This is a genomic window from Nocardioides pinisoli (assembly GCF_024199985.1).
Taxonomy (GTDB): domain Bacteria; phylum Actinomycetota; class Actinomycetes; order Propionibacteriales; family Nocardioidaceae; genus Nocardioides; species Nocardioides pinisoli.
In genome coordinates this window covers 1-226,145 of sequence record NZ_JANARS010000001.1, presented here as the reverse complement: position 1 = coordinate 226,145, position 226,145 = coordinate 1, and the positions used below count along the sequence as shown (strand labels likewise).

Annotated in this window: 218 protein-coding genes, 5 tRNA genes and 1 pseudogene (1 of these 224 running past the window's edge); 129 read left to right on the top strand and 95 right to left on the bottom strand. The window is 71.1% G+C overall.

Features of this window, described 5'->3' with window-relative positions; all coding sequences use genetic code 11:
- Positions 1 to 622, bottom strand: partial view of a CCA tRNA nucleotidyltransferase gene (locus NCI01_RS01115; protein WP_254179619.1) — the 5' portion only. The gene continues 827 nt to the left of window position 1, outside the view; 622 of the gene's 1,449 nt are visible here — the first part of the coding sequence; its start codon is at positions 620 to 622; the stop codon falls past the left edge of the window.
- A 53-nt stretch (positions 623 to 675) separates the two neighbouring features.
- Between NCI01_RS01115 and NCI01_RS01110 the strand changes: the two genes are divergently transcribed.
- From NCI01_RS01110 to trxA, 7 genes are all read left to right on the top strand, one after another.
- A complete protein-coding gene (locus tag NCI01_RS01110) occupies positions 676 to 2,985 on the top strand; it encodes a DUF6049 family protein (RefSeq protein WP_254179618.1) in 2,310 nt (769 codons plus the stop codon).
- A complete protein-coding gene (gene murJ / locus NCI01_RS01105; protein ID WP_254179617.1) occupies positions 2,982 to 4,616 on the top strand; it encodes a murein biosynthesis integral membrane protein MurJ in 1,635 nt (544 codons plus the stop codon). Before NCI01_RS01110 ends, murJ begins: the two co-directional genes overlap by 4 nt.
- Positions 4,617 to 4,675: 59 nt before the next feature.
- Positions 4,676 to 6,700, top strand: coding sequence for a protein kinase family protein (locus NCI01_RS01100; RefSeq protein WP_254179616.1), 2,025 nt, complete (start codon positions 4,676 to 4,678; stop codon positions 6,698 to 6,700).
- Positions 6,697 to 7,377, top strand: coding sequence for an RNA polymerase sigma factor SigM (gene sigM, locus NCI01_RS01095; RefSeq protein WP_254179615.1), 681 nt, complete (start codon positions 6,697 to 6,699; stop codon positions 7,375 to 7,377). Before NCI01_RS01100 ends, sigM begins: the two co-directional genes overlap by 4 nt.
- A 78-nt stretch (positions 7,378 to 7,455) precedes the next feature.
- A complete protein-coding gene (locus NCI01_RS01090) occupies positions 7,456 to 8,181 on the top strand; it encodes a hypothetical protein (protein ID WP_254179614.1) in 726 nt (241 codons plus the stop codon).
- Between the two features lie 119 nt (positions 8,182 to 8,300).
- Positions 8,301 to 9,314, top strand: coding sequence for a thioredoxin-disulfide reductase (gene trxB, locus NCI01_RS01085; RefSeq protein WP_254179613.1), 1,014 nt, complete (start codon positions 8,301 to 8,303; stop codon positions 9,312 to 9,314).
- A gap of 102 nt (positions 9,315 to 9,416) precedes the next feature.
- The gene (gene trxA / locus NCI01_RS01080) at positions 9,417 to 9,740 is read left to right on the top strand and encodes a thioredoxin (protein WP_308213175.1); all 324 of its coding nucleotides are present in this window, start codon (positions 9,417 to 9,419) and stop codon (positions 9,738 to 9,740) included.
- Here trxA and NCI01_RS01075 read toward each other — a convergent pair.
- Positions 9,733 to 10,392, bottom strand: a complete 660-nt coding sequence (locus NCI01_RS01075) for a GNAT family N-acetyltransferase (RefSeq protein WP_254179612.1) — start codon at positions 10,390 to 10,392, stop codon at positions 9,733 to 9,735. The genes trxA and NCI01_RS01075 overlap by 8 nt on opposite strands.
- A gap of 42 nt (positions 10,393 to 10,434) precedes the next feature.
- Here NCI01_RS01075 and NCI01_RS01070 point away from each other — a divergent pair, with 42 nt between their 5' ends.
- Together NCI01_RS01070 and NCI01_RS01065 are read left to right on the top strand one after the other, a co-directional pair.
- The gene (locus NCI01_RS01070; protein WP_254179611.1) at positions 10,435 to 11,649 is read left to right on the top strand and encodes a pyridoxal phosphate-dependent aminotransferase; all 1,215 of its coding nucleotides are present in this window, start codon (positions 10,435 to 10,437) and stop codon (positions 11,647 to 11,649) included.
- A gap of 47 nt (positions 11,650 to 11,696) precedes the next feature.
- Entirely contained in the window at positions 11,697 to 12,473 is a 777-nt protein-coding gene (locus tag NCI01_RS01065; RefSeq protein WP_254179610.1) for a lysophospholipid acyltransferase family protein, read from the top strand.
- Positions 12,474 to 12,807: 334 nt separating this feature from the next.
- Here the strand turns inward: NCI01_RS01065 and NCI01_RS01060 are convergent, their stop codons facing one another.
- The 8 genes from NCI01_RS01060 to rpmH all read right to left on the bottom strand — a co-directional run bounded on the left by NCI01_RS01060 (position 12,808) and on the right by rpmH (position 18,073).
- Positions 12,808 to 13,809 (bottom strand): ParB/RepB/Spo0J family partition protein, encoded by a 1,002-nt coding sequence (locus NCI01_RS01060; RefSeq protein WP_254179609.1) that lies wholly within the window; start codon positions 13,807 to 13,809, stop codon positions 12,808 to 12,810.
- 13 nt (positions 13,810 to 13,822) lie between these two features.
- Entirely contained in the window at positions 13,823 to 14,617 is a 795-nt protein-coding gene (locus NCI01_RS01055) for a ParA family protein (protein ID WP_308213174.1), read from the bottom strand.
- A 349-nt stretch (positions 14,618 to 14,966) separates the two neighbouring features.
- Positions 14,967 to 15,650, bottom strand: coding sequence for a 16S rRNA (guanine(527)-N(7))-methyltransferase RsmG (gene rsmG, locus NCI01_RS01050; RefSeq protein ID WP_254179608.1), 684 nt, complete (start codon positions 15,648 to 15,650; stop codon positions 14,967 to 14,969).
- A gap of 50 nt (positions 15,651 to 15,700) precedes the next feature.
- Positions 15,701 to 16,255 (bottom strand): Jag family protein, encoded by a 555-nt coding sequence (locus tag NCI01_RS01045; RefSeq protein ID WP_372495050.1) that lies wholly within the window; start codon positions 16,253 to 16,255, stop codon positions 15,701 to 15,703.
- Between the two features lie 67 nt (positions 16,256 to 16,322).
- Complete coding sequence (gene yidC / locus NCI01_RS01040) at positions 16,323 to 17,294, bottom strand: membrane protein insertase YidC (protein ID WP_308213173.1); 972 nt, start codon at positions 17,292 to 17,294, stop codon at positions 16,323 to 16,325.
- Complete coding sequence (gene yidD, locus NCI01_RS01035; RefSeq protein WP_254179607.1) at positions 17,295 to 17,561, bottom strand: membrane protein insertion efficiency factor YidD; 267 nt, start codon at positions 17,559 to 17,561, stop codon at positions 17,295 to 17,297.
- On the bottom strand, positions 17,558 to 17,911 hold the full coding sequence (gene rnpA, locus NCI01_RS01030; protein ID WP_372495048.1) for a ribonuclease P protein component: 354 nt from the start codon (positions 17,909 to 17,911) through the stop codon (positions 17,558 to 17,560). The genes yidD and rnpA overlap by 4 nt, the downstream gene beginning before the upstream one ends.
- A 24-nt stretch (positions 17,912 to 17,935) precedes the next feature.
- The gene (gene rpmH / locus NCI01_RS01025; RefSeq protein WP_011758123.1) at positions 17,936 to 18,073 is read right to left on the bottom strand and encodes a 50S ribosomal protein L34; all 138 of its coding nucleotides are present in this window, start codon (positions 18,071 to 18,073) and stop codon (positions 17,936 to 17,938) included.
- A gap of 517 nt (positions 18,074 to 18,590) precedes the next feature.
- Here rpmH and dnaA point away from each other — a divergent pair.
- The 11 genes from dnaA (at position 18,591) to NCI01_RS00970 (ending at position 30,631) form a co-directional block, all read left to right on the top strand.
- Positions 18,591 to 20,051 carry a chromosomal replication initiator protein DnaA gene (gene dnaA / locus NCI01_RS01020; RefSeq protein WP_302181422.1) on the top strand — a complete coding sequence of 487 codons (1,461 nt, stop codon included), beginning with the start codon at positions 18,591 to 18,593 and terminating at the stop codon, positions 20,049 to 20,051.
- Between the two features lie 407 nt (positions 20,052 to 20,458).
- Complete coding sequence (gene dnaN / locus NCI01_RS01015) at positions 20,459 to 21,595, top strand: DNA polymerase III subunit beta (protein ID WP_254179606.1); 1,137 nt, start codon at positions 20,459 to 20,461, stop codon at positions 21,593 to 21,595.
- Between the two features lie 25 nt (positions 21,596 to 21,620).
- A complete protein-coding gene (gene gnd / locus NCI01_RS01010) occupies positions 21,621 to 22,616 on the top strand; it encodes a phosphogluconate dehydrogenase (NAD(+)-dependent, decarboxylating) (RefSeq protein WP_308213172.1) in 996 nt (331 codons plus the stop codon).
- A gap of 7 nt (positions 22,617 to 22,623) precedes the next feature.
- On the top strand, positions 22,624 to 23,760 hold the full coding sequence (recF, locus tag NCI01_RS01005) for a DNA replication/repair protein RecF (protein WP_254179604.1): 1,137 nt from the start codon (positions 22,624 to 22,626) through the stop codon (positions 23,758 to 23,760).
- 46 nt (positions 23,761 to 23,806) lie between these two features.
- Positions 23,807 to 24,337 (top strand): DciA family protein, encoded by a 531-nt coding sequence (locus tag NCI01_RS01000; protein ID WP_254179603.1) that lies wholly within the window; start codon positions 23,807 to 23,809, stop codon positions 24,335 to 24,337.
- A gap of 389 nt (positions 24,338 to 24,726) precedes the next feature.
- Positions 24,727 to 26,814 (top strand): DNA topoisomerase (ATP-hydrolyzing) subunit B, encoded by a 2,088-nt coding sequence (gyrB, locus tag NCI01_RS00995; protein WP_254180177.1) that lies wholly within the window; start codon positions 24,727 to 24,729, stop codon positions 26,812 to 26,814.
- Positions 26,815 to 26,876: 62 nt separating this feature from the next.
- Positions 26,877 to 29,621 (top strand): DNA gyrase subunit A, encoded by a 2,745-nt coding sequence (gene gyrA, locus NCI01_RS00990; RefSeq protein WP_254179602.1) that lies wholly within the window; start codon positions 26,877 to 26,879, stop codon positions 29,619 to 29,621.
- 7 nt (positions 29,622 to 29,628) lie between these two features.
- Positions 29,629 to 30,177 (top strand): DUF3566 domain-containing protein, encoded by a 549-nt coding sequence (locus NCI01_RS00985; RefSeq protein WP_254179601.1) that lies wholly within the window; start codon positions 29,629 to 29,631, stop codon positions 30,175 to 30,177.
- A gap of 83 nt (positions 30,178 to 30,260) precedes the next feature.
- Positions 30,261 to 30,334, top strand: a tRNA-Ile gene (locus NCI01_RS00980).
- Positions 30,335 to 30,369: 35 nt separating this feature from the next.
- Positions 30,370 to 30,495 carry a DLW-39 family protein gene (locus NCI01_RS00975; protein WP_254179600.1) on the top strand — a complete coding sequence of 42 codons (126 nt, stop codon included), beginning with the start codon at positions 30,370 to 30,372 and terminating at the stop codon, positions 30,493 to 30,495.
- A gap of 60 nt (positions 30,496 to 30,555) precedes the next feature.
- Positions 30,556 to 30,631, top strand: a tRNA-Ala gene (locus NCI01_RS00970).
- 340 nt (positions 30,632 to 30,971) lie between these two features.
- Here the strand turns inward: NCI01_RS00970 and NCI01_RS00965 are convergent.
- Positions 30,972 to 31,748: a hypothetical protein gene (locus NCI01_RS00965; RefSeq protein ID WP_254179599.1), complete on the bottom strand. Its 777-nt coding sequence runs from the start codon at positions 31,746 to 31,748 to the stop codon at positions 30,972 to 30,974.
- A gap of 1 nt (position 31,749) precedes the next feature.
- Positions 31,750 to 32,562, bottom strand: a complete 813-nt coding sequence (locus NCI01_RS00960) for a hypothetical protein (RefSeq protein WP_254179598.1) — start codon at positions 32,560 to 32,562, stop codon at positions 31,750 to 31,752.
- 441 nt (positions 32,563 to 33,003) lie between these two features.
- On the opposite strand from NCI01_RS00960, the gene dcm reads away from it, so the two are divergent.
- Positions 33,004 to 34,077, top strand: coding sequence for a DNA (cytosine-5-)-methyltransferase (dcm, locus tag NCI01_RS00955; RefSeq protein ID WP_302181420.1), 1,074 nt, complete (start codon positions 33,004 to 33,006; stop codon positions 34,075 to 34,077).
- Positions 34,078 to 34,108: 31 nt separating this feature from the next.
- Positions 34,109 to 35,401, top strand: coding sequence for a type II restriction endonuclease (locus tag NCI01_RS22505; RefSeq protein WP_254179597.1), 1,293 nt, complete (start codon positions 34,109 to 34,111; stop codon positions 35,399 to 35,401).
- Here NCI01_RS22505 and NCI01_RS00945 read toward each other — a convergent pair.
- The 5 genes from NCI01_RS00945 to NCI01_RS00925 form a co-directional block, all read right to left on the bottom strand.
- Positions 35,375 to 35,803, bottom strand: coding sequence for a very short patch repair endonuclease (locus NCI01_RS00945; protein WP_254179596.1), 429 nt, complete (start codon positions 35,801 to 35,803; stop codon positions 35,375 to 35,377). The two genes, NCI01_RS22505 and NCI01_RS00945, sit on opposite strands and share 27 nt — an antisense overlap.
- Positions 35,803 to 36,216, bottom strand: a complete 414-nt coding sequence (locus tag NCI01_RS00940; protein ID WP_254179595.1) for a hypothetical protein — start codon at positions 36,214 to 36,216, stop codon at positions 35,803 to 35,805. Before NCI01_RS00940 ends, NCI01_RS00945 begins: the two co-directional genes overlap by 1 nt.
- A 37-nt stretch (positions 36,217 to 36,253) precedes the next feature.
- On the bottom strand, positions 36,254 to 36,655 hold the full coding sequence (locus tag NCI01_RS00935; protein WP_254179594.1) for a hypothetical protein: 402 nt from the start codon (positions 36,653 to 36,655) through the stop codon (positions 36,254 to 36,256).
- Positions 36,656 to 37,315: 660 nt separating this feature from the next.
- Positions 37,316 to 37,753: a hypothetical protein gene (locus NCI01_RS00930; protein WP_254179593.1), complete on the bottom strand. Its 438-nt coding sequence runs from the start codon at positions 37,751 to 37,753 to the stop codon at positions 37,316 to 37,318.
- A 50-nt stretch (positions 37,754 to 37,803) separates the two neighbouring features.
- Entirely contained in the window at positions 37,804 to 38,466 is a 663-nt protein-coding gene (locus NCI01_RS00925) for a hypothetical protein (RefSeq protein ID WP_254179592.1), read from the bottom strand.
- Between the two features lie 520 nt (positions 38,467 to 38,986).
- Between NCI01_RS00925 and NCI01_RS00920 the strand changes: the two genes are divergently transcribed.
- Positions 38,987 to 39,397 carry a hypothetical protein gene (locus NCI01_RS00920; RefSeq protein ID WP_254179591.1) on the top strand — a complete coding sequence of 137 codons (411 nt, stop codon included), beginning with the start codon at positions 38,987 to 38,989 and terminating at the stop codon, positions 39,395 to 39,397.
- Positions 39,398 to 39,683: 286 nt separating this feature from the next.
- Entirely contained in the window at positions 39,684 to 40,466 is a 783-nt protein-coding gene (locus tag NCI01_RS00915) for a class F sortase (protein WP_254179590.1), read from the top strand.
- Between the two features lie 8 nt (positions 40,467 to 40,474).
- Here the strand turns inward: NCI01_RS00915 and NCI01_RS00910 are convergent, their stop codons facing one another.
- The 8 genes from NCI01_RS00910 to NCI01_RS00875 form a co-directional block, all read right to left on the bottom strand.
- The gene (locus NCI01_RS00910; RefSeq protein ID WP_254179589.1) at positions 40,475 to 40,780 is read right to left on the bottom strand and encodes a helix-turn-helix transcriptional regulator; all 306 of its coding nucleotides are present in this window, start codon (positions 40,778 to 40,780) and stop codon (positions 40,475 to 40,477) included.
- 171 nt (positions 40,781 to 40,951) lie between these two features.
- Complete coding sequence (locus NCI01_RS00905; RefSeq protein ID WP_254179588.1) at positions 40,952 to 41,362, bottom strand: hypothetical protein; 411 nt, start codon at positions 41,360 to 41,362, stop codon at positions 40,952 to 40,954.
- Between the two features lie 49 nt (positions 41,363 to 41,411).
- The gene (locus NCI01_RS00900; RefSeq protein WP_254179587.1) at positions 41,412 to 42,827 is read right to left on the bottom strand and encodes a type II secretion system protein; all 1,416 of its coding nucleotides are present in this window, start codon (positions 42,825 to 42,827) and stop codon (positions 41,412 to 41,414) included.
- Between the two features lie 129 nt (positions 42,828 to 42,956).
- Positions 42,957 to 43,160 carry a hypothetical protein gene (locus tag NCI01_RS00895; RefSeq protein ID WP_254179586.1) on the bottom strand — a complete coding sequence of 68 codons (204 nt, stop codon included), beginning with the start codon at positions 43,158 to 43,160 and terminating at the stop codon, positions 42,957 to 42,959.
- Positions 43,161 to 43,220: 60 nt separating this feature from the next.
- Positions 43,221 to 45,488, bottom strand: a complete 2,268-nt coding sequence (locus NCI01_RS00890; RefSeq protein WP_254179585.1) for an FtsK/SpoIIIE domain-containing protein — start codon at positions 45,486 to 45,488, stop codon at positions 43,221 to 43,223.
- The gene (locus tag NCI01_RS00885; protein WP_254179584.1) at positions 45,488 to 46,348 is read right to left on the bottom strand and encodes a hypothetical protein; all 861 of its coding nucleotides are present in this window, start codon (positions 46,346 to 46,348) and stop codon (positions 45,488 to 45,490) included. Before NCI01_RS00885 ends, NCI01_RS00890 begins: the two co-directional genes overlap by 1 nt.
- Before the next feature lie 2 nt (positions 46,349 to 46,350).
- Positions 46,351 to 47,895 (bottom strand): hypothetical protein, encoded by a 1,545-nt coding sequence (locus NCI01_RS00880; RefSeq protein WP_254179583.1) that lies wholly within the window; start codon positions 47,893 to 47,895, stop codon positions 46,351 to 46,353.
- Between the two features lie 111 nt (positions 47,896 to 48,006).
- The gene (locus tag NCI01_RS00875) at positions 48,007 to 48,573 is read right to left on the bottom strand and encodes a hypothetical protein (RefSeq protein WP_254179582.1); all 567 of its coding nucleotides are present in this window, start codon (positions 48,571 to 48,573) and stop codon (positions 48,007 to 48,009) included.
- Between the two features lie 484 nt (positions 48,574 to 49,057).
- Between NCI01_RS00875 and NCI01_RS00870 the strand changes: the two genes are divergently transcribed.
- On the top strand, positions 49,058 to 50,485 hold the full coding sequence (locus NCI01_RS00870) for a hypothetical protein (RefSeq protein WP_254179581.1): 1,428 nt from the start codon (positions 49,058 to 49,060) through the stop codon (positions 50,483 to 50,485).
- A 28-nt stretch (positions 50,486 to 50,513) separates the two neighbouring features.
- Here the strand turns inward: NCI01_RS00870 and NCI01_RS00865 are convergent, their stop codons facing one another.
- Both NCI01_RS00865 and NCI01_RS00860 read right to left on the bottom strand, forming a co-directional pair.
- Positions 50,514 to 51,134 (bottom strand): DUF8453 domain-containing protein, encoded by a 621-nt coding sequence (locus tag NCI01_RS00865; RefSeq protein WP_254179580.1) that lies wholly within the window; start codon positions 51,132 to 51,134, stop codon positions 50,514 to 50,516.
- Between the two features lie 90 nt (positions 51,135 to 51,224).
- Positions 51,225 to 51,566: a hypothetical protein gene (locus tag NCI01_RS00860; RefSeq protein ID WP_254179579.1), complete on the bottom strand. Its 342-nt coding sequence runs from the start codon at positions 51,564 to 51,566 to the stop codon at positions 51,225 to 51,227.
- 397 nt (positions 51,567 to 51,963) lie between these two features.
- On the opposite strand from NCI01_RS00860, the gene NCI01_RS00855 reads away from it, so the two are divergent.
- The 11 genes from NCI01_RS00855 (at position 51,964) to NCI01_RS00805 (ending at position 63,000) form a co-directional block, all read left to right on the top strand.
- Complete coding sequence (locus NCI01_RS00855) at positions 51,964 to 52,602, top strand: hypothetical protein (protein ID WP_254179578.1); 639 nt, start codon at positions 51,964 to 51,966, stop codon at positions 52,600 to 52,602.
- 35 nt (positions 52,603 to 52,637) lie between these two features.
- On the top strand, positions 52,638 to 52,952 hold the full coding sequence (locus NCI01_RS00850) for a hypothetical protein (protein WP_254179577.1): 315 nt from the start codon (positions 52,638 to 52,640) through the stop codon (positions 52,950 to 52,952).
- A gap of 129 nt (positions 52,953 to 53,081) precedes the next feature.
- Entirely contained in the window at positions 53,082 to 53,225 is a 144-nt protein-coding gene (locus tag NCI01_RS00845; RefSeq protein WP_254179576.1) for a hypothetical protein, read from the top strand.
- 2 nt (positions 53,226 to 53,227) lie between these two features.
- Positions 53,228 to 53,557: a hypothetical protein gene (locus NCI01_RS00840; RefSeq protein ID WP_254179575.1), complete on the top strand. Its 330-nt coding sequence runs from the start codon at positions 53,228 to 53,230 to the stop codon at positions 53,555 to 53,557.
- A 49-nt stretch (positions 53,558 to 53,606) separates the two neighbouring features.
- Positions 53,607 to 54,485: a hypothetical protein gene (locus NCI01_RS00835; protein ID WP_254179574.1), complete on the top strand. Its 879-nt coding sequence runs from the start codon at positions 53,607 to 53,609 to the stop codon at positions 54,483 to 54,485.
- 123 nt (positions 54,486 to 54,608) lie between these two features.
- On the top strand, positions 54,609 to 55,175 hold the full coding sequence (locus NCI01_RS00830) for a type IV pilus modification PilV family protein (RefSeq protein ID WP_254179573.1): 567 nt from the start codon (positions 54,609 to 54,611) through the stop codon (positions 55,173 to 55,175).
- Between the two features lie 315 nt (positions 55,176 to 55,490).
- Positions 55,491 to 56,288, top strand: coding sequence for a hypothetical protein (locus NCI01_RS00825; protein WP_254179572.1), 798 nt, complete (start codon positions 55,491 to 55,493; stop codon positions 56,286 to 56,288).
- A gap of 10 nt (positions 56,289 to 56,298) precedes the next feature.
- Positions 56,299 to 59,157: a DNA primase family protein gene (locus NCI01_RS00820; protein ID WP_254179571.1), complete on the top strand. Its 2,859-nt coding sequence runs from the start codon at positions 56,299 to 56,301 to the stop codon at positions 59,155 to 59,157.
- 332 nt (positions 59,158 to 59,489) lie between these two features.
- A complete protein-coding gene (locus NCI01_RS00815) occupies positions 59,490 to 59,792 on the top strand; it encodes a hypothetical protein (RefSeq protein ID WP_254179570.1) in 303 nt (100 codons plus the stop codon).
- 260 nt (positions 59,793 to 60,052) lie between these two features.
- The gene (locus tag NCI01_RS00810) at positions 60,053 to 62,299 is read left to right on the top strand and encodes an Ig-like domain-containing protein (RefSeq protein WP_254179569.1); all 2,247 of its coding nucleotides are present in this window, start codon (positions 60,053 to 60,055) and stop codon (positions 62,297 to 62,299) included.
- Positions 62,300 to 62,553: 254 nt separating this feature from the next.
- Complete coding sequence (locus NCI01_RS00805) at positions 62,554 to 63,000, top strand: hypothetical protein (protein ID WP_254179568.1); 447 nt, start codon at positions 62,554 to 62,556, stop codon at positions 62,998 to 63,000.
- A gap of 253 nt (positions 63,001 to 63,253) precedes the next feature.
- Here NCI01_RS00805 and NCI01_RS00800 read toward each other — a convergent pair whose 3' ends face one another.
- Positions 63,254 to 64,510, bottom strand: coding sequence for a PIN domain-containing protein (locus NCI01_RS00800; RefSeq protein ID WP_254179567.1), 1,257 nt, complete (start codon positions 64,508 to 64,510; stop codon positions 63,254 to 63,256).
- A 332-nt stretch (positions 64,511 to 64,842) separates the two neighbouring features.
- Between NCI01_RS00800 and NCI01_RS00795 the strand changes: the two genes are divergently transcribed.
- Complete coding sequence (locus NCI01_RS00795; protein WP_254179566.1) at positions 64,843 to 65,511, top strand: recombinase family protein; 669 nt, start codon at positions 64,843 to 64,845, stop codon at positions 65,509 to 65,511.
- 92 nt (positions 65,512 to 65,603) lie between these two features.
- Here NCI01_RS00795 and NCI01_RS00790 read toward each other — a convergent pair whose 3' ends face one another.
- The 4 genes from NCI01_RS00790 to NCI01_RS00775 form a co-directional block, all read right to left on the bottom strand.
- Positions 65,604 to 66,383 carry an HNH endonuclease family protein gene (locus NCI01_RS00790; protein ID WP_254179565.1) on the bottom strand — a complete coding sequence of 260 codons (780 nt, stop codon included), beginning with the start codon at positions 66,381 to 66,383 and terminating at the stop codon, positions 65,604 to 65,606.
- 85 nt (positions 66,384 to 66,468) lie between these two features.
- Positions 66,469 to 68,493, bottom strand: a complete 2,025-nt coding sequence (locus NCI01_RS00785) for an AAA family ATPase (RefSeq protein ID WP_254179564.1) — start codon at positions 68,491 to 68,493, stop codon at positions 66,469 to 66,471.
- A 317-nt stretch (positions 68,494 to 68,810) separates the two neighbouring features.
- Positions 68,811 to 70,430: a hypothetical protein gene (locus NCI01_RS00780; RefSeq protein ID WP_254179563.1), complete on the bottom strand. Its 1,620-nt coding sequence runs from the start codon at positions 70,428 to 70,430 to the stop codon at positions 68,811 to 68,813.
- 43 nt (positions 70,431 to 70,473) lie between these two features.
- A complete protein-coding gene (locus NCI01_RS00775; protein WP_254179562.1) occupies positions 70,474 to 72,402 on the bottom strand; it encodes a DUF262 domain-containing protein in 1,929 nt (642 codons plus the stop codon).
- A 382-nt stretch (positions 72,403 to 72,784) separates the two neighbouring features.
- Here NCI01_RS00775 and NCI01_RS22500 point away from each other — a divergent pair, with 382 nt between their 5' ends.
- Positions 72,785 to 74,182 carry a Shedu anti-phage system protein SduA domain-containing protein gene (locus tag NCI01_RS22500; protein WP_254179561.1) on the top strand — a complete coding sequence of 466 codons (1,398 nt, stop codon included), beginning with the start codon at positions 72,785 to 72,787 and terminating at the stop codon, positions 74,180 to 74,182.
- A 112-nt stretch (positions 74,183 to 74,294) separates the two neighbouring features.
- On the opposite strand, the gene NCI01_RS00765 is transcribed toward NCI01_RS22500, so the two are convergent.
- Positions 74,295 to 74,951 carry a hypothetical protein gene (locus NCI01_RS00765; RefSeq protein ID WP_254179560.1) on the bottom strand — a complete coding sequence of 219 codons (657 nt, stop codon included), beginning with the start codon at positions 74,949 to 74,951 and terminating at the stop codon, positions 74,295 to 74,297.
- A 219-nt stretch (positions 74,952 to 75,170) separates the two neighbouring features.
- Between NCI01_RS00765 and NCI01_RS00760 the strand changes: the two genes are divergently transcribed.
- A complete protein-coding gene (locus NCI01_RS00760) occupies positions 75,171 to 75,419 on the top strand; it encodes a hypothetical protein (RefSeq protein ID WP_254179559.1) in 249 nt (82 codons plus the stop codon).
- Positions 75,420 to 75,491: 72 nt separating this feature from the next.
- Here the strand turns inward: NCI01_RS00760 and NCI01_RS00755 are convergent, their stop codons facing one another.
- Positions 75,492 to 76,778, bottom strand: coding sequence for an ApeA N-terminal domain 1-containing protein (locus NCI01_RS00755; RefSeq protein ID WP_254179558.1), 1,287 nt, complete (start codon positions 76,776 to 76,778; stop codon positions 75,492 to 75,494).
- Positions 76,779 to 76,899: 121 nt separating this feature from the next.
- On the opposite strand from NCI01_RS00755, the gene NCI01_RS00750 reads away from it, so the two are divergent.
- Complete coding sequence (locus tag NCI01_RS00750; protein WP_254179557.1) at positions 76,900 to 77,259, top strand: helix-turn-helix domain-containing protein; 360 nt, start codon at positions 76,900 to 76,902, stop codon at positions 77,257 to 77,259.
- Between the two features lie 40 nt (positions 77,260 to 77,299).
- Positions 77,300 to 78,511, top strand: coding sequence for a tyrosine-type recombinase/integrase (locus NCI01_RS00745; protein WP_254179556.1), 1,212 nt, complete (start codon positions 77,300 to 77,302; stop codon positions 78,509 to 78,511).
- A 116-nt stretch (positions 78,512 to 78,627) separates the two neighbouring features.
- Here the strand turns inward: NCI01_RS00745 and NCI01_RS00740 are convergent, their stop codons facing one another.
- From NCI01_RS00740 to NCI01_RS21900, 4 genes are read right to left on the bottom strand one after another with little or no spacing between them, the layout of a single operon-like run.
- Entirely contained in the window at positions 78,628 to 79,950 is a 1,323-nt protein-coding gene (locus tag NCI01_RS00740) for an MBL fold metallo-hydrolase (RefSeq protein ID WP_254179555.1), read from the bottom strand.
- Complete coding sequence (locus tag NCI01_RS00735) at positions 79,947 to 80,426, bottom strand: hypothetical protein (protein ID WP_254179554.1); 480 nt, start codon at positions 80,424 to 80,426, stop codon at positions 79,947 to 79,949. The genes NCI01_RS00740 and NCI01_RS00735 overlap by 4 nt, the downstream gene beginning before the upstream one ends.
- Positions 80,427 to 80,467: 41 nt before the next feature.
- Positions 80,468 to 80,959 carry a hypothetical protein gene (locus NCI01_RS00730; RefSeq protein ID WP_254179553.1) on the bottom strand — a complete coding sequence of 164 codons (492 nt, stop codon included), beginning with the start codon at positions 80,957 to 80,959 and terminating at the stop codon, positions 80,468 to 80,470.
- Between the two features lie 46 nt (positions 80,960 to 81,005).
- Positions 81,006 to 81,128, bottom strand: coding sequence for a hypothetical protein (locus NCI01_RS21900; RefSeq protein WP_302181418.1), 123 nt, complete (start codon positions 81,126 to 81,128; stop codon positions 81,006 to 81,008).
- Positions 81,129 to 81,428: 300 nt separating this feature from the next.
- Here NCI01_RS21900 and leuE point away from each other — a divergent pair, with 300 nt between their 5' ends.
- The 7 genes from leuE to NCI01_RS00695 all read left to right on the top strand — a co-directional run bounded on the left by leuE (position 81,429) and on the right by NCI01_RS00695 (position 86,846).
- Positions 81,429 to 82,100 (top strand): leucine efflux protein LeuE, encoded by a 672-nt coding sequence (gene leuE / locus NCI01_RS00725; RefSeq protein ID WP_254179552.1) that lies wholly within the window; start codon positions 81,429 to 81,431, stop codon positions 82,098 to 82,100.
- A gap of 133 nt (positions 82,101 to 82,233) precedes the next feature.
- Positions 82,234 to 82,566, top strand: coding sequence for a YciI family protein (locus tag NCI01_RS00720; protein WP_254179551.1), 333 nt, complete (start codon positions 82,234 to 82,236; stop codon positions 82,564 to 82,566).
- A gap of 4 nt (positions 82,567 to 82,570) precedes the next feature.
- Complete coding sequence (locus tag NCI01_RS00715; protein WP_254179550.1) at positions 82,571 to 83,824, top strand: RNA polymerase sigma factor; 1,254 nt, start codon at positions 82,571 to 82,573, stop codon at positions 83,822 to 83,824.
- 25 nt (positions 83,825 to 83,849) lie between these two features.
- Positions 83,850 to 84,578, top strand: a complete 729-nt coding sequence (locus tag NCI01_RS00710; RefSeq protein ID WP_254179549.1) for an SURF1 family protein — start codon at positions 83,850 to 83,852, stop codon at positions 84,576 to 84,578.
- Between the two features lie 24 nt (positions 84,579 to 84,602).
- Positions 84,603 to 84,989 (top strand): DUF3817 domain-containing protein, encoded by a 387-nt coding sequence (locus tag NCI01_RS00705; RefSeq protein WP_254179548.1) that lies wholly within the window; start codon positions 84,603 to 84,605, stop codon positions 84,987 to 84,989.
- Between the two features lie 13 nt (positions 84,990 to 85,002).
- On the top strand, positions 85,003 to 85,833 hold the full coding sequence (locus tag NCI01_RS00700; protein ID WP_254179547.1) for a patatin-like phospholipase family protein: 831 nt from the start codon (positions 85,003 to 85,005) through the stop codon (positions 85,831 to 85,833).
- On the top strand, positions 85,830 to 86,846 hold the full coding sequence (locus NCI01_RS00695) for a 1-acyl-sn-glycerol-3-phosphate acyltransferase (RefSeq protein WP_254179546.1): 1,017 nt from the start codon (positions 85,830 to 85,832) through the stop codon (positions 86,844 to 86,846). The genes NCI01_RS00700 and NCI01_RS00695 overlap by 4 nt, the downstream gene beginning before the upstream one ends.
- A 218-nt stretch (positions 86,847 to 87,064) precedes the next feature.
- Here the strand turns inward: NCI01_RS00695 and NCI01_RS00690 are convergent, their stop codons facing one another.
- Positions 87,065 to 87,889, bottom strand: coding sequence for a hypothetical protein (locus tag NCI01_RS00690; RefSeq protein ID WP_254179545.1), 825 nt, complete (start codon positions 87,887 to 87,889; stop codon positions 87,065 to 87,067).
- Positions 87,890 to 88,093: 204 nt separating this feature from the next.
- Here NCI01_RS00690 and NCI01_RS00685 point away from each other — a divergent pair, with 204 nt between their 5' ends.
- Together NCI01_RS00685 and NCI01_RS00680 are read left to right on the top strand one after the other, a co-directional pair.
- Positions 88,094 to 88,606 (top strand): peptidylprolyl isomerase, encoded by a 513-nt coding sequence (locus tag NCI01_RS00685; protein WP_254179544.1) that lies wholly within the window; start codon positions 88,094 to 88,096, stop codon positions 88,604 to 88,606.
- Positions 88,607 to 88,654: 48 nt separating this feature from the next.
- On the top strand, positions 88,655 to 89,620 hold the full coding sequence (locus NCI01_RS00680) for a rhomboid family intramembrane serine protease (RefSeq protein WP_254179543.1): 966 nt from the start codon (positions 88,655 to 88,657) through the stop codon (positions 89,618 to 89,620).
- A gap of 280 nt (positions 89,621 to 89,900) precedes the next feature.
- On the opposite strand, the gene NCI01_RS00675 is transcribed toward NCI01_RS00680, so the two are convergent.
- The gene (locus NCI01_RS00675; protein WP_254179542.1) at positions 89,901 to 90,353 is read right to left on the bottom strand and encodes a cell division protein CrgA; all 453 of its coding nucleotides are present in this window, start codon (positions 90,351 to 90,353) and stop codon (positions 89,901 to 89,903) included.
- A gap of 95 nt (positions 90,354 to 90,448) precedes the next feature.
- On the opposite strand from NCI01_RS00675, the gene NCI01_RS00670 reads away from it, so the two are divergent.
- Positions 90,449 to 91,201, top strand: coding sequence for a DUF881 domain-containing protein (locus NCI01_RS00670; protein WP_254179541.1), 753 nt, complete (start codon positions 90,449 to 90,451; stop codon positions 91,199 to 91,201).
- A gap of 173 nt (positions 91,202 to 91,374) precedes the next feature.
- On the opposite strand, the gene pknB is transcribed toward NCI01_RS00670, so the two are convergent.
- From pknB to NCI01_RS00635, 7 genes are read right to left on the bottom strand one after another with little or no spacing between them, the layout of a single operon-like run.
- Positions 91,375 to 93,189: a Stk1 family PASTA domain-containing Ser/Thr kinase gene (pknB, locus tag NCI01_RS00665; protein WP_254179540.1), complete on the bottom strand. Its 1,815-nt coding sequence runs from the start codon at positions 93,187 to 93,189 to the stop codon at positions 91,375 to 91,377.
- Positions 93,186 to 94,670 (bottom strand): serine/threonine protein kinase, encoded by a 1,485-nt coding sequence (locus tag NCI01_RS22495; RefSeq protein ID WP_254179539.1) that lies wholly within the window; start codon positions 94,668 to 94,670, stop codon positions 93,186 to 93,188. Before NCI01_RS22495 ends, pknB begins: the two co-directional genes overlap by 4 nt.
- A complete protein-coding gene (locus tag NCI01_RS00655; RefSeq protein WP_254179538.1) occupies positions 94,667 to 96,127 on the bottom strand; it encodes a peptidoglycan D,D-transpeptidase FtsI family protein in 1,461 nt (486 codons plus the stop codon). The genes NCI01_RS22495 and NCI01_RS00655 overlap by 4 nt, the downstream gene beginning before the upstream one ends.
- Positions 96,124 to 97,533: an FtsW/RodA/SpoVE family cell cycle protein gene (locus NCI01_RS00650; RefSeq protein ID WP_254179537.1), complete on the bottom strand. Its 1,410-nt coding sequence runs from the start codon at positions 97,531 to 97,533 to the stop codon at positions 96,124 to 96,126. The genes NCI01_RS00655 and NCI01_RS00650 overlap by 4 nt, the downstream gene beginning before the upstream one ends.
- A 19-nt stretch (positions 97,534 to 97,552) precedes the next feature.
- Positions 97,553 to 98,794: a PP2C family protein-serine/threonine phosphatase gene (locus tag NCI01_RS00645; protein ID WP_254179536.1), complete on the bottom strand. Its 1,242-nt coding sequence runs from the start codon at positions 98,792 to 98,794 to the stop codon at positions 97,553 to 97,555.
- Positions 98,794 to 99,276, bottom strand: coding sequence for an FHA domain-containing protein FhaB/FipA (locus tag NCI01_RS00640; protein WP_254179535.1), 483 nt, complete (start codon positions 99,274 to 99,276; stop codon positions 98,794 to 98,796). Before NCI01_RS00640 ends, NCI01_RS00645 begins: the two co-directional genes overlap by 1 nt.
- Complete coding sequence (locus NCI01_RS00635) at positions 99,269 to 99,985, bottom strand: FHA domain-containing protein (protein ID WP_254179534.1); 717 nt, start codon at positions 99,983 to 99,985, stop codon at positions 99,269 to 99,271. Before NCI01_RS00635 ends, NCI01_RS00640 begins: the two co-directional genes overlap by 8 nt.
- Positions 99,986 to 100,150: 165 nt before the next feature.
- On the opposite strand from NCI01_RS00635, the gene NCI01_RS00630 reads away from it, so the two are divergent.
- From NCI01_RS00630 to NCI01_RS00565, 14 genes are all read left to right on the top strand, one after another.
- A tRNA-Leu gene (locus NCI01_RS00630) sits at positions 100,151 to 100,237 on the top strand.
- Between the two features lie 265 nt (positions 100,238 to 100,502).
- Positions 100,503 to 101,267, top strand: coding sequence for a hypothetical protein (locus NCI01_RS00625; protein ID WP_254179533.1), 765 nt, complete (start codon positions 100,503 to 100,505; stop codon positions 101,265 to 101,267).
- A gap of 174 nt (positions 101,268 to 101,441) precedes the next feature.
- On the top strand, positions 101,442 to 101,690 hold the full coding sequence (locus NCI01_RS00620) for an ATP-binding protein (protein WP_254179532.1): 249 nt from the start codon (positions 101,442 to 101,444) through the stop codon (positions 101,688 to 101,690).
- On the top strand, positions 101,687 to 102,181 hold the full coding sequence (locus tag NCI01_RS00615) for a hypothetical protein (RefSeq protein ID WP_254179531.1): 495 nt from the start codon (positions 101,687 to 101,689) through the stop codon (positions 102,179 to 102,181). Before NCI01_RS00620 ends, NCI01_RS00615 begins: the two co-directional genes overlap by 4 nt.
- 225 nt (positions 102,182 to 102,406) lie before the next feature.
- On the top strand, positions 102,407 to 103,366 hold the full coding sequence (locus NCI01_RS00610; RefSeq protein WP_254179530.1) for a TerC family protein: 960 nt from the start codon (positions 102,407 to 102,409) through the stop codon (positions 103,364 to 103,366).
- Entirely contained in the window at positions 103,363 to 104,460 is a 1,098-nt protein-coding gene (locus NCI01_RS00605) for a baeRF3 domain-containing protein (RefSeq protein ID WP_254179529.1), read from the top strand. The genes NCI01_RS00610 and NCI01_RS00605 overlap by 4 nt, the downstream gene beginning before the upstream one ends.
- A 180-nt stretch (positions 104,461 to 104,640) precedes the next feature.
- A complete protein-coding gene (locus NCI01_RS00600; protein ID WP_254179528.1) occupies positions 104,641 to 104,856 on the top strand; it encodes a hypothetical protein in 216 nt (71 codons plus the stop codon).
- Positions 104,857 to 104,964: 108 nt separating this feature from the next.
- The gene (locus NCI01_RS00595; RefSeq protein WP_254179527.1) at positions 104,965 to 105,264 is read left to right on the top strand and encodes a helix-turn-helix transcriptional regulator; all 300 of its coding nucleotides are present in this window, start codon (positions 104,965 to 104,967) and stop codon (positions 105,262 to 105,264) included.
- 175 nt (positions 105,265 to 105,439) lie between these two features.
- Positions 105,440 to 105,625, top strand: coding sequence for a hypothetical protein (locus tag NCI01_RS00590; protein ID WP_254179526.1), 186 nt, complete (start codon positions 105,440 to 105,442; stop codon positions 105,623 to 105,625).
- A 2-nt stretch (positions 105,626 to 105,627) separates the two neighbouring features.
- The gene (locus NCI01_RS00585; protein WP_254179525.1) at positions 105,628 to 106,734 is read left to right on the top strand and encodes a hypothetical protein; all 1,107 of its coding nucleotides are present in this window, start codon (positions 105,628 to 105,630) and stop codon (positions 106,732 to 106,734) included.
- A gap of 25 nt (positions 106,735 to 106,759) precedes the next feature.
- Entirely contained in the window at positions 106,760 to 107,068 is a 309-nt protein-coding gene (locus tag NCI01_RS00580) for a hypothetical protein (protein WP_254179524.1), read from the top strand.
- A 132-nt stretch (positions 107,069 to 107,200) separates the two neighbouring features.
- Positions 107,201 to 107,836: a nitroreductase family protein gene (locus NCI01_RS00575; protein WP_254179523.1), complete on the top strand. Its 636-nt coding sequence runs from the start codon at positions 107,201 to 107,203 to the stop codon at positions 107,834 to 107,836.
- Positions 107,833 to 108,309: a glutathione peroxidase gene (locus NCI01_RS00570; RefSeq protein WP_254179522.1), complete on the top strand. Its 477-nt coding sequence runs from the start codon at positions 107,833 to 107,835 to the stop codon at positions 108,307 to 108,309. The genes NCI01_RS00575 and NCI01_RS00570 overlap by 4 nt, the downstream gene beginning before the upstream one ends.
- Complete coding sequence (locus NCI01_RS00565; protein ID WP_254179521.1) at positions 108,309 to 109,304, top strand: hypothetical protein; 996 nt, start codon at positions 108,309 to 108,311, stop codon at positions 109,302 to 109,304. Before NCI01_RS00570 ends, NCI01_RS00565 begins: the two co-directional genes overlap by 1 nt.
- Positions 109,305 to 109,413: 109 nt before the next feature.
- Here NCI01_RS00565 and NCI01_RS00560 read toward each other — a convergent pair whose 3' ends face one another.
- From NCI01_RS00560 to NCI01_RS00540, 5 genes are all read right to left on the bottom strand, one after another.
- The gene (locus tag NCI01_RS00560; protein ID WP_254179520.1) at positions 109,414 to 110,679 is read right to left on the bottom strand and encodes a glutathionylspermidine synthase family protein; all 1,266 of its coding nucleotides are present in this window, start codon (positions 110,677 to 110,679) and stop codon (positions 109,414 to 109,416) included.
- Between the two features lie 18 nt (positions 110,680 to 110,697).
- Entirely contained in the window at positions 110,698 to 111,156 is a 459-nt protein-coding gene (locus NCI01_RS00555; protein WP_254179519.1) for a DUF350 domain-containing protein, read from the bottom strand.
- Between the two features lie 66 nt (positions 111,157 to 111,222).
- Positions 111,223 to 111,609: a hypothetical protein gene (locus NCI01_RS00550; protein ID WP_254179518.1), complete on the bottom strand. Its 387-nt coding sequence runs from the start codon at positions 111,607 to 111,609 to the stop codon at positions 111,223 to 111,225.
- Positions 111,606 to 112,214, bottom strand: a complete 609-nt coding sequence (locus NCI01_RS00545; RefSeq protein WP_254179517.1) for a potassium channel family protein — start codon at positions 112,212 to 112,214, stop codon at positions 111,606 to 111,608. Before NCI01_RS00545 ends, NCI01_RS00550 begins: the two co-directional genes overlap by 4 nt.
- An 89-nt stretch (positions 112,215 to 112,303) precedes the next feature.
- Positions 112,304 to 112,585 (bottom strand): GNAT family N-acetyltransferase, encoded by a 282-nt coding sequence (locus tag NCI01_RS00540; RefSeq protein WP_254179516.1) that lies wholly within the window; start codon positions 112,583 to 112,585, stop codon positions 112,304 to 112,306.
- Between the two features lie 61 nt (positions 112,586 to 112,646).
- On the opposite strand from NCI01_RS00540, the gene NCI01_RS00535 reads away from it, so the two are divergent.
- On the top strand, positions 112,647 to 114,026 hold the full coding sequence (locus NCI01_RS00535; protein WP_254179515.1) for an NAD-dependent malic enzyme: 1,380 nt from the start codon (positions 112,647 to 112,649) through the stop codon (positions 114,024 to 114,026).
- Positions 114,027 to 114,368: 342 nt separating this feature from the next.
- On the opposite strand, the gene NCI01_RS00530 is transcribed toward NCI01_RS00535, so the two are convergent.
- On the bottom strand, positions 114,369 to 116,519 hold the full coding sequence (locus tag NCI01_RS00530; protein ID WP_254179514.1) for an MMPL family transporter: 2,151 nt from the start codon (positions 116,517 to 116,519) through the stop codon (positions 114,369 to 114,371).
- 115 nt (positions 116,520 to 116,634) lie between these two features.
- On the opposite strand from NCI01_RS00530, the gene NCI01_RS00525 reads away from it, so the two are divergent.
- Positions 116,635 to 117,120 (top strand): MarR family winged helix-turn-helix transcriptional regulator, encoded by a 486-nt coding sequence (locus NCI01_RS00525; RefSeq protein WP_254179513.1) that lies wholly within the window; start codon positions 116,635 to 116,637, stop codon positions 117,118 to 117,120.
- Between the two features lie 12 nt (positions 117,121 to 117,132).
- On the opposite strand, the gene ppgK is transcribed toward NCI01_RS00525, so the two are convergent.
- On the bottom strand, positions 117,133 to 117,888 hold the full coding sequence (gene ppgK / locus NCI01_RS00520) for a polyphosphate--glucose phosphotransferase (RefSeq protein WP_254179512.1): 756 nt from the start codon (positions 117,886 to 117,888) through the stop codon (positions 117,133 to 117,135).
- Between the two features lie 176 nt (positions 117,889 to 118,064).
- Here ppgK and NCI01_RS21885 point away from each other — a divergent pair, with 176 nt between their 5' ends.
- On the top strand, positions 118,065 to 119,534 hold the full coding sequence (locus tag NCI01_RS21885; protein ID WP_302181416.1) for a fatty acid desaturase: 1,470 nt from the start codon (positions 118,065 to 118,067) through the stop codon (positions 119,532 to 119,534).
- A gap of 7 nt (positions 119,535 to 119,541) precedes the next feature.
- Here NCI01_RS21885 and NCI01_RS00505 read toward each other — a convergent pair whose 3' ends face one another.
- From NCI01_RS00505 to NCI01_RS00490, 4 genes are all read right to left on the bottom strand, one after another.
- Positions 119,542 to 121,302: a selenocysteine-specific translation elongation factor gene (locus NCI01_RS00505; RefSeq protein WP_254179511.1), complete on the bottom strand. Its 1,761-nt coding sequence runs from the start codon at positions 121,300 to 121,302 to the stop codon at positions 119,542 to 119,544.
- Positions 121,302 to 122,642, bottom strand: a complete 1,341-nt coding sequence (gene selA / locus NCI01_RS00500) for an L-seryl-tRNA(Sec) selenium transferase (RefSeq protein WP_254179510.1) — start codon at positions 122,640 to 122,642, stop codon at positions 121,302 to 121,304. The genes NCI01_RS00505 and selA overlap by 1 nt, the downstream gene beginning before the upstream one ends.
- 42 nt (positions 122,643 to 122,684) lie before the next feature.
- Positions 122,685 to 122,779, bottom strand: a tRNA-Sec gene (locus NCI01_RS00495).
- A gap of 10 nt (positions 122,780 to 122,789) precedes the next feature.
- Positions 122,790 to 123,209 (bottom strand): rhodanese-like domain-containing protein, encoded by a 420-nt coding sequence (locus NCI01_RS00490; RefSeq protein WP_254179509.1) that lies wholly within the window; start codon positions 123,207 to 123,209, stop codon positions 122,790 to 122,792.
- Positions 123,210 to 123,296: 87 nt separating this feature from the next.
- On the opposite strand from NCI01_RS00490, the gene selD reads away from it, so the two are divergent.
- The 7 genes and pseudogenes from selD (at position 123,297) to NCI01_RS00460 (ending at position 131,691) form a co-directional block, all read left to right on the top strand.
- Positions 123,297 to 124,337 (top strand): selenide, water dikinase SelD, encoded by a 1,041-nt coding sequence (gene selD / locus NCI01_RS00485; RefSeq protein WP_254179508.1) that lies wholly within the window; start codon positions 123,297 to 123,299, stop codon positions 124,335 to 124,337.
- Positions 124,338 to 124,423: 86 nt separating this feature from the next.
- The gene (locus tag NCI01_RS22995; protein WP_504928444.1) at positions 124,424 to 124,993 is read left to right on the top strand and encodes a hypothetical protein; all 570 of its coding nucleotides are present in this window, start codon (positions 124,424 to 124,426) and stop codon (positions 124,991 to 124,993) included.
- Between the two features lie 12 nt (positions 124,994 to 125,005).
- Positions 125,006 to 127,786, top strand: a pseudogene (fdh, locus tag NCI01_RS00480) (formate dehydrogenase); the annotation flags it as partial.
- A complete protein-coding gene (locus NCI01_RS00475; protein WP_254179506.1) occupies positions 127,783 to 128,694 on the top strand; it encodes a 4Fe-4S dicluster domain-containing protein in 912 nt (303 codons plus the stop codon). The pseudogene fdh and the gene NCI01_RS00475, both read left to right, overlap by 4 nt.
- On the top strand, positions 128,691 to 129,737 hold the full coding sequence (nrfD, locus tag NCI01_RS00470) for an NrfD/PsrC family molybdoenzyme membrane anchor subunit (protein ID WP_254179505.1): 1,047 nt from the start codon (positions 128,691 to 128,693) through the stop codon (positions 129,735 to 129,737). The genes NCI01_RS00475 and nrfD overlap by 4 nt, the downstream gene beginning before the upstream one ends.
- A gap of 53 nt (positions 129,738 to 129,790) precedes the next feature.
- Positions 129,791 to 131,080: an L-lactate MFS transporter gene (locus tag NCI01_RS00465; protein WP_254179504.1), complete on the top strand. Its 1,290-nt coding sequence runs from the start codon at positions 129,791 to 129,793 to the stop codon at positions 131,078 to 131,080.
- Between the two features lie 47 nt (positions 131,081 to 131,127).
- Complete coding sequence (locus NCI01_RS00460; protein WP_254179503.1) at positions 131,128 to 131,691, top strand: TetR/AcrR family transcriptional regulator; 564 nt, start codon at positions 131,128 to 131,130, stop codon at positions 131,689 to 131,691.
- Positions 131,692 to 132,040: 349 nt separating this feature from the next.
- Here the strand turns inward: NCI01_RS00460 and NCI01_RS00455 are convergent, their stop codons facing one another.
- The gene (locus tag NCI01_RS00455) at positions 132,041 to 133,498 is read right to left on the bottom strand and encodes an HNH endonuclease signature motif containing protein (RefSeq protein ID WP_254179502.1); all 1,458 of its coding nucleotides are present in this window, start codon (positions 133,496 to 133,498) and stop codon (positions 132,041 to 132,043) included.
- Between the two features lie 223 nt (positions 133,499 to 133,721).
- On the opposite strand from NCI01_RS00455, the gene NCI01_RS00450 reads away from it, so the two are divergent.
- From NCI01_RS00450 to NCI01_RS00425, 6 genes are all read left to right on the top strand, one after another.
- Positions 133,722 to 135,134 carry an MFS transporter gene (locus tag NCI01_RS00450; RefSeq protein WP_254179501.1) on the top strand — a complete coding sequence of 471 codons (1,413 nt, stop codon included), beginning with the start codon at positions 133,722 to 133,724 and terminating at the stop codon, positions 135,132 to 135,134.
- Positions 135,135 to 135,143: 9 nt separating this feature from the next.
- On the top strand, positions 135,144 to 136,367 hold the full coding sequence (locus NCI01_RS00445; RefSeq protein WP_254179500.1) for a M15 family metallopeptidase: 1,224 nt from the start codon (positions 135,144 to 135,146) through the stop codon (positions 136,365 to 136,367).
- Between the two features lie 130 nt (positions 136,368 to 136,497).
- Entirely contained in the window at positions 136,498 to 137,475 is a 978-nt protein-coding gene (locus NCI01_RS00440) for an NADPH:quinone oxidoreductase family protein (RefSeq protein WP_254179499.1), read from the top strand.
- A 47-nt stretch (positions 137,476 to 137,522) separates the two neighbouring features.
- Positions 137,523 to 139,466, top strand: a complete 1,944-nt coding sequence (locus NCI01_RS00435) for a M13 family metallopeptidase (protein ID WP_308213171.1) — start codon at positions 137,523 to 137,525, stop codon at positions 139,464 to 139,466.
- Between the two features lie 71 nt (positions 139,467 to 139,537).
- Positions 139,538 to 139,996, top strand: coding sequence for a universal stress protein (locus NCI01_RS00430; protein ID WP_254179498.1), 459 nt, complete (start codon positions 139,538 to 139,540; stop codon positions 139,994 to 139,996).
- A 50-nt stretch (positions 139,997 to 140,046) separates the two neighbouring features.
- Positions 140,047 to 140,847 carry a 2-phosphosulfolactate phosphatase gene (locus NCI01_RS00425; RefSeq protein WP_254179497.1) on the top strand — a complete coding sequence of 267 codons (801 nt, stop codon included), beginning with the start codon at positions 140,047 to 140,049 and terminating at the stop codon, positions 140,845 to 140,847.
- A gap of 75 nt (positions 140,848 to 140,922) precedes the next feature.
- On the opposite strand, the gene NCI01_RS00420 is transcribed toward NCI01_RS00425, so the two are convergent.
- The 4 genes from NCI01_RS00420 to NCI01_RS00405 form a co-directional block, all read right to left on the bottom strand.
- Complete coding sequence (locus tag NCI01_RS00420) at positions 140,923 to 141,729, bottom strand: ABC-2 transporter permease (protein WP_254179496.1); 807 nt, start codon at positions 141,727 to 141,729, stop codon at positions 140,923 to 140,925.
- Entirely contained in the window at positions 141,726 to 142,652 is a 927-nt protein-coding gene (locus tag NCI01_RS00415; RefSeq protein WP_254179495.1) for an ABC transporter ATP-binding protein, read from the bottom strand. The genes NCI01_RS00420 and NCI01_RS00415 overlap by 4 nt, the downstream gene beginning before the upstream one ends.
- A gap of 144 nt (positions 142,653 to 142,796) precedes the next feature.
- Positions 142,797 to 143,447, bottom strand: a complete 651-nt coding sequence (locus NCI01_RS00410) for a response regulator (RefSeq protein WP_254179494.1) — start codon at positions 143,445 to 143,447, stop codon at positions 142,797 to 142,799.
- Complete coding sequence (locus NCI01_RS00405) at positions 143,444 to 144,616, bottom strand: sensor histidine kinase (RefSeq protein ID WP_254179493.1); 1,173 nt, start codon at positions 144,614 to 144,616, stop codon at positions 143,444 to 143,446. The genes NCI01_RS00410 and NCI01_RS00405 overlap by 4 nt, the downstream gene beginning before the upstream one ends.
- A gap of 115 nt (positions 144,617 to 144,731) precedes the next feature.
- Here NCI01_RS00405 and NCI01_RS00400 point away from each other — a divergent pair, with 115 nt between their 5' ends.
- On the top strand, positions 144,732 to 146,873 hold the full coding sequence (locus tag NCI01_RS00400) for a RecQ family ATP-dependent DNA helicase (RefSeq protein ID WP_254179492.1): 2,142 nt from the start codon (positions 144,732 to 144,734) through the stop codon (positions 146,871 to 146,873).
- A 178-nt stretch (positions 146,874 to 147,051) separates the two neighbouring features.
- Here NCI01_RS00400 and NCI01_RS00395 read toward each other — a convergent pair whose 3' ends face one another.
- Both NCI01_RS00395 and NCI01_RS00390 read right to left on the bottom strand, forming a co-directional pair.
- A complete protein-coding gene (locus NCI01_RS00395) occupies positions 147,052 to 148,626 on the bottom strand; it encodes a DHA2 family efflux MFS transporter permease subunit (RefSeq protein WP_308213170.1) in 1,575 nt (524 codons plus the stop codon).
- Positions 148,627 to 148,694: 68 nt separating this feature from the next.
- Positions 148,695 to 149,885 carry a dipeptidase gene (locus NCI01_RS00390; protein ID WP_254179491.1) on the bottom strand — a complete coding sequence of 397 codons (1,191 nt, stop codon included), beginning with the start codon at positions 149,883 to 149,885 and terminating at the stop codon, positions 148,695 to 148,697.
- Positions 149,886 to 149,979: 94 nt separating this feature from the next.
- Between NCI01_RS00390 and NCI01_RS00385 the strand changes: the two genes are divergently transcribed.
- Positions 149,980 to 152,724: a DEAD/DEAH box helicase gene (locus NCI01_RS00385; RefSeq protein WP_254179490.1), complete on the top strand. Its 2,745-nt coding sequence runs from the start codon at positions 149,980 to 149,982 to the stop codon at positions 152,722 to 152,724.
- On the top strand, positions 152,721 to 153,440 hold the full coding sequence (locus NCI01_RS00380) for an SWIM zinc finger family protein (RefSeq protein ID WP_254179489.1): 720 nt from the start codon (positions 152,721 to 152,723) through the stop codon (positions 153,438 to 153,440). The genes NCI01_RS00385 and NCI01_RS00380 overlap by 4 nt, the downstream gene beginning before the upstream one ends.
- A 64-nt stretch (positions 153,441 to 153,504) precedes the next feature.
- Here the strand turns inward: NCI01_RS00380 and NCI01_RS00375 are convergent, their stop codons facing one another.
- Positions 153,505 to 154,056 carry an SACE_7040 family transcriptional regulator gene (locus NCI01_RS00375; protein WP_254179488.1) on the bottom strand — a complete coding sequence of 184 codons (552 nt, stop codon included), beginning with the start codon at positions 154,054 to 154,056 and terminating at the stop codon, positions 153,505 to 153,507.
- 413 nt (positions 154,057 to 154,469) lie between these two features.
- On the opposite strand from NCI01_RS00375, the gene NCI01_RS00370 reads away from it, so the two are divergent.
- The 8 genes from NCI01_RS00370 to NCI01_RS00335 all read left to right on the top strand — a co-directional run bounded on the left by NCI01_RS00370 (position 154,470) and on the right by NCI01_RS00335 (position 163,414).
- A complete protein-coding gene (locus NCI01_RS00370; RefSeq protein WP_254180173.1) occupies positions 154,470 to 156,011 on the top strand; it encodes an acyl-CoA carboxylase subunit beta in 1,542 nt (513 codons plus the stop codon).
- A gap of 5 nt (positions 156,012 to 156,016) precedes the next feature.
- The gene (locus tag NCI01_RS00365; RefSeq protein WP_254179487.1) at positions 156,017 to 157,960 is read left to right on the top strand and encodes an ATP-binding protein; all 1,944 of its coding nucleotides are present in this window, start codon (positions 156,017 to 156,019) and stop codon (positions 157,958 to 157,960) included.
- A complete protein-coding gene (locus NCI01_RS00360; protein WP_254179486.1) occupies positions 157,953 to 158,885 on the top strand; it encodes a hydroxymethylglutaryl-CoA lyase in 933 nt (310 codons plus the stop codon). The genes NCI01_RS00365 and NCI01_RS00360 overlap by 8 nt, the downstream gene beginning before the upstream one ends.
- A gap of 80 nt (positions 158,886 to 158,965) precedes the next feature.
- Positions 158,966 to 160,054: a hypothetical protein gene (locus NCI01_RS00355; protein ID WP_254179485.1), complete on the top strand. Its 1,089-nt coding sequence runs from the start codon at positions 158,966 to 158,968 to the stop codon at positions 160,052 to 160,054.
- Entirely contained in the window at positions 160,051 to 161,244 is a 1,194-nt protein-coding gene (locus tag NCI01_RS00350; RefSeq protein WP_254179484.1) for a hypothetical protein, read from the top strand. Before NCI01_RS00355 ends, NCI01_RS00350 begins: the two co-directional genes overlap by 4 nt.
- Positions 161,241 to 162,434, top strand: coding sequence for a nitrous oxide reductase accessory protein NosL (locus NCI01_RS00345; RefSeq protein ID WP_254179483.1), 1,194 nt, complete (start codon positions 161,241 to 161,243; stop codon positions 162,432 to 162,434). Before NCI01_RS00350 ends, NCI01_RS00345 begins: the two co-directional genes overlap by 4 nt.
- Positions 162,435 to 162,695: 261 nt before the next feature.
- Positions 162,696 to 162,962 (top strand): hypothetical protein, encoded by a 267-nt coding sequence (locus NCI01_RS00340; protein WP_254179482.1) that lies wholly within the window; start codon positions 162,696 to 162,698, stop codon positions 162,960 to 162,962.
- On the top strand, positions 162,959 to 163,414 hold the full coding sequence (locus NCI01_RS00335; protein WP_254179481.1) for a hypothetical protein: 456 nt from the start codon (positions 162,959 to 162,961) through the stop codon (positions 163,412 to 163,414). Before NCI01_RS00340 ends, NCI01_RS00335 begins: the two co-directional genes overlap by 4 nt.
- Positions 163,415 to 163,501: 87 nt before the next feature.
- Here NCI01_RS00335 and NCI01_RS00330 read toward each other — a convergent pair whose 3' ends face one another.
- Positions 163,502 to 164,179 carry an EcsC family protein gene (locus NCI01_RS00330; RefSeq protein WP_254179480.1) on the bottom strand — a complete coding sequence of 226 codons (678 nt, stop codon included), beginning with the start codon at positions 164,177 to 164,179 and terminating at the stop codon, positions 163,502 to 163,504.
- A gap of 45 nt (positions 164,180 to 164,224) precedes the next feature.
- Positions 164,225 to 165,598 (bottom strand): calcium-binding protein, encoded by a 1,374-nt coding sequence (locus tag NCI01_RS00325; protein WP_254179479.1) that lies wholly within the window; start codon positions 165,596 to 165,598, stop codon positions 164,225 to 164,227.
- Between the two features lie 73 nt (positions 165,599 to 165,671).
- On the opposite strand from NCI01_RS00325, the gene aat reads away from it, so the two are divergent.
- The 3 genes from aat (at position 165,672) to NCI01_RS00310 (ending at position 167,380) form a co-directional block, all read left to right on the top strand.
- Entirely contained in the window at positions 165,672 to 166,358 is a 687-nt protein-coding gene (aat, locus tag NCI01_RS00320) for a leucyl/phenylalanyl-tRNA--protein transferase (RefSeq protein ID WP_254179478.1), read from the top strand.
- 73 nt (positions 166,359 to 166,431) lie between these two features.
- Positions 166,432 to 166,914 carry a hypothetical protein gene (locus NCI01_RS00315; RefSeq protein ID WP_254179477.1) on the top strand — a complete coding sequence of 161 codons (483 nt, stop codon included), beginning with the start codon at positions 166,432 to 166,434 and terminating at the stop codon, positions 166,912 to 166,914.
- 76 nt (positions 166,915 to 166,990) lie between these two features.
- Positions 166,991 to 167,380: a hypothetical protein gene (locus NCI01_RS00310; protein ID WP_254179476.1), complete on the top strand. Its 390-nt coding sequence runs from the start codon at positions 166,991 to 166,993 to the stop codon at positions 167,378 to 167,380.
- Positions 167,381 to 167,511: 131 nt separating this feature from the next.
- On the opposite strand, the gene NCI01_RS00305 is transcribed toward NCI01_RS00310, so the two are convergent.
- Positions 167,512 to 168,393, bottom strand: coding sequence for an Fpg/Nei family DNA glycosylase (locus tag NCI01_RS00305; RefSeq protein WP_254179475.1), 882 nt, complete (start codon positions 168,391 to 168,393; stop codon positions 167,512 to 167,514).
- A gap of 46 nt (positions 168,394 to 168,439) precedes the next feature.
- On the opposite strand from NCI01_RS00305, the gene NCI01_RS00300 reads away from it, so the two are divergent.
- Together NCI01_RS00300 and NCI01_RS00295 are read left to right on the top strand one after the other, a co-directional pair.
- Positions 168,440 to 168,703: a hypothetical protein gene (locus tag NCI01_RS00300; RefSeq protein WP_254179474.1), complete on the top strand. Its 264-nt coding sequence runs from the start codon at positions 168,440 to 168,442 to the stop codon at positions 168,701 to 168,703.
- Between the two features lie 71 nt (positions 168,704 to 168,774).
- Positions 168,775 to 169,977: an ATP-binding protein gene (locus tag NCI01_RS00295; RefSeq protein WP_254179473.1), complete on the top strand. Its 1,203-nt coding sequence runs from the start codon at positions 168,775 to 168,777 to the stop codon at positions 169,975 to 169,977.
- Between the two features lie 222 nt (positions 169,978 to 170,199).
- Here the strand turns inward: NCI01_RS00295 and NCI01_RS00290 are convergent, their stop codons facing one another.
- Positions 170,200 to 171,615 carry a dihydrolipoyl dehydrogenase family protein gene (locus NCI01_RS00290; RefSeq protein ID WP_254179472.1) on the bottom strand — a complete coding sequence of 472 codons (1,416 nt, stop codon included), beginning with the start codon at positions 171,613 to 171,615 and terminating at the stop codon, positions 170,200 to 170,202.
- A 195-nt stretch (positions 171,616 to 171,810) separates the two neighbouring features.
- Between NCI01_RS00290 and NCI01_RS00285 the strand changes: the two genes are divergently transcribed.
- Complete coding sequence (locus NCI01_RS00285) at positions 171,811 to 172,815, top strand: TerC family protein (protein WP_254179471.1); 1,005 nt, start codon at positions 171,811 to 171,813, stop codon at positions 172,813 to 172,815.
- A 28-nt stretch (positions 172,816 to 172,843) separates the two neighbouring features.
- Here the strand turns inward: NCI01_RS00285 and NCI01_RS00280 are convergent, their stop codons facing one another.
- Positions 172,844 to 173,467 carry a LysE family translocator gene (locus tag NCI01_RS00280; protein WP_254179470.1) on the bottom strand — a complete coding sequence of 208 codons (624 nt, stop codon included), beginning with the start codon at positions 173,465 to 173,467 and terminating at the stop codon, positions 172,844 to 172,846.
- A gap of 233 nt (positions 173,468 to 173,700) precedes the next feature.
- Between NCI01_RS00280 and NCI01_RS00275 the strand changes: the two genes are divergently transcribed.
- From NCI01_RS00275 to NCI01_RS00260, 4 genes are all read left to right on the top strand, one after another.
- Positions 173,701 to 174,165 carry a DUF2087 domain-containing protein gene (locus tag NCI01_RS00275; protein WP_254179469.1) on the top strand — a complete coding sequence of 155 codons (465 nt, stop codon included), beginning with the start codon at positions 173,701 to 173,703 and terminating at the stop codon, positions 174,163 to 174,165.
- Between the two features lie 17 nt (positions 174,166 to 174,182).
- Positions 174,183 to 174,524, top strand: coding sequence for a UBP-type zinc finger domain-containing protein (locus tag NCI01_RS00270; RefSeq protein ID WP_254179468.1), 342 nt, complete (start codon positions 174,183 to 174,185; stop codon positions 174,522 to 174,524).
- Positions 174,525 to 174,618: 94 nt separating this feature from the next.
- A complete protein-coding gene (locus NCI01_RS00265; RefSeq protein ID WP_254179467.1) occupies positions 174,619 to 175,443 on the top strand; it encodes a glycerophosphodiester phosphodiesterase family protein in 825 nt (274 codons plus the stop codon).
- A gap of 53 nt (positions 175,444 to 175,496) precedes the next feature.
- Positions 175,497 to 176,426, top strand: a complete 930-nt coding sequence (locus NCI01_RS00260; RefSeq protein ID WP_254179466.1) for a DUF5926 family protein — start codon at positions 175,497 to 175,499, stop codon at positions 176,424 to 176,426.
- Between the two features lie 150 nt (positions 176,427 to 176,576).
- Here NCI01_RS00260 and NCI01_RS00255 read toward each other — a convergent pair whose 3' ends face one another.
- From NCI01_RS00255 to NCI01_RS00230, 6 genes are all read right to left on the bottom strand, one after another.
- Entirely contained in the window at positions 176,577 to 177,587 is a 1,011-nt protein-coding gene (locus NCI01_RS00255; protein ID WP_254179465.1) for an adenylate/guanylate cyclase domain-containing protein, read from the bottom strand.
- Between the two features lie 4 nt (positions 177,588 to 177,591).
- Positions 177,592 to 177,966 (bottom strand): cyclic nucleotide-binding domain-containing protein, encoded by a 375-nt coding sequence (locus tag NCI01_RS00250; protein ID WP_254179464.1) that lies wholly within the window; start codon positions 177,964 to 177,966, stop codon positions 177,592 to 177,594.
- Positions 177,967 to 178,055: 89 nt separating this feature from the next.
- Positions 178,056 to 179,282: an arginine deiminase gene (locus tag NCI01_RS00245; RefSeq protein WP_254179463.1), complete on the bottom strand. Its 1,227-nt coding sequence runs from the start codon at positions 179,280 to 179,282 to the stop codon at positions 178,056 to 178,058.
- A gap of 63 nt (positions 179,283 to 179,345) precedes the next feature.
- Positions 179,346 to 180,491: a GNAT family N-acetyltransferase gene (locus tag NCI01_RS00240; RefSeq protein ID WP_254179462.1), complete on the bottom strand. Its 1,146-nt coding sequence runs from the start codon at positions 180,489 to 180,491 to the stop codon at positions 179,346 to 179,348.
- Positions 180,473 to 181,078 carry a TMEM165/GDT1 family protein gene (locus NCI01_RS00235; RefSeq protein WP_254179461.1) on the bottom strand — a complete coding sequence of 202 codons (606 nt, stop codon included), beginning with the start codon at positions 181,076 to 181,078 and terminating at the stop codon, positions 180,473 to 180,475. Before NCI01_RS00235 ends, NCI01_RS00240 begins: the two co-directional genes overlap by 19 nt.
- A 16-nt stretch (positions 181,079 to 181,094) precedes the next feature.
- Complete coding sequence (locus NCI01_RS00230) at positions 181,095 to 181,931, bottom strand: prephenate dehydratase (protein ID WP_254179460.1); 837 nt, start codon at positions 181,929 to 181,931, stop codon at positions 181,095 to 181,097.
- Positions 181,932 to 182,000: 69 nt separating this feature from the next.
- On the opposite strand from NCI01_RS00230, the gene NCI01_RS00225 reads away from it, so the two are divergent.
- Positions 182,001 to 182,393 carry a DUF4446 family protein gene (locus NCI01_RS00225; protein WP_254179459.1) on the top strand — a complete coding sequence of 131 codons (393 nt, stop codon included), beginning with the start codon at positions 182,001 to 182,003 and terminating at the stop codon, positions 182,391 to 182,393.
- Positions 182,394 to 182,477: 84 nt separating this feature from the next.
- Complete coding sequence (locus NCI01_RS00220) at positions 182,478 to 182,870, top strand: hypothetical protein (protein WP_254179458.1); 393 nt, start codon at positions 182,478 to 182,480, stop codon at positions 182,868 to 182,870.
- Positions 182,871 to 182,983: 113 nt separating this feature from the next.
- Here NCI01_RS00220 and NCI01_RS00215 read toward each other — a convergent pair whose 3' ends face one another.
- A complete protein-coding gene (locus NCI01_RS00215; protein ID WP_254179457.1) occupies positions 182,984 to 184,558 on the bottom strand; it encodes a bifunctional phosphatase PAP2/diacylglycerol kinase family protein in 1,575 nt (524 codons plus the stop codon).
- Positions 184,559 to 184,673: 115 nt separating this feature from the next.
- Between NCI01_RS00215 and serS the strand changes: the two genes are divergently transcribed.
- From serS to NCI01_RS00185, 6 genes are all read left to right on the top strand, one after another.
- Positions 184,674 to 185,945 carry a serine--tRNA ligase gene (gene serS, locus NCI01_RS00210; RefSeq protein WP_254179456.1) on the top strand — a complete coding sequence of 424 codons (1,272 nt, stop codon included), beginning with the start codon at positions 184,674 to 184,676 and terminating at the stop codon, positions 185,943 to 185,945.
- An 82-nt stretch (positions 185,946 to 186,027) separates the two neighbouring features.
- Positions 186,028 to 186,834 (top strand): HAD family hydrolase, encoded by an 807-nt coding sequence (locus NCI01_RS00205; protein ID WP_254180172.1) that lies wholly within the window; start codon positions 186,028 to 186,030, stop codon positions 186,832 to 186,834.
- 2 nt (positions 186,835 to 186,836) lie between these two features.
- On the top strand, positions 186,837 to 187,154 hold the full coding sequence (locus NCI01_RS00200; protein ID WP_254179455.1) for a DUF1905 domain-containing protein: 318 nt from the start codon (positions 186,837 to 186,839) through the stop codon (positions 187,152 to 187,154).
- Positions 187,154 to 187,972 (top strand): HAD family hydrolase, encoded by an 819-nt coding sequence (locus NCI01_RS00195; protein ID WP_254179454.1) that lies wholly within the window; start codon positions 187,154 to 187,156, stop codon positions 187,970 to 187,972. Before NCI01_RS00200 ends, NCI01_RS00195 begins: the two co-directional genes overlap by 1 nt.
- A 10-nt stretch (positions 187,973 to 187,982) precedes the next feature.
- On the top strand, positions 187,983 to 188,555 hold the full coding sequence (locus NCI01_RS00190; protein ID WP_254179453.1) for a hypothetical protein: 573 nt from the start codon (positions 187,983 to 187,985) through the stop codon (positions 188,553 to 188,555).
- Between the two features lies 1 nt (position 188,556).
- Positions 188,557 to 189,114 (top strand): hypothetical protein, encoded by a 558-nt coding sequence (locus NCI01_RS00185; protein WP_254179452.1) that lies wholly within the window; start codon positions 188,557 to 188,559, stop codon positions 189,112 to 189,114.
- Positions 189,115 to 189,118: 4 nt separating this feature from the next.
- Here the strand turns inward: NCI01_RS00185 and NCI01_RS00180 are convergent, their stop codons facing one another.
- The 4 genes from NCI01_RS00180 to mobA all read right to left on the bottom strand — a co-directional run bounded on the left by NCI01_RS00180 (position 189,119) and on the right by mobA (position 191,780).
- Positions 189,119 to 189,760 carry a bacterial proteasome activator family protein gene (locus NCI01_RS00180; protein WP_302181412.1) on the bottom strand — a complete coding sequence of 214 codons (642 nt, stop codon included), beginning with the start codon at positions 189,758 to 189,760 and terminating at the stop codon, positions 189,119 to 189,121.
- A gap of 99 nt (positions 189,761 to 189,859) precedes the next feature.
- Positions 189,860 to 190,828: an NAD(P)H-quinone oxidoreductase gene (locus NCI01_RS00175; protein WP_254179451.1), complete on the bottom strand. Its 969-nt coding sequence runs from the start codon at positions 190,826 to 190,828 to the stop codon at positions 189,860 to 189,862.
- 4 nt (positions 190,829 to 190,832) lie between these two features.
- Positions 190,833 to 191,156, bottom strand: coding sequence for a DUF6457 domain-containing protein (locus NCI01_RS00170; protein WP_254179450.1), 324 nt, complete (start codon positions 191,154 to 191,156; stop codon positions 190,833 to 190,835).
- A 45-nt stretch (positions 191,157 to 191,201) separates the two neighbouring features.
- Positions 191,202 to 191,780, bottom strand: a complete 579-nt coding sequence (gene mobA / locus NCI01_RS00165; RefSeq protein ID WP_254179449.1) for a molybdenum cofactor guanylyltransferase — start codon at positions 191,778 to 191,780, stop codon at positions 191,202 to 191,204.
- A gap of 65 nt (positions 191,781 to 191,845) precedes the next feature.
- Here mobA and NCI01_RS00160 point away from each other — a divergent pair, with 65 nt between their 5' ends.
- From NCI01_RS00160 to NCI01_RS00140, 5 genes are read left to right on the top strand one after another with little or no spacing between them, the layout of a single operon-like run.
- Positions 191,846 to 192,610: a carbon-nitrogen hydrolase family protein gene (locus NCI01_RS00160; protein WP_254179448.1), complete on the top strand. Its 765-nt coding sequence runs from the start codon at positions 191,846 to 191,848 to the stop codon at positions 192,608 to 192,610.
- An 11-nt stretch (positions 192,611 to 192,621) separates the two neighbouring features.
- The gene (locus tag NCI01_RS00155) at positions 192,622 to 193,941 is read left to right on the top strand and encodes a hypothetical protein (RefSeq protein ID WP_254179447.1); all 1,320 of its coding nucleotides are present in this window, start codon (positions 192,622 to 192,624) and stop codon (positions 193,939 to 193,941) included.
- A 56-nt stretch (positions 193,942 to 193,997) separates the two neighbouring features.
- Positions 193,998 to 194,225 carry a biotin/lipoyl-binding carrier protein gene (locus tag NCI01_RS00150; RefSeq protein ID WP_254179446.1) on the top strand — a complete coding sequence of 76 codons (228 nt, stop codon included), beginning with the start codon at positions 193,998 to 194,000 and terminating at the stop codon, positions 194,223 to 194,225.
- A gap of 25 nt (positions 194,226 to 194,250) precedes the next feature.
- Positions 194,251 to 194,625 (top strand): hypothetical protein, encoded by a 375-nt coding sequence (locus NCI01_RS00145; RefSeq protein ID WP_254179445.1) that lies wholly within the window; start codon positions 194,251 to 194,253, stop codon positions 194,623 to 194,625.
- A gap of 28 nt (positions 194,626 to 194,653) precedes the next feature.
- On the top strand, positions 194,654 to 195,664 hold the full coding sequence (locus tag NCI01_RS00140) for an aldo/keto reductase family protein (RefSeq protein WP_254179444.1): 1,011 nt from the start codon (positions 194,654 to 194,656) through the stop codon (positions 195,662 to 195,664).
- 109 nt (positions 195,665 to 195,773) lie between these two features.
- Here NCI01_RS00140 and NCI01_RS00135 read toward each other — a convergent pair whose 3' ends face one another.
- Positions 195,774 to 197,042: an MFS transporter gene (locus NCI01_RS00135; protein ID WP_254179443.1), complete on the bottom strand. Its 1,269-nt coding sequence runs from the start codon at positions 197,040 to 197,042 to the stop codon at positions 195,774 to 195,776.
- A 66-nt stretch (positions 197,043 to 197,108) separates the two neighbouring features.
- Here NCI01_RS00135 and NCI01_RS00130 point away from each other — a divergent pair, with 66 nt between their 5' ends.
- A complete protein-coding gene (locus NCI01_RS00130; RefSeq protein ID WP_254180170.1) occupies positions 197,109 to 197,441 on the top strand; it encodes an ArsR/SmtB family transcription factor in 333 nt (110 codons plus the stop codon).
- Between the two features lie 10 nt (positions 197,442 to 197,451).
- Here NCI01_RS00130 and NCI01_RS00125 read toward each other — a convergent pair whose 3' ends face one another.
- A complete protein-coding gene (locus NCI01_RS00125) occupies positions 197,452 to 198,060 on the bottom strand; it encodes a vitamin K epoxide reductase family protein (RefSeq protein ID WP_254179442.1) in 609 nt (202 codons plus the stop codon).
- Between the two features lie 134 nt (positions 198,061 to 198,194).
- Here NCI01_RS00125 and NCI01_RS00120 point away from each other — a divergent pair, with 134 nt between their 5' ends.
- Together NCI01_RS00120 and NCI01_RS00115 are read left to right on the top strand one after the other, a co-directional pair.
- Positions 198,195 to 199,094, top strand: coding sequence for a cation diffusion facilitator family transporter (locus NCI01_RS00120; protein WP_254179441.1), 900 nt, complete (start codon positions 198,195 to 198,197; stop codon positions 199,092 to 199,094).
- Between the two features lie 71 nt (positions 199,095 to 199,165).
- Positions 199,166 to 199,789, top strand: coding sequence for a DUF2238 domain-containing protein (locus NCI01_RS00115; RefSeq protein ID WP_254179440.1), 624 nt, complete (start codon positions 199,166 to 199,168; stop codon positions 199,787 to 199,789).
- Here NCI01_RS00115 and NCI01_RS00110 read toward each other — a convergent pair.
- Positions 199,782 to 201,653, bottom strand: coding sequence for a hypothetical protein (locus tag NCI01_RS00110; RefSeq protein ID WP_254179439.1), 1,872 nt, complete (start codon positions 201,651 to 201,653; stop codon positions 199,782 to 199,784). The genes NCI01_RS00115 and NCI01_RS00110 overlap by 8 nt on opposite strands.
- Positions 201,654 to 201,840: 187 nt before the next feature.
- Here NCI01_RS00110 and cls point away from each other — a divergent pair, with 187 nt between their 5' ends.
- Together cls and NCI01_RS00100 are read left to right on the top strand one after the other, a co-directional pair.
- Entirely contained in the window at positions 201,841 to 203,322 is a 1,482-nt protein-coding gene (gene cls / locus NCI01_RS00105) for a cardiolipin synthase (RefSeq protein WP_254179438.1), read from the top strand.
- Between the two features lie 66 nt (positions 203,323 to 203,388).
- On the top strand, positions 203,389 to 204,876 hold the full coding sequence (locus NCI01_RS00100; RefSeq protein WP_254179437.1) for a fused MFS/spermidine synthase: 1,488 nt from the start codon (positions 203,389 to 203,391) through the stop codon (positions 204,874 to 204,876).
- A gap of 7 nt (positions 204,877 to 204,883) precedes the next feature.
- On the opposite strand, the gene NCI01_RS00095 is transcribed toward NCI01_RS00100, so the two are convergent.
- The 4 genes from NCI01_RS00095 to NCI01_RS00080 form a co-directional block, all read right to left on the bottom strand.
- The gene (locus tag NCI01_RS00095) at positions 204,884 to 205,654 is read right to left on the bottom strand and encodes an HAD-IIA family hydrolase (RefSeq protein ID WP_254180169.1); all 771 of its coding nucleotides are present in this window, start codon (positions 205,652 to 205,654) and stop codon (positions 204,884 to 204,886) included.
- An 81-nt stretch (positions 205,655 to 205,735) separates the two neighbouring features.
- Complete coding sequence (locus NCI01_RS00090; RefSeq protein WP_254179436.1) at positions 205,736 to 208,207, bottom strand: MMPL family transporter; 2,472 nt, start codon at positions 208,205 to 208,207, stop codon at positions 205,736 to 205,738.
- A gap of 51 nt (positions 208,208 to 208,258) precedes the next feature.
- Positions 208,259 to 208,882: a TetR/AcrR family transcriptional regulator gene (locus NCI01_RS21880; RefSeq protein WP_372495083.1), complete on the bottom strand. Its 624-nt coding sequence runs from the start codon at positions 208,880 to 208,882 to the stop codon at positions 208,259 to 208,261.
- Between the two features lie 383 nt (positions 208,883 to 209,265).
- Positions 209,266 to 209,649, bottom strand: a complete 384-nt coding sequence (locus tag NCI01_RS00080) for a response regulator transcription factor (protein ID WP_254179435.1) — start codon at positions 209,647 to 209,649, stop codon at positions 209,266 to 209,268.
- Positions 209,650 to 209,809: 160 nt separating this feature from the next.
- On the opposite strand from NCI01_RS00080, the gene NCI01_RS00075 reads away from it, so the two are divergent.
- Together NCI01_RS00075 and NCI01_RS00070 are read left to right on the top strand one after the other, a co-directional pair.
- Entirely contained in the window at positions 209,810 to 212,977 is a 3,168-nt protein-coding gene (locus NCI01_RS00075; protein WP_254179434.1) for a DUF1194 domain-containing protein, read from the top strand.
- A 108-nt stretch (positions 212,978 to 213,085) separates the two neighbouring features.
- Positions 213,086 to 213,631: a hypothetical protein gene (locus tag NCI01_RS00070; RefSeq protein WP_254179433.1), complete on the top strand. Its 546-nt coding sequence runs from the start codon at positions 213,086 to 213,088 to the stop codon at positions 213,629 to 213,631.
- Here NCI01_RS00070 and NCI01_RS00065 read toward each other — a convergent pair.
- From NCI01_RS00065 to NCI01_RS00055, 3 genes are all read right to left on the bottom strand, one after another.
- On the bottom strand, positions 213,604 to 213,783 hold the full coding sequence (locus NCI01_RS00065; RefSeq protein ID WP_254179432.1) for a PAS domain-containing protein: 180 nt from the start codon (positions 213,781 to 213,783) through the stop codon (positions 213,604 to 213,606). The genes NCI01_RS00070 and NCI01_RS00065 overlap by 28 nt on opposite strands.
- Positions 213,780 to 214,247, bottom strand: coding sequence for an aminoacyl-tRNA deacylase (locus tag NCI01_RS00060; RefSeq protein ID WP_254179431.1), 468 nt, complete (start codon positions 214,245 to 214,247; stop codon positions 213,780 to 213,782). Before NCI01_RS00060 ends, NCI01_RS00065 begins: the two co-directional genes overlap by 4 nt.
- A gap of 74 nt (positions 214,248 to 214,321) precedes the next feature.
- Positions 214,322 to 214,411: transfer RNA gene (locus NCI01_RS00055), tRNA-Ser, on the bottom strand.
- A gap of 147 nt (positions 214,412 to 214,558) precedes the next feature.
- On the opposite strand from NCI01_RS00055, the gene NCI01_RS00050 reads away from it, so the two are divergent.
- From NCI01_RS00050 to NCI01_RS00035, 4 genes are all read left to right on the top strand, one after another.
- Positions 214,559 to 216,514, top strand: coding sequence for a lysophospholipid acyltransferase (locus NCI01_RS00050; protein ID WP_254179430.1), 1,956 nt, complete (start codon positions 214,559 to 214,561; stop codon positions 216,512 to 216,514).
- Positions 216,511 to 217,944 carry an HAD-IB family hydrolase gene (locus tag NCI01_RS00045; protein WP_254179429.1) on the top strand — a complete coding sequence of 478 codons (1,434 nt, stop codon included), beginning with the start codon at positions 216,511 to 216,513 and terminating at the stop codon, positions 217,942 to 217,944. The genes NCI01_RS00050 and NCI01_RS00045 overlap by 4 nt, the downstream gene beginning before the upstream one ends.
- A gap of 64 nt (positions 217,945 to 218,008) precedes the next feature.
- A complete protein-coding gene (locus NCI01_RS00040; protein WP_254179428.1) occupies positions 218,009 to 219,433 on the top strand; it encodes a wax ester/triacylglycerol synthase domain-containing protein in 1,425 nt (474 codons plus the stop codon).
- 9 nt (positions 219,434 to 219,442) lie between these two features.
- Entirely contained in the window at positions 219,443 to 220,771 is a 1,329-nt protein-coding gene (locus NCI01_RS00035) for a DUF2254 domain-containing protein (protein ID WP_254179427.1), read from the top strand.
- Here NCI01_RS00035 and NCI01_RS00030 read toward each other — a convergent pair.
- Genes NCI01_RS00030 through NCI01_RS00020 form a run of 3 tightly spaced genes read right to left on the bottom strand, consistent with a single transcriptional unit; the run spans position 220,744 to position 222,172 of the window.
- Positions 220,744 to 221,214, bottom strand: a complete 471-nt coding sequence (locus NCI01_RS00030) for a GNAT family N-acetyltransferase (RefSeq protein ID WP_254179426.1) — start codon at positions 221,212 to 221,214, stop codon at positions 220,744 to 220,746. The genes NCI01_RS00035 and NCI01_RS00030 overlap by 28 nt on opposite strands.
- Positions 221,211 to 221,657, bottom strand: coding sequence for a tRNA adenosine(34) deaminase TadA (tadA, locus tag NCI01_RS00025; protein WP_254179425.1), 447 nt, complete (start codon positions 221,655 to 221,657; stop codon positions 221,211 to 221,213). The genes NCI01_RS00030 and tadA overlap by 4 nt, the downstream gene beginning before the upstream one ends.
- 26 nt (positions 221,658 to 221,683) lie before the next feature.
- Positions 221,684 to 222,172, bottom strand: coding sequence for a tRNA adenosine deaminase-associated protein (locus tag NCI01_RS00020; RefSeq protein ID WP_254179424.1), 489 nt, complete (start codon positions 222,170 to 222,172; stop codon positions 221,684 to 221,686).
- 97 nt (positions 222,173 to 222,269) lie between these two features.
- Between NCI01_RS00020 and upp the strand changes: the two genes are divergently transcribed.
- The 3 genes from upp to pntB all read left to right on the top strand — a co-directional run bounded on the left by upp (position 222,270) and on the right by pntB (position 226,034).
- Entirely contained in the window at positions 222,270 to 222,911 is a 642-nt protein-coding gene (gene upp, locus NCI01_RS00015; protein WP_254179423.1) for a uracil phosphoribosyltransferase, read from the top strand.
- A gap of 155 nt (positions 222,912 to 223,066) precedes the next feature.
- A complete protein-coding gene (locus NCI01_RS00010; RefSeq protein ID WP_254179422.1) occupies positions 223,067 to 224,593 on the top strand; it encodes a Re/Si-specific NAD(P)(+) transhydrogenase subunit alpha in 1,527 nt (508 codons plus the stop codon).
- A gap of 4 nt (positions 224,594 to 224,597) precedes the next feature.
- A complete protein-coding gene (pntB, locus tag NCI01_RS00005; RefSeq protein WP_254179421.1) occupies positions 224,598 to 226,034 on the top strand; it encodes a Re/Si-specific NAD(P)(+) transhydrogenase subunit beta in 1,437 nt (478 codons plus the stop codon).
- Positions 226,035 to 226,145: the final 111 nt, after the last annotated feature.

Genomic DNA, 226,145 nt, shown 5'->3' with positions numbered 1-226,145 from the left:
TGGCGGTCATCGCGGCGACCACCTCGGGGGCGACGGCGAACCCGAGCTGGGCGGCGAAGCGGGCGGCCCGCATCATCCGCAGCGGGTCGTCGGAGAAGGAGTCCTCCGGGGCGCCCGGGGTGCGCAGCACCCGCTCGGCCAGGTCGACGATGCCGCCGAAGGGGTCGACGAACTCGCGCGCGGGCACCCGGACCGCCATCGAGTTGACGCTGAAGTCGCGGCGGCCGAGGTCGCCCTCGAGCGAGTCGCCGAAGTCGACGTCGGGCTTGCGGGAGGACGGGTCGTAGCTCTCGGAGCGGTAGGTGGTGATCTCGACCTGCCACGGTCCCTTGCGGCAGCCGATGGTGCCGAAGTCGCGACCCATGTCCCACACCGCATCGGCCCAGCCCGAGACGAGGCGCTCCGTGACGTCGGGCCGGGCGGAGGTGGCGAAGTCGAGGTCGTTCTGCAGCCGGCCGATCATCGCGTCGCGGACGGGGCCGCCCACCAGTGCCAGCTCCTCGCCGGCGTCGGCGAACAAGGTGCCGAGCTCGTCGATGACCGAACCGATGCGGTCCAGCTCCTGGCCCACCCGGCGCTGGATCTCGACGATCGTGAGGGGCTGCAGTGCGACGTCGGACACGACAGGCCACTCTACGTGCCGGTGCGGTGGGGCCGAACAACTAGCATCGGGGCGTGCCCCGCCCGTCGTCGTTCCGTGCTGCCCTGGCGGGCCTCCTGACCTTCGGCGCCGCGAGCGCGGGCCTCACGGCACCCGCTGCGGCCGTACCGGCGGAGGACAGCGACCCGCTCGTCGTGCACATCGACACGATGACCCCCGTCCTGCCGCGCACCGGCGACGTGCAGATCACCGGCACCGTCACCAACGTCAGCGACGACACCTTCACCCGGGTCAACCTGCACCCGTTCTCGTCCGAGATGCCGATCCTCGACGCGCTCAACCTCAAGCAGTCCGCCGCGATCGATCCGACCCAGTTCGTCGGCGAGCGGGTGACGGTGCCCGGCACGTTCGACACGATCGACGAGCTGGCGCCGGGAGCGTCCGCCCCCTTCAGCGACTCGGTGCCCGTCGAGCTCCTCGGCACCTCCGGCGAGCCGGGCGTCTACTGGATCGGCGTGCATGCGCTGGGCGACAGCACGGTCCCCCGCGACATCGTCGCCGACGGGCGGGCCCGCACCTTCATCCCGCGCGAGCCGTCCGGCGCGGCCCAGGCCCGGGAGGCGTCGGTCATCCTGCCGATCCGCAGCCGCGTCTGGTTCGACGAGGACGGCGCCGTGGCCGGCACCGAGCGCTGGGCCCGTCGACTCGCCGAAGGTGGCAGCCTCGACGGCGTGCTCGACATGGCCGACGCGGCCGGCTCCTCTCCCTACAGCTGGCTCGTCGACCCCGCGGTCCTCCACGCGCTGGCACGCCTCGCGGACGGCAACCCGCCGCGCACCCTCACCCCGGACCCCAACGTGCCCGGCCAGGAGCCGGCCCCGGTCGAGCCGTCCGAGGAGGGCGGTGAGGAGGAGTCCCCGACCCCGACCGACGACACGCTCACCCCGAGCCCGTCGGTCCCCGCCGAGGAGCCGTCGGAGGAGGAGGCGCAGCTCGCCGCCTCCGCCGCCGCGTGGCTCGAGCGCTTCAAGCTGCTGGTGGGCGCGACGCCGGTGCTGACGCTGCCCTACGGCGACATCGACGTCTCCGCGTCGGTCCGCAACGACCGCACGCGTCTCGACCAGGCGGTCGCGCGTGGTGCGGAGGTGATGACGGCCCTGGAGCTCCCCTCCCAGCCGACCGTCGCGCCGGAGAACGACCTGCTCAGCCCCGAGGCCATCACCGCGCTGCCGCAGGGGGTCACCATCCTGCTCGGCGACAACGCCTTCGCCATCCCGCCGACCAGCCCGACCTCGGTCGTCAAGCTGCTCGGGCACGAGGTGGTGATCACCAGCACGGGCGCGGAGTCGGGTGGTCCCGCTCCGACCGCCGCCAGCGACCCGCTGGCGCTGCGCCAGCGCCTGCTCAGCGAGGCCGCCCTGCGCCTCGAGGCGGACGACACCGCACCGCTGGTCGTCACGCTGCCGACGGTCTGGCGTGGGGAGGACGCCGCCTCGTTCTTCACCGACCTCGAGCAGCCGTGGCTCGACCTGGTCCCGCTCGGGGAGGTAGCGGCGGGCACGCCCAAGGGCGTCCCGGCCGCGAGCCTGACCTACACCGACGACGACATCGCCGAGGAGCTCGACCCGGCGGCCTTCGCGGCGGCCAACCGCGCCAGCGAGGCTGCCACGCTGCTCGAGCAGGTGGTCATCCCGGTGACCACCATCGAGACGCAGGTGCGCGACGAGGTGCTGGTGACGCTCTCGGAGCAGCACCGCGACCGACCCCGGCTGGCCGTGGCCGCGGCCGGACGCGTCGAGGACTCGCTGCGCCGCGACCTCGCCAAGATCAGGATCGAGGCTCCGCCCGCCGTCACCTTGTCGAGCGACTCGGGTCCGCTGGGCGTGACCCTGGTCAACGGCCTCGACCAGCCGGTGGAGGTCCAGGTGCAGGTGCGGACCAACGGCGAGCTGACGCTGAGCGGGGGCGGCGTACGTCGCCTCGGGCCCCAGGCGCGCAGCGTGGTCCGCTTCGAGGCCACCACCAGCCGGGCGGGCGTGCACAACGTCCGGCTCGCCGTCACCAGCCTCGACGGGGTGCCGCTCGGGGCGACCGACGCGCTGCCCATCCGTGCCGCCCGGGTGAGTGCCCTCATCTGGATCGTCATGGCCCTCGGCGCGCTCGTGCTGTTCGGGATGATCGGCTACCGGTTGCCGGGCCAGATCCGGGCCCGCCGGGCCGAGCTCGCCGCCGCCGACCCGGCCGCGGCGCCCGCAGCAACCGAGCCCACCGAGCCCACCGAGCCAACTGAGCCCACCGAGTCCACTGAGCCCAGCGAGCAGAACGAGCCGGCCGGTCCGTCCGGGCCGACGTCTCCCGGCGCTCCGGTGGCGGAGCGCTCGTGACCGATCAGCGGATCCTGGCCAACTCGGCCGTGATGGCCGCGGGCACGGTGTTCTCCCGGGCCTCCGGGTTCATCCGGAGCGCGCTCCTGGTGGCGGCCCTCGGTGCCGCGATCCGCGGTGACCTCTTCTCCATCGCCAACACGCTGCCCAACATGGTCTACATCCTGCTGGCCGGCGGCATCTTCAACGCGGTGCTCGTGCCGCAGCTCGTGCGGCGGATCAAGGAGGACCCGGACGGCGGCGACGCCTACGCCAGCCGGGTGATCACCCTCTCCGCGCTCTTCCTGGGCACGGTGACCGTGCTGCTGGTGGTCCTCGCCCCGGCGCTGCTCAGCCTCTACCTCGACGACCGCTACCTCGACCCGGACCGGTCCGAGCACCTCGAGTCGATCATCACCCTGACCCGGTGGTGCCTGCCGCAGGTGTTCTTCTACGGCATGTACGTCCTGATCGGACAGGTGCTCAACGCGCGCGGCCGGTTCGGCCCGATGATGTGGGCGCCGATCGCCAACAACGCCCTCTCGATCGCCATGCTCGTCACCTACCTCCTCGTCTGGGGCCCGGTGGGCGACGGTCCCCAGCAGGACGAGGCCCTCGGCACGAGCCAGGAGCTGCTCCTCGGCCTGGGGTCCACCCTCGGCATCGTCGCGCAGCTCCTCGTCCTGCTGCCCTACCTCCGGCGCTCCGGCTTCGTCTACCGCCCGCGCTTCGACTTCCGCGACCCCGAGCTGCGCAAGACCCTGGCGCTGGGCGTGTGGACCGTCCTGTTCGTGGTGGTCACCCAGGCGGCGTACCTCGTCGTGGTCAAGCTGGCCTCGGGCGGCGCGGTCGACGGAGGCACCGGCTACACCGTCTACTCCAGCAGCCTGCTGATCATGATGGTGCCGCACTCGATCGTCACGGTCTCGCTCGCGACCGCGATCCTGCCGCGGCTCTCGTCCTACGCCCACGAGGACCGGCTGGGCAAGCTGGGCAGCACGGTCGGCTCGACGCTGCGTACGTCGCTCGCGCTGGTGCTGCCCTTCGCGGTCCTGCTCCCGGTCGTGGCCGGCGACGTCGCGGGGTTCGCGTTCGGGTGGGGTGGCGGCGAGGACACCGCGGCGAGCATCGCGCCCACCCTCGCGCTCTTCGGCCCGGCGCTGGCCTTCTTCACCGTCCACTACTTCATGCTCCGCGGCTTCTACGCCATGGAGATGACCCGGCTCGTGTTCTTCATCCAGGTGGCAGTGTCGGCGACCAACGTGCTCGTCGCGACGCTCCTGGTGCCCACGCGCCCGCCCGAGGAGACGGCCCCCATGCTGGTCGTCGCCTACCTCTCGTCCTACGCCGTGGGTGCGGTGGTGAGCTTCGTCCTGCTGCGCCGCAGGGTCGGTGGCCTCGAGACCCCGCAGCTGCTGCGGTTCCTCGCACGGATGTCGCTGGTGCTCGCGGCGGCCGGTGCTGCGGCCTGGCTGGTGGAGCTCTCGCTGGCCGGCCTCGGCGACCGTCCCGGCCCCCTGGTCGGCCTGGTCCGCGGCGGTGCCAGCGCGTCGGTGGGCCTCGCCGTCGTGCTCGTCGGGGCGCGGCTGCTGCGGGTGGGCGAGGTCACGACCCTGGTGGACACCGTCGCGGCGCGCCTGCGACGACGGTGAGACTCCCTAGAGTGGGCCCAGCACGGGGACGTCCGAGGGAGGTGGGGTGAGGGGTGCCGATGTCGATGCAGGCCGGTGACGTGCTCGCCGGGCGCTACCGGCTCGACGACCTGCTGGCCGAGGCCGGTGCCGGCCGGTTCTGGCGTGCCCACGACCTCGTCCTCCACCGTCCGGTGGCCGTGCACATCATCGCCGAGGACGACGCCCGGGCCGGGCCGCTCCTCGAGGCGGCCCGCCGCACGGGTCCGGTCATCGACCGGCGGCTGCTGCGGGTCCTCGACGCCGAGGCCGCCGACGGCCGCTGCTTCGTGGTCAACGAGTGGGGGCAGGGCGACTCGCTCGACATCCTGCTCACCCGCGAGGGACCGATCGCCCCCCGCCGGGCGGCCTGGCTGGTGGCGGAGGTCGCCGACAGCCTCGTCGGGGCCCACGAGGCGGGCCTCGCCCACGGGTGCCTGTCGCCCGAGCACGTCCTCATCGACCAGCACGGCCAGGTGCGCATCATCGGCTTCGGCGTCGAGGCCGCCCTGCGCGGCTTGCCCGCCGGGCGGACCAACGTCGACGAGATCGACCTCGCCGGCCTCCTCTACTGCGCGCTCACCGGCAAGTGGCCCGGCATCTCCCCCTCCGACGTGCCTCCTGCCCCCGAGGTCCACGGCGAGGTGCTCCGCCCGCGCCGGGTGCGCGCCGGCATCCCGCGGGTCCTCGACGCCCTCTGCGACGAGGTGCTCAACCCGCAGCGCGAGTCCGACCGGCCGCACCCCTCGGCGCGCAGCATCCGCGACCTCCTCCTCGACCACGTCGGGGAGCTGACCGGCACGCACGTCGCCGTGCCGGCGGCGCGCCCACTCCTGCCCCCCACGCCGCCGCCGTCCCCCTCGCTGTCCTCGCCGGCCCCGACGTCCCCAGCCGCGCCCACCGCGGTGGTGCCGGTCGTCCCGGCCGCCGACCTCGAGCCCGGTCCCGACGACCCGCCGACCGGCCCGCCCGAGGACCCGCCCGCCGCCGGTCCTGCCGACGAGACGACGGCCGGCGACCGGCCCGCCGGCCCCGAGCCCGAGGTGACCACTGCGATCAGCGCCGACGAATCGCCACCGTCCGACGCGCCTCCGCGCGCGAGCACCGACCTGCCCACCCAGGCCGGGATGCCGGTGTTCCACGACGACGACGAGGTCGACTGGCTCCGCGCGCGCACCGAGCGGCCCGCGCCCCCGCCGCCGCTCGCCGACCCCACGCCCAAGCCGCTCTTCGCACCCGACCCGCCCGAGGGCGAGCCCGTACGCCGTCCCCGCCCGGGCAGCCGTGCCGCCTCCAACCCGGACTACTGGCCGTGGGACTCCAGCCAGGACTCCGCCCGTGACCCGGGCCGGGACTCGGGCGTACGGCCGGTGGGCCGCGACACCGGGTCGTGGGCCTCCGGGTCGTGGTCGGAGGACCGCTGGGACACCGGGGACGGGTTCGACGACACCGGCGACCAGGTGCCCGGGCGCAGCTGGATCCGGCTCGCGCTGATCGTCGGGATCTGCCTGCTCGTCGGGGTGGCGGTGGTCTCCGCCTACCAGCTCGGGCTCAAGCCGCCGACGCCCGGCTCGAGCGAGGAGCCGACGACCACGACCACCCCGAGCGTCGCGCCCCCGACGCCGTTCACCGACCTGGTCGCCGATGACTTCGACCCTCAGGGCACCGACGGCCAGCAGGAGAACCCCGACTCCGTGCCCAACGTCCTCGATGGCGACCCCGCGACCTCGTGGACCACGTCGACCTACGAGCAGAACTTCGGTCCCGCCGGTCTCAAGACCGGCGTCGGCCTCGTCATCGACCTCGGCGGGACGAAGGCCGTGCGCCGGGTGCTGGTCACCACGGAGGGCGGCCAGACCTCGCTCGCGGCCTACGTCACGTCCGAGCCGCCGCAGGGCGTGTCGGAGCTGACCCCCGTCGGGACGGCGTCCGGCGACGGCGAGCTCTCGATCGACCTCGCCGAGCCCGTGTCGGGGCAGTACGTCACCGTCTGGCTCACGCTGCTGCCGCAGCTCGCCGACGGGTTCCGCGGCACGATCACCGAGGTGCAGGTACTCGGCTCGTGACCACCCCGGATGACCACCCGAGGGGCGACGAGCGCTCGGACCGCGAGCTCCTCCAGGCCCACGTCGACGGTGATGCCGCGGCTTTCGGCGAGCTCTTCGCCCGCCACCGCGACCGGCTGTGGGCCGTGGCGCTCCGCACCATGGGCCACCCCGAGGACGCGGCCGACGGGCTCCAGGACGGCATGATCGCCGCCTTCCGCCGTGCGGGCTCCTACCGCGGCGACGCCGCCGTGACGACGTGGCTGCACCGGGTCGTGGTCAACGCGTGCCTCGACCGGATGCGGTCCGCGAAGATCCGGCGTTTCGAGGCGCTGCCCGACGACGTCGAGGACCGCGGCACCGTGGTCGCCACCGCCGTGCACGACGACCAGCCCGAGGCCGTGGCGGAGGACGCGGAGCGGCGCCGGCGGGTGCTCGACGCGCTCGCGACCCTGCCCGCCGAGCAGCGAGCGGCGCTCGTGCTCGTCGACATGGAGGGCTACCCCGTCGCCGAGGTGGCCGAGATGCTCGGGTGCGCAGAGGGCACGGTGAAGTCGCGCTGCTCACGCGGTCGCACCAAGCTCGCGCAGCTGCTCGCCGACCTCCACCACCCCGCCGGTGACCCGCCTCACGGGAACCCGCCCCCCGACGGCCCCGTCCAACCTTCCGTGCGTCCGCGAGGTCCGCCCGCGCCCTGAGCGCCGGTCCGCACCCGTCCCACCCGTCCCACCCGTTCCGTTCCTCCGTCCCCCGACACCCCGAGGAGGTGACCGTCGATGACCGAGTCCTCCGGGCTCCCGCCCGAGCAGGAGGCCGTACGCCGTCTGCTCGCCGAGGCGCGCCACGACGGCCCGCCGCCTCCAGAGGTCGTCTCCCGCCTCGACGACACGCTCGCCGACCTCGTTGCCGAGCGCGCGGACGCGGACACGTCACCGGGCCGTGTCGTCGACATCGGCTCGCGCCGGCGCCGGATTGCCGGCATCGGCCTGCTCGCCGCCGCCTCGGTCGTCGTCGCGGGCGTCGCGATCGGTCAGGTCCTGCCCCGCGGGGGCGGCGACGCCAGCGACTCGAGCGCAGGGTCCGCGTCCGACAGCTCCCTGGCCGAGGCACCCACGTCCGAGGACGACGGCGGCGCCGAGTCGGGCACGGACCTCGACGGCGGCGCCGACAGCCAGGCACGGGAGCCGCAGGAGAGCTTCCTCAGTCCCGGGCTCGCGGACCGTCCCACCTTGTTCTCCGACGACGACGAGGACATCATCGGTCAGCTGGTGGAGATCCGACCGGACGCCACGGACGCCCGACAGCGCCTCAGGTCGCTCGCCGCGCTCCGGAGCTGCGAGGGCGTCGAGCCGGGTCGGTCGGCCGCCCTGGTCGCGGCGACCGTCGACGGGGAGTCGGGTCTCGTCGTCTTCCGACCCCCGGTCGGGGAGGCCCAGGACGTCGAGCTCTACGTGTGCGGCGACCCCGAGCCCGTGCGTACGGTGACCCTGCCCTCACCGTGAGCAGTCCCCCACACCGTGAGCGGTCCCGCTCCTCCGTGGAACAACGGTCGCCTACGATCGGTTGAGACCGGCGTACACCCCGATCCAGTCCCGATCCCACCAGGAGTCACTGACCGCTCATGAGCACCAGCACCGAGACGCGCAACGTCATCATCATCGGCTCGGGGCCCACGGGCTACACGGCGGCCGTCTACGCCGCCCGCGCCTCGCTCAACCCGCTGGTCTTCGAGGGCTCGGTCACCGCGGGTGGCGCGCTCATGAACACCACCGAGGTGGAGAACTTCCCCGGCTTCCGCGACGGCATCATGGGCCCCGCCCTGATGGACGAGATGCGCGCCCAGGCCGAGCGCTTCGGGGCCGAGCTGGTCGCCGACGACGTCGTCGAGGTGGACCTCACCGGCGACGTCAAGGTCGTGAAGACGGCCACCGACACCTACACCGCGCGCTCGGTGATCCTCGCGACCGGCTCGGGCTACCGCAAGCTCGACCTGCCGCGCGAGGACGAGCTCTCCGGTCGCGGCGTGTCCTGGTGTGCCACGTGTGACGGCTTCTTCTTCCGCGAGCAGGCCATCGCCGTCGTCGGTGGTGGCGACTCCGCCGTCGAGGAGGCCACCTTCCTCACGCGCTTCGCGTCCAAGGTCTACCTGATCCACCGCCGCGGCGAGCTGCGCGCCTCCAAGATCATGCAGGAGCGCGCCTTCGCCGACCCCAAGCTCGAGATGGTGTGGAACTCCGAGGTCGCCGCCATCAACGGGGCCGACAAGCTCGAGTCGATCACCCTCCGCGACACCGGGACCGGGGCGGAGCGCGACCTGGCCGTCACCGGGCTCTTCATCGCCATCGGCCACGACCCGCGCTCGGAGCTGCTGACCGGCCAGGTCGACCTCGACGACGACGGCTACGTGCTCGTCGACCACCCCTCGACCAAGACCAACCTCCCCGGCGTCTTCGCTGCCGGCGACCTCGTCGACCACCACTACCGCCAGGCGATCACCGCCGCGGGCACCGGCTGCGCGGCCGCCCTCGACGCCGAGCGCTTCATCGCCGCGCTCGACCACGAGGCCTCCACCGCCGGCGACGCCGCCGCGACGGTCGAGGCGATCGAGGAGCAGGTGGAGACCGCCCGCGCCTGAGGCCGTCCTGAGGCCGTACTGGGAACAAGTGTCCGAGCACTGGTGTTGACTCAGGACATCCCCACCCAACGATCTTCACACCCACGAAAGGGGCAACACGCCGTGGCCAACATCGCCGCCGTGACCGACGCCGAGTTCGAGGCGCAGGTCCTCAAGTCCGACAAGCCCGTCCTCGTCGACTTCTGGGCCGAGTGGTGCGGTCCGTGCCGCCAGGTCGCCCCGATCCTCGACGAGCTCAACGCCGAGCACGGTGACAAGCTCACCTTCCTCAAGATGAACGTCGACGAGAACCCGGTGACCCCCTCGTCCTACCGCGTCACCGGCATCCCGACGATCAACGTCTACCAGGGTGGCGAGGTCGTGAAGTCCATCGTGGGCGCCAAGCCCAAGGCCGCGCTCCTCAAGGAGCTCGACGGCATCATCTGAGACGAGCAGTCGACCGCGAGGCGACCCGCACCGATCCGATCGGGCGGGTCGCCTTGTGCGTGGGGCGCACGACACCCCACATCTTCTCGAGCGCGAGCTCGACCTCGTCCTTCCAGCTCAGCGCGGTGCGCAGCTCCATGCGCATCCGCGGTGTGGTCGGGTGCGCCCGCTGGGTCTTGAAGCCCACGCTGCCGAGGAACTCGGCCGGCAGCACGCAGCCGACGGTCCGCCCGCGTGTGTCGCCGTAGGCCTCGATCGCGGAGTGGCCGCGCTCGACCAGGTCGGCGGCCATCGCCTGGACGAGCAGGCGGCCCAGGCCACCGCCCCGCAGGGCGGGCTCGACCCACGCCGTCGCCGCGATGATCGCGTCGGGAGAGCCCGGTGCGGTCGGCAGGCTCGCCGCGCCCGGCAGCCGGGCCGCAGGGGCGTACACGATGTGTCCGACGGTGCGCCCGTCGAGGCGTACGACCCGACCGCAGGAGCCCCAGTCGCGCAGCACCGTCGAGAGCCAGCTCTCCTTCTGCGCGATCCGCTCGTCGTGGTCGAGCCGGGCCCGGTCGACGGGCGCGAGCTCCCAGAACACGCACGAGCGCACGGGGTCGGCCAGCTCCGCGAGGTGGTCGACCGTGAGGCGTGCGGTCTTGCGGGACACGCTGTCGATGCTAGCGCCGGACCGGGCCTGAGAGGATGGAGCGTGCGCCCGATCCGACAGAGCAAGAAGCTGCAAGGTGTCCGCTACGACGTCCGCGGTCCGATCCTGGTCGAGGCACAGCGGCTCGAGGCCGAGGGGCACCGCATCCTCAAGCTCAACATCGGCAACACCGCACCGTTCGGCTTCGAGGCGCCCGAGCAGATCCTCGCCGACATGATCCACCACCTGCCGCAGTCGCAGGGCTACGCCGACAGCCAGGGCATCTGGTCGGCGCGCACCGCCGTCATGAACTACTACCAGTCCCACGGCCTGCGCGACGTGGGCGTGGAGGACGTCTTCATCGGCAACGGCGTCTCCGAGCTCATCTCGATGGTGTTGCAGGCCTTCGTCGACGACGGCAACGAGATCCTGGTGCCCGCGCCCGACTACCCGCTGTGGACCGGCGCGGTGACCCTCGCGGGCGGCATCCCGGTGCACTACCGCTGCGACGAGGAGGACGACTGGAACCCCGACCTCGCCGACATCGAGGCCAAGATCACCGAGAACACCTACGCGATCGTCATCATCAACCCCAACAACCCCACGGGTGCCGTCTACAGCGAGGAGACGGTCAAGGCGCTCGTCGACATCGCCCGGCGCCACCACCTCGTCGTGATGGCCGACGAGATCTACGAGAAGATCCTCTTCGAGGACGCGCGGCACCACCACGCGGCGACCTACGGCGGCAACGACGTCCTGTGCCTGACGTTCTCCGGGCTCTCGAAGGCCTACCGCGTGTGCGGCTACCGCGCCGGCTGGGTGATGATCTCCGGGCCCAAGGAGATCGCCACCGACTTCATCGAGGGCCTCACCCTCATCGCGAACATGCGCATGTGCGCCAACGTGCCGGCCCAGCACGCCATCCAGACCGCCCTGGGCGGCTACCAGTCCATCGAGGAGCTCATCGGTCCCGGCGGGCGCTTCTACGAGCAGTCCATGCTCGCCCACCGCCTGCTCAACGAGATCCCCGGCGTCAGCAACGTCAGGCCCCGCGGCGCGCTCTACTGCTTTCCTCGCCTCGACCCGGACGTCTACGCGATCGAGGACGACCAGGAGTTCGTGCTCGACCTCCTGCGCGCGAAGAAGATCCTCGTCACGCACGGCACGGGCTTCAACTGGCCCGACACCGACCACTTCCGCCTCGTCACCCTGCCCGAGGCCTCGGTGCTCGAGGAGGCCATCGGCCGGATCGCCGACTTCCTCGCCACGCGACGCTGATCACGAAGGGTCGCGGCCACAGGTCCGCTGACCCTAGGCTCCTCGCCATGCGCGATGTGACCTATCCCCCGATCATCGTGACCGCCAAGGCGGCCTTCAAGGCCCTCGGCCAGCGCATCCGGTTGTCCGGCACCGAGCACGTGCCGCGCGAGGGGGGCGTGCTGCTGGCCTACAACCACGTCGGCTACGTCGACTTCGTCTACGGGGGGCTCGCCGCCAACCCGTCCGGCCGGCTCGTCCGGTTCATGGCCAAGCGCGAGCTGTTCGACCACCGCTGGGTCGGCCCGCTGATGCGGTCGCTGCACCACATCGAGGTCGACCGCGGGGAGGGCCTCGGCAGCTTCCACACCGCCATCGACTACCTCCGCCAGGGCGAGGCCGTCGGGATCTTCCCCGAGGCCACCATCTCCCGGGCGATGGAGCTCAAGGAGTTCAAGACCGGCGCCGTGCGCATCGCGGCGGAGGCCGGCGTACCGCTCGTCCCCGTCATCATGTGGGGCACCCAGCGGATGATGACCAAGGACCACCCCCGCGACTTCTCCCGCGGCAAGACCATCGCCATCACCGTCGGGGAACCCATGTACCCCACCGGCGACGACCCCGTCGGCGACACCGCCCGCCTCCACGCCCAGATGTCGCAGATGCTCCGCGACACGGTGGCCGCCTACCCCGCCGACGAGCAGCCGCCGGGGTCCTGGTGGGTCCCGGCCTCGATGGGCGGCTCCGCCCCCACGCTCGAGGAGGCCGCCCGCCTCGACGCCGAGGACAAGCGTGAGCGCGCCCGCAAGCGCGCCGAGAAGCGGGCGAAGAAGACAAAGCGATAGGTCGACACGTCGACCTATTGATAGGTCGACGTGTTGCTTTGTCGACTTATCGGCGCGTTGCTGCGGTGAAGTCCCCGCCTGAGCGGGGAGTCCGCCACTTGGTGGGGGTTGCAACCCCCTACATGTGTCGGACTACCCCTACGAGTACGACATGGGGGCGGGCGTCGATGCGCTGGCCGGCCCGGCCCTCGACCAGCCGGCCGTCCTCCGACGAGGTCGGCCTCCCACGCGCGGTTTCGACGCGCTCGTACGACTTCGCTCCGCTCAGCCGTGTCGCTTGCTCAACCTGGCCGCGCGACGCGTGCTGCTCGTTCCTCGCAGCTCGCTGCGCTTCTCAGATCGGGCGGTCGTCGCGGTTGCGGGGGTCCATGATGTCGACGATGCGGCGCAGGTCGTCGAGGCTGGCGAACTCCACGGTGATCTTGCCCTTGGCCTTGCCGAGGTCGACCTTCACGCGCGTCTCCAGCCGGTCGGAGAGCCGCTCGGCCAGGTCGTCGAGACCGGGGGCGACGGGCTTGCGCCGGACCACGCGGGGCGCCGACTCGTCCGCGGCGCCGACCGACACGATCTCCTCGAGACCGCGCACCGAGATGCCCTCCGCCGTGACGCGGGCGGCGAGCTTGTCCTGGAGCCCGGCGTCGTCGACCGACAGGAGGGCACGCGCGTGGCCGGCCGACAGGACGCCGGCTGCGACGCGGCGCTGGACCGCGGGGGAGAGCTTCAGCAGCCGCAGCGTGTTGGAGATCTGGGGGCGCGAGCGACCGATGCGCTGGGCGAGCTCGTCGTGCGTGCAGCCGAAGTCCTCGAGGAGCTGACCGTAGGCAGCCGCCTCCTCGAGCGGGTTGAGCTGGGAGCGGTGGAGGTTCTCCAGCAACGCATCGCGCAGCATGGCGTCGTCGTCGGTCTCGCGCACGATGGCCGGGATCGTGTCGCGGCCCGCCTGCTGGGAGGCGCGCCAGCGACGCTCGCCCATGATCAGCTCGTAGGCGTCCTCGCCCGTGCGTCGTACGACGACGGGCTGCAGGAGGCCGACCTCGCGGATCGAGTGCACCAGCTCGGCCAGCGCCTCCTCCTCGAAGACCTGGCGCGGCTGGCGGGCGTTGGGACGGACCTGCGCGATGGGCAGCTCCGCGAAGTAGGCGCCGGCGACCTGGCCGGGCTCCACCTGCGCGCCGTCGACACCGTCAGCGGCCTGCGGACGGCCGTTGTGGTCCACGGGGGCCGTCGCTGCGTCCGTCGTGACGGCCGTCGGCGCCGCGGGAGGCTGGCTCGGCGCGGTGGGAATCAGCGACCCCAGTCCACGACCCAGGCCCCGGCGCGGTGCGTTGCTGCTCATCCCTGGTCCTCACTCATGCCGGTGCTCCCTTGCTGGCGATCTCGCGGGCGGCCTCCAGGTAGGAGAGTGCGCCCGCCGACGCCGGATCGTAGGTCATGACGGTCTGTCCGTAGGACGGCGCCTCCGAGACCCGCACCGAGCGCGGCACCGCGGTCTTGAGCACCTGGTCGCCGAAGTGGCCGCGCACCTCCTCGGCGACACCGGCTGCGAGCCGGGTGCGGGCGTCGTACATCGTCAGGAGGATCGTGGAGATGGTGAGCCGCGGGTTGAGGTGCTGACGCACCATCTCCACGGTCTCCAGCAGCATCCCGAGGCCTTCGAGGGCGTAGTACTCCGCCTGGATCGGGATGAACATCTCGCGGCCGGCCACGAGCGCGTTGAGGGTGAGGAGCCCGAGCGACGGCGGGCAGTCGACCAGCACGTAGTCGAAGCGGTCCTCACCGACGTCGCCGGAGCTGCCCACCAAGGGGTGAGCGGTGATGGCGCGGTCGAGGCGCTGCTCGCGCGCGACCACGCTGACGAGCTCGATCTCGGCGCCGGCCAGGTCGATGGTCGCGGGCACGACCCACAGACCGGGCAGGTCGCTGGACTCGGTCATCACGTCGGCCAGGGCAGCACCCTCGACGAGCATGTCGTACGTCGAGGGGGTGCCACGGTGGTGCTCGATGCCGAGGGCGGTCGAGGCGTTGCCCTGCGGGTCGAGGTCGATGACCAGCACCTTCTGGCCGAGCTGGGCCAGGCCGGCCGCGACGTTCACCGTCGACGTGGTCTTGCCGACCCCGCCCTTCTGGTTGGCGACGACCAGCACGCGGGTGGCGTCCGGGCGCGGAACGCCCTGCCGCCTCAGTCCGCCCGTGCGCGCGAGGACGGAGTGCTGGGCGGCCTGTGCCAGGGGAGTGGCGTTGTCAGCGAAGTCGGTGTCCTGTCCAGCCAGATCGCCGGCCGTCCGGATCTGCCACGAGGGGCGTGGTGTTTCACGTGAAACATCCCGAGCAGGGGTTTCACGTGAAACGTCGGACTCGTGCGCAGCCTGTGGACGAACACCCCCCTTCTGTGGATATTCGCGCTCAGGCGGGGTGTCCGAACCGGTGGAAAACGGATAGGGGGCGTCGCCCGCCCTGCGCCATCCCGTGCTCTCGTCGGGGCCCTGGCTCAACTCAGCTCACCTCTCGCTTGACCGACGAACGGTCTCGGCGCCCGGAGCGCCGCTTGGCATCACGGGCAAGGGGCCAACCTATCCGCTTCGGGTCGGCCCATGGCACCCGCACCAGCGTGGTCGGTGGATCGACGACGTCGGCGCCCACCACCAAGACCTCTGGCTCCCCGCACCTCCACGTCGACAGGAACCTGCGCGCCTGCGTGATCTCCTCGTGGATCGACTGACCCTTCATCGCGATCGTCGCCCCGGTGGGAGCCACCAGCGGCATCGACCAGCCCAGCAGGCGTTCGAGCGGGGCGACCGCGCGGGACGTGACGACGTCGAAGGTCGCCTTCCCGTGGAGGTCCTCGGCCCGGCCCCGGACCACGGTCACGTGGGCGAGTCCGAGCTCGGCCACGACCTCGTCGAGGAAGGTCGTACGCCGCAGCAGCGGCTCGACCAGGGTCACGCTGAGGTCGGGACGGGCGATCGCCAGCACGAGCCCGGGGAGTCCCGCCCCGGTGCCGATGTCACAGACGGAGACCCCGTCGGGGATCGCCTCGGCCAGCACGGCCGAGTTGAGCACGTGGCGCTCCCACAGGCGGGGCGCCTCGCGCGGGCCGATCAGGCCGCGGACGACCCCTTCGGTGGCCAGCAGCTCGGTGTAGCGCTCGGCCAGCTCCAGGCGGTCGGACGCGAACACCCTCCGCGCCTCGGGAGGCGCGGAGGGTGTTTCACGTGAAACGTCGTCGTTCACGCGGGGAGGATCACCACGTGCCGCTTGGGCTCGGCGCCCTCGGACTCCGAGGTCAGGCCGGCAGCGGCGACCGCGTCGTGCACCACCTTGCGCTCGAAGGCGCTCATCGGCTCAAGCGACACCGGCTCCCCGGACTCGCGCACCTCGGCGATCGAGGTCTCGGCCAGGGCCGCGAGCCGCTCGCGCTGCTGGGCGCGGTGGCCGTCGATGTCGAGCATGAGGCGCGACCGCTCGCCGGTCTCACGGTAGACGGCGAGCCGCGTGAGCTCCTGGAGCGCCTCCAGCACCTCGCCGTTGCGGCCCACGAGCAGGCTCAGGTCGGCGCCGCCGATCTGGACGCTCGCGCGGTCGCCCTCGACGTCCATGTCGAGGTCACCGTCGAGGTCGGCGATGTCGAGGAGCTCCTCGAGGTAGTCCGCGGCGATGTCGCCCTCGTGCTCGAGACGCTGGACCTTCGACGGCCGAGCCGCACCGCCCTCGGTCGTCCCGGACTCGGTGTCGGCCTCGGTGCTCGCGCCGGTCGTCTCGTCGTCCGTCAACTGCTCACTCACGTGTGTCTCCTGCTTCTCGATCAGGTACGACGACAGCCCTCGCGAGCGCCGTCGGGGGATGTCTGGGTCAGCGCTTCTTCTTGTTGCGCTGGGCCTTGGTCTGGCGCTGGGGCTGCTGCCGGGTCTGTGACTTCTCGGCGCGGCGCTCCTCGGCCTCGGCGGCGAGCCGCTCCTCCTCGAGCTGGGCCGGCGTCTTCAGGCCCTTGCGGGCAGCCTTCGCGCGGTCGCGCTCCTCCTTGGCGTCGGCCGCGGGGGTGCCGGGAGCGGGGTTGTTGCGGATGACGTAGAACTGCTGGCCCATGGTCCACAGGTTGGAGGTGGTCCAGTAGAAGAGGACGCCGACCGGGAACGCGATGCCGCCGACGGCGAAGACGACGGGGAGGACGTAGAGCAGCATCTTCTGCTGCTGCGCGTAGGGACCGGAGAGCGCGTCGGCCGGCATGTTCTTGCTCATCAGCTGGCGCTGGGTGAGGAACGTCGTCGCTGTCATGGCGAGCACGAGCACAGCGGCGAGCACTCGCACGCCGATGTCGTCGGTGTTGAGGAACGTGTCGGAGATCTTGGCGCCGAGGAACACCGCGTCGCCGAACTGCGTGTTGAGCTCCTCGGTCATCAGACCGCGCTCGTGCGAGGGATCCTTCGCGGCCTGGTCGATCAGCCGGAACAGCGCGAGGAAGATCGGCATCTGCAGCAGGATCGGCAGGCAGGACGCGAACGGGTTGGTGCCCGAGTCCTTGTAGAGCTTCATCGTCTCCTGGGCGAGACGCTCACGGTCGTGGCCGTACTTCTTCTGCAGCTCGCGCACCTTGGGCTGGATGAGCTGCATGTTGCGGCTGGACTTGATCTGCTTGACGAAGAGCGGGATCAGCGCCATCCGGATCACGAGCGTCAGCCCGATGATCGACAGCACCCACGCGACCCCCGAGGCCTCACCGAAGAGGGAGCCGAACAGCTTGTGGAAGCCGACCAGCACCGCCGAGATGACGTAGTAGAGCGGCGCCATGATCGCGCCGCCGATGGTGCTGAAGAAGTCGAGCACTCATGCTCCTCGAGTTGCAGTGGACGTGGACGGAGATTGGTCGGCCGAACCGGCGCGGGTGGGAACGGGGTCGTAGCCGCCGGCGGCCCACGGGTGGCAGCGGGTGAGGCGACGGGTGGCGAGCCAGGTGCCACGGACCGCGCCGTGCTCGGTGACGGCCTCGAGGGCGTACGCCGAGCAGCTCGGGTGGTAGCGGCAGACCTGGCCGTAGAGCGGGCTGATCGCGAACCGCCACGCGCGGATGAGACCGATGAGGAGTTGCTTCATGACGGGCTCACCCTGCTGAGGGTACGGGCGAGGTCGGCACCGAGGGAGTCGTACGACGCCTCGGCCGCGGCCGGGAGCGCACGGACCACGAGCGCAGCACGACCCGGGAGCTCCTCGAGTGCTGCGAGGTGCTCCCGGGTCAGGTGCCTGAGTCGTCTCTTCACACGGTTTCGCGTGACGGCGTTGCCGACGGCTTTTCCTACCGTGAACCCGACCTGTGCCGGCGCCGGGGCTGCTCCTGCGTCCACCCAGAGGTGGACCACGAGGGTCGAGGACCCGGCTCGTCGCCCCTGGCGCACCGTGCGGCGGAAGCCGTCAGTGGTGGTGAGGCGGTGGACAGCGGAGAGCACGGCGGGTGCCGTGGGCTCTGGCCGTCAGACGGCCAGGCTCTTGCGGCCCTTGCGGCGACGGCTCGACAGGATGGCGCGACCGGCGCGGGTCCGCATGCGCAGGCGGAAGCCGTGCACCTTGTGACGGCGACGGTTGTTCGGCTGGTACGTACGCTTGCTCACGGCTATTTCTCCGAAGGTTTCGAGGGATGTCCACTCCACACGGTGTCGGTGCTGGCCCACAGATCAGGTGCTTCGGCCGGCACCGCCCATCCACGCGGCCGCCAGGTGGCGGATCGTGGACATGCGGCACCCGTCGACAGGGAGCGACCGGCCAACGGTACGCGGCGGGCGAACGGGGGGTCAAACCCGCGAGGCGCCCTCGACCGCCGGCCTGTGGATGACGTCTTGCTCGCCGCCTTGCTCCGTTGTTACGTTCGGCGCCTCCGCGGTCTGTCCCGACCTCGGTCCGACCAGGGTCCAGCACGCTGTGTGATCCGGGTCACAGGCTCTCGGAATCGGCCTCTGACCTGCGGAAACGCTGGGAGGATCGCCGGTCGTCACGGCTCCGGGGCTCCGATCCCAGGGATCGGTGCCGGCAGTTCACAGCTTGTGGACAACTCTGTGGAAGCCTCATCCGCCACATCGGTGACGTGAGAGCCACGAGGCCGGATCCAGAGCAGCACACGCGCATGACGACATGGTGGAAGCGAAGGCGGTCCGGGTGGACGACCAGCAGGTAGATCTCGGGACGGCGTGGCAGCAGATCGTCGAGGACCTCCAGCCCAACCAGCGCGCCTGGTTGCGGCCGAGCGTGCCGATGACGCTCCACGAGAACACCGCGATCATCGCCGTCCCCAACGACTTCACCCGCAACCAGCTCGAGGGCCGGCTGCGCAACCACATCGAGGACGCGCTCACCGAGGGCTTCGGTCGCGAGATCCGGATGCTGGTGACGGTCAACCCGGCGCTCGAGGCGGAGGCCCAGCCGCAGATCGACGAAGCGACAGATCGATCTGTCGCTTTGTCGACAAATGACCACCAGGCGCGGTTCGAGCCGCCGGCCCCGACCGCGGTCGACACCTACGAGCCGGCCGGCGCCGAGCGCCGGCCCTCGGCCCTGGAGACCCGCCTCAACCCCAAGTACACGTTCGAGACGTTCGTCATCGGCTCGTCCAACCGCTTCCCCCACGCCGCCGCCGTCGCGGTGGCCGAGGCGCCGGGCAAGGCTTACAACCCGCTGCTGGTCTACGGCGAGTCCGGCCTGGGCAAGACCCACCTGCTGCACGCGATCGGCCACTACGTCCGCAGCCTCTACAGCAACGCGAAGGTGCGCTACGTCTCCAGCGAGGAGTTCACCAACGAGTTCATCAACGCGATCCGCGACGACCGGCAGGACCGGTTCAAGCGGCGCTACCGCGACGTCGACGTGCTGCTGATCGACGACATCCAGTTCCTCGAGGGCAAGACGCAGACCCAGGAGGAGTTCTTCCACACGTTCAACACCCTCCACAACGCCAACAAGCAGATCGTGCTGACCTCCGACCGCGCGCCCAAGCGGCTCGAGGCGCTGGAGGACCGGCTGCGCAACCGGTTCGAGTGGGGCCTCATCACCGACGTCCAGCCGCCGGACCTCGAGACCCGCATCGCCATCCTGCGCAAGAAGGCTGCGATGGACCGGCTCACCGCGCCGCCGGACGTGCTGGAGTTCATCGCCTCCAAGATCCAGACCAACATCCGCGAGCTCGAGGGCGCCCTGATCCGGGTGACGGCGTTCGCCAACCTCAACCGCCAGGAGGTCGACATGACCCTGGCCGAGATCGTCCTCAAGGACCTGATCCCCGAGGGCGGCGAGCCCGAGATCACCCACGCGCTGATCATCGCCCAGACGGCCGCCTACTTTGGCGTTTCGCTCGAGGACCTCACCGGCCCCTCCCGCGGCCGCCACCTGGTGATGGCCCGCCAGATCGGGATGTACCTGTGTCGCGAGCTGACGTCGATGTCGCTGCCGCAGATCGGCCGTGAGTTCGGCGGACGCGACCACACCACCGTGATGTACGCCGACCGCAAGATCCGCCAGCTGCTCGCCGAGCGCCGCGCGGTCTTCAACCAGGTCAGCGAGCTCACCAACCGGGTGAAGATGCAGGCCCGCCAGGCCTGAGCCGCAGCGACGCCGCCAGGCGCTCCGCACGTGTGGAGAAGTTGTGGTTCGGTCCGCCGCGTCGTCCCCAGGCCCTGTGGACAGCTCGGGACGAACTACACGCCCGCGCGCCGAGTCCACACCGGGCGCAGCTCCGTCAATCGGCGTCCACACCCGTCGTCCACAGGCATTTCAGCCGCTGACCTGCACGAACGCACGTTGTCCACACTTTCCACGGACCCTATGACGACTATGAACCTCATCATTGGTCCACTCACCCACCAACACCTGACCGGCGCTCCTCTGGGGAGAACCCTGCCGCGGCGTCGGCACCGCGTGGCAGGATGCACTTCCCACGTGCACGCGTGTGGTTCCCGCCTGCGTGCAGCCGCTCGTTGCCCGCACCACCTCTCGTCGAGGAGACCCTTGTGAAGTTCCGCGTCGAACGCGACGTCTTCGCCGATGCCGTTGCCTGGGCTGCCCGCAGCCTGCCGGTGCGGCCCAGCTCGCCGGTCCTGGCCGGGCTGCTGATCGAGGCGAGCGACGCCGGGCTGGTGCTCTCGACGTTCGACTACGAGACCTCCGCCCGCGCCACCCTCTCCGCCGAGGTCAACGACGAGGGCCGAGCCCTCGTCAGCGGCCGCCTCCTCGCCGACATCTGCCGCAGCCTGCCGGCCAAGCCGGTCGAGCTGACCCTCGAGGGACCGCGCGTCTCGCTCACCTGCGGCTCCGCGCGGTTCAGCCTGCAGACCATGCCGGTCTCCGACTACCCGACGCTCCCCGAGATGCCGTCCGCCACGGGCACCGTCTCCAGCGCCGACTTCGCCCACGCCGTCGCCCAGGCCGTCACCGCGGCGGGTCGCGACGACATGCTGCCGGTGCTCACCGGCGTACGCATCGAGATCGACGGCTCCACCATGGCGCTCCTCGCGACCGACCGGTTCCGCCTGTCGCACCGGGAGCTCACCTGGAACCCGCAGTCCCCCGACGAGTCGGTCGCCGCGCTGGTGCCGGCCAAGGTGCTCGGTGACACCGCCAAGTCGCTCACCTCCGGCGCCGAGGTGACGATCGCCCTGAGCGCGAGCGGCGCCGGCGAGGGGCTGATCGGCTTCGAGGGCACCGGCCTGGGCGGCGTGCGTCGTACGACGACCCGGCTGCTCGACGGCGAGTTCCCGAAGGTCCGCTCGCTCTTCCCGGCCGAGCACCTGACCGTCGCCAAGGTCAGCAAGGCCGACCTCATCGAGACCGTCAAGCGCGTCGCGCTGGTGGCCGAGCGCAACACCGCGGTGCAGATGAAGTTCGGCGACAACCAGATCGTGCTCGACGCCGGGTCCGGCGACGAGGCGATGGCCACCGAGGCCGTCGACGCCGAGATCACCGGCGACGACCTGACCACCGGCTTCAACCCGCAGTTCCTCCTCGACGGCCTCACCGCCATCGACGGCGAGATGGTCGACCTGGCGTTCACCCAGGCGACCAAGCCCGTCGTCATCTCCGGCACCGACGCCGACGACGACACCGGGTCGTTCCGCTACCTGCTGATGCCGCGCCGGCTGCTGAGCTGATCTCCGCCCGTCTCGACACCGAGGGGTGGGGACTAGGCTCCGACCCATGGACATCGGACTCGTCGGGCTGGGCAAGATGGGCGGCAACATGCGCGAGCGCATGCGCCGCGCGGGACTCACGGTCGTGGGCTACGACCGCAACCCCGACGTCAGTGACGTCGACTCGCTCGAGGCGCTGGTCGACGCGCTGCCCAGCCCCAAGGTCGTGTGGATCATGGTGCCGGCGGGCGACCCGACGCGCGCGACGGTCAAGGAGCTCGCCGGCCTGCTGGGCGAGGGGGACGTGGTCGTCGACGGCGGCAACTCGCGCTGGACCGACGACATCGCCAACGCCGAGCTGCTCGCGGAGAAGCAGGTCGGCTACGTCGACTGCGGCGTCTCGGGCGGCGTGTGGGGCCTGGAGAACGGCTACGCCCTGATGTACGGCGGTGACGCCGACGACATCGCCAAGGTGCAGCCGGCCTTCGACGCCCTCAAGCCCGAGGGCGAGTTCGGCTCGGTGCACGCCGGCAAGGTGGGCGCCGGGCACTTCTCCAAGATGGTCCACAACGGCATCGAGTACGCGATCATGCAGGCCTACGCCGAGGGCTGGGAGCTGCTCGACAAGGCCGAGCTGACCGACAACGTTACCGAGGTCTTCCGCTCGTGGCGCGAGGGCACCGTCATCCGCTCGTGGCTGCTCGACCTCATGGTCAACGCGCTCGACGCCGACCCCGGCCTGAGCCAGATCTCCGGCTACGCCGAGGACTCCGGCGAGGGCCGGTGGACCGTCGAGGCCGGCATCGAGAACGCGGTCGCGACCCCGGCGATCACGGCCGCGCTCTACGCGCGCTTCGTGTCGCGGCAGGACGACTCGCCGACGATGAAGGCGGTCGCCGCGATGCGCAACCAGTTCGGCGGCCACGCGGTCCGCTCCGCGGCGCCCAAGGGCGGCGACGCCGAGGGCAGCGCCGGCGCCGAGCAGTCCGAGACCTCGAAGAAGGCCGGCGCGGGCAGCGCCGAGGAGCCCGGCGAGAGCTGATGAACCTGTGCACGTCGCGCACCTGACCCTGCACGACTTCCGCTCCTACGCCGACATCGACGTGGCGCTGGAGCCGGGGGCGACGGCGTTCATCGGACGCAACGGCCAGGGCAAGACCAACCTGGTCGAGGCCATCGACTACCTCTCGCGCCTGTCCTCGCACCGGGTCGCGACCGACGCGCCCCTGGTGCGCGCCGGCGCCGACCAGGCGATCGTGCGCGCGTCGGTGGTCAAGGAGGGGCGCCCGGCGCTGCTCGAGGTGGAGCTCAACCCCGGACGCGCCAACCGCGCCCGGATCAACCGCTCGCCCCTCCCCCGTCCCCGCGAGATCGTCGGCCTGGTCCGCACGGTCGTCTTCTCCCCCGACGACCTCACCCTCGTGAAGGGCGACCCGTCGGACCGGCGCAAGTTCCTCGACGACCTGCTCATCCTGCGCTCGCCGCGCCTGGCCGGCGTACGCGCCGACTACGACCGGGTGCTCCGCCAGCGCAACAGCCTCCTCAAGACCGCCGGCGTCGCGCGCGGGTCGTCGCGGGACGCCGCGATGTCGACCCTGGAGATCTGGGACGACAACCTGGCCCGGGTCGGCGCGGAGATCCTCGGCGCCCGGCTGCGACTGGTGGACGACCTGCGGCCCTACCTCGGCAAGGCCTACGAGGCGGTCGCCCGCGGCGCCAGCCGTGACGACGCCGACCTCGACTACAAGGCGAGCGTCGAGATCCCGGCCGAGGGCGACGACCTGCAGCAGGCGCTGCTCGACGCCCTCGCCGCACGGCGCAAGGAGGAGCTCGACCGCGGCATCTCCCTCGTCGGGCCGCACCGCGACGAGCTGCTCCTCACCCTCGGCGACCCGCAGCTGCGCCTGCCGGTCAAGGGCTACGCCTCCCACGGGGAGTCGTGGTCGTACGCACTCGCGCTGCGCCTGGCCTCCTACGACCTGCTGCGCTCCGACGGGGACGACCCGATCCTGGTGCTCGACGACGTCTTCGCCGAGCTCGACGCCGAGCGTCGCCAGCAGCTCGCCGAGCTCGTCGCCGGTGCCGAGCAGGTGCTGGTCACGGCCGCGGTCGCCGCGGACGTGCCCGCCGCGCTCCAGGGCGTCCGCTACCTCGTCGCCGACGGGACGGTGACCCGTGACGAGTGACGACTCCGGACGTCATGAGGATCCCCGGTCCGAACCGGAGGTTCCCATGACGTCCGCCGGCGATGACGCGACGGAGGAGCACCGCGCCGACGGCCTCGACCTCGCCCGGGCAGCCGCCCGGGCGGCGGCCGCCAACCCGGGGGCTCCGCCCGCGCGACGCCGCAGCGGCTCCACGCGACGTCGTACGACGACGAAGTCGTCCGGCGCCCGGCCCGACGACCGCGACCCGCAGCTGATCGAGCAGGCGATGGGCCGCCTGATCGCCAACCACGGCTGGGAGCTCGACCTCAAGGTCCAGGGCGTCTTCGGCCGGTGGGCCGAGATCGTCGGCGACGAGGTCGCCGACCACTGCACGCCGGAGTCCTTCGACGACGGCCGGCTGGTGGTGCGCACCGACTCGACTGCCTGGGCCACCCAGCTCAAACTGCTCGCGCCCACCGTCGTACGCCGTCTCAACGAGGAGCTCGGCCACGGCACCGTGACGCTGATCGACGTCCTCGGGCCGCACCTGCCGAGCTGGACCAAGGGCCGGCTGTCGAGCCGCGACGGCCGCGGTCCGCGCGACACCTACGGCTGAGGGACGCCGGCCGTCACAGCCGCGTTCTGCCGATCTGGGAGCCGTCGGACCATATGGGGACCCACCAGTCCCCCTGTTCGTCCGGCTGACAGGCCTTCATGGGCCCGCTGGGGACACATTTTCGTCCGGATCCATCCCCAAGCGGGGGTTGGTGCTTCGGTTCAGGCGCTCTGACGGGTAATATGACACTCACGAGTCGCACGTCGTGTTGCCACCGCAACCGCAGCGACTCGACTCATGTCGGACGCCCCGGACGAGGTCCGCGGCGATGAGCAGAAGGCTGTGCCTTGAGCGAACAGAATCACGAGTCCACCCCCGCAGCGACCCCCGATTCTGCTCCTGACCCACAGCCCTCCGAGGCCGACCGCGCCGAGGCCGTCGCCGACGCCGTGGCCGAGGCCGTCGAGAAGCGGTCCAACACCGCGGTCGACGGCAGCGTCGAGTACGACGCCTCCGCCATCCAGGTGCTCGAGGGCCTCGAGGCGGTCCGCAAGCGCCCCGGCATGTACATCGGCTCCACCGGCGAGCGCGGGCTCCACCACCTGATCTGGGAGATCGTGGACAACGGCGTCGACGAGGCCCTCGCGGGCTACGCGACCCGCATCGTGCTCACTCTCCAGTCCGACGGTGGCGTGCGCGTGGAGGACAACGGCCGCGGCATCCCGACCGACACCGCGCCCGGGCAGGACATGCCCGCGCTGACGATGGCGCTGACGATGCTCCACGCGGGCGGCAAGTTCGGCGGCGGCGGCTACAAGGTCTCTGGCGGCCTGCACGGCGTCGGCGTCTCGGTCGTCAACGCCCTGTCCACCCGCCTGGTGGCCGAGGTCAAGAACCGGGGCCACCTGTGGCGCCAGACCTTCCGGCTCGGCGTGCCCGACGCCGACCTCGAGCAGGTCCGGCCGCTGGAGGCCGGGGAGGGCACCGGCACCACCGTCACGTGGTACGCCTCGGAGGACATCTTCGAGCACACCCACTACAGCCTCGAGACCATCACCTCGCGCCTGCGCGAGATGGCCTTCCTCAACAAGGGTGTCGAGTTCGTCGTCCGCGACGAGCGTCCCGACGCCGAGTCGCGCGTCGACGCCGTGCAGGACGACACGATCGACAACGAGGTCGACAACGCCGGCCACGACGCGATCAAGCGCGCGGAGACCGGCGGGCTCGAGCAGGTCTTCAAGTACGACCGCGGCCTCGTCGACTACGTCGAGCACCTCAACCGCCGCAAGACGGTGGCCAACCCCACCGTCATCTCCTTCGAGGCCGAGACCGCCGAGGGAGCCTCGGGGCAGCACATGAGCCTCGAGGTCGCGATGCAGTGGAACACCTCCTACACCGAGTCGGTCCACACCTTCGCCAACAACATCAACACCCACGAGGGCGGCACGCACGAAGAGGGCTTCCGCGCCGCGCTCACCTCCCTGGTCAACAACTGGGGCGAGGAGTGGGGGCTGATCAAGAAGAAGGAGGACCGCGTCTCGGGCGACGACATCCGCGAGGGCCTGACCGCGATCATCTCGATCAAGCTCAGCGAGCCGCAGTTCGAGGGCCAGACCAAGACCAAGCTCGGCAACACCGAGGCCAAGGGCTTCGCCCAGCGGATCATGAACGACCAGCTCGGCGCCTGGCTCGAGCAGAACCCGGCCGAGGGTCGCGAGATCGTCCGCAAGTCGCAGGCCGCGGCGAGTGCGCGCATCGCTGCCCGCAAGGCCCGCGAGCTGGCCCGCAACCGCAAGGGCCTCCTCGGCGGCGGCGGCCTGCCCGGCAAGCTGAGCGACTGCCAGTCGACCAACCCCGCCGAGTGCGAGGTCTTCATCGTCGAGGGCGACTCGGCCGGCGGCTCGGCCCGCCAGGGGCGCGACCCGCGCATCCAGGCGATCCTCCCGATCCGCGGCAAGATCCTCAACGTCGAGAAGGCCCGCATCGACAAGGTGCTCGCCAACACCGAGGTCCAGGCGATCATCTCCGCCCTCGGCACCGGCATCCACGAGGAGTTCAGCCTCGAGAAGCTGCGCTACCACAAGGTCGTGATGATGGCCGACGCCGACGTCGACGGCCACCACATCAACACCCTCCTGCTGACGCTGCTGTTCCGCTTCATGAAGCCGCTGATCGAGCACGGCTACGTCTACATGGCCCAGCCGCCGCTCTACCGGCTGCGCTGGAACAAGCCGGCCGAGCACGAGTTCGTCTACTCCGACGCCGAGCGCGACGCGCTGCTCCGCGACGGCCAGGCCCAGGGCAAGAAGCTCCCCAAGGAGAACCCGGTCCAGCGCTACAAGGGTCTCGGCGAGATGAACGCCGACGAGCTGTGGGAGACCACGATGGACCCCGACGCCCGCCTGATGAAGCAGGTCACCCTCGAGGACGCGGCGCAGGCCGACGAGATCTTCTCGATCCTCATGGGCGAGGACGTCGAGCAGCGCCGCTCCTTCATCCAGCGCAATGCCAAGGACGTTCGGTTCCTCGACATCTGACACGCCTAACGGCGTATCGCGCAATCTAAGACTTCCAGTAGACGAGTCGAGAAAGACGAATCATGACTGAGACTCCCACCGGCACCGGCGGCGGCAACGACGGCTTCGGCTTCGGCGACGAGCGCATCCAGCCAATCGAGCTGCAGACGCTCATGCAGCAGTCCTACATCGACTACGCGATGACCGTCATCGTCGGGCGCGCGCTGCCCGACGTACGCGACGGGCTCAAGCCGGTGCACCGTCGCATCCTCTACGCGATGTACGACGGCGGCTACCGCCCCGACCGCGGCTTCTCCAAGTGCTCGCGCGTCGTCGGCGACGTGATGGGTCAGTACCACCCCCACGGCGACTCCGCGATCTACGACACCATGGTCCGCCTCGCCCAGCCGTGGGTGCTGCGCGCCCCGCTGATCAACGGCCAGGGCAACTTCGGCTCGCCGGGCAACGACTCCGCCGCCGCCATGCGTTACACCGAGTGCCGCATGGCGCCGCTGGCGATGGAGATGGTGCGCGACATCGACGAGGACACCGTCGACTTCCAGCCCAACTACGACGGTCGCTCCCAGGAGCCGACCATCCTGCCGTCGCGCTTTCCCAACCTGCTCGTCAACGGCTCGGCCGGCATCGCGGTCGGCATGGCGACCAACATCCCCCCGCACAACCTCGTCGAGGTCGCGGACGGCGCGAAGTGGGCCCTCGAGCACCCCGACGCCACCAAGGAGGAGCTGCAGGACGCGCTCCTCGAGCGGATCAAGGGCCCCGACTTCCCCAACGGCGCGCTCATCGTGGGCCGGCAGGGCATCGAGCAGGCCTACCGCACCGGACGCGGCTCGATCACCCAGCGCGCCGTCGTCGAGATCGACGAGGACGCCAAGGGCCGGGTCATGCTCGTCATCAGCGAGCTCCCCTACATGGTCAACCCGGACAACCTCGCGCTGAAGATCGCCGAGCTCGCCGATTCCGGCAAGATCCAGGGCATCTCCGACGTGCGCGACGACACCAGCTCGCGCACCGGCCAGCGACTGGTCATCATCCTCAAGCGCGACGCGGTCGCGCGGGTGGTGCTCAACAACCTGTTCAAGCACACCGAGCTGCAGTCCAACTTCTCCGCCAACATGCTGGCGCTGGTCGACGGGGTGCCGCGCACCCTGCCGATCGACCAGTTCATCTCCCAGTGGGTGACCCACCAGATCGAGGTCATCCAGCGGCGTACGCGCTTCCGCCTCGCCGAGGCCGAGCGCCAGGCCCACATCTACCGCGGGCTCGCCAAGGCGCTCGACGCCCTCGACGAGGTCATCGCGCTGATCCGGCGCAGCCCCGACGTCGAGGAGGCCCGCACCGGCCTCATCCAGCTCCTGGACATCGACGAGGTCCAGGCCAACGCCATCCTCGAGATGCAGCTGCGCCGCCTGGCCGCCCTCGAGCGCCAGAAGATCATGGACCGCCTCGCCGAGCTCGAGCGCGTGATCGCCGACCTCGAGGACATCCTGGCCAACGAGGCCCGCCAGCGGCAGATCGTCTCCGACGAGCTCACCGAGATCGTCGACAAGCACGGCAACGAGCGCCGCACCCAGATCATCGCGGCCGACGGCGACCTCTCGATGGAGGACCTGATCCCCGACGAGGACCTGGTCGTCTCCATCACCCGCGGCGGCTACGCCAAGCGCACCCGGGCCGACCAGTACCGCCTGCAGAAGCGCGGCGGCAAGGGCGTACGCGGTGCGACGCTGCGCGGCGACGACGTCGTCCAGCACTTCATCGCGACGACCAACCACCACTGGCTGCTCTTCTTCACCACCGCCGGCCGGGTCTACCGCACCAAGGCCTACAACCTGCCCGAGGCGGCGCGCGACGCGAAGGGCGGCCACGTCGCCGGGCTGCTCAGCTTCCAGCCCGACGAGGACATCGCCCAGGTGCTCGCGATCCGCGACTACGACCAGGCGCCCTACCTGGTGCTGGCCACCCGCACCGGCCTGGTCAAGAAGACCAAGCTCGGCGACTACAACAGCCCGCGCCAGGCCGGCGTCATCGCGATCAACTTCCGCGAGGAGGACGACGAGCTGATCGGTGCCGAGCTGGTCAACGCCGACGACGAGATCCTGCTCGTCTCCCGCAAGGGGCAGGCGATCCGGTTCACCGCCGACGACGACCAGCTGCGCCCGATGGGCCGCGCCACCGGCGGTGTCCGCGGCATGAAGTTCAAGCACCCCGACGACGCCGTGCTCTCCCTCTCCGTCATCCGCGCGGCCCAGGTCGCCGCGGAGGAGGCGGTCGCCGAGGCCGGCGAGTCCGTCGAGGAGAGCGAGGTGAAGGAGCAGTACGTCTTCACCATCACCGACGGCGGCTACGCCAAGCGGACGCGCATCACCGACTACCGCACCACCAACCGCGGAGGCATGGGCATCCGCGCGGTCAAGCTCACCAACGAGGACCGCGGCGGCCTGGTCGGCGCGTTCATCGTCGAGGAGGGCGACGAGGTCCTCTCGATCACCAGCGGCGGGCAGGTCGTCCGCAGCCCAATCGACGCCAACTTCCGCCCGACCGGCCGTGACAGCCAGGGGGTGAAGTTCGTGTCGCCGAAGAAGGGCGACACGGTCGCCGTCGTGGCCCGCTCGGTCGAGGCGCGCGAGGACGAGGAGATCGACGAGCAGGCGTCCGAGGCCGCCGCCGAGGTGGAGGCGGGCGCCCGCGAGGCCGCGAGCGTTTCGCCCGACGTGGTCGACGATGCAACAATCGATGGTCAGGACGCAGTCGAGGCGCCTGACCCCGACGCTGATGGTCTCGGCCCCGACGACACCGAGGAGTGAGTGATCCATGTCGGAACGCACCGCAACTCCCCGCCGTACCTCCGGGGGCGAGCCCGCGAAGCGGTCCCTGACGGGGCGGCTCCAGGACACGCTGTCCACGGCCGCTGAGGAGCACCGCGCCAACGCCGGGCCTGCCTCGCAGCGGGGCAGTCGCGCCCGTCGTGCGGCGTCCGGTCGTCAGCCGCGTCGCGCCCGCCTGCGGCTGACCCGGGTCGACCCGTGGTCGGTGATGAAGACGTCGTTCCTGCTCTCCGTCGCCTTCGGCGTCGTCACCTTCGTCGCCATCTTCATGGTGTGGTCGGTGCTCGGTGCGGCCGGCGTGTGGGAGTCGATCAACTCGGCCGTGGCGAGCATCGTCGAGGGTGACAGCGGCAACTCCACCTTCGACGTCACCGACTACGTCGGCATGTCGCGGGTGCTCGGCTTCACCCTTCTCGTCTCGGTCGTGGACGTCATCCTGATCACCGCGATCGCCACCCTGACGGCGTTCCTCTACAACCTCGCCGCCGCCCTCCTCGGCGGCATCGAGGTGACGCTCGCCGAGGACGAGAAGTGAGCCCCGCCTGACCGGCACCGCCTCGATTGGCACCGCCTGACCACGGTCGGGTAACCTTCGGCGTCGCCGCTTGCGGCGCACCCGGGCCTATAGCTCAGACGGTTAGAGCGCTTCCCTGATAAGGAAGAGGTCGGAGGTTCAAGTCCTCCTAGGCCCACTCCATCCCCTTCGCTCCGCTCCCGAGGAGAGTCCATGAAGAAGCTCCTGCTGGTCGTCCTGGCCGCCGCCGGCGCGGTCGCCGCGAAGAAGAAGATGGACGAGGGCAAGAACGAGCAGGCCCTCTGGGCCGAGGCCACCGACACCGTCGACAAGGCCTGACGCTCCGCCCGCACCACCGCCGGTCGAGGAGGTCGCGCAGCGACCGTCACGAGACCGCACGGGGCCTTGGCGCAATTGGTAGCGCACCTGCTTTGCAAGCAGGGGGTTAGGGGTTCGAGTCCCCTAGGCTCCACCACTCAGGTCTCTGACCTGCGGAAACTCCGAACCTGACGGTTGGCCTGAGAGGGCTCGTGCACGAGGTGACGAGATAGTGACGAGATTGGTCGCAATACGGCGGCCCTGGGGCGGCACGCAGCGGGGCGCCGGCGCCATGCCCTGGTTCTCATCTCCCGTGCCTCGTGTCTCACCCAGCATGAGCCAGCCGGGGACGTCAGCAACCGCTGATCCTTCCCACCAAGGCCGGCGGCCGCACGGACGTCTACTCCGCTGAATGGGCGGGGAGGCCGGAGGCCAAATGCCTCGCTCACGGCTGGCTCAGGTCACCCCGGCCGGGCCGACTGGACGGGACACGTACGTTAGGCGCGGCCCTCCAAGTACAGAGTGGTGAATCCATTGCTTGAGAGGAACACCTTCACGCTGCTCTCGTTGTTGCTGGTGAAGTCGACGCCCACCGCTGGGTCAGAGCTCTGACTGCGCTCCCAGAGTGGACTGGTCACCCATCGCTTAGCGATTTCTCGTATCGCTCCCTTGAGTTCGGGCGTCCACTCAGGGGTGTGGCAAAGCTTGTCCGGAAGCCCGGGCAACTTCAGGCTGCGGTAGACCTCATACCTGACGGCCTCACTGAAGACCTTGTGGCACTCCTTCCACCACTTGGACTTGAAGCTCACTGACAAGTTGGTCGGGCCCGTCATCGCGGGGGAGCTGAAGACTTCCTCGTCGAGGATCTTGATGAGCGACAGGAGGTTCTCCATCTCGGCGTTGCGATAGTTCTTGTCCTCGTCGTTGAAGGGCGTTGCGTCAGCCTTAAGCAGGCAGTACTGGTCGAGGAACGTCTTCCACGATCCTTCCGCGAGGCCGGCCCCCATCCACTTTTCGCGGTAACCCTCCTGGTCGATGAACGCCGTCAACCCTCCAGCAATGCGTACGGCGATGTCGGCGGGCTTCTCGCCAGCCCAGACTGTGCGCTCTGACGCGTCGGGATTCTTCTTGAGCGCGTCTTCAATCTCGGAGTGCTTGATGATCCCCCACTTCAGCACCTTCGCGCTGTACGGGTACTGGATCTGCCTGACGTCATCGTGCAGCCGAACGAGTACCTCGTAGAGGTCCGTGGTGTCGGGAACCTGCATGGCCATGTCACTTCTCCTTAGGAGTTGCCGTGCCAGCCATCGAGACATGATCGCGCAGGGCACAGTCCTCGCCTGGTGCGATGTCCCAGATCATCACAGGCATAAGTTCCTTGACCCCGAAGGCGAGTGCGTGCGCGGTAGCCCGGTGGTTCCCGTCGAACACCACTACGTGGCCGCACTTGTCCACCCGCGCGTTGATGGGAGCGAAGATCGGGAAGCCGTCGATCAGGAACGTCTGGATCATCTTCAAGAGTGACTTCTTGGCGGCCGGGCGCACTTGCGATGTGTCGTCGGTGAAGAGTTGATCCGCGCGCAACGTAGTCAAGAAACGCCTCCAGGTACGCGTCGGACGCTGGTCGATCACGAGCGGATACGACTTGTCCATGAAGTTCGCCGAACCCTCCTCCCACTTCACCGGGAGCTTGTACTGGCGGGCCTTGTGGTCTCTGGCCGGGTTCTCATAGGCGTCGTCGACAAAGCTGACCGTTCTGGCCTGCAGACGTGCACGAAGCACCTGCACGTACCCAGCGCGGGTGGTGTAGTCGTTGCCGCGAAGGCGGTGGCAGTTTCGTCGAGTCGAAGTCTCAAAATCGGGGTCGTCTGGAATCGCGCCGCCGGTGGCTCCGTGGATTGGGAGAACGTCTGTGTCCTCTCCGCCTGGACTGCCGAACGAGGTCTGATAGTGGTCCAGATGGACGTCCTTCAGGTCGTACCCATCAAAGCCGGCGTGGTCAACGCCGAGGTCCTCGCAGACGTAGCACTTGGCGGTGCTGACCAAGGCCTCCTTCTCCTTGGTAGTGAGCTTCTTCCGTTCCGCCACCAGAGTTCCCTTCCTCGTCGATCGAACGTCCGCGCAGGCCCCGCCGACGGTAGTCGCCAGGTGGCGGCTCGGTCCAGAGAACGATTCCTCCAGCTGGAGATTCGTCCAGCTGGAGCGACTCAGGCGGTTGCGGGCGGGGCAACCGGCCGGCGGCGCGGCCGGCGGCCCGCTCGAACGCCGCACCGTTGTTCTGGAGACAGCAGGCAAGGTCGTCGTCCTCGCGACGCCTAGCCCGAATGCAATGGCGGAGGGTTGCTGCGGTCAGCCTTGCTTCGCACAGGGAGCGAGAGATCGGCCATCTGCCCTCGTGATCCGCGCGACCCGCCGGCGGCGCAACGAACATCTGTTCGACACGCCACCACCGGTCCCGGAGGTCGGCGATGGAACCTGGTAACCTGGCGCTCGCCAGGTCGATTCGCCCTGGGACTCAGGAGGACGAACATGACGCATCAGCCCGATTTCACCTTCATCGACCTCTTCGCCGGCATCGGGGGGATCCGTCGGGCGTTCGAGGGCAAGAAGGGCATCGGCGGCAAGTGCGTCATGACCTCGGAGTGGAACAAGTACGCGCGCCAGACGTACGAGGCGAACTTCCTCGACCACGACGACCACATGTTCAATGGCGACATCACAGAGATCGACGAGCGCGAAGTCCCTGACCACGACGTTCTGCTCGGCGGGTTTCCCTGCCAGCCGTTCTCCATCGCGGGCGTCTCCAAGAAGAACGCCCTCGGCCGCGCCCACGGCTTCGATGACCCCACTCAGGGGACGCTGTTCTTCGACATCAAGCGCATCATCGACGAGAAGCGTCCCGCGGCGTTCATGCTCGAGAACGTCAAGAACCTCAAGTCCCACGACCGCGGACGCACCTTCGAGGTCATCAAGACCGTGCTGGAAGACGAGTTGGGCTACCAGGTTCAGACACGCGTCGTGAACGGCAGGAGCTTCACGCCACAGAACCGCGAGCGCATCCTCATCGTCGGGTTCCGCGAGGCGAACGACTTCGACATCGACGCCTTGGAACTCCCCGAACCTCGCAAGACGATCGAGTCGGTCCTGCACCAGAAGGGCGAGACGCCGATCCCCCACGACGCCGGGCGCTACTTCGACCACCGCAAGGGCGAGGTGCTCGACAAGTACACGCTCACCGAGAACCTCTGGACCTACCTCCAGGCCTACGCCGACAAGCACAAGTCGGCGGGCAACGGGTTCGGCTTCGGGCTCGTGAAGCCGGGCATGACGACGCGCACACTCTCCGCCCGCTACTACAAGGACGGCTCAGAGATCCTCATCCACCAGGAGAACAAGCGTCCGCGGCGGCTCACTCCGCGCGAGTGCGCGCGCCTCATGGGGTTCGGGGACGACTTTGTGATCCCGGTGAGCGACACGCAGGCCTACAAGCAGTTTGGCAACTCGGTCGTGGTGCCGGCCATCCACGCCATGGCCGACCACATGAAGCCCTACATCGAGAAGGCGCTCGTGGCAGAACGTGAGTCAGCCCGACGCAGCGCGTGACCTGACTTTTCGACGCAGGTAGGGACCACCGGTGGACGGACGACTTCGAGAGCACTTCTCCAACGTCGCCGCAAAGCGCCTCGCAGCTGTCGAGGTAGCAGCGGTGAAGGTGTCGAATCAGCACGAGTTCAACGCGGAGCGATCCGTCGTCGAGATGCTCGGCGACGAGCGGGCTGAGCTCGCCTGCGAGTACTTCTACTTCGGTGACGAGGGAGAGGACTTCGTCCGCGACGAGGACTCGACGCTTACGTACTACGACTCACGACGGGCTGTGGACCACCGGCCGGCGGAGTACCGGATGTACTACCCGGCCAGCTCCACGGCGATGAAGAACGCGTGGGAAGGCGACTGGCTGTGGATCGCCCGGCGCCACGATGGCCGGCTGGCCGTGATCATCGCTCGTGACGGCTCCGAGTCCGCAGCACGACTCGATCGCCTGTTCGCCACCGGCCTCCGCGAGCGTGGAATGCCGGCCAAGGGCGAGGACAACCTCTTCGGGATCTTCGACGTCGACTCTGCGCAAGACGGCGACCTGGATATCGCGGATGCCGACCTGCTCCAAGCGCTGGGCATAACCCCGTCGGTGGACAACGAGCGCCACCTCGCCGCCATGATCAAGAAGTTCGGCGGAAGCTATCCGCTCCCAACGACCAAGCGCTTCACCACCTTTGCTCGCTCCGTGTGTGCCGGCGTGGATCCTGTGGGCGACCCGGACGCGACCCTCTTCGAGTGGTTTTCCACCACGAACGATCTCTTCTTCATCTACGAGCGCCACGTTCTCCAGCCGCTGCTTGACGACGTCTTCGCGAACCGCGCGCACATCGACGTCGACAAGTTCTTCGAGCTGGCGACGAAGTACAAGAACGGCAGGTTCTCACGTGCTGGCCTCTCGTTCGAGCACCACGTCGAAGCGCTGCTGAAGGCCAACGGAGTCAGGTACGGCCGACCCAAGACGATGAAGGACGGGTCAAAGCCGGACTACCTCATGCCAACACTCGACGCGTACGGCGACGCCGATATGCCAGATGAACTGTTGACCTTCCTCGCCGCCAAGACGACCACCAAGGAGCGGTGGCGCCAGATCGTCACCGAGGCGACCCGCATCGGTGTCCGGCACCTCATCACGATGGACCCCGGTCTCGTCCCCGACACGCTGTCGGCCATGGCGGAGAACAACGTCATCCCGGTGCTGCCACAGCCGGTCATCGACATGTACCCGGGGTCAATGCGAGCCTCCATGATGAACGTCGCGGACTTCATCGCACTGGTGAGGGAACGCGAGGCGGAGGCCGTCCGTCTAGGACACATCCCGTCTGCGATCTGACAGCCTCTCCCTGATCGTGGCAACGACCAGGTCTACCGGCTCGTGTTCCCAGAACCGCATCACCACCCAGCCTGCTGTTTCAAGCCGCCGCGTGGTCTCTGCGTCCCGCTCGACGTTGCCGGTGATCTTGGTGCGCCAGAAGTCGGTCCGGGTCTTCGGCTCGACGTAGTGCTGGGGGCATGCGTGCCAGAAGCAGCCGTCGATGAACACCGCAACCTTCCGCTTCGTGAACACTATGTCTGCGGTGCGACGCAGACCCGGCAGGGGTGGGTGGTTGACCCGATAGCGGTACCCGAGCCGATGCAGGCCCCGACGGACAAGCATCTCCGGGGCGGTGTCGCGGCCCCGGGTGCGCGACTTCGTACGGCGCACGTGATCGGGAACGTCGTCGAAGGTTGCCATCAGTCCTCACTGAGCCCGACGTGGCGCCTCGCGTGCGTGAAGTCGACTCCCCCGTACGGACAGTGGTGGCAAGGAAGGACCCCGATGTGGGGCTGACCAGCCGTGTGGATCCACGCGTCGCAGCCTCCGCACTGCCAGACGAGTGATCCTCGACGCACCCCGTCCAAGAACGCGAGCGCTGCCATGGCGTCGTGGCAGTGGTGTTCGACTGGCTCACCCTCCTCGCAGTCGAGCTCGTTCCAGCAGGACAGCGTGTACTCCAGCACCGAGTGGTCGTCTTGTCCGACCACGAAGACGCGGCCGTCCAACTGCACCGTCGTCACCATGCAGTTGCCGCCGGTGTTGAAGTGGTTGAGAGCGGCCGCGTACGCGTCACCGCCCGCCGCGGCCACAACTTCCTCACTTGCCTGCATAACTCGATCCTGCCTCACTCGGAGGTCTGCAGCGCGACTACCGGACGTCTGCCCGGCGCGCGAATGCCCGTGCCGCTGCGGCGCGTTCGACGTCGTCGCGTCGCAGCCAGAGCTTCGTGCCGCACATGGTGGCGGGAAGGCGGCCCACCTGCACGAGTTGACGGATCCGGTTGGCGGTGACGTCGAGGGCGAGAGCGGCCAAGTCGGTGGAGACCCAGACTTGTCCATCGTCAGGAGGATCGTTGTGGCGCCGGGTGGACGCTCGGCGCGCCGCTTCCCGTTCGCTCTGCTCGCGTCGCCAGATCTCGCCAGCGGCCCCCACGGACGCGCGGTTGAGGGACGGGACACCGCGTGGACCGGGGCGCCGCTCTATGACGCCCTCGCGCGCCATGCGCTCGACCGGTCCGTGGCCGCAGCCGATGATGGCGGCGGCTTCCATGATGGAGACCCACTCCGGACCCGAGACAGTCACAGGCGAATGCTGCCCGTATCCATCGCGTTCACACCAGCCCGTCGCACTCGTTCACGTGTCCGTGGGCGCATCTAGGTGCTGCCCGCCGCGACCCACTCGCTGAGCGCGTCGACGTGACGGCGTGTCAGCCCAACCGACGGTTGGCACGTGAGCAGCGTGGCCGACCTGACCGGCGGCAGTGCCGCGAGGGGATGTTCAGGTGGGAGGTCGGCGCGGCTAAGAGCGCGAGCATCTCCTCCACCAGGCGCGAAGTCATCGTCGAGCCACGCGACGGAGCGCCCGGCGGCGTACTCACGGACGTACCTGGTCTTCCAGCACATCCCGGGTGGATCGACCGGAGGCGGAGGCGGCAGCGGCACCGACGGGAGACCGAGAGGTAGCCCGGTGCGCTCCGCGATGTCATCAGCGTGCGTCCACCAAGTGGTGCACCAGGTGAGCTCGAAGCGGTCGTCGAGCGCGCGCAGCCACTTCCCGTGCAGCGGGTTAAGCCAGACGGTGTAGGTCCGCTCTTCCGGGGCGGGCGCGACTGGGAGCTGCCATCGTCGGAAGGCGCCGGCCTTGAGCTCGCCCGTGGGCATCATCCACGGGTTCAATACCCCATCAACATCGAGCATCAGCAGGGGCCGATTAGTCATGGTTCGACACCCGCAGGCCGCGGTCCCTCGCCTCAGTCAGGAGCGCCTTCATGAGCGGGGTCCCGTCCAGCAGTCCCTCCGGCGGGTCGCCGAGAGACGCGGCCAAGCCGCGCACCAGCCACTGCGCCTCGGTCCCTTCCGCCCAGCGCCAGCCGTCCTGGCGGAGCATGGCGATGACGGCGAGCAGGTGCGCATCCGGGAAGTCATCGCGGTCGGTGATGCGGTGGGGCTTGCGCAGGACGTCCACCCACCAGGTGGCCTGCTGGAGGACGCGCGGGTCGAAGTGCCCAGGTGGGAGTGCTGCGAACTCCTCAAAGTCGCGCGGCTTCGACCCCTTGGGGACGGTGCGAACCCTGAAGTGGGCGTCCACTTCCGCCCGCGTCAGCCCGACCAGCTCCGCGAGATCGTCGGCCTCCTCGCGGAGGTCCATCTCGACGGCCGCGGCGTAGCGAAAGCGGAGCGTCTGCGGGTGTTCGCCTGTCACGAGCTCGCCGCCACCCGTGCCGCAATGAGCACCTGCGCTCCGACTGAGCTCGCTGACTTCTCACGCAGCAGCCGGGCAGGTGCCACGTCATCGAGCGCGGCGTTCACGCCTTGGAACCACGCCTGAACCACAGCCACTGACTCCCGCTGGCTTAGCAGCGCCGCCGCCTCGTAGGCGGCCGCCAGCTTGGCGATCGTCTCGAAGGACGGCATCTCCTCCCCGGCCGCCCACTCGCGAACGATGCCGGTGCGCTCGACCCCCGCGATGTAGGCGACGAGCTTCGCGCCGAGCAGCCCGCGGGTCCTCGCGACCAGGCCGGGCGCGGTTCCAAGAGCGTCGACCACGGCAGCAGCGGCACCGTCTTCAGCCAGCCACTCAACCGGGCTAACGTCGTTCAGGTTGGGGTGGGCGGAGTTCAGGAGGGCCACGGCCTCGGCGTGTCGCATCGCTGGCGGCAGCGTGGCGAGCACGACGTCGAGGCCCCGCGGCGTGCGCGCCGGCCAAACGTCACGGCTCCGCTCGATCTGCTCAGCCAGCCGCTTGCGGGCCACAGCTTGGCGCTCGGGCGTGAACGAGTCGGACGACACGCCAGAGTCGATCAGGAACTGCCTCTCCTCGTCTGAGAGGGAACCGAGCGGATCCGGTGTCGGGTCGCTCATCGGTCACTCCACGGCGGCAGTACCCCTTCGGGCAGCGGGGTCAGGGGCTCCCATGACGTGAAGCGGCGCGTATCCATCCATTCGCCCATCCCGGTCCAGAGCCGCCGCCACTGCCCGCCGCCCCGCGTGAGTTGAGACTCGGCGGCTGTCAGGGACGGCGGTCGCATCCAAGCGGCGTCGTCGAAGGCGAAGAGGTGCCGCGCGCCGTGGTCGGGGGTGCCCCAGAGCCCGTCGCGGGTCTCGAAGCGCGGCTCGGCGGTACCCCTCATGACCAAAGGTTAGGTCGCTCGTAAGACAACGGCTCGGATGCCGGAGTGCAACTTCCGCACTCCCCCGTTGTAAGAACTGCACTCCCGGAGGTCAGCGCAAGGTTTCACGGCGGAGGCGGTGTGCCGCCCGGCGTGTTGTGCCGCGGGGCGCAGTCTCCGGCTCTCGTCAAGCACCTCCCTCCTGCGTCACAGGGACATCGCTACCGACCGTCGGTCGTGAAAGGACCGTGACGAAGTAGGGAGATCGACCCATGTACGCCGCAACCAAGAAGAAGGGACGCGATCAGCGCCTTCGCGCAGCTGCGTTGTCGATCGTCGCGGCCCTGACCGCGGCCTTCGGTCCTGACGTCATCGGAGGCGTGGGAGCCTTTTGGGACCGACACGTCGTCGCCGAGGCGCGTGGCGACACTGCTCAGGCCATCGCCAGCAAGATCGGTTGGGCCGTCTACTACAGCCCCGAGCGGCCGTCCGATCTCACAGTCGCCCCGGACGGCACGGGGAAGTGCGGGGTGCAGCCCCTACCCGATGTCGAGGTCAGTTGCTCCGTGAAGGTTCAGATCCTGGCTCGGTCCGATGACGAGCGGAACTACTTCGTGCTCGTGGAGCACGGCGACGAGACCTTCACGTGGGACTCGAAGGACGTTCTCGGGCCTTCGGCCTGACCCAACATCCGCCCTACCCGCGCGCCACCCCGACTCACAGAAGCGACATCACCATCACCCCCATCGCCGAATGCGACTTCACCGATGACGAGCCGGACGGGCACAGGGACCTGCGCGAGCTCGCTCAGATCCTCCGCGTCCCGCAACACGGCGTCACGCCGGCGGGCGTGTGGCCCAGTTGGGTCGATCGACCGGGTCAAGTCGCCTGACTACGCCCCTTCGGGAGCGCAAACACGTGCTCCCCGCACACCTCCTGGGCAGGACCCCTACCCAGCCAGGAGACATTGTGTGCCGCTCTACCGTCACCCACCGGATCGTCAGTGTCCTCGTCGCGGCCGCGCTGGCACTCAGCGCGTGTGGCACGTCGACCGGCTCCGTCCTGGATGAAGCTCCGCGGCAGAGCCGTTCTGCAACCGCACCAGCGCCGGGGCCCAAGCTCACAGCGGAGGGACTCCGCTTCGACTGGGACTCCCTTCAGCCCGGTGACGCGGTGCGTGCCACCTTTTTCGTGCCGCCCCCGCTGCCAGCGGAGCGCCAGCTCGCGGCTCACGTGCAGGAACGCCACGTCGGCAACGTGGACCGCATCGTCATCAACGGCATCCCCGGCTTCGACGGCGAGACCTGCGACTCCTCGCGCCGCCACGACGCGGCCATGCCGATCGTCCGGTCCGGGAGGCTGAAAGGAGGGGTCCTTCAAATCCCTTCAATGCAAGAGGTCGGCTGGGACGTCACGACATCCCAGCCTGGTGCCCGACGCGGTGTGACACTGCTCGCCGCACACTTGACCGCCGGGCCGGTCGGAGCGGACCAGGGACCGCTCTGGGGTGCCGAGTGCCTTCCCGCAGGAAGCACGATCCGCGTCGTCTGGAAGGGCAAGTCTTCTACATATCGCGTCACCGGCGAGGTCACGAAGTACGAGCGCCTGGATCCGCCGGGGTCGATCGTGTCTCCGAACAAGGGCGGACGCATCGCGTTGGTCACCTGCACGGGACCGCCCCGAGTCAGCAAGAAGCGGCCCGGGCTCTGGTGGAGCCGCAACGCGGCGGTGTGGGCCGAGTTCGTGCGCTGAGCTCGGGCTCAGGCTGGCGACCAGGCGTTGAAGCACCGCCGCACCGACTTGTGCCACGCCTCACCGTTGGGCTGATAGCCCTTGCCTGGCTCGCCGGTGCGCTCGTTGACCACGAGGGGAGCCAGTGATGGCTCGCCTCGCGAGTCGCACTCGTCAGTGACGATGTCCAGGACTCGCTTCATGTGGTGCGAGGGAGGAACGCTCGGGTCGAAGTCGATGGCTCGGGCGAGCTCGCCGTAGGTCACGGTCGAGCGCCGCATCGCCGCCATGATCAGCGCGGCGCGAGCACGGTTGGCCAGGTCGTCGTAGTCCACTACCGCAGCGTGTCAGAACCGCGTGTCGTCAAGAAGGCCGCACTCGGCGGCGCCTTGGGTCAGCGGCTCCGTCCCGCACCCCGATCGAGTTGCCGCGGGCGACGCACGACAAGCAGGCCGGCGGTCAGTCACGTGCCGAAAGGACAACGCTCGCGGGTCCGAGCGTGTCGCTCAGGTAACCGTTTGGCAGTTCGTCTCGAAGCGAGAGTCCGGGTTGGATACGGCCACCGGAACTCCGGTGTCGGCCGCGGTGATCAGCACGGGCATCTCGGTGAGCTTCGCGGTGCGGACGGCGCTCTTGACCGCCTCGCAGGCCGCAACCGCGAAGTCGTCCGCGATCACCAGAATGGACGCTTCGGAAGTGCCGTCGGTGACCTCGACGGGGTTGAGGTGCCACAGCCGGGGCGCCTCACCACGTGCTGCGGCGATCGCGTCGTTGATCGCGCTTGCGGTGATTGCGGTCACCTGAGTGCTTGAGTCGTCGTCGGGCAAGTCGACGGAGATCGACTTCGCGCCGTTTGAGCACGACGAGAGCGCGGCAGCCGCGACAAGGGTGGTGAGAGTGATGGCGATGCGGGTCATGGGGATGCTCCTGATGGGTGCTGATCTCTAGATCGAGCGCGGCCCGGCTTCAGACCGTGATCAAGAGCGGGGCGGTAAGTTTCCCCGCCGCATCCACGCCCACGAAGGACAGGTCGCCCATTCCCAGCGTGGTCGAGAAACCGGCCGGTGGCCCGCTGAACGTCAGCGTCGAGTCATCACTGACGTTGATCACGACGCTCTGCGTCATGCCCGCGAACGACGCCTTCCCCGCCACCAGGCTCCTCATGCCCGTGCCAGTCACGGTGATGAGCGTTCCACCACCGTTGGGCGCGACCGTGGCGGCGATCAGTGTGGCCGTCTGGCCGCCCTCGCCCCCGCCGCCGGTGCCGAGGACAGCCGGGTCGGTGACCGCGGTATGACCGCCCGCCTCGAACTCAACCCAGTTGGAGTGTCCGTCGCCGTCTGCGTCGCCGTTGCGCCCGCCGGCCCACGGGGAGCTGGCGTCGTTCGGGTCCGAGCCCATGGCGGTCTCCTCGGCTAGCGAGAAGCCGTCGTCGTCTGCATCGGCGCCGTCTCCACCGGAACCACTTCCGCCCGACCCTCCGGACCCGGCGTCGTCCCAGTGGATCTCCACCACCACATCTGGGTGAGCACCCGCGAGCCACGACTGGACGCCCGCCATGAACTCGGAAGGAATGAGGGTGCCGAGGATGTTGCCCTGCCAGCCGGCGTCGTTGGCCGGGTCGACGGTCGTCGGCCGGGTTCCGGAGGGGTTCGCGGCGGGGTGCTGGCTGCGAATGTGCCCCTCAATGGCGCTGTAGAGGGCGGTGCGATCGCAGTCCTCGGGCGAGTACGAGCGGATCAGGTAGCTCGTCTCCCACGTAGCGCCCGCGTCCGGCGAGAATCCGATGTGGGAGCTGATGCCCACCGTGCAGGCCGCCAGCGTCGGTGTGGGCGTCGGTGTGGGCTCGTCGTCACCGTCCTCGTCGCCGTCCTTCAGGTTCGCGGTGCACGTCTCGGACGTGCCGATGCCGATGCCCGAACCGGTGATGCCGTCCGCCGCGGAGTCGTAGAAAGCCCACGCCTGCGAGTCTGTGTGGTCGACGCAGACTGAGTAGTTGTCGCCGTCTTCCGCCACCGTGTAGGAGCGAATCGCGGCGCCGGTGGACAAGTTGACCCCCAAATCGCCGGTGGTGACCTGGGTGTCGTCGGAGTTGGCGGGGCCATCGGCGAGGGCAGCCGGAAGCTGGCCGGCGTCGGTCATGTAGCCCTCGATGCCCAACGCGACTTGCATCGCGTCGGAGACGACGCGCGTCACGTAAGCGCGAGCGCGGACGTGTCCCATCGACTGGACTGCGATGACGGCGATCAGGCTGAAGATCGCCATGCCGAGCAACACGTCGAGGAGGGCGAGGCCGGACTGGTCGGTGCGGCGGCGCCGTGCGACGGGTCGCCAGATGGCCGCAAGCAGGTCACGGCAGGTGGTGGGATCGGTCGGGCGCACGTGTGCTCCTGGGGGGTCAGCGCCCGGTGGGTCGGGCGGGATACCCCTCAGGTGTGCGGGGACGCGGGCGAGTGATCTCTCTCAGGCTGCGCCGTCGCGGAGCTGTGCGAGCACACCCCGATCACGCCGCTACTCGCACTCGCCTAGGCGATGGCGCCAGATCAGGTCGTCGTAGTGGTCGTGCAGGTGCTGTCGCGCGGCGTCTGCCACCTCGTCCCGAAGTGCCTCGGCTTCGAAGGGAGTCAGCCGCGACCCCGCGAAGTGACGTTCCGCGACCGCTTCCATACCCGCCGTCAGAACCACGTCTTGGACGTGGACCGGCAGCTCTTCCACGAACTCGTAGCGTCGACCGGGGTCTTGGCCTCGGTGCATGGAATCTTCTCCTCTCGCGCCTCAGGCGAACAGGTCATCAGCGAATGCCGCGTCGAGGTCGTCCATGGTGACGACGAGCTCGTCGACGTCCACCGCGGTCGTGGGTGGGGCCGGGTTGGCTGCTGGCTTGGGGGTGGGTCCGTCGACGAGCCAGGGCAGGTCGACTCGCAGGTGTGCGTACCGCTCGGCGATGCCCTCGACTTCCTTGTCGGGCACCCAGTAGGTCCGTGCACGTCGAGGCGTCCGGCTCGTTTCGTTCACGACGAAGCAGACGCCGCGTTCCTTGGCGCTGATCATGTGCGCCTCGCCGCCCTGCTGGGCCATGCCGGCTCCGAGAATGGTGTCGGTCATCGCCGGGTTCGTGGTGGCGTACGCGACCCGCATCTGCGTGAGGTCGCGAAGCGCTGTCGGCACAACATCGCTCTGCGGCTTCTGCGTCGCCTGAACTGTCACGATGCCGGCGGCGCGCCCCTTCGCGATGATGCGTCGGATCAGAGTACTCCGCTCCGTCTCGGCCGCCTTTTCCTCCCGATCCACGGCGACAGCTACCAAGTCGGCGAGCTCGTCGACGACGAGCACCAGCAGGGGTCGTTCCTTGGTGAACTGCTCCGGACCGAACTTCTTCAATCCAGAGCGCTCCAGCCACTCATACCGGCGCTCCATCTCGTCCCGGAGCCGCACAAGCACGTCAGTGGCGTCGTAGTCGGTCTTCGCGATCCGCGAGAACCGTCGAACCCACGGCGCCTGCTCGACGCGCTTCGGGTCCAGACCGATCAGCGCGACGTTCTCAAGGCGCGCGATACCGCAGAGAAGTGCCGTCAGGCCACCACTCTTGCCGCCGCCAGGGGTGCCGCCGAACAGCATGTTCAGTTCGAGCAGCCCCAGCGTGAGTGGCGTCCCGTCTTCGCAGACGCCGAAGGGCAGGCTGTTGAGACTGACCGGCGCGTTCCATGGATAGTTCTGAACCTGCCGGAGCAGGTCGGGCACCCGGCGCAGCAGTACCGTGCCGTCCTGGGCCCGGTCATCGACCACCCAGCGCTCGCCGTCGTCCGCGGGAAAGATTGTGCTGCTTAGCTCGCGCCACTTGGCGATCCGCTTCTCGGAACCACCGAGCGCAGGACCCCTCAGGACCTCCACCACGCTGGGCTCAACCCGAAGCTCCAACTCCCACGGGTCCCGCAGCCCGAGCTCGTCGCGGAGCCGAGATCGCATTCCCAGTACCTGCGGCGACAGCTTGGCGACGTTCGCCACGTCTGCGTCAGGAGTCCATTCGACGATCGAGAACCCGAGACTAGCGAGGCCGACGTCGACCCGGCCGCCGCGCGTCGGCGACACGGAGTCGGTCAGGCGTGCGATGTGCTCGTCCGGACGACCGGGTGCCGGCTCGTCCACCGGGTCGAGCCGCCACACGAGGCCACCGGTTGCATTGACCAGTGCCCGTCGTTCGAGCTCGATGTCGCTGACCTCACGGAACGCCAGTGACGTGACGTGCTTCAAGTGATCGTGACGGTGCGTGACGACCTCCAGGTGTGACAGGTGCGCCGCTACGCGGTCCTCGATGCCGGCGATGCGATCCACCACACGAGGAGGCACCTTCACCATCTGAAAGCCACGGTCGCGCTTCAGCGGCATGAGAACCGCCTCTTCGGTGATGACTCTCTCGGGCACCTCGCACGCTGCGCTGAGCCTCGGCGTGAGCGCGGCCTTGGTGCGACGCCAGCGGCGCTCGCGAACCGCGACGGCGGCCGCTACCACGAGTGCGGTGACGGCGGGAATGGCGTGGCCAAGCGGCGACTCCCCACGGTCGCTCGTCAGCCACCACGCGGGCAGCGCCACGCAGCCTGCGGCCAGGACGGCGATGAGTGTGGGGTGGAATCGCAGCCACAGGAGGGTCCCGCGGGCCAGGTGATCGAGCCTCCATGGGTAGCCCTTTGCAGCGAGCACGCGACGCATCACCACGGTGCACGCGAAGAGCGTCGTCAGGACCGCCCACGCGACTAGCGGCACCGTGACAGCATGCGTGCCCTCGGCCAGCCGGACCAGCAGTCCCGGCGCGTGCGGTGCGCCCGCGGCCAGCCAGACCGCGAGCGATGGCCAGAAGATTGCCGACGCCATCTGAACGCGCTGCTCCCAGATGCGCTCCAACCCCGGGTCTGGATTCACGTTGCCGGCAAGGTCTCCCCACCAGCCGAAGAGGCAGCCGACGGAGAGCCGGCAGAGCCTGATCCCCACGCGGAACGCCGTCCGGAACGTCAAGCGCCAGCCCGCACGCGCGGCCTTCGTCGCCATCAGGAGTCACCGTCCACACGAGTGGGTTCGCCGCGGCGGTGCCTCCAGCTGAGCGCGAGGCCACCGAGAACCAGCGAACCGACGGCAAGCGAACCGAGCGGCAGACCCACGCCTCCGGAGCTCGCGCCGGCATCGAACGACTCCGACCCCGGTTCCGTCGTCTCAGTCGACTCCGACCGCGGGGTTACGGCCTGCGTCGGCTCGGCATCCGGAACCTCCTCCGCTGCGGTCTCGGCGAGGTTGTCGGCACGGAAATGGGCGACCGCCTCGGACTCCTCGGGCGCCATGAGGTTGCGCGCGTCGACCCAGACGTCCTGGATGCCGAAGCCGACGCGCACCCACGTCACGGTCTCGGGGAGGCTCGTAACGGTGATCTCGTCGCCGGAGACCCAGGCCAGGTTCTCGGGCTTCCAGCCGTCCGTGGACACACCCTGCGCAGGCTTGTCCTGGTAGGCGCGCTGATCGGCCTTCTCGTCAGAGCCGTCCCAGGCCAGCAGTGAGGCGTACTCGGGGTAGCCCTCGTCCCCCTCAGCCCGAGCGCGGCCCGCCGGGGTGAACAGCGGTGAGAAGGGGGGCACCTCGATCTCGGTTCCCTTGAAGAACGGCACGGACTCGGCGTCGCCGCCGAAGAACTCGCCGAGCTCGACCTTCTCGTACTCGACGTCGAGCACGTCACCGGGCTCCGCGTCGAGAACGTCAAGCAGCTCGCGGTCCGTGGCCGTCAGGTCCTCGGGGGACAGCGGCATCACCATGACGGCGTCCGGCGACCAGCCCTCCGTCGCGTACGACGGTGCGTGCAGAAGGGTCACGGTTACGGCCGCAGTGAGGGCGGCGAGGAAGTGGATCAGCTTCGTGGTCACGTTCAGACCTCCGTGCGGGCGGGGGGTGCGGTCTCTGCATGGGTGTGCGGGGCCGCGGCATCGCGCTCTCCCGTGTTCGATGTGCGCGATCCAGCTGCGCCGCCGGCGACGACGAGGCCGAGCAGAAGTGCTACGGCGAGCGGCGCTCCGAACACGAAGAGGGACCCTCCAACAAGGAGCAATGCTCCGAGCGGAAGCTTCCAGTCCGCGCCACGCATCGCCGCGACACGGTGCGCCGTGACCCATGCGAGTGCGAGGCCGCCGGCCGCGGCGACGATCAGCACCCTTCCGGTGAAGTACACCGAAGGGGCAGTCGAGGCAGCCCATGTGGCGACGCCAATGGCCGTTAGGAGTGACGCGTGCGCGGCAACCGTGACCGCCGGAAAGAGCGTGGAGGTGGTGCGCGCAAGAAGCCCTCGGTGCCCGCGCAACCACATCGTGCCGGCGTGCGCACCGGCAGCAAGCAGCAGGGCCAGTGCGCCGAGCACCATCGCCAGCCTCAGACGAGCCGATGCGACCGCTTCAGCGACGGGGTTCTCGCCACTCACCTTCGCCTTCACGGTGGCCCACAGCGACGACCCCGACTCGTTGCTCGCCGCTTGCTCAGCGGCCCTCGCCTTCTCGTGCTCCTCCCGCTTCGCGGTGGCCTCGACCCTCAACTGCTCGATGACATCCGCCGCGCTCTCCCCGACCTCTGCCTCGGTCGGGCTCGCGGTCGGAGCGTCGTTCGGGTCGGTCGTCAGGTCGGCCTGTCGGACCCACGCCACCTGGCCGGCCATCTCGACAGGCATCCAGCCCGCGGTCGCCGACAAGCTGGCCGGCGTCGGCGCGCCCGCTGGCAGCTCACCCACTTCCTCACCGGCGCCGGGAAGCGTCCACGCGGTAACGTCCCACCGTGGCGTGACGATGCTCGTCAGGTCCTCGACAGCGAGGTCAGGGACGTCGGTCAGCGAGGAAGCGAGCATCCAGCCGAGCTGCCCCTCGAACTCGACTGCGCGCCAGGCGACCATCCCGAGAAGGCCGCGGGGCGCCTTCACGATGAGGTCATTCGTGGACAGCACCTGCCCCTCCGCGATCTCGCCGAGCTCGGCCGAGTCCAACGCCGGTGCCGCCATGACGACCCTGTCGGCGAGCGAGAGCGCCGCCCCGAGACCGAAACCTTCAGCAGGGGGCGCGCCAATGGCGTGATTGGTGAAGGTGTTGACGTCGAGCAGCGCGGGGTCGACGGGCGACGACAACCAGCCGGCCGGCTGGTAGCAGCCGACGCCCGGCTCCACCTCGACCCACCTGAAAGTGGTCTCGCCGTTCATGATGTCGACGCCGTCGACCCTCATCGAGGAAGCCTGATAGAGGCTGCCCAGCAGAGGCTTCACCCGCGCCTCGCGCCCGCCATAGGCGTTCGGGGTCGTGTAGCACGAAGCGTCGCCAGTCGCGTACACCCAGATATCGGCGGGCGGGTGGTCCACAGCGTTTCCGGGTGCCGCGCCGATGAACAGGGCGACGGCGGCGAACGCGATCGTCGTCGCCAGTCGAGTGAGTGCGTGCATGGTCGAGGCCTCTCCGCTTGGGGTTTGCCCCGGTGGTGTGCGGGGCGGGCGGGAAGCGCTCTCACCTCAGCAACTAACCGCTGCTTGGGAGGTCGATGCACGAGCCGACAGTCACCACTCGTCCATGGCGCGGCACCAGTTGGCCCAGACACCTACGGCGGTCGCCGTTGCCTCCAGCCAGTCGATCGCGTTCGCGCGGAGGGCGTCGGTCGCGCGCCCGACCCAGTTGAGCTCGAACGTGCGCAGAGCAGCCACCACCACCGCGTCGACGACGTCCTGGTCGTCGACCGACGTCGCGTTGATCAGCGGGCCACGCAGGCTGAACCACACGTCGAGAGTCGAGTCCCACGGGTCGCGCGGGATGGCCAGATCTTCCCGCATCGACTCGACGAGTTCAGCGATGCGGTCTCGGTCGGCAGCGGCGTCAGTGTGGATGGGGTCGGTGTGAGAGAAGGTCATGGGAGAAGGCTCCGCACGGCCACCGACAGCACCCAGGGAAAACACGACACAACGACCGCTCGCGAGGCGGGAAGCTCCAGCATTGCGTCCGTTCAAAGCCTCCTCGCAGGTTGATTCACGCTCATCGACGTAGGACTTGATGCGCTTGACGCGCATCTTGTAGAAGGCGACCTCGACACTGGTGCGGTCATCGAAGAACCAGCGGCCGGAGGAGATCACCGGAGAGCCCCGTGAAGCGATCGAATCGGAACGTGACGGGGCCGAAAAGGACTCATGAAGAGAACGTGGAGAAGCAAGTCGTCGGCATGAAGCTCCGTCGTTCATAGCGGCCTCAACTCGAGTCCGGGTCGAGATTGCGACGTCCTCGAGTCCGCGTCTCGCGAGCGTGCAGCTGCTCCTCGATCTCGCTTCGCATCCACGACGATGGACACGGTGCTGTTCTGCCCCCGGTCGACGGTGAAGTCCCGTCGTGATCGACCCGCTCTCGCAGAGTTCCGCATCGAGGAGCGGTCCAGCGCAGGCGCCTGCGCCGTAGCGAAGCCGCGTCCCGATCGTGTCGCACCTGCATCACGCGGCCAGCAGAGCAGCTCGACGTCGTCCCGCACACCACCACCTCGACCGCGTGCCAACAGAACGCACGCACCAACCATCCCTGTCGTCGCTTCGCTTCGCTAGAAGCGACGACAGATAGAGGTAAGCAACTATGACCGCTCTCCGTGCTGTCCGGCACTCCCCGGAGTTCATCGACCGCGACCTCGGTCGCACGCTCGCTGGCGCCTCGCCGCACAACGCTCGCGCCGCGGCCCTCAGCGTCACGCATCGCGGACTCCGCGTCGGCTTCCACGCCGACGACATCCGCGAGTTTCTCGTTCGGTGCCCCGGGTCGGAACGCTTCGCTCCCTTTGCGTCCACGAAGAGTCGGTTCAAGCCCGTCCTTCGTCAGGCCATCGACCGCCGCACAGCCTCCGCCTCCCCCGAGGGGCGCGCCGGGCTGAGGCAGGGCGCGGCTGTCGCACTCGTCGGCTACCTGCTCTCCCCTCCGCCGAAGTCCAAGACCACGACTCAGCTTGTGCCCGTTCCGAAGACGGTCGTCGCCGCGGACGGCACCAAGACGGTGACCAGCGAGCTCCTCGAGAAGAAGGGGCTCAAGCCCGCGCAGTTGGCCGGTGCCCGGCGCATCACGGCAGTCGTCGGGATTGACGTCATCCGGTCGATCCGGAACCAAGGCATCGACGCCGCCCTGGTCAACCAGCTCGACCTCGCGCTGCGACTCGGGATCACTCCGTCAACAGTCCGCAACTGGCTGAAGTGGGCCGTCGAGGCCGGCTGGCTCTCCAAGCGCCCACCGTGGCACGGAGTGCCGCGCTACGGCATCTGTGGCGTCGCCACCCCCCAGCCCGGCAAGCCGTTCACGATGAAACTGCCAGCCGGGATCCGCGACACGTCGTGGGACTACGTGCGAACCCTCAACGCGATCACTGACCTGGCCGAGGGTCGCGACAACGTAGCCGACGTCATTCTCCTCGCTGACCACCCGGTGTGGGCTTATGCGCCCGCACCCGGCCCGGACGCGCCGTCGGGTTCGCGTCGCGACGGCAAGGTCTGGCTCACCGCGCTCGCGATCGAAGCCGAGGTCGACCCGGCCACGCTCGGGGTCAACTCTCGGACGGTCAAGGAGAACGGAACCTCATGGAAGCGGATCAACTGGGACCACGACCAGGACACGCCGCTCCGGGTTGTTCTCGACGCCGACGCCTGTGCCACCGGAGCTGACCTCCGGGTGGTCGACGCCCAAGTCAGGCGCGCCGCGCAGGTCGCCGCACGCCAGGCCTCCCTTGAAGCTGCCCGTGAGCGCACCGAGAGGGCCCAGAGGGCAACGCAGAAGCTGCTCGGCAAGCTCGACGTCCCCGCCCTGAGCGACGGGACGGCGCACGACGAGTGGGTGCAGCGGCTGGGCGCGATGGTCAACCGCGACGATCGGGCTGACGTCCCGATGCGGCGCGCTCTCGCGAAGGTCCTGACCAAGAGGCTGACCGGGAAGCCGCACACCTACGACAAGCCGACCGCCGAGGCTGTCGCCTGCCGCATCGCCGGCCTGTCATCGAGCCCGACCGGGCACGCCGCGGCCTGAGCGTCGGGGCTGACGAGGCAGCAGCCGCTCACCGCCGTAGCTCGCCCACGTGCGTGTTCAGCGTCCTCAGCGCGCGCTCGATGTTGGCGAGTTCCTTCTCGTTGCCAGACGAAACCCTCGGCCCTTGGGTTGGAGCGGGAGACACGCTGCCGATGACTTCTACGTCGAAGTCGAACGAATCGGAGTATGCGGTGTTCTGATCATCTTCGTACGAGATTCCGAGGTTGAACCGAGGCGGCACGCCGGCGGCTGTCATCGAGGTGGTCGGATCGTCGTTCGCGCGCCACAGCACCCGGTGTCGCGCGTTGGGCACGAGCATGTGGGTCGCGTTGAGGTAGACAAGCAGGTGCTCAGTGATGTGGTCTTTGTCGTCCTGCGGAGTCCATTCCTCGAAGTCGAAGCGGATCTCGCGTGCCGCGGTCCGACCAGTGTTCGTCACGATCAAGTCCCAGAAACCAGGACCGTGCAGGCCGGGAACCACCTCGGCGCTCACGAAGGGTCGCCCCTCGCGGACGGCCTGCTTTGTGAGCAGTTCGAGCTGATCCTTCGCACCCGACAGCGTGCGCCACGCGACGATCCAGAGGAACGCGGTGAAGAGCGCCGTCGCGACTGATCCAATCGCGGTGAGCCACAGGAGCGTGTCCGTCATGTACGCCATCCTCTGCGTGCGCCGCGGCGATCAGCGGCAGAGACACACGGATCGCTTGTTTCGAAGCCCTCGCTCCCCGCGAGCCGCGGGTCATGTCAGTGGGTCGATCGGGCGGAGCGTGCCGTCGCGGTCCATCACATAGTGGCGCCGAGGGCGGCAGATCTCCGACAGCCGCTCCTTCAGCGCGATTGCGGCGAACGCGGCGCTCAGGTTCTCGCACCCCACTTGGTGGCTGACCTCGGCGTCGCATGCGTCCGTAGCAGATGCGAGTCGGCCGGCCGTGTCGATCGTGTGCTGGAGCTCGTCCCGAGCAGAGGTGGAGAAGACCACCTCCTCCTTGAGCCATGGCGGCGTTTCCCCCTCGCGGGTCGGGACGGTCGCGGTCTCGACCGCGTAACGAATCGCCGCCGCAGCGGCGGTAAGAGTCTCCATGACGCCCACTGTGCACGCCCTCGGGCCGATTGAGAATAGTTCTCACAAAGGTGCCGGAAAGCACCTTTCCGCTCGATTCAAAGGCGCGATCCAACGGCCCGCCGCCGGTGGCGGAAGGCGATCGAAAGGCGGCTGGCTGGCCGCCAGTCGCACGCCCGAGATCAGTCACAAGGACCCCCGCACACCTTCTCGTTCGACAGACAGAAAGTCCCGAACGAGAGGGCACAGCATGTGCAAGTCCAAGGCCGAAGGCGGGCGCCGATGCCCGGAGTGCCACCGCTTCAACGTCAACAGTGAGAGCCACCCGCGGTTCGCGCCTGACGTCGCGCAAGAGCGGCACTTCAAGAAGCCCAAGGCACTGCTCTCGCCGAAGCCGAGCGCAACCCGGATGCGTCGCATGCGCGCTCGTGCGTACGCGGCCGAGGTGGACGCGGTCCGCACCGTCAAGGGCGTCGTCGCTGGCGCCCCCATCGGTCCGGTGCTTCGCGCCGAGCTCTGGCAGCAGAGGTACCAGGGCGCGACGCTGTCCCTGCACGCGCTGGCTCAGCGGTTCCAGGCGATGGCCCGCGATGAGGGCGTCCCCGTCGAGGAGATCGCCGAGCGCTACGCGACGGAGACGGTCCGGCCGGCCCGGCAGCGCGCCGGTGAGCGTCTCGCCAACCTGGTCGTGGAGCGACCCGACTGGGTCCGTCCCGAGCACCTAGTCGCTGCGATTGAGCCGCCGGAGAACGGCACCCCGAACGAGGCCTACCTCCGCGCCGTGCTCGACGCCAACGGACGCGAGTGGCTGCTCGTCACCAGCTTCGACGGCTCCGAACCGATGAAGTGGCAGCGCGACGACGCCGGCCTGAAAGCCGCTGCGGAGGAGTGCCTCGCGCGAGTGCGCGCAGTGACCGACAACCCGACCGCCTACGAGGCGTGGCTGGCCGAGCAGGACGCCACGGACCCGGACGCCGCCGAGTCCCCCTGGACGAAGTCCATGTCCGACGCCGACTTCCTCGCTCACTCGGGCGAGGGCGGCATGCACCTCGTCTGACCATCCCGCACGACCACCGACACCAAGGAGACCACATGACCACCATCCACGCAGACAGCCAAGTCTCGACGGCCGAGGCAGCCGATCTACTCCTCGCTGCGCTCGCCTCGCCTGAACATCGCCACACCTACGAGCTCGCGGGCGGGCGCAAGCTCGGCAGTCAGGAGATGCTCGCCCGCTACAAGGTGGCCACGCCGGACGGCGGCGAGCTGCACCGCGTCGCCCTCATCGACGTGACCGACGGCGAGCCGATGGGATTCGACGTCGGATACCGCGACGAGTCCGATGCCGTCGCCGTCTGGGAGCACATCGTTGCCACCCTCACCCCGGCCGCCGCGCCCCCTGGGTAGCGGCGTCACGCCTCTGCCCGCCACCGGTGGGCGCGGCACAGGCAAGGCGTCACAAGGACGAAGCAGTACGCCCCTCGTAGTAGGAGCACCAGAACAGCCGGCCCCGCCGGCAGAAAGCAGGACCGAGAGATGAACGAGACCAGCACCGAGCGCGAGATCACCCTGGTACCCGGCGAGTGGCTTCTCGGCGACGAGCCGGAGCACGGCTGGGAGCCCATGCCGCTGCCCGGCATGGAGGACCGTGCCGGCAAGCGGTTCGGCTGGAGGGGCTGACGATGAGCGCCGCGTCGCTTCTCCGCTTTCCACCCCAGGCCGGCGGCCTGGGGCTGGAGGGCCAGATGCTCACCCTGTGGCAGCGGCCGGGCCGATACGCCGAGACGTTCCGCACGCCCGCCGGCGAGCGCGTCCAGGTCCAGCTGTGGACGAGCACCGGTCGCGGCGAGCGCGTCCAGGGCCGTCCCGACCCGGCCTGCCTGACCATCACGGTCCTCGGCGCGCGACGACGCGTCATCTTCCGCGGCACCGAGACCTACGGACCGGCCGCCTACGAGCGCGCAGCCCGCGACGGATCGAAGGCCCTGTCCGACTACCTCAACAACCACTAACTCAGTCCAGCATCCGAGCGCCGGCCGCGCCGGCAGAAAGCAGGTCACCATGACCACGCAGCCCACCACCTCGTTCACCGACGCACCGCAGCTCCACCGCCACGGCAAGAAGCTCCGCCCGCTCGGCGAGCGCCTGGCGCTCAACGACCACCAGGCCCACCGGGCCCTCACCTGGATGCTCACCATCGGCATCGACGACAAGCAGATGGCCCAAGCCCTGCTCGGCGACCAGCACCTCCCTCAGAGTGCAGGCGACCCCAACACCGCCGACGCCCAGGAGCGCATCTCCGCCGCCGGGAGCTGCCTAGACCTCATGGTCACCAAGCGTGAGGCCCGGGAGGCTGCCGACATCGTCTCCGCGCTCTACTCCAACGGCTACCAGGGCGTCCGCGCCCCGCTGGAGACGCGCACCTTCATCCCGGCCGGCTCGACCATCTGCCTCCAGCAGCAGTGGCCCGGCACCCGGATCACCTTCAAGACCGCTCGCAACCTCGTGGTCTCCGGCGAGCGCTGGCCCTACCTGCGCGAGATCGAGGAGCCTCGCTACACCCACGGTCGGTTCGTCTCCGACGTCAACGGCACGCCGCGCCTCGTCGTCACCCACAAGCCGTACGTCGGCTTCGGGCTGACCATCAAGGTTCTCGACCTGTTCGGCCGCGAGCTCGCCGACGGCCGGTGGAACGGCAGCACCAACGAGATCTGCGACGAGATCATCGCCGATGTCATCGACTCGGTCGCCAGGAGCAACCCCGAGACCGACCACCTCGGCTGCGGGTTCAACGAGCCCGAGGAGCCCGAGTGGGACTGCGACGACGTCGACATCGAGATGACCGACCAGGAATATGTCGATTGGATCAACCGCGAGCGCGTCGCCAACGACCTGCCGCCGAGGACCTACACCGGTGATCTCATCGCCGACGGCTTCTGAGTCTCCACGTTCGACCCCGACTCGGCCCCAAGCGGCTATGCCGGCGACTCGGCTCAATCCAATCGAAGCCCTCCGGTCACGCACCCGCGCCCAGTCACAAGGACATCAGGGTGCGCTGCACTGGTGAGGGGAGCACAACTCAAAGCCCCCGCCCACTCAGTACAAACCGAGCCAAGGAGAAGAGCCACCATGAAGACCCACCGACCCCGCGACGAGCGAGGCTTCTCTTCCGTCGAGGTGCTCGTCGGTGCCAGCGTCTGGGCGCTGTTCATGATGGCCGCCATGTCGCTCGCCGGTGCGCTGAACGACGGCGGTGCCAAGACCCATGTCCGCGCCGCCACGACGTCGAGTGCCGTCGAGTTGGCGAATCGAATCCGGAAGTCGGTCAACAGCGCCGACGTGATCGCGGACGTCACCGATGACCGGCTGACTCTCGACACGACCAACGCCTACGGGAAGACAACGCGGACGGTGTGGACGGCAACCGCCGACGGACATGTCGTCGAGTCGTCCACTGAGGGTCCTGCCGCTGAGATCGCGGCACTCGGCTTCGACGTCGTCCTTCCCGAGGTGCACACGCACACGGACCGACTTGGCACTGCCGACGTGGCCTTCACGTGGGACGGCGGCGACTTCGTCGAGTACTCGATCGGCCACATCTCGACCGGAGCAGCAGCGGGCAAGTTCTGACGCCAAGCTCGGCTCGTCGGCTCTGAACATGCGAAGGCGGAGCCGGTGAACTAGGTCGGCTCCGCCTTCGAGGATGTGTGCCTCACATCCTACTGGGCTGGCACCCGCCGATGCGCGCCGTCGCCCAGATCACGCCTCTGCCGCCGACGGATGGTCGCGGGCACAGGTGATGACGACCAACGACCAGCGTGCCGAGCGCAGAACCTGCGCCCCGCACACCACCAGCCATGCCCGCTCCGCCACTGGGCGAAGCGTCGCGGGACCTGAACCCTCCTGCGGCTGACCAACGACCACTCTCATGAGGATGTGAATGCAGTGACCGACCACACCGTCGACTCCGGGTCGACAGCACTCCGGTTCGGCGACAACCAGAACTTCGACGAAATCCTCGCCACCGTCATCGGCCAGCTCGCCGCCGCGTTCGACGGCCAGTGCGACCCGGAGCTCAACGCCGTGCTGTACGCCGCGCTCGGCCCCGACTACGTCACCAGCCAGGCCGAGACGCCCGAGCCGCCGAAGACGGTCACCGAGCACCTGTACCGCCGCTACGAGGAGAACAGCCGCGAGGGCGGGGACTTCTACTGGGCGGCCGCCGCCGGCATCTCCGTGGAGGTCCTGCACGACATCGACTTCCGCCGCCTGCCCACCGGCCACGAGGTCGAGGCCTGGGCCTGGAAGCTGAAGGCGTTGCGCTCCGACGGCGACGAGGGCACCGACAAGGCCCGCCCGGGGCGGCTCACCGCGATCTACGAGCACCTGCTCAACGAGTCGATGAACGGGCAGGACTGGCCGCGCCGCGATACCTGGAACATCTGCGCCAAGCGCGGGGACCGCTCCGGGCTGTGGCACCTGGGGGTCGGCACCGAGGACACGATCCGCAACGCGCTGTGGCTCATGGACGGCGACAACCGCCGCATCCACATCGACCCGGCCGACCCCACCCCGTACGGCGGCACGCAGCGCTGGCTGCGACTGGCCAGGTACCACGCCCCGACCGCGGTCGTCTCGGCCGCCTCCGTCCGCGAGGACCGCCCGGTCATCGCCTTCCTGCTCGACACGAACGGCCACCCGGCCGCCGCGCTCATCCCGACCACGACCCTCTCCAAGAGCTGAGAGACCAGCCATGACGAACATGACCATCGACCCCAGCGACTACCTGCCCCGCAAGGGCGAGAACACCGAGCAGGCCGCGGCCCGCATCGCCTCGCTCCTGGGCGCCACCCCGACCGATGCCCCGACCGCCACCGAGCCGTGCCCCGCCGCGCGCCCCGAGCTGCACGTGGTCCCCGACCTGGGCGACGACACCGAGAGCGACCTGGTGGACTTCGACTTCGACGAGGTCGACACCGATAGCTTCGCCGCCCCGGCCGCCCCCGGGGTCGAGGCTGACTCCGAGTTCGACACCCTGGCCGCCGCCCTGTCCATCGTCCCGGACGCGACCCCGGCTGTCGCCGACGAGAACCCGCCGCGTGACCGGTCGCTGTCCGGCAAGGACCGCGTCCGAGCCCGCAAGGCCGCAAAGGTCCTCTCCCCGGTTCAGGCGTTGCGCTCGGTCCAGCAGACCATCCCGGACTGCACCCGTGACGACTACGTCGCCGCGTACGAGGCCGCCAACCAGCCGCTGCCCGCCGACTGGGCGATCGACTACCTGGCCGCCCGCAAGGTCGACCCGAAGGTAGCGGCCGCGCGCGGCTACCGCTCCGGCACCGGCGCGCTGCCCACCCCGCCCGACGGGTGCGGCACGTGGACCAACGACCAGCAGACCTGGGCGGTCGGCGGCAACGGCCGCGAGTGGCTGATCATCCCGTGGGTCGGTGTGCACGGAAAGGTCGTCGGCTGGCAGGTGCGCTGGGCCGAGGACCAGGAGCGCGTGTCGCAGAAGAAGAACAAGTCCGGCGAGCTAGTGCTCGACAAGGACAAGAAGCCGATCGAGGAGAAGCACAAGTTCGACTTCCCCGGCGGCCGCAGCAAGGCCACCATGGACCGGCTCGTGGACGCCCGCCACGTCAACGACCAGGCGAAGGTCCTCGCGATCATCGAGTCCCCGGTGCGCGCCGACGCGCTCGCCTCCATCACCCCGGCCGGCGTGCTGTCCATCGTCGCCGTCGGCGGTATCTCAATGGCCTACGAGGGCAAGTCGAACCCGAACAACGAGAACGACCACAAGCCGCGGCTGAGCCCGGACGTGCTGAAGTCCATCGGCTACATCGAGGGCGAGCACATCCTGTGGATCCCCGACTCGGACCACGCCCTGAACCCGCAGTGCAACGACGCGACGATCATGACGGTCGAGTCCCTGCTGGAGGCCGGCGCCACCTGGGTTGGTGTCGTCGACGTCCCCGACCAGGTCGTGCACCCGCTCTCGGGACGCGTGCAGTACCTGGGCAAGGGGGCGGGCTTGGACGACATCGCGGCCGCCATGCACGAGATGCGCCCGGGCCACCAGTGGCTCGGTGACCTGCTGGCCGACGCCCTGGACGGCCGCAAGTACACCACCCGCTACGTCCACCTGCCCGACAACGACGTGCAGGGCCTGGCCGAGGCCGTGGCGCGCGAGCTGGTGCGCAAGGACCGGTTCCGCTACATCCACACCTCGCAGGAGCGCGGCATCTACCACCACTACGCTGGTGGCCACTGGGGCATCGACATCGCCGAGTCGGCCGCCACGATCGAGGCGACCTGCGTCGCGAACAACGTGATGGGCATGGGCGACTCCGACGACACCGACAAGGCGCGCTACACCGCCCGCAAGAACATCGAGCCGGCCGTCAAGCGCGCGGTGAAGACCACCGAGGGCAAGTCCCTCATCGTGGCCGAGGCCGCCTGGGAGCCGCGGGAGTGGGCCGAGTACCTGCCGACCCCGTCGGGCCTGCTTCACCTTGAGACGAAGGCGATCGCCCCGCACACCCCGGCCGCGATGAACCTGGGCGTCACGAATGTCGACTACGTCCCCGGCGCACAGGACGACGACTGGGACGCGTTCCGTGAGGCGTTCTTCGTCTCGGAAAAGACCGTCGAGCTCTTCGACGACAGGGGCGAGTCCCTGGGCTTCGAGCCGGTCCGCGACGCCAACGGCCAGATCATTTGGGTCCACGACGCCGAGAAGGAGCGGATGGTCCAGGAGGTCGCCGGCGCGGGCCTGATGGGCCGCTGCTTCGACACCATGCTGTTCATGCTCGGCGGTGGCGGCGCGGGGATCTCGACCTTCACCGGCGCGATCTCCGGGGTCATGCCGGCCGTGTGGCTCGGTGCGCTGTCCTCGAACGATCTCACCGGCGAGGACTCCCGGTTCACCCTGTCGGGCATCTACCTGTCGCGGCTGACCGAGGTCAATGAGTTCAACCCCGGCGACCGGCTCAACGGCAAGCTCGCCAAGCAGGTCTGGCAGGACGCGTCGGCGATGAAGGTCGAGCCGAAGTTCGGTGACCCGTTCCTCTCCCCGGTCCGCTCCACGTGCATCTGCACGACCAACCACCTGCCTGCGGTGGGCCCGAAGGACGGCCAGGACAACTCGATGCGCCGCCGCGTGTGCATCGCGCGGTTCCCGCGGATCGTGGCCAACCCGGACTCGACCCTGCCGCAGCGCCTGGCGACCCGCGAGGCCCGTGAGACGATCCTGGCGTGGATGGTCGAGGGCGCGCACCGCTTCCTCAACCGGCCCGACCGCAAGCCGTTCCGCTCCCCCGAGTCGGTGCGCCTGGTCGAAGCCTGGCTCTCCGACCACGACCGCCTGGGCTCCTTCATCAAGGAGAAGCTGAAGAAGGACCCGAAGGGCTACGTCGAGCGCCACGACCTGTGGGAGGAGTACCGCACCTGGTGCATCGAGGACAAGCACATCATCCCGATGGGCGACTCGAAGTTCTACGCCGCCCTAGGTGAGCGCCCGGAGTTCGGGGACTCCAATGGCGGTGGCAACCGCCGCCAGAACCCGGACACCAAGGTGCACGAGCGCGGATGGAAGGGCTGGTCCGTCGTCAGCTGAGCACCACCTGCACGAGCCAACGGGCCCGGAACCTGTCTCTGGACTGGCTCCGGGCCCGTTTTGGCGGTTGCCGGGGCCCGCAGTCACCCACCCACCAACTCAGTCCTGTCAGATCTGTCAGCTTCTTCCAACTCATCAGGTGAAGAAGTTCTAGGAAGAAGAGGATTCCCTCTCCGGTGGGGTTTGGGATGTGCTGACAGACCTGACAGCGGGTGATCTACAGGTTGTCGGCTGAAGGAGTCCCGTCCTCTTCTCCGGGCTCTCGTCCCCGAGCGGTGACGAAGCTCGCTAGACGACCCACGAGATGCAATCAGCGCAGTCGGGATCGCGCGATGCTCGACGCGTCGCGAGCGGCTGCAAGGTCCGCCGCCCACCAAGAGGGCATGAACGATTTTGCATCTGACACGAACGCCAGACTGCTCACCGCCTGCACGGTGGCGGTCGACGTCGTACGTCTCCACGCTTTGATCGACCGCGCGGAGGCTCCGACACCTTCAGCCGAGGTGATGACCGAGCGGGTCACTCGCGCGACGCCCGAAGGCGCGCGGCCTCTCGCCCAGACCTACGCCGTCGCCTTCGACCGCTACTGCCGTCGTCTGCGTGGGCTGGTCGACCAGTACTCGGCACCGGACTGATCGACGGGAGCGCGAACCGGGTCGCCCCGCACACCTTCCGAAGTAGCGGGCGGGTATCGAGATCAGCCGCGCTACGCCCCGCACACCCCAGGTACGAGCACGACCGACCGACGAGAGGGAGGTTCCCAATGCGGACCCCGACACGACTCCGAGCCGCAGTCGCGGCGTTTCTGACCACCGCGCTGGTCTCCATGGCCGCGCCCGCCACGTCTGACTCCACCACGATCCGCGACGGCGCGTCCGCCGCCGCCCCCGTCGTCGTGGACTTCACCGTCAGCGGTGCGACGTGGGACGCCACCAGCCGCACCATCACCATCACTGGCACGAACTTCACCTCCGGCGGGGTGACTCTCGTCCGGCTCGACGGCTCGACCGGGCCCATCGACAGCCGCGACCAGACCACCATCACCATCAAGCTCCCCGGCCCGCTGCGAGACGGCAGCTACACGATCGAGGTCGTGCGTGAGGCCTCGCCTGAGGCCTCGCCTGAGGTCCCTCCGCTGAGCCTCAGCACCACGCTGAAGATCGGCTCCACTGCCACCGATGCGCCCGTGATCGCCTCTGCGGACCTAGACGCGATCGCTCACCGCCTGACCCTCACCGGTACCGGCTTCACCTCCGCAGTGGGGATCCTGAATCGGGACGGGTCTACTTCACCGCCGCTGAGCACCACGGCCACGCGCGCCGTCTTCCCGCTCCAGTTCCCGCTCTCCAGCCTCACCGGCGGCACATCGACCGCGAGGTTGATCCACGACCTGGCGTCGTACCCGTCGAGTGACAACACGAGCTTCACCCTCACGCTGCCGGACTTCCGTATCCATCTCACCGACGTCGCGTACGACGCGGAGACGCGTGTCGTGACCGTCACGGGCACTGGCTTCAACGACCGCAATGTCACGACCGGCGGTTTCAGGCTCGATGGCACGACGGAGAGTTCTCCGGCGACGGTGGTCAGCGGGACCACCGCGACCTTCGTCGTCCCGCAGGCCCTGCCCGCCGGCCAGACCGTGACCTTCTCGCTCCTCGCCCAGGACCTGCCCGGATCCGGTCAGTTGGTCGGCGACAGCACGACCTACCTCGTTCCCGACACCCCGCAGCCAGACCCGAACCCCGACCCGGCGGCGCCGCTGCCGGCTCGAGCTTGGGACCTGATGCTGTCTCTTCAGGACGGACGCGACTGGCCGGGCGGCACAGTGACCGTGTCCGTGCTCCAGGAGTGGGCTTCGAGCAACGGACTTCGGATCGGCGACGTCCGGCTCGTGCCCGGCCAGACGGTCCAGTACGCGCCCGACGCACACACCGACCCGACGACCGGCGGTATCAACGACCCCGTGTGGACGGGCCCCGCCCCCACCGACGACGGCGTCCTGTCACTCCCTGACCCGGCGTCTTGGTCCTGGTCCGCCGACGAGAACTTCCTCGGCGCACAGTCGCCCGCGGGCCGCGTCACCGTCCAGTTCCCCACCGCGTCGCTCGACGGTCCGTGGGAGCTGGAGGATGACCAGAGCGGTCGGTTCTGCCCTCGTCCGGTGACGATCATCAAAACGATCTTCGACGTCGACGTGGTCGACACTGACGTCCCCGGCCCGGACGGCGCCTACCTGCCGCGGGGCTACCGGGTACCGGTTTCTGAGCGCGTCACCGGAACCCCTGTCCCGGCAGACGACGGGTGCGCCGCGGTCGCGGCGGACGACATCGTCGAGCTCGCCCCCGGCGAGTCGCTGGACGTACCCGTGTTGGAGAACGACTCCTATGCGGGCGAGCCTCTCGTCGAGCTCGACCAGTCCGTCAAGTTGCCTGCCGGACTGTCCGCCACGGTTCTGTCCTCGGGCAAAGTCGCCGTCACGCCGGACTCCTCCCTGACTGGACAGATCGTCGAGGTGCCCTACGACTTCTTCGACGTCGGCGGCTTCTGGAACGAGGCAGGGGCCACGCTCCGGTTGAAGGTCACCGCTCCGTCGACCCCGACTCCGGAGCCGGAGCCGGAGCCGGAGCCACCGACCCCTACGCCCCCGACGCCCGAGCCGCCGAAGGTGAAGGGCCCGACCGCGCGGCCCGACCGCGCGAGCGCGACCTACGACGAGCCCGTAACGATCAACGTCGCCCGCAATGACACGTTCACCGGCGAGTACGCGATCGAGGTGCTCCGCGGCACAGTCCCCCACGGCGTGAAGGCGAAGCAGGTCGGCAATGGCCGCATCGTGGTCATCGTCCCGGAGCGTCTCGCCGGCAAGACGTTCTCGTTCCGGTACGAGATCGAGGACGAGACCGGGCAGTCCGATACGGCGCAGATCACCGTGAAGGTGGCGGAGGTACCCGTCATCATCGGTGGCGCCGACTTCCCGATGCCGACCACCACCGCAACGCCGGCCATCGTGCAGGCGGCGCCCACGGCTTCCGAGGTCAGCCAGCTCGGTTGGTTCGGCGGTGTCGCCGGGCTTCTCGCGGTCATGGTTCTCCTCGCGCTGCTCCGAGAGAGGTGGTTGCGAGGTCGGCGGTCGGCCTGATCTTGCGGGTCAGGCATGCCGTCGTCCCTTGTGACCACCGCGCTGCCGCCGCGTCACAGGGACACGGCTGGCGTGCGGCATCCACGAACACGCATCGGGTGCACGAACCCACTTCATCCGCACACAGGAGCGCCATGAACACTGAGAGCACGACCTCCGCGCCATCCGGCCCCTTGACATACCGCGAGAACCGAGCTCACGCCCTGACCGCCGCCGACCTTCTCCTCGCAGGCGTCCGAGACGACGTCGATAAAATGACTGAGATCCTCGATCGCACCATGGGTCACCACGGACCGGTGGTCGCGACTGCTTTCCGCTGGGTCGTGGTGACCGCCGCTCGCAGCGTCAGCGCACCTGGGCTGCCGCTGCTGCCCCGCGACTCGGCGTTCATCGCCGACCGGGCCCGCAGCCTCGTCCTCGCTCTGTCCCGCAACGCCGTCGCCGGTGTGGACGTGCCCCGTGCACTGCGCGTCTCGCTGCGCATGACGGGTGAGGCATGGTTGACCGATCCGCACGTGCTGGTCCTCGACACCACCGACCCTGAGGCGATCACCGAGGTGGCAACGGTGTGCATCGAGCTCGCGGTCGCCGCGGCCGGGTGTCTGGACGTCGCCCCAGAGGAGTACGTCGCCGGCGCCGTCCGGGTCGCCATCAAGCAGAGCTTCCAGTCCATCGCCGCAGCTCTCGACGACCTGGAGTGACCACAACTCGACGAGCCGCGACACTGTCGCAACGGCACGTCATTAACGCGCATCGGAGGCCGCCATGACCAGCAACGACTTCCTGAACGAGGAGACCGAGACCACCCGGCGCGAGCTGATCGCGCGCGGGACGCGGCAAACATCGCGGCGCGCTCAGCCCGCGATACTGCGAGGGTCTCGGAGTCGCAAGAGTCGAGCCGAGTGCACCGGTCGGGCAGGCCTCCCCCAACCCGCCCTTTGTCAGGGTGCGGCCTCACGACGGCGATGAACCATGTGGCGGGAAGAGGACCGGATACCACTCGCTACGTTCGTGGTCGAGAACCTGCTCGGCTCGGTCGAACTCGATCTCCGTCACTCTCCTAGTGGAACCGTCGGCGACCGCGCGGAAGTGCAGCCACACGGTGTTGCCCAGTCCAACGCGTACGACCTCGTCTTCTGGGTAGGCCTCTATCTCGATGACGTGTGGAAGCTCGTTGTTGTAGAAGAATGCGGCGCTCATCTGGCCCTCGAACCCGATGTCTGCCATGACCTCGGCCTCTATGGACAGCGAGCCGTCTGCGTGAACGTCGTAAACGCGCCACTTTGCAGTCTGCTCGTACGGCACTACGTCGTCGATCTCGATCTCCCAAAAGTCGTTCGGGAAGTCGATTCTTGTGAAGTCGAGCCATCCAAGATCGTCCTGTCGACGACTTGATACGCGCGAACCCGCTAGCCGAGTGGCGTGCCACGCCAAGGCAATGGCGGCTGAGACTGCCTGCTCTGCTTCATCCGGCGCCCAGGACAACTCCACCGAGGGGCTTTCCGCAATGACCGCTGTCTGGGCATCGTGAACTGCGGCGAGAAGCGAGACTACGACCTTGTCCGTCAACAGAGCTTGGAGATCGGGAACGACCCGGAAGTTGGGTCTCAGGTCCTCTGGCAGATCGGCTGCGAGTTCCGCGGCGAGCACACCCGGCTTGTCCAGATAGTCGCCTGCGTTCGCAGTAACGAAAATGACGAGCTGACCCTCATGACATCTCGAGACCCGCTCGACGAGCGTCTCCCACACAAGAGCGTCACGGTATCCCTTCCCACTTGGTTGAAAAGGCTTGCGGCGGTCCAAATCGCGGTTCACCACCGCCAAGTGTGGGACCTGGGGCATCGGAAGCACCTCACCTCCAGACTCCCGGACTTTGCGTTCGATGGCGGTTGTTACGGAAGCGCGGGATAACTCTTCCGGCGCCGGGTCGATCGCTACGACATAGCCACTCGAAATGGGAACACCAGCGTCGGAAAGGCGTCTGTGCTGCTTCGCAAGCTCGACTCCGTGTTGGTACGCCTTCATGTGCGTCGCATGCGTGTGTTCGATGAACTGACGCGACGCCTCCATCGCGACTACCTGCGGAACCGCGAGTGCAACGAGTTCTCGCGTAGTTAGCGACCACATCTGCTCCCATCGGAGACCGGCCATGGTCCAGTCACGATGAAGAGCAGTGGCATCGACGATGATCAACAGCTCGGGGTCGGACATCGCTCTCCCTGTTCCTGTCGCTTGCGTGTGAGTGCATTCGATCACGAGGCGAGGATCGCGACGTTGTTGTGGTTGGCCGACTGACCCGAGTCCTCGGAGGATGGCTCGTCGTTGTTGCTAGGGAAGGGAAACACCTTCGCCGAGGAGCCGCCGGCGCGGCGTTAGGCGGCGGAGGAAACCCTGCTCGGAACGGGCTATCCACAAGGTCGCGTGCCTTGTCGCACGTGGGCGGGTCAAGCACATCGGCGACGGGTCCTGACCGACCACTTCGCTGCCAACCGCCCCGCCTGACCGACCACACACCTGTCGGTGTGCGGAGTCATACTCCCGGCATGGCGAAAACGACCGATAGCGACGCGGCTCTCGACGCACCGCCGGAAGCCGGCTCCGGCCGCGCCGAAACGCTGCGCCGAAAGCAAGGCAGCTCTGCGCCGAGTTCTGGCGCACTCGTCGGATACGCCCGAGTGTCAACTGAACTCCAGGTGCTCGACCGGCAGACCGACGCGCTGACCGACGCCGGCTGCTCGAAGATCTTCACCGACAAGGTGTCCAGCGTCGTGAAACGCCCCGAGCTCGACGCGGCACTGGCGTACCTGCGCCCAGGCGACACCTTGGTCATCGACGCGCTCGACCGGCTCGGCCGGAAGACCATCGAGCTACTCGCCTTCGTCGACGATCTTCATGCCCGCAAGGTCAACCTGCGGATCCTCACACTCGGTGTCGACACGCGGACTCCGGTGGGCCAGCTCGTGCTGACCGTGATGGCCGCGGTCGCTCAGCTTGAACGCGACTTGCTCCGTGAGCGCACGGCCGGCGGCTTGGCAGCTGCCCGGGCTCGCGGTCGCGTCGGCGGACGACCACGCCGGATGACCGATCAGCAGGTCGACCATGCCCGTGAGCTGCTCGACCAAGGCAAGCCGGTGCGCGAGATCAGCAGGCTCTTGGGGATTCCCGAGGCGACCGTGCGTCGACGTCTAGCGGCGAGGATTAGCGGTAGCTGAACATCCCGATCGAAACAGTCGCCGGTTTCACGCGAGCCGGATCTGGACCACTCTCAGGCGGTCGGACCTCAACTCGCGGATGATCGACCCCTTCATGGCCCGAACAGTCTGTCTAGGGTTCGCCACGTCAGTGGAGCGAGCTGGTCAAGGATGATCGCACGCACTACCCCAGGAAACTCGGCCTGTCGACTAGCGATGCCTATGGCGTGCAGCGTCTCTAAATGTTCGTTGTCGAGGTGCGGGGCGCCCGCTGCGATCTCCTGCAGAGCCTTTTCGGCTGCCAGATGGACCCGTTCGCACGTCCTCTGCCGAGCGTCGCGCAAGGCTAGGCGGTGAAGGCCGCAGGTACGGATCGTCTCGCGGCCGTACACACTGCCGTTCCTTGGCTCAACAGACCCGTCAATATTGAATCGCAGATGACGGGCCGGGTCCCTCCGACCGTACGGGTTGAGAAGCAGGCACTCCTCCGGCGGGTCAGCCTGCGTGCGCGGCCTTAGCCGCGGCGGAGGCTGGCGCACAGGGAAGAGGTTGCCCTTCCAGTCTGAGTTGCAGATGCTGCAGGACAGCAAGTAGTTGCCCCAGTCGTATGCGAGCCACCAGTAGCCGGGCACCCACTTGTCGGAGGGGCGACGTCCCTTCAACGCGGCCACGTACTCCGTCTCGGTCCCTTCCTCGCCAACCTTGCCACCGAACTGGGTGACAGCGCTTTTGGGTGCGAAGTGCTCGACGTCCCCGTGCTGGCCAGCGATAGTAGGGAGTTCGCAATAACCGCAGCGGCCGAACTGTTGGGTCGAAAAGTCGACCTTGAAGCCTTTCCACAGCTGGTTCGTGATTCTTGGTGGCTGAGTCCCACTGCTCGAGTACTGGCCCATCGCAGCCTCTAACGCCTTACGAGCCGGAGCGGCCCGCGTCTCGAACCCCGAGTGCACCGGGGGTGCCGACAACCAGAGCATCAAATCACTTCCGGCGCTCGCGAACCGCGTCCAACACCAGGCTCGCCAGCCGTTCACGCTCTGCTCGTGGCGCGGTAGCGACTCGAATGGCCTCCTCCGCGGCGATCTGTCCGACAACCTGCTCGGCCAATCGCTCCACCGAAGTCTCCGGGTAGCTGTTGGCGCGTTCGCGAAGGATCTGCTCCAGCTCTGCCCGTCGCGACCGAACTGCACTCGTCTGCTGCGGCTCAAGGAGGAGACGGCTGTGTTCCTGTCGCAACCGAGCCGTTTCATTGTCCGTGGTCGTCGTGAGCCGAAACCACTCGCCAGTCAGAAGTTGATCGGCACGAAGGCCCCGGGGCACATCGAGGGGGATCGCGGCGACCCTCCCACCGTCGGCCTTTTCGAGCCTGATCACCTCACCGGAATCGGTCTCCTGCAAGCAGAGGGGGTCGTGTGTCGTCACGATCACGTGCAGTCTCGGGAAGACCTCGCGAAGCAGCGGCACGATGCCCATTCGCCACTGCGGATGAAGGTGTACCTCGATCTCGTCGATCAGGACAAACGCCTCGGCCGTGCGCATGCTGTCCCAGTACGACGAGAGTTGCATCGTCATGTCGGTCGCCATCGCTAGCACCGATCGGAATCCATCGCTGAGATCGGGCAGCGGCGTGGAGTTGCCGTCGATTTGGGCGTAGAGCTTGCCCGCGCGCCTATTCAGACGGTCCTTCTCGTCGACCGGCAGCAGTCTCTTGAGATCACGTGCATGCAGGTTGAACTGCTTCGTCGGAACAGCCTTGGTGTCGGCAAGCCACTTTTCGGCGTCGCTCAGGGGAACGAACGGATCGAAAAGGTTCTCGACACGCACGCGGTCCGCTGGTGGTGAGGGATGGTCTGGGGTGGGTGGTAGTCGGGTTGGTCCGTAGCCGAGGACGAGCAGCCGCGGCGGCGCGCCGGCTACTTCGAACTTGGATGAGTCTCTCCGGAAACGGAGGACCACCTCCGCGCCATCCGAGAAGCGGAGAGTTATCGAACCCCCGCTCGTGCCGCTTCGCACGCAGGCCGACGCGTCTGGGACTAGCCGAGCTCGGGTCTTGTCATCCACCATTGCGAGCGCGATCGCCTTGAGCGCTGTGGACTTGCCGACGCCGTTGTTGCCGACCAGGAGCAGCCACGGCTCGCGCTTGCTGGTCGACTTGGGGAATGACAGCGAGAGCTCTTTGAGGACCTTGAAGTTGCGGATCGTCACATGCGACAAGCGCGCGCCATCGAGATCCTCGACATCAGACGGTTTCTGGATTGGAGGCGGTGCAGCCGGAAGTCTGTCGCCAGTGGCCAGCCGCATCGCATTCGGATCGTCGAGTCCAAGCTCGTCGAACCATTCGCGTGGCGCTCCCGTTTCGTGCAGTGCACGCCGCGCGATCCATCGTCGGATTCCTAGGTACGGCTGGTCCTCGCCGAGCAGCATTGACAGAAGCCGGCCAGGACCGTCCCCGCGTGGCGTTACGTTGTGAATGGCATCGTCCACCTCGGCCGCCGCCTGACTGCGCGCGAAAAGAAGCCCTGGGCGATTCAGTGCCAGCACCTCGACCGTCGTCGCGGCCCTATCGTCGACCCCAACGACGAAGCCGGAGGTGTCATACGTAAAAACCCACTCGGGGCGGTCGCGGTATGGGTCGAGGAGCAGCGGACGTTCCACGTCGAGGTCCGCTCCGCGTGACTCCGCGGGCGCTCGCTTCGCTTCAACTGGGAATCTGCTGCCCTTGAGGTTGTGGCACTCAGTACAGACAAACAACAGGTTTGCCCAGTCGTAGGACAACCACCAGTAGTGGTCCGGCGAGACGCTTCGATCTAGGTTCAGCGCCTCCTCTGGCGGCCGGTGTCGCGAGACTTCTCCAGGATCCGCGGGACTGCCGCAATACGCACAGTGTCCATGGAACGTCTCACGCAGGGCCTGCTGAAGCTGCGGCAGGTAAACGAACTCATGGTCGATTGGCCAGAGTCGCTGCGACCTCTCTTGAGTCGGCAGTTCCGCGAACTCTCGAAGCATTCGAAGGCGGAGGTTCGCCTCGGCGGCAAACCAGCCAGGGATCCGTGGGCGCTTTGTCCTAATCACGACGCTGTTCCCATTCTCGCGGGTCGATCCGCATCTCCACCGGTGGCTGACGGACAGTGCCGAGTCATGGCAGCCGAGAACGGGGAGGAGAGTATCTCCTCGTGTGAGCTGCGACACTGCACCCGCTGCTCTAGACGTTGAGATGTCGCAGTCATCGCGTTCGACCACCAGCTACGCACTGCCCGGGCTCCGCCAACGAGCTGAGAGCCTGCAGCATGAGTCTTTGGGCGAGCCTTGGACACGTGCACCGCCTACGACTTGGTGTTGGGCATGAGATAATGAGGACCGACAAAGCCAATGTGGACTTTCTTGGTTGCTCCGTGGGTGTCGTCGTGGAAGTACACCCGGGGGGCAAGGTCCCCACCGCCCTCGGAGATCTTCAGGTGACTCCACATCGTGGTCCTGCCCGAGGGATCGACGTCCGATGAGACGGGGAGTCGACGGGCCGCGGACAACTTGCTGCTGTTCTGCACTGTCTCGCTTTCGGACATTGACAACTTCTTTGACGTGGCTGGCCAGCCGAGCGGGGGGCCGGACCTGCACCATTCAAAAAATCCACCCTGGAACCCGGACGAACGTGCCTCTGCATACGCTGCCAAGGCCCGGAACCCTCGCCAGGTCGTGTTTCCCCACGCCACAGACTGCGGGGCGGTGTTGATTCCGTCGAGCTCGCGCGGTGCGTCTGGATGGACGACGAGCCAATCGGCCAGATAGGTCTGCGCGGTGAGGATCGCGTCATCCGTGTCCTGCACTTCATCTGGGATGTCGTTCCCAGCGTCGTGTTGGGTTGCCCAGAAGACGGAGCTGAGCTTCTGATCCTCTAGCGTCCGCTTCAACCGATCAAGGTGTCCCCAAGCTTGGTTGAGTTCTCGGTGCAGTGCGTCATGCTCCTCTTGGGCAAGTTCGCGTTCCAGCTCGTGCTCTAGTCTCCGCGCCTCAGCTTGTTCCTCGGAGAGATAGCCATCTTGGTCTACCTCTTTTGGCTTGCCCGGGACGGGTGGTGCTGTCGATGTGAAGTCCGCGAATAGAGGATGCGTTCGACGTCGGGTTGACATCTGTGCGACGGAGTACACGATTCGGTCGATCATCGCGTCCTCGCGAGACGTCATCAGGTGGCCCAGAACGTATCTGTGGCGCCAACCGTCTGACGGATCGTTCAGCGGGGCAGGCGTGTACACGCGGACGCCGCCGCCCCATATGGCGAGCTGACCCAAGGTCTCGCGCATGGCCGTTGCGGCTGCGAAGTCGACAGTGATCACCGAGGCGATTCCTCCCGCTCTCCTGGCGATGCGCTCAGCCCGGAGCCTCCACATGCCGTCGTGACCTGCTGCAGGTTCGCTGCAGACGATTACGGGCAACGTTCGGGCGGGGGATCGAAGGGTGTCCACCAAGACGGACATCTGATCAGCCTCTACCGGCAGGACGTCGATGAAGAGAGGGGATCCACCAAGATGCGGTTTCCCGGGGATGGTTAAGAGGTCGTCGACCAGTCGTGGACGTCCAACTTTCACACGTAAGGACAGGTCATCGCTCTCAACGCGAGTCTCCACCCACATCTGCACTGACGAGCCATCCGTGACCGCGCGGGTGACGGTTGTCCAGGTCGTCGCCTTTCCGTCAGGCTCAGACACAGAGTCCTGGGTGATCCCCTCCATGCCATACACGGCGCCGCCGTGGTCGCGCCCAAGCGCCCTGACCGAGATGGTTCTGTCACGATTCGGCCCGTCGAACGTTGTTGTCCCGTCGGGCAGAGGTTCGGCCAGGGGATCCTCTGTGGCCCATGACGAGAACAGCCGTCGGACTGCCTCGATGTGCCGCGGCGGATCGGCTGGACTTTCATCGGACCACAGGGCGCGGTATTGGACGCTCATTGGAGCCTCGGGCTCGGCGGTGTTCTGAACACGGCGATCTCGATCACTCCTGGCCGTCTTCCTCGAAGTCGTCAAGTAAGTCGTCCTCGTCGTCCTCCTCGACGGCGGGGACGATGTCCGGGCGCGGCCAGACCTGGAGTGCGAGGTGGGTCAGGTGCGCACTGCGTTTGGCGATCCGGTCCTCGTCCCATCGGGTCGGCCACTCTCCGGCTTCGAAGCCATCGACGCCCGGCGGTGGCGCAAGGATGGATGCAGTGGTGATGAGCATGGTGCTCTTCTGCTGTAGCGCAGGCTTCTTGACGGGCCAGGCTTCGTTGCGCATCTGAGCGTTCAGCCGACCGTTGGTCAAGGTGAGGTTGCCGACCATATTGACGGCCTGCTCCCGCTTCGTCACGGCTTCGCCGTCGGGACCGGCCCCTTCAGTGCCTGCGATGGGCCAGTGTTGTTGCCACTTCTGCGGCATGACGTGCTCAATGTTGAGGTACTCCCATCGGGCACGGATCGGGTTCGCATCTTCGGCCTTGTCGTCGCGCAGGTGGTTCTCGATGCCAGCGAAGAAGACTCTTTGTCGCGCTCGGTTGAGCGAGTAGAAGTTCGACCCGAAGATTGCGGCAACGAGCTCACCGTCGTCTGGCCAGTTGCGTGTCTCGCCGGCAAGTCGGGCCAGGTGCTCTTCGACCGCGTCGCCGGCGAGGCCGTCTTGGGCGGCGCGCTCGCTGGCGGCGTTGAGGGCGGTCACGAAGATCCTGTTGTAGTCCTTGCTCGTGAGGCCACAGAGCATTCTCCGGGTGAGGTAGGAGGACAACGCCCTAGCCGCCTTGCCGCGTTGGGCAGGGGAGACGCGGTCGTCGCCGTAGATGCCCAGGATGAGCGGCCATACGGTATTCGTCTTGGTGGCGATCACGAGGTCGACCAGTGACGCGGTGGGCTCATCAGGCGGATTGCTGACGAGCTCGTAGTAGAGGTCTGCGTAGGTGCGGATCTCCCGGATGAGCTCGCCAGCGTTGAAGCCGGCCTCAAGGAGCCAGAGTTTGAACTCGTCGAAGAGTCGTTCGACCGACACGACCTCGCCCCGTCGCACGGTCAACCAGTAGGCGACCACTTGGTCAAGCAGGCTCCGCTTGATTCGACCCGTCACAGTTTCCGCCCGCCAGCGGCGACCGTCCAAGGGAAGCCAGTGGTCTACTAGGAGAGACTCGGCGAGGTGTCGCTCGCCCTGATCCTCCACAAGGCGGAATAGCAGGTTTTTGACTAGGTCGGATTGGGAGAGCTCCACGCCTCGATGGTTGAGGGCCTCGAAGATCACCTGGGCATTGTCGGTCTTCTCGAGAGTGATGCGGACCAGCGCTATACGGGTTTCAAGCGCGCTGTGCAGCGCATCGAGTCTGTCGCTTGGATCGCCGTCGCGCATTGCCCACTCGCGGATGGCGTCCTCGAACCAGGTCCGGGCCTCGGAGATCCGGTGACCATGGTCCGGACACGGCGAGTCATCGTCGGGCTTCCGTACTGCCCACAGATACTGCGGGCGATCCTGCGGGAGCGGCCAGAGCTTGTACTTGTCGTCGGGCCACTTGTCATGAACGGCCTTCTCGCTGTTCTCGACCCACTCGTCGAAGCGGCCTGCCGCGCTATCGGCTCCAACTTCGACCGCGACGCTCCGGGCGGCCGCAAGCATGATCTGCAGCGTCGTAAGGCGCTGTTGACCGTCCACAAGGATGGAGCCGCCGAGCCGCTGGGGATGGTTCGGGGTGGCTTTGACCACGATGGCGCCGAGGAAGTACGTCGGGGGCTCATCAGGCCACTCGTCCTTGACCATGTCCGCGACCACGCTGTCGGCCGCGGCCGCGATGTCCTCCCAAAGCGGTTGCCAGTTGCGCTCCTCGCTCCACACGTAGGGCCGTTGAAACATCGGGATTTCGTAGCGATGGTTGTCGAAGAAGATCGACCCGAGTTTCACGTCTCCGGCTTGCATGCGACTCCTCAATGTGGGCTGATCTGACCTTAAGCGTCACTAGGCCGCGCGTCTGCAAAGTCTGCGGACCGGGCTCGATCCCGCTGGGCAACTGGTTCAACTTCCACTCCCGCGGCTTGTTGCCGTCCCCAAGAGGGTTAGCGCAAGGCGAGGCACCCCAAGCACCCGTCAGTCGGACGCTCTAGCCGAATACCGGGGCGTCACTGCCCGGGATGGAGTTTTCGAAGGCCCTCTAGCTACCGGGCACGGAAGCTGCCGCCTGTTAGTCGAGAGTTTCAGCCACTCAACTGGTGGCGGCAGTGACCGCCTTCAGTAGATGCTGTTCCCGCACTCCGGGCGCTGCCGGAGGCAGGGCTGACTGAGCAATCGGGACGGGGATCACGTGGCAAAGACCGTGAGGACCTACAGCGGCTCAGGAGAATCCGTCGAGCTTCTCCGAGATCGCGGTGAGCTGGCGTTCGTGTGGCACGGCGACTTCTCTAGCGAGGAATGGGAGCTCGCTAGGTACGACCTCAGGAACCAGTTGCTCCGGATCTTTCCCAGGCAACGCTCAAGCCGCGGATTGGAAGACCAGTTCGACAGAGTCAAGGAGTTGCGAGTCGACGTCGCCACGCTTCCTAGTTGGGACGCTGAGGAACCGGTCGGCGAAAGTGAGCTTGAGGGGCACCTCGAGCTGGTCGGACTTCCGCGGGGCTTCGGCAAAATCTTCAGGTATGGATTAGGACTACAGCGTGGATACAGAGGAATCATCCACGCCCTGGAGGAGCACACAGCGTGCACCGTTGTGCACTTCCGGGCGACAGACCAGACGCCCCCCGAGGACGAGCCGGTCTTCCATCTGAGCCTCGCTCGTTTCAGCGCCTTCCGAGTTGCAGCCGACCGGAACCGAAATAGGGGCACAGCCGTAGTACGCCGTGTGAACCATGCGGAGGCGCATAACTCCGTTGCGGACCTGATCGGCGTGGAGCCCGTCACGCCAGTGTTGGGCAGGCACCCCCTCATCCGCAGCATGGCCCGCGAGGTCGCGGATCTTCCTGAGCTAGACGCAGATGATCGACGGCTACTAGTTGAAGTCGTGTCGTCACAGTCAAGGTCGGTCGCCAAGGAGAACCCCTCCGCGCTTGGGAGGCTTCGTCAGGACCTCGAACTCGTCTCTCTGGAGGCGCTTATCGAGCAGTTCGAGGCCGGTCTAACCGGGGCCGCGACCAGAGACGAGGGCTTGTGGCAGGAGTTCTTCGAAGCCAACCCATTCGCGTTACAGCAACTCTTCGCGTCGCCTGTAGTGATCTACAAGGATCAGCTCGTCGTCCGCGGAAGCAATGCGTTCGGTTCTGGCGAGCGGGTTGCCGACTTCGTCCTGGCGAACACGGTGACGAGGACCGCGCTCGTGGTCGAGATCAAGACGCCAGCAGCGCGCCTCGTCAAAGTGAGACCGTATCGGGGGACGAGCGGCTCGGAGGTGCACGTGCCTCACGGGGACTTGCTCGGAGCCATCGCTCAGGTGCAGGCCCAGATGCAATCCGCTCAGGTAGACCTTCCTGGGCTGCTCGGCAGGACGCCCGGTGCGGAAGATCTTGAAACGACGACGGTGGGCGGTGCGGTCATCGTCGGCATGGCTGGCGACCTACCTGCCGAGCAACTGCAGTCCTTCCTGCGGTTTCGTCACGGGCTCGCGGGCGTCGAGGTCATCGCATTTGACGAGGTGCTCGCGCGGCTAAGGAATCTGTGGGGGCTTCTCGCAGCACAGCGGAAGAGTCCCGGCGACGATACGAGATCTTGAGATCACTGAGCATGAGTGCGGGGTACTGCGCCAGACTCGGCCGTCGTCGGGAGGGGGTGCCGCGTCTGCCGTGCCTTTGCGTGCACATCATGGCCCGCGACGAGGGCTGGGTTCAGCGCTCCCGGCGGTAGACCACTTGGAACCGGTCCGTGAGCTGAGAGAGGTTCTCGGTGGTCAGGCTGATGTAGCCGCTTCGGTTCTTCAACACTTGGCTCAGTTCCTTCTGGGGCCAAAACAGCTCTTCGATGAAGGAGGCGAACCGGCGACCAGACTGGCGCGCGTACGCCACGGCCCTCTCCTGGTCGTCGTAGCGGCGCGAGGATGCATAGTGGATGTCGAGATCTCCGAGGTCGGCGGCCTCCGGGTCAAGGAAGGACCCGAAGACGGTGACCTCGTCGATCCATAGAGGTTTGTCAGGGTCGTCGTTGTAGGCGCGGGCTCGGTGGAGCACGCCGTCGAGGAGTGCTTCGGCCTTCGCCCGGGTGATGGGCTTCAGGAAGGAAGCGCCAGCCAGCGCCCCGCCGCGCGCCGTGGTCGTCCATTCGTCCTGCGTGTCTTTCGGTCCGCCATCCCAGTCGCGGCCCTGCGACCGCTCCAGGTAGCCGTCTGCCTCCAGTTGCTCCAGCCACTTGCGGGCCTCCGCGTCGGACACATCACGCCTCGCGGCGATGTACGACGCCGGTACGGGCTCCCAGTGGCAGAGGCGCGCGACTTCACGGGCGAGCTCCGGCTCGATTCCGCTGACGAGCGTGCCGCGCTGGAGTCGCATGAGGTGCTCCCGATCGGTTAAGTGCTGAGTTGGAGGCGCGCCAGTGGGCGCTCTGCATCCTCTCGAACAGACGGCCACTTGGGTGGCGAACTCCGAAGGATGGGGCTCGAGGGTGGCCGCTCACTTCGTGCCGGACGGCCCAGACCAACGCGTGTGACGCGATCCAAGGGTGCTCACTGCCCGAGGCTCCGTCCGCCTCATCGTCACTAGCATCACGTCATGACGGAAGAGAGCTCCACCGCAGGACGGCAACGTGTTATCGAAGGTATCGCTCAGGCTGAGGCTGCACGGGAGAGTGACGCCCCGGACCGACCGGACCGACCGGACCGACCAGACATGTTCTTCGAGGGCTATCGGGCCGGCCTTCTCGTTGCCATGTGGGCCGTTATGAACTCAGAGGGCGAGCAACCTCCCGGCGATCCTCTCGAAGCCATCGAGGCCGAGTTCAACCGCTTCCAGAAGCAATAGCTGGGTGGGCGTCGACGTCTTGCTGCTCTATGGCGGACGCGCAGCAGGGCAAGTCGTTTGCCTGGTTTCGACCTACCGTTCGGGCGTGCCCCAGAGCTCCTCGCGCACATGGCGGCCGAGCGTGTCGAGCCCTCTCGTGAACAGATGTTGGCTGGGCGCGCTGGAGCCTGAGCAGTGATCTAGGAGTACGGCAGTCAGTAGCCATCGGCCTGACATCTCCAAGGCGTGGATTGTGGCCGGGTCGGCCGGCGCATTCCGAAAGTGCTTGAGGTCCAGGTACGCCTTCCAGAACTCTTTCACCCATTGCGCTGAGTCCCCGACCCACGTGAGCCATGAAGGGTCAACGTTGCGGGCAAGGGCTCCGGGGAGATCCTCGCCGGCGCGCTTCTTCGCCCACTCCCTTGTCCGTGCATTGCTTCCGACCCAATACTCCATTGCGGCAGCCGTCGAGAGGATGCGTGCCTCCGGGGTCTGATTCGAGAACAAGGCGTGCCTGACGACGGGCTCGACAGCACGGCGATGCTGGACGACAAGGCGGACCCAAGACGCAACCGCCTCCACGCCCCCGAACTTGTCCAGTTTCAGATAGGGGAACTCGTGGGTCGTGTCACCAAGTGGATCCAACGAGATCATCGTTCTCTCCCACAAGGGGCAGTAGCCGGTCTGGGATTCTGAGAGCTTGGCCCCACCACTTGAGGCGGTCGGTGTCACTCGGTGGGCTATGGCCAGTAGGGCATGCACAGCATCAAGACGCATCATGTGCTCGTCGATGGATCGTCGGTCCTCGGATTCGATGGTGATGACAAGTGGCGCAGTCAGGGTTCGCCGATCAAACGGCCCCGTGACCGAGTGACCCGCTGAGAACCTCAACGTGAAGCCCTCATCGAGCGGGGCCGCCGTGCCTGCGTGCCATCGGAGTTCCGCAGCCCAGCCAACGATTCGCCCGTCTTCCACCACCGGCTCGTCCTTCAGGTGCCGGTCACCGGCCCACCCCGATAGGCCGTAGTAGCGAAGCTGAACCGCGATGACCGTGTCCCCGTCGATGTCGTCCACGGCTGGATCGAGCACCAGACATCGCGAGCGGTACCGCGCTGTGGGGAATCCGCCCCACGAACTGCTGCGCTGGGCGATGGACAACATCAGCACGTCGCCGACTTCGGTTTCCCCGAAGACCGCTGAGCACTCCACGGGAAGTCTCTCCCCATCCAGATGATCGTCACTCGCAATGAAGGTGAGCTCGGCATGCTCGTCGCTCAACTTGAGCATGCCTGAACCGGGCTCCTGCGGCACGGCGGAGAGTGGCTGGAACGTCCCAACGACGCCGCCCCGGATGCGCTCCCACTGGCCGGACGAGGACATCCCAGAAAGGTAGTCGAACTGCCCGCCGCGCTGCGGACGACCACGCTGACCAGCTTGTAGATCGAAGCGGGTCCGTAGCGCCGGGGTGCACGGACTTGCCGGTCCCGCTCACAAGCTGGGCATGAAGAGACAGAACGAAGACTGCTGTGCACCAGTGATGACTGGTGAGGACCTGTCCCGATACCTCGGCGTCCCCGTCGCGACGCTGTACGCCTGGAGGAACAAGAGGACCGGACCCAACTCGGGCCGCGACGGCCGCTACCTGCGGTACATGCGCGCCGAGGTGGACGTGTGGCTGGGATTCCACAGCTGCGTGGCACTGATGAGCCCTGCCGAGATGTCTCACTACTTGCGCTACTCGGTTGCGACGCTACGCAACTGGCGGTCGCGCGGCGAAGGGCCCGGGTACGCCCGAGTCGGCAAGCACATCCGCTACCCGCGCGAAGGCGCGGACGCGTTCCTCACCGGCAACGCCGCCTGACCTCGATAGCCTCCGACCACCCACACAAAGGACCCAGACCATGTCCAAGGCGCCCCTGCCGATCGGCAGCCACGGGAAGATCACGACCGAGATCGACGCGAAGAAGGGCCACTGGGTGGCGCGGACCTCATTCAAGGACCCCGACGGGGTGACTAGGCCGGTACGGGGCGAAGGGCCGACCAAGGGTAAAGCGGAGGCGAAGCTGCGCGAGAACATCGCGAACCGCCGCCGGACCAGCGGAGCCATCGGCGCCAGCACCAAGGTGAACGTCGTCGCGGATGAGTGGTTCAAGCGGAAGAAGCAGAGCATCGACGCAGACTCCATCCCGACGTACGAGTGGGCGCTGAAGCACGTTCGTCCGAGGTGGGGAAACCTCCGTGTGCGCGATGTGGTCGCCGGCGAGGTCGAGAAGTGGTTGCTCGAGCTGGAGGTCAGTCACCAACTGCCTCGCACGGTGCTGAAGCAGATCATGGAGCTGGCGAGGAAGTACGGAGCGATCGACAGGAATCCCGTCGACGACGTCGGGGACATCGTCAAGCCGCGCAAGCGCAAGAAGCCACGCGCCCTTAAGCCGTCGGAGTTGCTCGCGGTCAGGGACGCGATAACCGCGTGGGAGAACCAGCTCGACTCTCGCGGCCGCCCGCGTTACCGCGCCATCCCGTTACGTCTCGCCCTCATCTTGGAGTTGGTGACCGGTACCCGCATCGGTGAGGTCCTGGCGATCAACTGGTGCGACATCGACCTCGACACCGGCGTAGTCGATCTGAGCCACCAGGTGAAGTTTCGCAAGGGCGAGGGTCTGATCAGGAAGCCGACCAAGACCGAGGCTGGCGAGCGCGAAGTGCACTCGCTGCCGGCCCCGGTGATCGCGATGCTGCGCGCGCTCTTGTCCGAACTGCCTCCAGGCACTGAACGTTCCGACACCCCGGTGCTCCGATCCAGGACCGGTGGCTACCTCACCCCACATAACGTCCGCCGTGCGTGGACGGCAGCTCGGAAGCTCTCCGATGTGGACCTCTCCTGGGTGTCGCCTCACTCGCTGCGCAAGACGGCCGGTACGTCGGTCGGCCAGGTCGCCGGCTCGCTGGCCGGTGCGGCTTTCCTGGGGCAGCGCGGTACTAAGGTCTTCGAGGAGCACTACTGGGACCCCAAGCGCGTACTCCCCGACCTCCGAGTCATCACTGGCGGCCTCGTAGAGGGCTGGAGCGACGAAACCGGTGACGACAAGGTGACGAGAATGGACCCCAGGTGACGGGATTAAACGAGAGGTCAAACCGCGCCAAGACGACCATCCTGAGCGGGAACCGGGACTCTGGGGACAGGACGAAAAGCCAACGGCGTTAACAGGGGGTTAGGGGTTCGAGTCCCCTAGGCTCCACCACGCCCGGCTGAGGGCAGGTTTGCGGCCGTCGAGCCCGACCTCGCGAACGCGCGAACCCGGCGGGCGATGCCCGGCCCCGCCAGAGGCATCCCGTGCCCGCTCGCGAGCACGGCGGGCTCGAGGTCGGCGAGCCGCTCGATCGAGGCGCGAGCAACAGCTCGGTCCCACGTGGTGTACCAGGGCGGGCCCGAGAGGCCCGGGCGGCCACCGAGCAGTCCGAACAGACTGTTGAGCCGCATCGTGACCAGCGCATCGCCCGAGACCAGTACGCCGTCGGCGGGCCGGAAGTAGGAGACGTGTCCAGGGGTGTGCCCTGGCGTGGGCACGCACTCCCAGTCGGGCAGCCCCGGGACCGGTCCACCGGGCTTCAGCACGCGCGCCAGGCCGGTCAGGCTGCCGGTGGCCAGGATGCGATCGCGGCGTCGTCGGCCCACGACACGCAACAGCGGCAGGACGACCCACCGGTCCAGCGGGGCGGCCACCCGCCGCATGGCCGACAGGTCGCCGGTGGCGATCGGCAGCTCGGCCGGGTGCAGGTGCACCGGGCAGCCCCACCCGCGTGCCAGCTCCGCGGCCGCTCCGGAGTGATCGGGATGGGCGTGGGTGAGCAGGATGGCTCCGGCCGGGACGTCGCCGAAGAGGCCGCGGGCGGCGGCGCGGATCCGCGTGGCGTCCGAGCTCCAGCCGGTGTCGACGAGCACCCAGCCGGTCTCGGTGCGCACGGCGTAGGCGTTGGTCTGCGTGCGACCCCACGGACCGAGCTGGAACACGTGCGGCGCCACCTCGTGGTGGTCCAGCACCTGGAGGACCGGGTATCTCTCGGCGACCGCGTCGAGCTGGCTGAGGGTGGGGTGCTCGAGACCGAAGTAGTCGCGGGTCGCCCGGTCGGCGACGTCCGGACCGCTGCGTCGACGGGCTGCGGCGACGTAGGCGGCCAGCACGTCTGCCCGCTCGTGCACGGGCACCTCCCTGAGCCGGACCCGCCGGGCACCGCGTTGGCGCAGCACGGCCTCTCCCGAGGCGGCGCGGACGTTGCGGACCCACTGGGACTCGCCGGCCAGGGAGACCAGGTAGGTGGCGCCCCGGTGCTCGGTGAGCAGGACCGGCGTCCGGCGCGTACGACCGCTCGTCCGGCCGCGAACCTCGAGGGTCACCGCGTCGCGTGGCGCCAGGCCCCACGTGGTCAGCGGCACGCCGACCAGGTGGTTCAGTCGTCGGTACCAGGCCTGCGGGGGCCGGTAGCGGACGCGGGCGGCGTAGTGCTGGGGCGGGAAGAGCTGCTCCAGCACCCTCTTCACGCCGGTCGTCATGGCAGCTGGTTCCGTCCCCGCCTGTCGCCGGCGCCGCGGCGCATGCGGGCGGCAGCGGGGGCCAGGACGATGCCGGCGACCGCGACCGGCCAGAGGTGCCCCGCGGTGACGTCGTACGCGCGGATCAGGGTCTCCCAGCTGTCGCCGTTGACGTAGTGCCCGCCGAGGAACTCGAAGGCGACCGTGAGGGCACCCCACAGCGCGCCTGCCTCCAGCGCCTCCCGGGTCGAGGAGGTGGGATGCCGGCGATCGACCACGACGGCCCAGGGCAGAACGATCGCGAGCAGCGTCGCGTTTGACAGCTGCTCCGCGGGCAGCACGCCCAGGACGGGCTCGTAGGCACGGTGGACGCCTCCGTTCACCACGGAGAGACCCAGGACCCCGAGCCAGCCCGTGGCCCACGGGCGCCAGAGGGTCGACACCTCGGATGCGAGAGGTGCGCGGGTCGACGTCCCGGTGCTGTCCTGCTCGGTCATCATCACCTCCGGTGACGGGTCCGTACGCGTGGCCGGTCGCCTCACGCGGGCGCTGGCGTCGCCGACGGCGTACGGGTCGACGTGGTGGCGGCGCGTCGTTCGGCTCGCAGGAGCAGCCCGAGCGTCACGATCATGAGGGGCGCCCAGATCCACAGGACGCCTCCGAAGGCCAGCTGCCCGACGTGGAACCCGATGAGGGCGCCGAGCCCGATCTGGGTCAGGCGCCCGCCGCTGAGCACCAGGGCGCCGGCCGCGGCCTCGGCGACGACCAGCAGCGCGATGAGGAGCTCGACGTGCGGGACCACCAGCGAGGCCCAGGTGTCCCGGACGAACGCGAACGGGGACGGGTCGGCGAAGTCGGTGTAGTAGTCGGGCTGCCACACCAGGTAGATCGCGTTGACGGCGGCACCGAAGGCGATGAAGAGGATGCCGATCGCCCACCGGCCCACCAGGCGCGCGCGACGACTCCGACCGGCACGCAGGGCGGCGACGAAGGCCACGCCGCCCAGGACGAGCCACATGATCCTCTCCATCGGACCCCCCGATCCGTGCGTCAGCGCGCCGAGGCGCGCCGGAGCGTCAGGCCTGGTCGCGCCCGTCGTGGTCGACGACCTGCACCAGGTAGTCCGGCGACACCCCCGTGTCGGCGAACCGGATCTCGATCCCCCATGTCGTCTGCTGCGCGCTGCGTCCCGGCACCATGCCGTCCCCCTCGTGGTTCGGCCCGTCGCGCGAGCGACGCACGACGGAGCCACTGATGTGTTGGATTGGGGAGACGGCAGGACTGGCACACAGCCTCATGGGCGAGAACCCCCCGGATCCGCCACCGGGCCTCCTGGCTCTGGCCCTGCCGTCTCCATCCCCACTCAACCAGCGCGTCCGTTCCTGTCGCAGGGGCGAATGGCCCCACTGCCCGGGTCCCCGGGCCCGCACCGCGCCGACAAGCGGCCCACCCCTCGAAATCGGCCCCGGACAGCCCTCGGCTGGCCGCACACTGGTCGCGTGCTGGGCATCACCGACCTCCCGACCTACCTCGTCGGCCTCGTCCTGATCATCCTGCTGCCGGGCCCGAACTCGCTCTACGTCCTCTCCGTCGCCGCGCGGCGCGGGGTCAGAAGCGGGTACGCCGGCGCGGCGGGCGTGTGGACGGGCGACGCGGTGCTGATGACCCTGTCCGCGGCCGGGGTCGCCTCGCTGCTCCAGGCCAACGAGGCGGCGTTCGCGGTCGTGAAGTGGGCCGGGGCGTCGTACCTCCTCTGGCTCGCGATCGGGATGCTGCGGGCGGCGTGGGGCATGTGGCGCTCGCGCCTGACCGTCGCCGAGCAGATCGCCGACGCGGCCGTCGAGGCCGGCGTCGAGCCACGGTCCCGGGGCGAACGGCCCTATCGGCGCGCGCTGGTGATCAGCCTGCTCAACCCCAAGGCGATCCTCTTCTTCGTCGCCTTCTTCGTGCAGTTCGTCGACCCGGCCTACGCCCACCCCGTCGTCTCGTTCCTCGCCCTCGGGACGCTCGCGACCCTGGCCAGCGCGGCGTACCTCAGCGTGCTGATCTTCGCCGGCACCCGGCTCGCCGACGCCTTCCGGCGCCGCCAGGCGTTGTCCGCCACCGCCACCTCCGCGGTGGGCGCGGTGTTCGTCGGCTTCGCGGTCAAGCTCGCCCTCGCCTCCGCCTGAGGTCGCAGCAGGACAGGAACGGGCGGCACTGGAAATTCGTCCCGCGACGGTGTCGTATCGAGGTCAGCGCGTTCGTAGTAGGGGTGAGGAGCCGCCCGCAGGGGGTGGCCCAGACCGCTGGAGATGAGCTGACATGCACTACCTCTTCACCGTCATCGGAGACACCGACAACCCCGCCGACGACTCGGCACCCGGCGCGATCGACGCCTTCAACGACCGCCTCAAGTCCGAGGGGCGCTGGGTGTTCGGCGGCGGCCTCACGTCCCCGGACCACGCGACGGTCACCGACAGCCGCGGCGACCAGCCCGTCTTCAGCGACGGGCCCTTCGTGGAGTCGAAGGAGTACCTCGCCGGCTTCTGGGTGGTCGAGGCCGACGACCTCGACGTCGCCCTCGCGCTGTCCGCCGACGCGTCCCGGGCGTGCCACCGCAAGATCGAGGTGCGTCCCTTCGACGGGATCGCCTGAGCCGGTGGCCGACCCCGGGCTCGACGAGGTCCTGGCCCGGGTCCACCGCGACGAGTGGGCCCGGGTCGTGGCCACCGTCGCCCGACGCTTCGGCGACCTCGACGTCGCCGAGGACGCCACCGCCGAGGCGTTCGCCACCGCCGTCGAGCGGTGGCGCGCCGACGGCCCACCGCCCAACCCGGGTGCCTGGCTGACCACCACCGCGGGCAACAAGGCGCTCGACCGCGTACGCCGCGAGAGCCGGCGCGACGCCAAGCAGAGGCAGGCCCACATGCTCAGCGAGCAGATCGCGGGACCACCAGAGCCGACCGGGCCGGTCGAGGACGAACGACTCCGGCTGCTCTTCACGTGCGCGCACCCGGCGCTCGCCATGGAGGCGCGCATCGCGCTCACCCTGCGCATGGTCGGCGGCCTCACGGTGGCCGAGATCGCGCACGCGTTCCTGGTGCAGGAGACCACCATGGCGCAGCGGATCACCCGCGCGAAGGCGAAGATCAAGGCCGCCCGCGTCCCGTGGCGCGTCCCCGACGCGGCCGACCTCCCGGCACGCATCGACGGCGTGCTCACCGTGCTCTACCTCGTCTTCAACGAGGGCTACCTGGCCAGCGGTGGCGACACCGACCCGGTGCGTGCCGACCTCACGGGTGAGGCGATCCGTCTCGTGCGCCTGGTGCGCGAGCTGCTGCCGGACGACGGCGAGGTGGTCGGCCTGCTCGCCCTGATGGTGCTCACCGAGGCGCGACGCACGGCACGGGTGTCCGCGACGGGGGAGCTGGTCACCCTCAACCGGCAGGACCGGGGCGCGTGGGACCGCGACCTGGTCGCCGAGGGGCACGCGCTGGTGCGCGAGCGGCTCGCGACCGGGCGGCCACCGGGCCGCTACCAGCTGCTGGCCGCGATCAACGCCGTCCACACCGACGCCGCCGACGCCCGTGACACGGACTGGTCGCAGGTCGTCGCGCTCTACGACCAGCTGGCCCGTCTCGACCCCTCGCCGGTCGTGGCGCTCAACCGCGCGATCGCGGTCGCCGAGCTCGACGGCCCCCACGTCGGCCTCGCCCAGGTCGAGGCCCTCGCCGCTCCCCTCGCCGGCTACCACGCGTTCCACGCGACCCGGGCCGACCTGCTGCGCCGCCTGGGCCGCAGCGCGGAGGCGCGGGCGGCCTACGACCGGGCGATCGACCTCTCCGGCAACACCGCCGAGATGGCGTACCTCACGCGCAGGAGGGACGAGCTCCCGGCCGCCGGCGGTCGGTGACCGGCCGGCTGGGACAATCGAGGCCGTGACCGCGCCCCGCCGACCCGGCCTGCTGACCGACCTCGGCGCAGCGGTCCTGGCGCTCGTGCTGGTCGGGGTCGCGGGCATGCTGGGGAAGTGGCAGTACGACGCCTGGCAGGCGTCGCGCGAGGCCGAGGCGCGCGACCTCACCGGCATCGCGCCCGTGCCGCTCGACGAGGTGATGGGCAACGACGACCCGTTCCCCGCCCCCGACCTGGGCCGTCCCGTCGAGGCGTCCGGCGAGTGGCTCGACGGCGGCTTCTGGGTCGCCGACCGCGACCGCGGGGACGAGCCGGGCTTCTGGGCGGTCGCCCCGCTGCAGACGGGTGACGCGGCGGTGCTCGTCGTACGCGGCTGGGCGCCCGAGCCCGACGCCGACCTGCTCGCCGTGGCGGGCGAGGCGGAGGTGACCGGCTGGCTGCAGCCCCCGGAGGGCACGCTGGTCGTCGACGACGACCCTTCCGACGACGTCTTCCCCGAGATCCGTGTCGCCGACGCCGTGCAGCGCGTCGACGTGGACCTCTGGTCGGCGTACGTCATCAGCCAGGACGCCGGCCCCGGGCTGGAGCAGGCCGAGCTGGCGTCGCTGCCCACCCCGAGCCGCTCGACCGGCATTCGCAACCTGCTCTACGCCGTCGAGTGGTGGGTCTTCGGGGCGTTCGCCGCCTTCATCTGGTGGCGCTGGCGGCGCGACGCCACCGCCCCCGAGCTGCCCTCGCCGACTGCCGGATAGGTGGCGCCGGATATCTTGGCCGCCGTGTCCCGCACCCTCACCGCCTACCGCGTCATGGCCTCCATCGTGGGCGTCCTGCTCGTGGTGCTCTGCCTGGTCGGCGTCCCGCTGGCCAACTTCGACGGCTCCCCGATGTGGGGCGTCTTCGACAGCACGCCGACGTGGGTCTCGACCGGCTCCGACGCCCAGCACGCCGGTGAGCTGATCACGACCTACCTCGGCGTCGCGCACGGCTGGCTCTACATGATCTTCCTCTTCAGCGCGTTCCTGCTGTCGCGTCGCGCCGGATGGGACTTCCCCTTCACCCTCGTGACCCTCGTCTGCGGCACCATCCCGGTGGTCTCCTTCTGGGCGGAGCACCGCGCGACCAAGCGCGTACGCGCCGAGCACCCCGCGCTCGTCCGGACCTGACTACGCTCCCCCCATGACCACCGCGTTCGTGCTCGGCGGAGGTGGGGTGCTGGGCGCGGTCGAGGTCGGCATGCTCCGGGCCCTGCTGGAGCGCGACATCGTCCCGGACCTCGTCCTCGGCACGAGCGTCGGCGCGCTCAACGGCGCGCTGGTCGCCCGGCAGCCCGAGCTCGAGGTGGTGGACCGGCTCACCGAGCTGTGGGCGGCCACCGCGCAGGGCCGTGACGTCTACGGCGACCGCCCGCTGCGCACGGTGCGGCGGGCCGTGTCGACCGGCACCCACATCTACTCCTCCGCGCCGCTGCGGGCCCGCCTCGAGGCCGAGCTCGGCGACGCCCGGTTCGAGGACCTGCCCGTGCGGCTCGAGGTGTGCGCGGCGAGCATCGAGCGCGCCGCCGAGCACTGGTTCACCGAGGGCCCCATCGTGCCCGCCATCCTCGCCAGCGCCGCCGTGCCCGGCCTGCTCCCGCCGGCAGAGGTCGACGGGGAGCACTTCCTCGACGGCGGGCTGGTCAACTCGATCCCCGTGGGGCGGGCCGTCGAGCTCGGCGCCACCCGCGTCTTCGTGCTGCAGGTCGGGCGCATCGACCGACCGCTCAAGGTGCCGACCCGGCCGTGGGAGGTCGCCCGGGTGAGCTTCGAGGTCGCCCGCCGCCACCGCTTCATGCGCGACATGGCCACGATCCCCGACGGCGTGGAGGCCCACGTGCTGCCGGCTGCCGGCACGTCGCCACGCGACGACTCGCTGCTCTCCCACCGCGACTTCTCCGGCGTCCAGGCCCGCATCGACGCGACGTACGCCGCTTCCCGCGACTTCCTCGACGACGCGCTCGGCCGGGCATGAGCCGCCCGCTCGTCTGGGTCCTGCGGCGGCTGGTCGTGGCTCCGGCGGTGGTGGGCCTGACGGTGTTGATGTGGCTCACCCTGCCCGGCTGGCTGCTCGTCGCGGCGGCGCTGTCGCCGGTGCTGCCCGGGCGGTGGCGTGCGTTGCGCGTGCTGTGGCTGGTCCTGCTGTACGCCACCTTCGAGACGCTGCTGCTGGCGGTGCTGCTCGGCCTGTGGCTGGCCAGCGGCTTCGGCTGGCGGATCCGCTCGCCCTACTTCGCCGGCATCCACTACGACCTGGTGCAGGGCACCCTGATCGCGTTCTTCCGCGAGGCGCGGCGGGTGCTGGCGCTGCGCATCCGCACCGACGGGCCGCAGCCGTCGCGGTGGCCGGACGGGCCGGTGCTGGTGATGTGCCGCCACGCGGGACCGGGCGACTCGTTCGTGCTGATGTATGCGCTGCTGCACTGGTACCACCGCGAGCCGCGGGTCGTCCTCAAGAACACCCTGGCGTGGGACCCCGCGATCGACGTCATCCTCAACCGGGTGCCGGCGCGCTTCATCTCCCCCAACCCGGCGGCCGGTGAGGACCTGGAGTCGCACATCGCGTCGCTCGCCACCGACCTCGACGTCAACGACGCCTTCGTGATCTTCCCCGAGGGCGGCAACTTCACCGCCGCGCGGCGCGACCGGGCGATCGCCCGGCTCCGCAAGCTCGGCCTGGAGCGGATGGCGGTGCGCGCGGAGGAGATGATCCACGTGCTGGCGCCGCGCCCCGGCGGCGTACTGGCGGCGCTCGACGCGGCACCCGAGGCCGACGTGCTGATGGTCGCCCACACCGGCCTCGACCACCTGCTGACCGTCGGCGACCTGTGGCGCGAGCTGCCGATGGACAAGCAGATCACCATGCGCTGGTGGCGGGTCGCGCGTGAGGAGATCCCGGCCGACCGGGAGGAGCGCATCGAGTGGCTCTTCGAGTGGTGGGAGCGGATCGACGACTGGATCGAGGACAACCGCCTCGAGGTGCCCTGAGGTCGCTCCCCGCCCGGTGGCACGGTGGAGCGGTGGCGGCCCGGCCCCGGGGCGGTGCGTGAGGGGGCTTTCGGGACGCCCGATTTCTCCTGGGACACCGCCGCCCGGGCGCGTCGTACCGGACACGCAGACGGGCGGTGCGTGAGGAGGGTTCCGTGTCTCCGAGATCCCCTTCACGCACCGCCCGGTGCGCGGTGCTGGCGTGGTGCGGGTGCTGCTCAGCCCTTGCGCGTCGCGTCGTCGATGTCGATGACCTCGGCGGGGGCGTCGGGGTCGGTCGGCGGGTGCGCCTCCTCGACGGCGTCGCTGATCGCCTCGCCCGGGGCGCCACCACCGATGTCGTCGGTGGCCGGCGGCTCGGCGGTCACGACGTCGTCGGCCGTGACCTCCTCGGGCAGCGGGTCGGTGAGCGGGTCGCCGCCGGGCGCAGCCGACGTGGTGGCCGGCGAGGCGGGCGTGGGCGGCGGGGTCGCGGCAGTCGACGTGGGGGTCGACGGCGCGGGCTTGGGCGGGGCCGGCGGCACGTAGGTCGACTGCCAGTTGGCCTCGGCGTCCTGCTTGCCCTTGAGCTTGGTGAACACGAAGCCGCCGATGGCGAGCAGGCCGGTCACCAGGAGCAGCTTCTTGAGCTTGCCGCCCTTGGGCTCGGGCTCGATGCCGCGCAGCTCGTTGACCTTGGCGGCGGCCAGGTCGCGTCCCTCGGCCGCACGCTCGGCGGCGAGGGAGGCCGCGACGGCGGCCTTGTCGGCGGCGTTGGCACGGGCCTCGGCCAGCACCGGGGCGGCCTTCTCGCGCGCCTCGGCGCTCTTGGCGGCAGCCAGGGCGGCGCCGGCGGTGGCCGCCTCGGTCGCGCGGGTGCGGCCCTCCTCGAACAAGGGCTGGGCCTTGTCACGGGCATCGGCGATCGCGGGCCCGGCCTTCTCCACCGCCTGCTCCCAGGCCGACTCCAGCTGCGGGATGACGGTGTCGGCGACGGTCTCCGAGACCTGCTCGACATAGTCGTGGGCGCGGTCCATCAGGGACTTCTTGCGGCCGAAAGGCATGCGTGACCTCCTCAGTGATTGTTGCTCCATCTCACCACGGGCACCCTGACGCGGCCAGCCCCGTCCGGGTGTGCGGGACGTACGACGTCACGCGGGTGCCCTGCCTGGCTCGGGCGTGGGCGCGGCGTGGCAGGATCGAGGCGCACGGCAGCCGTGCCGCGCCACCACCGACGTACGACAGACCCACAGCTGAGAGGCACTCCCATGGCCGACCCCAAGGCGACCTTCAAGACCAACCGGGGCGACATCGTCGTCAACCTGTTCCCCCACCACGCGCCCGAGACCGTCGACAACTTCGTCGGCCTCGCCGAGGGCACCAAGGACTACCGCGACGACGCCGGCCGCTCGGGCGAGAGGTACTACGACGGCCTCGGCTTCCACCGCGTCATCGACGGCTTCATGATCCAGGGCGGCTGCCCGCTCGGCACCGGCACCGGCGGCCCGGGCTACACCTTCAAGGACGAGATCCACCCCGAGCTCGTCTTCGACAAGCCCTACCTGCTCGCGATGGCCAACGCCGGCCCGGGCACCAACGGCTCCCAGTTCTTCATCACCGTCGGCGCCACCCCGTGGCTCAACCGCAAGCACACGATCTTCGGCGAGGTGGCCGACCAGGCCAGCCGCGACGTGGTCGACGCGATCGCCACCACGCCCACCGGTGCGATGGACCGCCCGCAGGACGCCGTGGTGATCGAGTCGGTCACCATCGAGCGCTGACCCACCCGGCCCGCAGCAGACCCGCGACGCGACACCCGTGACCCAGCCATGACCCAGCCGCCCGAGGGGACGGCCGCGGAGCCGACCGCGGCCGGGGTGCCCACCTGCTACCGGCACCCCGACCGCGAGACCTGGATCCGCTGCCAGCGCTGCGACAAGCCGATCTGCCCCGACTGCATGCGCGACGCCGCGGTGGGCTTCCAGTGCCCCGACTGCATCAAGCAGGCCAACAAGGGCTCCCGCCAGAACCGCGCCATGTACGGCGGTGAGCGCAGCGCCGACCCGCGGCTGACGACGTTCGTCCTCATCGGCATCAACGCCGTCATCTGGCTGGCGATCACCGCGACAGGCGGGCGGCTCTCGAAGATCGCCGACCTCTTTGCCCTGGCTCCCACTGGGAGCTGTGGTTCGGAGTCAGCACCGACCCAGTACTACCCCGGCATCCAGTCGTCGGTGGTGTGCGAGAACCTGCCCAACGGCGACGGTTTCTGGAAGGTCGGCTTTGCCGACGGGGCCTGGTGGCAGCTGATGACGAGCGTGTTCACGCACATCGAGATCTGGCACCTGGCGATGAACATGTTCGCCCTGTTCATCTTCGGTCCGGTGCTCGAGGGCATCGTCGGCCGGGCGCGGTTCCTGGCCATCTATCTCCTCGCCGGACTCGCGTCGTCGGTGCTGGTGCTGTACCTGTCCAGTCCCGACTCGACCACGGTCGGCGCCTCGGGCGCGATCTTCGGCCTGCTGGGCGCCCTGCTCGTCGTCGTCCGCAAGGGCCGGCTCCAGTCCCAGTGGCTCGTGCAGAACCTCGTCCTCGGCGTCGTCGTCACCGTCGTGGGCTGGCGCTTCATCTCCTGGCAGGGCCACCTCGGTGGCCTCGTCGGCGGCGCCCTGGCCGCCGCGATCGTCGCCTACGCCCCGAAGTCGCGGCGCTCCGTCGTGCAGTGGAGCGGTCTCGCCGTCGTCCTGGTGCTCCTGCTGGCGCTCGCCCTCGTACGGGACGCCGCCCTGTCCTGACGCCTGACGCTCGCGTCTGCCGCAGCCCCCGCCCCTCGTCGTACGACGGTGGCGGGGGCTGCGTCGTTTACCCACAGGTGTGCACACAGGTGTGGATAACTACACGCCTGTAATTCGTCCACAGGCTTTGTCCACAATGGGGACAACCGGGGGCGTGATCGGGGCGGGCTCGAAATGGACTCGAGCGGTGGGAGAGACGCCTTCCCTTCCCCAGGAAGGCGCCTCACCCACCGCTCGAGGCGACGGATGTCCGACCCGCGTCAGCGGGCCGAGGGAGAACCTACTCCCACTTGGTCGCGAAGCTGAAGCCGACCGCCATGAAGGCGATGCCGACGACGAGGTTCCACTGGCCGAGGTCGTTGAACACCCACAGCTTGGAGAGGTCGTCGGAGAACACGTAGAAGGTGCAGATCCACAGCAGGCCGATGAGGAAGCAGCCGAGCATGCCGACCACGACTCCGCGGCCGCGGCCGAGGGGGGTCGAGGGGTGCGCGGAGATCATCAGGCCGAGCATGAGCAGGCCGAAGCCGATCGCGTAGTTCCAGTCGCCGAGGTCGGACACCGCCTTGGGGCTGCCGTCGACCGGGGGGAACGCGAGCGGGTTGCCGCGGCCCTGGACGTAGTAGAAGACGAGCCAGGCGATGCCGGCGGCCATGAGCAGCAGGGCGATCAGGAACCTCGGGGTGAAGAGCGACGTCTTCTCCGGGGAGGTGATCGTGGGGGACTTCGACACTGCTGCTCCTGGGGCTTGGCTGTTCAGGGTCCCGGCGGGCTCACGGCACCGGTCACGGGCGGTACGGTGCCCGACGGGGGGTTAGCGTAGTCGGCATGCGTCAACCGTCCCACTCGTCCCCCGGGCGTCGTCGCGCCTGGCGCGTGGCCACTCCCGTGGTCGTGCTGCTCATCGGGGCGCTCTTCGCCGTGAGCGCGGAGCAGAGCGACGGCTTCGACCTGCGTGGTGGACGACTGACTGACCTGGCGTCCGTGGTCCGCGCGGAGCGTGACGAGGCGGGCGAGCTCACCGCACGGGTGGCGGAGCTCAACGCCGAGGTGGAGTCGCTCAGCACCGAGCTCGGCGACCGGTCCGTCGGGCGCGTGCAGGACCAGATCGCGACCCTCGTCGACCCTGCCGGGCTCACCGAGCGGACCGGCCCCGCGGTGCAGGTCTCCCTCGACGACGCACCGGAGGAGTCCCGGCTGGCCTACCAGGGCGACCCGAACGACCTCGTGGTGCACCAGCAGGACATCCAGGCGGTGGCCAACGCGATGTGGAATGCCGGCGCCGAGGCGGTCACCATCCAGGGCCAGCGGCTGATCTCGACGACCGGCATCAAGTGCGAGGGCAACCAGGTCACCCTCCACGGCATCCCCTACTCGCCGCCCTACGTGATCGTGGGCATCGGCGACCAGGCGGCGATGGAGGCCGAGCTGACCACCGACCCCATCCTGGCGACCTACCGCGACTACACCCTGCTGCCCGGCGGCGGCGTCTCGTGGGACATGGCACGTCTCGACTCGGCCGTCGCGCCGGCGTACGACGGCCTGCTCGACCTCACCTACGCGACCCCGATGCCGGGGTGACCGGCGCCTGACGGGCACGACGGGAGCGTCGGGGGCCGAGACTTTGCACCCAGGTCTGGTACTTGTCGGCCGAGATCTCTACCTGTAAGCGGGGTGGTCACCGGATATCCGGTGACCACCCCGAGCCACCGCGCAGCGATTCCGGCGCCTGACGAGCCGCTCCCGGCTCCGGGTCAGCGCTGCGGCCGCTGCGGGGTCGGCGGCGGCTCGGTGGGGGGCGGCTCGGTCGGCGCCGGCTCGGTGGGGGGCGGCTCGGTCGTCGGAGGTGGCTCGGTGGTGGGCGTCTCCGTGGGGGTCTCCGTGGGCGTCTCGACCGGCTCCTCGAAGGCGGAGACGAAGATGGTCACGGTGCTGCCCTGGTCGGCGGTGCCGCCGGCCGGGATCTGGTCGACGACCGTGCCCTTCGGCTCGGTGGAGGCGGCGTCGGTGCGGACGTCCGGCGTGAACCCCGCGTCGCGGATGGCCCGCTCCGCCTCGCGCTGCTGCAGGCCGCGGACGTCGGGGACCTTCTCGGGGCCGTCGGAGAACACGATGGTCACGGTGGTGTCCTCGGCCACCGACGTGCCGGCCGCCGGGTCGGTGCTGAGGACCTGGTAGCGCGGCTCGTCGGAGTCCTGCTCCTGGAAGCGCACCTTGAGGTTCTGCGCCAGCATCGCCGCGCGGGCGTCCTTGCGCGCCGTGCCGACGACGAACGGCACCTCGACCTCGGGCTTCCCGGTCGAGACGACGAAGCTGATCGACGTCCCGGGGTCCTGGAAGGTGTCGCGGTTGGGCTGCTGCTCGATGACGAGGTCCGCCTCGACGGTCTCTGACGTCTCCCGGTCCACCCGGCCGACCGTGAAACCGTCGTCCACGATCGCGAGCCGGGCCTCCTCCTCGGTGAGCCCGACGACGTTGGGCACGGCGGTGCGCTCGGACGCGTCGTCGAAGAGCATGCCGTTGAGCAGGTAGGCGCCGCCGGCGAGCAGCGCGACGACCAGGATCCCGGCGAGGACCCACCAGCCCGCGCGGCTGCGCGACGGCTCGTCGTCGCGGGGCGGCGGTGCTGCGGCGGCCGCCGAGGTGGCGGCGGGCGCGACGGTGGTCGCGTAGTCGTCCTCGGGGGGCGGGACCGGCGGGGGTGCCTGGATCGGGTGGCCGGCGAGGTAGCGCTCGATGTCGGCCTTCATCGCCGCGGCGCTCTGGTAGCGGTCCTCGACGCGCTTGGCGAGCGACTTCATCACGATCGCGTCGATCTCGGGGTCGAGCTCGTCGTCGAGGTCGGACGGCGGCGCCGCCTGTTCGCGCACGTGCTGGTACGCCACCGCGACCGGGCTGTCGCCGACGAACGGCGGGCGGCCGGTGAGCAGCTCGTAGAGCAGGCAGCCGGTGGAGTAGACGTCGGAGCGCGAGTCCACGGTCTCGCCGCGCGCCTGCTCGGGGGAGAGGTACTGCGCGGTGCCGACCACGGCCGCGGTCTGCGTCATCGTCGACGAGGCGTCGGAGATCGCGCGGGCGATGCCGAAGTCCATCACCTTGACGTCGCCCGACGGCGTGAGCATCACGTTGCCGGGCTTGATGTCGCGGTGGATGATCCCGGCGCGGTGGCTGTAGTCGAGGGCCGACAGCACGCCGGCGGTGATCTCGAGCGCGCGCTCGGGCAGGATCTTGCGGCCCTCGCGGAGGATGTCGCGCAGCGTGCGCCCCTCGACGCACTCCATGACGATGTAGGGCTGGGCGACGCCGGACCCGTCGGTGGCCATCTCCTCGCCCGTGTCGTAGGTCGAGACGATCGCGGGGTGGTTGAGCGACGCCGACGACTGGGCCTCGCGGCGGAACCGGGCCTGGAAGGTCGCGTCGCTGGCGAGGTCGGTGCGCAGCCGCTTGACCGCGACCGTGCGCCCGAGGCGCTGGTCCTTGCCCTTGCGCACCTCGGCCATGCCACCTCGGCCCAGGAGCTCGCCGAGCTCGTAGCGGCCGCCGATGAGCGTCGGCTCCGGCTGCGTCATCCCTGGTCGCTCCCTTCGTCTCGTCGCTGGCCGGGCGGGACCTTGGCCCAGTAGCTGACCGTCACCTGGTCGCCCTCCTGCAGCGTGCCGCTCGGCTCCACCGACACCACGATGCCGTCCGGCTGGTCACCGGGGTTGGCCACCTCGACCGCCTCGGGCTTGAGCCCGAGGTCGCGCAGCTCCTTCTCGACGTCCTTGCGGTCGCGCCCGACGTAGGCGGCCGGGTCGACCTCGACCGTGGTCGGCTCCGTCTCGGTAGGTGTCTCCGTGGGGGTCTCGCTCGGGGTCTCCGTCGGCGTCTCCGTCGGCGTCTCGGTCGGTGTCTCGGTGGGGCTCTGTGTCGGGCTCTGGGTCGGGCTGTCGGCCGGCGACTGCGAGCCGCCCTGCGACGGGGTGCTGCCACCGTCGGCGGCGGGCTCGTCGTCGCGGGTGCCCAGCCAGACGGCGAGCAGCACGGCGAGCAGCACGGCCGCGAGGCCGACCAGCAGGGGCCACGGCGTCGTACGACGACGGGCGGGCGCAGGGGCGGGGGCCGGTGCGGGCGCGGGCGCGGGAGCCGCGGCCGGCATGACCTGCGTGGAGGACCCGGCGGGCTCGACCGCCTGAGCGACCACCGTGGCCGCTGCGGCGCCGGCGACCGAGGCGGGGGAGCGCAGCGCCCGGGCGAAGGCGGCCCCGTCGGGGAAGCGCTCCTCCGGCGACTTGGACATCGCGCGGCGTACGACGGCGGCGAGGTCGGCCGGGACGGAGTCGGGGAGCTCGGGGACCGGGTTGCGCAGGTGGGCGATCGCGGTGGCGACCGGGGTGTCGGCGACGAACGGCTTGCGGCCGGCGAGGCACTCGAAGGCCACCACCGCCAGGGAGTAGACGTCGGACGCGGCGGTGGCGGAGGTGCCCTCGGCCTGCTCGGGGGAGATGTAGGCCGGTGTGCCCATCACCTCGCCCGTCTGGGTCAGGGCCATCCCCTCGGCCGCGCGGGCAATGCCGAAGTCGGTCACCTTCACCCGGCGGTCGGGGGTCACGAGGAGGTTGGCGGGCTTGACGTCGCGGTGCACGATGCCGGCGGCGTGGGCGACCCCGAGGGCGTCGGCCGCCTGGGCGAGCAGGTCCTGCGTGACGGCCGGATCGAGCGGCGCGCCGGGGCGCAGCAGCGCGGAGAGCGGCTGGCCCTCCACGAGCTCCATGACCAGGTAGGGGCGCGGCGTCGTCGAGCCGTCGACCGGCGAGCCGTGGCCATAGTCGAAGACCGAGGCGATGCCGGGGTGGTGCAGCGCCGCCGCATGGCGGGCCTCGGTCTCGAAGCGGGTGCGGAACAGCGCGTCGTCGGCGTACTCGGGCTTGAGCACCTTGACCGCCACCGGCCGGTCGAGGACGGTGTCGCGCGCCGACCACACCTCGCCCATGCCGCCCGTGGCGATGCGCGACTCGAGGACGTAGCGGCGGGCGTCGTCGACGTGGCCGCCGGGTGCGAGGGCGGTCACTGGTTGATCACCGCCTCCATGACCGCCTTGGCGATCGGGCCGCCGAGGCGTCCGCCGCCGATCTCGGAGCGGGAGGTGTCGCTCGACTGCACGAGGACGGCGACGGCGACCTGCGGGTCGTCGGCCGGGGCGAAGGAGACGAACCACGCATAGGGCGGCCGGTCGGCGGTCGACTGGGCGGTGCCGGTCTTGCCGGCGACCTGCACGCCCGGGATCTGGGCCGGGGTCGCGGTGCCGGAGTCGACGGTGGCGACCATCATCGAGGTCAGCTCGTCGGCGGTGGTGCTCGAGATCGCCTTGCTGATGCTCTGCGGGTCGGTGCGGTCGAGGACCGACAGGTTGGGCGCGCGCACCTCGTCGACGACGTAGGGGCGCATCACGTCGCCGTCGTTGGCGATGGCGGCGGCGACCATCGCCATCTGCAGCGGCGTCGCGGTGACGCTCGACTGGCCGATGCCGGACAGCGCGGTCTGGGGCGGGTCGAGGTCGCGCGGGTAGAGCGACTCGGCCTGGCCGCCCAGGTCCTCCAGGGAGGTGTCGTTGAAGCCGAACTTCTCGGCCTGGTCGGCCATGGCTTCCACGCCGAGCTCGTTGGCGAGGCTGAGGAACGTGACGTTGCACGAGACCTGCAACGCCTGGGTCAGGGTGATCCGGCGACCACCGCAGTTGCCGCCGTCGTAGTTGGGGACGCTGGTCGTCGACTGGGGGAGCTGGAACCGGTAGCCGCCGGGGACCATCGAGTCGGCGTCGTAGTTGCCCGACTCGATCGCGGCTGCGGCGGTGACCAGCTTGAACGTCGACCCCGGGGGCAGCGTGGTGGCGATGGCGCGGTTGACGAGCGGCTCGCGCGGGTCGGCGTTGAGCTCCTTGCTGAGGTCGGCGACCGCGCCGAAGTCGTGCGAGGCGAGCTTGTTGGGGTCGAACGTCGGGGTCGAGGCCATCGCGAGCACCCGACCGGTCGTCGGCTCGAGCGCCACCACGGCACCCTGCGCATCGCCCGGCAGGGCCTCGAGGCCCTCCCACGCGGCGTCCTGCGCGGCGGCGTCGACGGTGAGCTGGACGTTGCCGCCCTTGGGGTCGCTGTTGCTCAGCATGTCGACCAGGCGCGTGACGAACAGGCGCGAGTCGTCACCGGCCAGGACAGCGTTCTGCGAGCTCTCCACGCCGGTCTGGCTGAACCAGGAGAAGTAGCCGGTGATCGGGGCGTACTTGAACGGCTGGGAGTAGGTCCGCTGGAACTTGTACTGGTCGTCGGACGGCACGCTGCGGGCGATCGCCTCGTCGCCGACGAGGATCGCGCCGCGCTCGCGGGAGAACGTCGCGGTGATGATCCGCCGGTTGCGGGGGTCGTCGGCCAGGCTGTCCGCCCGGACGTACATCAGGTAGGTCGCGTTGACGAGCAGGGCCAGGAAGAGGACGAGGCAGAAGACCGAGACGACGCGGATGGGCTTGTTCATGACCTGAGCTTCACCACCTGGGTGCTCTCGCTGTCGGCGCCGGCGTCGTCGACGGGGTCGAGGCGCGGCGCGGGACGGCGGGCCTGGTCGGAGACGCGCAGCAGCAGCGCCACGATGACCCAGTTGGCCACGAGGGACGAGCCGCCGTAGGACAGGAACGGCGTGGTCAGGCCGGTCAGCGGGATCAGCCCGGTGACGCCGCCGATGACCACGAAGACCTGCAGGGCGACGATGGCGCCGAGGCCGACCGCCAGCAGCTTGCCGAAGCCGTCACGGGAGATCAGCGCGATGCGCAGCGCCCGCTCCACGATCAGGCCGTAGCAGAGGATGATCGCCATGACGGCGGTCAGGCCGAGCTCCTCACCGATCGTCGAGACGATGAAGTCGGAGTAGGCGAACGGCACCCGCTCGGGGAAGCCGTTGCCGAGCCCGCGGCCGATGAGACCGCCCCAGCTCTGCCCGAACAACGCCTCGACGAGCTGGTAGCTGCCCGGCGACGCCTCGTAGTAGTCCAGGGGGTCGAGCCAGAAGTTGAACCGGTTCTGCACGTTGCCGACGAAGGTGTACGCCGCCAGCGCGCCGGCGCCGAACAGCAGGCCGCCGACGACGAGCCAGCCGGGGCGCTCGGTCGCGACGTAGAGCATCGCGAGGAAGAGGCCGAAGAACAGCAGCGAGGAGCCCAGGTCGTTCTGCAGCACCAGGATCATCATCGAGACGCCGAACATCGCCAGGATCGGCCCGAGGTCGCGGCCGCGGGGCAGGTCGACGAACAGGACCCGGCGCCCGGCGAGGGCGAGGGCGTCGCGGTGCAGGACGAGGTAGCCGGAGAACGCGATCACCAGCAGCACCTTGGCGACCTCGCCCGGCTGGAAGCTGAAGCCGGCGACGTTGATCCAGATGCGGGCGCCGTTGATCTCGCGGCCGACGAGGGGCAGGAAGGGCAGGATCAGCAGCAGGATGCCGAGCAGGCCCGCGGTGTAGGTGAAGCGCTGCAGCACGCGGTGGTCGCGCAGCAGGGCCAGCGTGACGATGAAGAGGACCACGCCCAGCGTCATCCAGATCAGCTGCTGGCGCGCGAAGGTGTGCTGGTCGAGCCCGTTGGCCTCGTAGGTCAGGTCGAGGCGACGGATCACGGCGAGGCCGAGGCCGTTGAGCGCGGCCACCAGCGGCAGCAGGACCGGGTCGGCGTAGGGCGCCACGATGCGTACGGTGACGTGGGCGGCCACGATCAGCGCGGTCAGCCAGCCGCCGTAGCCGACGAGGTCGGCGGGCACGACGCCCTCCACCCCGAGGCCGACGGCCGCGTAGGCGCCGATGCCCACCGCGAGCGCGAGCACGAGCAGGAACAGCTCCGCGCCCCGGCGACGCCGGTGCACGAAGCCCATCAGGGTCCCGGTCTGAGTCATCCTCGTCCGTCCGTCACCCTCAGTCGACGTCCTGGCGCGCGGCGTAGTTGTCCACGGTCAGCCGCGCGTCCTCCAGGTCGTCGGCCTCGATGCCCTCGCGGACCTGCTCGGCGTCGATGTCGCTGAGGCGGGTCAGCTCGACGTCGGTGGTCTCGTAGGCGTGGGAGAGGGAGATGCCGGGGAGGCGGGCGTCGATGCCGCGGAAGATCGTGATCCGGCCGTCCTCCTCGGCGACGTAGAACTGCTGCTGGCTCCACGACCAGCCGGCGGCCAGCACCACCCAGGCAACGCCGAGCAGCACGAGGGCGATCAGCAGGCGGCGCAGCCACGAGTAGCGGCCGGGGTCGCGCGGGGCGTAGCGGACGGCCTCCGGGTCGATCGGGTCGGCGACGTAGGCGCCCGCGGGCACGTCGTCCGGCACGGGCGGGATCTCACCGGTGTCGCCGGAGCGGTGGCCGCGGAAGAGGCCACCGACCCCGCCGCCGAGCGGCAGTCGCCGCGGCAGGTCGGCGGCGGCGCCGACGAGCAGGGGCGCCAGGTCCTCGGGCGGCGCCTCCTCGGAGACGTCGGCGACGATGCAGGTGACGTTGTCGGTGCTGCCGGCCTCGAGGCTCGCTCGGACGAGCTCGACCGCGGCGAAGTCGGGCGTGCCGGTGCCGAGGATCTCGGCCATCCGGTCGTGGGTGAGGGTGCCGCAGGCGCCGTCGCTGCAGAGGAAGACGCGGTCGCCGACCTCGGCGGGGAACTCGAAGAGGTCGGGCTCCTCGTGGCGGATGCCGTCGAGCGCCTTGAGGATGAGGTTGCGGTGCGGATGGGTCCGCGACTGCTCCTCGGTGATGCGGCCCTCGTCGATGAGCGACTGCACGAAGGTGTGGTCGTGGGTCAGCTGGCGCAGCTCGCCGCGACGGTAGAGGTAGGCGCGGCTGTCGCCGATGTGGCCGACGCCGAAGCGGGTGCCGTCGAAGAGCGCCACGGTGGCCGTCGTCGAGGTGCCGTTGAGGGCCGGGTCCTCCTCGACCAGCTCGGCGATCCGGTCGTCGGCGCGGTGCACGGCGCCGGCGAGCTGTCCCAGGATGTCGTCGTCGGGCTCCTGGTCGAGCTTGCGCAGCGCCTGCACCGCGGTGCTCGAGGCGAGGTCGCCGCGGACCGCGCCGCCCACCCCGTCGCAGACCGTCAGCAGCCAGGGACCGGCGTAGCCGCTGTCCTGGTTCTCGCGGCGCACCCGGCCGACGTCGGAGATCGCGGAGTAGTGGAGGTACATCACTTCCGCAGCTCCAGGATCGTCTTGCCGACGCGGACCTGCACGCCGAGGCCGATCGTGGTGGGCTGGGTGATGCGGACGGGGCCGACGTAGGTGCCGTTGGTCGAGCCGAGGTCCTCGACGAACCACTCGTCGCCGCTGGCCGCGACGCGCGCGTGGCGGGTGGAGACGTAGTCGTCGTCGAGCTTGATCGCCGCGTCGCTGCCGCGGCCGATGAGGAGGGGCGCGTCGGCGAGCTCGGCACGGGTGCCGGGGTTCTCGCCCTCGACCACGAGCAGGTGGGTCGGGGCGCCGCGGCGGGGCTTCTTGTTGGGCTTGGGGGCCTTGCTCTTGCGGCCCGGGGCAGGTGCGCCGTTGCGTGCGGTCTCGGGCACCCGCGCGCCGAACATGTCGGAGCGGATCACCGAGATCGCGGACAGCACGAAGATCCAGAGGATGGCCAGGAACGCCACGCGGATGAGGAAGAGCGTCAGCTCAGACATTCCAGCCCCCGGCCTCGTCGCGTCCGCCGTCGATGCGGACCGTCATCTCGGTGTGCCCGATCTTGATCGTCGACCCGTCGCGCAGCCGCGCGCGGGGGACCTTGGTGCCGTCGACCAGGATCCCGTTGGTCGAGCCGAGGTCGACGGCCTCGACGCCGTCGATGCTGACCTCGAGCTCGAGGTGTCGCCGGCTGACGCCGGGGTCGTTGATGCGCAGGTCGGCCTCGGTGCCGCGGCCGATGACCAGCCCCGGGGGTCGCAGCGGGTGGCGGGTGCCGTTGACCTCGAGGGTGGCGTGGGAGGACCGGGTCCGGGTGCGCTGGTCGTTGTCGGTGACGCTCGCCTGCGCCTTAGACCGGATCCGGAAGCGGCCGGTGGTCAGGTCGTCGGCCGACTCGAAGGCGATGCTGATCGGACCGGTGAAGACGTAGCCCTGCGCGTCGGCGTGGTCCTGGAGCTGGTCGACAAGGTCCTGCTCGAGCGCGCGACCGAGGCCGACGATGCGGTCGAGGTCGGTGGCCGACAGCTCGACGTGGAAGTCGTTGGGCACCAGCCGGCGCTGCCGGCTGAGCACCTGGGCGTTGTTGTCGCACTCGCGCTGGAGCGCGGCGGCGATCTCGACGGGCTGCACGGCGCTGCGGAAGGCCCGGGCGAACACACCGGAGATCACTGTCTCGAGCCGGTGCTCGAAGCGCTGCAAGGGGTTCATCCTCAGGCCTCCTCTCGTCGAAGCGTCGGGGTGGGCAGGCATCAACGACCGCCCGAGCGGTGCCGCCGAGCGTACCGGCCGGTCGCTCCCGCGCCACCGTGGCGCCCCGGCGTACGGCCGATTGGGAGGGCGTGTCGGCGGTGGGGTAGCCTGAGCCCGCTTCAAGCGCGAGTGGCGGAATAGGCAGACGCGCACGGTTCAGGTCCGTGTGTCCGAAAGGACGTGGGGGTTCAACTCCCCCCTCGCGCACCATGGGTGGCTGGCCCCGGGTCCATGGACCCGGGGCCTTGGCCATTTTCCGGGGCGCCCGCTCTGGGCAGGCATCAACGATGCGCACCGCGACATCGCTCGCAGGTGGCGACGAGTGGGTCCTCGTAGCGTTGAGCCGGTCGCTGGCGACTGTGTGCGACGAAGCTGGGCGAGGCTGTTGACCCGGGGGCCTTGCGCCCCTGACCAGTGCTCATGGAGCGCGAGAGGCTGGAGGCACGGGGAGCGACCGGCGAGGGAGCGCGGCACGATGAATCACGTTCGTATCAGTATCGGCCTGGCTGCGGCGACGATGCTGCTGCTGGGGGGCTGCGCGGATGATGGCGACGATTCTGGATCGCCCCCCTCGAGCACTCGGTCCGCCACGTCGCACGGAGCCGCGCCGACACCCGAGCAGCTGGCCGCGGCGTTGGTGACGGCGGACGACTACGACGGCACGTGGGCCGTCAACGTGCCCCAGGACGCGGAAGGCGCGATCGACGGCGTGGTGCCCGAGAGCAAGCAGGGGATGCTGCCGAGGATCGAGCTGTGCGGCAAGGCCGGCAGGGAGTCTCATCTGGCCGCGGAAGGGCTGCGGTGGCAGGCGTTCCGGCAGATCGACCAGTCTGAGGAGGATCCCATCGACATGGCCACTGGCGATCGGGTGGGCCACATGATCTTCGTCCAGGAGTACCTGCTGGCGGAGGACCCGGCCGAGGTCGAGTCGACCTTCAACGCGTTGCGTGATGGCATGCGCGCCTGTCAGGGGAAGATCCCTGCCGGCGAGGAGGGTCCCGGTGAGGCCGAGCCGATGGCGATCCCGGATGTTGGCGACGACCGCTACGGCGACGTGACAAGGCTGGCTGAGGCCGGTGGCGGGGCGTACTGGCTGCTCCACAACTCCCTGGTGCGGCAGGGCCCGGTGCTGATGGACCTGCAGGTGGTCGACATCGTGATGGGCCAGGGCGTTGAACCCGCCTTCACCACGGAGGGCATCGGTGCGTTCGTCGCCACCGCTGTCGAGAAGCTCCCCTGACCTGCTCGTTCTCCTGACCACGTCCGCAGCGCACTGTCATTCCGCGCTGATGGCGAGCCGCGCGGGCGACCGCCCCGGTCGGGTGACTCACGCTCACCGATCGGCTCCCGGACGTCGTGGGACGCGTAGGCTGACGAGGCACCAGTGTCCGGGGGCCGACAGCAGGGAGGGCCCGTGACGCCAGCAGGTGGTGACGGAGACCGGACCCTCGTGGGGCGCGCTCGAGAGGTCGCCCAGCTCGACGCCTTCGTCCGTGCGGCCACGGCGACCGGTGGCGTGCTCCTGCTGACCGCCGAGGCGGGGATGGGCAAGTCCGCCCTGGAGGCCGCGACGGGCACCGCACGACGGAACGGGGCTCGGGTGCTCCGTGCCCCCGGCGTGGAGTTCGAGACCTCCACGACACCTACACGCCCAGCAGCGTGACGATCGAGAACTCGCGCGACGAGGTGCTGGAGGAGCGCTCCGACCCGCGGGCCGCGTTCGTCGGCCACTCCCTGGAGACCCCTTGGGACCGCCTGCACCTGGCCTACTTCACCGGCTATGCCATGTGGACGTACCTCACCCAGCCGTTCTCCTGGCTCCTGCCCGGGGTCGAGGTCGAGGAGCTCGACCCGTGGAGCGAGCAGGACAAGACGTGGCGCCGACTCCGCGTGGTCTATCCCGCAGACATCGCGACGCACTCCGCCGAGAACCTCTACTACCTCGACGACCGTGGCCTCATCCGGCGCCACGACTACACGACCGAGGTGCTCGGGTCGACGACACCCGCTGCCCACTACGCGTTCGACCACCAGGCGTTCGACGGTGTCCAGGTGCCGACCCGTCGCCGCGTCCACCTGGTCGGCGCGGACGGCGTCGTGATGCCCGAGCCGGTGGTGGTGAGCATCGACGTGGACGACGTCCGCTTCGAGTGACCGATGTCGCGATGGCACGTGACCCCCGGGCTTGACGTACGAAGCAAGCTTCGTGAATAATGGACCGCACGAGGGGAGTACCCCACCTCACCGCATCGTCAGTTCGGCCGGCCGTGACCGGCTCGGTGCGGCGGCCACGACGGACGCAGGTCCCGGTGGCGGGGGAGACCTCCGACGTCACGCCCGACTCGTCGTCGAGTCGGGCCACGCTGGAGGTACGAGAACATGGATGTCCCCCTCTGGGCCTGGCTCGCTGTCCTGGCCGTCATCCTGGTGATGCTGGCCGTCGACCTGCTCGCCCACCGCAAGGCCCACGTCGTGTCGGTCCGGGAGGCCGCGACCTGGTCCGCGGTCTGGGTCTCGCTCGGGCTCGCCTTCGGTGGCGTCGTCTGGTGGGCGTACGGCGCCCAGGCCGGTGGTGAGTACTACGCCGGCTACCTGATCGAGAAGTCGCTCGCCGTCGACAACGTCTTCGTCTTCGCGCTGATCTTCACCTACTTCGCCGTGCCGCGGGAGTACCAGCACCGGGTCCTGTTCTACGGCGTGCTCGGCGCCCTGGTCTTCCGGGCGATCTTCATCGCGGGCGGTGCGGTGCTCATCGAGAACTTCGCCTGGGTCCTCTACGTCTTCGGCGCGTTCCTCGTCTTCACCGGGTGGAAGATGTTCACCCACCGCAACGACGAGATGGACCCCTCGCGCAACCCGGTGTTGCGCCTGGTCCGGCGATGGGTGCCGAGCACGGACGAGTACGACGGGCAGAAGTTCTGGGTCAAGCGCGCCGGCAAGTGGGTCGCGACCCCGCTCTTCACGGTGCTCGTCCTCGTCGAGACGACGGACATCATCTTCGCCGTCGACTCCATCCCGGCGATCTTCGCGGTGACGCAGGAGCCGTTCCTGGTCTTCACCAGCAACGCCTTCGCGATCCTGGGCCTGCGCGCGATGTACTTCCTGCTCGCCGACCTGATCCACCGCTTCGTCCACCTCAAGGCGGGGCTCTCGGCGATCCTCGTGTTCGTCGGCGTCAAGATGCTCCTCCTGGACGTCTGGAAGGTGCCGATCTGGCTCTCCCTCACCGTCATCGCCACCTGCATCACGGTCGCCGTCGTCGCCAGCCTCCGCGCGACGCGTGAGCAGGCCCCCACCGCGGGGGACCCGGCGGCCGGCCACGAGGACGTGCTGCGATGAGTGCCGGCGCGATCGGCTCGCCCGTCGCCCTGAGGACGAGGGACATCGCGGACCTGGCGGTCACCGCCGGCTACCCGTGCATCTCGGTCCTGCTGCCGACGGAACCGGCCCCGCGCATGACGCCGGCGGACCGGTCGAGGCTGGACGACCTGGTCCGGGACGCGGCGCAGTGCCTGGTCGAGCGGAGCGTGACGAACCGGTCCCGCCTGCTGGACAAGCTGTCGGACCAGGTGGACCGCGCCAGCGACGAGCCGACCGATCGGGGGTTGTGCATCTACGTCAACCGGGCGGTCGCCCGCTCGTTCCGGCTGCCGCAGCCGGTGGCCCCCCGGGCGGTGGTGGAGAGCACCTTCGCCACCAGGCCGCTCATCTCGGCACTGCACCGCATGCCGCCCCACCTGGTGCTCCTGGTGCATCCCACCTGCGCTCACCTGTACGCCTCGGAGGACGGTGGCCTGCGTCCCGTCGGGCGGCACGAGCCCTTCGGCTCGGAGCACTCGATCCGGGTGCCCGGGCCCCGCCAGCCGGCCGCCGCTGCCACGCGGGCAGAGGTGACGACCGGGTTCCTGCGCGGCGTCGACCAGCTGCTGGGGGACTACCGGTCCGATCACCCGAGCCCGCTCGTGCTCGTCGGGCCGCCGCGCCTGCTCGACGAGTTCTGCGCCCTGAGCGGCAACCTCGAGCGGCTCGCCGGCCGGGTCGACGACCGCGACTGCGCCACGATCCTCGACCTCGCCCTTGCCGGCATCACCGCCGTCGAGGCCTACCTGCGGACTCGACGCGAGGACGCGCTCGCGTTGCTCCGGCGAGCGGCGGTGGATCGACCCATGGACGTGGCTTCGGGCATCGAGGGGTGCTGGCGAGCCCTGGGCCGGCGGCGACCGGCGATGCTCCTGGTCGAGGAGGACTTCATCGTTCCGGGCACCACGGTCCCCGGGCGCGGCACCCCTGGCGGCGCGCCCGCGGTTGCTGAGGTGCACGACCTGGTGGACGACCTGATGGAGCAGGTGATCCTGACGGGCGGACAGCTCGCGCTGGTCGCCGATGGCGACCTCGCCGGCCACGACCGGATCGCGCTCGTCCTGCGGCACTGAGGAGGCCTCCGTGAACGTACGACGACTCCTGCTCCACCTGCGTGGGCGACTGCCGCTCGACGAGCCCGTGACGCCGGCCGGACCCCGGCTCGAGGTGACCAGGACCCGTCCCGTGACGGCCCCGTGGGCACGGCGGTCGGTCCGGCCGATGCGATGGCGGGGTCGCGGCACACTGGGGCCGTGACCATCGACGGATTCCGCGCCGGAGTGCTCTTCGCGGCTGCCGGCGCCCTGCTCGCCCTGCTCGTCGACCAGGCACTGGGGTCGGGGCTCGGGGTGGTCGCCGCTCTCCTCGGCTTCGTCGCCGGTCTGCTCGTCCAGCAGACACTCCTCTGGAGCGTCGTCGTCGTCGCCGTCGTCCGCGGCGCGGTGAGGTGGGCGGCGCGCCGACGCTGAGGTGGCTCCAGGTCGCCTCGTCATGGCGGGGAGCAGCTCGACGACGTCGGTCGGGCCGAGCTCGCGAGGCGGAACGGACGAACTGCAGATCGCGTAGCATGGTTCGCCGTGCCTCGTGACGACTGGACCTTCCTCTCCAACCACGGCCACGTCCTGGTCGCCCTGGCGCGCGACCCGGACGCCCGGACCCGCGACGTGGCGGACGCCGTCGGGATCACCGAGCGGGCTGTCCAGCAGATCGTGGCCGACCTCGTCGAGCACGGCTACGTCGAGAAGGAGAAGGTGGGCCGGCGCAACCGCTACCGGGTCATCCGCGGCTCCCACTTCCGGCACGACCTCGAGTCCGGTGTGACGCTCGGCGCGTTCGTGGACCTGGTCAACGCGTACCCTGCGACCGTTGACACGTGAATTTGACTTCGTGATAATCTGGTCGCACATCAGGGTTGGGGAGTAACCCAGCTCCGGTCGCCGTCACCACGGCCCACCAGCCCGGCGACCGGGTCCCGCACCGGGACGGGAGAGACCACCTCTGATCACCATCCGGGCAGCAGAGCCCGGAGCGACGACAACGGTGGTGATCAGCATGGGCGACATCCTCATCCTCGGCGCAGTGGCGATCTGGCTCGGCCTGTGGGCGGCTCGTGACCTCGACAGGTGCGGGGTCACCCGCCGGCACGCCAGCGCGGCCGCGCGGCGCAGACGGCCGCGTCGCGGGCCCCTGCTGGGCGCCGGGCCCGGGCGGCCGTACGTCGACACGGCCGGAGGTTGACCGTGATCATCAGGGGCCCGGACGCCCTGACCCGCGGCGCGCAGGTGACGGCGGCACCCACCGCGGGTCGTCGAGACCTCACGCCGCAGGCGGTGGCTCACCTGACCGTGAGCGGTGGCCACCCCTGCATCTCCGTGCTGATGCCCACCACGCCGGCTGCTCGGATGGCGGTCGCCGACCGCGCGCGCCTCGACGGTCTGCTCCTCGACGCCGAGCGGCGCCTGGCTGACGACGGCGTCACCGACCGCGAGCGGCTGGTGCGCGAGCTGCGCCGGCTGGCCCGCATCGCCCAGGACTCGGGCACGTCCCACGCCCTGGGGATCTTCGTCAGCGACCACGTCTCGCGCGCCTGGACCCTTCCCGTGTCGGTCCACCCGAAGGTCGTGGTCGAGTCCACCTTCGCCACCCGCGACCTGCTCCGGGCTCTCCACCGGACCCCGCCGCACCTGGTCGTGCGCATCGACGAGTTCGGTGCCCGCGTGTTCTGGGTCGCCACCCGGGTGACGCTGCTCGAGACGGTCGAGCGCCTCCCCGGCGGCAGGCCGCGACCCGTCGGCGACCGCGAGCTCGCCGCGGACCGGACCCCCGAGGACCGCCGCGACCTCCTCGCTCGCCTCGACGCGTGCATGACGCGGCTGCGGTCGCAGCGCCCGGCACCGCTGGTGCTCGCGGGTGATCCCGGACTCGTCGCCGAGCTGAAGGGCGGCGCGACGTGGCTGCACCGGCTGGCGGGGGAGGTCGTCGACGCGCGGGCCGACGCCCCGGACGAGCTGTTCAGCGCGACCGCGCTCTGTCTCGAGGACTACCTCCGCCGACGCGGTCAGCAGAGCCTCCACGACCTTTACGAGGCGGTGGCCACCGCGCCCGACCAGGTGGTCGCCGGGCTGGACGAGTGCTGGGCCGCGGTGACCAGGCGCACCCCGGGCACGCTCCTGGTCGAGCACGGCTACGTGCACCCCCGGCCACCGGGGGAGGGCGGCGAGGTGGCCTCCCACGACCTCGTCGACGACCTCCTCGAGCTGGCCCTCGAAGCCGGCAACCTCATCGCCTTCGTCGACGACGCGGAGCTCCACGAGTTCGGCGGGATCGCGCTGCTGCGATCGGGGTGACGGTGTCGTCGGGCATGCTCGGGCCATGGCCGAGCCCCGCGACTCCCCGACCGAGGACGAGAAGTGGCTGGTCGTCGACGGCCGGCGCTGGCGGCGTACGGACCCGGCCATCCCGGATGACGAGCTCGCCCGGCTGAAGTCCCACCTCGGGCGCGGCCGGTCGGGCGTGCGCACGGCGCACGGTGACGCCGAGCTCGAGGCCACCCGCCACCGGACGCAGCTGGCCAAGGTCGGCCTCGGCGAGCGGGGCACGCCGTGGTGGGAGCAGACCGACGCCGAGCGGCGCGAGCGGTGGGAGTCGGCGCTGGCCGAGCTCGACACCCTCGACGACTGAGGCAGCCCGGTCAGCCGAACAGGTCGGCGGTGATCTGCTCGCCCGCACCGATGTCGCGCAGCGCCGCCCCGTACATCCGCCCAGTGAAGCACCGGCCGACGGGCCGAGGGGCCGTATCGACATACTCGAACAGTGACCGATCGAGCGCCGCAGCCCACCGCCGCCGGACTGGCCGAGCCCCTGCGGTCGCGCTGGAGCCCGAGCGTGTACGACGACGCGCACCGGCTGACCCACGACGAGGTCGAGACCCTGCTGCGCGCCGCACAGTGGGCGCCGAGCAAGGGCAACACCCAGCCGTGGGCGTTCTTCGTCTGCGTCCCGGGCACCCCGCAGCACGAGTCGCTCGTCGCGACGCTGAGCCGCGGCAACGCCGGCTGGGTGCCGCGCGCCTCGGTCGTCTTCGTCACCGCCGCGCACGTGCTCGAGAGCGAGGAGCCCGGCGCGGCGTCGTACAGCGACCACGCCCTCTACGACGTCGGCCAGGCCGCGGCCCACCTGACGCTGCAGGCGCGGGCGATGGGGCTGCACGCGCACCAGTTCGCCGGCTTCGACCACGACGCGCTCGCCGAGGCGCTCGGCGTGCCGGCCACCCACCGCGTCCTCACCGGCATCGCCGTCGGCGTGCCGGGTGACCCGACCGAGGTCGACGAGCGCACCGCCGCCCGCGACCGCCGCGACCGGGCGCGCCGGCCGCTCGAGGAGTGGGTGTTCGGCGAGCGCTTCGGGGAGCCGTTCGTGACAGCGCCGCTGGCAGACTCTGGGTCATGACCTCTCTCTCCGACTTCTCGGCCACCGCGATCGACGGCACCGACACCGACCTCTCGCAGTACGACGGCAAGGTCGTGCTCGTCGTCAACACCGCCTCCCAGTGCGGCTTCACCGGCCAGTACAAGGGCCTGCAGCACCTGCAGGACACCTATGCCGACCAAGGCCTGGTCGTGCTGGGCTTCCCGTGCGACCAGTTCGGCAACCAGGAGCCGGGCGACGAGGCGGAGATCTCGGAGTTCTGCGAGCGCAACTTCGGCGTGACGTTCCCGCTGTTCGCCAAGGTCGACGTCAACGGCGACGACGCCCACCCGCTCTTCGCGTGGCTCAAGGACTCCAAGGGCGGGCTGCTCGGCAGCAAGATCAAGTGGAACTTCACCAAGTTCCTCGTCGGCCGCGACGGCCAGGTCATCGAGCGCTACGCCCCGCAGACCGAGCCGGAGAAGCTGTCCGGCGACATCGAGAAGGCGCTCTGATGCGCGCCGGCGTCGTGGCCGCGGCGGTCCTCGCCGCGGTCGTGACGTCGGCACCTGCGAGCGCGGAGACAGCGCCTCGGTCGGCGACGGACGGGCGCGTCGCCGACACCGTCGTCGGCACCGGGACGCCTGCGTCGTGCACCTCGCGCGCGGTCGTGCGCGCCGTGGCGAGGGGCGGCCTGATCCGCTTCGACTGCGGCCCGTCGCCGGTGACGATCGCGATGAAGCGGACCGCGAAGGTCGTCAACACCTCGGCCCGCGTCGTCCTCGACGGCGGCGGGCTCGTCACCCTGAGCGGCGAGGACAGGCGGCGGATCCTCTACATGAACACCTGCGACCGCGCGCAGGTGTGGACGACCTCGCACTGCAACGACCAGGCCGAGCCGCTGCTGGTGCTCAAGGGCATGCGGTTCGTCCGCGGCAACAGCACCGGCGAGACGACCGACGGCGGAGGTGGCGGCGCGGTCTTCGTGCGCGGGGGCCGGCTGAGGATCCTCGACTCGACCTTCGCTGACAACCGCTGCGACCGCACCGGCCCCGACGTGGGCGGGGCCGCGGTCCGGGTGCTCGACCAGTACCGCGACCGGCCCGTCGTCGTACGACGCTCCAACTTCACCGGCGGCCGGTGCAGCAACGGCTCGGCGCTGAGCAGCATCGGCGTCTCGTGGCGCATCAGCGGCTCGACCTTCACCGGCAACCGCGCCGTCGGCCGTGGCGCCAACCCCGCCCGGCCCGGCACGCCGGGCGGCGGTTCGGGGGGCGCCATCTACATGGACGGCGACGACATCCACCTCACGCTCGAGGACAGCGTGATGTCGAACAACACCGCGCGCGAGGGGGGCGGGGCGATCTTCTTCGTGTCCAACGACCGCTCCGGCACCCTGACGATCGACGGCTCGCGACTGATCGGCAACACCAGCGAGGGCTTCGAGACCATCCCGGGGGTCTTCTTCCTGGGCGCGAGCCGGACGATCACCGACTCGGTGGTGCGCTAGGGGGCGGTCACCGGATATCCGGTGACCACCCCGCTTCGAGGTCGAGATCCCGGGTGCAAAGCACGCAACTCGGGTGCAGAGTCCGGGCTCGCCCGCAGGTACAGCGAGGTCAGGACAGTGTCGGCGCGTCCGGCCCGACCCGCTCGGCCAGCCACTGCGCGACCTGCTCCTCCGACGGCGCGAGCCCGTCGCTGATCACGTGGGGCGCGACGCGGGAGAAGTAGTCGGTGACCATGTTGTCCGACTCGCGCACCAGCATGCCGGCGGCCTCGCCGTCGACGATCCACGACCCGAGCACCACGCGGTTGCCCTCGAAGCTCGGCAGGTCGGTGTAGGCCTGGTAGACCCAGCCCTCGGCGCCGTAGCCGCCGGGCATCACGACGTCCTCGATCATGTCGTCGAGGTGGATGCGGATGTTGTCGCCCTCGCGCCCGTGCAGCGGCTTGGCGACCCAGCGCTCGAGGTCGCGCGGCTCGTCGAAGTACGCCGGCAGCAGCAGGCGGTGGCGCGGGAAGAGCTCCCACAGCACCGGCAGCAGCGCCTTCGTGCTGAGCAGCACCTTCCACGCCGGCTCGATCCACCGCGTCGGGCGGGACTCCTGCTGCTGGACGACGTACTGGCCGAACGGCTCGGCGAGCATCTCCTCCCAGGCGTAGAGCTTGAAGGCGTTGCGCAGCGGCTCGTCGTGGACGTCGCGGTAGTCGCGGGTGTCGGGGTTCCAGCCGACCTCGGCCATCGGGTGGGCCATGGTGACCCAGCCGGCCTGGACGGCGGTGTCCATCAGGTAGTGGACCGTCATCTCCATCTCGCCGCCGTCGTAGGAGTCCTCCTCCCCGAGGTCGTAGAGGAAGTGCAACCGGTCGCCGTCGAAGTGCCCCGAGCGGCGCAGCGTGCGCCACCCGGCGACGAGCCGGTCGTGGACGGAGTTCCACTGGTCCATCTCCGGCATCACGTCCTCCATCCAGTTCCACTGGATGATCCCGGTCTCCACGAGGCCGGTCGGGGTGTCGCCGTTGATCTCGAGCATCTTGATCGACCCGTCGGCGCCGTAGGCGAGGTCGAAGCGTGCGTAGAGCGCCGGGTCGCCGGCCTCGATCGAGCGTCGGACGACGCCCAGCGAGCCGGGCGGCAGGCCGAGCCGCTCGTCGGTCATCGTCGTGGCCATGTGGGTGACGGCCTGCAGGCACATCGCCCACAGCTCCTCGGTGGCGGCCTCGAGGGCCTCCACCTCCTCCATCGTCACCTCGTACCAGGCGTCCTCGTTCCAGTAGGGCAGCTCGGAGCCGTCGGGCATCTTCGTGGTCGGGAAGACCAGACCCTGCTCCACGACGGTGTCGCGCCAGCCCTCACGCGCTCGCGACCGGTGCCGCCACATGTCGGGTGCCCGTCCCGCTCAGGCGATGCTGGCGCACACGATGGCGCCGACCGACAGGGCGACCGCCGCCGCGACCTGCGCGAGGGGACGTACGGGGCCGGGCGCGGTGACGATCTGCCGCAGGTCACCGGGCGTGATCGCCTCGACCGCGAAGAACATCAGGGTGTTGAGCACGATGCCGACCACGCCGAAGCAGACGGTCCACACCAGCGCCCAGCCGAGCGAGGTCTCGCCGTTGGTCCAGATCGCGGTGAAGAGCACCGCGGCGTTGGAGGCCAGCCACGCCGAGGTCACCAGGCCGGCGCCCTTGGAGTGGGCGTGCACCGACTCGTTGCCGTTCTCGTCCACGCCGCGCAGGTGGGTGCCGAGGTGGCCGGGCGTGGCGAGGTCGAGGACGTAGTAGGCCACGACCAGCATCGCGCCGCCGACGAAGGCGTACGCGACGGCGTGGAGGAGGGCGTTGATCAGGTCTGTCACGGGGTGTTCTCCTGGGGAGCGGTGCGGGCGTGGTGGGGTGCCGAGGCGGGGGCTGGGCGGGCAGGCTCAGCCGAAGCCGCGGGAGCTGCCGCCGAACCCGCCCTTGGTGGTGGCGGACTTGACGGTGGAGCCGCCGGTGGTCGGTAGGCCGCCGCGCTGCACCGAGCCGTTGAGGGTGCTGCCGCGGTAGGTCCCGCCGCTCACGGTCGAGCCGACGCCGGGGACGACCGACCGCGCGGCGAGGTAGTACCAGAAGAAGCCGGTGCCGCTCCCGTCGTAGTCGGAGTCGTCGTCGCACTGGTCGTCGTCGACGCGCTCCTCGGTCTCGGGGTCGACGCAGACGGCGGCGTAGTCGGCGCTGGACGAGCAGCCGGTGAGGCTGCTGGCCATCAGCGCGGTGATGCCCAGCGAGATGCTGGTCGACCGCATGCGACGGCGGGTGGGGGTGGTCATCGGGCGCCTCCGGGCGGGTCCTGGTCAGCATTCGTCGGCTGGGCGTTCTTCTGCGTGAACATCGCCAGCATGCGCTCGGCGACGTCGGTGGTGCTGGCGTCGGCGGCCTCGTGCTCGGCGAGGCGCTGGTCGAGCCACTCGCGACCGTGCTGGGCCTCGAGGGAGGCGAGGGTGAGGTGCTCGAGCCGGTCGATGCGCTCGTGGACGTCCTCGAGGACCGTCGCCACGGCGAGCGACTCCTTGTCGAAGACGAGGTTGGCGATGACGTGGCCGATCGCGATCGGGACGAGCACCAGCATCGAGACGATCAGGACCGCGCCGACCGCGCGGCCGGCGGTCGAGGACGGGTAGAAGTCGCCGTAGCCGACGGTCGAGCCGGTCACGATGCCCCACCACAGACCCTCGATGGGGCCCTTGTCCTCGAGGAGGGCGTAGGTCAACGAGCACGCGACCCAGATGCCGAGCACCACGAGCACCAGCAGGTGCGGGGCGTTGACGAGCCCGCGCACCGGACGCGCGACGAAGCCGATGCGTCGCGCGATCGCGCTGTCGGCGTCGCCGACGGCCCCGTCCGTCCTGCCGTCGTCTGCGGCCACCTCGGCCATGGCGCACCCCCCGATCGTTTGCCACCACCCGCGTGCCGTCGCGGTGACTATAGGGCTACCCCCGAAGCGGCGCGCCAAACGCTGCCTGCCTATGACGCGACGAGGTCGGCGTACTCCGGGTGCTTCTTGATGTACGCCGCCACGTAGGGGCAGTCGGGCCGCACGGTCAGGCCGCGCGAGCGGGCGTCGTCGAGGGCCGAGCGCGCGAGCGTGGCGGCGTGGCCCTGGCCGCTGAAGGCCTCCGGCACCTCGGTGTGGATCAGCCGGATCACGTCGCCGTGCAGCCGGTAGTCGATGAAGCCGACGAGCTGGTCGCCGGAGCGCAGCTCGTAGCGGTGGTGGTCGGGGGCGTCGATGAACTCTGTGTCCACAACCCGAGCCTAGACCGTGGTGACTTGCCCGTAACCCCGCGCGGAGGAGAGGGTCTGGGGCATGGCAGCAACCGCATCGTCGTACTCGATCACCATGCGGTTGTACACCGCGGCCGACCACAGCGTCGTTGGCGCGGTCGCGACCACCATCGCGCACAACGGGGGCGTCGTCACCGCGATCGACGTCGCCGAGTCGCGCCACGACCGGCTCACCGTCGACGTCACCTGCTCGGCGGCCGACGCCACCCACTCGCAGGAGCTCGTGGCCGCGGTGGCCGAGGTCGAGGGGGTGACGGTCCACAAGGTCAGCGACCGGACCTTCCTGCTCCACCTCGGCGGCAAGATCTCCGTGCAGTCCAAGGTGCCGCTGCGCACCCGTGACGACCTGTCGATGGCCTACACGCCGGGCGTCGGCCGGGTGTCGATGGCGATCCACGACAACCCCGAGGACGTCCGCAAGCTCACCATCAAGGGCAACTCGGTCGCCGTCGTCACCGACGGCTCCGCCGTCCTGGGCCTCGGCAACATCGGCCCCGGCGCGGCGATGCCGGTGATGGAGGGCAAGGCCGCGCTGTTCAAGCGCTTCGCCGACATCGACGCGTGGCCGATCTGCCTGGCCTCCCAGGACACCGACGAGATCGTGAAGGCCGTCGAGATGATCGCCCCCGGCTTCGGCGGCATCAACCTCGAGGACATCGCGGCCCCGCGCTGCTTCGAGATCGAGGCCCGGCTGCGCGAGTCGCTCGACATCCCCGTCTTCCACGACGACCAGCACGGCACCGCCATCGTGGTGCTGGCCGCGCTGACCAACGCGCTGCGGTGCGTCGACAAGCAGCTCGCCGACGTGCGCATCGTCGTGTCCGGCGCCGGCGCCGCGGGCACGGCGATCGTCACCCTGCTCCTCGCCGCGGGCGCCCACGACGTGGTCGTCGTCGACCGGGAGGGTGCGCTCGCCGCGGGCGACGAGTCGCTGTCGGCGGCGCACGCCGACCTGGCCGCCGCGACCAACCCGCGTCGTGCCACCGGCTCGCTGCGCGAGGTGCTCGTCGACGCCGACGTCTTCATCGGCGTCTCGGCCCCCGGCATCCTCGACCCGGAGTGGATCCCGACGATGGCGCCCAAGCCGGTCGTCTTCGCCCTCGCCAACCCCGACCCGGAGGTCGACCCGGCCGAGGCCGACAAGTACGCCGCCGTGGTCGCGTCGGGCCGCTCCGACTACCCCAACCAGATCAACAACGTCCTCGCCTTCCCCGGCGTCTTCCGCGGGCTCCTCGACGCCGGCGCCTCCGAGGTGACCGTCGACATGCTCCTGCGCGCGGCCCAGGCCATCGCCGACACCGTCAGCGCCGAGGAGCTCCACGCGGCCTTCATCATCCCGAGCGTGTTCCACCCCGACGTGACCAAGCGGGTGGCGTCGGCGATCAGCGGCCGCGAGGGCTGACCCCCGGCGGATCGGGGTTCGACTCCGGCCCTTCGTCGACCCCGGGTTGGCCGCGGTCGGTCATCGGGGGTAGTTAAGGGAGACCTGGACGATCTGGCGGTAGTCCAGGGTCAGGTGCCCCTTAACTACCCCGCCAGACGTCAGCCCCCGCCAGACGTCAGACCCCGCCAGACGTCAGACCCCGCCAGACGTCAGCCCCCGCCGGACGTCAGCCCCCGTCGCCCCGGGCCCGGGCGCACCTGGTGGGGAAGTCCGACACTTCGTGGGGGTTGTTTCCCCCTCCTAGTGACGGACTCCCCGCTCGAGCGGGGAGTCCGCCAGGCGGGCGGACCCGCCCCCGGGTCAGGCCGGCCCCACCTTGCGCGGCCACCAGAACTTCTCCCCGAGGGTGAGCGCGAGCGCCGGCACGAGCACGGTGCGGACGACGAGGGTGTCGAGCAGGACACCGACGAAGATGATCGCGCCGAGCTGGGCGAGCACGACCAGCGGCAGCACGCCGAGCACCGCGAAGACGGCGGCGAGCAGGATGCCGGCGCTGGTGATCACGCCGCCGGTGGCGGTCAGGGCACGGAGCATGCCGGTGCGGGTGCCGTGCTCGCGCGCCTCCTCCCGCGCCCTGGTGACGAGGAAGATGTTGTAGTCGACGCCGAGCGCGACGAGGAACAGGAACGCCAGGAGCGGCACGCCCGTGTCCATCGCGTCGAAGCCGAACACCGTCTGGAAGAGCCACCACGACGCGCCCATGCTCGCGGCGTACGTCGCCACGACGGTCGCGACGAGCAGGATCGGCGCGACGACGGAGCGCAGCAGCAGGAGCAGCGCGCCGAGCACGAGCAGCAGGATGAGCGGCAGGATCAGCAGGCGGTCGCTCGCGGCGTAGTCGGCCGCGTCGAGCGCCTCGGCGTCGCCGCCGCCGACGTGGGTGTCGTCGAAGTCGGCCACCGCGTCACGTACGTCGAGCACGACCGCCTGTGCGGCGTCGCTGCCGGGAGCGGCGTCGGGTACGGCGTCGATGCGGGCGATGCCGTCACCGGTGGTGGTGACGCGGGCGGAGTCGACGCCCTCGACCTCCTCGACCGCGGCGAGCACCTGCTCGGGGTCGTCGCGCGTGACGACCTGGACCGGGTCGCTGGTGCCGGCGGGGAAGGACTCGCCGAGCCGCTCGGCGGCCGAGATGGCCTCGGGGCGCTCGAGGAACTGGTCGGCCGGGTCGAGCCCCGTGGTGATGGTCGTGGCGCCGAGGGCCATCACCGTGAGGGCGACGACGGTGCCGGCGACGAAGGTGCGCGGACGCCGGGCGACGGCGCTGCCGACGCGGTGCCACACGCCTCGGGAGTCCACGAGCACCGGGTCGCCGACGTGCGGCACCCGCGGCCAGAACACCCACCGTCCGAACAGCACCAGCGCCGCGGGCAGCACGACGAGGGCGAAGGTGGCGGCGATGACGACGCCCACCGCACAGGCCAGGCCGAGGCCGCGCGTGGTCGGGATCGCCGACAGCAGGAGGGTCAGCAGGCCCAGCACGACCGTCGTGGCGCTCGACAGCACCGCCTCGAAGGTGCGGCTGAGCGCGTGCGCCATCGCCTCGTGGCGCGACTCGGTGGTCTTGAGCTCGTCGCGGTAGCGCGAGATCAGCAGCAGGGCGTAGTCGGTGCCGGCTCCGAAGACGAGCACGCTGAGGATGCCGATGGTCGACTCGTCCCACGCGACGCCGGCCACCTCGAGGACGTTGGTCGCCGCGATCGCGGCCAGGCGGTCGGCGATGCCGACGACCGTCAGGGGGACCAGCCACAGCACGGGGCTGCGGTAGGTGATGATCAGCAGGATGGCGACGACCGCCGCCGTGGCGCCGAGGAGCCGGATGTCGGCACCGTCGAAGACCTGGCCGATGTCGGCCTGGATGCCGGCCGGCCCGGTCACCTGGACCTCGACGCCGTCGGGGGCGTCCTCGCGCAGCTGGTCGCGCAGCTCCTCGACCTTGTCGATGTTGTCGGTCGCCGACGACGAGGAGACGGGTACGGCGACGAACGCGGCGGTCCCGTCCTCGGCCACCACCAGCGGCGACTGCTGGCCCTCGCCACCACCGGGCGGACCGCCCGGCGGCCCGTCCTGCGGCGCGCCCGCCCCGTCACCACCCCCGGCGGCGCCGTCCGGCGCTCCCTCCGGCGCCCCGCCGCCACCGGCCTCCGACAGGAGCGAGACCGACTGCTGGGTCAGCTCGCCCTGCGTGGCCTGGTCGAGCTCGCCCGACTCCGCGGTCCACAGGACGATGGCCACCTGGCCCTCGTCGTCGGGCAGCTGCTCCTCCAGCTCGACGGCCAGGGTGCTGTCGGCGCCTGCCGGGAGCGTGTCGAGAGCCGAGTTCTCCCGCTCGCCCTCGGGCACGAACGCGATCGCGAACAGCGCCAGCAGGATCGGCACCAGCGCGAAGAACCAGGCCAGTCGGCGTCCGGTGATCGCCCGGGCCGCAGCGGGGGTGGGGTGGGAAGGCACGGAGTGCTCCTCGAAGAGATAGTTAGCCGACGTGATTGCTAAGTAGGTTACTTATCAAGTTAGCGGTAGTATCATCGACGAGGCAAGTGCACGACGACACGCAAGGGGGCCGCCGGTGACGGACGAGCAGCACCCCGTCACGCCTCCGCCCTGGGTCGGCCGGGGGCAGGAGCGGGCGCAGCCGCCGACGCTCCTGGCGCTGCGCGACCTCGTCGCCGCCGGCAGCCGCGTCAACCACGTGGTGTCACGGCGTGCGGGGCTCAGCGAGTCGGAGCTGGTGGCGCTCGAGCACCTCACCCGGGAGCAGATCGGTCCCGCGGAGGTCGCCCGCCGCCTCGAGGTGTCGACCGCCGCAGCGACGGGCATCGTCGACCGGCTGGTCGCGCGGGGTCACGTCGAGCGGCGGCCGCACGAGGTCGACCGCCGGCGCACGGAGCTCCACATCACCGACTCCGGGCGCGAGGAGATCATCGGCCACCTGATGCCGATGTTCGCTGCGCTGCACCGGCACGACGCGAGCTTCACCGAGGAGGAGAAGGCCGTCGTGCAGCGCTACCTGCGGGGCGCGACCGAGGCCTTCGAGCGCGTGCTCGACGGCTGAGCCCGGGAGGGGTCAGTCCTCGACGCCGGCCATCCGGTGGGCGACGAGCGCGGCGCCGACGATGCCGGCGCGGTTCTGCAGCGTCGCGGGCACCATCTCGGTCTCGGCCTTGATGAGGTGGCCGAACTTCTCCCACGACTTGCTCACGCCGCCCCCGATCACGAAGAGGTCCGGGGAGAAGAGGCGCTCGAGGTGGCGGAAGTAGGCCGTGAGCCGCACCGACCACTCCTCCCACGAGAGGCCCTCGCGCTCGCGCGCGCTGGTCGCGGTGGTCGCCTCGGCGACCGCTCCGTCGAGCTCGAGGTGGCCCATCTCGGAGTTGGGGACGAGCTGGCCGTTCCAGATCATCGCCGAGCCGATGCCGGTCCCGAGCGTGATGACCATGACCAGTCCGCGGCGGCCCTTCGCAGCGCCGTACTCCGCCTCGGCGAGGCCGGCGGCGTCCGCGTCGTTGACGACGTGCACCTCACGCCCCAGGGCGGCGGTGAAGATCGCGTCGGCGTCCTCGCCGATCCACGACTTGTCGATGTTGGCCGCGGAGTGGACCACGCCGTGACGGACGATGCCGGGCACGGTCACGCCGACCGGTCGCGACGAGGCGGGGAAGCTGCCGATGATCTGTCCGAAGACCTCGGCGACCGCCTGCGGGGTGGCGGGCCGGGGGGTGTCGATCCGGATCCGGTCGTGCGCGAAGTCACCGACCGCGAGGTCGACAGGGGCGCCCTTGATGCCGGTTCCGCCGAAGTCGATGCCGAAGGGGTGTTCCATGGCGCACAACCTATCGCCAGCCGTACGCCGGTGTGACGGGGGCAACACCCTGCGAGACCCCGCCGTCCGGGCCGTCGGTCGACCGGTGATCCCCGGCTTGACATGTGTGCCCCTCTTGTCAAGTGAGGTTTACAGAACCTATTGTCATGTAAACCCAACGGCAGGAGGTCAGGAAGATGGCCGGCTATCCCACCCGACTCGCCCCCAGCGGCACCGTGCCCGAGGGCACGACGGAGCTCTGGACCGACAGCAAGCGCTACCTGTGGCTGATCGGCCTGGTGGTGCCGAGCCTGGCGTTCGTCGCCTTCGGCGGCTACCTCGCGACCGGATGGGGCGTGTGGTTCTGGGTCGGGCCGATCGTCATCCTCGGCATCGTCCCCGCGATCGACCTGGTCGCCGGGCTCGACCGCTCCAACCCGCCGGACGACGTGATCGAGGCGCTCGAGCAGGACCGCTACTACCGCTGGATCACCTATCTGTTCCTGCCCATCCAGTACGCCGGCTTCCTGGGCGCGATGGCGGTCGTCGGCGGCTGGGACGCCTTCGGGCTGCTGGCCGACCGACCGCTGTCGACGATCGACGAGCTCGGCCTGGCGATCTCGATCGGGTGCATCGGCGGCATCGGCATCAACACCGCGCACGAGCTCGGCCACAAGAAGGAGGCCAACGAGCGTTGGCTGTCGAAGATCGCGCTCGCCCAGGTCGGCTACGGCCACTTCTACATCGAGCACAACCGTGGCCACCACGTCCGCGTCGCCACGCCCGAGGACCCGGCGAGCGCCCGGCTCGGTGAGAGCTTCTACGCGTTCTGGCCGCGCACGGTCGGTGGGTCGCTGCGGTCGGCGTGGCGGCTGGAGAAGCGGCGGCTCGCGCGGCGCAAGCAGTCCCCGTGGCGCCTCGACAACGACGTGCTCAACGCCTGGCTCATGACGCTGGTGCTGTGGGCGGCCGTGCTGGTCGCCTTCGGCCTCGAGGTGCTGCCCTTCCTCCTCGTCCAGGCGGTGGTCGGCTTCTCGCTGCTCGAGGTGGTCAACTACATGGAGCACTACGGGATGCTGCGGCAGAAGGTCGGCGAGGGAGAGCGCCAGCGCTACGAGCGCGTGCTGCCCAGCCACAGCTGGAACTCCAACAACATCGCGACCAACGTGCTGCTCTACCACCTTCAGCGCCACAGCGACCACCACGCCAACCCGACCCGGCGCTACCAGACGCTGCGCGACTTCGAGGAGAGCCCGGTGCTGCCGACCGGCTATGCCGGGATGATCGTGCTGGCGATCGTCCCCGCGGTGTGGCGACGGGTGATGGACCAGCGGGTGGTCGACCACTTCGGCGGCGACGTGTCGCTCGCCAACATCAGCCCCCGCAAGCGCGAGACCTACCTCGCCCGCTATCCGGCCCCGGGTCGAGTGCGCGGCTCCGCGGCGGATGGTGCCGCGAGCGCACTCGACCCCCGGCCGGCCGAGGTGCTGGCGGCCCGGTGCCCGAGCTGTGACTACGTCTACGAGGTGGCGGCCGGTGACGAGCACGAGGGCTTCGCGGCCGGTACGGCCTGGGCGGACGTCCCCGACGACTGGTGCTGCCCCGACTGCGGGGTGCGCGACAAGGTCGACTTCGTGCCCTGCGCCCCCGAGCTCGCGGCGGGCTGAGGCTGCCTCAGCCCACGACCTCGCGCCGGTCGTCGGCGAGGCGGCGGGTGAGCCCGGCGCGGTCGAGCCGGTCGAGCAGCGGCAGCACCACGCGCCGCGAGGTGCCCAGGTCCTTGCGCGCGGCGCTGGTGGTGAAGGGCTGCTCGAGCCGTGCGAGGCGGGCGGCGGCGTCCCGGTCGGCCCCGGGCAGCAGCACCAGGCCCGGGGCGACGCGCCACAGCAGGCCGGCCCGCTCGGCGGCACCGAGGGCGCGGTCGTCGAGGCCGAGGTCGCGCAACCGGTCGGCCGTGGGGGCGACGAAGGGCGCGGCCTCGAGCTCGCGGCGTACGACGTCGACGGCGGCGGCGACCTGCGTCGGGAGGCCTGCCCCGGGCGCGCGCACCCGCCCGCCCACGACCAGCAGCGGCGGGCGCACGAGCGGCGTGACGAGGTCCGGGCTCGGCAGCCGCAGGCGGTCGGCCAGCACGGTCAGCGGGACGTCGGGGTCGAGCGGGTGGGACCGCGCGTGCTCCTCGACGAGTGCCGGCAGCCGGTCGGCGAGCGCCGCGGCGAGGCCGCGCCCGATCAGCCACGGGCCCGACTCGAGGTGGTCGCCGGGCGTCACCGGCACGCCGATGCGGCGCATCCGGTCGCGGTGCGCGAGGCCGCGGCGGGCGAGCTCGTCGGCGAGGCGTGGGGTGCCGTCGGCGCGGGCGAGCTGGGTGGCCCGCCGGTCCGCGGCGCCGCGCCGGCGCAGCCGCGGCGGGTCGGGATCGAGGACGTCGACGCGCCAGACGTGGCGGCGTCCGGGGTCGCGCAGCAGCATGCGGTCGCCCACGCGCAGCGGCAGCGCGCGCTCGAGCGTCAGTCGGGCGAGGCCGTCGGCAGGGTCGCCCAGCGGGCGGTGGCGCACCGCGACGTCCGCGGCGCCGACGTGCAGCTGCGGCGTGAGCGGCGGCGCGCCGTCCCCGTCCCTGCCCGCGCGGAGGCGTACGTCGACCACCTCGGTGCGGTGCCACGCCCCGGGCGTGGTCAGCACCGTCTCGCGCCCGATGCCGTCGAGGTCGCCGGTGAGGTTGAGCGCCACCCGGGCGGTGCCGCTCACCGCGTCGACGTCCTTGCCGAGCGCCTGCAGCCCGCGGACCCGCACCAGCCGGTCGCCGTCGGCGAGCGTGTCGCCCACCCGGACCGTGCCGGCGGGCAGGGTGGCCGTGACCACGGTGCCCGCGCCCCGCACCGCGAACCGGCGGTCGACCCACAGCCGCACGTCGGCGTCGGGGTCGGGCACCGGCAGTGCCGCGAGCACCCCGGTGAGCGCCGCGCGGAGGTCGTCGAGCCCGGCGCCGGTGCGGCCGCTCACGGCGACGACCGGTGCACCGGCCAGGCTGGTGCGGGACACCTCGGCGGTCGCCCGCGCGATCGCGGGCGCCGGGTCGGCGAGGTCGCTGCGCGTCACGGCGACGACGCCGCGACCCACGCCGAGGGCGTCCAGCGCGGCGAGGTGCTCTGCGGCCTGGGGCATCCACGGGTCGTCGGCCGCCACGACCAGCAGCGCAGCCGGGACGGGCCCGATGCCGGCGAGCATCGTGGTGAGGAAGCGCTCGTGGCCCGGCACGTCGACGAAGGCCACGTCGCCCAGGTCCGGCCACGCGGTCCACGCGTAGCCGAGCTCGATCGTCAGCCCCCGTCGCCGCTCCTCCTCGAGCCGGTCGGGATCGGTGCCGGTGAGGGCCCGCACCAGGGTGGACTTGCCGTGGTCGACGTGTCCCGCGGTCGCGACGACGTGCATCAGGGCGTGCCCGCCCCCGCGGCGCGGCGTACGGCGTCGGTGAGCGCGTCGTCCTCGGCCGGGTCGAGCGCCAGCAGGTCGAGGAGCAGCCGCCCGCGCACGGTGCGACCCAGGACCGGGGGCTCGCCGGCGCGCAGCGGTGCGGCGAGGTGCTCGGGCAGCGAGAGGGCCACGCTGGGCAGCTCGACGCCGGGTGCTCCGCCGCCACCGACCGCGCCGGAGGAGTCCACGACCTCGGCTGCGAGCGACGCCACCAGGTCGGCGGGCCACGCCCGGAGGATCGCGTGCGCCCGCGCCCTGAGGTCGTCGACCGACCGCGCGAGCGCGGCGCGCACGGGCGGCACGGGCCCGGTGAGGGTTGCCTCGAGGGCGGCGAGGGTGAGCTTGTCGACGCGCAGCGCGCGGGCGAACGGGTCGCGGCGCAGCCGCTCGACCAGCCCGGCCTCACCGAGCAGCAGGCCCGCCTGCGGGCCACCGAGCAGCTTGTCGCCGGAGGCGGTGACGAGGTCGGCGCCCTCGCGCAGGGCCTGCGCGGCGTCGGGCTCGTGGGGCAGCCGCGGGTGGGCCTCGAGCAGCCCCGAGCCGATGTCGACCACGAGCGGGACCCGCCGCCCGGCGTGCTCGAGACCGGCGAGGTCGCGCGCCGGGACCGAGGAGGTGAAGCCCGTGACCGCGAAGTTGGAGGGGTGGACCTTGAGGACGAACGCGGTCGAGTCGTCGAGCGCGGAGGTGTAGTCGGCGAGGTGCACCCGGTTGGTCGTGCCGACCTCCCGCAGGCTGGCGCCGACCGACTCCATCAGCTCGGGGATGCGGAAGCCGTCGCCGATCTCGACGAGCTCGCCCCGCGCGATGACGACCGTGTCGCGCCCGTCGTCGCCGCGCGCGAGGACCCGGGTGACCAGGGCGAGCGCGGCCGCGCCGTTGTTGACCACGTGCACCCCGCCCGCGTCGGGCACCGCGGCCGCGAGGGCCTCGAGCGCGCCGCGGCCGCGTCGCCCCCGCTGCCCGGTCGCGAGGTCGAGCTCCACGTCGGTGGCACCGGCGGCGGTGCGCACGGCCTCGACGGCGGCACCCGACAGGGGCGCGCGGCCCAGGTTGGTGTGGACCACCACGCCGGTCGCGTTGAGGACCCGCCGCATCGTCGTGGCCGCCGCGGGCAGGCCGGCGACGGCGACGTCGGCCACCTCGTCCGGGGCCACCTCGCCCGCCCGGCACAGCTCCTGCGCCCGGACGACGGCCTGCTTGACCAGGGTCGGACCGAGCCGCGTCACGGCGGCCTGCAGGCGGTCGTCGGCCAGGACGTGGTCGGTGCGGGGCGTGGCCCGGCGCGGATCTGGCACCCACCCTCCTCGTCCGACGCCCCGGCTCACGACCCTCACGACTGGCGGAGGCGGACGGGAATCGAACCCGCCCGACCCAGCTGCTGGGTCGCAACGGTTTTGAGGACCGCGTCCGTCACCAGACGAGAACCGCCTCCGCGAGCCACCCTAGTGCGTGGCGACACAGGGCTCGATCGCCGTCACCTGCGACGAGGCGACGTACGCCGCCCAGGCGACGAAGCCGCCGGCCAGGTCCGTCGCCCCGCGCAGGCCGAGCTGCTGGAGCGTCCGCGCCGCGAGGCTGGAGCTGTAGCCCTCGTGGCACACCAGCACGATCCGCCGGTCGGGATCGTCGGCGACGGCGAGGCGGTGCGGGCTGGTCGGGTCGAGGCGCCACTCGAGCACGTTGCGGTCGACGACGAGCGCGCCGGGCAGCTCGCCGTCGCGCAGGCGCTGCTCCACCGGTCGTACGTCGACGACGAGCGCGCCCGCCGCGGCGACGTCCGCGAGGTCGGCCGGTTCGACCCGGTCGAGCCGGCGCTGGCAGTCCTCCAGCAGGCGGGCGATGGCCGAGCCGTCGGTCTCCATGCGTTCGACGCTAGGTGGCGCGTGACGGGCCCCGCCACGGGCAACGGGGTGAGGAGAGCCGGACCGCCACCTGCCTAGATTGGCCGGGTGACCCAGCGCGCGAGCACGACCGACTCCACGTCCAGGCCCGACCGCGGGATCCGGCTCACCCAGTACGCCGCCGGCGGCGGCTGCGCGTGCAAGGTGCCGCCCGGTGAGCTCGAGCGCGTGCTCAGCGGCCTCGGGCGCGGCCGGGCGTCGGGCGACCTGCTGGTCGGCCTCGACCACGGCGACGACGCGGCCGCCGTACGCATCGAGGACGCGCCCGACGGCACCGGCCGGGCCGTCATCGCCACCGCCGACTTCTTCACCCCCGTCGTCGACGACGCCTACGCGTTCGGGCGCATCGCCGCGACCAACGCGATGTCGGACGTGTGGGCGATGGGCGGCACCCCGGTGGTCGCGGTCAACCTGCTCGGCTGGCCGCGCGACCGGATCCCGTTCGACGTGGCCGCGGAGGTGCTGCGCGGCGGCGATGACGCGTGCACCGAGGCCGGGGCCTTCCTCGCCGGGGGGCACAGCATCGACGACCCGGAGCCGAAGTACGGCCTGGCGGTCACCGGCATCGCCGACCCCGACCGGCTGCTGCGCAACGACGCCGCACGGCCCGGGCTGCCGCTGACGCTGACCAAGCCGCTCGGCCTCGGCGTGCTCAACAACCGGCACAAGGCGACCGGCGAGTGGTTCGAGGAGGCGGTGGCCGTGATGACCGAGCTCAACCGTGACGCCAGCCGCGCGGCCGTCGCCGCCGGGCTGCGCGCCGCCACCGACGTGACCGGCTTCGGCCTGCTCGGCCACCTGATGAAGATGATGCGCGCCAGCGGGACGACCGCCGTCCTCGACGCCTCGGCCGTGCCGTACGTCGACGGGGCGCGGCAGTCGCTCGCCGACGGCTTCGTGCCGGGCGGGAGCAGGCGCAACCTGGACTGGGTGCGCCCCCACCTGGCGTCGGACCTCGACGAGGACGAGCTGGTGCTGCTCGCCGACGCCCAGACCTCGGGCGGGCTGCTGGTGGTCGGGGAGCTGCCCGGCCACCCGGTCGTCGGCGAGGTGGTCGCGGCCGGCGAGCACGCGCTCGTCGTCCGGTGACGCGCTCACCCCTGCGGCGGTGGACGGCGTCGTGGCGGCTTCCGTAGGGTCATGGCCCAGCAGCACACGCACTCGGAGGTGACGGCATGGCGGAGTCGAGGTCGCTCCTCCCGTGGCCGGTGCTCCGACAGCTGACGAGCGGCGACATCCTCGGTCGCGGCAGGTCCGTGCGCTCGCGGCGCACCGACGAGGTGGAGCCGCGCACCACCACCGCCGACCGGGTCGCCCGGAGCGTGTGCCCCTACTGCGCGGTCGGGTGCGGGCAGAAGATCTTCGTCAAGGACGAGCAGATCGTGCAGATCGAGGGCGACCCCGACAGCCCGGTCAACCGCGGCCGCCTGTGCCCCAAGGGGTCGGCCAGCAAGAACCTCGTGACCAGCTCGCTGCGCGAGACCACGGTCAAGTACCGCCGCCCCTACGCCACCGAGTGGGAGGACCTCGACCTCACCACCGCGATGGAGATGGTCGCCGACCGCGTCGTGAAGTCGCGTCGCGACGCGTGGCAGGAGCTCGACGAGAAGGACCGGCGCGTGCGCCGCACGATGGGCATCGCCAGCCTCGGGGGCGCGACGCTCGACAACGAGGAGAACTACCTCATCAAGAAGCTCTTCACCGCGATGGGCGCCATCCAGATCGAGAACCAGGCGCGTATTTGACACTCCGCCACCGTCCCCGGTCTGGGGACCAGCTTCGGACGCGGCGGCGCCACCGGCTTCACGGCTGACCTGGCCAACGCGGACTGCATCGTCATCCAGGGCTCCAACATGGCCGAGGCCCACCCGGTGGGCTTCCAGTGGGTGGTGGAGGCGCAGAAGCGCGGCGCCAAGGTGATCCACGTCGACCCGCGGTTCACCCGCACCAGCGCGGTGGCGGACAAGCACGTCCCGATCCGCGTGGGCAGCGACATCGCCTTCCTCGGCGGGATCATCCGCTACGTCCTCGAGAACGGCCTCGACTTCCGCGACTACGTCGTCAACTACACCAACGCGGCGACGATCGTCAGCGACAGGTTCGAGGACACCGACGACCTCGACGGGCTCTTCAGCGGCTTCGACCCCGACAAGCGGACCTACGACCCCACCAGCTGGCAGTACGACGTCGAGGACGCCCCGGGCCAGCAGAGCGGGGCACAGGCCGACGACTCCGAGGAGACCTCGGACCAGCGCGAGTCCGCCGCCGGCCTGCAGCACGAGGCCCACGGCATGCAGGTCGAGGGCAAGCCGCGGCGCGACGAGACGCTCCAGCACCCCCGCTGCGTCTACCAGGTGCTCCGGCGCCACTTCGCCCGCTACACGCCCGAGGTGGTCGAGCAGACCTGCGGCGTCAGCCAGGAGGACTTCCTCGAGGTCTGCCGGGCGTGGACGGAGAACTCCGGTCGCGAGCGCACGACCGCGCTGGTCTACAGCGTCGGCTGGACGCAGCACAGCGTCGGCGTGCAATACATCCGCACGGGCGCGATCCTCCAGCTGCTGCTGGGCAACATGGGCCGTCCCGGCGGCGGCATCATGGCGCTGCGCGGCCACGCCAGCATCCAGGGCTCGACCGACATCCCGACCCTGTTCAACATCCTCCCGGGCTACCTGCCGATGCCCAACCCCGACCAGCACCCGACGCTGACCGACTACGTCGACAGCATCCGCAACCCGGGCAGCAAGGGCTTCTGGTCCAAGGCGGACGCCTACACCGTCAACCTGCTCAAGGCCTACTGGGGCGACGCGGCGACGGCCGACAACGACTACTGCTTCGACTACCTGCCCAAGATCACGGGCGACCACGGCACCTACCGCACCGTGCTCGACATGATCGACGGCAAGGTCTCCGGCTACTTCCTCCTCGGCCAGAACCCCGCCGTCGGGTCGGCCCACGGCCGCGCCCAGCGGCTCGGCATGGCCAACCTCGACTGGCTCGTCGTGCGCGACCTCTTCGAGATCGAGAGCGCGTCGTTCTGGAAGGACGCACCCGAGGTCGCGACCGGCGAGATCGTGCCGGAGGAGTGCCGCACCGAGGTCTTCCTCTTCCCGGCCGCGTCCTACGCCGAGAAGGAGGGCACGTTCACCCAGACCCAGCGGATGCTGCAGTGGCGCGAGAAGGCGGTCGACCCGCCGGGCGACTGCCGCTCGGAGCTGTGGTTCTTCTACCACCTCGGCCGGATGGTCCGCGAGCGTCTGGCCGGCTCGGGCGACGAGCGCGACCGTCCCGTGCTCGACCTGGCGTGGGACTACCCGGTGCACGGCGAGGGCACCCTCGGCACCGACGGGGCGCACGCCTGGGGCGAGCCCAGCGCCGAGGCGGTGCTGAAGGAGATCAACGGCTACGAGGTCGCGACTGGCCGGCCGTTGTCGAGCTTCGTGGAGATGAAAGCCGACGGCTCGACGGCCGGCGGCTGCTGGATCTACACCGGGGTCTTCGCCGACGGCGTCAACCAGGCCAACCGCCGCAAGTCCCGCCACGACCAGTCCTTCGTCGCACCCGAGTGGGGCTGGGCCTGGCCGCTCAACCGCCGCATCCTCTACAACCGCGCGTCGGCCGACCCCGACGGCCAGCCGTGGAGCGAGCGCAAGGCCTACGTGTGGTGGGACGAGGACGAGCAGCAGTGGGTCGGCGACGACGTACCGGACTTCGAGAAGACCAAGCCGCCGTCCTACCGCGCGCCTGAGGGCTCCGAGGGCGTCGAGGCGATCGAGGGCGTCGACCCGTTCATCATGCAGGGCGACGGGAAGGGTGCGCTCTACGTGCCGCAGGGCCTCATCGACGGTCCGATGCCCACCCACTACGAGCCGGTCGAGTCGCCGTTCCGCAACCCGATCTACGGTCAGCAGGCCAACCCGACGCGCAAGGAGTACCGCCGCGACGACAACGTGATGAACCCGGCGCCCCCGGAGGAGCACAGCGACGTGTTCCCGTTCGTCTTCACCACGAGCCGGCTCACCGAGCACCACACGGCCGGCGGCATGAGCCGCTACCTCGAGCACCTCGCCGAGCTGCAGCCGGAGATGTTCGTCGAGGTGTCACCGGCGCTGGCCGCGGAGCGCGGCCTCGAGCACATGGGCTGGTGCCACGTCGTGACCGCCCGCTCGGCCATCGAGGGCCGGGTGATGGTCACCGAACGGCTGCGGCCGCTGCGGGTCGAGGGGCGTACGGTCCACCAGGTCTGGATGCCCTACCACTGGGGCGGCGGCGGACTGGTCCGCGGCGACTCCGCCAACGACCTGTTCGGCATCTCGCTCGACCCCAACGTCCTGATCCAGGAGAGCAAGGTCGGCACCTGCGACGTACGCCCGGGGCGGCGGCCGACCGGTGCCGCGCTGCGCGAGCTCGTCGCCGACTACGGCCGCCGGGCCGGGGTGGGCGAGCACGTGCACGCCAGGATCGTCACCGCGTCCGAGGACGCCCAGGCCCGCTCCCTGGCGGCGGCCGACACCAGCGACGACGACCAGGAGGGCCCGTGATCGGCCGCAACAGCCTCTTCGGACCGCTCGACCCGGCGCCCGACGCCGGCTACACCGACCCACCCAAGCGCAAGGGCTTCTTCACCGACACCAGCGTCTGCATCGGCTGCAAGGCCTGCGAGGTGGCCTGCAAGGAGTGGAACGACGTCCCGGAGAACCTCTTCGAGATGCTCGGCACGTCCTACGACAACAGCCACTCGCTCAACGCCAACCAGTGGCGCCACGTGGCCTTCATCGAGAAGCCGGCGACGAAGCCCGCGGTCGACCTCGGCATGCCCGCGGTCGGGGCGCCGGTGAGCGACGTGCCGGAGGACGAGAAGCCCGACTTCCAGTGGCTGATGTCGTCCGACGTGTGCAAGCACTGCACGCACGCCGCCTGCCTCGACGTGTGCCCCACCGGCTCACTGTTCCGCAGCGAGTTCGGCACGGTCGTGGTGCAGGACGACATCTGCAACGGCTGCGGCTACTGCGTCGCGGCCTGCCCGTACGGCGTCATCGACCGGCGCAAGGGGCCCGAGGGCGACCCCAAGGTGGGCATCGCGCAGAAGTGCACGCTCTGCTACGACCGCCTGACGGACGGCCAGCGCCCGGCGTGCGCGGCGGCCTGCCCGACGGAGTCGATCCTCTACGGCGACGTCGACGAGCTGCGCCAGCGCGCGGACGAGCGGGTGGCGCTGCTCCACGAGCGCGGCGTGATGGACGCCCGGCTCTACGGCAACGACCCCGACGACGGGGTGGGCGGCACCGGCGCGATGTTCCTGCTGCTCGACGAGCCCGAGGTCTACGGCCTGCCCCCGGACCCGGTCGTCACGACCAAGGACCTCCCGCGGATGTTCACCCGGGCCGGCCAGGCCGGCACGGCGCTGCTCATCGGCGCGGCACTGTCGTTCGTGCGGAGGCGCCGGTGAACGCGCCCCAGGGTGACGGCTCCGGCTCCGGCACGCAGGTCCGGCACGGCGGCAGCCCCGGCCGCTCGCGGGGCAGGAACCGCGGCGCCGACCGGGTGATGGTGCCCGACGCCGACTTCACGTCCTACTACGGCCGGCCGATCGTCAAGGCCGCGCCGTGGGAGCACGACATCGCCTACTACCTCTTCACCGGCGGCGTCGCCGCCGGCTCCTCGCTCCTCGCGGGCGGTGCGGACCTGACCGACCGGCCCGGGCTGCGGCGTGCCGGCCGGATCGGCTCGCTCGTCGCGCTGCTGCTCAGCATCGTCGCCCTGGTCCACGACCTCGGCAAGCCGAGCCGGTTCCTCAACATGCTGCGCGTGGTCAAGCTGACCTCGCCGATGTCGGTCGGCACCTGGATCCTGTCGCTGCACGGGCCGTTCGCCGGCCTGGCGTCGGCCGCCGAGCTGGTCGGCATGCTGCCCACCCGCTGGCAGCGCGGGCCGGTGCGCCTGCTGCTGCGGCTGGGACGCCCGGCCGGGCTGGTGGGGGCCGTCACCGCCCCGCCCGTGGCGGCGTACACCGCCGTGCTGCTCGCCGACACCGCCACGCCGGCGTGGCACGACGCCCACGAGGAGCTCCCCTTCGTCTTCTGCGGCTCCGCCGCCGCGGCCTCCGGCGGGTGGGCGATGGTCACCGCCCCCGTCGCCGAGGCCGGACCCGCCCGCACCTTCGCCGTCGGCGGCGCCGCCGTCGAGCTGCTGATGGCCCACCGCATGGAGGCGTCGATGGGCCTGTCGGCCGAGACGCTCCACACCGGCAGCGCCGGTCGGTGGATGCGGGCCAGCAAGGTGCTGACCGCGGCGGGTGCCGCGGGCGCGCTCCTCGGCGGTCGCAGCCGTGTGCTCTCGGTCGTTTCGGGTACTGCACTCATGGCCGGCTCGTTCTGCACCCGCCTGGGTGTCTACGAGGCCGGGATGGCCTCGGCCAGGGACCCGAAGTACACGGTGGTGCCGCAGCGCGAGCGGGTCGAGCGCGGCGAACAGGTGCGCCACCAGGGCTGAGCGACAGGTCATCTCGGGCCGTCGGACGGCCGGGCCGGACGAAGGAGACAGGCATGGACCCCACACCCACCCGCACGCGCGACGACGCCGCGAACGACAGCTCGACCCCGGGCGGCTTCCGCTGGCTGCTGGTCGCCGGAGGGCTGCTCCTGCAGTTCTCGATCGGCGCCGTGTACGCCTGGTCGGTCTTCGGCGGTGCCCTGGAGAACGCCCAGTCGTGGGAGCTCAGCAAGGTGCGCGCCTCGATGCCGTTCACCGTGACCATCGGCATGATCTTCATCGGCAGCTATGTCGGGGGCCGCGTGCAGGACGCGAGGGGTCCCCGCGTCGTGGCGCTCGCCGGTGGCGTCATCTACTCGATCGGCATCCTGCTGGCCGGGCTGACCAACGGCGCCGACGACTACTGGCTGCTCATCCTCGGCTACGGCGTGATCAGCGGCTTCGGCCTCGGCTGCGCCTACATCGTGCCGATCGCCATGCTGCAGAAGTGGTTCCCCGACAAGACGGGGCTCATCACCGGTCTCGCGGTCGGCGGCTTCGGCTTCGGCGCGGTGCTCACCTCCCCGGTGGCGCAGTGGCTCATCGACCGCGACCCCGAGGACCCGACGAGCGCCTTCCTCCCGCTCGGCATCGCCTACCTGCTGATGTCGCTGGTGGGTGCCTCCATCTTCCGCAACCCGCCCGCCGACTACGTCGTGCCCGGTGCCGAGAAGACCGCCGGCGGCGCGGCCGAGAAGGCCGGCAAGGACTACACCCAGGGCGAGGCCCTGCGCACGCCGCAGTGGTACCTCCTCACCGCGATCCTCACCCTGAGCGTCAGCGCCGGGATCGCGCTGATCTCGCAGGCCAAGCTCAGCGCGACCGACATCGCCGGCGTCAGCGTCACTGGTGCCGCGACCCTGGTGGGCGTGCTCGCGATCTTCAACGGCGCCGGACGCATCTTCTGGGCCGGCATGTCCGACCGCATCGGCCGGATGAGGACCTTCGCCGCGATCCTGGCCCTGCAGGGCATCTGCCTGATCCTGCTCCCGCACGCCGGCAGCGTGCTCCTGTTCTCCGTGCTCGCCGCGATCATCTACCTCTGCTACGGCGGCACGTTCGGCACGATGCCTGCGACCGCCGGCGACTTCTTCGGCGTCCGCAACGCCGGCGCGATCTACGGCCTCATGCTCGTCGGCTGGAGCCTCGGCGGCATCATCGGCCCACTCATCGCCTCGGCGCTGATCGGTGAGGAGAAGGCCTACACGGTCGCCTACACCACCATCGGTGTCATCGCGCTCGTCTCGGTCGCCCTGACCTTCGTCACCAAGGTGCCCGCCGGCCGGCACGCCGAGCACGACTGAGGCCGGGTTCGGGTTCGGTTTCGGGGGAGGCCTGCCAGACTCGGGCCATGGCGACCACGACACGCGCGCGCATCGTCGCCGCGGCTGTGGAGATGACGACGTCGTCGGGCTGGGCCGCGGTCACCATGGCCCGGCTCGCCGACGCGGCCGGGGTGAGCCGCCAGACCGTCTACAACGAGGTCGGCTCCAAGCCGGCGCTCGCCGAGACGATGATCCTCGAGGAGCTCGCCCGCTTCCTGCAGGTCGTCGAGCAGGCCTTCGACGCCGAGCCCGCCGACCTCACCCGGGCCATCGAGCGCGCGGTCACCGACGTGCTCACCTACGCCAGCGCCAACAAGCTGCTGCACGCCGTCGTCAGCGCGACCCACGGCGCCGACACCGAGCTGCTGCCGCTGCTGACGACCAACGCCGGCTCGCTGCTCGGCGCGGCCAAGGACGTCATCAGCGCGCGCGTGGCGCCGTACGCCCCGGGCATCGACGCCGCCCACCTCGACCCCGCCATCGACATGGTCGTGCGCGTCGTGCTGAGCCACGTCATGCAGCCCTCGGGCTCACCCGAGGAGACGGCCGCCGACATCGCCTGGCTGGCCGGGCGGGTGCTGCAGGGCTGAGGCCGGGCGGTCGCTCGGGTTCGCGCCGCTTGCGCGCTGCGGGCTGGTCGGTCCGAGGTCAGGGGCCACCCCTCGATCAAGGGCGGGTCCGTCGGCGAGCGAGGGTCTTCCCAGAGACCCGCCCGTGCCGCCAACCCGGTCGCGAACCGGTGGGAGCCGCGCCCGGGACGAGGGGCCTTCACTGCGCGGGGGGATGTCGGGCCCTCTGTCCCTCGACGGCGGGGCGGAGCGCTGCCAGCTCGGTCGGCCGGCGTGCCAACGCCGACTGATCGAGGGCGCCTCGTCGCGGGCGCTGCTTGAACGTGCCTGTGGCCCCGCCATCTGGTGGGTGGCGGGGTGCGGGGCTTGGTCATGGTCGGCGGGGTCGTGGAATGCCGGGTGGATCCGGCGGATCGGCCGACCTCGTGAGCGGTGGGTCGATGTGTTCGGTGCCGGTGTGGTCGCGGCGGTAGCGGTGCCCGTGGGGGCTGGTCCACTCGAAGGCCCCTGGCGCGACCATCTCGTAGCGCCATGCCGAGTGTGTCTTCAGCCGGTGGTGGGTGCGGCACAGGCAGGCGAGGTTGTCGGTCTGTGTCGGCCCTGGCTGCTCGCGTCCTTCTGCGGCGGCGTCGGGGTCGTGGGGGATGACGTGGTCGATGTCGGCTCGCCGCGCGGGTCGCGTGCACCAGGGGAAGACGCAGGTGCGGTCGCGGAGGATGACCTGCTCGCGCAGCTTGTCCGGCACCGCGTACGCGGGTGTCGAGAGGTCGGCGTTGAGGTCGATGACGGGCTTGATGGTGACCTTGGTGCGGGTGTCGGCGCACCACGCCTTGATCTGGTCGAGCAGCACCAGCCGCGGGCCCTCCTCCAGGCGTCCGGTGGGACCGAACACGGTCGACAGGTCGTCGAGGTTGGCGTCGAAGTGGGCGTGCAGGACGACCTCCCGCGCCGCCGGCAGCTGGTCGTCATTCGACTGGGTGGCCGTTGTCCTGGCCGGGGCGGAGCCTTGGGTGTGGAGGTCGAGGGCGGTCTGGGTGCGGGCCAGGTCCCCAAGGGCCTTGGCCCGGCGGACGTTGAGGGACTCGGTGGAGCCGAGTGCCTTCAACGTCGCCGCACCGTGGACGAGCGCCCGGTCGAGGTCCAAGGCATCGGCGATGTCGAGCTCGGCCTCCATCCGCATCGTGCCGGCGAAGTGGACCTCCTGGGTGTCGATGGTGACGTGACGGGGGTCGACGTGGAGCCAGCCGTCCTCCGGATCCGCCGTCGGGTCAGCCTCGGCGAGGTCGAACCGCGTGATCGCCTCGGCGACGAGCCGGTCGAGCTGCGCGGGGCCGACCCTCCCCGCCACCGCGGCCACCTGCGCGTCCACGAACGCCGCCGCCTCCCGGGTCAGCGCGGGTGTGGAGTGGATGGTGGTCTCGGCCACCAGCCGGGCCCGCCACGCCGGCACCCGGCCGGCGTGCACCTGGGCCCACAGCCGCGGCAGGCGGTGGCGCAGCTCCAGGGCATGCCCGATGAGCCTCTTGGCCGCCGTCGTCGAGGTCCCGAGGACGCCGCCGAGCTCGGCCACGCAGAACTCCGCCACCAGCGGGCACCCCTCACCCGCGATGGGCTCCTCGTGCTCACGACCGCCGGCAGCCATCGAGAACACGGCCGCGTCGTGGATCGATTCCGGCGGGTGCAGGTCGGCCCAGTGAGCGGCGAGGACGAGCTGGCGGGCGGCCTCGGCCTGCTCGATGTCGCGGGAGGCCTTGATCGTCGCGAGCAGGTCAGAGGCGGTGAGGTCCTGCGCCTCACCTGCTTCGGGCCCTGCCAGCGCTTCGATCATGTGTTCGATTCTATGCTCGGCCACTGACAACGACCCGCCGACGGCAGACGCGGCTGTGGACGGTTGCTCGCTGGGGTTTGGCGGCTGGTTCCCAGACGGGACTTCGTCCCTCCTCGAACCGAGGCGCGTCAGGTCGCGTGACGGGGCTTCGTCCCTCCTCGACGAGCGGGTGCAGGGCGATCGAAGGGGAGCCCCCGTCACCGCCGGGCCCTAGGGTGTGCGGGTGACCGGAGTCGCGAGCGGAGTCGCCTGGGGTACGCCGACGGCGCGCGGCGTCGTGGCCGCCGCCACCCTGGGGTCGGGGCTGACGCTGCTCGACGGCACGGTGGTCAACGTGGCGCTGCGGTCGATGGGCGCCGACCTGGACGCATCGCTGGCGCAGCTGCAGTGGATCACCAACGGCTACTTCCTCTCCCTGGCCTCGCTCATCCTGCTGGGCGGCGCGCTCGGCGACCGGCTCGGCCGACGGCGGGTCTTCGTCATCGGCACGGTGTGGTTCGCGATCGCCTCGCTGCTGTGCGGCCTCGCGCCGACCGCCGAGGTGCTCATCGTGGCGCGGGTGCTGCAGGGCATCGGCGGCGCGCTGCTCACGCCGGGCAGCCTGGCGATGATCCAGGGGGCCTTCCGCGCCGAGGACCGCAGCCGGGCCATCGGCGCCTGGTCGGGCCTGGGCGGCATCGCCGCGGCGCTCGGCCCCCTCGTCGGCGGGCTCCTGATCGACCACGCCTCGTGGCGCTGGATCTTCCTCATCAACCTGCCGCTCGCGGTGCTCACGGTGTGGCTCGCCCAGACGTGGGTGCCCGAGACGCGCGACCCGCGCGCGCACGGACGTTTCGACGTCACCGGGGCCGCCCTCGCGTCGCTGGCGCTGGCCGGGACGACGTGGGCCCTGACCGACGCCGGCGGGCCGACGACGGTGTGGGCGGCCGCCGTGGGCGTGCTCGCGGCCGTCGCGTTCATCTCCGTCGAGCGCCACACCCGCGCCCCGATGGTGCCGCTGGGGCTGTTCGGTGACCGCACGTTCAGCGCCGCCAACGCGATGACCCTGCTCGTCTACGCCGCGCTCGGCGCCATCTTGTTCTTCCTCGTGCTGCAGCTGCAGACCGTCGGCGGCTACACCGCCCTCGAGGCCGGCCTGGCCACCTTGCCGATCACCGTCTGCATGCTCCTGCTCGCCTCGCGCGGCGGCGCCCTCGGTGAGCGGATCGGACCGCGGATCCCGATGACGTTCGGCCCGCTGGTGATGGCGGTCGGCACGCTGGGGCTGCTGGCCGTCGGGCCGGACGTGACCTGGTGGCGCGACGTGCTCCCCGGCCTCACCGTCTTCGGCCTCGGCCTCGCGCTCATGGTCGCCCCGCTGACCGCGACCGTCCTGGCCGCCGCACCCGACGAGGAGGCCGGCATCGCCAGCGGCATCAACAACGCCGTGGCGCGCGCCGGCTCCCTGCTCGCGGTCGCCGCGCTGCCCACGGCGGTCGGCCTCGCCGGTGACGACTACCGCGACCCGGCGGTGTTCGACGCGGCCTACGGCACCGCGATGATCGCCTGCGCCGCGCTGCTCGTCCTCGGCGGAGTGGTGTCGTGGCTGACCATCCCTGCGCGGACGCTCTCCCGCGTCCAGCCACCGACTGCCTAGGGTCGGGACGTGCACGTACGACGGGGGGCCGGGGTGGCTGCCGCCGCTGCCCTGACGCTGCTGCTCGCCGCCTGCAGCGAGACCGGTGCGGAGCCGGAGCCCGACCCGGCACCGCCGTCGTCCAGCGCGGAGCCGACCAAGAAGCCGTCCGAGGAGCCCTCGACCGTCCCGGTCGCCGACCCCGACCACGCGGTCGACCCTCCCGGCGAGCGCGACGGGCGGCTGTGGAGCGCCGACATCCTCGTGCAGTGGGACAAGACGATCGACGACGAGCTGCTCGAGAGGATCGAACGGCTGCCGGGGGTGGCCCACACCGAGCGCATCGGCCTGGGCCAGGTCAGCCTCGAGAACCGGGTGCTCACCGTCGCGTCGGTCGACCCCGCTCGCTACCGCAACTTCACCCAGGCGCAGGTCGCCGACTTCCAGGAGGCGTGGGACCGCGTCGCCGGCGGCGAGCTGGCCATCGACCGCCGGGTCGCGCGACGCCTGGTCGACGAGGAGGGCATGATCCGCCTCGGCGTCGAGGACGACGCGCCGACCCTCCACGTCGGCGCCTACACCCCGCAGGTCCCGACCATCGACATGCTGGTCAACACCGCCTGGGCCGAGGACATCGAGATGGCCACCGACAACGGGCTGCTGATCTCGACCGACCGCAAGACGCCGGCCAGCATCCGCAAGCCCCTCGAGCGCATGGTCGGCAAGGACGCGTCGGTGCAGATGCTCGACGTCGCCTCCCGCCTCGGGCTCGACCCCGACGCCAAGCTCACCGCCGTCCCCACCGGCGGCACGCTGGGCAGCGTCGTCGGCACCTTCCGCTACCGCGTGATCGGCGGCGGCCGGATCGCCCCCGACCCGGCGTGGGTCGCGGCCAACATCCGCACCGAGGCGGTGCCGATCCTCGGCAGCGTCACCTGCCACAAGGACCTCTTCCCGCAGCTGCGCGCGGCCCTGCTCGAGGTGCAGCAGCGCGGCCTGGCCGACGCGATCGACCCGGACCAGTACGCCGGGTGCTACTACCCCCGCTTCATCGCCAACACGACCACGCTGTCCAACCACTCCTTCGGGCTGGCCCTCGACCTCAACACTGCCGGCAACCAGCGCGGCACCGTCGGCGAGATCGACCGCGACGTGGTGGCGATCTTCAAGACCTGGGGCTTCGCCTGGGGCGGCGACTGGCGCTGGACCGACCCCATGCACTTCGAGCTCGCCGAGGTGAAGCGGGCCGGCTGAATGCCGGGCTTCGCACCCAGGTCTCATGCTTCGCACCCGGGATCTGTACCTGTAAGTAGGGCGGTCACCGGATATCCGGTGACCGCCCAGCGAGCGCCACCCGCTGCCCCCGGATCGCTAGGGTCGCGGCATGAAGGCAGTCCAGGTCGTCACGCTCACCGGTCCCGCCGACGTCGAGGTCCGCGAGGTCGACCCGCCGACACCGGGTCCCCACGACGTCCTGGTCGAGGTGCACAGCGTCGGCGTCTCCTTCCCCGACCTGCTGCTGAGCCGCGGGGAGTACCAGTTCAAGCCCGAGCCGCCGTTCACCCTCGGCGTCGACTTCGCCGGCGTCGTCCTCGACCCGGGGTCGCCCGAGTCCAGCGGGTTCGCCGTCGGCCAGCGCGTGGCCGGGGTCAACCTCAGCGGTGGGGCGGCGGAGCAGGTCGCCAACCCGGCGATCTTCACGTTCGCGCTGCCCGACGCGATGTCGTACGACGAGGGCGCGGCGCTGCCGATGAACTACCTCACCGCCCTGTTCGCGCTCGAGGAGCGCGGAGGGCTGCGCGAGGGCGAGACGGTCCTCGTCCACGGCGCCGCCGGCGGGGTCGGCACCGCCACGCTCCAGGTCGCCAAGGGCCTCGGTGCCCGGACCATCGCGGTGGTGAGCACCGAGGAGAAGGCGGCCTTCGCGCGGGCGGCCGGTGCCGACGAGGTCGTGGTCGGGCCCGACTTCAAGGACGCGGTGAAGGACCTCACCGGCGGCCGCGGGGTGGACGTCGTGCTCGACGTCGTCGGCGGCGACGCGTTCACCGACTCGCTGCGCTGCCTCGCCGAGCTCGGCCGGATCCTGGTCGTCGGCTTCGCCGCCGGCCAGGGCATCCCCCAGGTCAAGGTCAACCGGCTCCTGCTGGGCAACACCGACGTCCGCGGTGTGGGCTGGGGGGCGTACGCGATGACCCGGCCCGGCTACATGCAGCAGCAGTGGCACCGGCTCGTCCCGATGATCGAGTCGGGCGTCGTGAAGCCGCCCGTCGGCGCGACCTACGACCTGACCGGGTTCGGGCAGGCGCTGGTCGACATGGACGAGCGCCGCACCCTTGGCAAGTCGGTCGTCCGGGTCCGCTGAGCCGGACCGGCCCCGCGCGCTGGGCCCACGGCGTTAAGGTCGAGCGCGTGACGATCCTCGACGCCGCGCGCGACGGCATGAACCCCGACATCCGCCCGCAGGACGACCTCTTCGGCCACGTCAACGGCCGGTGGCTCGACGAGACGGAGATCCCGTCCGACAAGTCGAGCTGGGGCGCCTTCATCGCGCTCGCCGACGCCGCCGAGCAGCAGGTGCGCGACATCATCACCGAGCTCGCCGACCGGCCGGCCGACGAGCTGGACGAGGACGAGCGCAAGATCGGCGAGCTCTACGCCTCCTTCATGGACACCGAGACCATCGCCGCGAAGGGGCTGGCCCCGGTCCAGGGCCTGCTCGACAGCGCCCACCGCGTCGCCGACCTGACCGAGCTCGCGGCGTTCCTCGGCGCGTTCGAGCGCATCGGCGGCCCCGGCCTGTTCGGGTCCTACATCACCCCCGACCGCGGTGACGCCTCCAAGAACATCGTCTACCTCGCCCAGGGCGGGCTGGGCCTGCCCGACGAGTCCTACTACCGCGAGGACAAGTTCGCCGAGATCCGCGACAAGTACCTCGCCTACCTGACGACGCTGCTCACGCTCAGCGAGCACGAGGACCCCGAGGGCGCGGCGGCGCGCGTGCTGGCCTACGAGACCCGCCTGGCCCAGGGGCACTGGGAGGCGGCCGAGACCCGCGACGTCCAGAAGACGACCAACCACAAGAGCCTCGAGGAGCTGCGTGAGCTCTGCCCGGCCTTCGACTGGGTCACCTACGTCACCGGCCTCGGCGGCACCGAGGAGACGCTGCGGCGCTCGATCGTGATGCAGCCCGACTTCTTCTCGCACCTCTCCACGGTGCTCGAGGAGACGCCGATCGAGACCTGGCACGACATCCTGCACGTCCGCATCGTGCGGAGCTCGGCGCCCTACCTCCCCGACGCCTTCGTCGAGGCCAACTTCGACTTCTACGGCCGCACCCTCAACGGCACGCCGGAGCTGCGCGCCCGCTGGAAGCGCGGCGTCGACTTCGTCGAGGGCGCCATCGGCGAGGCCGTCGGCAAGGTCTACGTCGAGCGGCACTTCCCGCCCACGTCCAAGCAGATGATGGACGAGCTGGTCGCCAACCTGGTCACCGCCTATCGCCGCTCCATCGAGGCCCTCGACTGGATGGGCGAGGACACCAAGCAGAAGGCGTTCGACAAGCTCGACCGCTTCTACCCCAAGATCGGCTACCCGACGGAGTTCCGCGACTACTCCTCGCTCACCGTCTCCGCCGACGACCTGATGGGCAACGTCGCGTCGGCGTCGGCGTTCGAGACCGACCGCCAGCTCGCCAAGGTCGGCCAGCCGGTGGACCGCGACGAGTGGCTGATGCTGCCGCAGACGGTCAACGCCTACTACCACCCGGGCACCAACGAGATCTGCTTCCCGGCCGCGATCCTGCAGCCGCCCTTCTTCAGCCCCGACGCGACCGACGCCGAGAACTACGGCGGCATCGGTGCGGTCATCGGCCACGAGATCGGGCACGGCTTCGACGACCAGGGCGCCCAGTACGACGGCGACGGCAACTTGCAGGACTGGTGGACCGCCGACGACAAGACCGCCTTCGAGGCCAAGTCGCAAGCGCTCATCGCCCAGTACGACGCCTTCGAGCCGCGCAACCTGCCGGGCGAGCACGTCAACGGCAGCCTCACGGTCGGTGAGAACATCGGCGACCTCGGCGGTCTCACCATCGCCCACAAGGCCTACGTCATCAGCCAGGGCGGCGAGGCCTCGGTCGAGGACCGGCGCACGCTGTTCCTCAACTGGAGCCACGTGTGGCGCACCAAGCGGCGCAAGGAGCAGGAGCTCCAGTACCTCACGATCGACCCGCACAGCCCCGCCGAGTTCCGCGCCAACATCGTGCGCAACCTCGACGAGTTCCACGAGGTCTTCGAGACGCAGCCGGGCGACGGCCTGTGGCTCGAGCCCGAGGGTCGGGTCCGCATCTGGTGACCGCGGCCGCACGGCGAGGTAGGGACGTTCGGCCCCTCCGGCGAGCGGCCTCCTCTTCCTAGACTGCAGCCATGGTCAGGAGAGAAGCCGACATCACGGGTGGGATCGTCGTCGGGCACGACGGCTCCCGCGCGTCGGGGGCCGTCGTACGCCGCGCCGCCGACCTCGCGCAGCGGCTGGGGGTCGCGCTCCACGTCGTCCGGGTGTGGAACCTCGCGACCGCGCCGCGGCCCGACTCGATGGTCGGCGGCTACGTCCCGCCCTTCGCGGAGTTCGAGGCGGCCGTGGTGGCCGACCTCAAGGCCGACTGCACGGCGGCCGGGCTCTCCGACGACCTCGACCTCCACCTCTACGCCCTGCGCGGCCAGACCACCGAGTGCCTCATCGCGGCAGCGGCCGACGCCGAGATGCTCGTCGTCGGCACACGGGGAGCGGGCGGGTTCAAGGGCCTGCGCTTCGGCTCGACGGCGACCCAGGTCGTCCGCCACTCCGCCGTGCCGGTGCTGGTGGTGCCCAACACCCCGGACTGAGCGACCGCCGTTTTGCACGACCGCCCGGCCGGGGTTGTTGAATGTCTCGCGTGACGCTGCCGGGACACGACCAGTCGACCTACCGGCTCCGCATGGAGTGGGGCCCCACGGGTGCCGAGGCGGTGCCCGCCGACTACGCGGTCGTGGTCGACGTGCTGTCCTTCACCACGACCCTCAGCGTCGCCCTCGAGCGCGGGATCGAGGTCTTCCCGTTCCGCTGGAAGGACTCCCGCGCCGCCGAGCACGCGATGCGCCACGGCGCGACCCTCGCCGTCGGCCGGTTCGAGGCGCTCTCGCGCGGCGACGCCCGCCACGTCTCGCTGTCGCCCGCGAGCCTCGCGGAGGTGGAGGGCGTCCAACGGCTCGTCCTGCCCTCGCCCAACGGCTCGACCATCGCCTTCGCGCTCGCCGAGTCCGGCGCCCAGGTCGTCGGTGCCTGCCTGCGCAACGCCGGCGCGGTCGCCCGGTGGCTCGGTCCCCGCGTCGCCGACGGCGCCAGCGTGGTCGTCGTACCCGCGGGGGAGCGGTGGTACGACGACACGCTCCGCCCGGCCGTCGAGGACCTCTGGGGCGCCGGGGCCGTCCTCGCCGCGCTCGACGCCGAGGCGGAGGCAGCGGCCAGCCCCGAGGCCCGGATGGCGATCGCCGCCTGGAACGCCGCCGTGCTGCCCCACGACCTGCTCCATTGCGCGAGCGGGCGCGAGCTCGCGGAGGCCGGCTTCGCGGCCGACGTGGACATCGCCGCCCGGTACGACGTCAGCGAGGTCGTGCCGGTCCTCGTCGGGGAGTCCTTCCGCGACGCCACCTCCCTCCCGCCCGCCGGCGCCCGGCTCCGCCGCGTGGGCGACTGACCCCCGACCCGTGGCAGCACCGGACGGCGACCCGCCGTGCTGGGCACGACGGGCCACCGTCCGGTGGTCGGGTGACTACTTCACCTCGGAGCGGAGGACCGCCCGCAGGCCGAGGACCGCCGGCAGGACCAGCCACAGGCCTGCGGTGACGGCGACCTGGGCCCACTGCTCGCCGCTCGCCGGCGGCCCCTCGAAGAGGAACGACCGGGCGAGCTCGGCGTCGACCCAGGGACGGACGTCGACGAAGTCGGGCTGGTTGGCCGCCAGGATGCCGAAGACCGTCGGGAGCACCAGCGCCAGCACGAAGTAGGTGACCAGGGCCCCCGGTGAGCTCCGGATGACCATGCCCAGCATGGTGCCGGTCAGCAGGCACAGCAGGCTGCCGATGACGATGGTGCCGAACTGGGCGGCCGAGAGGTCCCACACCAGGTCGGTCCCGGTGATGGCAGTGCCCACCACGTTGCCGACGACGCCCACGACGAGGGCCACGAGCATCGACGCGATGCCCACGACCACCGACGCGACGGTCTTCGCCAGCAGCACCCGCCGGCGGTCGGGGACGAGGGTGAAGGTGGTGAGGCCGGTGCGCTGGCTCCACTCGCCGGTGATCGCGAGGATGGCGATGATCGGGAGCACGATCGTCATCGGGAAGCCGATCGCCGCAGCGAACGTGTTGTGGGTGAGCTGCTCGTCGGGTGCGAACAGGATCGTCCCGATCGTGGCGACGACGCCGAGGATCACCAGGCTTGCGATGAGCCAGAACCCGGAACGGGTGTTGAACATCTTGCGCAGCTCGACGCGGACGATGCGTGCCAGCGGGATGCCCGGCTGGTCGTGCTGCTGGTGGACAGGGTGGATCGTGGGTGGGGCCATGGTGCTCATGCCGCTTTCCTCTCTCGGCGGTTCTTCCTGGACGGGGTGGGCTCTCGTTGCGTGTCGGCGGTCAGCTCGAGGAACATGTCCTCGAGGCCGCCGTCAGCGGTGCGGAGCTCGGTGAGCGCGACGCCCGCCCTGAAGGCGACGTGGCCGACGTGGGCCGGCTCCGCGCTCGTGGTGACGGTGCCCTCGTCCGTGACGTCCGTGTCGACGCCGGACGCGTGCAGGGCCCGGCGCAGGGCCGCGGTGTCGTCTGCGCGGGCGACGGTCCCGAGGGATCGGACGAGGTCGGCCTTGGTGCCCTCGCACACGACCCGGCCGTGACCGATCATCACGATGTCGTCGGCGATCACCTCGACCTCACGCAGCAGGTGCGAGGACAGCAGTACCGTCCCGCCCCGATCGGCGAAGTCGCGCAGCAGGTCGCGCATCCAGCGGATGCCCGCGGGGTCGAGCCCGTTGGCCGGCTCGTCGAGCATCAGCACGCCGGGGTCGCCGATGAGTGCGCTCGCGATACCGAGCCGCTGACGCATGCCGAGGGAGTAGTTGCCGACGCGGCGGTCGGCCTCGGCGGGAGTCAGGCTGACGAGGTCGAGCATCTCCTCGACCCGGCGGCCGGGCAGGCCCAGCATCTGCTGGACGATCGTGAGGATCTCGCGCCCGGTCCGTCCGGCGTGCTGGGCAGACGCGTCCAGCATCACCCCGATCTCGCGCCCTGGGTTGGCCAGCGCGGCGTACGGGCGGCCGGTGACCGTCGAGGAGCCCGACGTGGGCTTCGTCAGGCCGACGACCATGCGCATCGTGGTGGACTTGCCGGCGCCGTTGGGGCCCAGGAAGCCGGTGACCCGGCCGGGCCGGGCGACGAAGCTGACGCCGTCCACGACGGTGGTGCGGCCGTACTTCTTGGTGAGTGAGTCGATGGTGATCATGGGGTTCCTCCGTGATCTCGGGACGTCTTTCGGGGACGCTTCGACGCTAGGTACGACGGCTCTGCCGCGCGTCGTCGCGAGGTCGTGACGCCCGTACGCCGCTCAGCACAGGCGGGGTCCTCCGGAGGTAGGAGGCCTCGGCGCTCACGCCTCGTCGAAGAGGCCCGTCTGGTAGGCGAGGACGATCGCCTGCGCGCGGTCGCGGAGGTCCAGCTTCTGCAGCAGTCGGGTGACGTGGGTCTTGACGGTCGTGTCGCTGATGAACAGCTCCGCGCCGATCTCCGCGTTGGAGAGCCCCCGGGTGATCAGCCGGAACACCTCCAGCTCGCGCGGGGTCAGGTCGCCGACCGCCGCGGGCGGGGACTGGCGTCGTACGGTCGCGAAGCGCTGGATGACGCGGCGGGTCACGGTGGGCGACAGCAGGGCCTCGCCCGCGGCGACCGTGCGCACCGCCGCGAGGAGCTGCTCGGGCGGCTCGTCCTTCAGGACGAAGCCGCTCGCGCCCGCGCGCAGCGCCTCGAAGACGTAGTCGTCGAGGTCGAACGTGGTCAGGATCAGGACGCGGGCCTCGGTGTCGGTGGCCAGGATGCGCCGGGTGGCCTCGAGGCCGTCCATCTCAGGCATGCGGATGTCCATCAGGATGACGTCGGGCCGGAAGCGCGCCGCCTGCGCGACGGCGTCGCGGCCGGTGCTGGCCTCGGCCACCACCTCGATGTCCGGCTCGTCGGCCAGGAGCAGGCGGAAGCCCGCCCGCACCATGCTCTGGTCGTCGACGACGAGGACGCGGATGGTCACGAGCCACCTCCCAGCGGCAGGCGCGCCCGCACCAGGAAGCCGCCGCCGGGTGCGGGGCCGGCGTCGAGGTCGCCGTCGAAGAGCTTGACCCGCTCACGGATGCCGACCAGCCCGTGGCCGCCGCTCGCGCCGACCGTCGGGCGTGCTCCGTTGCCGCCGTGGTCGTGCACCTGCAGGCAGAGCTCCGTGGGGGCGTAGGCCACCACCACCTCGGCACGGTCGGCGCCGGAGTGCCGCAGGCTGTTGGTCAGCGCCTCCTGGACGATGCGGTAGGCGGAGAGGTCCAGGCCGCGGGGGAGGGAGACCGGCTCGCCGCGCACCTCGACCCGGACGTCGAGCCCCGCCGCCCGCACGTCGCGGACGAGCCGGTCGAGGTCGTCGAGGCCCGGGGTCGGCGCCAGCTCGGGCGCCTCCTCGTCGTCGCGCATGGCGGCCAGCAGCCGCCTCATCTCGGTGAGCGCGGTGCGACCGGCCTCCTCGACGTTGCGCAGCGCCTCGCGGTCGGCGGCAGCCTCCTCCGGCATCCGGTGCCGGACCGCGCCCACCTGCAGCACGATCACGCTCACGGCGTGGGCGACGACGTCGTGCAGCTCGCGTGCGATGCGACCGCGCTCCTCGGCCACGGCCACCCGGGTCGCGGCCTCTCGCTCCAGCTCGGCGATCCGCGCCCGCTCCTCGGCTGCCTCGGTGCGCTCGGTGCGCTCCCGCAGGGACCACCCGACCAGCCAGCCGAGGGCGAACATCACCGGGACCGAGATCATGTCGTCGGCCGTCGAGCTCGGCCCGTTGCGCACCACCGTCAGCGAGCTCGCCAGCGCGATCACCAGGCCGAGGCGGGAGAGCGACGCGTTGCGGACGGTGCCCAGCAGCACCGCGGCGCCCATCCCGGCGATGAGGATGCCGGCCCCGTTGACGATCAGCTGCGGGTCCACGAAGGAGAGGGCGGCGCACACCAGCCAGGTCGTCGCGGGCGCCGCGAAGGGGAAGCGCCGCCGGGCCAGCAGGACCAGCACCGACGACGTGATCCCGACGAGCCCGAGGACGAACAGCGGCCCGTCCGGGTGCTCGAGATCGTCGCGCAGGAGCGTCCCCACCGCGGTGACCACCGCAGTGGCGACGACCAGGAGGTCGAGACCGTGCCTGGTGAGGAAGGCCCGCGCTCGGCTCACCTCGTCACGGTACGACGACCCGGACCCGGCTGCGTCCACACAAGGTAGGACGTGGCGGCGCCGACCCTGTGGATGCGCCGGTGCGGTCGTCGGTGGCGGTTGGTAGACAGGTCGCATGAACCCCCCGACCGCCGCCGCCGACGACGTACGCCTCTCCGCCCGCGAGGCCGCCGAGCGGCACCTCCGCGCGCTGGTCGGGCGCGACGACGCGCAGCTGCGCGAGGACCAGTGGCACGCGATCGAGGCGCTGGCCGTCGACCGCCGGCGTGCCCTGGTCGTGCAGCGCACCGGGTGGGGCAAGTCGGCCGTCTACTTCGTCGCCACCAAGCTGCTGCGCGAGGCGGGCGCCGGGCCGACCGTCATCGTCAGCCCGCTGCTCGCGCTGATGCGCAACCAGATCGCCGCCGCGGAGCGCGCGGGCATCCGGGCGGTGACGATCAACTCGACCAACATCGACCAGTGGCAGCCGATCCACGACCAGATCCATGCCGGCGAGGTCGACGTGCTGCTCGTCAGCCCGGAGCGGCTCAACAACCCCGGCTTCCGTGACGAGGTGCTGCCGCGGCTGGCGGCGACGTGCGGCCTGCTCGTGGTCGACGAGGCCCACTGCATCTCCGACTGGGGCCACGACTTCCGCCCCGACTACCGCCGCCTCCGCACGCTCCTGGCCGAGCTGCCGACGGGCATCCCGGTCCTGGCGACGACCGCGACGGCCAACGCCCGGGTGACCGACGACGTCGCCGAGCAGCTCGGGGTCCACGCCGACGGGGCCGCGGACGCGCAGGTCCTCGTCCAGCGCGGCACCCTCGACCGCGAGTCGCTCCGGCTCGGCGTGGTCCAGCTGAAGACGCCCGAGCAGCGGCTGGCCTGGCTCGCCGACCACCTCGCCGAGCAGCCCGGGTCGGGCATCGTCTACTGCCTGACCGTCGCGGCCACCCAGGAGGTCGCCGGCTACCTCCGCGCCCGCGGTCTGGAGGTGGCGGCCTACTCCGGCCAGACCGAGGCCGACGAGAGGCACGCGCTCGAGCAGGCCCTCGTCGACGGGCGGGTGAAGGCCCTGATCGCCACCAGCGCCCTCGGCATGGGCTTCGACGCGAGCCTGGGCTTCGTCATCAACCTCGGTGCGCCGTCGTCGCCCGTGGCCTACTACCAGCAGGTCGGCCGCGCCGGCCGCGGCACCGACGACGCCACCGTGGTCCTGCTCCCGCAGATCGAGGACCGCGACATCTGGGCCTACTTCGCCTCGCTCGGCTTCCCCCGCGAGGAGCAGGTGCGCGAGACGCTGGCCGCCCTGGCGGAGTCCGACCGCCCGCTCTCCACCGCGACGCTGGAGACCCGGGTCGAGCTCGGCCGCAACCGGCTCGAGTCGATGCTCAAGGTGCTCGACGTCGACGGCGCCGTGCAGCGCGTCCAGGGCGGCTGGGTCGCGACCGGGCGCCCGTGGGCCTACGACGCCGAGCGCTACGCACGCGTGTCGGAGGCGCGCGAGCGTGAGCAGCAGGCGATGCTCGGCTACCTCAGGACCACCGAGTGCCGGATGCGCTACCTGCGCGAGCAGCTCGACGACCCCGAAGCAGCCGACTGCGGCCGCTGCGACAACTGCGGCGGCATGTCCCTGTCCACGTCGGTCAGCGAGGCGGCGGTCGCCGACGCCGGGCAGCGGCTGTCCCGACCGGGCGTGGTGCTCGAGCCGCGGCGCATGTGGCCGACGGCCCTGGCCAACCTCGGCCTCGACCTCAAGGGCAAGATCGCCGACGGCGCCGAGCCCGGGCGGACGGTCGCCCGGCTCACCGACCTCGGCCACGGCCAGGCGCTGCGCGCGCTGTTCCGCGAGGACACCCCCGACGGACCGGTGCCGCCCGGCCTCGCCCAGGCCGTCATGGACGTGATGAAGGACTGGTCGTCGGAGTGGACGTCGCGGCCCGACGCGATCGTCGTCGTCGAGTCCGCCACCCGCCCCACCCTGGTCCGCGACCTGGCCGACGGCCTGTCCCGGGTCATGCAGGTCCCGGTCGTCGGCACCTGGGCGATCCGCGACCCCTCCGTCCCGCCGCGCGCGGGTCAGTCCAACTCGGCGCAGCGCGTCGCCGCCGTACGCCGTCGCGGCGGGCTCGACGCGCAGGTGCCTGCCGGCGCGACGGTCCTGCTGGTCGACGACCAGGTCGCGAGCGGCTGGACCCTCACCGTCGCCGCGACCGAGCTCCGCGCCGCCGGCGCGAGCGCCGTGCTCCCCCTCGCCCTCGCCACCCAGGGCTGAGCGGCCCACCCCGACCCGCCCCTCCTGGCCGACCCGCCTGCTGCGTCATACGAAGCCGCACCCATACCTCCCGGTTCGTATGACGCACGCGGCGCGGGCCCCGGACAAGCGGAGCGGAGACGACAGCGGCCCGCCCTCCGGCAGGAGGACGGGCCGCGGACGATGTGGGACGCTCGGGTCAGTGACCCATCACCGCGGTCGGGTCGACCGGAGCCAGCTTCTTGCGGGGCAGGAACGCCGCCGGGATCAAGCAGCAGGCGACCAGCACCGTGGCGACGATGAAGACGGTCGCGAACGCGTCGGCCATGTCGTTGGTGACGAGCTGCTCGAGCATCCCGAGCTGGTCGGGCGAGATCCCGAAGCGGTCGAGGACCGCCGCGACCTGCGTCTGGTCGTCACCGGCCTCGGCCAGCGCGGCCCCCGCCGAGACGAAGCGCGAGTCCTTCAGCTCGTTCGTGAGGATCACCGAGAACAGCGCCGTGCCGATCGAGGCCGCCACCTGCTGGGTGATGTTGAGCAGGGTCGAGCCGCGGGCGACGTTGTGGGCGGTCAGCGTCGCGAGCGCCGCCGACATGATCGGCATCATCGTGCCGCCCATGCCGAGACCCATGATGAAGAGCGCGCTGAGGATGTAGGCGTAGGACGTGTCGGCGCCGATCTGGGTGAACATCGCCATGCCGACGGTGATCACGGTGATGCCGACCATGACGATCTTGCCGGGGCCGATCCGGTCGGCCAGGATGCCCGCGATCGGCATCGTGATCATCGCGCCGACACCCTGCGGAGCCAGCAGCCAGCCCGTGAAGAGGGTGCCCTCGCCGCGGACCTGGATGAAGTAGAGCGGGAACAGCAGCGAGGCGCCGAAGAACGCGATCGCGAAGAGCGTCATCGCGATGATCGCGACGGTCATGTTCCTGTTCTTGAACAGGCGGAGCTCGACCAGCGGGTGGATGTTGCGCTTGGCCAGCGCCCACGGGACGAACGCGACGATCAGCGCGAGACCCAGGATCATCGGCACGAGCACGCGCGCGGCCATCGCCGTGCCCTCCTCCGGGATGGAGCTGACGCCGTAGAGGAAGAGGGCGAGACCCGGGGACAGCAGCACCATGCCCAGCCAGTCGAAGGTCTCCGACGGCTCGACGTGGTCCTTCGGGAGCACGATCCACGCGTAGACGATCGCGGCGATGCCGATGGGCAGGTTGATCAGGAAGATCCAGTGCCACGACGCGCTCTCGATCAGCGCGCCGCCGATGATGGGGCCGAAGATCGGGCCGAGCAGCATCGGGATGCCGAGCACGGCCATCACGCGACCGACGCGCTCGGGGCCCGCGGCGCGGGTCAGGATCGTCATGCCGAGCGGCATCAGCATGCCGCCGCCGAGGCCCTGCAGCACGCGGAAGAGGACCAGCATCTCCAGCGACGTCGCGGCCGCGCAGAGCACGGAGCCGATCGTGAAGAGGAGGACAGCGAGCAGGTAGAGGCGCTTGGTGCCGAAGCGGTCGGCGGCCCAGCCGGTCAGCGGGATGACGCTCGCGAGGGCCAGCGTGTAGCCGGTCATCGTCCAGGCGACCTCGGCCGCGGTGGCGTCGAACTCCTCCTGGAAGGTGTTGAGCGCGACGGAGACGACGGTGATGTCGAGGATCGACATGATCGCGCCCAGGACGACCACGCCGGCCACCATCAGGACGCCCTTGTCGAGCTTGTCGGACTGCTCCGGCTGCGTGGCGCCGGGCTGCATCTGGGTGTCGGTCACCGGTGCAGGCTATTCGTTGCCTCGGACAACGAACCAATCATTTTGCCGACTCGGCACGGTGGCCTGCGTCACCCTTGCGGGTGGAGGGGGCGTACGCCGTCCAGATCCTCGATCCGGGCCAGGCCGGGGCCACGCTCGAGCCGGAGGTCCGCGGCCACCGACTCGACCTCCCGCATCACGCGCAGGGTGTTGCGGCACGTGAGCCGCGCGAGGTCGTCGGACGACCAGCCGCGGTCGGCGAGCGCGGCCAGCAGGGCCGGGTAGGTGGAGACGTCCTCGAGCCCGTCGGGGAGGGTCTCGACGCCGTCGTAGTCGCCGCCGAGACCGACGTGATCGATGCCCGCGACCTCGCGCACGTGCTCGACGTGGGCCACCACGTCGGCCAGGGTGGCGGTCGGCTGCGGGTGCTCGCGCGCCCAGGTCTTCTCGAAGGCGCCGAACCGCGGCCCGTCGGCCTCGGGGATGCCCTCCGCGGCCGCCGCGGCCACGAGCTCGCGGTGGGCGTCGGCGCACGCGGTGTTCACGAACTTCGGCACGAAGGTCACCATGCACACCCCGCCGCCGCGGGCCATCGCCTCGAGCACGTCGTCGGGGGCGTTGCGGGGGCTGTCGGTCACCGCCCGGGCCGAGCTGTGGCTGAAGATCACCGGCGCCTCGGTGACCGCGAGCGCGTCGCGCATGGTGTCGGCGGAGACGTGGGAGAGGTCGACCATCATCCCAAGCCGGTTCATCTCCCGCACCACCTCGCGACCGAACGGGGTCAGCCCGCCGGCCACCGGGGTGTCGGTGGCCGAGTCCGCCCAGGGCGTGTTGGCGTTGTGGGTCAGCGTCAGGTAGCGCACCCCGAGCTCGAAGAGCTGCCGCAGCGTGCCGAGTGAGCAGCTGATCGAGTGCCCGCCCTCGGCGCCGGCGAGCGAGGCGATCCGGTCCGACGCCCACGCCTCCTCGACCTCGTCGGCGGTGGTCGCCCACGCGAGCTGGTTGGCGTACCGCTCGGTGAGCATCCGCGCCGCGTCGACCTGCTCAAGCGTGGCGCTGACGGCGTGGTCCCCGGTCAGCCGGGTCGGCACGTAGACCGACCAGAACTGCGCGCCCATCCCGCCCGCGCGCATCCGCGGCAGGTCGGTGTGCGTCGCGGTGCCGCCGGCGCCCACGTCGAGCCGGGAGAAGTCGTACGCCGCCTGCTCGCGCGCCTCCCAGAGCAGGTCGTTGTGGCCGTCGATCACCGGGTGTGCGGCGAGCAGCGCGGAGATGTCCATGACGCACGACCGTAGCCGCCCGGGAACTCCGTGTCGGTCCCAGGCGTTAGCGTCCCTGTCGTCCGCTGCCCAGCCGACGACGGAAGGGAAGTGCATGAGCTTCGTCCCGGTCACCGGTCCCGCCAGGTTGCTGGTGGGGGAGCCGCCCCGGGAGGGCTCGGTCGAGTTCACCGACGAGCGACGCACCATCGTGCTGCCGGTCCGGGGCGCCCTGCCGGTCCTCGGCAAGGTGCGCGACCAGGCCGACGTGCACCCGTCGGTCGCGCTGCTCGCCGGCGCCGCGCTGATGGGTCTGCAGCTGGTCGCGTCGGGGCGCTTCGCGCCCGACCCCGAGGGGCGGCACTGGCAGGTCGCGGGCCTCGACGCCGCCGACGAGCGCCGCATCGCCGAGCTGGCGCGCTCGCGCGCGTGGGAGGGCTTCGACGAGGCGACCGCCGAGGGCATGGTGCGGGGCCTCCTCGACGCGGTGGTCGACACCATGCCGCGCACCACCCCGGGCCGCTCGCGCCACCGCGGCCCGACGGCAGCCCGCCCGACCGCGTCGGACCCGACGGCCCAGGCGGGGTCGGGGCCGAGCAGCCCCGACGCGTTCAGCGACCAGCTCCAGCAGCGGATCGCCCGCATCCGGGCGCGGGGGCGCGACGACCGGCCCCAGCTGGTCTCCATCTCGTTCCGGGTGGAGGCCGACGAGGAGGAGCTGGTCGCGGGCGCCGTACGCCTGGTGCTGCAGGTCCACGCCGTCGACAACCCCGCCCACCTGGCCGACGCCTCGGAGCTGTGGGCCGAGACCGGCCCGGACGCCGGGCACGGCTTCGGCGAGCGGGCCCGCACCCACGCCGCCATCGCGCTGCGCTCGGCCGCCGACGCCTGGCCGGTCATCGACCGGCTGCTCGACCTGCGCGTCCCCGACGAGATCGTCCTGGACACCGACGAGATCCTGTCGCTGCTCGACGGCGGGGCCGCGGCCCTGACCGAGGCCGGCCACCCCGTCATGTGGCCGAAGTACCTCGACCGCGAGGTCACCCAGCGCGTCGAGCTGGGCCGCCGCGCGCCCGCCGGCACGCGCGAGGAGCCGCTCCAGGACGGCCTCTTCGGGCCGCAGGCGCTGTTCGGCTTCGAGTGGCAGCTGTCGCTGCACGGCGAGGAGCTCAGCGACGACGAGATGGACGAGCTGGCCCGCACCACCAGTCCGATCATCAAGCTGCGCGACAACTGGGTCGCCGTCGACTCCGGGGTGATCAAGCGCGCCCGCAAGCGGCTCATCCGCACGGTCACGCCCGTCCAGGCGCTGGCCGCGACGCTGACCGGCGTCGTCGACATCGAGGACTCGCCCTACGAGGCGGTGGTCGGGGCGAGCCTGCTCGCCGTCCGCGACCGGGTCCGCGAGGCCGCCTCGGGCGAGCTCGTCGACGTGCCGGTCGGGCTGCAGGCCGAGCTCCGCGACTACCAGCGTCGCGGGCTGTCCTGGCTGGCCGAGCTCACGGGGCTGGGCCTCGGCGCCTGCCTGGCCGACGACATGGGCCTCGGCAAGACGATCACCCTCATCGCGCTGCACCTGCACCGCGGGGGGCGCCCCACGCTCGTCGTCTGCCCGGCGTCGCTGCTGGGCAACTGGGAGGCCGAGATCCGGCGCTTCGCCCCGGGCGTCGCCACCCGCCGCCACCACGGCAGCGCGCGCGACCTCGACGGCGTCACCGACGGCTTCGTGCTGACGACCTACGGCACCATGCGCAACGACGCCGGCCTACTCGCCGAGGTGCCGTGGGACCTCGTCGTCGCCGACGAGGCCCAGCACGTGAAGAACTCCCGCTCGGCGGCCGCCCGCGCCCTGCGCACGATCCCCAGCACCGCCCGCGTCGCCCTGACCGGCACCCCCGTCGAGAACGACCTCACCGAGCTCTGGTCGATCCTCGACTGGGCGATCCCCGGCCTCCTCGGCAGCCGCAACGCCTTCCGCAAGGTGTGGGCCGGCCCCATCGAGTCCGGTCTCGAGCCGACCAAGGCCCGGCAGTTCGCCGACCTGATCGGCCCGTTCCTGCTGCGGCGCCGCAAGTCCGACCCCGGCGTCGCCCCCGAGCTGCCGCCCAAGACCGAGACCGACCACCTGCTCGGCCTGACCCGCGAGCAGGTCGTCCTCTACGAGACGCTCGTGCGCGAGTCGATGCGCCGCATCGAGGAGGCCGACGAGGAGACCCGGCGCGGCCTCGTCCTCAAGCTGCTGACCGGCCTCAAGCAGATCTGCAACCACCCCGCCCACTTCCTGCGCCAGCCCAACCCCAAGCTCCGCGGCCGGTCGGAGAAGGTCGAGCTGCTCGACGAGCTCGTCGGCACCGTCATGGCCGAGGACGGGGCGGTCCTCGTCTTCACCCAGTACGTCGCCATGGCGCGGCTCCTCGAGCGCCACCTCGCCGCGGCGGGGGTGCCCCACCAGCTCCTGCACGGCGGCACCCCGGTGCGCGAGCGCGACGCGATGGTCGCGCGGTTCCAGGCCGGCGAGGTCCCGGTGTTCCTGCTCTCGCTCAAGGCCGGCGGCACCGGCCTCAACCTCACCCGCGCCGACCACGTGATCCACCTCGACCGCTGGTGGAACCCCGCCGTGGAGGACCAGGCCACCGACCGCGCCTACCGGATCGGCCAGACCAAGCCGGTGCAGGTGCACCGCTTCATCACCCAGGGCACCATCGAGGAGAAGATCGCCGAGCTCCTCGCCCGCAAGCGCTCGCTGGCCGACTCCGTGCTGTCGCGCGGCGAGACGGCGCTCACCGAGCTGTCCGACGCCGAGCTCCGCGACCTCGTGGAGCTCAGGCCCACCTCGCGCGGCCGCGGGGACGACGCATGACGCCGCACGCCGAGCCGACGGCGACCACCCACCCCCGGATCCCGCCGCGCCGCGGCGGCGGCTCGGGCACCTGGTGGAGCAAGGCCGTGCTGCGGGCGGTCGAGGAGGCCGCCTTCGGCGAGAAGGAGCTCCGTGCCGGCCGGGCGCTCGCCCGGTCCGGGGCGGTCGGCGCGATCACCGTCGACGAGGGCGGCGCGGTCGCGGCGGTGACGGAGGGCCAGGACGCCTTCACCGTCGAGGTGACCGTGCCCGTCCTCGACGACGCCGACGCCGCCGCGTTCACCGAGCTCGTCGCAGCCGAGTCGGGGCGCATCGCCGCCCTGCTCGCCGGCCAGCTCCCGCACTCGTTCGTGGAGGCGGTCGAGGAGGCCGGTGTCGAGCTGTTGCCCTACGGGGGCGAGCTGGGGTCGGCCTGCACGTGCGACGCCTGGCTCGACCCGTGCCCCCACGCGCTGGCGGTGCTCACCCAGCTGGCCTGGCTCATCCAGGCCGACCCGTTCGTGCTGACCCACCTGCGCGGACTCGCCCGGGAGCGGGTGCTCCGCGACCTGCACCGCCTGCGCCAGCCGGCCGCCGGGTCGTCCCCGGGCGGTGAGTCTCCCGAAGACGCAGCGGCGGACGGGCCCGACGACGTCGACGACCTGGTGGTCGCCGAGGACGCGGCGGTGCGCGCGGCGCGCCTGCTGCGGCTGGAGAGCCCGTTCGACTCCTGGTGAGGCGACCTGGTGTGGCGACCTGGTGAGCCGACCTGGTGAGCGGGCGGACGAGCAGCGGCGCCGGTCAGGTCAGCCCGAGGGCTCCGTGGGCCATGTCGCGCAGCACGTCGTGCATCTGCGGGTCGGGCAGCCGGCCGCTGTGCGGGGTGGAGTTGAGCAGGCCGAAGAGGACGTGGGCGCGGGTGCGCGAGGCCTCCGGGCTGAGGGTGGGGTCGTGGCGGCGTACCTGCGTGGCCCACTCGTCGACGTAGGCGCGCTGGAGCGCGCGGACCCGCTCGCGCGCCTCGTCGGGCAGGCTGCTCCAGTCGCGGTCCTGGACCACGATGAGCGCCCGGTGCTCGAGGGCGAACTCGATGTGCCACTCGACCAGTGCCTCGAGCGCCTCGCGCGGGCTCCCCGCGCTCGCGACGCGGGCGCGACCCTCGGCGAGCAGCGTCTCGCTGATGGTCACCAGCATCTCGGCGAGCATCGCGTCCTTGGACTGGAAGTGCTTGTAGAGCGCGGGACCGGAGATGCCACAGGCAGCGCCGAGCTCGGCCACCGAGACGCCGTGGAACCCGCGGGAGGCGAAGAGCTCGGCCGCGATGTCGAGGATCTGCTGACGGCGGGGAGTCACGACGTCGAGGTTAGTGCCTGCTAACCCCCGCCACGGCGCGCGCGGTCCGGGGAGCAGCACGACACGCTCCGGCGCCTGTGGGACAGCCAGCGGAATCATTCGAACCTCCCCGACGGAACCGGATGCTGCAGTGGGCCGCAACCCCCGCAGCGGCCCACTGATCCCCCGATCCGTGCACCCGCCACCCAGCGTAGATCGTAGGCGCTACCCCCTTAGGTGTGTGCGAGGTCTACACCACTTTCGGGTAAAGGATCCGCGGCATCGGCGTGTCGACACCGCGGAATCGATCACGGATGGTGTAAACCGCTGCGCGATGAGTGGTCGCGGACGACGGATGGACAGTCCAGGTTAACGATCGCTAACCTGACCGGGTGTCCGAGTCACAGACCCCGACGGCAGGGGCGGCCCCCACCATGCGCGAGCTCGTCGACGACCTGCGTGCCCGGCTGGCGCGCGTGCGGCAGGGCGGCTCGGAGAGCGCGCGCAAGAAGCACACCGACCGCGGCAAGCTGCTGGCCCGCGACCGGGTCGACCGGTTGCTCGACCCGGGCAGCCCGTTCCTGGAGCTGGCGCCGCTGGCCGCCTACGGGATGTACGACGGCGGCAGGGGCGACGACTACGCCGTGCCGTCCGCCGGGGTGGTCGCGGGCATCGGCCGGGTGTCGGGGCGTGAGTGCGTCGTCGTCGCCAACGACGCCACGGTCAAGGGCGGCACCTACTACCCGATGACGGTCAAGAAGCACCTGCGTGCGCAGACGATCGCCGCGGAGAACCGGCTGCCGTGCATCTACCTCGTCGACTCCGGCGGCGCCTTCCTGCCGATGCAGGACGAGGTGTTCCCCGACCGCGAGCACTTCGGCCGGATCTTCTTCAACCAGGCCAACCTTTCCGCGGCCGGGATCCCGCAGATCGCCAGCGTGATGGGCTCCTGCACCGCGGGCGGCGCCTACGTCCCGGCGATGTCGGACGAGACGGTCATCGTGCGCAACCAGGGCACGATCTTCCTCGGCGGCCCGCCACTGGTGAAGGCCGCGACCGGCGAGGTCGTGTCGGCCGAGGACCTCGGCGGCGGCGACGTCCACGCGCGCACGTCAGGCGTGGTCGACCACCTCGCCGAGGACGACGCCCACGCGCTGGCGATCGTCCGCTCGATCGTCGACACGCTGCCGGCCGCGACCCCGGCCCGGTTGCCGCGCGCCGAGGTCGAGGAGCCCCACGAGCCGGCGGAGTCGCTCTACGACGTCGTGCCCACCGACACCCGCACCCCCTACGACGTCCGCGAGGTGATCCGTCGGCTGGTCGACGGCAGCAGGTTCCACGAGTTCAAGAAGCTCTACGGCGACACGCTGGTGTGCGGGTTCGCCCGGATCGACGGCTACGAGGTCGGGATCGTCGCCAACAACGGCATCCTGTTCAGCGAGTCGGCGCTCAAGGGCGCGCACTTCATCGAGCTGTGCAACCAGCGCGGCATCCCGCTGGTCTTCCTGCAGAACATCACCGGCTTCATGGTCGGCCGCGAGTACGAGAACAAGGGCATCGCCCGCGACGGCGCCAAGCTGGTCACCGCGGTCGCGTGCAGCGTCGTGCCGAAGTTCACCGTCGTCATCGGCGGGTCGTTCGGCGCCGGCAACTACGGCATGTGCGGACGGGCCTACGACCCGCGATTCCTGTGGATGTGGCCCAACGCTCGCATCTCGGTGATGGGCGGCGAGCAGGCCGCCTCGGTGCTCGCGACCGTCCGCACCGACCTCGAGGACGAGGCCGCCGTCGAGGCGTTCAAGGCCCCGATCCGCGAGCAGTACGAGACCCAGGGCTCGCCCTACTACGCCAGCGCCCGGCTGTGGGACGACGGCGTCATCGACCCCGCCGACACGCGCCGCGTGCTGGGCATGGCGCTGGCGGCGACGTCGTACGCCCCGATCCCCGAACCCCGCTACGGCATCTTCAGGATGTGAGGCACATGAACACCCTCTTGATCGCCAACCGCGGCGAGATCGCCCTGCGGGTCATGCGCACGGCGCGCCGCCTCGGCTGGGGATGCGTCGCGATCCACACCGACCTCGACGCCGCGGCACCGCACGTGCGGGCGGCCGACCGGGCGGTGCGGGTGGCGTCCTACCTCGACATCGACGCGGTCGTCGGAGCGGCGCGGGAGGCCGGCGCGGGGTTCGTGCACCCCGGCTACGGCTTCCTGTCCGAGCGGGCGCCCTTCGCCCGCGCGCTGGCCGACGCCGGCATCACGCTCGTCGGCCCGTCGGCCGACGTCATGGACGCGATGGGCCGCAAGGACGCAGCCCGGGAGGTCGCGCTCGCGGCAGGCGTGCCGGTCGTGCCGTCGTACGCCCTCACCGGTCCCGACGCCACCGACCCGGCCAGCTTCGCCTACCCCGTGCTGGTCAAGGCGGCCGCCGGCGGGGGCGGCAAGGGCATGCGCGTGGTGCGCAGCGCCGGTGACTACGACGAGGCGTTCGCCTCCGCGCAGCGCGAGGCCCGCTCGTCCTTCGGCGACGACACGATCCTGGTGGAGAAGTACGTCGAGTCCGGCCGGCACATCGAGGTGCAGGTCATGGGCGACACCCACGGCACGGTGCTGCACTTCTTCGAGCGCGACTGCTCCACCCAGCGGCGCCACCAGAAGGTGCTCGAGGAGGCGCCGGCCCCGACGATCAGCGACGAGCAGCGCGCGGCGATCACCTCGTCCGCCGTGGCCCTGGCGCAGCAGTGCGGCTACACCGGCGCCGGCACCGTGGAGTTCCTGCTCGACAACGACACCGGTGAGTTCTACTTCCTCGAGATGAACACCCGCCTCCAGGTCGAGCACCCGGTCACCGAGGAGGTCGTGCGCGTGCGGTCCGACGACGGGAGCGAGCGCGTCGACCTCGTCGAGCTGCAGCTCCGCGTCGCGACCGGCGAGCCGCTGCCGATGGCCCAGGACGCGATCACGCTCGAGGGCCACGCGATCGAGGCCCGCGTGTATGCCGAGGACTCCTTCCACGGCTTCCTCCCCCAGGCGGGCCGTACCTCGATCGTCAGGTGGGGCTCCGGGGACGGTGTCCGCGTCGACCACGCGCTCGAGCCGGAGCAGGAGGTCTCCACCTCCTACGACCCGATGCTCGGCAAGGTCATCGCCTGGGCGCCGACCCGTGCCGAGGCCGTCGACGCCCTGGCGGACGCGCTCGGCGAGACCGCCATCCTCGGCATCACCACCAACACCGGCTTCCTGCGCGCCCTGGCGTCCTCGGCGGAGTTCCGCGACGCGACGATCGACACCGCCTGGCTGGACCGCCACGACGTCCCGGCGCCCGACCCGACGCTGGCCCGCGTGTTCGCGGCGTGGACCGAGGTGCTGCTCGACACCATGCCGGAGCCGGGCGTCACGCCGCGCCCCTGGCGGGCCGACGGCTGGCGGATGGGCGCCGACCCCGCGCCCGACACGGTCGTCCTCGGCGACGACCTGGTGGTCGTCGACCGGCACCGCGGCCAGGTCACGCACGGCGGCACCACCCACGACGTCCGCCTGGTCTCCGCCGCCGACCACACCGTCCACCTCCTCGTCGACGGCGTCGCCGAGCACGCGGTGCTCAACGTGCAGCGCGACCTCGTCGACGTGGTGCACCGCGGACAGCGGTGGGCCTGGGAGCGGCCCGACCCGTTCGGCGACCACGCGGTCGCCGCCGGCGACGGCACGCTGCTCGCGCCGATGCCCGGCACGGTGCTCGCGGTCAACGTCGCGGAGGGTCACGACGTGGCGGAGGGTGAGACGCTGGGGGTGATGGAGGCGATGAAGATGGAGCTCGCGCTCAAGGCGCCCTTCGCCGGCACGGTCACCACCGTCGGTGCGATCACCGGCGACCTGGTCAAGCTCGGTGCCGTGCTGTTCGTGGTGGAGGCCTCCGGTGCCTGACCTCCCGATGACCGTCCGCGCCGACGGCCTCCCCGAGCGGGTGACGATCTACGAGGTCGGTCCCCGCGACGGCCTGCAGAACGAGCAGGCGATCGTGCCGGTCGCGGTCAAGGCCGAGTTCGTACGACGCCTCGTGGCCGCCGGCCTGCCGATCGTGGAGGCGACCAGCTTCGTGCACCCGCGCTGGGTGCCGCAGCTCGCGGACGCCGCCGAGCTGATGACCGAGCTCGGCGACGAGGGCCGCGACCTCCCGGTGCTCGTGCCCAACGAGCGCGGCCTCGACCGGGCCCTCGAGCTGGGCCTGCGCCACGTCGCGATCTTCGGCAGCGCGACGGAGACGTTCGCGACCAAGAACCTCAACCGCACCTTCGACGAGCAGTTCGCGATGTTCGAGCCGACCGTCGCCCGCGCCCGCGAGGCCGGGCTGGACGTGCGGGCCTACGTCTCGATGTGCTTCGGCGACCCGTGGGAGGGCGCCGTGCCGATCGAGCAGGTCGTCACCGCCGGCACCCGGCTGCTCGACCTCGGGGCCGGCCAGCTCAGCCTCGGCGACACCATCGGCGTGGCCACCGCCGGTCACGTGACGGCGCTCGTCGCCGCCTTCGCCGAGGCGGGCGTGGGCACCGACCGGCTCGCGATGCACTTCCACGACACCTACGGCCAGGCGCTCGCCAACACCTTCTCCGCGCTGCAGGCCGGCATCACCACCTTCGACGCGAGCGCCGGCGGCCTCGGTGGCTGCCCCTACGCCAAGTCGGCCACCGGCAACCTCGCCACCGAGGACCTGGTGTGGATGCTGACCGGTCTCGGGATCGAGCACGGGGTCGACCTCGACGCGGTGGTGGCGACCAGCACGTGGATGGCCGCCCAGCTCGGCCGGCCCAGCCCCAGCGCCGTCGTACGCGCCCTCGGATCGGCGGGGTAGTCCACCGGGAACCGGTCGTCCGGGAGGTCGTGGGCCAGCCACTTCCCGGTGGACCACCCCACTCGGGCACAATCAGCGCCATGAGCCGCGTCGTCCACCTCCACATCGGCGCCCCCAAGACCGGCACCACCTACCTGCAGGACCGGCTCCGGCTCAACGCCACGGCGTTGGCGCGCCACGGCGTGACGATCCCCAGCCCTCGCGGCGGCCGGTCCGACATCTTCCACTTCCGGGCGGCCCTCGACCTCCTCGACCAGGACTGGGGCGGTCGCCCCGGCCACGCCCGGGGCGCCTGGGACGCGATGGTCCGGCGGGTCGACCGCGCCACGGACAACGTGGTGATCAGCCACGAGATCCTCGCGGGCGCCAAGCCCGACAAGATCGCCAAGGCGCTCAACGACCTCGCCGACCACGAGGTGCACATCGTCTACTCCGCCCGCGACCTCGGGCGGCAGCTGCCAGCGGCGTGGCAGGAGTCGATCAAGCAGGGGCGCAAGTGGCCCTTCCGGCGCTTCCTCGACCGCTACGAGGGCGGCTCGTCCTTCTTCTTCCGGCAGGCCTTCGACCTGCCCGAGGTCCTCTCCGCCTGGGGCGCCAAGCTCCCACCCGAGCGCATCCACGTCGTGACGGTGCCCCACGACCGGGGACCCAACGGCGACGAGCTGTGGCTGCGCTTCTGCCGCGCCTTCCGCATCGACCCCGCGTGGGCGCCGCTGGACTCCGAGCGCGACAACCGCTCCCTGGGGATCGCCGAGACGTCGCTGCTGCGCAAGCTCAACCGTCGCCTCGAGCTCGGCGTGTGGCGCGAACCTGTCTACGACGCGCTCATCCGCGAGCTGCTCGCCCAGGAGGTGCTGGTGGCCCGCGACGCCGTACCGGTCCGGCTGCCACCCCACCGCTTCGACTTCGCCGAGCAGCAGGGCGAGGTCTGGATCGACTGGATCAAGCGCAGCGGGGTCGACGTCGTCGGTGACGTGGACGACCTGCGGCCGCGCCGACCGGCCGAGGACGCGAAGTGGAAGGACCCGGACCGGGTGCGCGCCAAGCTCGAGCTCGGCGCCGCGCTCGACGCACTGTCGACGATGACGCAGGAGGCTGCCAGCCGGGCCGCGACCGACCGGGTCGGTGGACGGCTCCGCGACAGAGCACGTCGGCTGCGGGACCGGTGACCGCTCGCCCGAGCGCCGCCCGTCCGGCGGAGTCCGTGCACGGCTGGGTCGCCCACCTCCGCGCCGGCGGTACGACGCCGTGGCTGGCGTGGACCGACGCAGCGACCGGCCCGGGGACCGACGCGACGACCGCCCCAGCCCCGTCCGGTCGCGCGCTGCCCGGCGCCCAGCAGCTCGAGCTGCTGCGCCGCATCAACGTGGCCCGGCAGTCGGGTGCGCAGCCCCGTGGCGACCACGACCGCGAGCGCACTCGACTCGCCGACCGGGTGCTCGCCGCGCCGGCTGCCGGCCGCGGCAAGGCCGACCTGCCGCTGGTGGGCGCCGCGACGGGCGGCTTCGGCGCACAGCCGGTCGACCCCGCCACGGTCAGCGCCCACGAGCTGCTCCGGGTGGCGAGCACGCTGCTCGCCGACGACCTGGTCGCGCTCGGCCCGGACCGCGTGCGGCGCGGCGTGCCGAGGCCGTGGCGGCACCGGTTCCGGCTGGTCGGCGACCCGCTGGTCGGCGCCGCCGCACGTGAGCACCTGCTCGGCCGGGGCCGCCCCGAAGGGGGTCCCCTGGCCTTCGTCGTGGCCGTCGGCGGTCCGATCGACGAGCTGCTCGCCCACACGTGGACGCAGCGGTGCTTCGAGCACGGCAGCAAGCCGTGGGCGGCCTGGCTGCGGTTCTGGCGCGAGCGCGACCAGCTGCCCGCCCGGGTCGACCTCGACGACTCGATCCGCCGTTGGGGCGGACGCCGTCCCCACGTCCGGGTCGTGACCGACCTCGCCCAGCTGCCCCCGCACGTCGGCGTACGACGCCTGCCGGAGGTCCGGGTGCCGGGCGCCGACCAGGCCGAGCTGGCGCGTCGGATCGCCGCCGTCGTGGGGATCCGCGTCCCGGTCGGCGAGCGACCGGCCCTGATGCGGACGCTCCAGAAGCGGATGCCCGACAGCGGCGTCGCGCCCGTCGTCGTACCTGCGGCGGAGCAGGACTGGGTCGCGTCGTCCGCGGCGCGCATGACCCGCGCCCTGACGCGCGCTGGCTACCCTGTCGTCGGCGACCTCGCCGACCTCGCGCCGCACGCGTCGGACGCCACCGGGCTGTCCGGGCACGGCGGCGCCGACGACCGACAGGTGCTGGAGCTGGCGATCCGGATGATCGTCGACCCGGGATGGCGCACGGGCCGGGAGAGGATGGTGCAACGGTGAGCAGGCGGGTGCTGCTGCACGTGGGCTGCCCGAAGACCGGCACGTCCTACTTCCAGGACGTCCTCTTCCGCAACCAGCAGGTGCTGCGCGAGCACGACCTGCTCTACCCCGCCGACCGGTTCGACGCCCACTTCCTCGCCGCGCTCGACCTGATGACCCTGCCGTGGGGCGGCATCGAGACCGAGGCCGTCGGAGCGTGGGACCGGCTCGCCGCCGAGGTCCGCGAGTGGCACGGCACGGCGATCATCAGCCACGAGATCTTCGCGCGGGCCACCCCGACCCAGGTCGAGCGCGCGCTGGCCTCGCTCGGCGACGCCGAGGTCCACCTCGTGCTGTCGGTGCGCGACCTGGTGCGCCAGGTCCCGGCCGAGTGGCAGGAGAACGTCAAGCACCGCAGCCACATCACCTACGCGGCGTTCCTGCGCACGATCCGCGACCCGGCGCGCGACTCCCGGATCGGCTCGTGGTTCTGGGCGGTCCAGGAGATCCCCGACATCCTCGAGCGGTGGGGCTCCTCGCTGCCCCCCGAGCGCGTGCACCTGGTGACCCTGCCCCCGCCGGGCGCGGACCGCGGCGAGCTGTGGCGCCGGTTCTCCCGGACCTTCGGGCTCGACGGGCTGCCGCTCGACCTCACCGCCGAGCGCGAGAACCCGTCCCTCGGCGTGCCCGAGACCTCGCTGCTGCGCACCATCAACGAGCGGGTGACCTCGGTGATCTCGCCGCCCGACTACCGCCCCCTGGTCCGCGAGACGCTGGCCCACCAGACGCTCTCGCGGAGCACGTCCTCGCCCCGCCTCGGCCTCGCGCCGGCCGACCACGCGTGGGCCCGCGAGCTGTCGCAGCGCTGGATCGAGGTGCTCGCGCAGCGCGGGTACGACGTCGTCGGCTCGCTCGACGACCTGCTGGGTCCCGACGCGGTTCCCTTCGCCGACCCTGACGCCGCGACGGCCGACGAGCTGCTGCCCCCCGCCCTCGACGCGATCACCGCCCTCCTGGTGGAGGGGGCCCGGCTGCGCGCCGTCGAGGAGCGGCTCCACCGCGAGCTGCGCGAGGCGCACGAGGAGCTCGAGCGGGCCCGGGCGACCACCGCCTTCCGGGCCCGGCGCAAGGTCGTGACGACCCTGGAGAACAGCCCCGCGGGCCGGGGCTCGCTCGACGCCTACCGGCGGCTGCGCGGCCGCAAGGGCTGACCCGGGGAGGGGCTGCCCCCGGCCGCAGAACCCCCGCTCGAGCGGGGACTCCGCCTCTTCGAGGCCGTTGCAACCCCCTCCAGGTGTCGGCCTGCCCCTTCCAGTGGACGGTCCGGCGCGGGCGCCCGGTCATCCGGCGTACGACGACGAGCTGGCGCCACCCTGGTGACCTTGGACCCTGACGCGATCCGTCCCCGCTCCCTAGGGTGGGATCGAGGGCACCTGCCCGGGGGCCGAGCGGGCCCTCGGGAGGTGAGGTCGATGACGACCCCGTCGCACGCACGCCGGGGACACATCCGGTCCGCCCTCGCCCTGGCCGGGGCGATCGTCCTGCTGGCGGGCTGCGACGGCGTCGGCACGGGCACGGACCCGTCCCCGCCGGCCGGCGAGCCGTCCTCGTCGTCAGCGTCCACCGTGCCGACGCCTGAGCAGCTGGCCGGCGCCCTGGTGACGACGGACGACTACGCCGGCACCTGGACCGTGAACATCCCGCCGGACCAGCGGGGGGCGCGACGGACGGCGTGGTGACCGAGGCCCAGCAGAAGATGCTGCCGCGGATCCAGTTCTGCGAAGCGGCCAGCGAGGAGTCCCGGTCCGCTGCCGACGCGTTGCGCTGGCAGGCCTTCCGGCAGCTCGACCAGTCCGAGGACGACCCCATCGACATGCGCGCGGGCGACCGAAAGGGCCACCTGGTCTTCGTCCAGGAGTTCCTGATGGCCGCGGACCCGGACGAGGTGGCAGCGACCTTCGAGGCGCTGCGCGACGGGATGCGCGCCTGCGAGGGCGACTTCCCCGCCGGTGAGGAGTGCCCCGGCACGGTCGAGCCGATGACCGTCGCGGAGGTCGGCGACAACCGGTACGCCGAGCTGACGACCATGGAGGAGGCCGGCGGCAGGGCCTCCTGGCTGCTCCACAACGTGCTGGTTCGGGAGGGCCCGGTCCTGATGACGCTGCAGGTGGTCGACATCGTGATGGGGTAGGACGTGCAGCCCGTCGTGAGCGTCGCGGACGTCGACACGTTCCTCACCACAGCGGTGGACAAGCTCTCCTGAGGCGCGCGGTCGAGGTCAGCGCCGTCGCGGCAGCAGCTCGCGGTCGGCGTAGCGGCCGATGCGCCAGGTCATGAAGCCGTCGGCGCCCATGCCGACCACGCCGCCGACGACCGGCATCCGACGGGCCACGGTGGTGGCCAGCCGCTTGCCGGCCACCCGCGCGACGATGTCGGTCGCGACGGTCGCCGAGATGGTGCCGTCGATGGAGGGGTCGTGGACCGGTGCGGTGGCGATCGCCATGGGCGTGCTCGGCAGCTTGCGCTTCTTCACCAGCTCGTGGACCTGCTCCTCGCCGAGCAGGGTGGCGAGCACGGCGTTGCGCACCCGCGGGTCGGTCAGGTCGTGGCCGCGCAGGTGCGCGATGCCGGCGACCATGCGGCACTGGATGATCGCCAGTCCCGTCACGTTGGCGGGGATCGCCACCGCCATCGTGACCAGTCCGCCGACGTTGGTGGCGAAGCCCTGCGCGCCGGCGATGCGCACGTTGTTCTCGATCACCTCGTGGATCGCCCGCTCGACGTTGCCCCGCTGCTCGCGCAGCTGCTTGTCGGCGGCGGCCGCTGCCGGGGCGAGCGGTCCGACGCCGTCGATGGCACGGTTGAGCGCCTCGCGCACGAAGCCGCCGGTCAGCCCCGGCGCGAGCTCGTTGATCCGGGGGGCGAGCTGCCGCCCGACGGTCTGCTTCAGGCCCATGGCCCGATCGTACGGTCGTCGGCCCAGCGCGTTCACGACGCTCGGTCAGCGGCGCAGCTCGCAGGCCTTCAGCCGCTCACCCCGCACGCAACGGTCGCGACCGTTCGAGCCGTCCAGCACGTCCCGGCCGCGTCCGCCGTCGAGCAGGTCGCGGCCCTGGCCCCCGCCGATGCGGTCGTTGCCGCCACCGCCGTACGCCCGCACCGGTCCGTACTGCTCGGTGAGGCTCAGCACCTCGGAGCGGCGCGTGCCCCACCACGTCAGCCGGGTCTCGGCGCTGCCCTCCCACCCGAAGGAGGTGACGGAGGAGAAGCGGATGGGCGTGCCGACCTTCATCCGGTACGTGCCGCGGCGGGCGTCGATCTCCACCCGGCTGCGGTGCGGTGCGGCGCGCAACGAGGCGGCCGGGGCGATGCGGTCGGCGCCGCCACCGCCGCGGACGACGACCTTGTCGCCCTTGCCCTTGATCGCCGGGTAGAGGACGTCGTTGCCGCCGCCGCCGAGGAACGTCGCGCGGCCGCTGTTGCGGAAGCTCCAGGAGCCGAGACCGTCGCGACCCGGGCCGCCCAGGACGCGCGTGCCCTCCTCGGCCGCCGCCACGCGGAGGCTGTCCCGCCCGCCGTCGCCGTACAGCTCGTCCACTCCGTGGCCCCCGTCGACCGTGTCCATGCCGGGCCCGCCGTGCACGACGTCGTCGCCCGGCTCCGGGGCCGGGGGGTTCGGCATGCCCGAGTAGCCCCGGTCCGCCTCGATGACGTCGTCGCCGCCGCGCCCCTCGACCACGTCGTCGCCCCCGCCCGCGTCGATCTGGTCGTCGAGGTCCGTGCCGCGGATCACGTCGGCGTACGGCGAACCCTCGACGCCCGCGCCGAGCACCACGGGCGCGATGGTGTCGGTGCCCTCGCCGGTGGCCGTGCCGGCCGCCATGTCCACGGTCACCGGGCCGGTGGCGTCGCGGAACGACACCCGGTCGAGGTAGATCGAGTCCCCGTACCAGAGGTCCTCGCCCTGCGGGTCGTGGCCGAGGTCGACGTGGTCGTCGCCCGGGCCGGGGACCACCACGTCCCCCCAGAAGTCGTCGTCGGCGACGTACACGCCGTCGAGGCCCCCGAAGAGCCGGTCATCACCGACGCCCCCGCGGACCATGTCCTCACCGCCGAGCGCGCAGATGGTGTCGTTGCCGGCCCCTCCGTCGATGGTGTCGCGGGCCTCGCTCCCGACGATGACGTCGTCGCCGGGGGTCCCCGTGACCGGTGCGGTCTCCGTCGAGTCGGTGATCGGCCCCTCCGGTGAGGGCACCACGATCGTTGCGGCCTTGCCGTCGCAGCCCACCGCCGCCGTGGCGGGAGCCGCGGTGACGGGGCCGAGGGTGCTCAGGGCCAGTCCGGCAAGGGCGGTCAGGGTCGCGGTGCGTCGCATGGTGTCCTCCGAGTAGGTCGTTGCAGGGGAGACGTCGTTCCGGCGGGTTTGGTTGTTCGCTAGCGTGCGAAGAGTGCCCGTCGCCCCCGCTCCGACGCCGTGGGCCTTCCCGCCGAGCTCGACGTGGGACCCCGACGACGACCTCGTCGCGCTGGGCGCCGACCTCGAGCCGGGCACGCTGGTCACCGCCTACGGGCTCGGCCTGTTCCCGATGCCGGTGACGCTGGACGGCGAGGAGCACCTGGGCTGGTTCTCACCCGTGGAGCGGGGCGTGCTGCCGCTCGACGGGCTGCGGGTGTCGCGCTCGCTGCGCCGCTCGGTGCGCGACTTCGAGATCCGTGTCGACACCGCCTTCGACGAGGTGGTGGCCGCGTGCGGCAGCCCGGACCGCTCCGACGGCTGGATCACCCCTGAGTTCCGTCATGCCTACGGCCGGCTCCACCGGCTCGGGTGGGCCCACTCGGTCGAGGTCTGGCGCGACGACCGGCTGCGGGGCGGGCTCTACGGCGTGAGCATCGGCGGGCTGTTCGCCGGGGAGTCGATGTTCCACCGCGAGCGCGATGCATCGAAGGTCGCGCTCGTGGCGCTCGTCGACATGCTGCGCGACCGCCACGCCGAGCGTCGGGTGCTCGACGTGCAGTGGCAGACCCCGCACCTCGCGTCCCTCGGCGTCGTACGCCGTCCGCGCGCCGACTACCTCGACTCGCTCTCCCGGAGCCTCGACGTCCCGCTGCCCGAGCCCTTCCGGGTGGACGATTGACGTCGGTCGCGGGAGGGTGGGGCCCGATCGTGACGCGAGCCCGCACCGGGACGCGCCCAGCCGAAGGGATCCGATGACCGTCCGCGCCCGCCTGACCCTCACCAGCGCCGTGCTGCTGATCGGCACCGTCACCTCCGCGTGCGGCGGCGGGAGCGGCGCCCCGAGCGACGCGAACGAGGACGCCTTCTGCGACGCGGCCAACAGCCTGCTGTCCGACCTGCTGCCCGAGGACCTGTCCACGACCGAGCTGCCCAGCGACGAGGACCTGGCCCGGGCGGTCAAGGACTGGGGCGCGCGGATGGAGGAGGTCGGCACGCCCGAGGACATCCCCGACGACGCCCGCAAGGGCTTCGAGGCAGTCGTCGACCAGGCGGAGGAGATCGACGCCGAGGACTTCTCGATGGAGAAGCTCGAGGAGCTCGAGCAGGGTGGCGCCGACGCCTCGCAGGAGGTCCAGGAGCAGGCCGACGCGTTCGGCGACTACCTCAACAAGACGTGCGGCAACCCGATGGACGACATGCCCGACATGCCCGAGATCCCCGAGACCACCGAGTGACGACGCCGCGTCTCCACGGCGCGACGCCGGCCCGGGTCGTACGATGACGAGCGGGGGAGGAGAGGGAGGACGCGCCATGGCGATCACGCGTGAGGGCAGGATCTGCTCCTTCTGCGGCGAGCCCGGAGGACCGGGCACCGACCTGCGCCTGCTCGGAGGTCTCGGCGCCCAGGTCTGCGCCACCTGCGTGGACGACTTCCACGCCATCCTCCACGACGAGGAGGCCGTCGCGGCGGCGAGCGGGCCGTTCCCGTGGGAGCGCATGGACGACGCCGAGGTGCTGGCCACCCTGCCGCGGATCCTCGCCTCGGCCGAGCAGAACATCTCCTTCGCCCACGAGTGGGTCGACCTGCTCCGCAGCCGCAGCATCTCGTGGGCGGAGATCGGCCGGGCGCTCGGCGTCTCCCGGCAGGCGGCGTGGGAGCGATTCTCGCGACGCGCGGCCGACAAGGGCGCGACCGCCTGACATTCCGGGCCTCCGTCAGGGTAGGCTTGACGCACGAGGCGTCGACCGGGCTGTCACGGGGGTGGGCCCGGCCGGCGCCTCTGCTGCTGCCCGTCGACAGATGGACGTACGCGCCGGGGCGCGAGGTCCGCCTACTTGAGCAGCCGGGACATCCGCCGGTCGGCGAGCGGCTTCCCGCCCGTCTGGCACGTCGCGCAGTACTGCAGGCTCGAGTCGGCGAACGACACCTCGCGCACGATGTCGCCGCACACCGGGCAGGCCTGCCCGGTGCGTCCGTGGACGGCGAGGTTGCTCTTCTTCTCGCCCTTCAGCTCGCTGGCGGCGAGCCCGCTCGAGCGCTGGACCGCGTCGCCCAGCGTCGTGCGCACGGCGTCGTACAACGTCTGCAGGTCGGTCTCGTCGAGGCTGTTGGCCGGCTTGAACGGCGACATCCGCGCGGCGTGGAGGATCTCGTCGGAGTAGGCGTTGCCGATGCCGGCGACGATCGACTGCATCCGGAGCACGCCCTTGATCTGCTTGCGGCCCTCGCGCTCGAGGATCTGCTGCAGCACCTCGATGGTGAAGTCGTCGGAGAGCGGGTCGGGCCCCAATCGGGCGATGCCCTCCACCTCCTGCGGGTCGCGGACGACGTAGATCGCGAGGCCCTTCCTGGTCCCTGCCTCGGTGATGTCGAGGCCGGGGCGCGTCTCGAGGTCGGGGTCGTCGATGACGATCCGGGCGGCGAGGGGGTTCTTGGAGTTGGGCCGGGCGGGGAGCGCCGGCACCTCGTCGCGCCAGCGGATCCAGCCCGCCCGCGCGAGGTGGATGACGAGGTGCACGCCGCTCGCGTCGATGTCGAGGAACTTGCCGTGCCGCGTCACGTCGTCGACCAGCGTGCCGTGGAGCGCCTGCAGCGGCGGGTCGAAGGTCTTGAGCGCGCTGAACGCGGCCAGGTCGATCCGGCTGATCGCGCGACCGACGAGGCGACCGCGCAGGTCCTGGACGAGGGCTTCGACCTCGGGCAGCTCGGGCACGGAGGAGAGTCTAGGCAGAGACTTGTGGGCCGGGTCACAATGGAACATGGCCCAGCCGCGCACGCCTCGCACCGGGGCGGTCTTCCTCGACCCCCGAGGAGAGGACCGCTCGCTGCGCGTCACGTGGCACCAGGACCAGCAGCTGGTCGTGCTGTCGCTGTGGCGCGACAACGTCTGCGCCGGCACCTTCCGGCTCGCGGCCGACGAGGTGCCCGACCTCATCGCGCTGCTGCGTCGGGGCCTCGACGACGCCTTCGACGCCGCCCGTGAGCGCGTCGAGCGGCTCGACCGGCCCAGCGAGGCCGGCTGAGCCGGCCGGGCTGACTCGCCGACTATCCGGCAATCTAGGGCGCCGCCTAGATTGGTGAATAGGGTCTGATCGTGGACCCGATCCGGAACCCGTACGCCCCCGGCGCGGGGCAGCGCCCGCCCGAGCTCGCCGGCCGCGACGAGCAGCTCGCCGCGTTCGACGTCGTGCTCGAGCGCGTCGCCAACGGCCGTCCCGAGCGCAGCCTCGTGCTCACCGGCCTGCGCGGCGTCGGCAAGACCGTGCTGCTCAACGCGCTGCGCGGTGCGGCGGTGCGCAAGGGCTGGGGCACCGGCAAGCTCGAGGCCCGTCCCGGCCAGGGGCTGCGTCGTCCGCTGAGCAGCGCCCTCCACCAAGCGGTCCGCGAGCTCGGCCACCGCGACGAGGAGTCGGTCGACCACGTGCTCGGCGTCATCAAGTCGTTCGCGCACCGTGACGCGGGCGCGGGCGCGAGGATGAAGGACCAGTGGAGCCCGGGCATCGACGCACCCGCCGTACGCGGTCGTGCCGACTCCGGCGACATCGAGATCGACCTGGTCGAGCTGTTCACCGACCTCGGCGGGCTGGCGGGCGACGTCGGCAAGGGCGTCGGCGTCTTCATCGACGAGATGCAGGACCTCGGGCCTGACGACGTCTCGGCGCTGTGCGCCGCCTGCCACGAGCTCAGCCAGTCGGGGCTGCCGGTGATCGTCGTCGGTGCCGGCCTCCCGCACCTGCCGGCCGTGCTGAGCGCCAGCAAGTCCTACAGCGAGCGGCTCTTCCGCTACCAGCGCATCGACCGGCTCTCCCGTGACGCCGCCGACCGCGCGCTCGTGGCCCCTGCGGCCGACGAGGACGCGGCCTACGACGACGACGCCCTCGCCGCGATGTACGAGGCCACCGGCGGCTACCCCTACTTCATCCAGGCCTACGGCAAGGCCGTGTGGGACCTCGCCCCGCGCTCGCCCATCACCGCGGCCGACGTCGCGGTCGCCGCGCCCGAGGCCGAGTCGGAGCTCGCCGTGGGCTTCTTCGGCTCGCGCTACGAGCGCGCGACGCCGGGGGAGCGCGACTACCTGATGGCGATGGCCGACGTCGCTGCCGCGCATCCGGGCGCCGGCGGTGACGAGGACTCGGTCCCGAGCGCCGACGTCGCCGCGGCCCTCGGCAAGAAGCCCCAGTCCCTCTCGCCCGCGCGGGACGCGCTGCTCAAGAAGGGCCTCGTCTACTCCGGCGAGCGCGGCCGCATCGCCTTCACCGTCCCCCACTTCGGGCGCTACCTGCGCGAGCGCGGCTGACCTTCCGCCGAGCGGGACCGCGCTGGGAGCGGTGAGCCACGCGGGTTCTCAGCCTCCGGAACCCGCGTCACGCACCGCTCAGGGGGCGACACGCGCGCCAGCGGTGAGCCACGCGGGTTCTCAGCCTCCAGAACCCGCGTCACGCACCGCTCAGGGGGCGACACGCGCGCCAGCGGTGAGCCACGCGGGTTCTCAGCCTCCAGAACCCGCGTCACGCACCGCTCAGGCGGGCGGGGGCCTTCGGAAGGGCGGCGGCAGCTCCTCGAGCAGCCGGAGCCAGAGCTCCGAGGCGGTGGGGAAGGACGCGACGGCGTGCCGGAGCACGTGCACCGGCGTCCCGCCCGTGATGGCGATCGTCGCCGCGTGGACGAGCTCGCCGCCCTGGGGGCCGACGAACGTGGCTCCGAGCAGGAGGTGCGAGCCCGCGTCGACGACGAGCTGGGCCTGCCCGGCCACGTGGTCGCGCATCAGCGCGACGCCGGACGCGGACGACGTCGGGACCCGGGTCACCACGACGTCGTGGCCGGCGTCGCGAGCCTCGGCCTCGGTGAGCCCGACGGTCGCGACCTCGGGCTCGGTGAAGACCACCTGCGGCACCGGCGCCTCGCGGTCGGGCTCCCACGCCACCTCGCCTGCGGCGGCCGCCGCGATGCGGGCGCCGACGACGCGGGCCTGGTGCTTGCCCCAGTGGGTGAGCGGCGGGCCGCCGCTGGCGTCGCCGACGGCGTGCAGCCACTCGGGCAGCCGTCCCGACGTGACGTCGTCGGGCGTGAGGTCCACGGCGTCGAGGCCGAGGTCGTCGAGACGGGGGGTGCGGCCGATCGCGAGCAGCACCTCGTCGGCCTCCAGCTCGCCCCCGGTCGTCGTGATGGTGACGGTTCCGCCGTGGACGCGGCCGGTGCCGGTCGCGGCGGGGTCCGCGCGGCGTACGGACTCGACCGAGGTGTCGAGCAGGACCGTGACGCCGCGTTCGCGCAGGCTCGCCAGCACCGCCTCGCCGGCGAACGGCTCGGCCCGGGCCAGCAGGCGGTCGCCCCGGACGACGAGGGTCACCGACGAGCCGAGCGCGGTCATCCAGGTCGCCGCCTCGCAGGCGACGACGCCACCGCCCACGACCACGAGCCGGTCGGGCACCTCCAGGACGCCGGTGGCGTCGCGGGAGCCCCAGGGCAGGGCGTCGGCGTAGTCCTCGGGCAGGTTGGCGGCGCTGCCGGTGGCGATCACCACCGCCTGCCGCGCCCGCACGACCCGGTCGCCGTCGGAGGAGGAGAGCCGCACCGTCCGCTCGCCGGTCAGCCGGGCGTCACCGCGGAGCACGGCGAGGTCGGCGCCCTCGGCCCACTTCGCCTGGCCGGAGTCGTCGTAGTGCGCGACCCACGTGTCGCGCCGCTCGAGGAGCGCCTTGGGGGCGACGTGCGCGCTCGAGACGCCCGGCAGGTCGCTCGTCACGTCGGCCGCCGCGACCGGGCGCAGCAGGGCCTTGCTGGGGATGCACGCCCAATAGCTGCACTCGCCCCCGAGCAGCTCGCGCTCGATGATGGCCGCGGTCATGCCGGTGCCCTCCACGGCGTACTGGGCGGCGTTCTCCCCGGCAGGGCCGCCGCCGATGACCACGACGTCGTACTCGAGTGTCTCCATGCCGTGGACGATACGGGTCGACGCATTTGTGGAGCGCTTGCCGGTTCAACTAGACTCCCCCGTGAGGGGAGTACCCCACCAACGCTCGTCGGTCATTACGGCGCCTCAGCAGGCGCCCCGGCGAGCGGCCGTCCCGCGGATCCGACGCAGCGGGCGGCGGGAGAGACCTCAGGAGAAACGATCCTGAGGAGCCCCATGTCGTCCATCGCGTCCCCCACCCTGTGGTTCATCACCATCGGCGTGGTGCTCGCCCTGCTCGTCGTCGACTTCGTCGCCACCCGGCGCCCGCACGAGGTCTCGATGAAGGAGGCCATCGCGTGGTCGGCGTTCTACGTCGCCCTGCCGCTGACCTTCGGCCTCTACGTCTGGAACGTCCACGGCGGCGACCGCGGCCTGGAGTACTACACCGGCTACCTCGTCGAGAAGTCGCTGAGCGTCGACAACCTGTTCGTCTTCATGCTGCTGCTCGCGGCCTTCGCCGTCCCGAAGGAGCTGCAGCAGCGGGTCCTGCTCTACGGCATCGTCGGCGCCCTCGTGCTGCGAGGCATCTTCATCGCGCTCGGCGCCGCGGCGCTGTCCGCCTTCGACTGGGTGTTCCTCGTCTTCGGCGCGATCCTGCTGGTCACCGGCGTCAAGCTCCTGCGTGACGCGCTCCGCGGCCAGGAGCACGAGGTCGACGTCGCGGAGATGCGCGTGGTCAAGGTGATGCGGCGCTTCATGCCGGTCAGCGACGAGTACGACGGTACGAGGCTCACCGTCGTGGACAAGGGCGTGCGCGCCCTCACGCCGTTCGCGCTGGTGACCGTCGCGGTGCTCGCCACCGACGTGGTCTTCGCCATCGACTCCGTGCCGGCCGTCTACGGCATCACCGGCGACCCCTACCTGGTGTTCGTGACCAACGCCTTCGCGCTGCTCGGCCTCCGCGCGCTCTACTTCGTGCTGCAAGGTGCCCTCAGCGCGCTGAAGCACCTCGGCTACGGTCTGGCCGCGATCCTCGGCTTCATCGGCGCCAAGCTCGTGCTCCACTGGGCGCACCTGGTCTGGCCCTCGGTCCCCGACGTGCCGACGCTGGCCTCTCTGTTCGTGATCGTCGGCATCCTGGCAACGACGATCGCCACCAGCGTGTGGGCCAACAAGCGCGACAAGGCCCGCGAGGTCGACGCCACGGATGAGGAGCCGGAGTCCGTCGGGACCCACTGACCCGCTGACGGGCGGTCTGGTCGAGGCGTCAGTCGACCGTCAGCATCGTCGCCCCGAGGCCGATCATCATCGTGCCGCCGGTGGCGCTGAGGGTGTCGAGCCGCGTGGGCCGGCGTGCGAACCACGTGCGCGCCGTCCCCGCGGCGATCGCCCAGGTGCTGTCGGAGGCAGCGGCCAGGACGCCGAAGACCAGGCCGAGCAGCAGGGTCTGCAGCGCGACGGGTCCGGCCGGGTCGGCGAACTGGGGGAGGAAGGCCACGAAGAAGACGATCGTCTTCGGGTTGGTCGCGCCGACGGTGAAACCGATGCACACGGGATGTCCGCGCCGCACCGGAGCCTGGTCGGCCATCGCGAGGCGCGCGTCGCTGCGGTGACGGATGGCCTGCACGCCCAGCCACACGACGTACGCGGCGCCGAGGACCTTCACCGCGGTGTACGCCGTCGCGCTCGCGGCCACGACGGCACCGAGGCCGACCGCGACGAGGACCACCTGGGCCACCAGCCCGAGGGCGTTGCCGACCACCGACAGCAGCGCCTCGCGGCGCCCGACCGTCAGGGCGCGGCCGATGGTGAACAGCAGGCTCGGGCCCGGCACCTGGATGAACAGGATCGAGGCGACGAGGAAGGCGGCCCACTGGCTCGACGACGGCACCGCCCCAGTGTGGGGCTTCGCAGCCGCGGGGCGAAAGTGCTTTGCCGTCGGCGCCGAGTCTCTGGGAGACTCACCGCCGAGGGCGCCGTCCGCCGCCCAGCCAGACGCGCCGGCCCCAGTCCGCGCAGCACGGCGAAGGGGAGCAGATCCTCGGACGCATCCGTGAGTCAGGTTCGAGCCGACGCCCGCTGCAGCGGCGTACTGGGGACGCAGCGCAGCCGAGGTGATCGAGCATGACCAGGAACAGTGACTTCAAGCAGGTCGTCCGCGCCCGCATGGCCGCGACCGGTGAGGGCTACACCGCCGCGCGTGCCGCGCTCGAGCGGGAGGCCCACGACGCGGCGCGCGCCGAGCAGGAGCGGCTCGTCGGCCGGCTCTTCGTCGACGGGCGCATCGCGCGGGTGCCCGCGAAGCGCAAGGTGCGGGTGGCGGTGCTGCTCGAGGTGCTCAGCCGCTTCGAGCCGGGCCGCGTCTACTCCGAGCCCGAGGTCAACGAGGTGCTCCTCGGGGTGCACGAGGACTTCGCCTACCTGCGCCGCGAGCTGGTGAACTACCGCTACCTCGAGCGGGAGGCCGGTCGCTACCGCACCGCACCGCAGGCACCGACCCGGACGGCGGTCGAGAGGCAGGAGATCCCGGACTGGGAGGCGCACTGGCTGCCGGGCTTCCTGTCCGGGGCCTTCCCCCGGGAGCGGTGAGCGGGCAGGCTGGGGCCATGACGGCTGGGATCGATCCTGAAGTGGCTCCGTCGGGCACCGGCTGCGTGGAGTGCGAGGCGGGCGGCGGCTGGTGGGTGCACCTGCGCCGCTGCGCCCAGTGCGGCCACGTGGGGTGCTGCGACTCCAGTCCGGCCCAGCACGCCACTGCGCACTACGAGGCGACCGGGCACCCGGTGGTGCAGAGCTTCGAGCCCGGCGAGGACTGGTTCTGGGACTACAGCAGGTCCGTGGGCGTGACGGGACCGCGCCTGGCCGACCCGCAGAGCCGCCCGGAGGACCAGACAGCCCCCGGGCCGGCCGACCGGGTGCCGGCCGACTGGCGCGACCACGTGCACTGAGGCCTCCTGAGGTGATCTGAGGTCATCTGAGGTCCGCTCAGGTCCACCCTCCGAGGTGCCGCGGCGCGCGTCCGGGGCGTGACATGCTCGGCGCATGCGACGTACGCCGCGCTGGCGCCGCGACCGGACGACGGCTCGAGACCGGCCCCAGGTCGTGGCTCACCGCGGCAGCAGCCACGAGACCGCCGAGCACACGCTCGCGGCCTACGTGAAGGCGCTCGACGAGGGCGCCGACGCGCTGGAGTGCGACGTCCGGCTGACCGCTGACGGACACCTCGTCTGCGTGCACGACCGCGACCTGCGGCGTACGACGGCGACGCCGGGGCTCGTGTCGACGATGAACCTCGCCGAGCTCGACGAGCTCGACTTCGCCTCGTGGAAGAACCCGTGGTCCGAGCTCGACGACGAGGCCCCGGAGCGCGACCCGGAGGCCGGCAAGGTGCTGACCCTGCGCAAGCTGCTCGAGACGGTGGCCGACTACGACCGCCACGTCGAGCTCGCCGTCGAGACCAAGCACCCCACCCGCTTCGGCGGGCTGGTCGAGCGGCGGCTCGTCGACGTGCTGGGCGACTTCGGGTGGGACCGCCCCGGGTCGCCCGCCCGCGTGATGAGCTTCTCGCTCAACGCCGTCAAGCGCGTACGCCGCCTCGCGCCGGGGCTCGACGTGGTCATGCTGGTCGAGAAGGCCCACCACTGGCCCGTGCTGAGGCCCGTCGTCGGCGACGACTGGATCATCGGCCCCGGCATCGAGGAGCTGCGCAACCATCCCGGCCTCGGTCGCCACCTGCGCAAGGAGGGCCGCGAGATCCACGTGTGGACGGTCAACACCGCCGACGACCTCGACCTCTGCCTCGACCTCGGCGTCACCGCGGTCATCACCGACCGGCCGGCCCACATCCTCGAACTGCTGGGGGAGTGACCCCCTCGCCGGGCGCCCTCCTCGACGGACGGGTGGACAACTAGGGTTCGGGCATGGCCAAGAAGTCCCGCAACCGCGCCCAGTCCGCCCCCGCCGACGGCGAGGTCGGTCCCCGCCAGCCCTGCCCCTGCGGGTCGGGCAAGCGCTACAAGGCGTGCCACGGCGCGGCCGGCGGCGCCGCCCCCACCTTCGTCGCCCGCCCCTTCGAGGGCATGCCGAGCGAGTGCGACGTCATCGCGCTGCGCGAGCTCGTCCCGGCCGCCACCGCGCCGCTGACCCTGAAGGAGGGCGAGCGCAGCGTCCGCCTCGCGACCCTCCTGCCCGGTGCCGCCCCCGCGATGGTGCGCGAGTCGGGCGACATCTGGCTGGGCCTGCAGGTCCAGCACTCCTACGGCAACCCCGCCCGTGACCTCGGCGCCGTCCTGGAGGCCGCGCTGGCCACCGAGGAGCCGGGCATCGTGGGGCTGATGTCGGCTCCCGGCGACGGCCCGAGCATCCAGGACCTGATCAGCGACTCCACCCTCGACATCACGGTGCACGACGGCTTCGAGTACTGGATCGACGACATCCCCGAGCGCGACGCGAGCATGGAGGCCGCGCTCGAGCAGGCCAACGGTGGCGTGATGCCGACCAGCCGGCTGACCTCGGTCGAGGCGGCGTACTGGACCAACGTCGGCACCAAGGAGCACCTGCGCTGGGTGATGCCGCACCCCGAGGACCAGCTGCTCGACGCGCTGGCCCGCCTGCATGCCGCCGGCCAGGACTCCGTGGCCGCGGATTCCCGGTTCGTCGGGATGTTCCGTGCCCACGGCCTGCTCGCACCGGTCTGGGACCTCCCGGTCGGGACGGGTGCCGAGGTGCTCGAGGAGCCGGCGGCGAGGTTCGCGGCCGACCTGGAGGAGGCGCTGAAGGGCGGCGAGCTGAGCGCGGCCGAGCGCTCCGCGCGTGCAGGACTGGCCAACCGCCAGGTGACGATCCGGTAAGGACCGGTCCACCATCTGCCCACGGGGCGAACACAACGGATTCAACGGTTGTGCGCGCCCTTCGCGTCGGAGTAGATTCGTCCTTGCCCGGTCGTTGTTGTTTCCCCCGTCAACAACGACCGGGCTTTCACGTCTCCGGAGCCCTCGGGCTCAGTCGGCGGAGCGGGACCGGACGCGCCAGGCCTCGAGGTGGTCGAACCCCTTGGCCGAGATCCGGCGCGCGCGACGGAACCGCCACGGCGCCTCGTCGTCCCCTCCGTCCCGTTCGTCCTGCTCGCTGAGCGCCCGGTGGACACCCGCGTCGACGAGCACGCTGCCGGGCCGGGCGGCCGACGTCAGGCGGGAGGCGGCGTTGACCGTCGACCCGAAGACGTCGCCGAGACGTCGTACGACGGAGCCGTGGGCGATGCCGGCCCGCACCGCCGGGAAGGGGTCGGCCTCGTCGGCCCCGCGGGAGGTCACCTCGAGCGCCACCTCCACGGCGGCGGCCGGGTCGGCGACGGTGAACAGGACCTCGTCGCCGATGGTCTTGATGACCTGACCGCCGTGGTCGACCACGAGCGCCGTCGTGTCGTGCTCGAAGCCGTCGACCCACTGCACCAGCTCCGCGCCGTCGAGGCTGCGGCTCCGGGTGGTGTAGCCGACGATGTCGACGAAGCAGACCGCGAGCTGCGACTCGGCGGCGGTCAGCGTGCTCGCGTCCTCCAGGAGGTGCTCGGCCGCGCTCGCCAGGTGGCGCCGCCACACATAGCTCTGCAGCGCCTCGACGCGGGGGAGGACGTCGTTGGCGAGCTCGGTCAGGCCGGCGCCGGTCGTCGGGCCGCCGTCCGCGGCGGCGCGCCCGGCGAGCAGCGTCGTCTGCCACTCGGCGAGGCGCGCGAAGCTGCGGCCCCAGGTGCGGACCAGCGCCGCCTGCGACTCCGGCGGCAGGATTCCGATCTGCACCAGCTCGGCGGAGAGCCGCAGGGCCTCCACGTCGCTCTCGGCGAAGGCGACGTCGTCGTCGGCGCGGTGGGGGAATCCGAGCTGGTGCCACAGGGTGACGGCCAGGTCGAGCGGCACCCCGGCGCGCTCGGCCACCTCGACGCGGGTCAGGCTCGGCACCTCGCCGAGGAGCAGGGCGCCCAGCGTGCGGCTGACCTCGGGAGCGGCCTCGCCCACCCGGTCAGCTCCCGTCGAGGCGCCCGGCCGCGGCAGCGCGGAGGGCGGCGCCGAAGCCCGGGACCTGCTCGACGAGCTCCTGGATCGAGTCGCTCGTGAAGTGGACGACCTTCAGGGGCGTCAGGGCGACGACGGTCGCGGACCGCAGGGTGCGGTTGACGATGGCTGCCTCCCCGACGACCGAGCCCGGCCCCAGGGTGGCGATCTCGACACCGCCCTTGCGGACCGACACCTCGCCGTCGGTGATGAGGTAGGCCTTGTCGGCCGGGGTGCTCTCGGCGATGGGCGACCAGCCCTGCGGGAGCGTCAGCGTACGACCCGCTGCGAGCACGCGCCGGGCGTCGGCGGGCTCGAGGGCGTCGAGGATCGATTCGGTCATGCCCGCTCAACGATCCAGCGGGGCGGACGTGATGCCCTCCGGCCACGTCGAGCAACGGGTGTGCACCGAGCGGCGCACACCCGGCGGGGTCACCCCGCGTGCAGCGGCTCGCGGGAGATCGGGCAGCTCATGCAGCGCGGACCGCCGCGGCCCGAGCCGAGCTCCGACCCGGCGATCCGGACGACCTCGATCCCGGCGTCCTCGAGCCGGTCGTTGGTCTCGTCGTTGCGCTCGTAGGCGACCGCCACGCGAGGCGCGAGGGCCAGGGTGTTGTTGCCGTCGTCCCACTGCTCGCGCTCGGCGGTGACCGGGTCGAGGCCGGTGTCGATCTGGTGGAGCGTGTCGATCTGCATCGCCTTGGCGGCCGCGACCAGGAAGGGCTCGGACTCGCTGACGCTCAGCGTGAGGTCGGACTCGCCGGAGCCGGGGTCGTCGAGGGTGACCGTCACCGCGCGGAGGGTGTCGGCGACGTTGGGATACATCACGACCTTGTCGACGTCGACCATCGTGCACACGGTGTCGAGGTGCATCGTCGCGCGCTCCTGCGCGATCGGCACGGCCAGCACGGTGTGGGCGAGGTCGGCGTGGAAGACCTGGCGGGCCAGCCGCTCGACGCCGGCGGGCGTCGTACGCTCCCCGACCCCGACGGCGATGACGCCCGGCGCCAGGAGCAGGACGTCGCCGCCCTCCACGTGCTCGTTGTGCCAGCCGTGGATCTTGCGGGTGCCGGCGAAGCGCGGGTGCTCGGTGTAGATCAGCTCGGTCAGCTGCGTCTCGCGCTTGCGGGCGGGCATCGCGAGGCTGGTGACGGCCACCCGGTCGCGCACCCACACGCTGGAGTCGCGGGTGAAGAGCAGGTTGGGCAGCGGGTCGATGAGGAAGTCGTGCGGGTCGAGCAGGCTGGTCACGAGCCCGTGGCCGCCCTTGACCTCGTCGTTGCGGATGCCCGCGGTCAGCACGTCGGTCAGCTCGGCCGGGGAGAGGTCACGCAGCGCCTGCGCGAGGTAGCGGCGCATCGTGTCGCCGAGGTGCAGCCCCGAGAGGGCGCTGGTGATGGCGTGGTTGCGGGCCATCTCGCTCTCGAGCGTCTCGGTGAGCAGCTCGGTCAGGTAGAGCACCTCCACGCCGCGATGGCGCAGCGTCTCCGCGAACGCGTCGTGCTCCTCCTGCGCCCGGCTCACCCACGGGATGCCGTCGAAGAGCAGGCGGTCGTTGTTGCGGGGGGTGAGGCGCTTGAGCTCGTTGCCGGGGCGGTGGAGCATGACGGTGGCCAGGCGGCCGACCTCGCTGTCGGCTCCATGAGGGGTGGTGACCATAGGCGGGACTCTAGCGCTGCCGGCGGTGGGCGTCGTGCTCGGAAGTGGCGCTCCGCGGCGGGGTCAGGCCCCGGCGAGCCACTCCTCGCGGAGGAGGGCGTACTCGTAGGAGTCGGTCCAGGTCCCCTTGGACCAGAAGTCGCGGAGCCGGTGGCACTCGCGGCGCATGCCGAGTCGCTCGCAGACGGCGGCGGAGCGGTCGTTGCGGGCGTCGAGGTTGGCCACGACGCGGCGCAGGCCGTACTCCTCGAAGGCGAGGCGGAGCACCTCGCGGGCCGCCTCGGTGGCGTAGCCGTTGCCGGCGTGCTGGGGCAGGACCGTCCAGCCGATCTCGCCCTCGTTGAGCCCGGTGCCCTGCAGGATCAGGATCGAGTCGCCCACGACCACGCCGTCGTGCTCGACGACCAGGCCGACGAAGGTCGCGTCGCTGCGGTCGGTGCGGCGGCGCACCATGTCGACGACCTCGGCCCGGTTGAGGGTGCGGGTGAGCAGCATGCTGGTCCACTCCTCCGAGGCCCAGGCCTCGACGAAGGCGTCGGCGTCGGCGGGCCGGAACGGGCGCAGCACCAGCCGGTCGGTGCGCAGCGTCCAGTCGGGCGGGGGCGGGGTGAGGAACGCCTCGCGCGGTCCGTCCACCCACCGCTCGCGGACCGTGGGACCGCCGAAGCGCAGCCGGTCGTAGGCCGTCATCGGCAGCAGGATCGTGTCGAGCCCGGGCACGCCCAGCACGCCGTCGACGGCCTCGCCGAGCATGCCGCGACCGACCGGGTCGTGGGGGTCGCGGCGCAGCAGCTCGACCGCGGCCTCCGCCTCGGCGACGCGCTCGGTCTTCGCCTTGATCCGGGCGGGGGTCACCTCGCGCAGGCAGACGTACTGCCCCGACAGGTAGTGCTCCCACTCCAGCTCACCGGTGGCCGGGTCGTCCTCCCAGAAGGCGACGAACCACGTCTTCAGCCGGTCGACCCCGCCGGCGACCTCGGCCAGCTCCCCGTGCGCGGCGGGCACCATCGGCGTCCCGTCGCCGAGGACGTACGACGGCAGCGGCAGGCGGCCGGCCAGCATCTGCTCCATCGCCTCGGGCGTCGCCTCGACGAAGTGCTCGCGGGCGTAGGCGTCGTCCTCGTCGGTCATCGGGAGGTCGCCGTTGACGGCGACGAAGCGGTCCCGGACAGCTGCGACCAAGGGGTCGCTCAGCGCGTCATCTCCCACACGGTCAAGGCTGCCATGAACACGCAGACGCCCGCACCCACGTAGTGGAGCACCGACAGCCGCACCCGCTGGAGCAGCAGCCGGCCGACGATGACCGCCAGTCCGGAGACCGCCAGCAGGGCGCCCCAGGCGCCGAGGAAGACCGACACCGGGTCGTCGTACTTGGCGACGAGCGAGATGGTCAGCAGCTGCGACAGGTCGCCCCACTCGGCCGCGAACAGGACCACGAAGGAGGTGGCCACCACCTTGAGGCCGTGGGCACTGGAGTCGGCCTTGGCGGCGTACTCGTCCTCCTGGGCGCCCTCGTCGACGTCGGCGGTGCGCGCGGCGCGGAACAGGATGATCGCGCCGATCACGAACATCAGCGCGGCGGCGGTGTGGATCAGCTGCTCGGGCAGGAAGGAGGCGGCCTTGCCGATGCCGACCGCGACGCCCGTCTGCACGAGGAAGGCGAGGCCGACGCCGATCCAGACGAAGAGCGGACGCATCTTCGTCGACATCACCAGCGTGGCGATGAACGTCTTGTCGGGGAGCTCGACGACGAAGATGGCGCCGAAGGTCAGGGCCACGACCAGGAGATCGATCACCGGGGGAGTGTGCCAGTCACTCCGACCGGAAGGCGTCGGCGGGGTAGACGCCCAGGACCTTGACCTCGGTGGTGAAGAAGGCGAGCTCCTCGAGCGCGTTGCGCACCCCCGGGTCGTCGGGGTGGCCGTCGACCTCGGCGAGGAACTGGGTGGCGGTGAAGTGGCCGCCGACCATGTAGCTCTCCAGCTTGGTCATGTTGACGCCGTTGGTCGCGAAGCCGCCGAGCGCCTTGTAGAGCGCGGCCGGGAGGTTGCGCACGTTGAAGATGAACGTCGTCACGACCGGGCCGTCACCGGACGGCGCCTGCTCGAAGTCGCGGGACAGGACGACGAAGCGGGTGGTGTTGTGGTCCTCGTCCTCGATCTCCTCGCGGAGGACCTGCAGCCCGTAGATCTCGGCGGCCAGCGGCGGCGCGATCGCGGCCTGGGTCGGGTCGCCCGACTCCGCGACCTCCCGGGCGGCGCCGGCGGTGTCGCCGGCCACGACGGGCGTCAGGCCGAGCTCGCGGATCACTCCCCGGCACTGGCCGAGCGCGTGGACGTGGCTGTGCACGGTGCGCAGCGACTCGATGCTCGCCTCCGGCAGCGCCATCAGCGAGAACTGGATGCGCAGGAACCGCTCGCCCACGATGTGCAGGTCGGAGGTCGGCAGGAAGTGGTGGATGTCGGCCACCCGGCCGGCGATCGAGTTGTCGATCGGGATCATGGCGAGGTCGGCCTCGCCGGTCTCGACGGCGGCGAAGGCGTCCTCGAACGACGCGCACGCCAGCGGCTCCCAGTCGGGGTAGGCCTGCTGGCACACCAGGTGGGAGTTGGCGCCGGGCTCTCCCTGGTAGGCGATGCGTCGGGTCACGTCGGGGAGTGTGTCACCTCCGGCCGTGTCCGACCGGCCGTGACCGCCTCGCGAACATAGGCTCGGCGCGTGCTCGCCTCCATCGCCGTCGTCCTCGCCGTCGTCGCCTGCGCGCTCGCCGCGCTCGCCCTCCGTCGTACGACGACTCGCACCCGCGCCGAGGGCGTCGACGCGCTGCCCGAGGACGTCCACGGCCTGCGGCAGGAGGTCGCGGCGCTCAAGGCGGAGAGCGTCGACGCGCTGCGCCACCTGTCGGTGGTGCGCTACGACGCCTTCGGCGACGTCGGCGGCCACCTGAGCTGGAGCCTCGCCGTCCTCGACGACGCCGGGCACGGGGTCGTCCTCACCTCGATCCACGGCCGCAGCGAGGCGCGGACCTACGCCAAGTCGATCTCCTCCTGGTCGTGCGAGCAGCAGCTCTCGCCCGAGGAGGAGGAGGCGATCGAGCACGCCCGCCCCTGAGACGTCGCCGGAACGCCTGACGCCGCCCGCTGGACGTGAGAACCTGTCGTCCGTCGAGACAGCCGGGGGGCAGACGTGGGTTCGGTGCGGAGTGCGCTTGTGGTCGCCTGCTCGGTGGTGCTCGCCGGGTGCGGGGGTCCCGGTGCCGACGCCCCCCGGGACGCCTCCATCGAGGACTTCTGCGCGGCGAAGAGCTGGATGGTGTCCGAAGGCATGGACCGCTTCCTCGCCGACGGGCTCCCCTCCGACGACGAGCTCGTCGTGCTGGTGCACGACTGGGGTGCGGAGCTGGCGCGGGTGGGAACGCCGGACAACATGTCGGCTGATGCGCGCCAGGGGTTCGAGAAGCTCGTCGCCCGTCTCGAGGACTTGGAGGCGAACGACGTCGAGTCGGGGGACTTCAACTGGGAGGACGGTGACTGGGAGAACGAGGAGGAGAAGTCCTTCGCCCGCTACGTCACCAACACCTGCCCCTGAGGCGCTGTAACGCCGGGTTACGCGATCTACCCACCCCCATGCACGGGGGTGGGTAGAGGGGATAACCCGGCGTTACAGGTGCGCGACCGCCGCGGCGCGGGTCGGAAACCGCCTCAGCGCGGGACGCGCACCAGCAGGCGCCCGTGGATGCACTCCATCCGGAGCTCGCGACCCACGCCGATTGAGTCGCCGTCGAGCTGGCGCGGGGTGTCGGTGGCGGCCTTGATCCGGACGCGGGAGCCGGTGCGGCGGTCGATGAGCTCGTCGACGGTCTGGCTCTTCGCGAGCACCCGCACGGCGAGGGGGATCCAGGACAGGAACTTGCGGGGGTGCAGGATCACCACGTCCAGCACGCCGTCGTCGATGGTGGCGTCGGGCAGGAGCGGCATGCCGGCCTGCAGGAAGCCGACGTTGCCGACGAGGACCGTGCGGGCGCGGTGGACGGTGGGCTCGTCGTCGTCGATCTGGATCTCGACCCTGACCGCCGGGAACATCAGCGACTTGAGGCCCGAGATGACGTAGGCGACCCAGCCGATCCGCTTCTTGATGTCCTCGTTGACGCCCTCCATGATCGCGGCGTCGAAGCCCATGCCGGCCATCACCATGAAGTGGGTGTCCTCCATGGCGTCGCCGCCGACCTCGACCATGTCGATGGCCCGGTCCTGGCCGTTGAGGGCGATGTCGACGGCCGAGCGGATGTAGAGGGGGATGCCGAGGTTGCGGGCGAGGAGGTTGCCCGTGCCCGCCGGGATGATCCCGACCGGGATGCCGGTGCCGGCGAGCTCGGCGCACACCTCGCGCACGGTGCCGTCGCCCCCGCAGACGATGACGAGGTCGGCGCCGGACACGGCGGCGCGCTCGGCCATGCCGGTGCCCGGGTCCTCGATGGTGGTGTACTGCCAGGTCGGCTCGGACCAGCCCGACTCCGCGGCCATCGACGCGACGAGCGAGCGGAACTGCCCGACGTCCTCGACCTTGATCGGATTGAGGATGACGGCGAGCCGCTTCTCCGAGGCGTAGACCTCCGGGAGCGGCTCCGCCTTCCCCGCGATCGAGCGGGGGCGCGGGTCGATGAACGCCAGCGCGAGGAAGAAGACCGTGAGGGCCAGCAAGGAGCCGCCGATCACGTCGGTGGGGAAGTGCCGCCCCAGCAGCACCCGGTCCAGGCAGACCAGCAACCACCAGGCGACCACCGCGACGATGCCGAGGCGGCGCAGGCTCGTACGACGGACGAACAGCACCAGCAGCATCACGAGGAGTGCCGCGAAGGCGGCCACCGACGACGCGTGGCCCGAGGGGAAGCTGAAGTTGACGTGCTCGCCGAGGGCGTCCTGCCAGTCCGGGCGGTCGCGACCGAGCCAGCGCTTGAGGACGGTCGTCGCGAGCGACGTCACCGACATCACGACGACGACCAGCAGCGCCGCCCAGCGGTGGCGGCGCAGGAGGAGGACCAGCGCCAGCAGGACGGTGAGGACGGTCATGCCGATCGTGCCGAACGCCACCTCGACGAACCGCAGCACGTCGACGAGCAGTGCCTGGTCGTCGGCCCAGTCCTCCAGCCGCCGCCCCTCGGTGTCGAACGCGTCGAGCGGGGCCCGGTCACGGGTCACAAAGAAGCCGAGGACCGCGAACAGGGCTGCCGCGAGGGCTGCACCGCCCAGGGCACGGTTGCGGGAGGCCGGAGTCACCCGCGAAGTATGCCCACACCGGAACTGCCTCCCCACGCCCGGACGGATAGCCTTCCTCTGTGACCTCACCCCACGACGAGCCTCGCTGCGCTCCCCTCGCCGCAGGGACCCCGAGATGATCGATCCCCGCCTGCTCCGTGACGACCCCGACCGCGTGCGCGCCGCCCAGGCCAAGCGCGGCCTGTCCGACGACGTCGTGGACCGGGCGCTGGCGGCGGACTCCGCGCGCCGCCGGGCGATCGCCGACTTCGAGGCCAAGCGGTCGGAGCAGAAGGCCAGCGGCGCCCTCGTCGCCAAGGCGCAGGGCGAGGAGAAGCAGACCCTGCTCGCGCAGGTCAAGGAGCTCGCCGCGAGCGTGAAGGAGGCCGAGGCCGCCCGCAACGCCGCCGAGGCCGAGTGGGACGAGGCCATCAAGGCGATCCCCAACCCGGCCGCCGACGAGGCGCCTGCCGGCGGCGAGGACGACTTCGTCGTGCTCGAGCACATCGGCACCCCGCGGGAGTTCGACTTCGAGCCGCGCGACCACATCGAGCTCGGCCGGCTCCTCGGCGCGATCGACCTCGAGCGCGGCGCCAAGGTCAGCGGCTCGCGCTTCTACTTCCTCACCGGCATCGGCGCGCAGCTCGAGCTCGCGCTGGTCAACATGGCCATGGACCAGGCGCGCAACGCCGGCTTCACCCAGGTGATCGCCCCGTCGCTGGTCAAGCCCCGCGCGATGGAGGGCACCGGCTTCCTCGGGCAGGCCGCCGACGACGTCTACCGCATCGAGGGCGAGGACCTCTACCTCGTCGGCACGAGCGAGGTCGCGATGGCGGCCTACCACTCCGACGAGATCCTCGACCCCGCCTCGCTGCCGCGTCGCTACGCCGCCTTCAGCCCGTGCTTCCGCAAGGAGGCCGGCAGCCACGGCAAGGACACCAAGGGCATCATCCGCGTCCACTGGTTCGACAAGGTGGAGATGTTCGTCCACACGACCGTCGAGGAGTCCTACGCCGAGCACCAGCGGCTGCTGGCCTGGGAGAAGGAGTTCCTCGACGGGCTCGAGCTCGCCTACCGGGTCATCGACACCGCGGCAGGCGACCTCGGGCTCAGCGCGCAGCGCAAGTTCGACTGCGAGGCGTGGATCCCGACGCAGGGCAAGTTCCGCGAGCTCACCTCGACGTCCAACTGCACCGACTTCCAGGCGCGGCGCCTCGACATCCGCACCCGCGACGACAAGGGTCAGACGGTGCCGGTCGCGACCCTCAACGGCACGCTGACGGCGATCCCGCGCGCGATCGTGGCGATCCTCGAGACCCACCAGAACGAGGACGGATCGGTCACCGTGCCGCAGGCGCTCCGTCCCTACCTCGGCGGCCTGGAAGTGATGAAGCCCCTTGGAGACTGAGTCGCGAGCGCAGCGAGCCACTCAGGCTCCTGAGGACCGTTCGAGCGCAAGCAACGACGACTGGACTCCCCGCGTCGTCGCACTGGACATCGACGGCACCCTGCTCAAGTGGGTCGACGGCCAGACCGAGGACTACGAGACGATCACGCCCGAGGTCTACGACGCCGTGCACCGCGCGCTCGACGCCGGTGCCCACGTCGTGCTGGCCAGCGGTCGCTCGCCCCACGGAATGACCAGCATCGCGGACCTGCTCGACATCCCGCGCGAGGAGGCCGACCAGCTCTGGGTCGTGGCGTCCAACGGCGCCGTGGTCTTCCGCTACCCGCCGATGGAGGTCGTCCACGAGGAGACCTTCGACGCCGCGCCCGCGGTCGCCGCCGTGCTGGAGCACCACCCCCACGCGCTCGTAGCGGTCGAGGAGCGCGAGGTCGGCGGCTACCGGGTCAACCGCGTGTTCCCCGACGGCGAGCTGTCCGGTGAGCAGATCATCACGCACGTCGACGACATCGTGGGCGACCCGGTCAGTCGTGTGATCATCCGTGACCCGCAGGCGACGGCTGACGACTTCCTCGAGCTCGCCGCCAAGCTGGGCCTGCACGGCACCGACTACGTCGTGGGCTGGACGGCGTGGCTCGACCTCTCCCCGGTCGGGGTGTCCAAGGCGTCGGGCCTGCAGCACGTGGTCGACAAGATCGGGCTCCGCGCGGCCGACGTGCTGGCCATCGGCGATGGGCGCAACGACATCGAGATGCTGCGCTGGGCCGGGCGCGGCGTGGCGATGGGCCAGGCCGTCGACGAGGTCAAGGAAGCGGCCGACGACGTGACCGCGACGGTGCACGACGAGGGCGCCGCAGTCGAGATGTCGCGTTGGTTCCCCCAGGACTCCTGAGCGTGGACGAGGGCGTCACCTTCACCGCCGTCCTCTGGCGGTGGACCGCGCGCGAGGAGTCCGCCGACACCGGCGCGTGGTGCTTCGTGACCCTGCCGCCCGACCTCGCAGACGAGGTGCGTGAGCGGGCGGGCGAGCCGCGGGGCTTCGGCTCGGTCCGGGTCCACGCGGCGGCGGGTGGCACCACCTGGGACACCAGCGTGTTCCCCGACAAGCAGTCGGGCAGCTTCGTGCTGCCGGTCAAGAAGGCCGTCCGGGCAGTGGCCGGCGTCGGTGAGGGCGACGAGCTGACCGTGACCCTCGTCGTGCGGGAGGCCTGATGGGCACACCGCGCCTCGTCGCCACCGACCTCGACGGCACCCTGCTCGACTCGGAAGGACGGGTCTCGGCACGCACCCGCGCGGTGCTCGACGAGCTCGACGCCGTCGGCGTACCCGTCGTCTTCACCACAGGTCGGCCCATCCGCTGGATGGAGGAGCTGTGGGAGGCGGTCGGCGGTCACGGGCTGGCGATCTGCAGCAACGGCGGGATCGTCTACGACGTCGCGCGCCGGGAGGTGCGCACCGCTCGGACCATCCCGGCCGAGGTGCTGGTCGAGGTCGCCGAGCGGCTGCGCGCCGACCTGCCGGGCACCGTCTTCGCACTCGAGAAGACCACCGGCTTCGCGAAGGAGCCAGGCTTCATGCCGCGGCTGTCGGTCAACCTGGCGCCCGACGTGCCGACGGCTCCCCTCGAGGAGCTCGTCGACGGTGACGTGGTCAAGCTGCTCGCCCGGCACGAGGACCACGAGCCCGAGCCCTACTGGGAGCTCGTGGCCGAGGCCCTCGGCGAGCAGGTCGTCACCACGTGGTCGTCCGTCGGCACCCTCGTGGAGATCAGCGCAGCGGGGGTCACCAAGGCGTCGACGCTGGCCACCGTCGCGGCGGAGATGGGTCTCGGCCCCGACGACGTCGTCGCCTTCGGCGACATGCCCAACGACCTGCCGATGCTGGAGTGGGCCGGAACCTCCTACGCGATGGCCAACGCCCACCCGACGGTGCGCGACCTCGCCCACCGCCTCGCGCCCCACCACGACGACGACGGGGTGGCCACGGTGCTGGCCGACCTCTTCGGTCTCTCCTCCGGTCTCCCTCGCTAGGCTTCCCGCCATGATTCGTGCCGTCCGACTCGCTGCTGCACTGCTCCTGGCGTGCCTCGGCCTCGTGGTGACGGTCCAGGCCCCGGCCGCGGCCGACTGCACCTGCCAGGGGGGCCAGCAGCTCGAGCAGCAGGTCCAGCGCGCCGACGCCGTCTTCATCGGCACCGTCGACAACGTGGAGGTCGCCGGCAGCGACCACACCTACGACGTCACCGCCTCGCGGGCCTACCAGGGCACGCCGGAGCGCTCCACCCAGGTCTTCTCGGCCGGTGGCAAGAACGCCTGTGGCCTCGGCGAGCTCGCCGTCGGCACGTCCTACGTCTTCCTCGCCACCGGCACCGAGGCCCCCTTCGAGGCCGACAGCTGCGGAGGCACCAGCGAGGCCAACCCGACCAAGGTCGCGAAGATCGAGGCCCTCCTCGGTGCGGGCACCTCGGTCGAGCCGCCCCCGCCGCCGACCGCCCAGCGCACGCTGGTCGAGGACTCGCCGCCCGCCGGCTTCGCTCGCGCGGCGGCCCCCGGAGCGGCCGCCGCGATCATCGGCCTCCTCGGCCTCGTCGTCGTACGACGCCTCGCGCGCTGACGTGCTCTCCCGCCTGCTCGCCGTCCTGGCGCTGCTCGCGGGTGCACTGGTGCTGGGCTCGGCCGCCCCGGCGGCGGCGTGCAGCTGCGTGAGCGACGACCCCGCCGAGCTCGCTGGTCGCGCCCAGATCGCCTTCGTGGGGGTGCTCACGAGCCAGCGCAGCGACGGCTCGGTCGTCGCCCACCACTTCGAGGTCGAGGACGTCCGCGCGGGTGTCGTGCGCCGCAACCAGGACGTGGTCACCCCCGACGCGGGTGAGGCGTCCTGCGGGGTGCGGTGGTCGGCTGGGGTGCGGATGGTCGTGCTGGGATACCTCGACGACGACGGCAGGCTCGCGTCCAACCTGTGCAGCGGATCGGTCCCCGCCAGCGCCGCGACCTACGACGCCACGCTCCAGGCACTGGGGGAGCCCCGCGACCCGCTGCCGGGCCGGTCGATGGTCGCCCTCGACACGACGAGCGGTCAGGGCCTGCTCTGGTCCGCCGTGGCGGTCGGGGTGGTCGGCGCGCTCGGCATGGTCGTCGTACGACGCCTCGCCCGCCGGTCGGCCTCGAACTGAGGCCTCAGAGGTACATGCCGCCGCGGCTGCCCGCGGAGTCGTCGTCCCCGCCGCCGGCCGGCATGGTGGGCATGCCGGTGGGCTGCTGCTGCGGTGCGTGGCCGGCGTGGCCCGCCGGGAGCGCCCGACGCATCTGCTCGAGCTGGGCGCGCGAGGCCATCTGCTGGGCGTAGATCGCGGTCTGGATCCCGTGGAAGAGACCCTCGAGCCAGCCGACGAGCTGGGCCTGGGCGATCCGCAGCTCGCCCTCCGATGGGGTGCCGTCCTCGGTGAACGGGAGCGAGAGCCGCTCGAGCTCCTCGACCAGCTCGGGCGCGAGACCGGTCTCGAGCTCCTTGATGGAGGCGGCGTGGATGTCCTTGAGCCGGTTGCGGCTGGCCTCGTCGAGGGGCGCGGCCTTCACCTCCTCGAGGAGCTGACGGATCATGCTGCCGATGCGCATCACCTTGGCCGGCTGCTCGACCAGCTCGGTGATGTGGCGCTCGCCGTCGCCGTCCTCGTCGTCACCGTCGCTCGCGACCTGCGTCATCGCCGGGAGCGCGCTCGCGGGGATGGTGCCGATGGACTGGCCGTCGGGGCCGACGACCACGACCTGGTCCTCGCCGTCGGTGGGACCACTGGTGGGCTCGGGCTGCTGCTCACTCATGGCGCCAACCCTATGACCCACCCGGTGGCCCCGTCGTGGGCGGTGCGTGACGCAGCTTCTGGGCGCCGAGAACGTGTCTCATGCACCGCCCGGGGGACGTCAGACGGTCAGGACGATCTTGCCGGCGCGACCGCCGTCGTCCATCAGCTGGTGGGCGCGGGCGACGTCGTCGAGCGGGAGGGTGGTCTCGACGATCGGGCGGACCCGGCCGGCCGCGACGAGCGGCCAGACGTTCTCCACCACCTCGCAGCAGATCTTGGCCTTCTCGACCAGCGGTCGGGCGCGGAGCGAGGTCGCGGTCACCGAGGCGCGCTTGCGGAGCAGCGCGTTGATGTCGAGCTCGCCCTTCGACCCGCCCTGCATGCCGATGATGACGAGGCGACCACCGGTGGCGAGGGCGGAGACGTTGCGGCCGAGGTACTTCGCGCCCATGTTGTCGAGGATCACGTCGGCACCGCCGGCCTCGGCGAGCACCTCCACGAAGTCCTCGTCGCGATAGCTGATCGCGCGGGTCGCGCCGAGCGAGCGGCACAGCTCGAGGGTCTCCGGGGAGCCGGCAGTCGTGTAGACCTCCGCCCCGCGTGCCGCGGCGAGCTGGATCGCCATCGTGCCGATGCCGCCACCGCCGCCGTGGACGAGGAACCGCTCACCCCTGGCCAGGTGGGCGGTCATGAAGACGTTGGACCACACCGTCGCCGCGACCTCGGGCAGGCAGGCCGCCTCCACGAGGGAGACGCCGGGTGGCACCGGCATGACCTGGCCGACCGGCACGGCCACGCGCTCGGCGTAGCCGCCGCCGGCGAGCAGCGCGCAGACCTCGTCGCCGACCTTCCAGCCCTCGACCCCCTCGCCGACCTCGGCGATCCGGCCGCTGCACTCGAGGCCGAGGACCTCGGAGGCGCCGGGCGGGGGCGGGTAGTGGCCCATCCGCTGGAGGGTGTCGGCGCGGTTGACCGCGGTGGCCGCGACGTCGAGGAGAACCTCGCCGGCACCCGGGCGCGGGTCGTCGATCTCGCCCACGGACAGGACCTCGGGGCCACCGGCCCCGCTGCTGACGGCAGCACGCACGCGATCAGTCCTCGTAGGCGTCGCTGGAGTGGTCGACCGAGGAGTCGTCGGGCACCTCGTCGTCGACGTCGTCGGGGTCGGGAGCGTCCGCGGGCCGGTCCCAGCTCTCGGCGAGCTGCTGGGCGCGGGCGGCGAACTTCTCGACCTGCTCGGGGTTGGCGTCGTAGGCGCCGGCCGCGACGCCGAGGAGGTAGGCCGTGATGGGCGCGGCCGTCTTCTGCACGTTCTGCGCGGCCGTGCGGGCGAGGTCGAGGACGAGCCCCTCGTCGACCTCGGTCTCGACGTCGAGCACGTCGCTCAGCTCATCGATCCAGTCGTGGAGGTTCACGAGGCCAATCTCTCGCACCCCACCCGGGTGCGGCAAGGGAGTCGCTCAACCGCGCAGGTCGCGCAGATCGGCCCACGAGTCGACGTCGACCGCCTCCTCGCCGGTCGCGGCCACCTCGGCGAGGTCGAGCGGCGCCAGCAGGCGGTGCAGCGCCATCCCGTGCTGCGCCTCCAGCCCGGGTCGTACGACGTCCAGCCGGGCCGCGTCGAGCACGCCCGCGAGCTGCCGCCGCCCGTCGCCGTCGACCAGGAACGCCCCGTCCCGGCCCGCCGCCGCCTCGCGCAGGCGCCGCATCGTCGTCGCGGTGACCCTGGGCATGTCGACCGCGAGCACCCCGACCAGGCGTGGCCGGCGCAGCAGCGCGTCGACCCCGGTGAGCAGACCCGCCACCGGACCGCCACGGGGCGGGTCCTCGACGACGAAGGTCACCGGTCGCGCGGTCCGGACGGTGCCCGGACACACGACCACGACCTCGTCGGCATCGACGAACGCGTCGACGGCGTAGTCCAGCAGCGACCGGCCGGCCAGCTCGACCGACGCCTTGTCGACCCCGTCCATCCGTGCGGCGGTGCCGCCGGCCAGGACCACGCCGCAGAAGCCGCCGGCGGTGAGGTCGAGGTCCATGCCGGCATCCTCGCAGCCGGGCGCCGGCGGCGGACCCACACCGCCTCGCGCTCTAGGCTGGGTGGATGACCGACCAGCTCCGCGTGCGCGTCCACCAGTGGGCGAGCGGGCTCGACCCCGACGCCAACCGCGCCCGGCTCGCCGCGGTGGAGCCGGGCGCCGACCTGGTCGTCCTCCCGGAGGCCTTCGCCCGCGACTTCGGCGAGGCCGGGTCCGACGTCAGCGCCTACGCCGAGCCGGTCGACGGGCCGTTCGCCCGCGAGGTCGCCCGCGTCGCGGACTCGACGTCCGCCACCGTGGTGGCCGGGATGTTCGAGGTCGCGGACGATCCCGCCCGGCCCTTCAACACCCTCGTCGCCGCCGGCCCGCACCCCGCGACCTACCGCAAGATCCACCTCTACGACTCCTTCGGCTACCGCGAGTCCGACCGCCTCACCGGCGGCGCGGTCGAGCCGGTGGTCGTCGACGTGGCGGGCTGGCAGGTCGGCCTGATGACCTGCTACGACCTGCGGTTCCCCGAGCTCGCCCGGCGCCTGGTCGACGCCGGGGCCGAGGTCCTCGTGGTGCCGGCGGCGTGGCTGCCCGGTGACCGGAAGGTCGCCCACTGGCGCACGTTGCTCTCCGCCCGGGCCATCGAGAACACCTGCTTCGTCGTCGGCGCGGGGCAGCCCGAGCCCCGCTACGTCGGGCACTCCGCCGTGATCGGCCCGCTCGGCGACGTCATCGCCGAGGCGGACGGTCGCGAGCAGGTCGTCGACGCGGTCCTCGACCGCGACGACCTCACCGCGGCCCGCCGCACCAATCCGTCGCTCGCCAACCGTCGGCTGTAACCTCCACGGTCGTGCCTTCCCCCACCTCCGACAGCCCCCGCGGGTCCTCCCGCGGCAAGCGGGCTGCCGAGCGGCCGCCCTCGCGGCTGAGGCGGATCCGGAAGCGCGAGCCCGCGAGCACGACCACGCCGGCGCCTGCCGAGACGGTGCCCGCCGAGACGACTCCTGCCGAGACGACGCCGTCCGAGACGCGGCCGGTCGAGAGGGTGCCGGCGGTGCAGCCCGCCCCCGCGCCTGTCGTCGCCGCGGCGTCGACAGCCCCGGCGTCGACAGCCCCGGCGTCGACAGCCGTGGCCGAGACCGACACCGGGACGACCGCCCCCGACGGCCCGCGCCGCTCGCTCCTCGCCTTCTGGTTCGGCGTCCTGCTCCTCGGCGCCGCCGCCCTCGGCTGGTCGGCCCTGAGCGGCACGCTGAACGACGTCGCGGCGGTGGGTGACGCGGGCACGGCGCCCGAGTGGCTCGACGGTGCCGGCGCGGTCGCGGTGGTCACGTCGCTGTCGTGGCTGCTGGCGACCCGGACCGCAGGACGCGCGCTCGTCTCCGCGGGCCTCGCGCTGGTCCTCGGCGTCGCCAGCCTGCTGGTCGGCGGCCGCGTGCTGCCCACCGGCGCCGCGGTGATGACCTGCGTGGTCGGCAGCGTGTACGCCGTCATGGTGACGGTGCCGGCCGTCACCGGCTGGAAGGCCATGCGGGAGGCAGTCATCGCCGCGCTCGTCGCCGCGGTCGCTGCGTTCGCCGCCGTCGGGTTCGAGCCCACGGTGGCGATCGAGCGGTTCGAGATCGTCACCCTGCTCCTGGCCCTGGTCCTCGTCCTCGCGATCGTCTACCGGCTCGGCGCCGGCCTGCACGGCCTGGGCCGTCGCGGCATGATCGTCGTCGCCATCGGCCTGGCCGTACTCTTCGCGACCCTGGCCTACGCCGAGCTGCTGCGCCGCTACGGCGCCCAGAGCTTCGTGTCCTCGGTCCTCGACTTCGCCGACTGGACCTCGGCCCGCATCGGCGCGTTCCCGCGCCCGCTGGTGGTGCTGCTCGGCATCCCGGCGCTCGTGTGGGGCACGCACGTCCGCGCCCGCCGCCGCCAGGGCTGGTGGTTCTGCGCCTTCGGTGTCGCCGCCACCGTGCCGCTCGCGACGGGGCTCGTCTCCCCGGACACCTCCTACCTCGAGGCCGGCCTGCGGGCGGCGTACTCGCTCGTCCTCGGCCTCCTGATCGGCTGGCTGGTCATCCGCGCCGACCTCGCGCTCACCGGGCCGAAGGGCCGCGGCGGGCGCCGCGCCGAGGAGGCCGGGCCGCACCGGCCCGAGCCGCGCCGCTTCGCCGAGCTCTGAGCCGCGTCGGTCGCCCGATCAGCGGCTACGGCGCGGTAACCGCTAGCGTCGGTGCCATGGCCCGCCCCACCTCCCTCGAGATCGTCTCCGAGCTGGTCGCCAACGTCCTCGCCATCGAGGTCGCCGAGGGCGACCGCGTCGAGGCCGGCGACACCGTCGTGCTGCTCGAGTCGATGAAGATGGAGATCCCCATGCTCGCCGAGCGCGGCGGCACCGTCACCGCGATCAAGGTGACCGAGGGCGACGTCGTCCAGGACGGCGACGTCCTCGTCGTGCTGGACTGACCCGTCGCCGCGCCGGCCGCCGACCATGGGTGACGCCCGGGTCCGCCGCTGGTCACGGCGGATCGTGCACCCGCGTCTGCTGCTCACGACCAGCGACCCGGACGCCACCCTCGCGGCGCTCGCGACCGCGCTCGCCGACCGCGGCTTCCGCACCCGCCCCGCCGGCGACGGCTTCCGGGCCACCCGGCGACCCTGGCTGTCCTGGCTCGCGACCGCGGCCTCCACCTCGTGCGTGCTCCTCGTCGAGACCACGTCGCCGACGACGGTCGTCGTCGACGTGGAGCACTGCGGCGACCACCCGGCGCCCGTCCGCGTCGCGCAGGCGCTGACCGACGCCGTACGCCGTCTCACGTCCGCCGGCGTCGAGGTGCACCCGGGCGGGTGGCAGGCCGTCCCCTGAGTTCGGCGGCCTCGCTAGTGTCGGAGGAATGGAATTCCGATACCTCGGCAACAGCGGACTGAAGATCTCCGAGATCACCTACGGCAACTGGCTCACGCACGGCTCCCAGGTCGAGAACGACGTCGCCACCAAGTGCGTGCGCGCCGCGCTCGACGAGGGCATCTCGACCTTCGACACCGCGGACGTCTACGCCAACACCGCGGCGGAGACCGTCCTCGGCGAGGCGCTGAAGGGTGAGCGTCGCGAGTCGCTGGAGATCTTCACGAAGGTCTACTGGCCGACCGGCCCGAAGGGCAAGAACGACACCGGTCTCTCACGCAAGCACATCATGGAGTCGATCAACGGCTCGCTCGAGCGGCTGCAGACCGACTACGTCGACCTCTACCAGGCCCACCGCTACGACGTGGAGACCCCGCTCGAGGAGACGATGCAGGCCTTCGCCGACATCGTCCGGCAGGGCAAGGCGCTCTACATCGGTGTCAGCGAGTGGACCGCCGACCAGATCCGGGCCGGCGTCGAGCTGTCGAAGGAGCTCGGCTTCCAGCTGATCTCCAGCCAGCCGCAGTACTCGATGCTGTGGCGGGTCATCGAGGACGAGGTCGTGCCGACGTCGAAGGAGCTCGGCGTCTCGCAGATCGTCTGGAGCCCGATCGCGCAGGGCGTGCTCACGGGCAAGTACAAGCCCGGCCAGGCCCCGCCCGAGGGCTCCCGTGCCACCGACACCAAGGGCGGCGCCGACATGATCTCGCGCTTCATGCGCGACGAGGTTCTCACCGCGGTGCAGGACCTCGAGCCCGTCGCGAAGGACTGCGGCCTCACGATGGCCCAGCTCGCCATCGCCTGGGTGCTGCAGAACGACAACGTGGCCGCCGCCCTCGTCGGCGCCTCGCGCCCCGAGCAGGTCGCCGACAACGTCAAGGCCGCGGGCGTGAAGCTCGACGACGACGTGATGAAGCGGATCGACGACGCCCTCGGCTCCGTCGTCGTACGCGACCCGGCCAAGACCGCCGAGGGGATGCCGAAGACCCGCGTGGTCTGACGCCCGCTCCGGCACCTTGCCGGGACCAAGCGCCGAGGAACTGCGGCCGGACGACGTGCTCGAGGGGTCTCGGGTGGTCGTCCGGCCGCAGTTCTGTGTGGCCCGGACCTCAGGCCACGACCCGGGTCACCCGGTAGCGCACGAAGGCGGGGACGGCGAGGGCGGCGAGCACCGTGCCGACGATGACGAGCACGCCGCCACCGGCCGCGGCGACGGCGGCACCGGTGACCGCGGCGGCCGCTCCGTGGGCGACGTCGGCGACGCGCGGGCCGCCGGCGACCACCACGATGAAGATTCCTTGCAGCCGCCCGCGCACGGAGTCGTCGGCCGCGGCCTGCAGCATGGACGTACGGAAGGCCGCGGAGGCCATGTCGGCGGCCCCGCCGACCGCGAGCATGAGCACCGCGATGCCGAGGAAGAAGGCCGGGGCGGCCGGGGCGAGCATGGCGGCGACGCCGAAGCCGACCATCGCGAGCCCCCACACGAGGATGCAGACGATCACGGCGAGTCCCTGCCGCTCGACCCGCGACACCCACCCGGACAGGACGCCGCCCACGACCGCGCCCGCGGGGATCGCCGCGAAGAGCAGCGCGAAGGCCAGGCCGCCCTCGCTGGGGCCGGCGAAGGCGACGTCCGCCAGCTCGGGGAAGAGGGCACGCGGCATGCCGAAGACCATGGCGATGATGTCGACGACGAACGACATCATCAGCACCGGCTGGGTGCGCAGGTAGCGGAAGCCGTCGACGACGGCCCCGATCCCGGGCGTCACGGTGACGCCCATGACCGGCAGGGGCGGGAGGCGTACGACCGCGCCGAGGGTCGCGAGGAGCGTGATCGTGTCGAGCAGGTAGAGCCACGAGAACCCGATCAGAGGGATCAGCGCTCCGCCGACGAGGGGGCCGGCGATGCCCCCGGCCTGCATCACGGTCATGTTGAGCGAGTTGGCCGCGGGCAGCAGGTCCGCGTCGAGCAGGCGTGGCAGCAGCGCGGACCTCGTGGGCTGGTTGACCGCGAAGAAGGCCTGCTGCACCGCGAAGAGCGACAGCAGCAGCCAGACGTCCTCGACCCCGAGCGCGGCCTGGAGCCAGAAGCATGCACTCGTCGCGATGAGCCCGGTCGTGGTGATCAGCAGCAGGGTCCGGCGGTCGAAGACGTCGGCGAGCGCCCCGCCCCAGAGCCCGAAGACCACCAGCGGGACCAGGCCGAAGATGCCGGTGAGCCCGACGTAGGCCGACGAGCCGGTCATCGCGTAGATCTGCGCGGGCACCGCCACGACGGTCAGCTGCGCCCCGACGACCGTGACGATGTTGGCGCGCCAGAGCCGCTTGAAGTGGGGGTTGGCGAGGGGGCGGGTGTCCGCCAGCAGTCGCCTCTCCACCCGCGCAGGCTAGGTGACGGCCCGGGACGTCCCGTGCGGCGGATGGCCTAGCATCGTCGCGTGGCGATGGGAACGGAGACGACCGGGCTGGCCGCCGAGGCGGCGCTCTTCCACGCGCTCTCCGACCCGTCGCGCCTGCTGATCGTGCGGCACCTGTCGCTGGGCGAGCACCGGGTGGTCGACCTCACCGCGCACCTCGGGCTGGCGCAGAGCACGGTGTCCAAGCACCTGGCCTGCCTCAAGGACTGCGGCCTGGTCTCCTCGCGCCCCGAGGGCCGGGCGTCCCTCTGGTCGCTGACGAGCGCGGCAGAGCTCGCCGAGGTGCTCGCGACCGCCGGGCGCCTCCTCGCGCTGACGGGCGTCGGGCCCGAGCACCACTACGAGGAGCGGCACCCGTGAGGCCGCGGCCTCAGAGCAGCGACGACCAGTAGGACCAGAACCGCTCGAGGATCAGCAGCACGATGACGAGGAAGGTGCCGAAGACCAGCGGCCCCCGCCAGTCGCGCAGCCCGTCCGCGAGGCGACCGTCCGGCGCCGCCCCGAGGGCGCCCGCGCCGACGTTGCGGGCGGTGACGTACCAGAACAGCGGGATCACCACGGCCCACACGACCATGCAGTAGGGGCACAGCGCGCCGATGCGGTAGAGACTCTGGAAGGCGAGCCAGCAGACGAACGCGAAGGCCATGCTGACGCCGACCTGCAGGCCCACCCAGTACCACCGCGCCAGCCGCCCGCCGGCCAAGAGCGCCGCGCCCGTGGCGACGACCACCGGGAAGGTGGCCACGCCGATGATCGGGTTCGGGAAGCCCAGCAGGGCGGCCTGCGCCGACTCCATCACGTTGCCGCAGCTGAGGACCGGGTTGATGCTGCACGTCGGCACGTAGCCGCTGTCCTCGGCGAGGCGGATGCGCTCGATGAGCAGGACCGCCGAGGCGACGAGGCCGATCAGGCCACCGAGGAGCAGCCCGATCGCGAGCGGTCGCTCCTGGGGCTCGCCGACGGCGGCGCGGGTGCTCATGGCGGGGGCGTTCTCCTCCGAGCGGGGGCAGGTCGCCCCCATCCTCCGGCATCGGGCAACTGGGGCAGGTGCCGGGTTTGACGCGGCATCGCCGTGTGGCGATGATACAGACCAGCGACGATGGAGGTACGGGAATGGGTGCGGGACACGGGCACCACCACGCGGGCGCCCGGCACCGGTGGCGGCTCGCGGTCGCCTTCGCCCTCGTGGCGGGCTTCTTCGGCGTCGAGCTCGCGGTGGGGCTCGCGACGGGGTCGCTGGCGCTCGTCTCCGACGCGGGCCACATGGCCGCCGACGTGGTCGCGCTCGGCGCCGCGCTCGTCGCGACGAAGATCGCGACCCGCCCCGACGGCACCGGCCGGCGCACCTACGGCTCCTACCGCGCGGAGGTGCTCGCCTCCGGCCTGACGGTCCTGATCATGCTGGGGGTGTCGGTCTACGTCGTGCTCGAGGCCGTACGCCGTGTGGGCGAGGACGTCGCGGTCGCCTCCGGCCCGCTGCTGGTGGTCGGCGCGCTCGGCCTGGTCGTCAACCTCGTCTGCCTGGTCCTGCTGCGCGGGGGCGCCTCGGAGTCGATCAACGTCAGGGGCGCCTACCTCGAGGTGGCGGCCGACGCGGCCGGCAGCGTCGGCGTGCTCGTGGCCGGCCTGCTCGTCCGCCTGACCGGCGACGGCTGGTGGGACACCGTGGTCGCGGTGGCCATCGGCGCCTTCGTCGCCGCTCGCGCACTGGTGCTGGGGCGTGAGGTGCTGGCGGTGCTCGGCCAGCACGCGCCGCACGACGTCGACCTCGAGGCCGTGGTCAGCGACCTCGAGTCCGTCCCCGGTGTCGCGGAGGTCCACGACCTGCACGCGTGGACGCTGACGTCCGGCATGAACGTCGCGACCGCCCACCTCGTCCTGCGGGTGGGGGCCGACGCCCAGGTCGTTCTCGGCGCGGCCGGCGCGGCGCTGCGAGAGGGCCACGGCATCGAGCACGCGACGCTGCAGGTCGAGGCGTTGCCCGCGCAGGAGTGCCACGCGGCCACCTGGTGAGCGGCCCCGGCGTTGCTGACACACTGGCGCCCGACGCCCGACCGCCGTGGCGCTCGACGATGGAGGACCGGGTGACCGAGGCAGCAGCGATCGAGCACCCGTTGACGCCCACGCTGGCGAAGACGGCCAACGTCCTCGCCAAGGGCGCCCTGCTGCTCCTCCTGCTCTTCGCGGTCCTGCACCCCGACCAGGCCAACCTGCGCGACAAGGCCGCCGGCATGCGGGCCATCGGCTACCCGCTGATGTCCTTCACCGTGCCGGTCCTGTGGTGGGTGCTGTGGCGCCACCGCATCTCGTTCCCGTGGCTGCCCGACCTGCTGATCACCATCACCTGCTTCACCGACATCCTCGGCAACCGGATGGACCTCTACGACACGGTCGTGTGGTTCGACGACTGGATGCACTTCATGAACACCGGCCTCCTCGCGGCGGCGTTCATCCTCCTCACGCTGCACCGCGACGTCGGGTTCTGGCGCGTCCTCGAGCGTGCCCTCGCCTTCGGGGCGAGCGCCGCCATCGCGTGGGAGGTCGCGGAGTACTTCGCCTTCATCAGCCGCTCGACCGAGCGGGAGTTCGCGTACGCCGACACGCTGGGCGACCTGTCGCTCGGCACCGCCGGCGCCGTGGTGGCGGCGGTCGTCCTCCACGGTGCGTGGCGACGCGGGCACCTGCTGCACCCGCACCCGCTCACCTGACGGTCGCCGCCTCGCGCTCGAGCGCGACACCGTTGGCCCAGGCGTACGTCGTCAGCAGGGCGGTGAGCGGCCACACGAGCGCCGTCACGAGCTGGGGGATGCCGCTCACGACGCCCCAGGGCGCCGGGGCGACGATGAAGACGAGCGCCGCGAGCACCCCGCCGAGCACGGACACCAGCACAGCCGACACGGCGAGCACGACCAGCACGGTGAGCACCTGCGGGCGGACCAGCCGGCCGCTGCGCACCAGGGCCCGCCAGCCGGCCAGGCCCTCGAGCTGCACCACCGGGAGCACGAGCGACCACGCGACGAACAGCACCAGGGCGACGGGTGACAGGACGCCGGTGAGCAGCAGCGGGAGCAGGACCACGGCCCAGAGCGCGGCCGTGGCGAGGAGTGCGGGCACGCGGGACCGGACCGCCCCGGCGAGGGAGCGGAGCGACACCGGGCGGGAGGCGTCGAGGTCGACGACGGCCTCGGCGGAGGCGAGCTGCGCCCAGGCGAGCGACAGCGCCCAGGCGACGACCGCGAGCCCGGACAGCGCCGACCACCACCACGCCGACACGGGCGGGGTGGCCGCGGTGAGCGCCGAGGAGGCGACCGAGGCCAGCGCGGCCGGCGCCGCGACGAGCAGGAACACCCGCCAGTGCCGGCGCAGCATCCGCACCGCGGCCGCGACGACCTCGCCCGGGCGGCGGTGCGCGACCGCGGGCCACGGGGAGGCGCCCGCCCAGCCGGAGCGGCGTACGACCCAGCCGAGCGCGAGGACCGCCCCCAGCAGGACGAGCAGGGTCGGCCACGGGTCGGCGGAGAAGCGGCGGAAGACGTCGGAGCCCGTGCCGACCACGGTGCAGAAGTAGACGCCCGCCTCGTTGCCCGCCACCTCCGCGCCCGGCAGCGAGAAGCTGTGGTCGCGCGCCTTGGCCGACCAGGTGAACGGCTTCCGCCAGGCCTGCTTCATGTTGGGCCCGGTCGGACCCTCGTAGAAGCGCTGCGGCCCCACCTCGCCCCAGTGCCCGCGGTAGGTCGTCCACGGGTAGGACTCGGCGGCGGCGTCGAGGTCGCCGGGGATGGTGCGGACCTCGGGCCGCACCTCCTCGTGCGGGCCGATGGTCGTGTCGCACCCGAAGCCCTCGGTCGAGGACCGCCCGAGGTAGAGCCCCTCGTCGTACTGGCTGGCGTGCGACCCCGCCGAGACGTAGACGACGGGGTGGGTGCCGTCGAGCTCGAGCTTGTCGTCGTCCCACGCGGCCCGCTCGGCGCCGTAGTGCTGGGAGTAGAGGACGAGGTCGGGGTCGGTCTCCAGCGCCGCCGCCGCGTCGCCGACGGGGAACTCGACCTGGATGCGCTCCCAGTCGGCCTCGTGCTTGTTGTTGTAGTCGTTGAACGGGTAGAAGAAGAAGTACTGCAGCGCGATGCGGTCCTCGACGCCCGGCTGGGTCGCGACGTGGGCGTAGATCGTCGGGATGGGGTCGGTGCCCCACACGCTGTCGGCCCACTCCTCGTAGGTGCAGCCCGGCTTGAGCGGGTCGCCCGGCTGGTCGAGCGCATAGCCCTCGAGGCCCTCGGCCAGCTCCTCGGCCGACGGCCCGACGGCGACGAGGTCGCGATCGGTCCACGGCCCGCGCAGGGCGATCGACGGCTCGTCGAACAGCGGGTCCACGTCGCTGGGCACGTAGGGCTCGCCCGGTCCGCACGACTCGTCCTGGCGCACCAGCCTCATCACCGGTGCGTACGCCTCGGCGAGCTGCTGCTCGGCCGCGAACCCCTCGGCCGCCTCGTCGGCCGCTGCCGCTGCCGGCGCCGGGACGGCGAGCAGCACCGCTGTCGCGGCCAGCAACGTCGCGCGCGCACGCCCGCCCATGTGGGTCTCCCTCCCGCCCGGCCCACGACCTGACCGAAGCGTGGCGGAGGGGCGCCGTCGAGCGCAACGGGCCGCTATCGTCTGGCCATGTCGGCGCCCGTCCTCCGCAGCCGGCACGACGTCGCCGACCGGGGCCGCGGCCTGCTCGACCGCTCGGCGACGCCCGTCCCGACCGAGGGAGGCTGACGTGCCGAGCGACGCCACCACCACCCTGCTCGCGATCCTGGGCGGGGTGGCCGTGCTCATCGGGATCGCGCTCCGCGTCGCGGCCCTGGGCATCATCCCGGCCAGGCGCAAGCCGTCGACCGGCGTGGCCTGGCTCCTGCTGGTGCTGCTCGCGCCGGCCTTCGGGCTGGTCGCCTTCCTCTTCTTCGGCAGCGCCCGGCTGGGCCGTCGCCGCGAGGCCGCCCTGCGCCGCATCAACGCCACCATCGCGGAGCGGACCGCGCCCGTGGTCGCCGCCGCGCAGCCGCGGGACGTGCCGGCGTACGTCGCCTCCGCCACCCGGCTCAACCACCGGCTCGCCGCGCTGCCGCTGTCCCACGACAACACCGTGACGCTGCTGGAGGACTACACCGGCTCGATCGCGGCGATGACCGCCGCGGTGCAGCGCGCCGAGCGCTACGTGCTGGTCGAGTTCTACATCACCGCCCTCGACGACCTGACCCGGCCGCTGCTCGACGCGCTCGCCGACGCCGTACGACGCGGGGTGACGGTGCGGCTGCTCCTCGACCACCTGGGCTCGCGCGGGATCCCGGGGTGGCCGGACCTGCGGGCCGCCCTCGACGCCTCGGGGGTCGACTGGCACCCGATGCTGCCGATCGCGCCGCTGCAGGGGAAGTTCCGCCGGCCCGACCTGCGCAACCACCGCAAGCTGCTGGTGGTCGACGGGCTGGTCGGGTTCACCGGCTCGCAGAACCTCACCGAGCCGGGCTACAACAAGCCGAAGAACCACCGGCTCGGCCGCGAGTGGGTGGAGCTGATGGTGCGGCTGCGCGGCCCGGTGGTCGCCTCCCTCGAGGCCGTCTTCGCCTCCGACTGGGCGCTCGAGACCGGTGAGGTCACCGCCGTCGTGCCGTCCCCGCCGGCAGGCGACCCGGAGCCCGGGGAGGTGGCGGGGGCGAGCTGCCAGGTGGTGCCGAGCGGGCCCGGCTACGAGGCGGAGAACAACCTGCTCCTGTTCACCACCCTGATCTACGGCGCCACCCGCCGGCTGTCGCTCACCAGCCCCTACTTCGTCCCCGACGAGTCCCTGCTCTACGCCGTGACGACCGCCGCCCGGCGCGGCGTGGAGGTCGAGCTGTTCGTCAGCGAGGTCTCCGACCAGTTCATGGTCGGCCACGCCCAGAACTCCTACTACGAGGCGCTGCTCGAGGCGGGCGTCCGGATCCACCGCTACCCGGCGCCGGCGATCCTGCACGCCAAGCACTTCTCCGTCGACGACGACGTCGTGGTGATCGGCTCCAGCAACATGGACCTGCGCTCGTTCGCGCTCAACTTCGAGGTGTCGCTGATGATGACCGGCACCGACGTGGTCGCGGCCGTGCGGCGGGTCGAGGACCACTACCGGGAGGTGTCCCGCGAGCTGACCCTCGAGGAGTGGTCGCAGCGCGGGCCCGGCAAGCGCTACGTCGACACGGTCATGCGGCTCACGGCGGCGCTGCAGTGAGGTCCGTCGCTGCCGCCGGTCCTCGCGCTGCAGGCGGACGCGGACCCTCCTGACAGGATCGGGCGCATGCCTCCCGAGAGCACCCCGCGGCGCGACCTGTCCGCGTGGGGCGCAGCGGCGCTGGTCTTCGGCTCGTCGGCGGCCGTGCTGGTGGTCGAGCTGGTGGCGCTGCGGCTGCTCGCCCCGCACTACGGACTGACGCTCGAGACCAACACCCTCGTCATCGGGATGGCCCTCACCGCCATCGCTGCAGGCACGTGGGCGGGCGGGTGGACCGCCGACCGCGTCGCCCCCCGACCGCTGCTCGGGCCGCTCCTCGGCATCTCCGGCGCGGCCGTGGCCCTGACGCCGGCCGTGGTCCGCGGGGCGGCGGCCGCCGGCGACGCCGGGCTGCTCCTCCTCGCGGCCACGCTGTCGATCCTGGTCCCGGGCGTCCTGCTCTCGGCCGTCAGCCCGGTCGTCATCAAGCTCCGCCTCACCAGCCTCGCCGAGACCGGCACGGTGGTGGGGCACCTCTCGGGCATCGGCACGGTGGGCGCGATCGTCGGGACGGTCGTCACCGGCTTCGTGCTCGTCTCGCGGGTGCCGGTCAGCGGGATCCTGGTCGGCCTCGGCGTCGTGCTCCTGGTGACCTCGGTCGTGGTGCAGGTGGCCGGCCGGCGCGGTCGCGGCGACGCCGTGCTGGGCGTGGTGGTGGCGCTCGCCGGCCTCGGCGCGGCGGCGGCGCCGAGCGGCTGCGACGTCGAGACGACCTACCACTGCCTCGCCGTCACGGCCGACCCCGACCGGCCCGACGGGCGGGTCCTGGTCCTCGACGGGCTGCGCCACTCCTACGTCGACCTCGAGGACCCGACGCACCTCGACTTCGCCTACGTGCGGGCGATGGCCGCGGTGGTCGACGCCTCCTTCCTGATCGGCGAGCCGCTCGACGCCTACCACCTCGGCGCGGGGGGCCTGACCCTCCCGCGCTGGCTCGCGGCGACGCGGCCGGACTCCAAGAGCCGGGTCTCCGAGATCGACGCCGGTGTGGTGGAGGCCGACCTGCGGCTCCTGGGCGGGGAGCTGCCCGACGGCGTCGAGGTCGAGGTGGAGGACGGCCGCCTCGCGATCGACGACCTCCGGCCCGGCACCCTCGACCTCGTCGTGGGCGACGCCTTCGGCGGGGTCAGCGTGCCGTGGCACCTCGCCACCCGCGAGGCACTCGCCGGGCTGCGGGCCGGGCTGGAGGCGGACGGTCTCTACGTCGCCAACGTGATCGACCACGGCCCGCTCGACTTCGCGCGGTCCTACGTGCGCACGGCCGGCGAGGTGTTCGACGAGGTGGCGCTGCTCGCCGCTCCCGACGTCCTGGCGGGTGAGGACGGCGGCAACATGGTCGTGGTCGCGTCCCGGAAGCCGCTCGACCTCGACCGCGTCGGCGACGGTCTGGAGGAGCGCGGGCTGGACTGGACGTCGCTGACGGGTGCGGACCTGGCCGCGTGGGCGGGCGACGCCCCGGTGCTCACCGACGACTTCGCGCCCGTCGACCAGCTGCTGACGCCGTACGGCCGCTGATCCGGCCTCAGACGTCCTCGGGCAGCCTCATCTCGCCGACGTAGGGCACGACGTCGGCGATCGAGTCGACCACGAGGGTCGGCCGGTAGGGGAAGTCCTGGACCTGGTGGCGCTCGGTGGCGCCGGTGGCCACCAGCACCGTGCGCATGCCGGCCTCGAGGCCGCTGATGATGTCGGTGTCCATGCGGTCGCCGATCATCACGGTGGTCTCGGAGTGGGCGTCGATGCGGTTGAGGGCGCTGCGCATCATCAGCGGGTTGGGCTTGCCGATGAAGTAGGGCTGCCGGCCGGTCGCCGTGCTGATCAGGGCCGCGACCGACCCCGTCGCGGGGAGCATGCCCTGCGCGCTCGGCCCGCTCGGATCGGGGTTGGTGGCGATGAAGCGGGCGCCGTCGTTGATCAGCCGGATGGCCCGGGTGATCGCCTCGAAGGAGTAGGTGCGCGTCTCCCCGAGCACGACGTAGTCGGGGTCCTGGTCGGTCATCACGTAGCCGATGTCGTGGACCGCGGCGGTCAGCCCCGTCTCGCCCACGACGTACGCCGACCCGCCCGGGCGCTGGTCGTCGAGGAACTGGGCGGTCGCCAGCGCCGAGGTCCAGATCGACTGCTCCGGCACGTCGATGCCGCTGCTGCGGAGCAGCCGCACCCGTAGGTCGCGCGGGGTGAAGATCGAGTTGTTGGTGAGGACGAGGAACGGGATGTCCAGCTCACGCAGCGCGCTGATGAACTCCTTCGCGCCGGGGATCGGATCCTCCTCGCGGACCAGGACGCCGTCCATGTCGGTGAGCCAGGTGTGGACGGCGCGGGGTTCGGTCACGAGACCATTGTGGTGCACCGCCGCGCCGTCCGCTCAGGTCGCTCAGTGCACCGGGTGGCTGCGCTCGAGCTTGGCGCCCTCGACGTCGACGTCCGGCAGGATCCGGTCGAGCCACCGCGGCAGCCACCACGCCTTCTCGCCGAGCAGGTGCATCGCGGCCGGGATCAGCAGCATCCGTACGACGAAGGCGTCGAGGAGCACGCCGAAGGCGAGGCCGAAGCCGATCGGCTTGATGGTCGCGTCGTGGCTGAAGATGAAGCCGGCGAACACCGAGATCATGATGATCGCCGCAGCCGTGACCACCGACCGCCCGGCGTGCAGACCGTGCTGCACCGCCACGCGCGCCGGTGCGCCGTGGGCGTACGCCTCGCGCATCCCCGACACCAGGAACAGCTGGTAGTCCATGGCCAGGCCGAACAGGATGCCGGTGGCGATGATCGGCAGGAAGCTCAGCACCGGGCCGGGCGCGTGGACGCCGAACAGGTCGGCGAGGAAGCCGATCTGGAAGATCGCGGTGATGCCGCCGAACGCCGCCAGCAGCGAGAGCACGAAGCCGAGGGTCGCGGTGAGCGGCACCAGGATCGAGCGGAACACCAGGACCAGGATCAGCAGCGACAGCCCGACGACCAGGACCAGGTAGGTCGGCAGCACGTCGGCGAGCTGCTCGGAGATGTCGATGTTGGCGCTGGCGTTGCCGGCCACGCCGAGGGTCGCCTCACCACCGGCGGCGGTCTCGGGCGTGAGCTCGCGCAGGTCGCGGACGAGCTCCTCGGTCGACTCGCTGGAGGGTGCGCCGTAGGGCACCACCTGGAAGGCGAGCGACTCGCGGTCCTGCGACGCCCCGATGGGGACGACGGCCTCGACCGACCACAGCTGTCCGATCTCGGAGCCGATCGCGGCCTGCTCCCGCACCACGTCGTCCTCGGCGACGGCGGAGGGCAGGTCGGCGACCACGAGCAGCGGTCCGTTGGCTCCGTCGCCGAACTTCTCCGCCTGGACCTCGTAGGCCTGGTAGCCGGCGGACTCCGGCGCCTGGGTGGAGCCGTCGGGCAGACCGAGCCGCATCTGGGTCGCCGGCGCGGCCACGGCGAGGAGCGCCGCGATCCCGAAACCGAGGACCCAGCAGGCGCGCATCGTGCTCATCGGCCGGTCGCGCTCGGTGATCTGCTCGTCGTGCGTGCGCTCGCCGGCGGCCAGCCGCTCGCGCTCCCGCCTGCTCAGGATGCGCGTGCCGACCAGCGACAGGACCGCGGGGGTGAGGGTGACGGCCATCAGGATCGCGACGAGGACGGCGACGGCACCGACGGTCCCCATCAGGCCGAGGAAGTCGACGCCGGTCACGTTGAGGGCCAGCAGCGCGACGATGACGGTGACGCCTGCGAAGACGACGGCGTTGCCCGAGGTGCCGTTGGCCAGGCCGATCGACTCGTGCAGGTCGGCGCCCTGCTTCAGCTGGCGACGGTGCCGGTTGATGATGAAGAGCGAGTAGTCGATCCCGACGGCGAGGCCGAGCATCACGCCGAGCACCGGGGTGACGGACACGAACTGGACGATCCCCGAGAACGACAGCGACGCGAGCGACGCGACGCCCACGCCGAGCAGGGCGGTGACGAGCGGGAGCGCCGCACCGAGGACGGTGCCGAGCATGACGAACAGGACGATCGCGGCGATGACGACGCCCGCCACCTCGCCCGGGCCGAGGATCGACGGGACCGTCTGGGCGATCTCCTGCGACGGGTGGACCTCAACGCCCTCGATGCCGGCGTCGGCGGCCATCTCCTCGATCTCGGTCTTGGTCTCGGTGGTGACCTCGTTGATGGGGTCGTCGAAGACCACGTTGGACACCGCGGCCGACCCGTCCTCGGACACGGTGCGATAGCCGGACGACAGCTCCGAGAGGGTCACCCCCACCTCGAGCTGGGGTGCCTGCTCCTCGAGCCTGGCGCGCTGGCGGTCCAGCTCGGCCTGTCCTTCGTCGAGCTGCTGCTCCGCGTCCTGCAGCTGGGCGCTGATGCCGGCGAGGGTGCCGTCCTCGCGCGCCTGGCGGCGCTGCTCCGCCAGCGCGTCACGCCCGGCGTCGATCTGCTGCTGGGCGGTCCGCAGCTGGGCCCGACCGTCCTCGATCCGCTCCTGGCCGTCGGCCACCTGCCGGGCCGAGTCGTCCACCTGCTGCTGGGTCTCGAACGGGTCGGTGACGTCGGCCACCCCGTCCACCTCGGCCAGCCGGTCGAAGAGGTCGCTCAGCGCCTCCTCCTGCTCGGAGGTGAACGCGGAGCCGTCGGTGGTCTCGGCGACGATCGCGCCGTTGCCGCCCCCGGCGCCCTCGAAGTCCTCCTCGAGCTGCTGCGAGACCCGCGTCGTCGGGGTGTCGGGCAGCGTGATGTTGGACGACAGCGCGCCCGCGAAGGACACGTAGGTCACTGCGGTGACGGCGAGGATCGCCAGCCAGGCGCCGATGACGCTCCAGTGGCGGCGGGCCGCGAAGCGTCCGATGCGGTAGAGGAGCTCAGCCATGGGGGTGGCGTGCCTTTCGGTTGCGGTGCAGGGGTGCGGGGGTCGGGTGGGTCAGGCGTCGTGGGCGATGCGCAGCCGGCGGAGGACGCGGTCGAGCAGGGCGTCCCAGTCGGCGCGGGCGTCGGGAGGCACGTCGGGTGCCAGGTCGGGGTGCTGCTCGAGCCAGAGGCCGGCGATCGTCACGATCCCGCTGAAGAGCAGCGCGAGCCCGATCTCGAGGTCGACCGGGTCGAGGCCGGGTGCGCGGCGTACGAGCTGCTGGCGCAGGCGTCCGCCGACGTGCTCGAAGGCGGTCCGTGAGATGCCCTGCGCGCGCTCGTCCTCGACCTCGGGGGAGCCGAGGACGCGGTGGATCGTCGCGATCGCGGTGGGCAGGTCGACGCCGCGGGTGGCCTCGGCCACCGCGTCGAGCGCGGCCCGGCCGCCTGCCGCGCCCGGGGGGAGATCGGTCGTCCGGCGGTCGACCCCCTCGAGGAGGTCCGCCGTCGCCTCGGCGAGGATCTGCTCGCAGACCGCCACCAGCAGCTGGTCGAGGCCGGCGACGTGGTTGAAGACCGTCCGCCGCGACACCCCGGCCCGCGAGGCGACCTGCTCGACGGTGAACCCGTCGGCGCCGTGCTCGGTCGCGAGCTCCCGGGCGGCCTCGAGGATGGCGCGGCGCCGCTCCTCGCGCAGCGCGCTGCGGCCGTCGGTGGGGGGTGTCGTGGTCACCCAGCCATTGTTGCACTCAGTGCAAATAGTGTCGCATCGGCGCCCTTGCGGCGGACTCCCCGCTCGAGCGGGGAGTCCGCCACTTCGAGGCCGTTGCAACCCCCTCCAGGTGTCGGACTGCCCCTCCAGGTCGGCGGACAGACAAACGGCACGGCCCCTGCGAGGGCCGTGCCGCAGTCGCGTTGGTGATGCGTGGCGCCACCGCCACTGGGGGGACCGGACGCCGGCGGGAGGTCGACGTACGGGGACGGTGGACGAGCCTGACGGAACGCGACCGCCCGGCCCTACCGCTGGTGAGACGGGCCGCTTCGAGCCTCATGACGCGGGTTCGCCGACGAATCTGCGGGTCAGCCGGCTTCGGCGACCCTGGCGGGCCGGACCGCGTTGCGGACCCGGTCCACGAGCTCGGCGAGGGTGAAGGGCTTGCCCAGTACGTCGTCGGCACCCGCGCCCAGGCAGGCGGCGACGTGGTCGGTCCCGGCGTGCCCGGAGGTCACCACGACGGCACCGAGGAACCCGTCGGCGCGCAGGGACGCGGTGACCTCGAGGCCGTCCGTGTCGGGCAGTCCGCGATCCATGACGACGACGTCGACGTGGCGCCGACCGATGCTCGCGCGGGCGTCGTCTCCGGAGCCGACGGTGAGGACGTCGAACCCTGCGCGGCTGAGGGCGATCTCCATCACCTGTGCGAGGTCGGGCTCGTCCTCGACGATCAGCACGGTGGTGGGCACGGGGAGCACGCTACAACCGAAATCCACGGCACACCCACAGAACGGTCAAGGTGCGTCACGAGGGATCCACGGGGCCACGGCAAAGTTTTGGAGCGATTCCTCCTGCGTCGGTCCTTGGGGGCGTAACTTCCCCGGCACACATCTATGTGAGGGGGAACACATGGGACTGCGCACACGTCTGCGCCCGACCATCCACACGACTGCTGCGCGGGCCCGGTCCCGTCGCCGCGGTGCGACCACAGCGGCGTTCGTCGCACTCGCCGGACTGGTGACCACCGGTCTTGCCACCACCGGGGCAGGGCCAGCCAGCGCCGACCTGTACGCCGACAAGCTTGACCTGGTCTTCCTCATGGACGGTTCGGGCTCGATCGACGCCGCCGACTGGACCATGCAGAAGCAGGGGTACATCGAGGCGCTCGACGACACGGTCACCTTTCCTCGGGACGGATCCATCTCCGTCAGCCTCGTGCAGTGGTCCTATGACGGCACGTCCGGCAGCACGAGGGTCGAGATCCCGCCGACGGTCCTGACCAGCGAGACCGTCGTGGACGGCATGGCGACCGAGATCTCCGACATCGCCCAGATCGGCTACTCGACGAATCCAGGCGACGCCATCGTGCGCGCCACCGACCTCCTCAAGAACCAGGGTCGAGAGGGCGCGGACTGGTCCCTGTGCATGTCGACGGACGGCGCGATCAACTCAGGTGTCGACATGGACACCGCCACGGCCTACGCACGCGACAACTACGTCGACCGCTACGGCGTGCTGGCGATCGAGGACGGGTTCTTCGACGAGTCCTACGCCCGCGCGGCCTACGACCCCTACGTCTTCGGTGGCGGCAACGTCACCGTCGCCCGGTCGACTGCCGAGTTCGCGACGCTGATCAGCGGCTGTGTGAACCCTGAGCTCGACCTCGAGGCGCTCGAGGTGTCGCAAGGCGTCCAGTCGCTGCTCAATGACGTCGAGCTCGTCGAGGGACGCGACACCATCGTGCGGGCGTACGTCAGGACGTACGGCACCGGCAACCTTGCGCGCACGTCGGGTCGGCTCCGTGGCTACCGTGACGGCGTCGAGCTCGCCGGGTCGCCCCTCGCGCCGCTGAACGAGACGCAGAGCATCCTGGCCACCGACGAGGTCATCAGTCGCCGCGCTGACCGGGACGCGACCTTGAACTTCCGGCTCCCCGACGAATGGACCACTGGGGAGATCGAGCTGCAGGTCGAGATGGGCGGCGGCACCGGGTGCGACCTCACTGAGTACGGCCGCTGGACCATCAACTGTGGCACCGTCGTGAGCTTCAACGACTCCCGACCCGACCTCAACCTGGAGATGACGTCGGTCTTCTGGGACAACATGACCGAGTCGGACGCCACGTACCTCGACGCCGTGCGACAGTCGAGCCGCTCGGAGGCGATGTTCCCCATCGCGGGCCTCGACATGACACAGGACTCGCTCGAGGTGGCCGATGGCTGGTGGGACGAGAACACCTGGATCCCCGAGTTCGGTGAGTACTTCGCGGTTCTCGACGCCCTCCAGTCTCGTGCCTGGTACGACAACCTCCGAGCGGACAAGCTGCGCGACGAGAAGATCGTGCAGGGCATGCTGCCCGGAACGCATCCCAACGGCGGCGCCACAGGCATGGCCTACCTCGACGTCTCCACGGCATGGCTCGGGTATGCGCGCGAGTTCCTCGACGGTGGGCGGCTCCGCAACGTGTTCCCGCACGAGCTCGGGCACAACTTCGGGCTGCTCCATGCCGTCGACAGCCACGACGTCGGCCTCGTCACCAAGAGGGGCTACTGCGGTGAGTACGCGCCGCGTTGGGCGGACGACCACCAGCCCTTCAGCCTGATCGACGATCAGATGCGTCCCGTCCTCGGCGTCATGGGCATCCCGGACAAGGAGATCTGGGGCCTCGACGAGTACACGTTCGACTACGACGAGGACCTCGCCGTCTCGGCTCCACACGACGTGTACGCCCTGATGGGGTACTGCTGGAACGACGACACCGATCTCCAGGGCACGTGGATCTCGAAGTGGGACTGGGACCGGCTGCGCGACGGCGAGCTCGATCCGGCGTACGGCTCCGGTCCGCCGGCCGCCGGCACGGTGACCGAGGCGGACGGCATCTACGTCTCGGGTGCGTACGACACCGCATCCGACCGCAGCGCGTTCACCGTGCTGCCGACCAACCAGACCCGCACGGGCGACCCGTCCACCGGCGTCCAGCTGAGGGCGTACGCCTCGGACGGCAGTCTGCTGGCCTCGGGATGGGCCTCGTCCTCGGACGCCCGCTCCGCTGGTGCGTTCGGTGAGGGGGCCGACGTCGACGCGGCTCGTCCCTTCGCGGCCTCCCTGGCAGTCGACCCGGCCCGCGTGGCCCGCTTGACCCTCGTCGCGGACGGCTCCGAGGTCGACGCGTGGCAGGCGTCGACGCAGGCGCCGGTCGCGACCCAGCCACGAGCCACGGTGAACCCGGACGGGACGGTCCACGTGTCCTGGACCGCGGCGGACGGGGACCCGGGAGCCAGCTTGAGGCACACGGTGTTCTACTCGACCGACGGAGGTGCCCACTTCCGTCCGGTGGCTATGGGCATCCGAAACCCGGACACCGTCCTGCCTCGGGGCGTCCTGCCCGGTGGGGATGTGGTCCTGCGGGTCGTGTCCTCCGACGGCGTGCGCTTCGGGTCCGCGGAGACCACGGTCCGCACGCCCAACGCCGCACCGCAGATCGCCATCACGGCACCCGGCCCCGATCAGAGGTTCTCCGCCGCCCAGCGCATCATGTTCGAGGCGCAGGCCGGCGACCGGGAGGACGGCACCCTCGACGGGTCCCAGCTCACCTGGACCAGTGACCGTGACGGCTACCTCGGCAACGGCTCGGACGTCGCGCGCCGCGCAGACACGATGTCTGAGGGTTGGCACACCGTCACGGCGCGGGTGACCGACTCCGCCGGCGCGGCGGCCTCTACGACAGTTCGGATCTTCGTGTCGCGGGTGCCGGGCGTCGAGCCACCGCCGATCAAGCGGTACGGCTGGGGAGGGTTCACCAGTCCGCTCCCGACCGACGGTGACGTCCAGGCGGGTCGGACCATCCCGGTCAAGTTCACCGTCACCAACGAGGTGGTCTCGGAGCAGTCAGTGCTGACGGCCTCATTCGCTCGCGACGGTGCCACCTACGCGTTGACGCGGGACGCGGTGAGGGATGGGGTCGGGACCTATCACGTCAACGTCGCCACGCCGAAGGCATGGGCCGGGTCCACCGGCACCTTCGAGGTCGCCTTGTCGGACGGCCAGGTGTTCACGACGACGGTGACCTTCCGGTGACGGCGCCACGACGCTAGCGCCACCATCCCGGCGGTTCGGTCGACTCGACGACCGGGCCGCCGGGACAATCCGGATGTACGGGACGACGAGCACCGCCAGGAGGGCGCAATGTCCGAGGGCCGCCGGCACTGCAGCGTCGCAGGCACGGGGTTTGCCCTCCTGGCCTCCATTGCCCTGGTGGGCTGCAGCCCCTCACCCGCGGACCCCGGTCCGGGCGAGCTGACCGGCGTGGTGGTGTCGAAGGGCGACTCGATCGTGGTGGGCGACGGGGGGACCAGCGACACGTACGACAGGTTGCTGGTGCTGACGGCCGACGAGCTGCTCGACGCCTACCGGACCACGTGGCCGGGCAGGGACGACCCGGAGGACCACGACTACCAGAACATCGGCGTCCGGATCCCCGTCGCCGACCTCGTGGCGCTCGACGAGCAGGACGCACCCGCGCCCACCGCGGCCGTCGCGCCGGTGGAGGACGGGAGGTTCCGGATCCCCTGGGACAGCGGTCCGAGGTACGTGTGCCTGGGCAACGAGATCCGCACCGACGCCGACGACGAGCTCGTCGTGGACACGAGTGGCTGCGTCATGGTGGACGAGGCGCCGCCCGCATCCGTCACCATCGAGGCGCACTACGGCGGACTCGCCGTGTCGGACTGAACGGCCTCGCTGCGCTCGAGCAGCGTCTCCTGCGACTCCCGGGCGGCCGCGACGTCCTCGGGGTGGACGTGGCTCATCACCAGCTCGGTCGTGGGGACGACGGACCCGGGCTCGAACCCGTGGATCTCGCGCCGGAGGCCCTGGAGGCTCACACCGGCTCGGTGACGTCTGCCACTCGCGCGTCGAGGTGGGCGATGACGTCGTCGGCGGAGACGGTCGCCGCGACCCCGTGCTCACCCGCGCCGATGGAGATCGTCCGCCCCACCATGCGCTCGTCGGCGACGACGGGCAGCTCGGTCGCCGAGCCGAACGGCGTGATGGTGCCGCGCTCGTAGCCGGTCACCTCGCGCGCGGCCTCAGCGGCCGGCATGGAGATCCGGTTGACGCCGAGGAGCGCGCGGAGCTTGGGCCAAGAGATCTCCCGGTCGCCGGGCACGAGGACGAAGAGGTGGTCGCCCTCGCCGCGACGCACGACCATCGTCTTCACGATCGCCGACGGCTCGACGCCGCGCGCGGCGGCTGCCTCGGCGAGCGACCCCACCCTGCCGTGGCGGGTGATCTCGTGCGCGATGCCCGACGCGGCCAGCGCGCGGATCGCAGGGTTGTCCTCGTCCACCCGGCGAGCGTACGACGACAGCGCCGGACCGGAACGACGATCGGGCCGGTCCGCGAGGGACCGGCCCGATCGGCTGGCGGTGGCGGTGGGATTTGAACCCACGGTGGGTTTGACCCCACACATCATTTCGAGTGATGCACCTTCGGCCGCTCGGACACGCCACCGCGCCGAAGGTTACTAGAGGACTGGCGGGAGCCGGAAACCGGCGGCAGCCCACCATTCGTGGCGGAGCCATGGCCAGCGGCGGCGTACGACGGTAACTTTCGGCCCACGCCCGTGCGCATGCTGCGCGTGAGCGGGAAGGAGGGACCGTGACCGTCGTCCGCCGAACGCGGGACCTCGCCCGTGCCGCCCTGCCCCGGAGCGTGGGGGAGCGGCTGCCTGCCGCGCCGCCGCGGGAGGTCACCGAGCTGCTCCACGACAAGCGGTTCCAGCGCGCCGTCGCCGCGGCCGCCGCGGAGCAGGGCCGCGACGAGGAGGAGGTCTGGGCCGAGGTCAAGGGCTACCTGCACGAGATGGCAGCGGCCCACGACGACCGCACGGCGCAGGGCTGGGCCCGCCTGGGCGAGTGGTTCCTCAGGGCCTACGACGTGCTGGTGGACGAGGACGACATGCAGGAGCTGCGGCGCCTCGACCGCGCCCACAGCCTGGCGCTGGCCTTCAGCCACCGGTCCTACCTCGACGGCATGGTCATCCCCAACGCCCTGTCGTCCCGCCGCTTCTCGCCGACCTACACCTTCGGCGGCGCCAACCTCAACCTGCCGGTGATCGGCACGGTCGCCAGCCGCACCGGCCTCATCTTCATCCGCCGGGCGACCCAGGAGATCCCGGTCTACCGCCTCGCCCTGCGCTCCTACATCCGGCAGATGGTCGCCAACAAGCGCAACCTGGCCTGGTCGATCGAGGGCGGCCGCACCCGCACCGGCAAGCTGCGCCCGCCGGTCCACGGCATCCTGAAGTACCTCACCGACGCCGTGCAGGCCGACGGGGCCGATGGGGTCGACGAGGACGCTGGCCCGGACGCCCCGGACGTGCAGGTGGTCCCGCTGTCCGTGGTCTACGACCAGCTGCACGAGGTCTCGCTGATGACCGAGGAGGCACGCGGCGCCAGCAAGACGCCGGAGGACTGGCGCTGGCTGGTGCGATTCGCGCGGTTGCAGCGCAACCGGCTCGGCCGGGCCTACCTGACCGTCGGCGAGCCGTTCTCGCTCCGCGAGCGGATGGCCGAGCTCGCCGCCGAGGGCGTGACCGGCCACCAGGCGGTCGAGCGCGTCGCGCTCGACATCTCCCACCGGCTCAACCGCGCCACCCCCGTCACCACCACCGCCATCGTCTCGCTGGCGCTGCTCGGTGCCGACCGCGCGCTGACCGTCGACGAGGTCCTCGACACCGTCGAGCCGCTGGCCGCCTACATCGACGCGCGCCAGTGGCCCGTCGCCGGCGCCGCCGACCTGCGGGACCGCTCGACCATCCGCCGGGCGCTCGCCGACCTGACCCGCAGCGGCGTGCTGACGGCGTACGACCGAGGCACCGAGCCGGTGTGGAAGATCGGCGACGACCAGCACCTGGTGGCCGCGTTCTACCGCAACACCGTGATCCACATCCTCGTCGAGCGCGCCATCGGCGAGCTCGCGCTCCTCACCGTCAGCGAGCTCGAGCCGGGGACTGAGCTGCCGGCCGGCGGCGAGCTGCAGGTGGGCTGGGAGGAGGCGAAGCGGATGCGCGACCTGCTGAAGTTCGAGTTCTTCTTCCCCTCCCGCGCCGGCTTCGAGGACGACCTGCGCACCGAGCTCCAGCTGCTCGTCGGGGAGGGCGTCACCGAGATGACGCCGGTCAAGGCCCGCGAGCTGCTCGTCAACGCCCGGCCGCACCTGGCCCACCTCGTGCTGCGGCCGTTCCTCGACGCCTACCTCGTCGTCGCCGACCGCCTCGCCGACCTTGGCGACGCGCCGGTCGACGAGGCCGATCTGCTCGCCGACTCCCTCGCCGTCGGCCAGCAGTGGGCGCTGCAGCGGCGGGTCGCGAGCGAGGAGTCGATCTCGCTGGAGCTCTTCCGCACCGCGCTGGCGCTGGCGCGCCACAAGGGGCTCCTCGAGGCCGGCGACGGCGTCGGGTCGGCGCGCGAGGCCTTCGCCGCCGAGCTGCGCGACACGGTGCGACGGGTCAACATCATCGGCGAGATCGCCGGCGACACGGTCACCGTCGGGCACCCCGAGCCGCGCTCCCCGCAGAAGTCCGAGCAGAAGTCCCGGCGGGAGCGCGTGTGAGCGGGCTGTCCACGGCGGCCCAGGAGGCGATCGACGCCATCGAGGCCGGACCGCAGGGCCCCGAGGTCGGCGCGTTCTTCGACCTCGACGGCACCCTGGTCGCGGGCTACACCGCCGCCACGTTCTACGGCGACCGGCTCAAGGGGCGCGACGTCTCGCCGGCGGAGTTCCTGCGCACGGTCGTCACGGCCGTCGACGGCGAGCTCGGCGGCGACCCGACCCGCATCGCCCACGTCGCCTTCTCCGCGATGCGCGGTCAGTCGGAGGAGGCCTTCGCCGACCTCGGCGAGCGCCTGTTCCGGTCCAAGATCGCCGGCACGATCCGCCGCGAGTCCCGCGCCCTCGTGATGGCGCACCAGCGCGCCGGCCACACCGTCGCCGTCGCGTCCGCCGCCACGAAGTACCAGATCGCGCCCGTCGCCCGCGACCTCGGCGTCGAGCACCTCGTGTGCACGCAGCTGGTCGTCGAGGACGGGCAGTTCACCGGCGCCACCGACGGCCCGATGCTGTGGGGCCGCCACAAGGCCAGCGGCGTGCGGGCCTTCGCCCGCGAGCACGGCATCGACCTCGCCGAGTCCTACGCCTACGGCAACGGCTACGAGGACGTCGCCTTCCTCTCCTCCGTCGGCCACCCGACCGCGCTCAACCCCCACCGCGACCTGCGCGCCGCCGCGGCGCGCCTGGGCTGGCCGGTGCTCGACCTGAGCGACCCCGTCGGCGGCTCGCTGGTCGCAGCAGGTCGTACGGCGGCCGCGCTCGCCGGCATGAACGCCGGGGTCGGCCTCGGCCTGGCCTACGGCCTCGCGCGCGGCGACCTGCGCGAGGGGCGCAACGCCGCCATCCGGCTCGCCACCCAGCTGCCGATGACGCTGGCCGGGGTGTCGCTGGAGGTGCTCAACCAGGAGCGGCTGTGGACCCACCGGCCGGCGATCTTCGTGGCCAACCACCAGAGCGCGCTCGACATCCCGGTCCTCGGCCGGCTCCTGGAGCGCGACTTCACCATCGTCGCCAAGAAGGAGGCGCGCTGGGACCCGCGGGCCGTCGTCGGGTCGTTCGTCATCGACCCCGCGTGGATCGACCGCTCCGACTCCGAATCGGCCCGGGCGACGCTCGACGGCGTCGTCGACCGGATCCGGTCCGGCACGTCGCTGATGATCTTCCCCGAGGGCACCCGGTCGGCGACGCCGGTGCTGGGGCCCTTCCGCAAGGGTGCCTTCCACCTCGCCGCGCAGGCGGGGGTGCCGGTCGTGCCGATCGTGCTGCGCAACACCGGCGAGCTGATGCGACGCAGCTCGCTCGTGCTCAACCCCGGCGTCGTGGACGTGTGCGTGCTGGAGCCCGAGACCGACTGGAGCGTGGACGACATGAGCGAGCGCATCGCGGCGCTGCGCACGAAGTTCGAGGAGACCCTCGCGAGGTGGCCGGCATGAAATCACCCCACGACCTTCTTCTCCCCCGCTTCGCTCCTCCGAACAACGTCGCGGGGACCCCGACATGAGCGACTCCTCGCCTGTCGACGACGACCTCCAGCGCTGGGGCGGTGCGGGCACCTGGTCGACCGGCGCCGAGCTGACGTCGATGCAGACGCTGCTGTGGCGCGCCGAGCGCCACCCGGTGCAGTCCTCCACCTCGACCGTCGTGATCGACCTCGACCGGGCGCCCGACTGGGACCGCTTCGTCGCGGCCGCCGAGTGGGGCACGCGGCTCGTACGACGTCTGCGCCAGCGCGTCGTCGAGCCGGTCGTGCCGACGGCCGCGCCGACGTGGGCCGACGACCCGACCTTCGACCTCGCCTACCACCTGCGTCGCGAGCGGGTCGCCGACCGCGAGGAGATGCTGGAGCACGCCGCCCAGATCGCGCTGCGGCCCTTCGACCGCACCCGGCCCCTGTGGGAGGGCGTGCTGTTCGAGGGCATGCCGGACGGGGCGGCGTACGTCCTCAAGATCCACCACGCGCTGGCCGACCCCCTCGGCACGGTGCAGCTGCTCACGATGCTCCAGTCGGGGCGGCGCGCCCACACGCCGCGCAAGCCGGTGGCCGAGGACGTCGTGGCGCCCTCGGAGCCCGACCCGGTCGAGCTGGCCGTGGCGGGACTGCGCACCGACGTCGCCGCGCTGCCCGAGGCCGCGCTGGCGGCCGCCCGCCGCGTCGGGGCCGCCGCAGCCCGCCCGCAGGCCGTGGTCGCGTCGACACTGCGCTACGGCGCATCCGTGCGGCGCCTCCTCACGCAGGCCGCCCCGCCGTCGCCGGAGCTCTCGCCGCGCACCGGCCGGATGTGGTCGTTCCTCACCCTCGACGCCCCCCTCGATGCCCTGCGCGAGGTCGCCCGGCTCGGCGGCGGCACCCTCGACGACGCGGCCGTCGCCCTGGTCCTCGGTGCGCTGCAGCGCTACCACGCTCGCCACGACGTGACGGTCGCCGAGATCCCGGTCGGGGTGCGCGTCTCGCTCGACCGCGCCGACGACCTCGGCAACCGCTTCGCCGGCGCGATCATCTCCGCGCCGCTCTCCATCGACGACCCCGTCGACCGGGTGGCCGCCGTGCGCGGGGAGGTGCTCTCGCTGCACACCGAGCGCGCGCTCGAGGTGCTCGACGCCGCCGCTCCCGTGATCAACCGGATGCCGTCCTTCGTCGGCGCCTCCGCCCTGCGCACCGCCGCGGCACCCGACGCCTTCGTCCTCACGCTCCCCGGCCCCCCGCGCCGGCGCTACATGGCCGGCGCCGAGGTGCAGGGGATCTACGTCCTCGGGCCGCTGCCGGGCGCGGCGCTGACCGTCTGCCTCGTGACCTGCGGCGACACCGCGTGCATCGGGGTCAACGTCGACGCCAGCGCGGTCGCCGACCTGCGGGGGCTCGAGGAGTGCCTGGCCGAGGGGGTCGAGGAGATGGTCGCGGCCGGCGAGGTGCGTGGCCCATAGGGTGGGTGGATGAAGCCCTGGTCGCGCGCCGCGCAGCTGCGCGAGTCCATGTGGTTCGTCCCGGGGCTGATGGTGCTCGCCGCCCTCGCTCTCGCCCAGGCGGTGATCGTCGTCGACCTCTGGCTCGACCAGCGTTCCCTGGGCCTGCTTCCCGAGTCGTTCGAGATCGGGGTGGAGGGGAGCCGCGGGATCCTCGTGGCGGTGGGGGGCTCGGTCCTGGCGGTCGCGGCCACCACCTTCTCGATCACGATGTCGGTGATCGCGACGGCGTCGTCGACCTACGGCCCGCGCCTGGTGCGCAACTTCATGACCGACCGCAGCAACCAGCGCGTGCTGGGGCTGTTCGTGGCGACGTTCGTCTACTGCCTGATGGTGCTGCGGCGCGTCCGGGGCACGTCCGACGACGTCACCTTCGTGCCGCACGTCGCCGTCTACGGAGCCATCGTCCTGGCCCTGGTGAGCGTCGCAGCGCTGGTCTACTTCCTCCACCACATCTCCGCGGTCATCCAGGTGTCGACGCTCGTCCGCCGGGTGCGCGGCGAGCTCGAGCGCTGCGTGGAGGGCCTCTACGGCGAGGGGGCCGCGTCCCGCGTGCCGGCTGACGCGCTCGCGTCGGCGAGCGCGGTCGTCCTCGCGGATCGAGCGGGATTCGTCACCACCGTCGACGCACCCGGCCTGGTCGACGCAGCCGTCGACGTCGGCGCCGCCGAGCTCCTGGCGCGGCCCGGGACGCACGTGATGGCCGGCGAGCCCCTCGCGCGCGTGACCGGCGACGCGGAGGAGATGAGCACGGCGGTCCGCAGGCACGTCTCGGTCGGGGACACGCGCACGCCGACGCAGGACGTGCACTTCGCCCTCCAGCAGATGGTCGAGATGGCGGTGCGAGCCGTCTCGCCCTCGATGAACGACCCCTACACCGCCCGCAACGTCGTGGAGGAGCTCGCCTGCGGCCTGGTCCCCGCCGTGCGGCACGGCGACCCGGGTGCGGGGTGGGTCGACGACAGCGGCACCGTGCGCCTGGTGTGGCGGTTGCCGTCAGGCAGCGAGCTGGTCGACCTCGTCCTCGACGACCTGCGGGTCTACGCCGCCGGCGACCCGGCGGTCGTCCGGGCCGCGATCCAGCTGGCGGGGCGCCTGCTGCGGGTCGCCGGACCGGACGTCGCGGCGCGTGTGTCGTGGCACCTCGACGAGCTCCTGGCGGCTGCCGAGCGGACAGGGATGGCGGACGTCGACCTCGACCGGCTGCGGACCGAGCGCGACCTGCTCACCCGTGACCACGTCGACCCTGGCGTGGCGCGTCGGGAAGCAGGTCACGCGGGGTCGGTCGGGCCGATGTAGCAGAGCATCCGGTAGTCGGTGCCGTCCTCGATGTTGCGGAAGCCGTGGCGCTCGTAGAAGCGGCGGGTGTCGACGTCGACCTCGTCGACGTTGATGTGCATCTCGGGTGAGCCGAGCTCGCGCACCAAGGAGCGGCAGAGGTCGAGGACCTGCGTGCCGATGCCGCCCGAGCGGAGGTCCGGCACGACGTAGAGCTCCTCGAGCTGGGACACGGGGCCGTCGAACCAGATGGCCGGGCGCAGGGTGACCAGCGCGAAGCCCACCGCCGTCCCGTCGTCCTCGGCCAGGACCGCGAGGACCCCGTCGAGCCCGAGCAGGCGGACGAACCGGCGGGCCAGCACGTCGGCGTCGTCCGTCTCGGTGTCGAACTCGGTGTTGAAGTCCCACAGCAGCCTGCCCAGCACGGCGGCGTCCTCGGCGGTGGCGCGGCGTACGGCGGTCATGACGCGTCCTTCGTGCGGTGGCGGGCGAAGAAGCCGTCGAGGAGGGACGTGGACTCGGCGGCCAGGACCCCGGCGACGACCTCGGGACGGTGGTTGAGCCGACGGTCGCGCACGACGTCCCACAGCGAGCCCACGGCGCCCAGCTTGTCGTCGTACGCACCGAAGACGAGGCGGTCGACCCGGGAGAGCACCACGGCCCCCGCGCACATCGTGCAGGGCTCGAGCGTGACGACGAGCGTGCAGCCGGTGAGCCGCCACTCGCCGCGGGCAGCAGCGGCCGCGCGGAGGGCGACGACCTCGGCGTGACCGGTCGGGTCGTGGTGCGACTCGCGCGTGTTGTGGCCGGTGGCCACGACCGTGCCCGACGCGTCGAGGACCACGGCGCCGACCGGTACGTCGTCCGCGGCCAGCGCAGCCTCCGCCTCGGTCAGGGCGAGACGCATCGCGTCGTCCCAGGGCCCCCGCGGCGTCATGCGGAGGTGAGGCCGACCGCGTCGTCGAAGCGCTCGCCGAAGCCGAGCCGACGCGCGATCTCGGAAAGCATCTCGTCGGGGTAGAGCTCGACGTCGTCGAGGAGCGCGCCGAGGTCGATGGCGTGGAGGCCGAGGTCGCCGAGCAGGTCGAGGTCGCCGGCCGGCACCTCGACGTCGTCGTCCTCGGGCGGCGGGAGGCCGAGGAAGTCGATGACCGACTGGGCGAGCTCCCACTCGTCGGCGGCGGTGACGTCGGACAGCAGCACGCGGGTGCGCGGGCCGACGACGCGCACGAGCACGAAGAAGTCCTCGTCGACGGCGACCATCGCGACCGCGCCGGCCTCGTCGCGCGCCACCTGGCGCAGGGCGTGGCTCAGGGAGTCGACGGAGTCGTAGGCGGGCGAGGCGATCTCCTGCACCTGCCACGTCCCGTCGTCGCGGAACGCAGCCAGCGCGAAGTCGATCTCGCCGGTCTGCTCGGACATCCCCACACCTCCTCCACCAATGTCGCAGATAGGAGGGGGACCGCCAACCCTTCGGGCGTCTCGATCGGGGAGCGGCATCCCCACTAGGGTGACCCCCATGCGCCTGCACGTGGTGAACCACCCGCTCGTCTCCCACAAGCTCACCGTCCTGCGCGACGAGTACACCGACTCGCCGACGTTCCGCCGGCTGACCGACGAGCTGGTGACCCTGCTGGCCTACGAGGCGACGCGGGAGGTGCGCGTCGACCCGCGCCCGATCACCACGCCGGTGGCCCCGACCACGGGGGTCTACCTCGCCCAGCCCAAGCCGATGGTCGTCCCGATCCTGCGCGCCGGCCTCGGCATGCTCGACGGCATGATGCGGCTGCTGCCGACCGCCGAGGTCGGCTTCCTCGGCATGGTCCGCAACGAGGAGACCCTCGAGGCGTCGACCTACGCCGAGCGCCTGCCCGAGGACCTGTCGGGCCGCCAGTGCTACGTGCTCGACCCGATGCTCGCGACGGGCGGCACGCTCGCCGCTGCCATCCGCTTCCTCACCGACCGGGGCGCCGACGACATCACCGCCATCTGCCTGCTGGTCGCGCCCGAGGGCGTCGACAACCTCGAGAAGGGCCTCGAGGGCCTCGACGTCCCGGTGACGGTCGTGACCGCCGCCCTCGACGAGAAGCTCAACGACAAGGGCTACATCGTCCCGGGCCTCGGCGACGCCGGCGACCGGCTCTACGGCGTCGCGCACTGACCCTCCCTCGCTCCCGCAGCCGCCGGCCCGACCGGCGTGGGACGTGACCCCCGTCACCTGAGACACCGGTGGGACGGGCGGTCGGTTCGGTACGTTGTGCCCGGCCCGACCTTCCAGCCGCCCGTCCACGTCCGGCCCACGTCCAGGAGGCAGCAGTGCGCATCGGCATCCCGCGAGAGTCCCGGCCCGGCGAGACCCTGGTCGCCGCGACGGCCAAGACGGCCTCCCAGCTCGCCGCGCTCGGCTACGACGTCGTGGTCGAGGCGGGCGCCGGCGCGGCGGCCGACCAGCCCGATGCCGCGTTCGCCGAGGCCGGTGTCGTGGTCGGCTCCGCGGACGAGGTGTGGTCCAGCGACGTCGTGGTGAAGGTCAACGCCCCCACCGAGGCCGAGATCGCGCGCCTGCGCCGCGGTGCGACGGTGATCAGCCTGATGGCGCCCGCGCGCAGCCCCGAGCTCGTCGAGCAGCTGGCGGCCGCGGGGGTCACCGGGCTCGCGATGGACGCCGTCCCGCGCATCTCCCGCGCCCAGTCGATGGACGTGCTCTCCTCGATGGCCAACGTCGCGGGCTACCGCGCGGTGATCGAGGCGGCCCACGAGTTCGGCCGGCTCTTCACCGGTCAGGTCACCGCGGCCGGCAAGGTCCCGCCGGCGCGCGTCTTCGTGGTCGGCGCCGGCGTGGCGGGCCTGGCGGCCATCGGCGCGGCGGGATCGCTGGGCGCCGTCGTGCGCGCGTTCGACGTACGCCCCGAGGTGGCCGAGCAGGTCGAGTCGATGGGGGCGCAGTTCGTCACCGTCGAGATGGAGCAGGAGGTCTCCTCCGACGGCTACGCCAAGGAGATGACCGCCGAGCAGGAGGCCGCCACCGCCGCGATGTACGACGAGGAGGCGCGCGCCGCCGACATCGTCATCACCACCGCGCTGATCCCCGGCCGCCCCGCCCCGCAGCTGATCAGCGCCGAGACCGTCGCGGCGATGAGGCCCGGCTCGGTCGTCGTCGACATGGCCGCGGCCAACGGCGGCAACGTCGCGGCCACGGTGAAGGACGAGAAGGTCGTCACCGCCAACGGCGTCACGGTCCTCGGCTGGACCGACCTCGCAGGTCGCCTGGCCGCGCAGACCAGCCAGCTCTACGGCACCAACGTCGTCAACCTGCTCAAGCTGCTCACCCCCGAGAAGGACGGCGTCCTCAGGCTCGACATGGACGACGTCGTGCAGCGCGGCATCACGGTGACCCGTGACGGGGCCACGATGTGGCCGCCGCCGCCCGTCCAGGTCTCCGCCGCACCGGCCGCACCCGCGGCCGCGGTGGTCGAGAAGGAGCCGCCGACGCCTCCCGACCCGCGACGTCGGCTGTACGCCGCCGGGCTCGCCGCGGTGCTCTTCCTCGCGCTCGCGACCGCGGCCCCGCCGAGCTTCCTGCCGAGCCTCACGGTCTTCGTGCTCGCCGTCGTCATCGGCTTCTACGTCATCGGCAACGTCCACCACGCGCTGCACACCCCGCTGATGAGCGTCACCAACGCGATCAGCGGGATCATCGTGGTCGGCGCGATCCTCCAGGCGCCGATCGACAACCTCGCGGTCCAGGTGATCGCCGGGGTGGCCATCCTGCTCGCCAGCATCAACGTCTTCGGTGGCTTCCTCGTCACCCGGCGGATGCTCAACATGTTCCAGAAGGGCTGAGCCGGTGGTCGAGTTCGTCACGGGTGCCTACATCCTCGCGGGCCTCCTGTTCATCCTCGCGCTCGCCGGACTGAGCAAGCACGAGACCGCCCGTCGCGGCAACGCCTTCGGCATGGCCGGCATGGCGCTCGCGCTCGTCTCCACGCTGCTGCTGGTGCTCGACCACCTCACCGACGACCTCGTCGTCGACAAGACACCGATCTGGGTCGGGCTCGCGATCATCCTCGTCGCCGGCACGGTCGGCGCCACGATCGGCATCCGCCTCGCCCAGCGCGTCGAGATGACCGGCATGCCCGAGCTGATCGCGATGATGCACAGCTTCGTCGGCCTCGCCGCCGTGCTGGTGGGCTACAACACCTACATCGAGGTCGCCTCCGCCCACGGCGCCGTCGGGCTGGAGTCCGACGCGGTCCACAACGCCGAGGTGTTCCTGGGCGTCTTCATCGGTGCGGTGACCTTCACCGGGTCCGTGGTGGCCAACCTGAAGCTCAGCGCGCGGATGAGGTCCGCCCCGATGACGCTGCCGGGACGCCACCTGCTCAACCTGGCCATCCTGGTGCTCTCCGCGGTCCTCATGGTCTGGTTCATGCTCGCCGACGGCTGGGTCGGCATGGCGCCGCTCGCGGTCATGACCGTCCTCGCGCTGGTGCTCGGCTTCCACCTCGTCGCCGCGATCGGCGGCGGCGACATGCCCGTCGTCGTGTCGATGCTCAACAGCTACTCCGGCTGGGCGGCGGCCGCGGCGGGCTTCATGCTCGGCAACGACCTGCTCATCATCACCGGCGCGCTCGTCGGCTCGTCGGGTGCCATCCTGAGCTACATCATGTGCCGGGCGATGAACCGCTCCTTCATCAGCGTCATCGCCGGAGGCTTCGGCTCGGACGGCGCCACCGTCGCCGGCGACCGCGACTACGGCGAGCACCGCGAGATCCAGGCCGACGAGGTCGCCGAGCTGCTCGCCGGCGCCTCCTCCGTGGTCATCACGCCGGGCTACGGCATGGCCGTCGCCCAGGCCCAGTACCCCGTCGCCGAGATGACGAGGAAGCTCCGCGACAAGGGCGTCGACGTCCGCTTCGGCATCCATCCCGTCGCCGGTCGCCTCCCGGGCCACATGAACGTGCTGCTCGCCGAGGCCAAGGTGCCCTACGACATCGTGCTCGAGATGGACGAGATCAACGACGACTTCCCCGACACCGACGTCGTCCTGGTGATCGGGGCCAACGACACCGTCAACCCGGCCGCGATGGAGGAGCCCGGCTCCCCGATCGCCGGCATGCCGGTGCTCGAGGTCTGGAACGCCCGCGACGTGATCGTCTTCAAGCGCTCGATGGCCACCGGCTACGCCGGCGTGCAGAACCCGCTGTTCTTCAAGGACAACACCCAGATGCTCTTCGGCGACGCGAAGGACAAGGTCAACGAGATCGTCGCGGCACTCGGCTGATATGTAGTCCGCGGTTGTCAAGAGTGCAGGGTGAGGCGCCGCCGGCACTGGGTGTGCTGGCGGCGCCTCGTCTTGGCCTGGTGGTGTCATTGCCCTGCCGCAGCGTGTCGT

What these genes read in the sequence shown, in the direction of transcription:
- NCI01_RS00965 (WP_254179599.1), bottom strand. Translation starts at nt 31,748, where the DNA reads ATGGCCATGCAGGTTCCCGACACCACGGACCTCTACGAGGTACTCGTT.
- NCI01_RS00640 (WP_254179535.1), bottom strand. Translation starts at nt 99,276, where the DNA reads ATGTCTGAGCTGACGCTCTTCCTCATCCGCGTGGCGTTCCTGGCCATC.
- NCI01_RS00570 (WP_254179522.1), top strand. Translation starts at nt 107,833, where the DNA reads ATGACCTCTCTCTCCGACTTCTCGGCCACCGCGATCGACGGCACCGAC.
- NCI01_RS00120 (WP_254179441.1), top strand. Translation starts at nt 198,195, where the DNA reads ATGGGTGCGGGACACGGGCACCACCACGCGGGCGCCCGGCACCGGTGG.
- ppgK (WP_254179512.1), bottom strand. Translation starts at nt 117,888, where the DNA reads ATGGAACACCCCTTCGGCATCGACTTCGGCGGAACCGGCATCAAGGGC.
- NCI01_RS01100 (WP_254179616.1), top strand. Translation starts at nt 4,676, where the DNA reads ATGTCGATGCAGGCCGGTGACGTGCTCGCCGGGCGCTACCGGCTCGAC.
- serS (WP_254179456.1), top strand. Translation starts at nt 184,674, where the DNA reads ATGATCGATCCCCGCCTGCTCCGTGACGACCCCGACCGCGTGCGCGCC.
- NCI01_RS00945 (WP_254179596.1), bottom strand. Translation starts at nt 35,803, where the DNA reads ATGGCAACCTTCGACGACGTTCCCGATCACGTGCGCCGTACGAAGTCG.
- NCI01_RS00865 (WP_254179580.1), bottom strand. Translation starts at nt 51,134, where the DNA reads ATGACGGACACGCTCCTGTGGCTCACCGCGATTGGATCAGTCGCGACG.
- NCI01_RS00565 (WP_254179521.1), top strand. Translation starts at nt 108,309, where the DNA reads ATGCGCGCCGGCGTCGTGGCCGCGGCGGTCCTCGCCGCGGTCGTGACG.
- NCI01_RS00285 (WP_254179471.1), top strand. Translation starts at nt 171,811, where the DNA reads ATGTCGTCCATCGCGTCCCCCACCCTGTGGTTCATCACCATCGGCGTG.
- NCI01_RS00125 (WP_254179442.1), bottom strand. Translation starts at nt 198,060, where the DNA reads ATGAGCACCCGCGCCGCCGTCGGCGAGCCCCAGGAGCGACCGCTCGCG.
- NCI01_RS00880 (WP_254179583.1), bottom strand. Translation starts at nt 47,895, where the DNA reads ATGCACGCACTCACTCGACTGGCGACGACGATCGCGTTCGCCGCCGTC.
- NCI01_RS00650 (WP_254179537.1), bottom strand. Translation starts at nt 97,533, where the DNA reads ATGACTCAGACCGGGACCCTGATGGGCTTCGTGCACCGGCGTCGCCGG.
- NCI01_RS00090 (WP_254179436.1), bottom strand. Translation starts at nt 208,207, where the DNA reads ATGGCTGAGCTCCTCTACCGCATCGGACGCTTCGCGGCCCGCCGCCAC.
- upp (WP_254179423.1), top strand. Translation starts at nt 222,270, where the DNA reads ATGCGCCTGCACGTGGTGAACCACCCGCTCGTCTCCCACAAGCTCACC.
- NCI01_RS00695 (WP_254179546.1), top strand. Translation starts at nt 85,830, where the DNA reads ATGAGCCGCCCGCTCGTCTGGGTCCTGCGGCGGCTGGTCGTGGCTCCG.
- NCI01_RS00440 (WP_254179499.1), top strand. Translation starts at nt 136,498, where the DNA reads ATGAAGGCAGTCCAGGTCGTCACGCTCACCGGTCCCGCCGACGTCGAG.
- NCI01_RS00310 (WP_254179476.1), top strand. Translation starts at nt 166,991, where the DNA reads ATGGCGATCACGCGTGAGGGCAGGATCTGCTCCTTCTGCGGCGAGCCC.
- NCI01_RS01065 (WP_254179610.1), top strand. Translation starts at nt 11,697, where the DNA reads ATGCGCGATGTGACCTATCCCCCGATCATCGTGACCGCCAAGGCGGCC.
- dcm (WP_302181420.1), top strand. Translation starts at nt 33,004, where the DNA reads ATGACGCATCAGCCCGATTTCACCTTCATCGACCTCTTCGCCGGCATC.
- NCI01_RS00700 (WP_254179547.1), top strand. Translation starts at nt 85,003, where the DNA reads ATGACCACCGCGTTCGTGCTCGGCGGAGGTGGGGTGCTGGGCGCGGTC.
- NCI01_RS00250 (WP_254179464.1), bottom strand. Translation starts at nt 177,966, where the DNA reads ATGACCGAATCGATCCTCGACGCCCTCGAGCCCGCCGACGCCCGGCGC.
- NCI01_RS00490 (WP_254179509.1), bottom strand. Translation starts at nt 123,209, where the DNA reads ATGGAGACCGACGGCTCGGCCATCGCCCGCCTGCTGGAGGACTGCCAG.
- NCI01_RS00985 (WP_254179601.1), top strand. Translation starts at nt 29,629, where the DNA reads ATGTCGGAACGCACCGCAACTCCCCGCCGTACCTCCGGGGGCGAGCCC.
- NCI01_RS00690 (WP_254179545.1), bottom strand. Translation starts at nt 87,889, where the DNA reads ATGCCTTTCGGCCGCAAGAAGTCCCTGATGGACCGCGCCCACGACTAT.
- NCI01_RS00195 (WP_254179454.1), top strand. Translation starts at nt 187,154, where the DNA reads ATGGGCACACCGCGCCTCGTCGCCACCGACCTCGACGGCACCCTGCTC.
- NCI01_RS00420 (WP_254179496.1), bottom strand. Translation starts at nt 141,729, where the DNA reads ATGAGCACCATGGCCCCACCCACGATCCACCCTGTCCACCAGCAGCAC.
- NCI01_RS00460 (WP_254179503.1), top strand. Translation starts at nt 131,128, where the DNA reads ATGGCGACCACGACACGCGCGCGCATCGTCGCCGCGGCTGTGGAGATG.
- gyrA (WP_254179602.1), top strand. Translation starts at nt 26,877, where the DNA reads ATGACTGAGACTCCCACCGGCACCGGCGGCGGCAACGACGGCTTCGGC.
- NCI01_RS00550 (WP_254179518.1), bottom strand. Translation starts at nt 111,609, where the DNA reads ATGACCACCCCCACCCGCCGTCGCATGCGGTCGACCAGCATCTCGCTG.
- NCI01_RS00845 (WP_254179576.1), top strand. Translation starts at nt 53,082, where the DNA reads ATGAACGAGACCAGCACCGAGCGCGAGATCACCCTGGTACCCGGCGAG.
- NCI01_RS21885 (WP_302181416.1), top strand. Translation starts at nt 118,065, where the DNA reads ATGGCCGGCTATCCCACCCGACTCGCCCCCAGCGGCACCGTGCCCGAG.
- NCI01_RS21900 (WP_302181418.1), bottom strand. Translation starts at nt 81,128, where the DNA reads ATGGTGCCGGGACGCAGCGCGCAGCAGACGACATGGGGGATCGAGATC.
- NCI01_RS00160 (WP_254179448.1), top strand. Translation starts at nt 191,846, where the DNA reads ATGACCGACCAGCTCCGCGTGCGCGTCCACCAGTGGGCGAGCGGGCTC.
- NCI01_RS00920 (WP_254179591.1), top strand. Translation starts at nt 38,987, where the DNA reads ATGTACGCCGCAACCAAGAAGAAGGGACGCGATCAGCGCCTTCGCGCA.
- NCI01_RS00300 (WP_254179474.1), top strand. Translation starts at nt 168,440, where the DNA reads ATGGCCCAGCCGCGCACGCCTCGCACCGGGGCGGTCTTCCTCGACCCC.
- NCI01_RS00385 (WP_254179490.1), top strand. Translation starts at nt 149,980, where the DNA reads ATGAGCTTCGTCCCGGTCACCGGTCCCGCCAGGTTGCTGGTGGGGGAG.
- mobA (WP_254179449.1), bottom strand. Translation starts at nt 191,780, where the DNA reads ATGGACCTCGACCTCACCGCCGGCGGCTTCTGCGGCGTGGTCCTGGCC.
- NCI01_RS00275 (WP_254179469.1), top strand. Translation starts at nt 173,701, where the DNA reads ATGACCAGGAACAGTGACTTCAAGCAGGTCGTCCGCGCCCGCATGGCC.
- NCI01_RS00415 (WP_254179495.1), bottom strand. Translation starts at nt 142,652, where the DNA reads ATGATCACCATCGACTCACTCACCAAGAAGTACGGCCGCACCACCGTC.
- NCI01_RS00145 (WP_254179445.1), top strand. Translation starts at nt 194,251, where the DNA reads ATGGGTGACGCCCGGGTCCGCCGCTGGTCACGGCGGATCGTGCACCCG.
- NCI01_RS00245 (WP_254179463.1), bottom strand. Translation starts at nt 179,282, where the DNA reads ATGGTCACCACCCCTCATGGAGCCGACAGCGAGGTCGGCCGCCTGGCC.
- NCI01_RS00905 (WP_254179588.1), bottom strand. Translation starts at nt 41,362, where the DNA reads ATGACCCGCATCGCCATCACTCTCACCACCCTTGTCGCGGCTGCCGCG.
- NCI01_RS00560 (WP_254179520.1), bottom strand. Translation starts at nt 110,679, where the DNA reads ATGTGGCGGCACCGGTCGCGAGCGCGTGAGGGCTGGCGCGACACCGTC.
- NCI01_RS00290 (WP_254179472.1), bottom strand. Translation starts at nt 171,615, where the DNA reads ATGGAGACACTCGAGTACGACGTCGTGGTCATCGGCGGCGGCCCTGCC.
- NCI01_RS00605 (WP_254179529.1), top strand. Translation starts at nt 103,363, where the DNA reads ATGAGTGCCGGCGCGATCGGCTCGCCCGTCGCCCTGAGGACGAGGGAC.
- NCI01_RS00370 (WP_254180173.1), top strand. Translation starts at nt 154,470, where the DNA reads ATGCGCGAGCTCGTCGACGACCTGCGTGCCCGGCTGGCGCGCGTGCGG.
- NCI01_RS01000 (WP_254179603.1), top strand. Translation starts at nt 23,807, where the DNA reads ATGACGTCCGCCGGCGATGACGCGACGGAGGAGCACCGCGCCGACGGC.
- NCI01_RS00430 (WP_254179498.1), top strand. Translation starts at nt 139,538, where the DNA reads ATGGTCAGGAGAGAAGCCGACATCACGGGTGGGATCGTCGTCGGGCAC.
- NCI01_RS00820 (WP_254179571.1), top strand. Translation starts at nt 56,299, where the DNA reads ATGACGAACATGACCATCGACCCCAGCGACTACCTGCCCCGCAAGGGC.
- NCI01_RS00975 (WP_254179600.1), top strand. Translation starts at nt 30,370, where the DNA reads ATGAAGAAGCTCCTGCTGGTCGTCCTGGCCGCCGCCGGCGCGGTCGCC.
- NCI01_RS00815 (WP_254179570.1), top strand. Translation starts at nt 59,490, where the DNA reads ATGCTCGACGCGTCGCGAGCGGCTGCAAGGTCCGCCGCCCACCAAGAG.
- NCI01_RS00130 (WP_254180170.1), top strand. Translation starts at nt 197,109, where the DNA reads ATGGGAACGGAGACGACCGGGCTGGCCGCCGAGGCGGCGCTCTTCCAC.
- NCI01_RS00270 (WP_254179468.1), top strand. Translation starts at nt 174,183, where the DNA reads ATGACGGCTGGGATCGATCCTGAAGTGGCTCCGTCGGGCACCGGCTGC.
- NCI01_RS00545 (WP_254179517.1), bottom strand. Translation starts at nt 112,214, where the DNA reads ATGGCCGAGGTGGCCGCAGACGACGGCAGGACGGACGGGGCCGTCGGC.
- NCI01_RS00685 (WP_254179544.1), top strand. Translation starts at nt 88,094, where the DNA reads ATGGCCGACCCCAAGGCGACCTTCAAGACCAACCGGGGCGACATCGTC.
- dnaA (WP_302181422.1), top strand. Translation starts at nt 18,591, where the DNA reads ATGGTGGAAGCGAAGGCGGTCCGGGTGGACGACCAGCAGGTAGATCTC.
- NCI01_RS00800 (WP_254179567.1), bottom strand. Translation starts at nt 64,510, where the DNA reads ATGTCCGACCCCGAGCTGTTGATCATCGTCGATGCCACTGCTCTTCAT.
- NCI01_RS00260 (WP_254179466.1), top strand. Translation starts at nt 175,497, where the DNA reads ATGGCCAAGAAGTCCCGCAACCGCGCCCAGTCCGCCCCCGCCGACGGC.
- NCI01_RS00365 (WP_254179487.1), top strand. Translation starts at nt 156,017, where the DNA reads ATGAACACCCTCTTGATCGCCAACCGCGGCGAGATCGCCCTGCGGGTC.
- NCI01_RS00840 (WP_254179575.1), top strand. Translation starts at nt 53,228, where the DNA reads ATGAGCGCCGCGTCGCTTCTCCGCTTTCCACCCCAGGCCGGCGGCCTG.
- yidD (WP_254179607.1), bottom strand. Translation starts at nt 17,561, where the DNA reads ATGAAGCAACTCCTCATCGGTCTCATCCGCGCGTGGCGGTTCGCGATC.
- NCI01_RS00940 (WP_254179595.1), bottom strand. Translation starts at nt 36,216, where the DNA reads ATGCAGGCAAGTGAGGAAGTTGTGGCCGCGGCGGGCGGTGACGCGTAC.
- NCI01_RS00340 (WP_254179482.1), top strand. Translation starts at nt 162,696, where the DNA reads ATGACGACCCCGTCGCACGCACGCCGGGGACACATCCGGTCCGCCCTC.
- NCI01_RS00020 (WP_254179424.1), bottom strand. Translation starts at nt 222,172, where the DNA reads ATGTCCGAGCAGACCGGCGAGATCGACTTCGCGCTGGCTGCGTTCCGC.
- NCI01_RS00590 (WP_254179526.1), top strand. Translation starts at nt 105,440, where the DNA reads ATGGGCGACATCCTCATCCTCGGCGCAGTGGCGATCTGGCTCGGCCTG.
- NCI01_RS00740 (WP_254179555.1), bottom strand. Translation starts at nt 79,950, where the DNA reads ATGACGACCGGCGTGAAGAGGGTGCTGGAGCAGCTCTTCCCGCCCCAG.
- NCI01_RS00775 (WP_254179562.1), bottom strand. Translation starts at nt 72,402, where the DNA reads ATGCAAGCCGGAGACGTGAAACTCGGGTCGATCTTCTTCGACAACCAT.
- NCI01_RS00035 (WP_254179427.1), top strand. Translation starts at nt 219,443, where the DNA reads ATGAAGCCCTGGTCGCGCGCCGCGCAGCTGCGCGAGTCCATGTGGTTC.
- NCI01_RS00040 (WP_254179428.1), top strand. Translation starts at nt 218,009, where the DNA reads ATGAGCGACTCCTCGCCTGTCGACGACGACCTCCAGCGCTGGGGCGGT.
- NCI01_RS00765 (WP_254179560.1), bottom strand. Translation starts at nt 74,951, where the DNA reads ATGCGACTCCAGCGCGGCACGCTCGTCAGCGGAATCGAGCCGGAGCTC.
- NCI01_RS00755 (WP_254179558.1), bottom strand. Translation starts at nt 76,778, where the DNA reads ATGTCCTCGTCCGGCCAGTGGGAGCGCATCCGGGGCGGCGTCGTTGGG.
- NCI01_RS00580 (WP_254179524.1), top strand. Translation starts at nt 106,760, where the DNA reads ATGGCCGAGCCCCGCGACTCCCCGACCGAGGACGAGAAGTGGCTGGTC.
- NCI01_RS00465 (WP_254179504.1), top strand. Translation starts at nt 129,791, where the DNA reads ATGGACCCCACACCCACCCGCACGCGCGACGACGCCGCGAACGACAGC.
- NCI01_RS00190 (WP_254179453.1), top strand. Translation starts at nt 187,983, where the DNA reads ATGATTCGTGCCGTCCGACTCGCTGCTGCACTGCTCCTGGCGTGCCTC.
- NCI01_RS00890 (WP_254179585.1), bottom strand. Translation starts at nt 45,488, where the DNA reads ATGGCGACGAAGGCCGCGCGTGCGGGCTGGCGCTTGACGTTCCGGACG.
- NCI01_RS00030 (WP_254179426.1), bottom strand. Translation starts at nt 221,214, where the DNA reads ATGACCGCCGTACGCCGCGCCACCGCCGAGGACGCCGCCGTGCTGGGC.
- NCI01_RS00745 (WP_254179556.1), top strand. Translation starts at nt 77,300, where the DNA reads ATGTCCAAGGCGCCCCTGCCGATCGGCAGCCACGGGAAGATCACGACC.
- NCI01_RS00750 (WP_254179557.1), top strand. Translation starts at nt 76,900, where the DNA reads ATGAAGAGACAGAACGAAGACTGCTGTGCACCAGTGATGACTGGTGAG.
- NCI01_RS00505 (WP_254179511.1), bottom strand. Translation starts at nt 121,302, where the DNA reads ATGCACGTCGTCGCGACCGCGGGACACGTCGACCACGGCAAGTCCACC.
- NCI01_RS00325 (WP_254179479.1), bottom strand. Translation starts at nt 165,598, where the DNA reads ATGCGACGCACCGCGACCCTGACCGCCCTTGCCGGACTGGCCCTGAGC.
- tadA (WP_254179425.1), bottom strand. Translation starts at nt 221,657, where the DNA reads ATGCGTCTCGCCCTGACCGAGGCGGAGGCTGCGCTGGCCGCGGACGAC.
- NCI01_RS00680 (WP_254179543.1), top strand. Translation starts at nt 88,655, where the DNA reads ATGACCCAGCCGCCCGAGGGGACGGCCGCGGAGCCGACCGCGGCCGGG.
- NCI01_RS00150 (WP_254179446.1), top strand. Translation starts at nt 193,998, where the DNA reads ATGGCCCGCCCCACCTCCCTCGAGATCGTCTCCGAGCTGGTCGCCAAC.
- NCI01_RS00720 (WP_254179551.1), top strand. Translation starts at nt 82,234, where the DNA reads ATGCACTACCTCTTCACCGTCATCGGAGACACCGACAACCCCGCCGAC.
- trxB (WP_254179613.1), top strand. Translation starts at nt 8,301, where the DNA reads ATGAGCACCAGCACCGAGACGCGCAACGTCATCATCATCGGCTCGGGG.
- NCI01_RS00140 (WP_254179444.1), top strand. Translation starts at nt 194,654, where the DNA reads ATGGAATTCCGATACCTCGGCAACAGCGGACTGAAGATCTCCGAGATC.
- NCI01_RS00730 (WP_254179553.1), bottom strand. Translation starts at nt 80,959, where the DNA reads ATGGAGAGGATCATGTGGCTCGTCCTGGGCGGCGTGGCCTTCGTCGCC.
- NCI01_RS00635 (WP_254179534.1), bottom strand. Translation starts at nt 99,985, where the DNA reads ATGAACCCCTTGCAGCGCTTCGAGCACCGGCTCGAGACAGTGATCTCC.
- NCI01_RS00315 (WP_254179477.1), top strand. Translation starts at nt 166,432, where the DNA reads ATGACCGTCCGCGCCCGCCTGACCCTCACCAGCGCCGTGCTGCTGATC.
- NCI01_RS00790 (WP_254179565.1), bottom strand. Translation starts at nt 66,383, where the DNA reads ATGGGCCAGTACTCGAGCAGTGGGACTCAGCCACCAAGAATCACGAAC.
- NCI01_RS00870 (WP_254179581.1), top strand. Translation starts at nt 49,058, where the DNA reads ATGACCGCTCTCCGTGCTGTCCGGCACTCCCCGGAGTTCATCGACCGC.
- NCI01_RS00670 (WP_254179541.1), top strand. Translation starts at nt 90,449, where the DNA reads ATGCGTCAACCGTCCCACTCGTCCCCCGGGCGTCGTCGCGCCTGGCGC.
- NCI01_RS00075 (WP_254179434.1), top strand. Translation starts at nt 209,810, where the DNA reads ATGGGACTGCGCACACGTCTGCGCCCGACCATCCACACGACTGCTGCG.
- NCI01_RS22995 (WP_504928444.1), top strand. Translation starts at nt 124,424, where the DNA reads ATGGCGGAGTCGAGGTCGCTCCTCCCGTGGCCGGTGCTCCGACAGCTG.
- NCI01_RS00330 (WP_254179480.1), bottom strand. Translation starts at nt 164,179, where the DNA reads ATGGGCCTGAAGCAGACCGTCGGGCGGCAGCTCGCCCCCCGGATCAAC.
- NCI01_RS00180 (WP_302181412.1), bottom strand. Translation starts at nt 189,760, where the DNA reads ATGAGTGAGCAGCAGCCCGAGCCCACCAGTGGTCCCACCGACGGCGAG.
- NCI01_RS00760 (WP_254179559.1), top strand. Translation starts at nt 75,171, where the DNA reads ATGACGGAAGAGAGCTCCACCGCAGGACGGCAACGTGTTATCGAAGGT.
- NCI01_RS00855 (WP_254179578.1), top strand. Translation starts at nt 51,964, where the DNA reads ATGCGCGCTCGTGCGTACGCGGCCGAGGTGGACGCGGTCCGCACCGTC.
- NCI01_RS00355 (WP_254179485.1), top strand. Translation starts at nt 158,966, where the DNA reads ATGAGCCGCGTCGTCCACCTCCACATCGGCGCCCCCAAGACCGGCACC.
- NCI01_RS00100 (WP_254179437.1), top strand. Translation starts at nt 203,389, where the DNA reads ATGCCTCCCGAGAGCACCCCGCGGCGCGACCTGTCCGCGTGGGGCGCA.
- NCI01_RS00835 (WP_254179574.1), top strand. Translation starts at nt 53,607, where the DNA reads ATGACCACGCAGCCCACCACCTCGTTCACCGACGCACCGCAGCTCCAC.
- NCI01_RS00095 (WP_254180169.1), bottom strand. Translation starts at nt 205,654, where the DNA reads ATGGACGGCGTCCTGGTCCGCGAGGAGGATCCGATCCCCGGCGCGAAG.
- NCI01_RS01090 (WP_254179614.1), top strand. Translation starts at nt 7,456, where the DNA reads ATGACCGAGTCCTCCGGGCTCCCGCCCGAGCAGGAGGCCGTACGCCGT.
- NCI01_RS00400 (WP_254179492.1), top strand. Translation starts at nt 144,732, where the DNA reads ATGAACCCCCCGACCGCCGCCGCCGACGACGTACGCCTCTCCGCCCGC.
- NCI01_RS00380 (WP_254179489.1), top strand. Translation starts at nt 152,721, where the DNA reads ATGACGCCGCACGCCGAGCCGACGGCGACCACCCACCCCCGGATCCCG.
- NCI01_RS00110 (WP_254179439.1), bottom strand. Translation starts at nt 201,653, where the DNA reads ATGGGCGGGCGTGCGCGCGCGACGTTGCTGGCCGCGACAGCGGTGCTG.
- NCI01_RS00390 (WP_254179491.1), bottom strand. Translation starts at nt 149,885, where the DNA reads ATGGACATCTCCGCGCTGCTCGCCGCACACCCGGTGATCGACGGCCAC.
- NCI01_RS00795 (WP_254179566.1), top strand. Translation starts at nt 64,843, where the DNA reads ATGGCGAAAACGACCGATAGCGACGCGGCTCTCGACGCACCGCCGGAA.
- pknB (WP_254179540.1), bottom strand. Translation starts at nt 93,189, where the DNA reads ATGACGCAGCCGGAGCCGACGCTCATCGGCGGCCGCTACGAGCTCGGC.
- NCI01_RS00610 (WP_254179530.1), top strand. Translation starts at nt 102,407, where the DNA reads ATGGATGTCCCCCTCTGGGCCTGGCTCGCTGTCCTGGCCGTCATCCTG.
- NCI01_RS01060 (WP_254179609.1), bottom strand. Translation starts at nt 13,809, where the DNA reads ATGAGCAGCAACGCACCGCGCCGGGGCCTGGGTCGTGGACTGGGGTCG.
- NCI01_RS00935 (WP_254179594.1), bottom strand. Translation starts at nt 36,655, where the DNA reads ATGGAAGCCGCCGCCATCATCGGCTGCGGCCACGGACCGGTCGAGCGC.
- NCI01_RS00070 (WP_254179433.1), top strand. Translation starts at nt 213,086, where the DNA reads ATGTCCGAGGGCCGCCGGCACTGCAGCGTCGCAGGCACGGGGTTTGCC.
- NCI01_RS00655 (WP_254179538.1), bottom strand. Translation starts at nt 96,127, where the DNA reads ATGAACAAGCCCATCCGCGTCGTCTCGGTCTTCTGCCTCGTCCTCTTC.
- NCI01_RS00785 (WP_254179564.1), bottom strand. Translation starts at nt 68,493, where the DNA reads ATGCTTCGAGAGTTCGCGGAACTGCCGACTCAAGAGAGGTCGCAGCGA.
- NCI01_RS00930 (WP_254179593.1), bottom strand. Translation starts at nt 37,753, where the DNA reads ATGGACCTCCGCGAGGAGGCCGACGATCTCGCGGAGCTGGTCGGGCTG.
- NCI01_RS00860 (WP_254179579.1), bottom strand. Translation starts at nt 51,566, where the DNA reads ATGGAGACTCTTACCGCCGCTGCGGCGGCGATTCGTTACGCGGTCGAG.
- NCI01_RS00535 (WP_254179515.1), top strand. Translation starts at nt 112,647, where the DNA reads ATGGCAGCAACCGCATCGTCGTACTCGATCACCATGCGGTTGTACACC.
- NCI01_RS00645 (WP_254179536.1), bottom strand. Translation starts at nt 98,794, where the DNA reads ATGTACCTCCACTACTCCGCGATCTCCGACGTCGGCCGGGTGCGCCGC.
- NCI01_RS00925 (WP_254179592.1), bottom strand. Translation starts at nt 38,466, where the DNA reads ATGAGCGACCCGACACCGGATCCGCTCGGTTCCCTCTCAGACGAGGAG.
- NCI01_RS00265 (WP_254179467.1), top strand. Translation starts at nt 174,619, where the DNA reads ATGCGACGTACGCCGCGCTGGCGCCGCGACCGGACGACGGCTCGAGAC.
- NCI01_RS00735 (WP_254179554.1), bottom strand. Translation starts at nt 80,426, where the DNA reads ATGACCGAGCAGGACAGCACCGGGACGTCGACCCGCGCACCTCTCGCA.
- NCI01_RS00625 (WP_254179533.1), top strand. Translation starts at nt 100,503, where the DNA reads ATGAATCACGTTCGTATCAGTATCGGCCTGGCTGCGGCGACGATGCTG.
- NCI01_RS00805 (WP_254179568.1), top strand. Translation starts at nt 62,554, where the DNA reads ATGACTGAGATCCTCGATCGCACCATGGGTCACCACGGACCGGTGGTC.
- NCI01_RS00850 (WP_254179577.1), top strand. Translation starts at nt 52,638, where the DNA reads ATGACCACCATCCACGCAGACAGCCAAGTCTCGACGGCCGAGGCAGCC.
- NCI01_RS00780 (WP_254179563.1), bottom strand. Translation starts at nt 70,430, where the DNA reads ATGAGCGTCCAATACCGCGCCCTGTGGTCCGATGAAAGTCCAGCCGAT.
- NCI01_RS00455 (WP_254179502.1), bottom strand. Translation starts at nt 133,498, where the DNA reads ATGATCGAAGCGCTGGCAGGGCCCGAAGCAGGTGAGGCGCAGGACCTC.